This window comes from Cutibacterium sp. KBN10P07758, from assembly GCF_050286205.1.
Classification (GTDB): Bacteria; Actinomycetota; Actinomycetes; order Propionibacteriales; family Propionibacteriaceae; genus Cutibacterium; species Cutibacterium acnes.
In genome coordinates this window covers 1,722,456-1,953,141 of record NZ_JBNNQV010000001.1, presented here as the reverse complement: position 1 = coordinate 1,953,141, position 230,686 = coordinate 1,722,456, and the positions used below count along the sequence as shown (strand labels likewise).

At 60.2% G+C, this 230,686-nt stretch carries 193 protein-coding genes, 6 tRNA genes, 3 rRNA genes, 9 pseudogenes and 1 riboswitch (2 of these 212 only partly in view); of the genes and pseudogenes, 122 read left to right on the top strand and 89 right to left on the bottom strand.

Annotated elements, in window-relative coordinates; genetic code table 11:
• On the bottom strand, positions 1 to 570 hold the start of the coding sequence (gene thiO / locus ACOYO3_RS09605; protein ID WP_002518807.1) for a glycine oxidase ThiO. The gene continues 711 nt to the left of window position 1, outside the view; 570 of the gene's 1,281 nt are visible here — the first part of the coding sequence; its start codon is at positions 568 to 570; the stop codon falls past the left edge of the window.
• A riboswitch (TPP riboswitch) is annotated at positions 530 to 641 on the bottom strand. It overlaps the preceding gene by 41 nt.
• Before the next feature lie 277 nt (positions 642 to 918).
• Positions 919 to 1,233, bottom strand: coding sequence for a CorA family divalent cation transporter (locus ACOYO3_RS09600; protein WP_427305866.1), 315 nt, complete (start codon positions 1,231 to 1,233; stop codon positions 919 to 921).
• Between the two features lie 70 nt (positions 1,234 to 1,303).
• Between ACOYO3_RS09600 and ACOYO3_RS09595 the strand changes: the two genes are divergently transcribed.
• Entirely contained in the window at positions 1,304 to 1,486 is a 183-nt protein-coding gene (locus tag ACOYO3_RS09595; protein ID WP_002522259.1) for a hypothetical protein, read from the top strand.
• A 6-nt stretch (positions 1,487 to 1,492) separates the two neighbouring features.
• On the opposite strand, the gene ACOYO3_RS09590 is transcribed toward ACOYO3_RS09595, so the two are convergent.
• A complete protein-coding gene (locus ACOYO3_RS09590) occupies positions 1,493 to 2,938 on the bottom strand; it encodes a uracil-xanthine permease family protein (RefSeq protein WP_002516688.1) in 1,446 nt (481 codons plus the stop codon).
• An 82-nt stretch (positions 2,939 to 3,020) separates the two neighbouring features.
• A complete protein-coding gene (locus ACOYO3_RS09585; protein ID WP_002518809.1) occupies positions 3,021 to 4,550 on the bottom strand; it encodes a dolichyl-phosphate-mannose--protein mannosyltransferase in 1,530 nt (509 codons plus the stop codon).
• 114 nt (positions 4,551 to 4,664) lie between these two features.
• Between ACOYO3_RS09585 and rsmI the strand changes: the two genes are divergently transcribed.
• From rsmI to ACOYO3_RS09560, 5 genes are read left to right on the top strand one after another with little or no spacing between them, the layout of a single operon-like run.
• A complete protein-coding gene (gene rsmI / locus ACOYO3_RS09580; RefSeq protein WP_002516667.1) occupies positions 4,665 to 5,525 on the top strand; it encodes a 16S rRNA (cytidine(1402)-2'-O)-methyltransferase in 861 nt (286 codons plus the stop codon).
• Positions 5,522 to 6,430: a TatD family hydrolase gene (locus ACOYO3_RS09575; protein WP_002516665.1), complete on the top strand. Its 909-nt coding sequence runs from the start codon at positions 5,522 to 5,524 to the stop codon at positions 6,428 to 6,430. Before rsmI ends, ACOYO3_RS09575 begins: the two co-directional genes overlap by 4 nt.
• Complete coding sequence (gene rsmA, locus ACOYO3_RS09570) at positions 6,427 to 7,323, top strand: 16S rRNA (adenine(1518)-N(6)/adenine(1519)-N(6))-dimethyltransferase RsmA (protein WP_002516707.1); 897 nt, start codon at positions 6,427 to 6,429, stop codon at positions 7,321 to 7,323. The genes ACOYO3_RS09575 and rsmA overlap by 4 nt, the downstream gene beginning before the upstream one ends.
• A gap of 23 nt (positions 7,324 to 7,346) precedes the next feature.
• Positions 7,347 to 8,318 carry a 4-(cytidine 5'-diphospho)-2-C-methyl-D-erythritol kinase gene (locus tag ACOYO3_RS09565; protein WP_002516739.1) on the top strand — a complete coding sequence of 324 codons (972 nt, stop codon included), beginning with the start codon at positions 7,347 to 7,349 and terminating at the stop codon, positions 8,316 to 8,318.
• Positions 8,315 to 8,854 carry a MarR family winged helix-turn-helix transcriptional regulator gene (locus ACOYO3_RS09560; RefSeq protein ID WP_002516637.1) on the top strand — a complete coding sequence of 180 codons (540 nt, stop codon included), beginning with the start codon at positions 8,315 to 8,317 and terminating at the stop codon, positions 8,852 to 8,854. Before ACOYO3_RS09565 ends, ACOYO3_RS09560 begins: the two co-directional genes overlap by 4 nt.
• Here the strand turns inward: ACOYO3_RS09560 and ACOYO3_RS09555 are convergent.
• Positions 8,836 to 9,468: a TetR/AcrR family transcriptional regulator gene (locus ACOYO3_RS09555; RefSeq protein ID WP_002517279.1), complete on the bottom strand. Its 633-nt coding sequence runs from the start codon at positions 9,466 to 9,468 to the stop codon at positions 8,836 to 8,838. The two genes, ACOYO3_RS09560 and ACOYO3_RS09555, sit on opposite strands and share 19 nt — an antisense overlap.
• A 133-nt stretch (positions 9,469 to 9,601) precedes the next feature.
• Between ACOYO3_RS09555 and ACOYO3_RS09550 the strand changes: the two genes are divergently transcribed.
• The 8 genes from ACOYO3_RS09550 (at position 9,602) to pth (ending at position 16,074) form a co-directional block, all read left to right on the top strand.
• Positions 9,602 to 9,680, top strand: a tRNA-Gln gene (locus ACOYO3_RS09550).
• 88 nt (positions 9,681 to 9,768) lie between these two features.
• Positions 9,769 to 11,067, top strand: a complete 1,299-nt coding sequence (gene glmU, locus ACOYO3_RS09545) for a bifunctional UDP-N-acetylglucosamine diphosphorylase/glucosamine-1-phosphate N-acetyltransferase GlmU (protein WP_002516661.1) — start codon at positions 9,769 to 9,771, stop codon at positions 11,065 to 11,067.
• Positions 11,064 to 12,032 (top strand): ribose-phosphate diphosphokinase, encoded by a 969-nt coding sequence (locus ACOYO3_RS09540; RefSeq protein ID WP_002513271.1) that lies wholly within the window; start codon positions 11,064 to 11,066, stop codon positions 12,030 to 12,032. Before glmU ends, ACOYO3_RS09540 begins: the two co-directional genes overlap by 4 nt.
• A 148-nt stretch (positions 12,033 to 12,180) precedes the next feature.
• Entirely contained in the window at positions 12,181 to 13,458 is a 1,278-nt protein-coding gene (locus ACOYO3_RS09535; RefSeq protein WP_002517376.1) for a hypothetical protein, read from the top strand.
• 35 nt (positions 13,459 to 13,493) lie between these two features.
• Positions 13,494 to 14,063 carry a hypothetical protein gene (locus ACOYO3_RS09530; RefSeq protein WP_002516701.1) on the top strand — a complete coding sequence of 190 codons (570 nt, stop codon included), beginning with the start codon at positions 13,494 to 13,496 and terminating at the stop codon, positions 14,061 to 14,063.
• 1 nt (position 14,064) lies between these two features.
• Complete coding sequence (locus ACOYO3_RS09525) at positions 14,065 to 14,679, top strand: hypothetical protein (RefSeq protein ID WP_002518812.1); 615 nt, start codon at positions 14,065 to 14,067, stop codon at positions 14,677 to 14,679.
• Positions 14,680 to 14,857: 178 nt separating this feature from the next.
• A complete protein-coding gene (locus tag ACOYO3_RS09520) occupies positions 14,858 to 15,475 on the top strand; it encodes a 50S ribosomal protein L25/general stress protein Ctc (protein WP_002516656.1) in 618 nt (205 codons plus the stop codon).
• Complete coding sequence (pth, locus tag ACOYO3_RS09515) at positions 15,472 to 16,074, top strand: aminoacyl-tRNA hydrolase (RefSeq protein ID WP_002516655.1); 603 nt, start codon at positions 15,472 to 15,474, stop codon at positions 16,072 to 16,074. Before ACOYO3_RS09520 ends, pth begins: the two co-directional genes overlap by 4 nt.
• Before the next feature lie 39 nt (positions 16,075 to 16,113).
• On the opposite strand, the pseudogene ACOYO3_RS09510 reads toward pth, so the two are convergent.
• The 4 genes and pseudogenes from ACOYO3_RS09510 to ACOYO3_RS09495 all read right to left on the bottom strand — a co-directional run bounded on the left by ACOYO3_RS09510 (position 16,114) and on the right by ACOYO3_RS09495 (position 19,680).
• Positions 16,114 to 16,605, bottom strand: a pseudogene (locus ACOYO3_RS09510) (NAD(P)-dependent oxidoreductase).
• Positions 16,606 to 16,629: 24 nt separating this feature from the next.
• Positions 16,630 to 16,761 carry a hypothetical protein gene (locus ACOYO3_RS09505; RefSeq protein ID WP_002518815.1) on the bottom strand — a complete coding sequence of 44 codons (132 nt, stop codon included), beginning with the start codon at positions 16,759 to 16,761 and terminating at the stop codon, positions 16,630 to 16,632.
• A 349-nt stretch (positions 16,762 to 17,110) separates the two neighbouring features.
• Entirely contained in the window at positions 17,111 to 18,166 is a 1,056-nt protein-coding gene (locus ACOYO3_RS09500) for a zinc-dependent alcohol dehydrogenase family protein (RefSeq protein WP_002520084.1), read from the bottom strand.
• A 374-nt stretch (positions 18,167 to 18,540) separates the two neighbouring features.
• A complete protein-coding gene (locus tag ACOYO3_RS09495; protein ID WP_002517428.1) occupies positions 18,541 to 19,680 on the bottom strand; it encodes a PrsW family intramembrane metalloprotease in 1,140 nt (379 codons plus the stop codon).
• Positions 19,681 to 19,743: 63 nt separating this feature from the next.
• Here ACOYO3_RS09495 and mfd point away from each other — a divergent pair, with 63 nt between their 5' ends.
• The 10 genes from mfd to ACOYO3_RS09445 all read left to right on the top strand — a co-directional run bounded on the left by mfd (position 19,744) and on the right by ACOYO3_RS09445 (position 29,892).
• The gene (gene mfd / locus ACOYO3_RS09490; RefSeq protein WP_002518816.1) at positions 19,744 to 23,370 is read left to right on the top strand and encodes a transcription-repair coupling factor; all 3,627 of its coding nucleotides are present in this window, start codon (positions 19,744 to 19,746) and stop codon (positions 23,368 to 23,370) included.
• Positions 23,371 to 23,431: 61 nt separating this feature from the next.
• Entirely contained in the window at positions 23,432 to 23,947 is a 516-nt protein-coding gene (locus ACOYO3_RS09485; protein ID WP_002516660.1) for a hypothetical protein, read from the top strand.
• Between the two features lie 8 nt (positions 23,948 to 23,955).
• Positions 23,956 to 24,594: a MazG family protein gene (locus ACOYO3_RS09480; protein WP_002516694.1), complete on the top strand. Its 639-nt coding sequence runs from the start codon at positions 23,956 to 23,958 to the stop codon at positions 24,592 to 24,594.
• A 115-nt stretch (positions 24,595 to 24,709) separates the two neighbouring features.
• Entirely contained in the window at positions 24,710 to 25,240 is a 531-nt protein-coding gene (locus ACOYO3_RS09475) for a hypothetical protein (protein ID WP_002516683.1), read from the top strand.
• Positions 25,241 to 25,327: 87 nt separating this feature from the next.
• Positions 25,328 to 26,608: a phosphopyruvate hydratase gene (eno, locus tag ACOYO3_RS09470; protein WP_002516702.1), complete on the top strand. Its 1,281-nt coding sequence runs from the start codon at positions 25,328 to 25,330 to the stop codon at positions 26,606 to 26,608.
• 299 nt (positions 26,609 to 26,907) lie between these two features.
• On the top strand, positions 26,908 to 27,348 hold the full coding sequence (locus ACOYO3_RS09465) for an FtsB family cell division protein (RefSeq protein ID WP_002518817.1): 441 nt from the start codon (positions 26,908 to 26,910) through the stop codon (positions 27,346 to 27,348).
• A gap of 7 nt (positions 27,349 to 27,355) precedes the next feature.
• Positions 27,356 to 27,898: a DUF501 domain-containing protein gene (locus ACOYO3_RS09460; RefSeq protein WP_002516630.1), complete on the top strand. Its 543-nt coding sequence runs from the start codon at positions 27,356 to 27,358 to the stop codon at positions 27,896 to 27,898.
• Positions 27,895 to 28,827: a Ppx/GppA phosphatase family protein gene (locus ACOYO3_RS09455; protein ID WP_002524751.1), complete on the top strand. Its 933-nt coding sequence runs from the start codon at positions 27,895 to 27,897 to the stop codon at positions 28,825 to 28,827. Before ACOYO3_RS09460 ends, ACOYO3_RS09455 begins: the two co-directional genes overlap by 4 nt.
• Positions 28,828 to 28,837: 10 nt before the next feature.
• Positions 28,838 to 28,911, top strand: a tRNA-Leu gene (locus tag ACOYO3_RS09450).
• A gap of 147 nt (positions 28,912 to 29,058) precedes the next feature.
• Complete coding sequence (locus ACOYO3_RS09445) at positions 29,059 to 29,892, top strand: Bax inhibitor-1/YccA family protein (RefSeq protein ID WP_002517278.1); 834 nt, start codon at positions 29,059 to 29,061, stop codon at positions 29,890 to 29,892.
• Between the two features lie 71 nt (positions 29,893 to 29,963).
• Here the strand turns inward: ACOYO3_RS09445 and ACOYO3_RS09440 are convergent, their stop codons facing one another.
• Positions 29,964 to 30,593 (bottom strand): NUDIX hydrolase, encoded by a 630-nt coding sequence (locus ACOYO3_RS09440; RefSeq protein ID WP_002518819.1) that lies wholly within the window; start codon positions 30,591 to 30,593, stop codon positions 29,964 to 29,966.
• Between the two features lie 142 nt (positions 30,594 to 30,735).
• Complete coding sequence (locus ACOYO3_RS09435; RefSeq protein ID WP_002516731.1) at positions 30,736 to 31,575, bottom strand: hypothetical protein; 840 nt, start codon at positions 31,573 to 31,575, stop codon at positions 30,736 to 30,738.
• Positions 31,576 to 31,923: 348 nt separating this feature from the next.
• On the opposite strand from ACOYO3_RS09435, the pseudogene ACOYO3_RS09430 reads away from it, so the two are divergent.
• The 4 genes and pseudogenes from ACOYO3_RS09430 to rrf all read left to right on the top strand — a co-directional run bounded on the left by ACOYO3_RS09430 (position 31,924) and on the right by rrf (position 37,438).
• A pseudogene (locus ACOYO3_RS09430) lies at positions 31,924 to 32,113 on the top strand (hypothetical protein).
• A gap of 281 nt (positions 32,114 to 32,394) precedes the next feature.
• Positions 32,395 to 33,919: ribosomal RNA gene (locus ACOYO3_RS09425) — 16S ribosomal RNA — on the top strand.
• Between the two features lie 215 nt (positions 33,920 to 34,134).
• Positions 34,135 to 37,217 (top strand): 23S ribosomal RNA (locus ACOYO3_RS09420).
• A 104-nt stretch (positions 37,218 to 37,321) separates the two neighbouring features.
• Positions 37,322 to 37,438: ribosomal RNA gene (gene rrf / locus ACOYO3_RS09415) — 5S ribosomal RNA — on the top strand.
• The 16S, 23S and 5S rRNA genes sit together here, the layout of an rRNA operon.
• A gap of 361 nt (positions 37,439 to 37,799) precedes the next feature.
• On the opposite strand, the pseudogene ACOYO3_RS09410 reads toward rrf, so the two are convergent.
• From ACOYO3_RS09410 to ACOYO3_RS09370, 9 genes and pseudogenes are all read right to left on the bottom strand, one after another.
• Positions 37,800 to 37,916 (bottom strand): annotated as a pseudogene (locus ACOYO3_RS09410) (GNAT family N-acetyltransferase); the annotation flags it as partial.
• A 118-nt stretch (positions 37,917 to 38,034) separates the two neighbouring features.
• Complete coding sequence (locus ACOYO3_RS09405; RefSeq protein ID WP_002525562.1) at positions 38,035 to 39,594, bottom strand: hypothetical protein; 1,560 nt, start codon at positions 39,592 to 39,594, stop codon at positions 38,035 to 38,037.
• Positions 39,536 to 39,862, bottom strand: a complete 327-nt coding sequence (locus tag ACOYO3_RS09400) for a hypothetical protein (protein WP_002519247.1) — start codon at positions 39,860 to 39,862, stop codon at positions 39,536 to 39,538. The genes ACOYO3_RS09405 and ACOYO3_RS09400 overlap by 59 nt, the downstream gene beginning before the upstream one ends.
• A 14-nt stretch (positions 39,863 to 39,876) precedes the next feature.
• A complete protein-coding gene (locus tag ACOYO3_RS09395) occupies positions 39,877 to 40,911 on the bottom strand; it encodes a glycoside hydrolase family 3 N-terminal domain-containing protein (protein ID WP_002525563.1) in 1,035 nt (344 codons plus the stop codon).
• A gap of 256 nt (positions 40,912 to 41,167) precedes the next feature.
• Entirely contained in the window at positions 41,168 to 42,601 is a 1,434-nt protein-coding gene (locus tag ACOYO3_RS09390; protein ID WP_427305865.1) for a serine/threonine-protein kinase, read from the bottom strand.
• Positions 42,602 to 42,661: 60 nt separating this feature from the next.
• Positions 42,662 to 44,089, bottom strand: a complete 1,428-nt coding sequence (locus ACOYO3_RS09385) for an amino acid permease (RefSeq protein ID WP_002518363.1) — start codon at positions 44,087 to 44,089, stop codon at positions 42,662 to 42,664.
• A 260-nt stretch (positions 44,090 to 44,349) separates the two neighbouring features.
• Positions 44,350 to 44,425 (bottom strand) — tRNA-His (locus tag ACOYO3_RS09380).
• 81 nt (positions 44,426 to 44,506) lie between these two features.
• Positions 44,507 to 45,115 carry an oligoribonuclease gene (orn, locus tag ACOYO3_RS09375; protein ID WP_002523167.1) on the bottom strand — a complete coding sequence of 203 codons (609 nt, stop codon included), beginning with the start codon at positions 45,113 to 45,115 and terminating at the stop codon, positions 44,507 to 44,509.
• A 63-nt stretch (positions 45,116 to 45,178) separates the two neighbouring features.
• Complete coding sequence (locus ACOYO3_RS09370) at positions 45,179 to 46,351, bottom strand: MFS transporter (protein WP_002519250.1); 1,173 nt, start codon at positions 46,349 to 46,351, stop codon at positions 45,179 to 45,181.
• A 140-nt stretch (positions 46,352 to 46,491) separates the two neighbouring features.
• Here ACOYO3_RS09370 and ACOYO3_RS09365 point away from each other — a divergent pair.
• The 6 genes from ACOYO3_RS09365 to ettA all read left to right on the top strand — a co-directional run bounded on the left by ACOYO3_RS09365 (position 46,492) and on the right by ettA (position 53,837).
• Positions 46,492 to 46,567: transfer RNA gene (locus ACOYO3_RS09365), tRNA-Arg, on the top strand.
• 77 nt (positions 46,568 to 46,644) lie between these two features.
• On the top strand, positions 46,645 to 47,955 hold the full coding sequence (locus ACOYO3_RS09360) for a PrsW family intramembrane metalloprotease (RefSeq protein ID WP_002524832.1): 1,311 nt from the start codon (positions 46,645 to 46,647) through the stop codon (positions 47,953 to 47,955).
• Positions 47,956 to 47,977: 22 nt separating this feature from the next.
• Positions 47,978 to 49,843, top strand: coding sequence for an ABC transporter (locus ACOYO3_RS09355; protein WP_002524831.1), 1,866 nt, complete (start codon positions 47,978 to 47,980; stop codon positions 49,841 to 49,843).
• Complete coding sequence (locus ACOYO3_RS09350; protein ID WP_002520274.1) at positions 49,840 to 51,450, top strand: YfjP family GTPase; 1,611 nt, start codon at positions 49,840 to 49,842, stop codon at positions 51,448 to 51,450. Before ACOYO3_RS09355 ends, ACOYO3_RS09350 begins: the two co-directional genes overlap by 4 nt.
• 118 nt (positions 51,451 to 51,568) lie before the next feature.
• The gene (locus ACOYO3_RS09345) at positions 51,569 to 52,030 is read left to right on the top strand and encodes a single-stranded DNA-binding protein (RefSeq protein WP_002517034.1); all 462 of its coding nucleotides are present in this window, start codon (positions 51,569 to 51,571) and stop codon (positions 52,028 to 52,030) included.
• Positions 52,031 to 52,151: 121 nt separating this feature from the next.
• Positions 52,152 to 53,837 (top strand): energy-dependent translational throttle protein EttA, encoded by a 1,686-nt coding sequence (gene ettA / locus ACOYO3_RS09340; RefSeq protein ID WP_002524830.1) that lies wholly within the window; start codon positions 52,152 to 52,154, stop codon positions 53,835 to 53,837.
• Between the two features lie 109 nt (positions 53,838 to 53,946).
• On the opposite strand, the gene ACOYO3_RS09335 is transcribed toward ettA, so the two are convergent.
• The 4 genes from ACOYO3_RS09335 to ACOYO3_RS09320 form a co-directional block, all read right to left on the bottom strand.
• Positions 53,947 to 54,102, bottom strand: a complete 156-nt coding sequence (locus ACOYO3_RS09335) for a hypothetical protein (protein WP_002519252.1) — start codon at positions 54,100 to 54,102, stop codon at positions 53,947 to 53,949.
• Positions 54,103 to 54,334: 232 nt separating this feature from the next.
• Positions 54,335 to 54,676, bottom strand: coding sequence for a PadR family transcriptional regulator (locus ACOYO3_RS09330; RefSeq protein WP_002518412.1), 342 nt, complete (start codon positions 54,674 to 54,676; stop codon positions 54,335 to 54,337).
• An 81-nt stretch (positions 54,677 to 54,757) separates the two neighbouring features.
• Complete coding sequence (locus ACOYO3_RS09325) at positions 54,758 to 57,631, bottom strand: FAD-binding and (Fe-S)-binding domain-containing protein (protein WP_427305864.1); 2,874 nt, start codon at positions 57,629 to 57,631, stop codon at positions 54,758 to 54,760.
• Positions 57,632 to 57,635: 4 nt separating this feature from the next.
• Positions 57,636 to 58,175, bottom strand: coding sequence for a MarR family winged helix-turn-helix transcriptional regulator (locus ACOYO3_RS09320; RefSeq protein WP_002516996.1), 540 nt, complete (start codon positions 58,173 to 58,175; stop codon positions 57,636 to 57,638).
• Between the two features lie 142 nt (positions 58,176 to 58,317).
• On the opposite strand from ACOYO3_RS09320, the gene ACOYO3_RS09315 reads away from it, so the two are divergent.
• Both ACOYO3_RS09315 and ACOYO3_RS09310 read left to right on the top strand, forming a co-directional pair.
• The gene (locus ACOYO3_RS09315; RefSeq protein ID WP_002530339.1) at positions 58,318 to 60,225 is read left to right on the top strand and encodes an AMP-dependent synthetase/ligase; all 1,908 of its coding nucleotides are present in this window, start codon (positions 58,318 to 58,320) and stop codon (positions 60,223 to 60,225) included.
• A complete protein-coding gene (locus ACOYO3_RS09310; RefSeq protein WP_002517011.1) occupies positions 60,222 to 61,067 on the top strand; it encodes an acyl-CoA thioesterase in 846 nt (281 codons plus the stop codon). Before ACOYO3_RS09315 ends, ACOYO3_RS09310 begins: the two co-directional genes overlap by 4 nt.
• 7 nt (positions 61,068 to 61,074) lie before the next feature.
• On the opposite strand, the gene ACOYO3_RS09305 is transcribed toward ACOYO3_RS09310, so the two are convergent.
• The 3 genes from ACOYO3_RS09305 to gndA all read right to left on the bottom strand — a co-directional run bounded on the left by ACOYO3_RS09305 (position 61,075) and on the right by gndA (position 64,271).
• Positions 61,075 to 61,782 carry an alpha-amylase family glycosyl hydrolase gene (locus ACOYO3_RS09305; RefSeq protein WP_427305863.1) on the bottom strand — a complete coding sequence of 236 codons (708 nt, stop codon included), beginning with the start codon at positions 61,780 to 61,782 and terminating at the stop codon, positions 61,075 to 61,077.
• Between the two features lie 14 nt (positions 61,783 to 61,796).
• Positions 61,797 to 62,747 (bottom strand): alpha-amylase family glycosyl hydrolase, encoded by a 951-nt coding sequence (locus ACOYO3_RS09300; RefSeq protein WP_427305862.1) that lies wholly within the window; start codon positions 62,745 to 62,747, stop codon positions 61,797 to 61,799.
• 75 nt (positions 62,748 to 62,822) lie between these two features.
• Entirely contained in the window at positions 62,823 to 64,271 is a 1,449-nt protein-coding gene (gene gndA, locus ACOYO3_RS09295) for an NADP-dependent phosphogluconate dehydrogenase (protein WP_002524824.1), read from the bottom strand.
• Positions 64,272 to 64,462: 191 nt separating this feature from the next.
• On the opposite strand from gndA, the gene ACOYO3_RS09290 reads away from it, so the two are divergent.
• A complete protein-coding gene (locus tag ACOYO3_RS09290) occupies positions 64,463 to 64,690 on the top strand; it encodes a hypothetical protein (RefSeq protein WP_002516893.1) in 228 nt (75 codons plus the stop codon).
• Between the two features lie 75 nt (positions 64,691 to 64,765).
• Here ACOYO3_RS09290 and pepN read toward each other — a convergent pair whose 3' ends face one another.
• A complete protein-coding gene (gene pepN, locus ACOYO3_RS09285) occupies positions 64,766 to 67,378 on the bottom strand; it encodes an aminopeptidase N (protein ID WP_002524823.1) in 2,613 nt (870 codons plus the stop codon).
• Between the two features lie 335 nt (positions 67,379 to 67,713).
• Here pepN and ACOYO3_RS09280 point away from each other — a divergent pair, with 335 nt between their 5' ends.
• Complete coding sequence (locus tag ACOYO3_RS09280) at positions 67,714 to 67,860, top strand: hypothetical protein (protein WP_002516947.1); 147 nt, start codon at positions 67,714 to 67,716, stop codon at positions 67,858 to 67,860.
• Positions 67,861 to 67,895: 35 nt separating this feature from the next.
• Positions 67,896 to 70,118, top strand: a complete 2,223-nt coding sequence (ligA, locus tag ACOYO3_RS09275; protein WP_427305861.1) for an NAD-dependent DNA ligase LigA — start codon at positions 67,896 to 67,898, stop codon at positions 70,116 to 70,118.
• An 83-nt stretch (positions 70,119 to 70,201) separates the two neighbouring features.
• On the opposite strand, the gene ACOYO3_RS09270 is transcribed toward ligA, so the two are convergent.
• Positions 70,202 to 71,491 carry a GNAT family N-acetyltransferase gene (locus ACOYO3_RS09270; protein WP_002519259.1) on the bottom strand — a complete coding sequence of 430 codons (1,290 nt, stop codon included), beginning with the start codon at positions 71,489 to 71,491 and terminating at the stop codon, positions 70,202 to 70,204.
• A gap of 66 nt (positions 71,492 to 71,557) precedes the next feature.
• Here ACOYO3_RS09270 and ACOYO3_RS09265 point away from each other — a divergent pair, with 66 nt between their 5' ends.
• Positions 71,558 to 72,031, top strand: coding sequence for a ribose-5-phosphate isomerase (locus tag ACOYO3_RS09265; protein ID WP_002516937.1), 474 nt, complete (start codon positions 71,558 to 71,560; stop codon positions 72,029 to 72,031).
• Here the strand turns inward: ACOYO3_RS09265 and ACOYO3_RS09260 are convergent.
• Positions 72,020 to 72,259, bottom strand: coding sequence for a hypothetical protein (locus tag ACOYO3_RS09260; RefSeq protein WP_002516955.1), 240 nt, complete (start codon positions 72,257 to 72,259; stop codon positions 72,020 to 72,022). The genes ACOYO3_RS09265 and ACOYO3_RS09260 overlap by 12 nt on opposite strands.
• Before the next feature lie 79 nt (positions 72,260 to 72,338).
• Between ACOYO3_RS09260 and ACOYO3_RS09255 the strand changes: the two genes are divergently transcribed.
• From ACOYO3_RS09255 to ACOYO3_RS09225, 7 genes are all read left to right on the top strand, one after another.
• Positions 72,339 to 73,157: an Fpg/Nei family DNA glycosylase gene (locus ACOYO3_RS09255; protein WP_002518466.1), complete on the top strand. Its 819-nt coding sequence runs from the start codon at positions 72,339 to 72,341 to the stop codon at positions 73,155 to 73,157.
• 96 nt (positions 73,158 to 73,253) lie between these two features.
• Positions 73,254 to 74,528: a hypothetical protein gene (locus ACOYO3_RS09250; RefSeq protein ID WP_427305930.1), complete on the top strand. Its 1,275-nt coding sequence runs from the start codon at positions 73,254 to 73,256 to the stop codon at positions 74,526 to 74,528.
• Positions 74,529 to 74,795: 267 nt separating this feature from the next.
• Complete coding sequence (lysX, locus tag ACOYO3_RS09245) at positions 74,796 to 78,041, top strand: bifunctional lysylphosphatidylglycerol synthetase/lysine--tRNA ligase LysX (protein WP_427305929.1); 3,246 nt, start codon at positions 74,796 to 74,798, stop codon at positions 78,039 to 78,041.
• A gap of 42 nt (positions 78,042 to 78,083) precedes the next feature.
• Positions 78,084 to 79,025 (top strand): alpha/beta fold hydrolase, encoded by a 942-nt coding sequence (locus ACOYO3_RS09240; RefSeq protein ID WP_002524819.1) that lies wholly within the window; start codon positions 78,084 to 78,086, stop codon positions 79,023 to 79,025.
• Between the two features lie 91 nt (positions 79,026 to 79,116).
• Positions 79,117 to 79,192: transfer RNA gene (locus tag ACOYO3_RS09235), tRNA-Pro, on the top strand.
• A 206-nt stretch (positions 79,193 to 79,398) separates the two neighbouring features.
• A complete protein-coding gene (locus ACOYO3_RS09230; RefSeq protein WP_002524818.1) occupies positions 79,399 to 79,794 on the top strand; it encodes a hypothetical protein in 396 nt (131 codons plus the stop codon).
• The gene (locus ACOYO3_RS09225; protein ID WP_002524817.1) at positions 79,791 to 81,254 is read left to right on the top strand and encodes an HIRAN domain-containing protein; all 1,464 of its coding nucleotides are present in this window, start codon (positions 79,791 to 79,793) and stop codon (positions 81,252 to 81,254) included. The genes ACOYO3_RS09230 and ACOYO3_RS09225 overlap by 4 nt, the downstream gene beginning before the upstream one ends.
• Before the next feature lie 153 nt (positions 81,255 to 81,407).
• Here the strand turns inward: ACOYO3_RS09225 and ACOYO3_RS09220 are convergent, their stop codons facing one another.
• The 10 genes and pseudogenes from ACOYO3_RS09220 to ACOYO3_RS09175 all read right to left on the bottom strand — a co-directional run.
• Positions 81,408 to 83,663, bottom strand: coding sequence for a 3'-5' exonuclease (locus ACOYO3_RS09220; RefSeq protein WP_002525572.1), 2,256 nt, complete (start codon positions 83,661 to 83,663; stop codon positions 81,408 to 81,410).
• Positions 83,656 to 85,560, bottom strand: a complete 1,905-nt coding sequence (locus tag ACOYO3_RS09215) for a DUF1998 domain-containing protein (RefSeq protein ID WP_002524815.1) — start codon at positions 85,558 to 85,560, stop codon at positions 83,656 to 83,658. Before ACOYO3_RS09215 ends, ACOYO3_RS09220 begins: the two co-directional genes overlap by 8 nt.
• Complete coding sequence (locus ACOYO3_RS09210; protein ID WP_427305860.1) at positions 85,541 to 88,978, bottom strand: helicase-related protein; 3,438 nt, start codon at positions 88,976 to 88,978, stop codon at positions 85,541 to 85,543. Before ACOYO3_RS09210 ends, ACOYO3_RS09215 begins: the two co-directional genes overlap by 20 nt.
• Positions 88,911 to 90,011 (bottom strand): DEAD/DEAH box helicase, encoded by a 1,101-nt coding sequence (locus ACOYO3_RS09205; protein WP_427305859.1) that lies wholly within the window; start codon positions 90,009 to 90,011, stop codon positions 88,911 to 88,913. Before ACOYO3_RS09205 ends, ACOYO3_RS09210 begins: the two co-directional genes overlap by 68 nt.
• Entirely contained in the window at positions 90,008 to 93,436 is a 3,429-nt protein-coding gene (locus ACOYO3_RS09200; protein WP_002524813.1) for a hypothetical protein, read from the bottom strand. Before ACOYO3_RS09200 ends, ACOYO3_RS09205 begins: the two co-directional genes overlap by 4 nt.
• 59 nt (positions 93,437 to 93,495) lie before the next feature.
• On the bottom strand, positions 93,496 to 94,632 hold the full coding sequence (locus ACOYO3_RS09195) for a hypothetical protein (protein WP_002524812.1): 1,137 nt from the start codon (positions 94,630 to 94,632) through the stop codon (positions 93,496 to 93,498).
• Positions 94,619 to 96,586 carry a helicase-related protein gene (locus tag ACOYO3_RS09190; RefSeq protein ID WP_427305858.1) on the bottom strand — a complete coding sequence of 656 codons (1,968 nt, stop codon included), beginning with the start codon at positions 96,584 to 96,586 and terminating at the stop codon, positions 94,619 to 94,621. The genes ACOYO3_RS09195 and ACOYO3_RS09190 overlap by 14 nt, the downstream gene beginning before the upstream one ends.
• Positions 96,583 to 97,494, bottom strand: coding sequence for a DEAD/DEAH box helicase (locus ACOYO3_RS09185; RefSeq protein WP_002524811.1), 912 nt, complete (start codon positions 97,492 to 97,494; stop codon positions 96,583 to 96,585). The genes ACOYO3_RS09190 and ACOYO3_RS09185 overlap by 4 nt, the downstream gene beginning before the upstream one ends.
• 63 nt (positions 97,495 to 97,557) lie before the next feature.
• Complete coding sequence (locus tag ACOYO3_RS09180) at positions 97,558 to 97,893, bottom strand: DUF2871 family protein (RefSeq protein ID WP_002548006.1); 336 nt, start codon at positions 97,891 to 97,893, stop codon at positions 97,558 to 97,560.
• A 49-nt stretch (positions 97,894 to 97,942) separates the two neighbouring features.
• Positions 97,943 to 98,104: pseudogene (locus ACOYO3_RS09175) on the bottom strand (DUF2871 family protein); the annotation flags it as partial.
• A gap of 159 nt (positions 98,105 to 98,263) precedes the next feature.
• On the opposite strand from ACOYO3_RS09175, the gene ACOYO3_RS09170 reads away from it, so the two are divergent.
• From ACOYO3_RS09170 to ACOYO3_RS09140, 7 genes are all read left to right on the top strand, one after another.
• Positions 98,264 to 98,337 (top strand) — tRNA-Gly (locus ACOYO3_RS09170).
• Between the two features lie 255 nt (positions 98,338 to 98,592).
• On the top strand, positions 98,593 to 100,185 hold the full coding sequence (gene tig / locus ACOYO3_RS09165; RefSeq protein ID WP_002518431.1) for a trigger factor: 1,593 nt from the start codon (positions 98,593 to 98,595) through the stop codon (positions 100,183 to 100,185).
• A 191-nt stretch (positions 100,186 to 100,376) separates the two neighbouring features.
• Entirely contained in the window at positions 100,377 to 101,591 is a 1,215-nt protein-coding gene (locus tag ACOYO3_RS09160) for an AI-2E family transporter (RefSeq protein WP_002519268.1), read from the top strand.
• Positions 101,592 to 101,699: 108 nt separating this feature from the next.
• Positions 101,700 to 102,305, top strand: coding sequence for a ClpP family protease (locus ACOYO3_RS09155; RefSeq protein WP_002516946.1), 606 nt, complete (start codon positions 101,700 to 101,702; stop codon positions 102,303 to 102,305).
• Positions 102,268 to 103,002 carry an ATP-dependent Clp protease proteolytic subunit gene (locus ACOYO3_RS09150; protein WP_002519269.1) on the top strand — a complete coding sequence of 245 codons (735 nt, stop codon included), beginning with the start codon at positions 102,268 to 102,270 and terminating at the stop codon, positions 103,000 to 103,002. Before ACOYO3_RS09155 ends, ACOYO3_RS09150 begins: the two co-directional genes overlap by 38 nt.
• A gap of 188 nt (positions 103,003 to 103,190) precedes the next feature.
• Positions 103,191 to 104,480: an ATP-dependent Clp protease ATP-binding subunit ClpX gene (gene clpX, locus ACOYO3_RS09145; protein ID WP_002516887.1), complete on the top strand. Its 1,290-nt coding sequence runs from the start codon at positions 103,191 to 103,193 to the stop codon at positions 104,478 to 104,480.
• A 135-nt stretch (positions 104,481 to 104,615) separates the two neighbouring features.
• Positions 104,616 to 107,876, top strand: a complete 3,261-nt coding sequence (locus tag ACOYO3_RS09140; protein ID WP_002524807.1) for a S41 family peptidase — start codon at positions 104,616 to 104,618, stop codon at positions 107,874 to 107,876.
• A 117-nt stretch (positions 107,877 to 107,993) separates the two neighbouring features.
• On the opposite strand, the pseudogene ACOYO3_RS09135 reads toward ACOYO3_RS09140, so the two are convergent.
• The 7 genes and pseudogenes from ACOYO3_RS09135 to zwf all read right to left on the bottom strand — a co-directional run bounded on the left by ACOYO3_RS09135 (position 107,994) and on the right by zwf (position 119,729).
• Positions 107,994 to 111,903, bottom strand: a pseudogene (locus tag ACOYO3_RS09135) (endo-alpha-N-acetylgalactosaminidase family protein).
• A 283-nt stretch (positions 111,904 to 112,186) separates the two neighbouring features.
• Positions 112,187 to 114,799, bottom strand: coding sequence for a valine--tRNA ligase (valS, locus tag ACOYO3_RS09130; RefSeq protein ID WP_002518356.1), 2,613 nt, complete (start codon positions 114,797 to 114,799; stop codon positions 112,187 to 112,189).
• 140 nt (positions 114,800 to 114,939) lie between these two features.
• Positions 114,940 to 115,737 (bottom strand): DsbA family protein, encoded by a 798-nt coding sequence (locus ACOYO3_RS09125; RefSeq protein ID WP_002524805.1) that lies wholly within the window; start codon positions 115,735 to 115,737, stop codon positions 114,940 to 114,942.
• Positions 115,738 to 115,821: 84 nt separating this feature from the next.
• Entirely contained in the window at positions 115,822 to 116,325 is a 504-nt protein-coding gene (locus tag ACOYO3_RS09120; RefSeq protein WP_002524804.1) for a DoxX family protein, read from the bottom strand.
• Between the two features lie 156 nt (positions 116,326 to 116,481).
• Positions 116,482 to 117,216, bottom strand: coding sequence for a 6-phosphogluconolactonase (pgl, locus tag ACOYO3_RS09115; protein WP_002518421.1), 735 nt, complete (start codon positions 117,214 to 117,216; stop codon positions 116,482 to 116,484).
• Positions 117,213 to 118,145: a glucose-6-phosphate dehydrogenase assembly protein OpcA gene (locus ACOYO3_RS09110; protein ID WP_002516967.1), complete on the bottom strand. Its 933-nt coding sequence runs from the start codon at positions 118,143 to 118,145 to the stop codon at positions 117,213 to 117,215. Before ACOYO3_RS09110 ends, pgl begins: the two co-directional genes overlap by 4 nt.
• Before the next feature lie 9 nt (positions 118,146 to 118,154).
• Positions 118,155 to 119,729: a glucose-6-phosphate dehydrogenase gene (gene zwf, locus ACOYO3_RS09105; RefSeq protein WP_014167017.1), complete on the bottom strand. Its 1,575-nt coding sequence runs from the start codon at positions 119,727 to 119,729 to the stop codon at positions 118,155 to 118,157.
• A gap of 25 nt (positions 119,730 to 119,754) precedes the next feature.
• Here zwf and ACOYO3_RS09100 point away from each other — a divergent pair, with 25 nt between their 5' ends.
• The 3 genes from ACOYO3_RS09100 to ACOYO3_RS09090 all read left to right on the top strand — a co-directional run bounded on the left by ACOYO3_RS09100 (position 119,755) and on the right by ACOYO3_RS09090 (position 122,589).
• The gene (locus ACOYO3_RS09100; protein WP_002526442.1) at positions 119,755 to 119,886 is read left to right on the top strand and encodes a hypothetical protein; all 132 of its coding nucleotides are present in this window, start codon (positions 119,755 to 119,757) and stop codon (positions 119,884 to 119,886) included.
• Between the two features lie 67 nt (positions 119,887 to 119,953).
• Positions 119,954 to 120,967 carry a heme o synthase gene (locus ACOYO3_RS09095; protein ID WP_002524802.1) on the top strand — a complete coding sequence of 338 codons (1,014 nt, stop codon included), beginning with the start codon at positions 119,954 to 119,956 and terminating at the stop codon, positions 120,965 to 120,967.
• A gap of 113 nt (positions 120,968 to 121,080) precedes the next feature.
• Positions 121,081 to 122,589, top strand: coding sequence for a sialidase family protein (locus ACOYO3_RS09090; RefSeq protein WP_002525574.1), 1,509 nt, complete (start codon positions 121,081 to 121,083; stop codon positions 122,587 to 122,589).
• 101 nt (positions 122,590 to 122,690) lie between these two features.
• Here the strand turns inward: ACOYO3_RS09090 and ACOYO3_RS09085 are convergent, their stop codons facing one another.
• From ACOYO3_RS09085 to ACOYO3_RS09050, 8 genes are all read right to left on the bottom strand, one after another.
• On the bottom strand, positions 122,691 to 123,572 hold the full coding sequence (locus tag ACOYO3_RS09085) for a COX15/CtaA family protein (RefSeq protein WP_002519276.1): 882 nt from the start codon (positions 123,570 to 123,572) through the stop codon (positions 122,691 to 122,693).
• Positions 123,569 to 124,360 carry an ABC transporter permease gene (locus ACOYO3_RS09080; RefSeq protein WP_002524800.1) on the bottom strand — a complete coding sequence of 264 codons (792 nt, stop codon included), beginning with the start codon at positions 124,358 to 124,360 and terminating at the stop codon, positions 123,569 to 123,571. Before ACOYO3_RS09080 ends, ACOYO3_RS09085 begins: the two co-directional genes overlap by 4 nt.
• Positions 124,335 to 125,069 carry an ABC transporter ATP-binding protein gene (locus ACOYO3_RS09075; RefSeq protein WP_002524799.1) on the bottom strand — a complete coding sequence of 245 codons (735 nt, stop codon included), beginning with the start codon at positions 125,067 to 125,069 and terminating at the stop codon, positions 124,335 to 124,337. Before ACOYO3_RS09075 ends, ACOYO3_RS09080 begins: the two co-directional genes overlap by 26 nt.
• Before the next feature lie 43 nt (positions 125,070 to 125,112).
• The gene (locus tag ACOYO3_RS09070; protein WP_427305857.1) at positions 125,113 to 127,596 is read right to left on the bottom strand and encodes a sodium-translocating pyrophosphatase; all 2,484 of its coding nucleotides are present in this window, start codon (positions 127,594 to 127,596) and stop codon (positions 125,113 to 125,115) included.
• A gap of 163 nt (positions 127,597 to 127,759) precedes the next feature.
• Positions 127,760 to 128,821 carry a LacI family DNA-binding transcriptional regulator gene (locus ACOYO3_RS09065; RefSeq protein WP_002524797.1) on the bottom strand — a complete coding sequence of 354 codons (1,062 nt, stop codon included), beginning with the start codon at positions 128,819 to 128,821 and terminating at the stop codon, positions 127,760 to 127,762.
• Between the two features lie 25 nt (positions 128,822 to 128,846).
• Positions 128,847 to 129,752, bottom strand: coding sequence for a sugar ABC transporter permease (locus ACOYO3_RS09060; RefSeq protein ID WP_002518395.1), 906 nt, complete (start codon positions 129,750 to 129,752; stop codon positions 128,847 to 128,849).
• Positions 129,752 to 131,356, bottom strand: a complete 1,605-nt coding sequence (locus ACOYO3_RS09055; RefSeq protein WP_002524796.1) for an ABC transporter permease subunit — start codon at positions 131,354 to 131,356, stop codon at positions 129,752 to 129,754. The genes ACOYO3_RS09060 and ACOYO3_RS09055 overlap by 1 nt, the downstream gene beginning before the upstream one ends.
• 100 nt (positions 131,357 to 131,456) lie before the next feature.
• Entirely contained in the window at positions 131,457 to 132,563 is a 1,107-nt protein-coding gene (locus ACOYO3_RS09050) for a sugar ABC transporter substrate-binding protein (RefSeq protein WP_002519280.1), read from the bottom strand.
• Here ACOYO3_RS09050 and ACOYO3_RS09045 point away from each other — a divergent pair.
• The 9 genes from ACOYO3_RS09045 to ACOYO3_RS09005 all read left to right on the top strand — a co-directional run bounded on the left by ACOYO3_RS09045 (position 132,547) and on the right by ACOYO3_RS09005 (position 139,698).
• On the top strand, positions 132,547 to 132,858 hold the full coding sequence (locus ACOYO3_RS09045; protein ID WP_002520253.1) for a hypothetical protein: 312 nt from the start codon (positions 132,547 to 132,549) through the stop codon (positions 132,856 to 132,858). The two genes, ACOYO3_RS09050 and ACOYO3_RS09045, sit on opposite strands and share 17 nt — an antisense overlap.
• Before the next feature lie 178 nt (positions 132,859 to 133,036).
• On the top strand, positions 133,037 to 133,801 hold the full coding sequence (locus ACOYO3_RS09040; RefSeq protein ID WP_002516977.1) for a helix-turn-helix transcriptional regulator: 765 nt from the start codon (positions 133,037 to 133,039) through the stop codon (positions 133,799 to 133,801).
• Complete coding sequence (gene sufB, locus ACOYO3_RS09035; protein WP_002518390.1) at positions 133,798 to 135,246, top strand: Fe-S cluster assembly protein SufB; 1,449 nt, start codon at positions 133,798 to 133,800, stop codon at positions 135,244 to 135,246. Before ACOYO3_RS09040 ends, sufB begins: the two co-directional genes overlap by 4 nt.
• A 160-nt stretch (positions 135,247 to 135,406) precedes the next feature.
• The gene (gene sufD / locus ACOYO3_RS09030; protein WP_002519282.1) at positions 135,407 to 136,507 is read left to right on the top strand and encodes a Fe-S cluster assembly protein SufD; all 1,101 of its coding nucleotides are present in this window, start codon (positions 135,407 to 135,409) and stop codon (positions 136,505 to 136,507) included.
• Positions 136,507 to 136,830, top strand: a complete 324-nt coding sequence (locus ACOYO3_RS09025) for a non-heme iron oxygenase ferredoxin subunit (RefSeq protein ID WP_002516953.1) — start codon at positions 136,507 to 136,509, stop codon at positions 136,828 to 136,830. The genes sufD and ACOYO3_RS09025 overlap by 1 nt, the downstream gene beginning before the upstream one ends.
• A 6-nt stretch (positions 136,831 to 136,836) precedes the next feature.
• The gene (gene sufC / locus ACOYO3_RS09020; RefSeq protein WP_002524794.1) at positions 136,837 to 137,610 is read left to right on the top strand and encodes a Fe-S cluster assembly ATPase SufC; all 774 of its coding nucleotides are present in this window, start codon (positions 136,837 to 136,839) and stop codon (positions 137,608 to 137,610) included.
• The gene (locus ACOYO3_RS09015; protein WP_002524793.1) at positions 137,607 to 138,848 is read left to right on the top strand and encodes an aminotransferase class V-fold PLP-dependent enzyme; all 1,242 of its coding nucleotides are present in this window, start codon (positions 137,607 to 137,609) and stop codon (positions 138,846 to 138,848) included. The genes sufC and ACOYO3_RS09015 overlap by 4 nt, the downstream gene beginning before the upstream one ends.
• Positions 138,845 to 139,345, top strand: coding sequence for a Fe-S cluster assembly sulfur transfer protein SufU (gene sufU / locus ACOYO3_RS09010; RefSeq protein ID WP_002516914.1), 501 nt, complete (start codon positions 138,845 to 138,847; stop codon positions 139,343 to 139,345). Before ACOYO3_RS09015 ends, sufU begins: the two co-directional genes overlap by 4 nt.
• Positions 139,342 to 139,698, top strand: a complete 357-nt coding sequence (locus ACOYO3_RS09005; protein ID WP_002516993.1) for a metal-sulfur cluster assembly factor — start codon at positions 139,342 to 139,344, stop codon at positions 139,696 to 139,698. The genes sufU and ACOYO3_RS09005 overlap by 4 nt, the downstream gene beginning before the upstream one ends.
• 73 nt (positions 139,699 to 139,771) lie before the next feature.
• Here ACOYO3_RS09005 and ACOYO3_RS09000 read toward each other — a convergent pair whose 3' ends face one another.
• Entirely contained in the window at positions 139,772 to 141,784 is a 2,013-nt protein-coding gene (locus tag ACOYO3_RS09000; RefSeq protein ID WP_002524792.1) for an FAD-dependent oxidoreductase, read from the bottom strand.
• Between the two features lie 439 nt (positions 141,785 to 142,223).
• Positions 142,224 to 142,583: a hypothetical protein gene (locus ACOYO3_RS08995; RefSeq protein ID WP_002519283.1), complete on the bottom strand. Its 360-nt coding sequence runs from the start codon at positions 142,581 to 142,583 to the stop codon at positions 142,224 to 142,226.
• Positions 142,584 to 142,601: 18 nt separating this feature from the next.
• On the opposite strand from ACOYO3_RS08995, the gene ACOYO3_RS08990 reads away from it, so the two are divergent.
• From ACOYO3_RS08990 to ACOYO3_RS08980, 3 genes are all read left to right on the top strand, one after another.
• On the top strand, positions 142,602 to 143,102 hold the full coding sequence (locus ACOYO3_RS08990; RefSeq protein WP_002516979.1) for a GNAT family N-acetyltransferase: 501 nt from the start codon (positions 142,602 to 142,604) through the stop codon (positions 143,100 to 143,102).
• A 58-nt stretch (positions 143,103 to 143,160) separates the two neighbouring features.
• Complete coding sequence (locus ACOYO3_RS08985) at positions 143,161 to 144,759, top strand: ABC-F family ATP-binding cassette domain-containing protein (RefSeq protein ID WP_002516881.1); 1,599 nt, start codon at positions 143,161 to 143,163, stop codon at positions 144,757 to 144,759.
• A gap of 69 nt (positions 144,760 to 144,828) precedes the next feature.
• Positions 144,829 to 145,383 carry a helix-turn-helix domain-containing protein gene (locus ACOYO3_RS08980; protein ID WP_002519285.1) on the top strand — a complete coding sequence of 185 codons (555 nt, stop codon included), beginning with the start codon at positions 144,829 to 144,831 and terminating at the stop codon, positions 145,381 to 145,383.
• A 28-nt stretch (positions 145,384 to 145,411) separates the two neighbouring features.
• On the opposite strand, the gene ACOYO3_RS08975 is transcribed toward ACOYO3_RS08980, so the two are convergent.
• From ACOYO3_RS08975 to ACOYO3_RS08965, 3 genes are all read right to left on the bottom strand, one after another.
• On the bottom strand, positions 145,412 to 146,233 hold the full coding sequence (locus ACOYO3_RS08975; RefSeq protein WP_002516926.1) for a putative RNA methyltransferase: 822 nt from the start codon (positions 146,231 to 146,233) through the stop codon (positions 145,412 to 145,414).
• Positions 146,230 to 147,060, bottom strand: coding sequence for an SURF1 family cytochrome oxidase biogenesis protein (locus tag ACOYO3_RS08970; RefSeq protein ID WP_002517000.1), 831 nt, complete (start codon positions 147,058 to 147,060; stop codon positions 146,230 to 146,232). Before ACOYO3_RS08970 ends, ACOYO3_RS08975 begins: the two co-directional genes overlap by 4 nt.
• Positions 147,061 to 147,138: 78 nt before the next feature.
• Positions 147,139 to 147,426, bottom strand: coding sequence for a DUF3099 domain-containing protein (locus tag ACOYO3_RS08965; RefSeq protein WP_427305928.1), 288 nt, complete (start codon positions 147,424 to 147,426; stop codon positions 147,139 to 147,141).
• Positions 147,427 to 147,561: 135 nt separating this feature from the next.
• On the opposite strand from ACOYO3_RS08965, the gene fabG reads away from it, so the two are divergent.
• On the top strand, positions 147,562 to 148,281 hold the full coding sequence (fabG, locus tag ACOYO3_RS08960) for a 3-oxoacyl-ACP reductase FabG (protein ID WP_002517002.1): 720 nt from the start codon (positions 147,562 to 147,564) through the stop codon (positions 148,279 to 148,281).
• Positions 148,282 to 148,321: 40 nt separating this feature from the next.
• Complete coding sequence (fabI, locus tag ACOYO3_RS08955) at positions 148,322 to 149,095, top strand: enoyl-ACP reductase FabI (RefSeq protein WP_002516999.1); 774 nt, start codon at positions 148,322 to 148,324, stop codon at positions 149,093 to 149,095.
• A gap of 5 nt (positions 149,096 to 149,100) precedes the next feature.
• Here fabI and ACOYO3_RS08950 read toward each other — a convergent pair whose 3' ends face one another.
• Positions 149,101 to 149,835: a hypothetical protein gene (locus ACOYO3_RS08950; RefSeq protein ID WP_427305855.1), complete on the bottom strand. Its 735-nt coding sequence runs from the start codon at positions 149,833 to 149,835 to the stop codon at positions 149,101 to 149,103.
• A gap of 114 nt (positions 149,836 to 149,949) precedes the next feature.
• On the opposite strand from ACOYO3_RS08950, the gene ACOYO3_RS08945 reads away from it, so the two are divergent.
• The 3 genes from ACOYO3_RS08945 to ACOYO3_RS08935 all read left to right on the top strand — a co-directional run bounded on the left by ACOYO3_RS08945 (position 149,950) and on the right by ACOYO3_RS08935 (position 152,476).
• Positions 149,950 to 150,735, top strand: coding sequence for an ABC transporter ATP-binding protein (locus ACOYO3_RS08945; RefSeq protein ID WP_002516984.1), 786 nt, complete (start codon positions 149,950 to 149,952; stop codon positions 150,733 to 150,735).
• Between the two features lie 26 nt (positions 150,736 to 150,761).
• A complete protein-coding gene (locus tag ACOYO3_RS08940; RefSeq protein ID WP_002516971.1) occupies positions 150,762 to 151,229 on the top strand; it encodes an NfeD family protein in 468 nt (155 codons plus the stop codon).
• A gap of 80 nt (positions 151,230 to 151,309) precedes the next feature.
• The gene (locus ACOYO3_RS08935; RefSeq protein WP_002524788.1) at positions 151,310 to 152,476 is read left to right on the top strand and encodes an SPFH domain-containing protein; all 1,167 of its coding nucleotides are present in this window, start codon (positions 151,310 to 151,312) and stop codon (positions 152,474 to 152,476) included.
• Between the two features lie 197 nt (positions 152,477 to 152,673).
• On the opposite strand, the pseudogene ACOYO3_RS08930 reads toward ACOYO3_RS08935, so the two are convergent.
• Positions 152,674 to 153,659: pseudogene (locus ACOYO3_RS08930) on the bottom strand (bile acid:sodium symporter family protein).
• Between the two features lie 32 nt (positions 153,660 to 153,691).
• Between ACOYO3_RS08930 and ACOYO3_RS08925 the strand changes: the two are divergent.
• Positions 153,692 to 154,501: a TrmH family RNA methyltransferase gene (locus ACOYO3_RS08925; RefSeq protein ID WP_002518377.1), complete on the top strand. Its 810-nt coding sequence runs from the start codon at positions 153,692 to 153,694 to the stop codon at positions 154,499 to 154,501.
• 6 nt (positions 154,502 to 154,507) lie between these two features.
• Here the strand turns inward: ACOYO3_RS08925 and def are convergent, their stop codons facing one another.
• Both def and ACOYO3_RS08915 read right to left on the bottom strand, forming a co-directional pair.
• Entirely contained in the window at positions 154,508 to 155,110 is a 603-nt protein-coding gene (gene def, locus ACOYO3_RS08920) for a peptide deformylase (RefSeq protein ID WP_002516961.1), read from the bottom strand.
• Between the two features lie 66 nt (positions 155,111 to 155,176).
• Positions 155,177 to 156,259: a lactonase family protein gene (locus tag ACOYO3_RS08915; protein WP_002516938.1), complete on the bottom strand. Its 1,083-nt coding sequence runs from the start codon at positions 156,257 to 156,259 to the stop codon at positions 155,177 to 155,179.
• Between the two features lie 147 nt (positions 156,260 to 156,406).
• Between ACOYO3_RS08915 and ACOYO3_RS08910 the strand changes: the two genes are divergently transcribed.
• Positions 156,407 to 157,165, top strand: a complete 759-nt coding sequence (locus ACOYO3_RS08910; RefSeq protein ID WP_002519289.1) for a M23 family metallopeptidase — start codon at positions 156,407 to 156,409, stop codon at positions 157,163 to 157,165.
• On the opposite strand, the gene ACOYO3_RS08905 is transcribed toward ACOYO3_RS08910, so the two are convergent.
• On the bottom strand, positions 157,085 to 158,032 hold the full coding sequence (locus ACOYO3_RS08905) for a tyrosine recombinase XerC (RefSeq protein ID WP_002524785.1): 948 nt from the start codon (positions 158,030 to 158,032) through the stop codon (positions 157,085 to 157,087). The genes ACOYO3_RS08910 and ACOYO3_RS08905 overlap by 81 nt on opposite strands.
• Positions 158,033 to 158,319: 287 nt before the next feature.
• Between ACOYO3_RS08905 and rpsB the strand changes: the two genes are divergently transcribed.
• The 9 genes and pseudogenes from rpsB (at position 158,320) to gdhA (ending at position 166,098) form a co-directional block, all read left to right on the top strand.
• Positions 158,320 to 159,171 carry a 30S ribosomal protein S2 gene (gene rpsB, locus ACOYO3_RS08900; protein WP_002524784.1) on the top strand — a complete coding sequence of 284 codons (852 nt, stop codon included), beginning with the start codon at positions 158,320 to 158,322 and terminating at the stop codon, positions 159,169 to 159,171.
• A 34-nt stretch (positions 159,172 to 159,205) separates the two neighbouring features.
• Positions 159,206 to 160,018 (top strand): translation elongation factor Ts, encoded by an 813-nt coding sequence (gene tsf, locus ACOYO3_RS08895; protein ID WP_002517028.1) that lies wholly within the window; start codon positions 159,206 to 159,208, stop codon positions 160,016 to 160,018.
• Between the two features lie 181 nt (positions 160,019 to 160,199).
• Positions 160,200 to 160,916, top strand: a complete 717-nt coding sequence (gene pyrH / locus ACOYO3_RS08890) for a UMP kinase (protein WP_427305854.1) — start codon at positions 160,200 to 160,202, stop codon at positions 160,914 to 160,916.
• A gap of 32 nt (positions 160,917 to 160,948) precedes the next feature.
• Positions 160,949 to 161,503, top strand: coding sequence for a ribosome recycling factor (gene frr / locus ACOYO3_RS08885; RefSeq protein ID WP_002516897.1), 555 nt, complete (start codon positions 160,949 to 160,951; stop codon positions 161,501 to 161,503).
• Between the two features lie 11 nt (positions 161,504 to 161,514).
• Positions 161,515 to 162,378: a phosphatidate cytidylyltransferase gene (locus tag ACOYO3_RS08880; RefSeq protein WP_002516978.1), complete on the top strand. Its 864-nt coding sequence runs from the start codon at positions 161,515 to 161,517 to the stop codon at positions 162,376 to 162,378.
• A 95-nt stretch (positions 162,379 to 162,473) separates the two neighbouring features.
• On the top strand, positions 162,474 to 162,635 hold the full coding sequence (locus ACOYO3_RS08875) for a hypothetical protein (protein ID WP_011183871.1): 162 nt from the start codon (positions 162,474 to 162,476) through the stop codon (positions 162,633 to 162,635).
• Positions 162,629 to 163,279: a disulfide bond formation protein B gene (locus ACOYO3_RS08870; protein WP_002517001.1), complete on the top strand. Its 651-nt coding sequence runs from the start codon at positions 162,629 to 162,631 to the stop codon at positions 163,277 to 163,279. Before ACOYO3_RS08875 ends, ACOYO3_RS08870 begins: the two co-directional genes overlap by 7 nt.
• Before the next feature lie 72 nt (positions 163,280 to 163,351).
• Complete coding sequence (gene rlmN, locus ACOYO3_RS08865; RefSeq protein WP_002519293.1) at positions 163,352 to 164,569, top strand: 23S rRNA (adenine(2503)-C(2))-methyltransferase RlmN; 1,218 nt, start codon at positions 163,352 to 163,354, stop codon at positions 164,567 to 164,569.
• A 192-nt stretch (positions 164,570 to 164,761) separates the two neighbouring features.
• A pseudogene (gene gdhA, locus ACOYO3_RS08860) lies at positions 164,762 to 166,098 on the top strand (NADP-specific glutamate dehydrogenase).
• On the opposite strand, the gene ACOYO3_RS08855 reads toward gdhA, so the two are convergent.
• Positions 166,076 to 167,167, bottom strand: a complete 1,092-nt coding sequence (locus tag ACOYO3_RS08855; protein WP_002520241.1) for an LOG family protein — start codon at positions 167,165 to 167,167, stop codon at positions 166,076 to 166,078. The pseudogene gdhA and the gene ACOYO3_RS08855 overlap by 23 nt on opposite strands.
• On the bottom strand, positions 167,164 to 168,537 hold the full coding sequence (locus ACOYO3_RS08850) for a serine hydrolase domain-containing protein (RefSeq protein WP_002517003.1): 1,374 nt from the start codon (positions 168,535 to 168,537) through the stop codon (positions 167,164 to 167,166). The genes ACOYO3_RS08855 and ACOYO3_RS08850 overlap by 4 nt, the downstream gene beginning before the upstream one ends.
• An 87-nt stretch (positions 168,538 to 168,624) precedes the next feature.
• Here ACOYO3_RS08850 and dxr point away from each other — a divergent pair, with 87 nt between their 5' ends.
• The 6 genes from dxr (at position 168,625) to ACOYO3_RS08820 (ending at position 174,937) form a co-directional block, all read left to right on the top strand.
• Positions 168,625 to 169,848 carry a 1-deoxy-D-xylulose-5-phosphate reductoisomerase gene (dxr, locus tag ACOYO3_RS08845; protein WP_002518367.1) on the top strand — a complete coding sequence of 408 codons (1,224 nt, stop codon included), beginning with the start codon at positions 168,625 to 168,627 and terminating at the stop codon, positions 169,846 to 169,848.
• Complete coding sequence (locus ACOYO3_RS08840; protein ID WP_002518438.1) at positions 169,845 to 171,125, top strand: M50 family metallopeptidase; 1,281 nt, start codon at positions 169,845 to 169,847, stop codon at positions 171,123 to 171,125. The genes dxr and ACOYO3_RS08840 overlap by 4 nt, the downstream gene beginning before the upstream one ends.
• Positions 171,126 to 171,427: 302 nt before the next feature.
• Positions 171,428 to 171,928 carry a nuclease gene (locus ACOYO3_RS08835; protein ID WP_002518447.1) on the top strand — a complete coding sequence of 167 codons (501 nt, stop codon included), beginning with the start codon at positions 171,428 to 171,430 and terminating at the stop codon, positions 171,926 to 171,928.
• Between the two features lie 113 nt (positions 171,929 to 172,041).
• Positions 172,042 to 172,761: a TenA family protein gene (locus ACOYO3_RS08830; RefSeq protein ID WP_002516981.1), complete on the top strand. Its 720-nt coding sequence runs from the start codon at positions 172,042 to 172,044 to the stop codon at positions 172,759 to 172,761.
• A gap of 147 nt (positions 172,762 to 172,908) precedes the next feature.
• Positions 172,909 to 174,090 (top strand): flavodoxin-dependent (E)-4-hydroxy-3-methylbut-2-enyl-diphosphate synthase, encoded by a 1,182-nt coding sequence (ispG, locus tag ACOYO3_RS08825; RefSeq protein ID WP_002519294.1) that lies wholly within the window; start codon positions 172,909 to 172,911, stop codon positions 174,088 to 174,090.
• Between the two features lies 1 nt (position 174,091).
• A complete protein-coding gene (locus tag ACOYO3_RS08820; protein WP_002516919.1) occupies positions 174,092 to 174,937 on the top strand; it encodes a GNAT family N-acetyltransferase in 846 nt (281 codons plus the stop codon).
• Here the strand turns inward: ACOYO3_RS08820 and ACOYO3_RS08815 are convergent.
• The 5 genes and pseudogenes from ACOYO3_RS08815 to ACOYO3_RS08795 form a co-directional block, all read right to left on the bottom strand.
• Positions 174,931 to 175,868, bottom strand: a pseudogene (locus tag ACOYO3_RS08815) (anchored repeat-type ABC transporter permease subunit). The gene ACOYO3_RS08820 and the pseudogene ACOYO3_RS08815 sit on opposite strands and share 7 nt — an antisense overlap.
• A 78-nt stretch (positions 175,869 to 175,946) precedes the next feature.
• Entirely contained in the window at positions 175,947 to 176,639 is a 693-nt protein-coding gene (locus ACOYO3_RS08810; protein ID WP_002524779.1) for an anchored repeat-type ABC transporter ATP-binding subunit, read from the bottom strand.
• Complete coding sequence (locus ACOYO3_RS08805) at positions 176,636 to 177,670, bottom strand: choice-of-anchor M domain-containing protein (protein ID WP_002520238.1); 1,035 nt, start codon at positions 177,668 to 177,670, stop codon at positions 176,636 to 176,638. Before ACOYO3_RS08805 ends, ACOYO3_RS08810 begins: the two co-directional genes overlap by 4 nt.
• Entirely contained in the window at positions 177,667 to 179,190 is a 1,524-nt protein-coding gene (locus ACOYO3_RS08800) for an anchored repeat ABC transporter, substrate-binding protein (RefSeq protein ID WP_002516883.1), read from the bottom strand. Before ACOYO3_RS08800 ends, ACOYO3_RS08805 begins: the two co-directional genes overlap by 4 nt.
• Positions 179,187 to 181,829 carry a TIGR03773 family transporter-associated surface protein gene (locus tag ACOYO3_RS08795; protein WP_002518465.1) on the bottom strand — a complete coding sequence of 881 codons (2,643 nt, stop codon included), beginning with the start codon at positions 181,827 to 181,829 and terminating at the stop codon, positions 179,187 to 179,189. The genes ACOYO3_RS08800 and ACOYO3_RS08795 overlap by 4 nt, the downstream gene beginning before the upstream one ends.
• A gap of 181 nt (positions 181,830 to 182,010) precedes the next feature.
• Between ACOYO3_RS08795 and ACOYO3_RS08790 the strand changes: the two genes are divergently transcribed.
• From ACOYO3_RS08790 to ACOYO3_RS08780, 3 genes are all read left to right on the top strand, one after another.
• Positions 182,011 to 183,756 carry a proline--tRNA ligase gene (locus ACOYO3_RS08790; RefSeq protein WP_427305851.1) on the top strand — a complete coding sequence of 582 codons (1,746 nt, stop codon included), beginning with the start codon at positions 182,011 to 182,013 and terminating at the stop codon, positions 183,754 to 183,756.
• A 157-nt stretch (positions 183,757 to 183,913) separates the two neighbouring features.
• Positions 183,914 to 185,668, top strand: a complete 1,755-nt coding sequence (locus tag ACOYO3_RS08785; protein WP_002520235.1) for a TIGR03767 family metallophosphoesterase — start codon at positions 183,914 to 183,916, stop codon at positions 185,666 to 185,668.
• Between the two features lie 85 nt (positions 185,669 to 185,753).
• Complete coding sequence (locus ACOYO3_RS08780; protein ID WP_014167003.1) at positions 185,754 to 186,521, top strand: sulfite exporter TauE/SafE family protein; 768 nt, start codon at positions 185,754 to 185,756, stop codon at positions 186,519 to 186,521.
• 30 nt (positions 186,522 to 186,551) lie between these two features.
• On the opposite strand, the gene ACOYO3_RS08775 is transcribed toward ACOYO3_RS08780, so the two are convergent.
• Positions 186,552 to 187,514: a hypothetical protein gene (locus ACOYO3_RS08775; RefSeq protein ID WP_002516936.1), complete on the bottom strand. Its 963-nt coding sequence runs from the start codon at positions 187,512 to 187,514 to the stop codon at positions 186,552 to 186,554.
• Between the two features lie 128 nt (positions 187,515 to 187,642).
• Here ACOYO3_RS08775 and rimP point away from each other — a divergent pair, with 128 nt between their 5' ends.
• From rimP to rbfA, 9 genes are all read left to right on the top strand, one after another.
• Positions 187,643 to 188,179 (top strand): ribosome maturation factor RimP, encoded by a 537-nt coding sequence (gene rimP / locus ACOYO3_RS08770; RefSeq protein WP_002517033.1) that lies wholly within the window; start codon positions 187,643 to 187,645, stop codon positions 188,177 to 188,179.
• 1 nt (position 188,180) lies between these two features.
• Complete coding sequence (gene nusA, locus ACOYO3_RS08765; protein ID WP_002516957.1) at positions 188,181 to 189,152, top strand: transcription termination factor NusA; 972 nt, start codon at positions 188,181 to 188,183, stop codon at positions 189,150 to 189,152.
• 79 nt (positions 189,153 to 189,231) lie between these two features.
• On the top strand, positions 189,232 to 189,480 hold the full coding sequence (locus ACOYO3_RS08760; RefSeq protein ID WP_002517020.1) for a YlxR family protein: 249 nt from the start codon (positions 189,232 to 189,234) through the stop codon (positions 189,478 to 189,480).
• Between the two features lie 220 nt (positions 189,481 to 189,700).
• Positions 189,701 to 192,595 carry a translation initiation factor IF-2 gene (gene infB, locus ACOYO3_RS08755; RefSeq protein ID WP_002516995.1) on the top strand — a complete coding sequence of 965 codons (2,895 nt, stop codon included), beginning with the start codon at positions 189,701 to 189,703 and terminating at the stop codon, positions 192,593 to 192,595.
• 168 nt (positions 192,596 to 192,763) lie between these two features.
• On the top strand, positions 192,764 to 193,285 hold the full coding sequence (locus ACOYO3_RS08750) for a hypothetical protein (RefSeq protein ID WP_008600353.1): 522 nt from the start codon (positions 192,764 to 192,766) through the stop codon (positions 193,283 to 193,285).
• Positions 193,261 to 194,064: an ABC transporter ATP-binding protein gene (locus tag ACOYO3_RS08745; protein WP_002516968.1), complete on the top strand. Its 804-nt coding sequence runs from the start codon at positions 193,261 to 193,263 to the stop codon at positions 194,062 to 194,064. The genes ACOYO3_RS08750 and ACOYO3_RS08745 overlap by 25 nt, the downstream gene beginning before the upstream one ends.
• A complete protein-coding gene (locus tag ACOYO3_RS08740; RefSeq protein ID WP_002520232.1) occupies positions 194,061 to 195,233 on the top strand; it encodes a hypothetical protein in 1,173 nt (390 codons plus the stop codon). The genes ACOYO3_RS08745 and ACOYO3_RS08740 overlap by 4 nt, the downstream gene beginning before the upstream one ends.
• Positions 195,230 to 195,841: a hypothetical protein gene (locus tag ACOYO3_RS08735; protein ID WP_002516886.1), complete on the top strand. Its 612-nt coding sequence runs from the start codon at positions 195,230 to 195,232 to the stop codon at positions 195,839 to 195,841. The genes ACOYO3_RS08740 and ACOYO3_RS08735 overlap by 4 nt, the downstream gene beginning before the upstream one ends.
• Before the next feature lie 80 nt (positions 195,842 to 195,921).
• A complete protein-coding gene (gene rbfA / locus ACOYO3_RS08730) occupies positions 195,922 to 196,353 on the top strand; it encodes a 30S ribosome-binding factor RbfA (protein WP_002516965.1) in 432 nt (143 codons plus the stop codon).
• A 63-nt stretch (positions 196,354 to 196,416) separates the two neighbouring features.
• Here the strand turns inward: rbfA and ACOYO3_RS08725 are convergent, their stop codons facing one another.
• From ACOYO3_RS08725 to ACOYO3_RS08695, 7 genes are all read right to left on the bottom strand, one after another.
• Positions 196,417 to 197,790 (bottom strand): sn-glycerol-1-phosphate dehydrogenase, encoded by a 1,374-nt coding sequence (locus ACOYO3_RS08725; protein WP_002520231.1) that lies wholly within the window; start codon positions 197,788 to 197,790, stop codon positions 196,417 to 196,419.
• 2 nt (positions 197,791 to 197,792) lie between these two features.
• On the bottom strand, positions 197,793 to 198,092 hold the full coding sequence (locus ACOYO3_RS08720; protein WP_002516918.1) for an HPr family phosphocarrier protein: 300 nt from the start codon (positions 198,090 to 198,092) through the stop codon (positions 197,793 to 197,795).
• Positions 198,089 to 198,457: a PTS glucitol/sorbitol transporter subunit IIA gene (locus ACOYO3_RS08715; protein WP_002514296.1), complete on the bottom strand. Its 369-nt coding sequence runs from the start codon at positions 198,455 to 198,457 to the stop codon at positions 198,089 to 198,091. The genes ACOYO3_RS08720 and ACOYO3_RS08715 overlap by 4 nt, the downstream gene beginning before the upstream one ends.
• 27 nt (positions 198,458 to 198,484) lie before the next feature.
• Positions 198,485 to 199,534: a PTS glucitol/sorbitol transporter subunit IIB gene (gene srlE, locus ACOYO3_RS08710; protein ID WP_002520230.1), complete on the bottom strand. Its 1,050-nt coding sequence runs from the start codon at positions 199,532 to 199,534 to the stop codon at positions 198,485 to 198,487.
• A gap of 1 nt (position 199,535) precedes the next feature.
• A complete protein-coding gene (srlA, locus tag ACOYO3_RS08705; protein ID WP_002518381.1) occupies positions 199,536 to 200,114 on the bottom strand; it encodes a PTS glucitol/sorbitol transporter subunit IIC in 579 nt (192 codons plus the stop codon).
• An 83-nt stretch (positions 200,115 to 200,197) separates the two neighbouring features.
• Positions 200,198 to 200,704: a transcriptional regulator GutM gene (locus tag ACOYO3_RS08700; protein WP_002519303.1), complete on the bottom strand. Its 507-nt coding sequence runs from the start codon at positions 200,702 to 200,704 to the stop codon at positions 200,198 to 200,200.
• Positions 200,701 to 202,623: a BglG family transcription antiterminator gene (locus ACOYO3_RS08695; protein ID WP_002518383.1), complete on the bottom strand. Its 1,923-nt coding sequence runs from the start codon at positions 202,621 to 202,623 to the stop codon at positions 200,701 to 200,703. The genes ACOYO3_RS08700 and ACOYO3_RS08695 overlap by 4 nt, the downstream gene beginning before the upstream one ends.
• A gap of 815 nt (positions 202,624 to 203,438) precedes the next feature.
• Between ACOYO3_RS08695 and ACOYO3_RS08690 the strand changes: the two genes are divergently transcribed.
• The 16 genes from ACOYO3_RS08690 (at position 203,439) to ACOYO3_RS08615 (ending at position 220,970) form a co-directional block, all read left to right on the top strand.
• Positions 203,439 to 203,687, top strand: coding sequence for a hypothetical protein (locus ACOYO3_RS08690; protein ID WP_002518434.1), 249 nt, complete (start codon positions 203,439 to 203,441; stop codon positions 203,685 to 203,687).
• 19 nt (positions 203,688 to 203,706) lie between these two features.
• Positions 203,707 to 204,054 (top strand): cupin domain-containing protein, encoded by a 348-nt coding sequence (locus ACOYO3_RS08685; protein ID WP_002519306.1) that lies wholly within the window; start codon positions 203,707 to 203,709, stop codon positions 204,052 to 204,054.
• Between the two features lie 52 nt (positions 204,055 to 204,106).
• Complete coding sequence (gene truB / locus ACOYO3_RS08680; protein ID WP_002518429.1) at positions 204,107 to 204,994, top strand: tRNA pseudouridine(55) synthase TruB; 888 nt, start codon at positions 204,107 to 204,109, stop codon at positions 204,992 to 204,994.
• A 319-nt stretch (positions 204,995 to 205,313) separates the two neighbouring features.
• Positions 205,314 to 206,633 carry a quaternary amine ABC transporter ATP-binding protein gene (locus tag ACOYO3_RS08675; RefSeq protein ID WP_002524773.1) on the top strand — a complete coding sequence of 440 codons (1,320 nt, stop codon included), beginning with the start codon at positions 205,314 to 205,316 and terminating at the stop codon, positions 206,631 to 206,633.
• Between the two features lie 5 nt (positions 206,634 to 206,638).
• Positions 206,639 to 207,505, top strand: coding sequence for an ABC transporter permease (locus ACOYO3_RS08670; RefSeq protein ID WP_002516879.1), 867 nt, complete (start codon positions 206,639 to 206,641; stop codon positions 207,503 to 207,505).
• A 42-nt stretch (positions 207,506 to 207,547) separates the two neighbouring features.
• Complete coding sequence (locus ACOYO3_RS08665) at positions 207,548 to 208,555, top strand: glycine betaine ABC transporter substrate-binding protein (RefSeq protein ID WP_002518361.1); 1,008 nt, start codon at positions 207,548 to 207,550, stop codon at positions 208,553 to 208,555.
• A gap of 37 nt (positions 208,556 to 208,592) precedes the next feature.
• Positions 208,593 to 209,603, top strand: a complete 1,011-nt coding sequence (locus ACOYO3_RS08660; protein WP_002519309.1) for a bifunctional riboflavin kinase/FAD synthetase — start codon at positions 208,593 to 208,595, stop codon at positions 209,601 to 209,603.
• 239 nt (positions 209,604 to 209,842) lie between these two features.
• Positions 209,843 to 210,106, top strand: coding sequence for a 30S ribosomal protein S15 (gene rpsO, locus ACOYO3_RS08655; protein WP_002514283.1), 264 nt, complete (start codon positions 209,843 to 209,845; stop codon positions 210,104 to 210,106).
• 320 nt (positions 210,107 to 210,426) lie between these two features.
• Positions 210,427 to 212,628, top strand: a complete 2,202-nt coding sequence (locus ACOYO3_RS08650; RefSeq protein ID WP_002516891.1) for a polyribonucleotide nucleotidyltransferase — start codon at positions 210,427 to 210,429, stop codon at positions 212,626 to 212,628.
• Between the two features lie 166 nt (positions 212,629 to 212,794).
• Entirely contained in the window at positions 212,795 to 213,535 is a 741-nt protein-coding gene (gene dapB / locus ACOYO3_RS08645; protein WP_002516882.1) for a 4-hydroxy-tetrahydrodipicolinate reductase, read from the top strand.
• Between the two features lie 16 nt (positions 213,536 to 213,551).
• Positions 213,552 to 214,367 (top strand): LmeA family phospholipid-binding protein, encoded by an 816-nt coding sequence (locus ACOYO3_RS08640; RefSeq protein ID WP_002524771.1) that lies wholly within the window; start codon positions 213,552 to 213,554, stop codon positions 214,365 to 214,367.
• Positions 214,368 to 214,420: 53 nt separating this feature from the next.
• Positions 214,421 to 216,214 (top strand): pyruvate dehydrogenase, encoded by a 1,794-nt coding sequence (locus ACOYO3_RS08635; RefSeq protein ID WP_002519311.1) that lies wholly within the window; start codon positions 214,421 to 214,423, stop codon positions 216,212 to 216,214.
• 99 nt (positions 216,215 to 216,313) lie between these two features.
• Positions 216,314 to 216,466, top strand: a complete 153-nt coding sequence (locus ACOYO3_RS08630) for a hypothetical protein (RefSeq protein ID WP_002520224.1) — start codon at positions 216,314 to 216,316, stop codon at positions 216,464 to 216,466.
• Between the two features lie 204 nt (positions 216,467 to 216,670).
• Positions 216,671 to 218,344 (top strand): ribonuclease J, encoded by a 1,674-nt coding sequence (locus ACOYO3_RS08625; protein ID WP_427305926.1) that lies wholly within the window; start codon positions 216,671 to 216,673, stop codon positions 218,342 to 218,344.
• Between the two features lie 141 nt (positions 218,345 to 218,485).
• Positions 218,486 to 218,671 (top strand): 50S ribosomal protein L28, encoded by a 186-nt coding sequence (gene rpmB / locus ACOYO3_RS08620; RefSeq protein WP_002514277.1) that lies wholly within the window; start codon positions 218,486 to 218,488, stop codon positions 218,669 to 218,671.
• A 49-nt stretch (positions 218,672 to 218,720) separates the two neighbouring features.
• A complete protein-coding gene (locus ACOYO3_RS08615; RefSeq protein WP_002524770.1) occupies positions 218,721 to 220,970 on the top strand; it encodes an ATP-dependent DNA helicase RecG in 2,250 nt (749 codons plus the stop codon).
• 104 nt (positions 220,971 to 221,074) lie between these two features.
• Here ACOYO3_RS08615 and ACOYO3_RS08610 read toward each other — a convergent pair whose 3' ends face one another.
• Positions 221,075 to 221,497 carry a pyridoxamine 5'-phosphate oxidase family protein gene (locus ACOYO3_RS08610; protein ID WP_002514275.1) on the bottom strand — a complete coding sequence of 141 codons (423 nt, stop codon included), beginning with the start codon at positions 221,495 to 221,497 and terminating at the stop codon, positions 221,075 to 221,077.
• Between the two features lie 136 nt (positions 221,498 to 221,633).
• Between ACOYO3_RS08610 and ACOYO3_RS08605 the strand changes: the two genes are divergently transcribed.
• Complete coding sequence (locus ACOYO3_RS08605; RefSeq protein WP_002518452.1) at positions 221,634 to 222,242, top strand: RsmD family RNA methyltransferase; 609 nt, start codon at positions 221,634 to 221,636, stop codon at positions 222,240 to 222,242.
• Positions 222,239 to 222,712, top strand: coding sequence for a pantetheine-phosphate adenylyltransferase (gene coaD, locus ACOYO3_RS08600; protein WP_002524767.1), 474 nt, complete (start codon positions 222,239 to 222,241; stop codon positions 222,710 to 222,712). Before ACOYO3_RS08605 ends, coaD begins: the two co-directional genes overlap by 4 nt.
• A 42-nt stretch (positions 222,713 to 222,754) precedes the next feature.
• Here the strand turns inward: coaD and ACOYO3_RS08595 are convergent, their stop codons facing one another.
• The 8 genes and pseudogenes from ACOYO3_RS08595 to ACOYO3_RS08560 form a co-directional block, all read right to left on the bottom strand.
• Positions 222,755 to 222,988, bottom strand: coding sequence for a hypothetical protein (locus tag ACOYO3_RS08595; protein ID WP_002518369.1), 234 nt, complete (start codon positions 222,986 to 222,988; stop codon positions 222,755 to 222,757).
• A 67-nt stretch (positions 222,989 to 223,055) separates the two neighbouring features.
• Complete coding sequence (locus ACOYO3_RS08590) at positions 223,056 to 223,892, bottom strand: glycosyl hydrolase family 18 protein (protein ID WP_002518462.1); 837 nt, start codon at positions 223,890 to 223,892, stop codon at positions 223,056 to 223,058.
• Positions 223,893 to 223,967: 75 nt separating this feature from the next.
• Positions 223,968 to 225,641: an ABC transporter substrate-binding protein gene (locus tag ACOYO3_RS08585; RefSeq protein WP_002524766.1), complete on the bottom strand. Its 1,674-nt coding sequence runs from the start codon at positions 225,639 to 225,641 to the stop codon at positions 223,968 to 223,970.
• A gap of 133 nt (positions 225,642 to 225,774) precedes the next feature.
• A complete protein-coding gene (locus tag ACOYO3_RS08580; protein WP_002518454.1) occupies positions 225,775 to 226,806 on the bottom strand; it encodes an ABC transporter ATP-binding protein in 1,032 nt (343 codons plus the stop codon).
• Positions 226,803 to 227,895 (bottom strand): annotated as a pseudogene (locus ACOYO3_RS08575) (ABC transporter ATP-binding protein). The gene ACOYO3_RS08580 and the pseudogene ACOYO3_RS08575 overlap by 4 nt, the downstream one beginning before the upstream one ends.
• Positions 227,892 to 228,824 carry an ABC transporter permease gene (locus ACOYO3_RS08570; protein WP_002523281.1) on the bottom strand — a complete coding sequence of 311 codons (933 nt, stop codon included), beginning with the start codon at positions 228,822 to 228,824 and terminating at the stop codon, positions 227,892 to 227,894. The pseudogene ACOYO3_RS08575 and the gene ACOYO3_RS08570 overlap by 4 nt, the downstream one beginning before the upstream one ends.
• Positions 228,825 to 228,826: 2 nt before the next feature.
• Complete coding sequence (locus ACOYO3_RS08565) at positions 228,827 to 229,099, bottom strand: ABC transporter permease subunit (RefSeq protein WP_096335125.1); 273 nt, start codon at positions 229,097 to 229,099, stop codon at positions 228,827 to 228,829.
• Positions 229,074 to 229,952 carry an ABC transporter permease gene (locus ACOYO3_RS08560; RefSeq protein ID WP_002524764.1) on the bottom strand — a complete coding sequence of 293 codons (879 nt, stop codon included), beginning with the start codon at positions 229,950 to 229,952 and terminating at the stop codon, positions 229,074 to 229,076. Before ACOYO3_RS08560 ends, ACOYO3_RS08565 begins: the two co-directional genes overlap by 26 nt.
• Before the next feature lie 114 nt (positions 229,953 to 230,066).
• Between ACOYO3_RS08560 and ACOYO3_RS08555 the strand changes: the two genes are divergently transcribed.
• Positions 230,067 to 230,686: the 5' end (the start) of a beta-N-acetylhexosaminidase gene (locus ACOYO3_RS08555; protein WP_002524763.1), read on the top strand. 991 nt of this gene lie beyond the right edge of the window; only the first 620 of its 1,611 coding nucleotides appear in the window; it begins with the start codon at positions 230,067 to 230,069; its stop codon lies off the right edge, out of view.

Here is a 230,686-nt window from a genome sequence, read left to right as displayed (position 1 = left end):
GACGCATCCTGGGCCCAGCGCGGGTTCCGCCGCCCGTGCCTGGGACACACTGATTCGGTTGACTGTCATGCCCATCCGGTGCTGCAGTTCGAGCAGTTCATTGAGGGTCTGGCGGTCGGCGGAATCTCCAGCGCAGACGAAGGTGGAGCTTTCCAGATACCCGATGTCGTGGCCAACGTCGTGGGCTATGGCGGCAGCGAAGTCGCGATAGATCCGGCCCGATTCCACCATGAGGGGGTAGAGGGTCGGCTGATCCCAGATGACCTCGGAGACCGGGGCGAGCATCCCGGCAGCAGCGAAACTGGCCCCGGAAACTGGGGCGTCATCCAAGACGGTGACCTCTATCCCGCGACGACGCAGTCGCCAGGCCGTCGTCAGACCGATAATTCCGGCTCCGGCGATGACGACAGAGGAGGGACGACCACGCTCCGACGGTGGAATAGTCGAAGTCTCGGCGGCGTGATTGTGGCTCTTCGTATCGACGTGACCCACGACAGTGGATCCAGCGAACTCTCGTCGTGTGGCAGCAGTGCCCACAGCATGTCCTCCCTCCGGCGGCATGACCCGCATCAGGTGAAAGCGGTCGGCGAATATGCCCTCTCAGCCGCATCCTGTTCTGTGCGGCTCCCGCGGAAACCTTTCCCATCATAGGTCGTTGTCGTAGAGGCTGGGCTGGTGACTCCGACATCCAGCCCTGCGGCCTGTGTTTTGCCGAACCCGGTGAAGAAAACGCGACATTTCCTGATGGCTGGGTGGTCTTAGCGTATTCCGTGTCAGGGTATGCCATTCTTCCGAGAACAGGACGATACCGTGAACCGGTACCGGAGCGTGTTATAACCAATTGTTTTTGCGGAATATGACGTAGAGAATCCCGCTGCTGGCCACCATAGAAAGTATGCAGTAGAGGTAGCCGAACCTTCAGTGTAGCTCTGGCATGTTGTCGAAGTTCATGCTATAAATCGACCCTATGAGGGTGGGGACGACGCAATTGCGCTGCTTAATGACTTCGGCCTCAACAAAGGCGACGTCCTCGATCGAATCGATGTAGAACGGCGGATGTAGCACCAGGAACAGGGCCTCGCCATGGCGCTCCAGCTCGGGTCGTTGATGGCCTTCGGCGAGGTCTTCAGCCAGCAGCGGGTCGAGGTTCATCGGATCAACTAACCGCTTGATCTGGGTGCGGTTGGGGCTCTGTTCGACGATGATTCCTAGACGTTCCGGATGGCCGTCCAATCATGTTAAAGTGGTTTCGATGTCAGGTCGATGTTCCGGATTAGCTGGGACCCCCTGCTCGAACCACTTAATGTCGATAAGGCCTGGTCTGGTGTCGGCGATCGGTCCGGTCGCTACTGGTGAAGTTCCGCCATGGGTTCTCGCGCTCGTTGACGCGGTGTTTTTGGGCTGGAATGTTCCTGACATTGATCGCCTCCTCCGAACACTTGCGCGGCAAGCCTACTGCGTATGGCATCGGTCGCCCCCGTCGTGATCGCGATTACTGGGGGGTGTCGTCATCGACATACATTCCTGGGGCGTCAAGAATGATGTTGGTGCCACCCGCCGCGTCAGATAGTTCATGTGGGGCTAGCCACCTAGCTAGATGATAGACACCGACGGTGACGATGGTGCCTAGAGCGATGCCACCCAAAGTGAAGGACTTGCTGAATTTCAGTGACACATCGCCGACACCGATGATGATCCCAGCGGCCACCGGGACGAGGTTCACCGGGTTGCCGAAATCGACTTCATTCTCCTTCCAAATCTTCGCCCCGAGCAGACCGATCATCCCGTAGAGGACCACGGTGATGCCACCCAGGACTCCGCCGGGGGTCGCCGAGATAACGGCGCCAAACTTAGGGGAGAAACCGAACAGGATCGCCACGACTGCGGCTACCACATAGGCAGCCGTCGAGTACACCCTCGTGGCGGCCATGACGCCGATGTTCTCCGAGTAGGTGGTCGTCGGGCCGGCACCCAGGAAGGTCGCCAGCATTGAGGTCGCACCATCGGCAGCCACCGCCCGTCCGACCTGGTGGTCAAGGTTCTTACCGGTCATTTCAGCGACCGCTTTGACGTGGCCGGTGTTCTCAGCGATGAGGGCGATAACCACCGGCAAAGCTAGCAAGATGAAGGCCAAGTGGAAGGCCGGCAGGTGAAATCCGACGACATTGGTTGATGCGTAGTGGGATCCGTTGTGAACCTGGGGCAGGTATTGCCAGTTGTTTAGGTTCGTCGCCGGAGGTAGGCCGATCCACGCGGAGTTGTGTACCGCCGACCAGTCCACTCGCGGGGCGGTGCTGCCATCGGAGTGGTGCAGCGGGCCAAATACGAGATCTTCGGTCCACGACAGCAGATAGCCGATAACCAGAGCCAGGAAGATAGCGATCCGGGACACGAAGCCACGCGGTCCTACCGACAACGCAATGACGAGCAACATGACGATGAGCGCCGTCCACTGATCGGTAGGCCAGTACGTTTTGGCGACGACCGGGGCGAGGTTGAACCCGATGAGCATAACGACCGCGCCGGTCACCGTCGGTGGCAAAACCTTATGGACTACCCGAGATCCGGCGGCCTGGATGATGATGCCGCAAATAAGTAGGGTCAGGCCGACACACAGTAGGGCGCCTGAGACGTCATTGGGTTTACCGCCCGAGGCGTAGATCGCGGTCGCTACTCCAGGAAACGCGGCCGACGAGCCGAGATAAGACGGCACTTCATGCTGAGTGACGAAGATAAACACCAGGGTTGCCACACCCGACATCATGACCGCTAACTGCGGGTTGAGACCCATGAGAACGGGGAAGACGAAAGTCGCCCCAAACATGGCTACCACGTGCTGGGCTCCTAGCCCAATGGTGCGGCCCCACCCGAGTCTCTCGTCGGGAGCCACCACCTCACCCGGTTCTAGTACACCGCGATTGTGCAGTTTCCAAATCATGCGTGTCCTTCCGGGGTTGGCTCCCTTCCGGAGTCTCAGCGTATCGGTCGGGCGGGCACGTCCGCCCAGGCCCCGACGGAGCTTAGATCCAGGAGTGGAACCACATTCTTGCCAGCCATGCCTTTCGGGTCATGAGACCGTCGGTGAGGATCGGATAGATGAAAGCAAAGTCGGCGGCGACCAGAGCCATAACCGTCCCGACGACGATCGCACCGATGCGTCGTCGGCTGCTGGCTTTAGCGGGTCCGAGGATCTGACCGAGCCAGATAGCCAGGATCGTCACGGTGAACGGGATGATGCAGATCGCGTAGAAGAAGAACAAGGGGCGGTCGTCGTAACGGAACCACGGGATCCACGTCGACATCATGGCGACAATGGGCAAGGTGAATCGCCAGTCACGGGCGAAGATCCACCAGATCACCGCAGCCACCAGGGCGATGGCCGCGAACCACCACAGTACCGGGGTCCCGGTGGCAGAGATGACGCGCAAGCAAGTATCGCCGACGGCCTTGCAACCTTGCTGGCCGGGCTTGATGCCGTTGACGGCGTCGACGCCCAGTGGACGCTGGATCACCAGCCATCCCGACGGATTCGAGGCATAGACGTGAGTTTGCGTCATCATGTACGAACCGGTGTGAAAGTCGTAAATCTGTCGGTGGTACTCCCACAGCGCGGCCAATGGTTTCCCAACTACCTTCGACAGGCCTGGGCTGGGGGCGGGGCCAGCCCACGACTTACCGAAAACCATGTGCGGGTAGGTGACCAACCACTTCGCCCAGGTGGCGAGGTATGTCAACAGCGCAACGACGACGAGGTACACAAAAGCCGGCACCCCGTCGCGAAGGAAGGACCACCACGCTTTCGTCCCGGCGCCGGCTAGACGACGCGCCGACCAGTCCCAGATGACAGAGACGATACCCATGGTTGCTAGCACGAACATGGAGTTCCACTTCGTGCCACAAGCCAGCCCGAACATGATGCCTGCGACCAGACGCCAGGGTCGCCACCCCAGAGCGGGGCCGAAATCCCCATTGAGATGTGGGTTACCTATGGTGCGCAAATGATCAGCTAGTCGGTGACGGAACCAGTCTCGGTCGGCCGCTACCGCGGATACACCTGCCACCAAGAAGAAGGCCTGGAAAATGTCGAGCAGTCCAATCCGACTCATGACGAAGGCCAAGCCGTCGAGCGTGAGCAAGATACCGGCAATGGCGCCCACCATGGTTGAACGGGAGAGACGTCGAGCCAGCCGGATCGTCATGAGGACGAGGAGTGATCCAAAGACCACCGAGCTGAACCGCCATCCAAAGGAGTTAAATCCGAACAACTGCTCCCCGGTCGCGATGAGCCATTTGCCGACTGGTGGATGGACGACGAACTCGGCGTCTGGAGTCCAGGTATTCGTGATCCCACGGACGATATCGGCATTGGCCTTGGCGGCGTCGGGCCAAGTGGCCTCGTACCCTTGATGGAGCATCGTCCAGGCGTCCTTGGGGTAGTAGGTCTCATCGAAGACGAGACTGTTGGGGAATCCGACGTTCCATACGCGCAGCACGAATGCCACGGTGGTGATAAGGGCCGTGATGATCCAGCTCGTGTACTCGTCGGTCATCCGACCGTCGTCGAGGCGTTCGATGGTCGACAAGGATCTTCTCGTTGCTGGCACAGTGCCATAGTAAAGGGTTGGTCCGACGTCATCGTCGGTTCGGCGTGGGACGATAGCTCGGTGAGTAAGACACAGCCGGGACGAGTTATCCTGGCGGGCACCCCGATTGGCGACCGTCGTAGCGCCTCGCCCGCCCTTATCGAGACCTTGCGGGATGCCCGCGTCATTGCCGCTGAGGATACCCGTCGGCTGCGTGACCTGCTGCGCCGCCTCGGCGTCGAGAGCTCCGCCCGCGTTGTGTCTTACTTTGAAGGCAACGAGTCTGCCCGCACACCCGAACTCATCAACTGCCTCCGTGATGGCGACGACGTCGTGGTGGTTACTGATGCCGGGATGCCTTCGGTTTCAGACCCGGGGTACCGACTTGTCACCGCGGCCATTGAGCACGGCATTGTCGTCACCTCAGTGCCTGGGCCCACCGCCGTCACGACGGCCCTAGCCATCTCCGGGCTACCCACTGACCGGTTCTGCTTCGAGGGATTTCTGCCGCGCAAACCGGGAGAGAGGCGTCGTCGTCTGGCCGAACTGGCTCAGGAGCCACGCACCACCGTCCTGTATGAGGCCCCCCACCGACTCGCTGATCTTCTTGATGACGCCGCTGATGCCCTCGGCACCGACCGACGGGCCGCGGTGTGCCGGGAGCTGACGAAGACCTACGAGGAGGTTCGCCGCGGCGGTTTGGGCGAGTTGGCCGAGTGGGCCCGCGAGCACGCCCGTGGGGAGATCACGATTGTCATCGAGGGGGCCCCGGGCACCGTCGTCGGCATTGACGAGGCCGCTGAGATGGTTGCAGAGCTCACCGCCGACGGCATCAAGCGCTCTAAAGCTGTCGCCCAGGTGGCCCGCGCCACCGGAGTCGACCGCCACGATCTCTACGACGCCGCGCAGAACGCCTTGACCACTGACAAGGAGGAATCGTGAACGAAGCCATTCGTGAGGTGCTGGGCGAGGCCGGAGCACCACCCCTGCCCGAGCCGCTGGCGGGCTCCATTGTGGACTCTCACACTCACTTGGACACCGTGCAGGACGTTGTCGGCATCGAACCCGCTATTAGTTTGGCGGCCGCCCGTGAGGTCGGGGTGACCCGCATCGCTCAAATTGGGTGTGACGTCGCGGGGTCCGAGTTCGCCGAGGAGTTGGCGCGGACGCACAAGAACGTCATCGCTGCGGTCGCCATCCATCCCAACGACGCTGCCCGTCTCGGCAGGGAAAAGATTGGTGATGCCTTGAAACGGATTGACGAGCTCGCCAGCGTCGGCAACCACGTCCGTGCTATCGGTGAGACCGGTATTGACCATTTCGGCACTACCGATGCCGACGGACAGGCTTTGCAGCGCGAGGTCTTTGCCGCCCATATCGCTATGGCCCACGCCCATGATCTCACCTTGGCAATCCACATGCGCGACGCCCGTAATGGCGGTGAGGGTGACGAGCCGCCCTCTGGTCGTCAGGCTCACGATGACGTTGTTGACGTCCTTAACTCAGAAGGTTGGCCCGATCGGATTATCATGCACTGCTACTCCGGTGATGCTGACCTGGCCCGGATCTGCTTGGACCATGGGGCCTACCTGTCGTTTTCAGGGACCATCACCTTCAACTCAGCCGGTCCGCAACGCGACGCACTGGCGATCGCGCCAGACAATCGCATCCTCGTAGAGACTGACGCGCCCTTCCTAACTCCCGCCCCGCGCCGGGGCAAGCGCAACGGGCCATACTTGTTGCCTCACACTGCACGCTTCATCGCGAAACAGCGGGGGTGGGATGAACTCCGTGTCTGTCAACAACTAACCGAGAACGCCTTTGCCGCGTATGGAGGTGCCTGGTGAGTGAAACCGGCCTGCTCAACCCGGCGTCGATCCGGCGCATTGCTGACCAGATCGGTCTGCGACCGACAAAGACTCGCGGGCAAAATTTCGTCCACGACGCTAACACGGTGCGCCGGATAGTTTCCCTGGCGCAGGTGGGCGCCGCAGACCGAGTTATCGAAGTCGGCCCCGGGCTGGGTTCGCTCACCTTGGGGCTGTTGGAGACCGGCGCGGAGGTCGTTGCCATCGAGATTGACGAGGTGTTGGCCAACCAGCTTCCCGGTACCGTCGCTGAACGAATGCCGGGTGCTGCCGAGAGGTTGGAAGTCGTCCTGTCCGACGCCCTTGACGTCAAGGTCATCCCCGGTGCGGAACCCACCGCCTTGGTGGCGAACTTGCCGTATAATGTTGCGGTTCCGGTGCTGTTGCACATGCTGGCAATATGTCCGCAGTGGAGCACCGGCGTCGTCATGGTGCAGTCGGAGGTGGCCGACCGACTGGTAGCCGCTCCCGGCTCTAAGATCTATGGGGTTCCAAGCGCCAAACTGGCATGGTATGCCGAGGCGATTCGGGTCGGTAACGTTCCCCCGACGGTCTTCTGGCCAGTGCCCAATGTGGATTCCGGGTTGGTCCGGATTACGAGACGGCGTCCTCCCCACGTCGACGGGCGGGACCCGCGCGTCACCCGTTCCCAAGTCTTCCGCGTTGTCGACGCCGCTTTCGCCTCTCGCCGCAAAATGCTGCGCTCGGCCCTGGCCGGGTTATGCGGTGGTTCAATGGCGGCTTCCGAGCTCATTACCGCTGCTGGAATTGACCCGACGGCGCGTGGCGAAGCCCTCGATATTGGCGATCTGGCCCGCGTTGTAGAGGCCCTAGCCCAAGCTGGTGCTCTCAGCGATTCGGGTCAGGTGTGAACTTCTGCCGGTACGGTTAGCACATGGTGATGATGGACGATCCGTTTGACTTGCTCCGGCCGATGACCGTGACGGTGCGGGTCAGCGCCAAGGTCAATCTGGCGCTCGGGGTTGGTGGCCTTGCGCCCGACGGCTTTCACCCGTTGGCGACTGTCTTCGAAGCTATCTGCATTTACGATGAGGTGGCGGTGACTCGTCGCGACGATTCGCGCATCACCCTCACCGTCTCAGGAGAGGACGCCGATCAGGTCCCTACCGACGAGACGAATTTGGCCTGGCGAGCTGTAGAACTCGTTCGCGAGGAATTCGCTTCAGAATGGGGGAAACGTGGCCATGGCGCCGACATTCACATCGATAAATCGATCCCGGTCGCTGGTGGGATGGCTGGAGGATCAGCTGACGCAGCGGGCGCCCTCATGGCAGCGGCCGCGCTGTGTCGGCTCCCTTACTCCCCCGAGGAATTACAACCGTTGGCTGCTCAGCTTGGCTCCGACGTGCCCTTCTGTCTCACCGGTGGAGTGGCGTTAGGGCGAGGTCGAGGAGACCGTCTTGCGCCAGTGATCTGCCGAGGACGTCATCGCTGGGTGTTCGCGACATCGAATCAGGGACTGTCCACCCCGGCTGTCTACCGACGTTTCGACGAGTTGGGCGGCACCCCTGGGGGAGAAACGGTGCCCAATGACCTCATCTCGGCCTTGACCCGCGGCGATCTTGATGCTGTCGCTGCCAGTTTGAGCAATGACTTACAGGCCGCTGCCATCGACCTTCGGCCCGAACTCGAAGAGGTGTTGACGGTTGGGCGAGAGGTGGGTGCGTTGACCGCTTTGGTTTCTGGATCGGGGCCGACCTGCGCCTTCCTCGTCCGGGACACCGCTGGCGCCAAAAAGGTGAGCGCTGCTGTGTCCAATCTGCCTCAGGTTCATCGCACCCGAACTGCCCGCGGTCCAGCTGCGGGAGCGCAGCTCCTGCCTGGCCCGGTGGGGAGCTTTGCATGACGAGGCCGCTACATCAGAACGCTGTGCACCAGAATTCGCCACGGAAGGACGCGGTCGACGGCATCATTGCGGCGTGGGCTAGGGAGCGTCCTGACTTGCCCGTCGAGGTAATGGAGGTGTGGTCGCGCGTCACGAGGCTCGCCCGCCGCTTGGATCGTGACCGCGCCAAAGCGTTCTCCCAATGGGACCTTGAGGGCTGGGAATTCGACGTGCTAGCAGCGCTACGACGCTCTGGTGAGCCCTATCAACTCAGCCCGGGTCAGCTCCTTAACGAGCTCGAGGTGGCATCGGGGACGATGACTAACCGCATTACAAGGCTGTCAAATCGCGGTCTGGTGCGTCGTCTTCCCCATCCCAAGGACGGGCGCGGGGTCATCGTCGAACTTACCGATGAGGGGCGCGATCGGGTCGATGGAGCCCTGGCAGCCCTGTTGGAGTCCGAGGGACGTTTGTTCGACTCGATGGATGCCCAGGTCGTCGAACAGGTGGGTCAAGGTTTACGTGCCGTGCTGGCCCGTCAAGAGGAACTGGACTGAAGGCTTTCTCTTTCGGCGTGACGGCTGAGATGTGGGCTGCCCGACAGATGAGCAAGCCCGTTGAAAGTCAGATCAACCAGATGGGCGGCAACGACCTCTTTGGCCGGTTCACGGGTGTCGAGCCAGGCCTGCCCGGTCATGCCAACCATGCCGGTGAGGGCCTGGGCGTACAGGTAGGAGTACGAGACATCGAACCCGTGACGGTCAAAGTTGGCGGCGAGAATCCCCTCAGCCCACGACGCGACGTCGGAGAGAATTGACGCGTACGAACCGGTGGCTGAACCGACCGAGGAGTCTCGCGAGATGATCCGAAAACCGTCTGGACGGTCGTCGATGTAGTCCAGCAGGGCCAGTACCGCTGACTCCAGGGTGCGTTTCGGGCCTTGCTTTGGGCGGGTCATGGCGGCGTTGAGGGAATCTTGTAGGTGGCGTACCTCGCGGTCTACGACGACGGCGTACAGCCCATCCTTGGACCCGAAATGCTCGTAGATGACGGGTTTGGAGACTCCCGCGGTAGCGGCGATCTCCTCGACGGAGGTCCCTGCCATGCCATTGTCTGCGAAGAGGCGACGGGCCACGCTGATGAGCTGTTCACGGCGCTGGCCGCTGGTCATCCGCGCCCGGCGCTGCGGGGGTGACGGCTGGGATGAGAAATCCGACATCATGATATTGAGCTTACTGAGCGTCGCTGCGTGGCCGAATTGCGATGCATGCTCTAAGGTTATGGGGACTCGGTTCGCCGAGCGTTCCCCGGTTGGTCTGTCGGCAGGGCCCGCCTGACTTTGAATCAGGATGAGCGACGCAGGTTCGACTCCTGCCCGGGGAGCTCGTTGATCCCGCTCCCGCAGTGCGGTGTAACCGAGTGGCGGCTAGAGTAAACCTTGCATGCCACATCCGAACCTGGGGGGAGCACCGTGACGCCGAGCCCGTCCACTGACCGAGCCGAGATCGACGGAGTGGCTGCCGTCATCGTGTTAGCCGCCGGCGGCGGCACTCGCATGAAGTCGACGAAGTCTAAGCTGCTGCACGAGGTTGCTGGTCGGCCAATGTTGTCGTGGGCGATCGGAGCGGCTCGCGGACTTAACCCGGAACATCTCGTCGTGGTCGTGGGTCACCGTCGCGAGCAGGTAGAGGCCCATCTCGCTGAGGACGCCCCCGACGTCACCACCGCGGTCCAGGCAGAGCAAAAAGGCACTGGGCACGCCGTCGCATGCGGGCTCGAGGGATTGGACGAGCTTCACGGTGAGGTCGTCGTCACCTACGGCGACGTCCCTATGCTTACCGGTGAGACCCTTCAGCGGATGGTTGAGGTGCACCGCGAGCGCCGCAATCTTGTTACCGTTCTTACGGCCGAGGTAGAGGACCCCACGGGTTACGGACGAATCCTGCGAGGGGGAGAGGCTGTTGTAGGAATCGTCGAGCATAAAGACGCCGATGAGGCCCAGCGAGCCGTTCGCGAGATCAATTCCGGTATTTATGTTTTCGATGCCGAAGCTTTGCGCGAGGGCGTCTCCAAGCTTTCTAACGACAACGTTCAGGGTGAGTATTACCTCACCGACGTCGTCACCATGGCTGCTGACGGCACTGTCGAGGTTCCTGGCCGCGGTCGCGTGGGCGCCTTCCGTATCGACGACGTGTGGCAAACCGAGGGGGTTAACGACCGGGTCCAGCTGGCCCGCATGAACGCCGAGGTTAATCGCCGTATCGTCACTGGATGGATGCGTGCTGGGGTTACCATCATTGATCCCACTTCGACATGGATCCAGCCGGATGTTGACCTCGCTAATGACGTCACTTTATATCCCGGGGTATTCCTCAACGGGGCTACCACCATTGGAGCTGGGGCCACGGTTGGCCCGGACGTTACTGTCACCGACTCCGAGATTCGTGAGGAAGCCACCGTCACCCGTTCCGAGGTCACCCTCGCGGTCGTCGGTGAGGGGGTGCGGGTTGGCCCGTTCTCCAACATCCGTCCTGGTTCCGTACTCGACCGTGACGCCAAAGTCGGAGCCTTTGTTGAAACCAAGAACACCCACATCGGAACCGAAGCGGCCATCCCCCACATGGCCTACGTTGGCGATTCCGAGGTGACTGCAGGATCCTCCATTGTTGCCGGATCCGTCCTTTCCCGGGAGTGCGCCGCTCCCGCCACCGTCTCGGACATCACGTCCGACAGCCAAGACGACACCCTGAACCCGGAGGCTGACCAGTGAGTGGAACCACCCGTCCGAACAACAAGCACCTCATGATTTGCTCAGGACGGGCCTATCCCGAACTTGCTGAGCAGATCGCTGCCGAACTCGGCGTCGAGCTTGTCCCGTCGCGTCAAGTTACGTACGCGAACTCGGAGATCTACGTGCAGTTCCAGGAGTCTGTGCGCGGCTGCGACGCTTTCGTTATCCAATCCCACAGTGCGCCGGTAAACGAGGCCATGATGGAGCAGCTCATCATGATCGACGCGCTCAAGAGGGCTTCGGCTAAGCGCATCACCGTGGTTTCTCCGTTCTATCCCTACGCTCGTCAGGACAAGAAGCATCTGGGTCGCGAGCCCATTTCCGCCCGCCTTATGGCCGATCTTTATCAGGCTGCTGGAGCCGACCGCATCATGTCAGTCGATCTGCACGCCGCCCAGATCCAAGGATTCTTCGACGGCCCTGTCGACCACTTGTGGGCCCTTCCGGTGCTCGCCGACTACGTCACCTCCAAATATGACAATTCTGACATGGTTGTCGTCTCCCCGGACGCCGGCCGGGTGCGCCTGGCTGACATGTGGACCGACAAGATTGGCTGCCAGCTGGCGATCATTCATAAGCGTCGTGATCCGAACAAGGCCAACGAGACAACCACCCATGAGGTTGTCGGTGAGGTTGAGGGTAAGACTTGTTTGCTTGTCGACGACATGGTCGACACTGCGGGCACGATGTGCCAGGCTGCCCTAGCTCTTAAAAAGCATGGCGCCAAGCGGGTTATTGCCGCTGCCACTCACCCGATCCTGTCGGACCCGGCCGCTGAACGGATCAATAACTCGCCCATCGAAGAACTCATCGTCACCAACACTCTCAAGATTCGCGACGATATTGACATTCCTGCCATGACGCTTCTGTCCATCGCCCCGCTTATTGCTAAGGCGATCCAGGAGGTTTTCGAGGACGGGTCTGTGACGAGTCTGTTCCGCTGACGTTGTTTGGGGGTACAGCGTTGTGCCCCTTCGTGCCGGTCCGAATGGCCCTCTCGGTTGATACCGTCTATCTGTCAAGGTCAGATCTTGGCCGGGAGCGTGCCCTTGCTGTCGGGTGCACCTCCGACCTGCCTCGATTGGAGGGAATATGTGGCCCATCAGGACGGTGCGGGCCTATTGCGCGGGGACCGTGGCGACGGCCGTCGCCCTAGCTGCTTTTGTTACGAGCGGGGCCCACGCCGCAGGGGCTAGGGAAACGAGCAAGCCGCAGGCATATCCAGTTCCTGGTCTTTTCCATCCGTGCGGTGGTTCCGTGACTCCTGACTGGCACTACGGCGAGACAAGCCGCCACTACCAGTCCGACGGAACTCTGCAGTTCACGAACCAAACCGACCATGCTGTCGACTACACCGCCAGTGTAAAGACATCGACAAACCACAAGATCGATTCCAACTCGGCATCCAAGCTTCCCCCGAACTGGAACACCACCCTCAAGACGGAATTAGGGATCGTTGCCTCCAACGGGTGGCAGGATAAGGAGACTTTCGGTCCCGTCAAACTTGGCCCTGGAGAGTCTTTCCGGGTTGAGTACGGTGTCACCGTCAAGAACTTCGTGGGCATGTTCTTGGGGTGCCGGGACGGATATTTAGAGCCCAGCGGTGGCGCTAACGTCATCCAGGGCACCGCGCCAGCCGAGCGTTACGCCTACGCTCTCGTCATCCACAAGGATGGTTCCATCTCGGATCGAGCCCTGGCCATCCCCTCGCGAGGGTCAGGCAAGAACAGCCGGATCGTTGATGACCACGACATTGTCATGGCCGGACCTAATCTGGAGAAACTTGCCGATCCCAGCAAGGATGTCCCGGTCGAACCGACTAGCCCATTGCAGCGCGATCCCTCCTGGCCTAAGCAGGGGGAGCGATGCCCGGCGAGGGGTTGGTACCCGTTGGACATCTCCGGTATTGATCCGCTCATCCGTCAACCCGGGTATTCTCAGGACTTCCTCAATTGGTCCAAGGGCCAGTACCACTTCACTCCTGTCACTGACACCGTCGTGGGAGCTCAATTCGCTGGATACGTGAACTGGAATCCCGCCGCCGACGGGCCACCACGCGGATGGCTGGAGTCCGTTGGGGCGATTTACCGCGCCTACCTACCCGTCAGGACCGAGCTTAAGGGCGTTGATCTCGCACCTGGGGAGAAGGTTCACGTCGAATATGGCACCCTGCTACGCCGAGTGAACTACCGCGAGGTCGGTTGCAAAAACGGTGTCGCATCTATCGTGTCGCATTACGGACTGGCTTCCGCGCCTGCCGGGTTCTGGGCTGAGGCCACTATTACCGGCACTGATGGGACCAAACGCACCGTCGACGTAACGCCTGACGCGTGGAAGCATCTTCCCGTACCCACCCAGACGACCCGCTGATACCCATTCCCATTCGCGTCTTGGAAGGAACCACAATGATTCGCTCACTCGTTGCTACTCTCGCTGTCGGGGCAATCGTCACCGCTGGTGCCCAGATGCCCGCCCAGGCCCTGCCGGTACAGCACCAAAACCCCGCGAACCCAACCACCATCGGCGCTCCCTGCTCGAATCCGGGTGACACCGGACAGACCGTTCATGTGGTGCGCAGCTACTTCGATGGCTCTGCTGGGACGTGGACGATCTCCAACTACAACGACACTCCGCTGCCGGTCACGCGATCCATCACAGAAACTAAGACGAAGAACTGGTCGGTTTCGGCAGGCATTGACTTCCCACTGCTCGATGTGATCCACATCTCTATTTCCAGCAGCTATAGCACTTCTTCTACCTATGAGGTTGGAGAAACCGTCGGACCCTACAACGTTGCCCCGGGCAAGACCGCAGTCTTGCAGGCCGGTTGGATTGTCTCCGACTTCGAGGGGCAGCATACGGTCTGCGGTCCCGACAAGAAGTGGCAGGGCCGTGGTGATCACTTCACCGCCACCCTCCCGCGGGAGCATCACGTGAGGATCAGCACCCGCGACAATGTGCAGTACGACGTCTGAGATGCCAAGGGGGATCAGTGTGTTGCGTCGCGCAGTAGTGGGTGCGGTAACTGCGGCAGTAACGTCGACCACCGTGCTCTCAGTAGTTCCGGCTGGTGCTGTTCAGGAATCGCCGAACAACGGGATCAATTTCGAACTGCCCCAGCGGTGGAACGACAACTACAAGCCCGGCACTCGTTGTACGCCGCAGGGGACGCGGGGCGTGTACGTCACGGCCTCTCGTCGGTGGTTCAAGCAGACTGACGGGGCCAGCGTCGAGAACACTACCGATACCGCCATGCCCGTGACCCATACCGTCACGGTCAAACGCAGTGAGACTACCGAAGTCAAGGGTGAGATTAAGGCTGATGGCACGTTGACCACATACCTCAATCAGTCCTATGGCTTCGACTACATCAACACGGTGTCGTGGGAGTTGTCGCAGAAGGTGGGACCTTACGACCTTGCTCCGCACACCCAGGGTCGTCTGGTCTGGGGATTCATCATGCTGGATGTTGACGCCCAGAATGTTAGCTGCGGAGCTGATCTCACCTGGCACGCGGTCGGGAAGCCGTTCTCTGGAACTAACCCTGAGTCCCGGTACGCCGAGTTGAGATCTGAGGGTTCGATCGGCTGAGTAGCCTGAATGTGTTCGGCGGGGGCCACGACCTGAGCTTGCCAGGTTGTGGCCCCCGCATCGCACGAGTAGACTGCCTTGAGCTTGGCGAGGGACCGCAAGGTCCGTGATCGACTGGCCGCCTACTTGGGCTTCCGCTCGTCGAGCCGTTCTACGTCAACGAGAAGGAGACGCCGCCATGGCAGACATCATTCACCTCAAGGCAGAGCAGCGTACCGAGTTCGGTAAGGGCGCCGCGCGTCGTATCCGGCGTGATGACAAGGTTCCCGCCGTGATGTACGGCCACGATCACGATCCGATCCACGTGACCCTTGACGGCCACGCCACGTTGCTGGCTCTGCGTACCGAGAATCCGCTGCTCTCGATTGAGATCGAGGGCCAGAAACCTATGCTCGCTCTGCCGAAGGACGTTCAGCGCGACGTCCTTAAGGGATTTGTCCGCCACGTCGACCTGCTGACTGTGCGTCGTGGCGAGAAGGTTGACGTGAATGTCGCCCTGCGCATCACCGGTGAGTCTGCCCCCGGCACCATCGCTATGACCGAGTTCAATGAGATCGAGGTCCAGGCTGACCTCCTCAATATCCCCGAGGTTATTGAGATCGACGTCACCGGTCTTGAGGCCGGCACGACTATTTACCTTGGCGACCTCAAGCTCCCCGAGGGCACTAGCCTGCTAGGCGATGCAGAGGATGTTGCTGCCACTGTCGCCTTCCCGGAGACTGAGCCCGTTGAAGATGAAGAGTCCGCGGGGGAGGACGCTCAGGGCGAGTCCGAGGAGAAGGCTGCGAAAGAGTGAGCCCATCGTGGCTCGTGATTGGGCTCGGCAATCCGGGCCCACGTTATGACGGCACCCGACACAATGTCGGGGCAGACGTCATAGCCGAGTTATGCCGTCGGGCTGGCGAGAAGCTCTCGCCGGCCCGCGGCCAACGGGCGGAACTCGTTCGCACCCGCTTGAGTTCGGCCGGTCTGGGCGTACCGGCTGTGGATGCCCAGACCGTTATCCTGATGCGCAGCCGCACGTATATGAACGAGTCGGGGATCGCCGTCAGCAAGGTCGCGAGCTTTGCCGGAATCACCCCTGATCATCTCATCGTCGTTCATGACGAAATTGATCTTGATCCGGGTCGGCTACGCCTCAAAAAGGGAGGCGGAGATAATGGCCATAATGGACTGAAATCCATTCGAGCCCACTTACGCACCGGTGATTTCATTCGGGTGAGATTAGGCGTTGGGCGTCCCCCAGGTCATCAAGATCCGGCTGACTGGGTGCTGGCCCGGGTGCCTGCCAGGCAGCGCGCTGAGATGGGTGTTCAGGTGGCCTTGGCCGCCGACGCCGTCGAGTCGATCATTATCCAAGGGCTGGCTGCGGCCCAGAACCGTTTCAATTCCTGACTGTTTTCCCGGCTGCGTGCAACGGGTGGTAGGCAAGGATCAGTCAGGATGTACTTCCATTAGGGGCTCACCGGTCTGTGAAAAATCACGCAGGTATTCCATCGCACAATGCACCATTTCCGCTGTGACGTTGTCTGAGTAGAAGGCGATGTGCGGGGTAACGACGACGTTCGGGAAGGAACGTAGCAACGTAAGGTCGTGGTTATTCAGAACGTCAAGACGGTGATCTTGGTGAAAATACCTGTGGTCGTTCTCGATGACGTCAATAGTTTCCGGATTCATGGCATCTATCAGTGCTCGGGTGTTTATGAGTTCACCACGGACGCAGTTGACGAGAAAAACGCCCTAGCGCATCATGGCGAATTGCTCTGCGTCGATCGTGTGGTGGTTCATCGGCATAGCGGGCACATGCAGGGTGATGGCGTCGCTGTTGTGGAGCAGTGTCTCCAAGTCGACGAACTCGACGATGTCGTTTTGTTGTGGGTTCGGCAGGAGGTCGCAGGCTAGGACATTGCAGCCAAGGGGTTGCAATAGACGTGCGACCGTCGAGCCAATTCAGCCTGCACCAATGATGCCAACGGTCATTTCTGAGAGCTGTCGGCCATCGGATCCTTCTAATGAATAATCCTGTATCTCGCCACGGTCGAGGATAAGTTTCATGCGCCTTACTACCATCAGAAGCATCATGAGGGCGTCCCCGCGGCACTCGTCCAGGTTATAAAGTGTCAGTGATTCTTCGTGAAGACCGATGCTGACGGAAAGGTCGCGTTGGAAGGCCTCAAAAATGTGTCACTTCATCGGATCGAACATCGAATGCTTCAATCCGGGTCATGAGGCTTTCCTTTCGTTGAAAAGTTGCGAGATGTGGTCAACCCAAAGTCCAGGGAATGTGGTTGCATGTCGTAATACTCTAGGACTGGGTGATATGGCGCATTAGCATTAGCCGTGCAACAGTCATACGCCGTCCCATTCCACGCTGTGTAGCGACACAAACGTGGTTGGGCGCGCAGTTTGCACCCAACCACGAAGGTCTGCCTCAGCGTGTGAAGTCGGTAATGACGGTGGTTCCCACCGTGTTGTAGGTGGACATGGCGGTGAGAGCGTCGTTCACCTCACTCAGTGCGATGGTTTTGGTGACGAGCTGGCCTGGTTTCATCTTGCCCGCAGCAACCTGATTGAGCAGGTAACGGAACTCGACGGCAGGCATTCCGAAGGACCCCCGGAAATCAATCTCCTTGGCAATGAGGTCGTTGATCGTCAACGCCACGTCGCCGACTGGCCCCTCTGCAGTCATGCCGATCTGAATATGGGTTCCTCGGGAACGCAATGAGTTGACCGCGTTGTGCAGAGTTTCGGAAATGCCCAGGGCGTCGACGCTCTTGTCCGCGCCTCCGTCGGTCAGCTCACGAACTGCCTCCACTGGGTCGGTTTCGCGCGAATTGATGGTCGCGATAGCCCCGACCTTGCGAGCCAAGGCAAGTTTGTCATCTGCGATGTCGACGGCAATGACGTTTGCCCCTGCGCTGGTAGCGACGAGGGTGGCCGACAGACCCACGCCGCCTGCACCATAGACGACAAGCCAGTCACCGGGGTGGATCTGTCCCACCTCGACGATGCCGTGGTAGGCGGTCATGAGGCGGCAGCCCATACCCGCAGCATCGGTGAAATCGACGGCGTCGGGGAGCTTCACGAGGTTGGCATCTGCGTCGGGGACGGTGACATATTGCGCGAATCCGCCGTCATAGCTGAAACCGGGCATGGACACGGTAGGGCAGACGTTTGAATGACCGCTCCGGCAGTACTCGCAGTGACCGCAACCCAATGTGAAGGGGACAATCACCCGGTCTCCCACGCGGTATCGGCTCACGTTGTTGCCGATGTCACTGACCAGCCCGACGAACTCGTGTCCGAAGATGTGAGGCAAGGAGCCGCCGGTAAATCCTGGCCACTCGCCCTGCCAGCCGTGCCAGTCGCTTCGACAGACGCCGCAGGCTTTCACCTCGACGACCACACCGTCCGAATCATGAGCTGGCTCAGGAATATCCCTGATGGCTAATGGTTCGTGGTACTGCTCAACTAGTGCTGCCTTCATTGCTAGTGCCGCTTTCTGTTGATCCCGTTATGGTCTACGTCACAACCGGTGCGCCGTAGAAATTCGATACACCCGGGCTGTCCGACGCCCTGCTGGCACTGCCCTGGGTGAATCTTCCTTATGAAGATAAAGCGGCACGGGTTCGTTTCTGCTGGGTCACGGACACCTTAGTTGTGTGAATTATTACGCATATCTAGGGCGGCTCTTTATGCGGCAGGGTAGCTGTGTGAGCGCCATATTCGCGGCGTCGAGTGATCCTGTACAGGATTGGGCCTAGGGGTTGACTGTCGAGATTATTCATTATCAGAAAACGGAATCGCGGCGCTACAAGGATTATCACTGTAAGGATCGTCGGAGCCCACTACCGTCGGGGCTTACCATGTTGCCGGTGGTTGTATCGGCGGGAATTGCGGCATCAACGGTAGTTGTCCTAGCTTGTCGGGTCGCGATCGCAGCCATTCAGAAAGCTGGTCGCGACGCTTGATGAGCTCAGGACCGCCTTCTCCAGCGGCAATACGGTGTTGTGCCAGCGCAGCCTCAGTCGCGGCAGTAATCGTGCGTTTCTGGTTCCGTTTCGCGACTCGACCATACTTACCCGAATCAGCGAGGATGGCGCGCCGCTTACGCGGATCTGCAATCATGTCAGCCTCAGCCGGAGTCACCAGGCCAGCTTCTACCATGAGGGGTAGCTGGGATCGCACTGCCTCGTATTCGTTGCGTCGATTGCGAGTCGTCATGATGATGGTTCCAATGAACACTGGTACGAAGAGCACAATGTAGACCAGGATCATCGCAGCTAACTGGCCGGTGTCGTCAAGGCCAAGGCTGCCCGCCAACAATGTGGGGCCGCCATTCCACAGACCATGAAGCAGGCATGCAGCGATGTAGCCAACAGCGGCTTTCCAGAGACCACCTTTAGTGCGCCACGCCCAGATACCGACTGCGGTCGCCGTGGTGTAAAGCGGGTGTCCGAAGACCCCAAAACCTGTGCGCACAAGTGCCATGACGACAAATTCCCCGGCACTCGACGAGAGAGCGAAATAACCCAGGTTCTCCACGAACGCGAAGCCTAGGGCGCAGATCCCGGCATAGAAGATGTGATCGGTTAGCGAGGTGAGCTCAAGCTTGCGGGCTCCAGTGGCAACGAGAATAAATACTGAGGCTTTGGCTAACTCCTCAGCAAGCGGTGCGACGATGGCCATCGTCACGAACTCACTGGCGGGAATCGCCATCTCGACAAGGAACGAGAAGATGACGCCTGCTGACCCTCCCCAGATCAGCGCCATCACTGTGAGACGGGTAGGTTCGGGCTCCCATCTGTCGAGCCAGCGGTAGCACAGCAGACACACGATAAGGGCCGCGGTCGATGGGATTGCACCGACGATGAAGGTAACGGGTGAGCCTGCGCTGATGAGCGCGACGATGAGGAGGATGGCGATCGCTCCCAATACGGTGATGACTATCGGCAGGGCTCCGCTGCGTCGAACCGGTTTGGGAGTGAGTGGGTACTGCATAGGTGTGGTGCTCACCTCGACATGCTATGGGGAGGGGAGTCCTCGAGAACAACTTCACGAGTGATGGTGAGTGTCGGTACCACCACGTACCCTATGTTGGTGACTTTTGGCGGACTGACCTCCCTTCTTTCCCGCGAACCGGTGCTCTCCCATGTTGTGGAGGACGCCCTTACCCGGCGCACTCCCACCCTTGACCTTCAGGTGGCAGCTTCGGCCCGCCCGGCGGTGGCAGCCGTACTGGGCCGGTCTCTCGACGGTTCCGGACGTCTGCCAGTATTACTCGTGACGAGCACGTTCCGAGAGGCCGAGGAATCAGTTGCTACCTTGAAGACGTGGCTCGGCGCCGACGCTGTCTGTTACTACCCATCGTGGGAGACCTTGCCTCATGAGCGTCTGAGCCCGCGTACGGACACCGTCGGTCGACGCATGGAGGTGCTGCGTCGGCTGTGTGGTACCGAGGGTGAGGTACCACAGGTGGTGGTCGCCCCGGTGCGCTCCTTGCTGCAGCCTCAGGTTGCCGGTCTGGGACGCGTCGCCCCGGTGCGCCTGGCAGTGGGAGAAGAGCATGACCTTACCGAGCTCGCGACTGAACTCGTCAACGCCGCCTATAGCCGGGTTGACATGGTGGAACGCCGTGGCGAATTCGCAGTACGTGGCGGCATCGTCGACGTCTTCCCACCGGTGCTAGAACACCCGGTCCGTATCGATTTTTTTGGTGACGAGATCGAGGAAATGACCTCCTTCGCGGTAGCCGACCAGCGATCCACCGACGAGACTCACCAAGAACTGATCTGCGCTCCTTGCCGTGAGCTCATCCTCACCGACGAGGTACGTTCCCGAGCCAAGGCTTTGCTGACCGACCATCCCGAATTAGCTGACATGTTGGAGCGGATCGGCAACGGTCAAGCTGTCGAGGGGATGGAGGCTCTTATGCCGGCCCTCGTTGATGAGATGGAACTACTCGTCGACGTCTTGCCTGAGCATGCCATGGTCGTCCTGTCAGATCCAGAGATGGTGCGCTCTCGTGCTGCGGATCTGGTTCGCACCTCCGAAGAGTTCCTCGGTGCTGGATGGGCAGCTGCCGCCGGCGGCGGACAAGCTCCTATTGACCTGGCTGCTTCGGGTTATCGCAGCTTGGCCCAGGTAAGATCGCACTGTCTAGAGCGCGGCATGGCCTGGTGGTCGATGTCCTCTTTTTCTCTGGATTCTTCGGCAACTGATGTCCTCGTCGACGACGACATCACCAGTGCTCCGCAAACGGTTAATCCCCAGCTCGTGGCCGTTGAGCCGTGGCATGGCGACGTCGAGGCAGCTGTTAAGGATCTGACGGCTCGCCTTGACGACGGCTGGACGGTCCTGTTGTGCGCCGAGGGTGAGGGCATGGCCAAACGCATGTCCGAGCTGTTGGGGGAGCACAACGTCGCGGCCAGACTGGTTGACGATGTCGACCCGGATGCCACCGAGCCATGCGTTCAGGTCATCCGACTTCACCAGCGTCATGGGTTCGCGGCCGAGTCTGTCAAACTGCTCGTTGCTTCCACCGGTGACCTCGCCGAGTCCCAGGATCCCGGTGGCACTGGCGAACGTCGCATGCCTCGACGACGTCGAAATCAGATCCAACCCCTGGAGCTCAAGCCGGGCGATCTCATCGTCCACGAGCAGCACGGTGTGGGGCGGTACGTGGAGATGGTGCAGCGCACTGTCGGCGGCGCTACCCGCGAGTACCTCGTTATCGAGTACGCGCCCTCCAAAAAAGGTCAGCCTGGTGATCGCCTCTTCGTGCCGGTGAACTCGCTGGATCAGGTGACCCGATATGTCGGTGGGGATGCCCCCAGCCTCGACCGTATGGGTGGGGGAGACTGGCGCAAGCGCAAGGCGCGTGCCCGCAAGGCGGTCCGTGAAATCGCCGCCGAGCTCATCAAGCTCTATGCTGCTCGCCAGGCCACTAAGGGGCATGCTTTCGGCCCTGACACTGCGTGGCAGCGGGAGTTGGAGGGCGCCTTCGCTTACGTCGAGACACCTGACCAGCTCACCACCATTGCCGACGTTAAGCGTGACATGGAGCAGGTCGTTCCGATGGACCGGCTGGTCTGTGGTGATGTCGGCTACGGTAAAACCGAGATCGCGGTACGTGCTGCGTTTAAGGCGGTTCAGGACGGCAAGCAGGTGGCGGTGCTGGTGCCCACTACTTTGCTGGTGCAGCAGCATTTCCAGACCTTCACTGAGCGTTACGCAGGTTTCCCCGTCAAGGTGGCGGCCCTGTCTCGTTTCCAGACTGACACCGAAGCCCGCGAAACCCTCGAGGGACTTCAACGCGGTACCGTCGACGTCGTCGTCGGTACCCATCGCTTGCTGGCCAAGGAGGTTGAGTTCAAGGATCTCGGCTTGGTCATCGTCGACGAGGAACAGCGTTTTGGCGTCGAGCACAAAGAAGCGCTTAAACGCATGAGGGTCAACGTCGATGTGCTTGCTATGAGCGCTACGCCGATCCCGCGCACCTTGGAGATGGCGGTGACAGGCATCCGCGAGATGAGTACGATCGCCACCCCACCAGAGGAGCGTCACCCGGTGCTCACTTTCGCCGGACCCTATGACGAGGGGCAGGTTGTTGCGGCGATCCGGCGTGAACTTGCTCGTGAAGGTCAGGTCTTTTACATCCACAACCGCGTGCAGTCCATTGAAAAGACAGCTGCCAAGCTGCGTGAACTTGTTCCAGAAGCGCGGATTGTCACTGCGCACGGCCAGATGAACGAGAAACAGCTGGAACAGATCATGGTGGACTTCTGGGAGCGTCGTGCCGACGTCCTGGTATGCACGACGATCGTTGAGTCGGGTATCGACATTTCTACCGCCAATACTCTGCTCATCGATCGAGCTGACCTTATGGGGCTGTCTCAACTGCACCAGTTGCGTGGTCGTGTGGGGCGGTCTCGGGAGCGTGGCTATGCCTACTTCTTGTACCCGGCGGACAAGCCACTCTCCCAAACGGCTCACGACCGCTTGGCGACGATGGCCGCTCACACCGACCTGGGTTCTGGCATGGCCATCGCCATGAAGGATCTGGAGATTCGCGGCGCCGGGAATCTGCTTGGTGGTGAGCAGTCCGGGCACATTGCTGACGTTGGCTTCGATCTTTACATTCGTCTGGTAGGTGACGCCGTCGCTGAGTTCCGTGGGGACAGCACCACTGCCGATGAACCGGAGATGCGTATTGAGCTGCCCGTTGACGCCAACCTTCCGGTTGAGTACGTCGAAACTGAACGCTTACGCCTTGAGATGTACAAGCGATTGGCTGAAGTGCGCAGTGACGAGGAGGTTGACGCCATCGGGGCCGAGTTGGTCGACCGTTATGGACCGATGCCCGAGCCCGTCCAAGCTCTGCTTGGGGTGGCGCGATTCCGCCTGCTATGTCGACAGGCGGGAATTCATGAGGTCGTTCCGGCTGGACGCAACATCAGGTTTTCGCCGGTGAATCTGCCGGAATCCCGGGTGATGCGCCTCAAGAGGTTGTATCCCGGATCGGTGGTCAAGCAAACAGCGGGTTTGGTGCTGGTGCCTAAACCCATGACTGCAACGATTGGGGGCCAGCCATTGGGCGGTGCCGACTTGTTGAAGTGGAGTGCCGACCTCGTGACGAACGTCCTGGCTGTTGACACCCCGATCGGCGCGGGCCGGCCCACTGAGCCATAGAATTGTGCCGTTGGCGGCATAAGATGACCAGCTGTACCCTTTTTTCGTGGCAGGAGATGTGATGACGATGCGACGACGACTCGGTGCCGCTGCGGTGGCTGTTGCTCTGGTGAGTGTGGCTTCCGGGTGTGCGAGTTCCCCGAGCAACGCGGCCACGGTGGGAAATACGACGGTGACCATGAAGTCCGTTGACGATGCCGTCGAGCATTGCTCGAAGTTCATCAACCCGTCCTCGGAACTCACCCCGCGCCAGATCATCGCCTCGACGGTTATTCGTGGAGCCGTTGCGCAAGAGGTCCTGGACAAACGCGGAGCGAAGCTCTCTGACGCCGAACGTGACCAGATTGTCGCTCGAAATGGTATGGCTGCCTTAGATTCCGATCAGGTCTGTCACACGATGGTTCGTAGCTTCGCGGGTGTGTTCCATCTTTTCGACCTCGAGGGTGACAGGAAGGCGAAGGCTGACCTGTCCGCCGTCGATGTGAAGGCCAACCCACGCCTAGGGTCCTGGGACGCTAACAACCTGGTCGTTCAGGGCAGCTCGTCGCTGTCCCAGCCCTTCACTAAGACTTCCTGATCCCGTTGATGGCGGCTGAGTACGCACGACCCAGGGCCGAATTCAGCGAGCTCGTCGAGGTGATGGCAAGGTTGCGCGACGAGTGTCCGTGGGATCGCAGTCAGACCCATCGATCCCTGGTGACCTATCTAGTCGAGGAGACTGGCGAGGTCATTGACGCGATTGAGGCCGGTACCGATGACGATCTCGTTGAGGAGCTGGGGGATCTGCTACTCCAAGTCGTCTTCCATTCCCGGATCGGTGAGCAGGGGGGACGTTTCGACATCAACGAGGTCGTCGGTGGAATCGTCGCCAAGCTTGTGGCCCGTCACCCCTATGTGTTCTCCGATGAGGAGGTTCCTGAGGACCTCGACGCCGCATGGGAGGCTCGTAAGGCAGCGGCCAAAGGACGTACGTCCAGCCTGGACGGGATCGCCTACTCCCTTTCCAGCGTGGCCCGCAGCGCTAAGGTCATCTCACGGGCACGCACTCGTGGGGTGGGCGTCAAGCTGGCCGACGAGCCGATCACCGCGGCGGAGACTGGTGACCAGCTTGTGACTCTCATTGCTCGCGCCCAGGCAAGCGGTGTTGACGCGGATCAGGCGCTACGAGACCGTTTGCGCGATCTCGAAGACGAGATCAGGAAGGCTGAGTGCCGAACTGACTGACCGATGCGGTTTAACACCGCTTATTACTGCGGCATCCCTTGTTGTTGAGGCGGTGGTCTGGCCGACTAGGCGACAAAGACCAGTACGGTAGTCGGAGGCACGGAGGAGGTGTGTGATGCGACGAGCCCTGGCAGCGCTGTTTGCCGCCGTCGTCGCCTTGGGGGCGCTGTCTGGCTGCAAGGGCAGCGCGAACGACCCGGCTGGCGTCACTGAGGTTTCGGATGCGCCTACAGCTTCCGTGCCGTCGGTGAGTCAATCCTCCGGACCTAAACCGACCCCGCAGGATGTGAATCCGAACACCAAGTTGACGGCAACCCCGCAGCGAGGTGGGCTGAAGGACTTTCTTCCCGGCGTCACTGGGATAATTAGTGATCGTGTCGTCACGGGCTCCACGTCCCAGACCGTCGTCGTCAAGGCTGGCACCGTCACCGACTACTACTTTCTGTGTGATACCACCGATGCGCTGATGAGCGTCACCGAAAATGACGAGTCGACGGCATCGACCCCGTGCCATGAGGGATTCGCCCATCTGAGCGTTGGTAAGCGGGCACAGAGCGGGCAGATCGAGCTACATATCGACGCACCTGAGAACGTCACGTACGAATTCGTCATCACTGAAAACCCAGCGGAGGATCAACGGCAGTGAGTGACGGTCAGCCCTGAGATACCTCTAGTTGGACGGCTCCGATACGCTTTGGGGTGGACGCAAAGATCCTCTTTGAAAGGTTGGTCCATGGCAACCATCGAATTCATCGAAGCCCGTGAGATCCTCGATTCCCGCGGCAACCCGACCGTTGAGGTCGAGATGATCCTCGACGACGGCACCCAGGCCCGCGCTGCGGTTCCTTCGGGCGCTTCGACCGGTCAGTTCGAGGCCGTTGAGCTGCGTGACGGCGATAAGAAGCGTTACTCCGGTAAGGGTGTTCTCAAGGCTGTTGAGAACGTCAACGAGAAGATCGCCGAGGAGGTGCTCGGCTGTGACGCGAGTGAGCAGCGCATTATCGACCAGATCATGATCGAGCTCGACGGATCCGACAACAAGGGCAAGTTGGGTGCTAACGCCATCCTTGGTGTCTCCCTGGCTGCTGCTCATGCTGCTGCTGACTGTGCGGAGCTCCCGCTGTACCAGTACCTCGGCGGACCGAACTCCCACGTGCTGCCCGTTCCAATGATGAACATCCTCAACGGTGGTGCCCACGCCGATTCCGACGTTGACATCCAGGAGTTCATGATTGCCCCGATCGGCGCGGAATCCTTTAAGCAGGCCTACGAGTGGGGCGCTGCCGTTTACCACTCCCTCAAGAAGGTTCTCAAGGACAAGGGCTTGGCTACCGGTCTGGGTGACGAGGGCGGTTTCGCCCCCAACCTTCCCAGCAACGCCGCCGCTTTGGACCTCATCCTTGACGCCATCAAGGCCGCCGGCTTCGAGCCGGGTAAGGACGTCGCCCTCGCCCTTGATGTCGCTGCTTCCGAATTCTTCGAGGACGGCAAGTACACGTTCGAGGGCCAGGCTAAGACCTCGGCTGAGATGATCGCGTACTACGAAGGCCTCATCGCCAAGTATCCGCTGGTCTCTATTGAGGATCCGTTGGACGAGGAGGATTGGGACGGTTGGGCCGAGTTCACGAAGAAGCTTGGTGAGAAGATCCAGATCGTTGGCGACGACTTGTTCGTCACTAACCCGAAGCGCCTTGCCAAGGGAATCGAGACCAAGGCTGCCAACGCCCTGCTCGTCAAGGTGAACCAGATTGGCTCCCTCTCGGAGACTATCGACGCCGTCGAGCTGGCCCATCGCAACGGCTACCGCTGCATGATGTCGCACCGTTCTGGTGAGACCGAGGACACCACTATCGCCGATCTCGCCGTCGCGCTATCGACTGGTCAGATTAAATCCGGTGCCCCGGCCCGCGGCGAGCGCATCGCCAAGTACAACCAGTTGCTGCGTATTGAGGAGGAACTGGGCGACTCGGCCGAGTACGCCGGTGCTTCCGCTTTCCCGCGCTTCCAGGCCTGACTGACGCTATGAGGTGCTGACCGCAGCACCTGACATGACACGACCGTCCCGGTACTGCCGGGGCGGTCGTGTCATGATGGACCACGATGGCCACTACACCAAGCAATCGACACCGTCCGTCCGGAAGGTCCCAGCGACCGGCCGGGGGACGGACACACGCGTCCTCGCCGAACCGCTCAGGTCCGAGGAACCGCGGAAATTACCAGCGCACTACGCGCACAGAGCCTCCTCGTAATCGAGCTACTCAGGAGGAGGGGGGTCAGCCTCGCCGGTTCGGGCTCACCCTCAGAGCAGTCGTTATGGGTGCGGCTGTTCTGCTGGTACTTGTCATGATTACGCCTAGTTTGGGTATCTACTTCTCTCAGCGTTCCCAGATCTCCCGGACCCAAGACGACGAGGCTCGGACACGCGCTTCTATCTCGACCCTTCAAGACGAGGTCAAGAGGTGGCACGATCCCGACTACGTCCGTGCTCAGGCGCGCTCCCAGCTCGGCTGGGTGATGCCGGGCGAAACTGGGTATCAGGTCATTGGAGAAAACGGTAAGGTCATTGGATCGACGACTTCTTTGGACGAAAAAGATCCGGCGAATGAAGCCAGCGCTGACGCTCGCTGGTGGCGAAAGGCTGCGGGATCAGTCCAGGACGCTGACCATCCCGCCCCGCCCCATCCCTCCCCGGGGGCGATGATCACGCCTACACCTTCAGCGAAGTTGTCTTCGCCCAGCCCTTCTCGTCGATGAGGTGACCATGCTAGAAGAATTTACTGAGAACGACCGTCAGGACGTCCGGGACCAGCTTGGCCGCGAACCACGAGGAGTCGCCGGTGTGGCCTGGCGCTGTGGTTGCGGTAAACCAGGTGTCATTGCTACCGAGCCTCGGCTGCCGAACGGCACCCCGTTTCCGACGACTTATTACCTTACCTGTCCGCGTGCTGCATCCCTCATTGGGACCCTGGAGTCTTCGGGGCTGATGGCTCGGATGACCGAACGACTCGGTGAGGATGAGGAGCTTGCCGACCAGTACCGGCGCGCCCATGAGTCCTATATTGCTGATCGCGTTCAGATCGGCGAGGACGCCGGTCTTGACCCGGTTCCTGAGATCGATGGGATTTCCGCTGGCGGTATGCCGACGCGCGTGAAATGTCTGCATGCTCTGGCAGGGCACGCCTTAGCTGTCGGGCCTGGGGTCAACCCGTTTGGGGATGAGGTCGTTGCAGAGCTGGGAGAGTTCTGGTGCGACCCATGCGCCCCTGAGCATCGCGAGCCCGAGTCGGACAGGAGGATTGTATGAGCGGCAGCCACACCGTTGCAGCTATCGACTGCGGGACGAATTCGATTCGCCTCCTCATCGCATCAGCCGATTCGGACGGGCGTTTGGTCGAGCAGGCACGAGAACTGGAAATGGTGAGGCTCGGTCAGGGGGTTGACGCCACCGGTTCCTTCCGTCCCGACGCCCTTGAGCGCACTTTCTCAGCCTGTCGCACCTTCGCCCAGGCTATCGCGGACCACCACTGCGACCGGGTGGGTTTTGTTGCCACCTCGGCTGCTCGTGACGTCTCCAACCGCGATGCCTTTTTCGCGGGAGTCCGTCAAGCTCTGGGGGTGGACGCGGAGGTCATAGACGGCATGGAAGAGGCGAGTTTGTCTTTTGCTGGAGCGATTTCTGGGATCCAGGTAATCGATGAGCCGGTTCTTGTTATTGATTGTGGAGGTGGCTCGACGGAGCTGGTGCTGGGCCGTGGGTCTAGCATCGACTCTCGGGTGAGCCTCAATATTGGCTCGGTACGGCTGCGTGAGCGTTTCCTCCATGACGACCCGCCCACCGTCGAGCAGATCGACGACGCTCGCAAGTACGTTCGTGAAGCCTTGGATTCCTGCCCGGTTGACGTTGCCGCCGCCCGTACCGTCATCGGCGTTGCGGGTACGGTCACGAGCTTGTCCGCAATTGGCCAGAATCTCACAGATTATGACCGCGCCAAGGTGCATCGTTCGGTACTGACGGTCGGCCAGATTTCCGACCTGGCGGGCAAGTTGCTCTCGTCTACTGTTGATGAAGTCGAGCAGATGGGACCGCTGAAGCGACGCCGTGCAGAAGTGTTGTGTGGAGGTGCCGTTATTATTGACGAGGTATGCCGTCGTGCGACGGCAGGTAAACTTGTCGTCTCGGAGACCGATATCCTTGACGGCATGGCGCTGGCAATGCTGGCGCAGGGGAGCTGAAGTGCTCCTGGCCCCCGTAGCCCAACCGGCAGAGGCAGACGGCTTAAACCCGTCCCAGTGCGGGTTCGAATCCCGTCGGGGGTACACAGCTTCACCAGGAGCAGCTACGCAGTGTGTACGACCTCAGTCGTCGCTAGTGTGAAAAGCTCGTTCCGCGGTACGGGGAAGGTTTCGTGTCGTCGCTGCGTTGTTTAGAGTAGACGTCACCACACGTCTTCACAGGAGGATCACATGGCTAACCCGGTCTTTAGCCGAGCCGAGGCCTTCCAGCCGCGCGGTAACCCGTACGGGCAGCCGGCGTACGCAGGTCAGGGGTATCGGGCGCAGTACGGCGTATCAGGGCAGCCTGGCGGCGAGTCGGGCTCTCTATTAGACGGCCCGCAAGGACAGAGTGCCGAGCGCGCGATGACTTTTGATGACGTCCTCGGCCGTACTGGCCTGGTTCTGCTCATCATTGCTGCCATTGGTGCTGTGAGCTTCGCGCTGATTGGGCCGAACGTGGTGGCAAGTGGCCCTGCCTTGGTGGTCGGATCGATTGCAGCATTCATTACTGCGATGGTCGTCAGCACTCGCCGTACGGTGCCGGTCGGTGGCGTCATCTTCTACTGCATCTGCGAAGGGCTGGTCCTTGGCTCTATGTCAGCCATGTTTGAGACCGCTTACCCCGGTATCGTGGTGCAGGCCGTCTTGGGTACTTTCGCCGCTGCCGGCGTGACCTTGGCGGCATACAAGTTCTTTAATATCCGGGTGACGCCGCGATTTCGTCAGATCGTCATCATTTCCACCTTCGGCTTTGCCCTTGCGATGCTCGTCAACCTCGTGTTGATGCTATTCAGGATCAACATTGGCGTTGCTAGTTTTGGCCCTATCGGCATCTTGTGCTCAGCGCTGGGTGTGGTGCTGGCCGCCATGAACCTTGTCGTAGATTTTGACTACGCCGAGCAGGGTGTGCGCAACCAAGCCCCAGCATCTGAGTCTTGGCGTGCGGCCTTCGGCATCGCTGTGACGATGGTGTGGCTCTACACAGAGATCTTGCGGATTCTCAGTTACTTCCGGGCTGATTGACATTGACGCCAGAGGGGGCTTGGTCATCGTGACCAAGCCCCCTTCGTCATGCCTGTGGTAACTGTGGCTGATCAGGTGCTGGGGACGTCGCGCAGATGGGTCTCAAGACACATGCGTGTCGCGGCTCCCCAGGACAGCCGACGCCAACGCCACAGCGGTATCCACTGGGCTGACTGGGTGGTGCCACCGACGTCGATGACGTAGGGGTCGGTGGGGTTTTCGCTGGTGGCTGAGTAGATGATCCGCAGGGCATGGAAGTCCTCTAGCACCCCGGTGGGGGAACGGCCGATCCAATGATCGGACTGCAGATCGATGATGCGGTTAAGGCGGACACGCTGTCCGGACTCTTCCATGACCTCACGGGTGACCGCTTGCGCGGGGGATTCACCGGGTTCTAAACCACCTCCAGGTAGCGCCCACAGGCCAGGGACTGCGGTGCGTGGCGAGCACTCGGTACCCAGTAATCCCCGCCGTGACCGTACAACGGCGTAGGCCGCAATGCGTTGGTACGGACGAACTGGTTCGTCGGCTTGTCTGTCCTCGGAGAGATCCGGCACGCTCTTTCGGGTGCGGGGAGGCTGAGAGCTAGACGTTCGAGGCGCGACGTGGGCGGTGACGACGATCTCGTCGTCGACCCGATCGGCAGATAAGTACTCTCTGACGACGAGCCCGTGACGCCACAATTCGACGTGTGGATTCATCCCATGGCGGACGCGGAAGGCATGGGTCTGCCCACTGCCTGGCGTTCCGACTGCGGTGATGAGCACACTTTCATTCAACCACCTTGATCCGAGGCTAGCGGTCTAGCTCCTTGATGGGCTGAATTATTCGAGGACCTGGAAGCTACTTGATCTTGTCGGTGACGTCGGTGCCGTCGGTATTAAAAGCCCTAGTCAGGCCGTTAATGTCAACGCGAAGGACGGGCGTGTCAAGCTTCGTGTCCTGAGAAATGGTCCATTCCATGTCGGATGGCTTCTGGTGGGCTTGCGCAGCCGCGAGATTCATGATGCGGACGATGACGTGTGGATTCAGGAGGCCAGGCGAGAAGGTTGCGGACGCGTCGCTCCTGCGTTGTACCGCCCATGCGGGCATATCGGCAGACCGGGTCCGCCTCATGACGATGCCAGGTGTCGTTGTCGGCGTATCGACGATGATGGCCTTACCGGGCTGGTAGCTGATCTGGTCGACTTGCTTAGCGCTCGCGACAGCATCACTTAATGCCTCAGTCATGCCAGAAGTCGATGCGAAGTCAATGTGGTTGATGGCAGATCCATTGGGTCGGAAGAAGACGGTCTGGGTTTCTGGCTTGGTCGAGACTGTCATGAGGACAGTACCTTGGTTGTACTCGACGATCTGCAAGTTCTGGTTCATATGGGATCCGGAGATATCGGCGGCCCTGCTTAATATCACGGGCAACTTCTCTACGGCGAAGTCGCCAGGATTGAAGGGGCGTGACGCTGTTTGAGTGCTCTGAGTTGCTGACGAGTCGATCTTGCCGTTCTGCCAGGTCCAGATTGTTGGGGAGTTACCGATCTGAACGGTGATGCTGAGCGCACCCTTAGTGATGTCTACCTTGGTGATAGGTCCATTGCCCGACGCTGCAACAAGTTCATTGATGATCGCGCGGGTATGGATGCCATCGAGCGGGGATACCGAGGCCGTGACCTTGGACGACGGGACCAAAGCAGTTCGGCTCGGCTCGTCTGAAGGCGTCGTGGGAGTTGTTGAAGTACATGACGCACACACGCATAGCGCGGCCGCACTGAGGATCACGCTTGCGGTTTGACGGAACCTTATTCGATACGTCATGGGGTGAGTCTATGAGGAGTTCAGCGACTGGATAGGTCTCGAGAGGGGCAACGACGGGGTAGGTAGGCCCGGGGTGAAGATGCGGCTGTTTTGTGGGTTTGTGTTGGTGGTGGGGGTGTGTGTAGTGTGTGTCGGGCCGTTGGGGGCTGCGTGTGTGGTTCTTGGTGGTGGCTGTGTTTGGATGTTTTCTTGTCGGGTTTGACGGCGGGGGAGTGTTCGGGTATGGTTTTCCGGGCTGCTGCTTTGGTGGTGGTGTGGTTGGCTGGTTCTGCTGGCTGGTTCTGCTGGCTGGTTCTGCTGGCTGGTTCTGCTGGCTGGTTCTGCTGGCTGGTTCTGCTGGCTGGTTCTGCTGGCTGGTTCTGCTGGCTGGTTCTGGGATCGTGGTTTTGTGGTTTCGGGGTTGGTGTGGTAGGGTTGGTCGGGTCGCCTTGTGATGGTTTCTGCATGGTTTGTGTGGGGATTGTTGTGGTGGGTGTGATGTTTGAGAACTCAACAGTGTGTCTTTGATAGTCAATAGTTTTGATGCATCTGTTTGTTGTGGATGTGTCGGATTTGTTTATGATTCCTTTGTGATTCTGGACATGTGACTGAATTTTTTTGGTCAGTGTTTGGGGTTAGTGTATTGGATTCTTCGTGGTGTCACTGTTGCCTGTGTGCGTGCTGTGTGCGCGTGTGTGGGTGGGTGATATTTTTTCATTGGAGAGTTTGATCCTGGCTCAGGACGAACGCTGGCGGCGTGCTTAACACATGCAAGTCGAACGGAAAGGCCCTGCTTTTGTGGGGTGCTCGAGTGGCGAACGGGTGAGTAACACGTGAGTAACCTGCCCTTGACTTTGGGATAACTTCAGGAAACTGGGGCTAATACCGGATAGGAGCTCCTGCTGCATGGTGGGGGTTGGAAAGTTTCGGCGGTTGGGGATGGACTCGCGGCTTATCAGCTTGTTGGTGGGGTAGTGGCTTACCAAGGCTTTGACGGGTAGCCGGCCTGAGAGGGTGACCGGCCACATTGGGACTGAGATACGGCCCAGACTCCTACGGGAGGCAGCAGTGGGGAATATTGCACAATGGGCGGAAGCCTGATGCAGCAACGCCGCGTGCGGGATGACGGCCTTCGGGTTGTAAACCGCTTTCGCCTGTGACGAAGCGTGAGTGACGGTAATGGGTAAAGAAGCACCGGCTAACTACGTGCCAGCAGCCGCGGTGATACGTAGGGTGCGAGCGTTGTCCGGATTTATTGGGCGTAAAGGGCTCGTAGGTGGTTGATCGCGTCGGAAGTGTAATCTTGGGGCTTAACCCTGAGCGTGCTTTCGATACGGGTTGACTTGAGGAAGGTAGGGGAGAATGGAATTCCTGGTGGAGCGGTGGAATGCGCAGATATCAGGAGGAACACCAGTGGCGAAGGCGGTTCTCTGGGCCTTTCCTGACGCTGAGGAGCGAAAGCGTGGGGAGCGAACAGGCTTAGATACCCTGGTAGTCCACGCTGTAAACGGTGGGTACTAGGTGTGGGGTCCATTCCACGGGTTCCGTGCCGTAGCTAACGCTTTAAGTACCCCGCCTGGGGAGTACGGCCGCAAGGCTAAAACTCAAAGGAATTGACGGGGCCCCGCACAAGCGGCGGAGCATGCGGATTAATTCGATGCAACGCGTAGAACCTTACCTGGGTTTGACATGGATCGGGAGCGCTCAGAGATGGGTGTGCCTCTTTTGGGGTCGGTTCACAGGTGGTGCATGGCTGTCGTCAGCTCGTGTCGTGAGATGTTGGGTTAAGTCCCGCAACGAGCGCAACCCTTGTTCACTGTTGCCAGCACGTTATGGTGGGGACTCAGTGGAGACCGCCGGGGTCAACTCGGAGGAAGGTGGGGATGACGTCAAGTCATCATGCCCCTTATGTCCAGGGCTTCACGCATGCTACAATGGCTGGTACAGAGAGTGGCGAGCCTGTGAGGGTGAGCGAATCTCGGAAAGCCGGTCTCAGTTCGGATTGGGGTCTGCAACTCGACCTCATGAAGTCGGAGTCGCTAGTAATCGCAGATCAGCAACGCTGCGGTGAATACGTTCCCGGGGCTTGTACACACCGCCCGTCAAGTCATGAAAGTTGGTAACACCCGAAGCCGGTGGCCTAACCGTTGTGGGGGAGCCGTCGAAGGTGGGACTGGTGATTAGGACTAAGTCGTAACAAGGTAGCCGTACCGGAAGGTGCGGCTGGATCACCTCCTTTCTAAGGAGTTTTTGTGAGTGGAATGTTGGCGTCCTGCCTGTGATGGGTGGGGTTGGGGGCATGCTGTTGGGTTGTGGGGTATCACATGTGTGGTGGCCTGTGCGGTGCTGTGTTGCGTGCGTGTGTGCGTGATGTGGTGTTCGTGTGGTGGTTGAGAACTGTATAGTGGATGCGAGTATCTTTATTGTTGTATGTGTTTGTGCGACGTGGTGTTGTGCAAAGTTGTGTAGTGCGATCGGTGGATGCCTTGGCACCAAGAGCCGATGAAGGACGTTGTGACCTGCGATAAGCCCTGGGGAGTTGGTGAGCGAGCTGTGATCCGGGGATGTCCGAATGGGGAAACCTGGAATGTCCGGAGTAGTGTCCGGTGGCCCTGCCCTGAATGTATAGGGGTGTGGGTGGTAACGCGGGGAAGTGAAACATCTTAGTACCCGTAGGAAGAGAAAACAAGTGTGATTCCGTGAGTAGTGGCGAGCGAAAGCGGAGGAGGCTAAACCGTGTGTGTGTTCAAGCCGGCAGGTGTTGCATGTGCGGGGTTGTGGGGGCCTTGTGGTTCTGCTGCCGCAGGATTGGCCAGTGAGAAATGTTGCGTGAAGGTGAAGCGTCTGGGAAGGCGTACCGGAGTGGGTGAGAGTCCTGTAACTGTAAGCGTGGCACTGGTGTGGGGTTGCCCCGAGTAGCGTGGAACTCGTGGAATTTCGCGTGAATCTGGCGGGACCACCCGTCAAGCCTAAATACTCCTTGGTGACCGATAGTGGATGAGTACCGTGAGGGAAGGGTGAAAAGTACCCCGGGAGGGGAGTGAAAGAGTTCCTGAAACCGGTCGCATGCAAGCCGTCAGAGCCTGTGTGGTGATGGCGTGCCTTTTGAAGAATGAGCCTGCGAGTTAGTGATGCGTGGCGAGGTTAACCCGTGGTGGGGGAGTCGTAGCGAAAGCGAGTCCGATAAGGGCGTGAGTCGCGTGTTCTAGACCCGAAGCGGTGTGATCTATCCATGGCCAGGATGAAGCGTCGGTAAGACGTCGTGGAGGTCCGAACCCACTTCAGTTGAAAATGGAGGGGATGAGTTGTGGATAGGGGTGAAAGGCCAATCAAACACCGTGATAGCTGGTTCTCCCCGAAATGCATTTAGGTGCAGCGTTGCGTGGTTCTTGTTGGAGGTAGAGCACTGGATGGTCTAGGGGGCTTATCGGCTTACCGAAATCAGCCAAACTCCGAATGCTGGCAAGTGTAGCGTGGCAGTGAGACGGCGGGGGATAAGCTTCGTCGTCGAGAGGGAAACAGCCCAGATCATCAGCTAAGGCCCCTAAGTGGTGACTCAGTGGGAAAGGATGTGGAGTTGCGTAGACAACCAGGAGGTTGGCTTGGAAGCAGCCATCCTTGAAAGAGTGCGTAATAGCTCACTGGTCAAGTGATTCCGCGCCGATAATGTAGCGGGGCTTAAGTTATCCGCCGAAGCTGTGGCAACCTGTGTGGTTGGGTAGGGGAGCGTCGTGTCAGTGGTGAAGCTGCCGGGTGACTGTGTGGTGGAGTTGATGCGAGTGAGAATGCAGGCATGAGTAGCGTGTGACGGGTGGGAATCCCGTCCGCCGATTATCCAAGGGTTCCAGGGTCAAGTTTGTCTGCCCTGGGTGAGTCGGGTCCTAAGGCGAGGCCGACAGGCGTAGTCGATGGGTAACCAGTTGATATTCTGGTACCGGCTTGTCACCGTCCGTGTCGAGGTGTGTGATGCTAAGCATGTGAGCTTGTCTTGGGAGTGTTTTTGATGCTTCTGGGGTGGGTGAGTGTGTGAACCGATCATGTAGTAGGCAAGCTGCGGAGGGACGCAGTGAGGTAGCTCATCCCCGGTGATGGTTGTCCGGGGCTAAGTGTGTGGACTGTCTGGTAGGTAAATCCGCTGGGCGTGAAGGTTGAGGCATGATGGGGAGCCCACGGTTGTGGGTGAGTGAGTGATCCTGTACTGTCGAGAAAAGCTTCGTGAGCGAGGTGGCGGGTCCGCCCGTACCCTAAACCGACACTGGTGGATAGGTAGAGTATACCGAGGCGATCGAGTGAATCGTGGTGAAGGAACTCGGCAAAATGCCCCCGTAACTTTGGGATAAGGGGGACCTGAGCTGTCGTGCACCCGTGCGGTGTGGTGGCGGTGAGGGGCGCAGAGTCCAGGGGGAAACGACTGTTTACCAAAAACACAGGTCCGTGCGAAGTCGTAAGACGATGTATACGGACTGACTCCTGCCCGGTGCTGGAAGGTTAAGGGGAACTGTGAGTGTATGCGTAGCGGTGAACTTAAGCCCCAGTAAACGGCGGTGGTAACTATAACCATCCTAAGGTAGCGAAATTCCTTGTCGGGTAAGTTCCGACCTGCACGAATGGAGTAACGATTTCCCTACTGTCTCCACCATGAACTCGGTGAAATTGCATTACGAGTAAAGATGCTCGTTACGCGCAGCAGGACGGAAAGACCCCGGGACCTTTACTATAGTTTGGTATTGGTGATTGGGACGGTTTGTGTAGGATAGGTGGGAGACGTTGATGCGGCCACGCTAGTGGTGGTGGAGTCGTTGGTGAAATACCACTCTGATTGTTCTGGTTATCTCACTGTGGACCGTGATCCGGTTCAAGGACAGTGCCTGATGGGTAGTTTGACTGGGGCGGTCGCCTCCTAAAGGGTAACGGAGGCGCCCAAAGGTTCCCTCAGCCTGGTTGGTAATCAGGTGGTGAGTGTAAGTGCACAAGGGGGCTTGACTGTGAGACTGACAGGTCGAGCAGGGACGAAAGTCGGGACTAGTGATCTGACGGTGGCTTGTGGATGCGCCGTCACTCAACGGATAAAAGGTACCCCGGGGATAACAGGCTGATCTTGCCCGAGCGCTCATAGCGACGGCATGGTTTGGCACCTCGATGTCGGCTCGTCGCATCCTGGGGCTGGAGTCGGTCCCAAGGGTTGGGCTGTTCGCCCATTAAAGCGGCACGCGAGCTGGGTTCAGAACGTCGTGAGACAGTTCGGTCCCTATCCGCTGCGCGCGGAGGAATCTTGAGAAGGGCTGTCTTTAGTACGAGAGGACCGAGACGGACTGACCTCTGGTGTGCCAGTTGTTCTGCCAAGAGCATGGCTGGTTGGCTACGTCGGGTTGTGATAACCGCTGAAAGCATCTAAGCGGGAAGCACGCTTCAAGATAAGGGTTCCCACAGGAGTGTTCCTGGTAAGGTCCCCGAGAGATGATCGGGTTGATAGGCCAGACGTGGACGCATCGTAAGGTGTGGAGCTGACTGGTACTAATAGACCGAGGACTTTCATTAACACCATACGCGTGTGTGCGCGTGACTCGTATCCACTATACGGCTCCCAGCCCCTTCACGGGCGGCGCCGTTCATACATTAATGATATGGTTTTATCAGGTTTTCCGGTGGCCATAGTGGAAGGGAAACACCCGGTCCCATTCCGAACCCGGTCGTTAAGCCTTCCAACGCTGATGGTACTGCACGAGGGATCGTGTGGGAGAGTAAGACGCTGCCGGAATACTTATACTGTTCCTTCCCCCCAAGGGGGAAGGAGTATGCGTGTGTGGGTGTATCACCCCTCCAGCCAGACTGGCTGGAGGGGTGATACACCCACACACGCATACCCACACGCCCAGGCCCCAGCCAGACTATAGGTCGCATTATTGCTAGACATAACCAGGCCCGGGTGTAGGGGAATACGAGTGTGGCCTGACACCACACCACCAGATTATGTAGCCATGCCACGTGGGAGGCATGGCTAGCGTGTCCTAACACTCACTGAAACCACCACACCAACACTAACTGCTCGGCGCGCTAGCACTACGACCAGAAACCATCACAATCAAAGTATGTGGACCAACCATGCACACCAGGGCCGGCTAGCCACAACAACCTAGAGTCTGGTCGACACGCAACATAACCACACGCCTACCACGATACGACACCACCACAAACCCCACCCGACGACACACCCGCACCAACCACCCAACACTGAGTTCGTGACCTTGTCCGTGACGCATGTATGTTGTGATGCCTGCAGAGTTCATAGGATCTCATAAGCAATGACGTGGCTTCCTCTCAACAGGAAGCCACGTCATTGCTTGAATCTGGTTATCAACACGTTGTTGGGCTGAAGTCAGAATTCCTAATCATGTAGGCGACAACCTTGCCACCGTTAAAGAGGTAATCGATTTCTTTGCCGTGATACGAATATGCGAGGGCCTTCTGAAAGCCCAGCTTGATTCCTGAGAACTCCGTGCTGACGTCGATCAGTTTGAGTTTAGAATAGTCAGACCGCAGTTGTGCCTCTGTAATTCCAATGCGTGCTCCATTTGAGGTGGCGTTGTTGCCCCCGGTAAAGAGGTATGCTTGTGCCTTACCGCCCTGGGTCCAGACACCACCGAGGAGATCGCCGTATCGGCTATATGCCGTTGGGTTTCGCGTGCAACCGTCACCGACGCCGTCCGGAATAACGTGGATTGTACTGGCAAGTTCGGAGGTGCTCTTGTCTAAGTTAAGAGGTCCAACACCTGCCATTTCGCCAAGACGGATGGGGCTCGCCTTAGCCAAGTCGTACACGATGGCGGCATCGCACTGTTTATTGTTCATGACCTGGCTGGCTGCAACAGCTGCCTTATCTCCCAGGGTCTTGAGCATTGCATCGCAGTCATTATCATCGACAATGACACCGCCCTGGGAGAGAGGCTCCCAATGACTTCCATTTTTCCTCATTACCAGGTGTCCGCCATTGGGACCGGCGGATTTACCGTTAATATTAAATGTAGACGCATAGGCAACAGCAGCGTTTTGTCCATCGGCAGCCAGGCTGACCCACTGCACTTGCGCGTCCGGGGCATTAAATAGCTGACGGACGAGGTCAGGAGACGGGGTAGTCGAGGCATCGTTGGGAACGCTCGGCATCGGTGTGGCGGAAGCAGGAGCGACACTTGTAGCGCCGGCAGTGGCCGTCGATGTCGAGGTGACCGTGACCTCAGGGGTAGGGGACTTTGAGGCCGAGGCGGCCGGCTTCGATGCTGTTGCAGGAACAGCTTTCGTCGCACCCGACTTGGACCTCAGATAAAAGAATATTCCGGCACCGATGGCAACGACGAGAATTGCTGCAACGGCAATAATCCAGTATTGACTTTTGCGTGTAGGTTGGGGAGCATCGCTGAATGGGATCCCGCCGACCGGTTCGCTGATGTGCTCATGGTCGGTGCCGGTTGTACCTGCGGGTGTTCCCTCAGCCATGTAGCTGAGATCTGGCTGTGCGTTAGGCTCATATGCCTGCGTGGCAGGGAAGAACGCTCCAGATGGGCCGTACCAGCCAGGCCCACGTTCACCATTGCTGTCGAAGTAATAGTTTGGGTCGTTTTGGAGATTATCGACGTCACCCTGGCCGATAGCAGCCGCGGGAGTGCTTTGGACGTCATCGATCTGTGCTCCGGGCTGGCCGTCCCAGCCCTGAAGGTTGGGGTCCCAGCCCTGGTGGCTATCCCATCCTTGCGGGTTCTGGCCGGTTTGCCACCCTTGTTGTGGATACTGGGTGGGGTCCCACCCCTGCTGGGGGTTTTGTCCGTCCCAGCCTTGCTGGGGATACTGGCCATTCCAGCCTTCATACTGGCCTGCTGGCTGGCTCCATCCGGGGGGCAGTACTCTCGCTTCCCCAACCATCGCCGCTCTGGGGGTATTGGTTCCAGTCTTGTGGGTACTGGGCGTTCTGATAATCGCTTTGCTGCGGATACTGCTGATTGTCGTAATCGTCAGGATTCGTCGAGAATTGCTGCGTAGCCTCGCGATCCTGCGAGAGTTCCTGGGCTGGCTCGTCATCTCGCGCCTGACCACTATTCGAATCGGGCTGCTCGGGGGTCAATTCGGCGTCATTGTAGCCAGAGTGTGAATCGTCTGGGTACTTCTCTTTGCTGGATCCATCGTCAGTCATGATTCGTTCTCCCCTCACTTCGTCAATGAATGCGCCAATTTGACATTGATGACATGGCTAGCAGCGTCAACAAGACGCTTCTTACCGGACGCGGACGTCGCGGTCGACGTCAACGCGCGAATCATGGGGCCTGCCAGAAGGGGGTCAGCTGTGATAGCTAGATCGCCGCCGGCAGAGACGAATTTGCTTGCCCGATGACCACCATCGACTGAGAATACTGAGACTGAACTCCCCAGGTCGTCGGACACGATGAGTCCCTGATAACCGAAGTCTCCGCGCAGCATATCTGTCATAATCTTTGATGAAAATAACCCGAGGGTGCCGGGATCGATCTTTGAGTAGTACGCGGATGCGATCATGACGGCTTCAGATCCAGCGTCAAAGGCCATCCGGAAAGACTCAAGATATCGGTCGTGGCGGGTGGTCTTGTCGTCAGTAATCCCGGCGGATTTGAAGTCAGTATCCTCCGTGATCCGTCCGATGCCAGGAAAATGCTTAGTGGTCGAAATGATCCCCGCTTTGCGGTGTCCCGCAACGACGGCTGCCGAGTATTGCCCGCAGAGGTGCGGATCGGTTCCGAAACCACGATGATGCTTGGCAATTGGCTTATTACGTACCCCAAGGCGAGGGTCGATGACGCCAGCCACGGGGGAGAAGACCATATGGACGCCGAGTTTGGCGAGTTGACGAGCACCGGTCGTTACGACTGCTTGCACCTTGGCCGGGGACATCCGGGCCAGAGCTTCCTGACTCGGCAGGTGATCGACTCCTGGCACCCGGATGTTCTGGATTTCGCCACCTTCGTGGTCAGTTGCGACAATAGGTTTGATGCCCTGCGGGCTGACGTGATTAACAGCGCTGAGCATGGCCTCAAGCTTGGACCTGCTCGTCCAGTGTCCTAGCAGGAAGATTCCGGCTAAGCACTGGGTGTCAATGAGGTTGGTGATGTATTCGGGGGAGTCTGATGGCACTACGCCGACAAGAATGCATTGGCCGGCGCGTTGCTCGGGAGACAATTTCTTGGCGATTTCGACAGCTCGCGGATTCATGCGGATTGGGGTCGGCCTGGAGGTAGCCGTTGAGGCGTGAGATGGAGCCGACGTCGGGCTTGCCGAGGATGACGTCGAGGTGCCAGAAGGAGTCGGTGATGCCGTAACCGTGGTGGACGGTGGCTCCTTGGGCTGGGAATCTTGAGAGACGCATCCAGTAAGCGGCATGCTCAAACCGGCTGCGATGATTGTTCGCCGTCTCATAGGCAGAAGTATTTCACAGTAGGCCAGCTATCATCACTATGCCAGTGACCTATCATCCGGGTATGACGAGATAGACCTCGAGATCCTGGCTGCCACAGTCGACGTATTGCCCGACGGTATTGCAGGAAAAGTGTCGTGATTTTCCTGTTCTTGGATCCTGCGCGTCAATGGCGAAGCTTGCCGGATGGTTTGCTGGCACAGACCGCACCACTTCCAATGCCAGAGGACAGGTGGTGCGAGGATTTGCGATCCAGGCCCCTTGTCCACACTCCACCGCCCCGCCAGGAAGCTGGATCTGTATGGGAGAACTCATCGTTGTCACCGTGGCATGAGCCGTCACAGTTCGCGTTGGCCTGACCTCTGGCGTAGAGGTAGAGATTGGTGCCTGGGTTGGTTGAGGAGCGGCATCCGAATGAGATCCGGGCATCCCCTTGACGTAGAAGAACACCCCGGCTCCAACCAGTACCAGCACAGCTAACAGAGCAATAACCCACCCACTGCCGCGCTGTTGTGTAGCGACAGATGTCGCCGACGGTGCCGGGGGAGTAGCTCCGCTTATCGCTGACGGTGCCGACCGTACCAGTCGTGGCCTGGGCATAGGTTGTGGAGTGGGTCGGACAGGCTGGGACCGTCGACTGACGAGTCGTACCGGTTGCTCACCGTTGCGCCACGAACGCAGCTCAGAGGCCAGCACTTCAGCACTGTCGGGACGCTGAGAAGGATCGGGAGCCAGGCACGTCAGTATGGTGTTCCACAGCCGTGGATCGACGCCGGGGATGGCTGGTGGAGGCTGATTGCGGAGAAGATTTCCGGTTGAATTAGCCTGAAACGGCATGTGGCCAGCGAGTATCTCGTATAAGGTCACACCAAATGAGTACAGATCGCTGGCGGCCGTCGGCGTCCAACCAGCTGCAACTTCAGGAGCCTGGTAATAAGGGGTACCAACGACTTCGCGCGGGCCATGAAAGGCGACCACTTCGGAGACGCCGAAATCGGTAATCCGCGCCCCGCTGACATTCTCAGGATCCTCAATGAGGATATTCGCTGGTTTGATGTCGAGATGCCGAATACCGACGCGGTGAATTGCGGCGAGAGCCTGGCAAACCTCGATTCCCAGGGAGACCGCCGTGCCCTGGTCCAGGCGATGATCCGGAAGGGATTTCAGGACTTGCGCGAGATCCGGGCCGTCAACCAATTCCATGACGATGGCAAACGTTGAGGACTCGACGACCATGTCAGTGACCCGGACGACGGCGTCATCGTCGACGGACATGAAGATGTCACGCTCATCGATGAAGCGTCGGGTTGCGCCCTTATCCGTCGTCAGGGTTGGGTTGAGAATCTTGATGGCACAGGGGGATCCGTCATTGAGGTCATGGCCGCGCCACACCGTGCCCATGGAACCGCGTCCAAGCACATCGTCGAGAACGTAGTGGCTACCGACGCGCTTCGTCGTCGATTTGCCCATGACGCCCTCGTCGGACATGATTTACCCCCGCAATGACCGGATTCGACCGTACTTACTGTAGCGGCTGGAGTTGGGGGTCTAGTCGGCTGGCAGGTCGGTCTCGAGGTCGTCATGGTGGGAGCGGCGCCGAACGATTGCCCACACGATCCCCAACACGACGAACCAGATAGGAGCAGCAAGCAAGGCTTGAAGTGTGTCGTCAGCTCCAGTGAGAAGGACAATGACAAAGACGAAGAAAGCGAGTACGACCCACGGCATGAAACTGGCGCCGGGCATCGGATAGATCGACTTGGCATGAGCTTGAGGGTTGCGTCGTACGTGGACGATATGGCTGATGAGGATCATGCTCCATACGAAGACGAACAGCACCGCCGACACCGTCGTAACGAGTGTGAATGCTCCCATGACCGAGTCTTTCGCGGCGAGGATGAGGGCCGATCCGATGAGGATGATGGTGCAGAACAGTCCCCAGCCGGGGACACCGTGGCGGGATAGCTTGCCGAACGCGCGGGGCGCCATGCCCTTGTGGGCTAGGCCGTAGAGCATGCGAGACGTTGAGTAGACGCCTGAGTTGGCGCTCGAGGCCGCTGAGGTGAGGACGACGAAGTTCATGATGCCAGCGGCTGCGGTAAATCCAATGAGCCCGAACATTTGCACGAAGGGGGAGGAATCGGTCTGGATGAGATTCCATGGGGTAACGCACATCATGGCGAGTAGAGCTGCCACATAGAACACGAGAACACGGACCGGCACAGCGTTGATGGCCTTAGGCATCGTCTTTGGGGGATTGGCGGTCTCAGCAGAGGTGGTGCCGACCAGCTCAATACCGACGTAGGCAAAGACTGCGATCTGGAAGCCGCCGAAGAATCCGCTCCAGCCACGTGGAGCGAAGCCACCGTAGGACCACAGATTCGACACCGACGCCTTATATCCGCTGGCTGAGGTAAATCCCATGACGATGAGCACAATTGCCACCGCAATGAGGGTGAGGATCGCGACGATCTTGATAAGGGCAAACCAGAACTCCAGCTCGCCGAAAAGTTTTACCGTTAAGAGGTTGAGGGCGAGGAGCAGGAGAAGCGTCGTCGCGGTGAGGATGAAGGCCCAAGCGCGGTCGTGAGTCCAGAAACTCCAATACGAGGTGATGGCGATGACGTCGGCCATGCCTGTGACGACCCAGCACAACCAATACGTCCATCCCAGAAAGAATCCTGCCCACGGGCCGAGGAGGTCAGCGGCAAAATCCTGAAAAGACTTCCATTGCAGGTTGTGCAGCAACAACTCGCCCATGGCACGCATGACGAAGAAGAGCATTGCGCCGATAACGAGGTAGGCCACCACGATGCTCGGACCGGCAGTGCTGATGGATTTGCCGGAGCCCATAAACAGGCCGGTACCTATGGCGCCGCTAATGGCAATAAGTTGGATGTGCCTATTGCTGAGGCTTCGCCGGAGGTGTTGCTCTTCAGCGGCGGAATGCTGATTCTTCACGGTCATGGGGAGCATTGTGTCCCGCCGAAGGGGTTGAGAATGGTCAACAATCTCATGTTCCACATCGTGGACGCCCTCTGGCCATTTTTGGACGATGTTGGGTAAAGCGTCGTGCTACGAGGAGACGATGATTGCGGCACGTGCCCTCACTGACGTCAAGGTCGTGGGTGGGGTCGGGCGAGCTGAGGAGTAAGCCAGAAATAAACGAGCCGGGACCTGGGTACTTGACCCGCTCGAGGGGGTTAAGGGGGAGTCGCCTCCCCCTTCTCAAAGAATGGGGTGGCTAACGGGACTTGAACCCGCGACCCCCTGGACCACAACCAGGTGCTCTACCGACTGAGCTATAGCCACCACGTGCCTCTCTCAGGCAACCCGTGAAGGGTATCTGTTTCTGAAACAGAAATGCAACTTTGACTTTCTCGCCCGCCGGCGTCAGTCTCTCCCAGCCCCGGTGAGGAAGCCCTGATACTTGGCCGCGATCTCATCACAACGCGTGGTTTCCGGCCCAGGGGAAGGAACCATAAGGACCTCGCGCCAGTACATGAGCTCCTCAATGGACTCCTGGATGTCAGCGAGCGCTCGGTGGTTGCCCTGCTTCTCCGGGGAGTGTCCGAATGCGCGCGGGTACCAGCGTCGTGCCAGTTCCTTGATGGAGGAGACGTCGACGTTGCGGTAGTGCACGTAGGACTCGAGTTTAGGCATGTCCTTGGCCAGGAAGGAGCGGTCGGTGCCTATGGTGTTGCCAGCTAACGGCGCCTTACCAGCCTGTGGGACGTAGGTACGGATGTAGTCGAGCACCTGATCCTGGGCCTGCGCCATCGTCAGTCCCTTGTCGAGCTCCGCAAGAAGGCCGGATGTGGTGTGCATGTTGCGCACGAAATCATTCATGTGATCGAGCCACTGGGGCTCGGGCTTGATGATGACGTCCACCCCCTCACCTTGAACGTTGAGCTGTCCATCGGTGACCAGTGCGGCCACCTCGATGAGCCCGTCGTGGGCCAGGTCGAGCCCGGTCATCTCGCAATCGATCCACACCAGCATGTCTTTCACGGCATCACAGCCTAGTCGGTAGTTAGGACAGCGGGTGGGCGAGGACGGCGTCAATTAGCGTTTGCCGTGCGGCACCCAGCGCCCCATCCAGTAGCTGCCGACCAGGCCGATGATCGACATCACGATGCTGGCGGCCGACAATGGCCAGGCTAGGGTGACAAGGGTGACCACGATTGGTCCCATTGCTGAGCCAGTATCGGAGAGGAGTCGCCACGCTGCCAAGAACTGTGGGCGTCCGATATTGGGAGAGGCATCGGATCCCAGCGTCATGACGATGCCGGAACTCGCGCCGTTGCCAATACCGATGGCGAGGGCGACGATGCCGATAGTCGTCGCTGTATGGGCTAGCGGCAAGGTGAGGAGTGCAAGGGCCTGGATGAAGATTGACGGCACTGCCACCCACCAGCGTCCGAATCTGTCCATGAGGGCTCCGCCGGGCAGGAAGAGTAGGACGTCAGCAGCCATCGACCAGGCATAGATAAGGTCCGTGGTGGCTGGGGAAAGACCGTTGGCGTGGCACCACAACGGGAGTAGGGAGCGTCGCGCGGACCGAACGACCATGAGAGCTGTCACTCCCAACCCCGTCGTCCACAGGACCTTGGAGTTCTGTTTGGCTATCGTCCACGTCGAGATCTTGGTGGGGGCATCGTCAACGGCAGTTTGTGGGACATCGACTGGGGGAAGGTCGGGCATGACAGTGGTCACGGCAGCGGCGAGAACACTGGCAACGGATGCAAATCCGTATGCCCATGACATGGAGGCTTCGCGGAGAATCCACGATCCCGCCATGGGGCCGACAAACCAACCCACCCGGAACACTCCGCCGAGGGTGGACAGCGCGCGAGCTCGGTATCGGTATGGGATCGCTACCGTCAGGTAATTCTGTCGGGCAATGCCGTACACGGCGCCGGCCATGCCGTTGACAAAGACCGCGACAGCTAGCAAACCAAGGTGGTGCACCAGCCCCATGGACACAAGCGCAACCGCGTCAATGAGCATGGCTATCACTAGAGACCATTTCTCACCGATCTTTGTTACGAGCCATCCGGCAGGCACATCTCCGATGATTTGGCCGATACCGACAAGCGCGGCAATTGCGGCAGCGAGGGCTGCCGATGCTCCGATATGTACTGCTGTGAGTGGGATGAGCGGAATCACTGCGCCGTAGCCCAGGGAGGACATCAGCGTCGGTAGGTAGGCCGAAACGATGATCGACGACCACTTCACCGGTGGGGTGGCGGGATCTGCGTGCGTCGAATCAGTCACGGGGACAGGCTAGGATGCCGAACAAATGCATGCAGGCATGTTCGCTACTGGTTGGGGCCGGCTGGGCCATCAAGGCCGAACCCCGATAGTATGTCGAATATGGCCCGGTAGCTCAGCGGATAGAGCAGCAGCCTTCTAATCTGTCGCGCGTGGGTTCGATTCCCACCCGGGCCGCCACCGTGTCTTCCCGTGTTTCGCCGGGCGAGGACTTGGCGCATCGGAAAGTGTCCCGGGCGGCCGGTAGTCTTTCAACTATGTCGTACGTTGCCCCCACGCCCATTGCGCGTCGTCCCTGGTGGCAGCGTGCGTTGCGTAATCCGTGGTTCTGGGTGTTGCTTGCGTTAGTGCTGATCTCAGCGGCCTGCATGGTCCACACCTACGTCATCGTGCATGCCGATACTGAGGTCGAGCAGCAAGGTCAGAAGGGTGTCATCCCGGGGATCACCAACCAGTCCTTGAAGCTGGCCTTCCACTACGCGTGGCCGACGGCTGCTGTGTGGTCAGCGATCTTTATTTTTCTTGATCGATTCAGAACCCGGCACCTGCACGTGTGGTTTCTCTGCTTTTGTTGGGGAGCGTGCGTCGCGACCTGGATTAGCATGCACGTGAACACGTGGATGGCCGGGATGCTCTCGGTGACAGGTGGGGTTGATCCAGCATCGGGCGCCGGTCCGGCAGTGTATTCGGCTCCCTTTGTTGAGGAATCATGCAAGGCGCTTGTGCTTTTCGCGCTGGCCATCGGCATGGGGCGACGGATGACCTCGGTAGTTCAGACGGTGAGCATGGCCGGGCTCTCGGCAATTGGTTTCGCCTTTGTCGAGAACATTATGTACTACGCCCGTGCAGATAACTACGCCCGTGTGACGGCTTCGGCTGGGGACCCGAAGCAGGCCGTGATGGAGCTGGTGCTGTTGCGGGGAGTGTATGCCTCGTTTGGGCATCCGCTGTTCACCAGCATGACGGGTATCGGTCTGGCCCTTGGGCTGAGGTCACGAAGTCGACTTGTGAGGATTTTCGCTCCGACGACGGGGTTCGTTATGGCTGTAGTGGGCCACATGCTTTTTAATGGGTTCTCCTCGGTTTTGCCGATGGCGATCCTTAAGAAATTGTGGTTTGTCGCCCTCGGTATCGTCGCTTCCGTTGTGGTTTTCTTGGTCGTCCGCACGGTGCGCGAGGGCAGGATGATCCGATATCGACTCGAGGATTATGTCAAGGGCGGATGGCTGCCAAACTCTGACGCGGATACTCTTTCGGCCCTGAGGCGTCGCCAATGGGCGGCGTTGGTGGCTCTCAGCCAGGGGCCGCGCCGGTGGTGGCACACGTTAGAGTTCCTGCGCGTTGGGACAGATCTCGCTTATCTTCGTGACGCCATTGTGCGTGGGTTGGACGATGATCCTGGTCCGCGTCAGATCGAGCTCATCAACCGCATGAATGTGCTGCGCCCGGCGGCTATCACCGTCGCCCGAGGCGCCAAATTGTCGAAACCGAGACTGCCCGCATTCCTCAAGCGACGTCGCAACCAGCCGGTCAACAACGAGTTGCAGTGGGCGCCGCCACAGGCCTGACGAGTGACCAGGAAGGATCACCATGAACACTGAGCAGATACTGCTGTCGTTGACCGATCTGCGGCACAACCTGCGTCAGGCCCAGTTCCCCTTGGATTTGCCGGAGGCTATTACTCAGGCCGGGCTGGCACGACGCATCGCTAACCAGCTTAACGACTATATTTTGCCGCGCTTAGAGACTATTGATGCGCCGCTTCTGGCGGTGGTAGGAGGGTCGACCGGGGCTGGTAAATCAACCCTGGTGAACTCTTTAGTGGGCCGTATGGTGACGCAACCGGGGGTTATCCGTCCCACCACAACATCGCCCGTTCTCGTTCACCACCCCGATGACGCTTTCTGGTTCGACGGAGACCGAGTGCTGCCTACCCTGGTGCGCTCGCAGGTGGCCAGTAACGACGCGTCGAGTTTGCAACTCGTAGCGGAGCCAGACATTCCGCGAGGTTTGGCCATCCTCGATGCCCCGGACATCGACTCTGTGGTGACCCGCAATCGTGATCTGGCGGCTCAGTTGCTCCAGGCCGCGGATTTGTGGGTCTTTGTCACCTCAGCAGCCCGCTACGCTGACGCTGTGCCGTGGGATTTCCTCAACGAGGCTCAAGAGAGGCACGCGTCGATCGCGGTGGTGTGTGACCGCGTTCCTGTGGAAGCCATGAGAGAGGTACCGGCGGACCTCGGCCGACTCATGACGGAGCGTGGCCTGGCTGATTCCCCGCTTTTTGCTGTCCCGGAGACCAAGACGAACGCTGAAGGTGCGCTCCCTGACCAGGCCGTCGCCCCTCTGCGGTTCTTCTTGTCGAGCTTGGCCCAGAATCAGCAGAAGCGACGCGAGGTTATCGCTTCCACGTTGTCTGGAGCGATCGGTTCAGTGTGTGAGAGGGCCTCTTACGTCGCTGCAGGCTTGGAAGCGCAGGCGGTTGCGGCATCGCGACTATACGAGGATGCCCAGTCGATCATGGCTGAGTCCTACAGGTCGATTGCTGCCCAATCCGCTGACGGCACTCTGTTGCGTGGCGAAGTATTGGCACGGTGGCACGAATTCGTTGGAACTGGCGAGTTCATGCGCGCTATGGAGGCGAAGGTTTCCTGGTTCCGAGACCGGGTGGTGCAGGCGTTCAAAGGAGCGCCGCCGGAGGTCGAGAAGGTCAGCGTCGCAGTGGAATCTGGCTTGGAGAGTCTCATTCTTGCGCAGGCCCAGGGCGGGTGTGAGCGGATTGAGTCCGTGTGGCACACCGATCCGGCAGGGCGTAGCGTCCTGGAGGGGGCTGATGAGGATCTGTCCCGCCCGTCGCAAGGGTTTGACGAGGCCGTCTCTCGGATGGTGAGAGACTGGCAGACCGACGTCATGGAACTCGTGGCTGGGGAGGGCATGAACAAACGCTCTAAGGCGCGATTCATGGCTTTCGGCGTCAATGGTGTTTCAGTTGCACTGATGCTCGTCGTCTTCGCTCACACCGGCGGATTATCGGGGGCCGAAGCTGGGATCGCCGGGGGATCAGCTATCGTCGCCCAGCGTCTGTTAGAGGCGCTCTTTGGTGACGACGCGGTACGGCGCCTGGCGAAAGCTGCTAAGAACCAGCTTGACGCACGGGTCGAGGGCTTGCTGGCCAATGAGGTGACGCGGTACCGGGCTGTTCTTGACTCCTCGGGAGTCGATACCGAGGTTCCGAGCCGAATTCGCGCCTCGATCGAGGAGATCCGACAGGCTCAAGATGCGCCAGAGCCTCTCAGCGACCAGGTGACGATTCGAACACGTCGTGAGGATCCCGAGGTTGAGGCATCCCAGGCTCGCGAAATAGGGCAGGTACAAGCGGACATGCCGGTCCTTGACGCTGAGATCGTTAAACCGGCGGCCGTTCTGGATCCTGAGCCTTGCCAGGAGGAACGATGAGGCGACGTCGCGTCGACCTTGCCGAACGCATTGATCTGCTGTCCCGAGCGGTGGACCTGTCTGAAGGACGCATCCCTGACGACGTCGTGGTTCAGGCTCGCGCCGTTGTGGAACGGGCCGACCAGCGCTGCCGAATTGGCGGAGATCACACCGTCATTGCTCTTGCTGGCGCGACGGGGTCAGGGAAGTCCTCGACGTTCAATGCCTTGGCAAGTGCAGAACTAACCGATCCTGGGGTACGGCGTCCGACGACGTCTAAAGCCACCGCTGCGGTATGGGGAACGGAATCGGCGGAGGCCCTGTTGGATTGGCTCAACGTTCCTCGTCGTCACCACATGGGTAGCGGGGATACTCTCGATGGCTTGGTGCTACTTGACCTGCCAGACCACGACTCGGTGTGCATTGAACACCGCCTTGAGGTCGACCGGCTCGTCGAGATGGTCGACATGATCGTGTGGGTAGTCGACCCGCAAAAATACGCCGATGCCGCCTTGCACACCCGCTACCTGACGCCGTTGGCTAGCCACTCTGAGATCATGACGGTGGTTCTCAACCAGGTTGACCACCTCGACAAAGAGCAGCGTAAAAACTGTCTGCGTGATCTTCGTCGCCTACTGGATTCTGAAGGGTTAGGAAAAGCCAAGATGATGGCGATTTCCGCAACTACCGGTGAGGGCGTAGATGACATGCGCGTGGCACTGGCTCGCGCTGTGCGCGCTAAGAAGGCCCAAGTGGCCCGACTGCACGCCGACCTCGATAATGTCTCGCAACGCCTGGCGGAGGCAACTGGAGACGCGGCAGGCCAGGTGAGTCAGGATTCGGTCGATCAGTTGATTGCGGCTTTGTGCACCGCCGGCGGTGTTGAACCCGTCGTCGAAGCGACTCGGGAGGCCTATCGCAGGAGGGGACATCGGGCTACCGGCTGGCCGGTGACAGCGTGGGTATCGAGGCTTCGCCCGGACCCGCTGCATCGGTTGCATCTGGACTTGGGCTCCACACGGAAGAAGGGGCGGGCACGTAGCACTGAACCCACTGATGTACAGCGCAGCGCTTTGACGGCGCGAGTCGGGGTAGCTGGAGCCAAGATTGATACAGCAGTGCGGTCGTTGGCATCGGAAGCATCCGAGGGACTTCCGCGCTCCTGGGCCGATGTGGTGCGTGCGGCATCGCTGTCTCATCGCACAGACCTTCCCGACGACATCGACCGGGCCGTCGCTTCCACCGATCTGGGAGTACACCACGGTACTGGCTGGTGGAAACTCGTAACTGTGGTGCAGTGGATCCTCATGATCATCGTGGTAGCCGGGCTGGCATGGCTCGCCGTCGATGCCCTGAGCGCCTACTTCCAGTTCCGACTTCCGCCAGTGAGATGGCATCACTTCCCAGTGCCGACCCTTATGGTTGTGGGCGGGGTTATTGCGGGGGTCGTGGTTTCCCTGTTGTGTCAGGCCGGTGTGCAGGCTGGTGCTCGAGCTGCCGCACGTTATGCCAGGTCTGAATTGCGAGCTAATCTCACCGACGTCGCATGGCAGTCGGTTGTTGGTCCAGTGAATGCCGAGTTGGATCACCACGATGAGGTCGTGAAGATCGTGGCGAAAGCGTCTTGACCGTCGTTATCCACAGTTGCTGAACGGTGTCGCCTGGAGGTTATCCACAGTTGGGATATTGTTTGGCGGATTTCGGGAGTTGCGCCGATAACCGTATGTGAGTGAAAGGAGCTCACAGATGGACGCAAACGTGTCATTTACCGGGAACCTCGGAACCGACGTCGAGATGAAAATCGGAGAGGGTTGGCGGGGAGCCAGATTCCGGGTTGCCCACACCCCTCGCGTCATGAGGCAGGGGGAGTGGGTCGATGGGACGACGACCTGGATGTCGGTGCACGTCTATGGCCGACTCGCTGACAATTGTCACGTTTCCCTGCGTAAGGGGGACCCGGTGATGGTAACCGGGCGACTTCGTACCCGCAGCTGGATCGACGATGAGGGCTCCCACGAGCAACTCATTGTCGTTGCACATAATGTTGGACCGGACCTATCCCGGTTGCCTGCCACGTGTCGTCGACCCGAGAAACGCGCCGAAGCTCCCCTGGGCGATGATCGGGTAGTGCGTTACCACGATTCTCCGGATGGGGTCGATGAGGATGCCGAGGTGGTTGACGACGATGTCGAGATGGTTGGCTCCTGAGGTCGATCAGGGCCGATGTGGGAATGAGTTGGTGACGGGAGTCGTTACAACGACTGGCATACTGTGCAGCGGTCGGTGAAGTGCCGGCCGCCCCGTTCCCGCAGATTCTGGAGGAGTGCCGATGACCGAGTTCATCTACACCATGCACAACGTCCGAAAGGCGGTAGGTGACAAAGTTATCCTTGATAATGTCACGCTGTCGTTCTTCCCGGGCGCCAAGATTGGTGTTGTCGGACCGAATGGCGCTGGTAAATCGACGATGCTCAAGCTCATGGCTGGTCTCGATAAGCCCAATAACGGCGATGCCAACTTGGCTAAAGGTGCCACCGTCGGAATCTTGCTTCAGGAGCCCCCGCTCACCGAGGACAAAACTGTTCGCGAGAACGTCGAAGAGGCCGTCGGCGACATTAAAGCCAAGCTGGCACGGTTCGAGGAAGTCTCCGCCGAGATGGCCAACCCCGACGCCGACTTTGACGCCCTGATGGCCGAGATGGGTGAGCTGCAGACCGAGCTCGATAACGCCAACGCGTGGGATATCGATACCCGTCTTGAGCAGGCCATGGACGCCTTGCAGTGCCCCCCAGGCGACACCCCTGTTGACGTCTTGTCAGGCGGTGAGCGGCGTCGTGTCGCGCTATGCAAGCTGTTGATCGAGCAGCCTGACCTGCTGCTTCTCGATGAGCCCACCAACCACCTGGATGCTGAGTCTGTCAACTGGTTGGAGGGACACCTCAAGTCCTATCCGGGAGCTGTGCTAGCCGTCACTCACGACCGCTATTTCCTTGATCACGTCGCCGAGTGGATCTGTGAGGTCGATCGCGGCCAGTTGCACCCCTACGAGGGCAACTACTCGACGTACCTGGACACCAAGCGCAAGCGTCTCCAGATCGAAGGCAAGAAAGACGCTAAACGCGCCAAGATCCTCGAGAAAGAGCTGGAATGGGTGCGCTCCTCGCCCAAGGCCCGTCAGGCCAAGAACAAGGCCCGCCTGGCCCGCTATGAGGAGATGGCTGCCGAGGCCGAGCGCAACCGCAAGATCGACACCGCCGAAATCAATATCCCGCCGGGCCCGCGTCTCGGCAACGTCGTGTTGGAGGCCGAGCATCTCTCCAAGGGATTCGGCGATCGCATCCTCATCAAGGACCTCTCGTTTACCCTGCCGCGAGCCGGCATCGTCGGTGTTATCGGCCCAAACGGCGTCGGTAAGACGACCCTGTTTAAAACCATCGTCGGGCTCGAGAAAGCTGATTCTGGATCCCTCAAAGTTGGCGAGACGGTCAGCTTCTCCTACGTCGACCAGAACCGCACCGGTATCGACCCAGAGAAAAACGTCTGGGAGGTCGTCTCCGACGGGCTGGACTACATCAAGGTCGCGAACTTTGAGGAGCCATCGCGCGCGTACGTCGCTAGTTTCGGGTTCAAGGGACCGGATCAACAGAAGCCGGCAGGGGTACTCTCCGGTGGTGAGCGCAACCGTCTGAATCTCGCCCTCACCCTCAAGCAGGGCGGCAACGTGTTGCTCCTCGACGAGCCAACCAACGACCTCGACGTTGAAACCCTCTCAAGCCTCGAGGACGCCCTACTGGAATTCCCCGGCTGCGCCGTGGTGGTCTCCCACGATCGTTGGTTCCTGGACCGCATTGCTACCCACATCCTGGCCTGGGAGGGGGAGGACGAGGATGGTATCCCGCGCTGGTTCTGGTTCGAGGGTAACTTCGCTGACTACGAGGCCAACAAGATTGAGCGACTTGGTCCGGAGGCTGCGCGTCCACACGCCTCGAAGCATCGTCGGCTCACCCGCGACTGAGCGAAGTGCATGAACCGGTCCCGGACTGTCATTCAGCCCGGGACCGAGACTAATTGTGTCCCGTTGCATCCCGAGCCATTCAGACGTGGTTCATGGGGCGCGGGTCCGGTCAGGCCAGTGTCGTGAGCACCACGGTGAAGGCTGGCAGGATCCAGACGGCTACGACGGCCCATGCCGGAGGCTGGCTGACGACCCGCGTTAGCACGAGTGGTGGGACGACAAGTGCGCCGAACCAGAGGGCAGTGACGAACATAACCCGCTGCATGGACTTGGTGTGAGTTACGGCGCGCAGCAGGGGTGCGCACGGGCAGGATCATCCATGGGATCAGGACGAGCGCTGCTGCGATAATTATCCCCGTCGTGATATCAACCCGATGGTGGTGGCGCAGTGCCATGATTCCTATCGGAATCAGGATCGCTCCGATGGTCTGTGCCGCAGGAGCTGTGACGACGCCCACCGTCGACGTGGGGTGCATGGGCGCGTTCGAATGCGTAGTTCATGATAGTGATCCTTCGTCGAGCAGTCGGGTGACGGTGGTGGAGTAGCGCTGCCAGCTTGCGGTGAGCGCCATTAGGCGTTGTCTTCCGGCAGTGTTGATGAGGTAAAACTTTCGGCCCGGCCCGGCCTCGCCGGGTCGCCACTCGACGTCAACTAGACCGGCACCTTCCAGACGTTTAAGCAGGGGGTACAGGGTGCCGCCCTTGACGTCGGCGAAGCCGGCATCGGTGAGCCGGGCCGCGATGCTGTAACCGTAGGTGGGGCCGTCGGCCAGGATGTGTAGCACGCAGAGGTCGAGAACGCCTCGCTGCCATTCGGACGGCCAGTGGTTATCATCCATGACTACATCATGGCTGTTGCTAGTATGTCTGTCTATCTAGTTGGGTATGGCAGATAGAACGCGAGGGCGGAGAATGAGTTGTTACTTCACGTGCGAGGCGAAGACCTCAGAGAGGGTCAGTGCACGTCGTCCGATCAGGTCTGAGACCTGGCGTCGGCACGAGAATCCGTCGGCCAGGATGATGGCTTGGGGTCCGGCCTCTTCAATAGCTGGTAACAGGTCGTTGTGAGCAACCTTCACCGAGAAGTCATAGTGGCCCTTCTCGACGCCGAAGTTCCCGGCGTAACCGCAGCATCCGCTAACCACCGTGACGGTGGCACCGGCGGCCTCGAGAAGTCGCTTGTCCGGGCCGAACCCGAGAATTGAGGCGTGGTGGCAGTGCGGTTGGGCGACGATAGTGTGGCCGGCCAGAGATGGCGGGGTCCAGTTCGCTGCCTCCAACATCTCGGCGACGGTGTGCATGTTCCGGGCGACCCGCCGAACACGTGGGTCGTCTGAGAGGAGGCGGAGTGCGTCATCACGCCAGACGGTAGTGCAGGACGGTTCTAACCCAACGGCGGGGACATTGGCATCGGATAGGGGAGTCAGTACGTCGAGACCAGCGCGCAGCCGACGCCGAGCGCCGTCGAGTTGACCGGTGGTGATCCACGTTAACCCGCAGCAGATGTCGTTGGTGAGCACCCTAGGGTGATAGCCGGCGTCAGCAAGCACTGTGACTACCGCTGAGAGATCCGACCCCTCGAGCATGTCGGAGAAGGAATCTACCCAGATCACGACGTCGCCCTTGTCATGGTCGCAGCGGGTCTGGAAACGTGAAGTCGAGGCAGATGAAGGCGATGTTTCCGGATCCGCCACAATCTCCTTAGCCGGGGCGGCCTGCGGACTGGCCAATCTGGCCGAGGGCTGGAATCGGGGGAGGGGACGACGCTGATCCACCCCGGCTGTCCATCTAGCAAGACGTGCGAAGACCGGTATCGAAAGCACTGCGTTAGCTAGCGACGGCGCTCCTGGGATCCGATTGAGCAAACGTTCCCACATGGGCAGCAGCCCCATCGTCAGGTGGGAGCGAGGGCGGAGACGGTGACGGTATTTTTCGTCAAGAACCGTGCTGCGGTAGCTGGCCATGTCGATTCCGGTGGGGCAATCTCGGGCGCACCCTTTGCACGCCATGCACAGGTCCAGTGCCCGTTCCACCTCGGGAGAGTCCCAGCCGTTAATAAGAGTGCCGTTGACCATTTCCTTGAGCACGCTGGCTCGGCCACGCGTGGAATCAACCTCGAGCCCGGACGCCTGGTACGAGGGACACATCACCCCGCCAGGGGCGGTAGGGGCGATGCACTTGCCCACCCCGGTACAGCGATGAACGTCGGCGGCGAATTCAGGGTGGGAAATGGTCATGGGGGAAAGAGCCGATTCGTGGGTCCTTATATTGGCCTCCACCGGCGCAGGATTCACCAAAATACCTGGGTTAAACAGGTTATCCGGGTCGAGAATGGCCTTGACCTTGGAGAACAACGTCAGGGCGTCGGGGGAATACATCAAGTCCAACAAGGCCGAGCGGGCCCGGCCGTCACCATGCTCCCCGGAGACCGAACCTCCATGCCGAGCGACCAACCGGGCGGCTTCGGTGACGAAGGAGCGGTAGCGCCGGGGGCCGTCTGGCTGATCTAAGGGGAAATCGATACGGCAGTGCAGACACCCTTCGCCGAAATGACCGTAGGGCAGGCCATGCAGGCCGTGGTCGTCCAACAAGGCTTCGAAATCGCGCAGGTATGCCCCGAGGTCGTTGGCTGGAACGGCCGAATCCTCCCATCCTGCCCAAGCTGGCTTGTTAAGGCTGACTCCGGCGAGCCCCGCACCATCCGCGCGGATTTTCCACAGAGCCGCAGCCTGGCCAGGATCGGAGACGACCCATCCGTCCAGGCATCCGCTGGCGGCAACCAGCTTTCGGGCTCGCGAAGCTACCTCGGTCTCGTCGTCCCCTCGCAGCTCGACGAACATCCAGCCGTCGCCGCGCGGCAAGTCCGGCACCGGGCGTCCGGCACGCGAAACCACGTCGACGATTCGGCGTCCGAACCCCTCGCAGGCGACCGGGGAGAAAGGCAATAGGGCAGTCACGGCATCGGCGGCCTCGGGCATAGACGGATATCCCAGCGCGACCGTCATTCCATAGGCAGCCTCGCGCACTAGTTGCACGGTAGCCCGCGTCACGATGCCCAATGTGGCCTCGGTGCCCGCGATGAAGGCGGGGAAGTTGCGGCCACGTTCCGGTAATAGCCATTCCATGGAGTATCCGGAAACTTGTCGGGAGAAAGTCGCGAACTCGGTCCGGATCGTCGCAAGGCTTGCGTCTGTCAGATCCACCAGGCGTTGGGTGAACGGCACAGCGAAGTCTCCACGACGCAGGGTCGTCACATGACCGTCGGCGGTGAGGAGGTCAACATCAACAAGGTTGTCCCCGGTGCGGCCATATCCCAGCGCGCGCGGCCCGCAGGCGTTATTGCCGATCATCCCGCCGATAGTGCAACGTGTTGAGGTGGACGGGTCCGGGCCGAACCGCAACCGGTGCCGGACTCCGGCGTGCTGCAACCAGTCCTGAACGACACCAGGCTCGACGACGGCGGTACGGGCCTGAGGATCGAGGGAGAGAATGCGGTTGAGGTGGGCCGAAGTATCGATAACCAGCCCTGCCCCAACTGCATTGCCAGCGCACGTCGTACCGGCCCCGCGGGCGGTGATGGGCAGGCCTACCTGGCTTGCGGCTGTGACGAGGGCAGACAGTTCGTCAGTGCTGCGGGGATGGGCGATCGCGGTAGGAACAACGCGGTAGATCGAGGCGTCAGAAGAGTAAAGGGCGCGCGCCAGCAGGGAATCGTCGAGGATCTCCAGGGCGGAGGCATCAAGACCTCTTAGAGTTGATCGGAAGTCCTGGAGAATGTCCGTGGTGGCTGTCATGGCCTCAGTCTGGCACGGAGAGAACCGCTCTCATGGCTCGTCCCATGGCAGCGAAATCCTCGGGATCGACCGGGTCAACGACAATGTGGCGAACCGTACGAACATAGTTCGGGGCGGCTTGACGCAGCAGATCCATTCCGGTGGGGCTTAACCGAGCTACCACCCCGCGACGATCCCGGACGTCGGGTTCTCGCGTGACGAGTCCGCGAGCTTCCAGTCGCTCAACGGCGTGGGTGAGCCGGGACCTCGACTGATGCACCTCAGTGGCAAGTACAGACATCCGCATCGCGTAGTCGTCAGCCTCCGAGAGACTGGCCAGGATCTCGTATTCGCACAGTTCCAGGTCGTGGCGACGCAACTCCTGCGAAAGACGAGAGGTGATACGCGCGGACCCGAGAAGCCACGCTCGCCAAACCCGCTGCTGTTCGATGCTCAACCAGGCAGTCGCAGCTGACTTCTCCATCTGGGACCCGACATCATCACATGTCTTAGTGGCGCCTTCGTTAGTGCTGCGCCCAGAGCCGCCCTGTGACATGATCATCATCGTACCCGTGGCGTGGAGAATGCTTTCCGGCCTACTTCTGTCAACAACCGCCCATTGTTGATATCGGGAGTTGTGGGGACTGGCCAATGAAACATGCAATAGCGTGGCAGAAGTTACTTTTGATCGAGGTGAGGGTGAGCTGATGAGCGGTACCAGTGACGACGAGTCTCATGCTGTGCAGAGGAAGCTCCTCGCAGCCTCGGCAAAAAACTTTGCGGCGATGCTTGATCGTCAGGCAGATGCTCATCCCAACCGCATTGCATTCTTGACACCCTCGGGTCCCGACGATGAGCCCAATACCTGGCTTCCGATGACCTTTGCTGAGTTCCGTCGCCAGGCCCACGAGGTTGCTGCAGGGCTGATGGAATTCGGTCTTCCTCGTGAGGGGCGCGTCGCTCTGCTCTCCGGAACTCGTACTGAGTGGATCATCGCCGATATGGCCATTTCCTGCGCAGGTGGTGCGACTACGACGATCTACCCGAATTCAGGGCCAGAAGAGGCCAGCTTTATCCTGGTCGACTCACACTCGTCCATCCTTTTCGTCGACTCGACGGCCCAAGTCGCCAAGATCCAAGGACGCCCCGAAGTCGACGCGGTGGTACGTCACATCATTAGCTTTGTCGACGACTCCGAGCAGACCGGGGTCAGCGATGACCGCCTCACCACTATGGCTGACGTCATTGCTCACGGACGGCGTCGTCTGGCTGCTGAGCCAGAACTTGTCCGCCGCATGATCGACTCGATTGAGCCTGACGACCTGTGCACCCTCATTTACACCTCGGGCACTACTGGCACTCCCAAGGGAGTTGAACTCACTCACCAGGCCTGGACCTATATGGGACAGGCGTGGAAGAGCCTCGACATGTTCCGAGGCGGGGATATTCATCTGTTGTGGTTGCCGCTTTCTCATGCTTTCGGCAAGTGCCTTATCGCGATTTGCGTGGAGATTGGCATCACCCAGGCTATTGAGCCGCGCATTCCGAGGTTGGCCCGTAGCCTTGGCGAGGTTAAACCCCGAGTCATGTGTGGTGTGCCCCGTATTTTTGAGAAAATCCGCGCTGGAGTCATGACAGCCTACCCGCAGGGACGCTTGGCGAGCCGAGTCTCGCGGTGGGCGTTTGCTACTGGCCGGGACGTCCAGCAGTACCGTCGTGCCGGTGATCGGCTGCCAGTCACCGTAGCCGCTAAACTCAAGATCGCTGATGCACTGGTGTTCTCTACCTTGCGCCGCAAGCTCGGTGGGATCGAGTTCATGATTTGCGGTGGTGCCAAGCTTTCTGAGCAGGTGCAGCAATGGTTTTTCTCGGCTGGAATTCCTATTGTCGAGGGGTACGGGGCCACCGAGATTGGAGCGGTTGCTTTCTTTAGTGGCCCTACCGCTATTCGCTCGGGAACTGTTGGACCGGTCGCGCCGGGATGTCTGGCGCGGATCGCAGAAGACGGCGAGGTCTTGGTTTCTGGGCCAATCGTCGCTCGCGGTTACCACAACCTGCCCGAGAAGACCGCCAAAGCGTTCACCGATGGCTGGTTCCACACCGGTGATATTGGTGAATTCGATGAAAAGAACTACCTGCGCATTACTGATCGCAAGCGGGATCTTTTCAAAACTTCTGGTGGTAAATACGTCGCCCCACAGAAGGTCGAGGCCACTCTGATGGCCAACTGCCCGTACCTGTCTAACGCTGTCGTGCTTGGCGAAGGACATAAATACGCCGTCGCTCTACTCACCCTCGATCGGGACGCGCTCATGACCTGGGGCAAAAGACATGGCAAAGCTGATGCCAGCTATGCCGAGCTCACCGCAGATCCACGCGTGCGTCGCAGTATTCAGTGGTACGTCGATCGGGCTAATTCGCGGCTTGAACGCTGGGAGACCGTCAAGAAATTTGCCATTCTTGACCATGACCTGACCGAGGATTCACACTCAGTGACGACCAGTCTCAAGGTGCGTCGTGGAGTGGTGGCTGAAAAATACGCTTACCTCCTTGACGAGATGTTCGCTGACGAAAACGATCAACCGGGCGCCGCAAAGGGAAGCGACGCTTCATGACTGGAGCTGTCGTCGTCGATATTCCACTGCGTTGGTCCGATATGGATGCGCAGGGACACGTCAATAATGTTCGTATTAGCGAGCTTGTACAGGAGTCACGAAACCAGGCGTTCTACACCAATGGCGCCCAGGAGATGCTTGACACGGGGATCGTCGTCGTCAGTCAGGATGTGGAGTTTTTGGCCCCCTTCGTAGTTGATGGTAGCCCGTTGCGCGTGGCCGTGGGGTGCTCCCAGCTCGGCGCGGCCCGGACCGTCCTTGATTATCGGGCCTGGCACCACGACGTTGAGGTCGCTCGTGCCCGGGGAACTATCTGCCCTTTCGACTTCGCGACTGGTCGACCCCGTCGCCTCACCGATGGTGAGCGTGGCGCGTTTGAGTCGATGAAAGTCGAGTCACAGCAGTGGAAGCCCATCAAGGTGGTGGATGTGTCCGAGGCTGGTGATTTCATCGAGGTGCCGATCCGCTGGTCCGATGTCGACCGTCAAGGCCACGTCAATAACGTGAGTCTGGCTGGATACCTGCAAGAGGCGAGAATCCTGGCGACGACGTCGTGGTCGCCGGGAATGAGACGAGCTGGGAACTATCTGTGGGTCGTCGTGCGTCAAGATATTCGGTATCGCCGTCAGGTTCTGCCGACCCAGCGGTCATGCCGAGTTCATACCGCCCTGACGCGGTTGGGGACGTCGTCAATGACGCTGGCCGGATCCATCGCGACTGAGGAAGGGTCGGCCCTCGACGCCGCCACTGTGCTGGTTTGTGTCGATCCGAAGACGGGCGCTTCGGTGCCCATCGACGACCAGACGAGGCAGGCCTTATCGGCCTACCTCGTCACGGTGTGATCGACGTTCAGACTCGCAACCAGACAGCCTGATCGCGTCCGACTGACACCGTCTTACCTTGGGTGTCCAACGGAATCGACGATGCGATAACCGCGTCAGCGTCCACGGTCACCTTTTCGGCGCCGAAGTTGACGATGCACTGGAAACCGGGCTCGCGGGAAAAGTCGAGGACCTCGTCGCTGGACTCGTTCCAAGTCATCGTTCCGGCGCCCAGTGCTGGGTTGGCATGGCGCTCGGCCAGTAGGGTGCGGTAGAGGATAAAGAAGGATGACGAATCGTTCTGCTCAGATTCGACGGTCCACTCGGCCCAATTACTCGGCATGGGGAGCCAGGTGTTCGCGTTTGTCGACCACCCATAGGGTGCGTTGGAACCGCTCCACGGCATGGGAACGCGACATCCGTCACGACCGCGATCTGTGTGTCCAGAACGTTTCCAGGTGGGGTCTTGGAGGGTTTCTTCGGGAAGATCTTCGACCTCTGGGAGGCCAAGTTCTTCGCCTTGGTAAATGTAGGCACCGCCCGGTAGAGCCAGCTCCAGCATGGCGGCGGCGCGAGCCCGACACCGTCCCAGAGCCACATCGGTAGGGGTGCCATGAAACTGGGCGTGCGGAGCCGACGGATCCGAGAAGTCCAGCCCGGAGATCTCCTTGCCGTAGCGGGAGACCGGGCGGACATTGTCGTGGTTACCAAGTACCCAGGTGGCACTAGCGCCCACCGACTCGTGAGCTGCTAGCGATTCGGTGATCGTGGTGCGAAGCGAGTTGGCCTTCTACGCCGAGATGAGGAACTCGAAGTTAAAGGACGTATGCAGCCGATCTGACTCGAGGTAGCGGACCAGGCGGTCGTGGGGGAGGTAAGCCTCGGCGACAAACATCCTGGGTCCCTCGGGAGTATGGCGTATTCGTCGGCGATAGCACGCCAGCGTCGCTGAATTGATGCAAGTTCAGGCTGATCCCACATCGGACTATCCCCGACGAGCTCGCCGAACTTTTCGTTCTCGGGGAGATCTGGAAGACCGGATTCCTTAACCAGCGAGTTGGCGACGTCGATGCGGAAACCGTCGATCCCGCGGTCGAACCAGAACCTCAGCACCCGGTCAAACTCTTCGAGGACGTCGGAGTTCTCCCAGTTCCAGTCGGGCTGGGAAACGTCAAAAAAGTGTAGGTACCACTGACCGGGAGTGCCGTCCGGCTCGGTGATGCGCTCCCATGCGCCGCTGCCGAAAACTGACGGCCAGTTGTTCGGGGGAAGTTCACCGTTCTCGCCCCGGCCATCACGAAAGATGTAGCGGTCGCGTTCTGGGGAGCCGGGAGCTGCGGCTAACGCCTTTTTGAACCATGGATGCTCTTGAGAGGAGTGGTTCGGGACGAGATCGATGATGACCCGCAGACCCAGCTCGTGCGCCTGTGCCACGAGGGCGTCCGCATCGGCGAGGGTGCCAAAGTCCGGGTTGATGTCGCAGTAGTCGCTGACGTCGTATCCGCCGTCAGCCATGGGGGAGGGGTACCACGGTGAGATCCACAGGGCGTCGACACCCAAGGTGACGAGGTGGTCGAGGTGGTCGATGATGCCACGCACGTCGCCAATGCCGTCTCCGTTCGAGTCGGCGAAGCTGCGTGGGTAGACCTGATAGACGACAGCGGACTTCCACCAGTCGTTGATCGTAGGGGAGGTGGTCATGGGGCTCCTTATGGGGTTGCGTGGGGTAGGAACAGACACGACGGCCAGGGCTGGCCACTCTCGTGGAGGGAAGACTCAGTTGGCGCGGACTTCGCGACCGTCGCCTGACCAGTTGAGGTGCCAAGAACCTTCGTCGTCAACGCGCCGGTACGTGTGGGCACCGAAAAGGTCGCGCAGACCCTGGGTGAGAGCGGCGTTAAGACGAGGGGCTCGGACTTGGTCGTAGTAGCCCAGGGCTGAAGAGAATCCCGGAACTGGAACACCGGCCTCGACAGCACAGGCGACGACCCGGCGCCACGCTTGCTGGCAGCGTGCGAGCTCGGCCTTCACGGACGGGGCCTCAAGGAGGGATACGAGGTCACCGGCGGCGTATTCATCCCTGATGCGTTGGAGCAGACGCGCGCGAATGATGCAGCCATCGCGCCAGATTGACGCGATTTGGCCCATATCGACCTCCCAGTTGTACTCGGCGGCCGCCGTACGAATCTCGTCGAGACCTTGTGCGTAGGCCACCACCTTCGCCGACCATAGGGCATCACGAACATCGGTAAGGAAGGTTTGCCGGTCCTCAACAGTGATGGTGTGCTCCGGCCCCGCAAGGACATGCTGACCGACCGTGCGCAGCGGCATGGCGCTGGAAACGGATCGGGCGAAGACCGCCTCGCTGATAGTGGAGACATCCACTCCAAGCTCGAGAGCAGTCTGGACGGTCCAGGTGCCCGTTCCCTTCATTCCCGCCTCGTCGCGGATGACGTCGAGGAGGTCTGTGTCGGGGTTACGAGGATCCTTGGCACGCAGTACCCGAGAAGTGATTTCGACGAGGTAGGAATTGAGGTCGCCATGGTTCCACGACTCGAAGGCATCGGCGGCCTCAGCATTGGTCAAACCGGCGGCACGCAAAAGGGAGTGCGCCTCGCCAATGAACTGCATATCGGCGTACTCGATGCCATTATGGACCATCTTGACGAAGTGTCCGGCGCCGTCAGTACCCATCCATGCGCAGCAGGGTTCACCGTCGACGTGGGCGGAGATTTTTTCTAAGACCGGTCCGATGATTTCGTAAGATTCCTTAGACCCGCCAGGCATAATTGATGGACCCTCAAGGGCCCCGACTTCCCCACCGGAGATGCCAGTACCAACATAGTGAATGCCGGTGGGACGTATTTCCTCCTCACGGCGGCGGGTATCACCAAAATAAGCATTACCACCGTCGACGAGGACATCACCAGGTTGGAGGAGAGGGGTGATCTCTTTAATGACGGCATCGGTGCCGCACCCCGCCTTAACCATCATGACGACGCGACGCGGGCGCTCGAGGCTGGCTACGAAATTGGCCAGGTCATGGAAGGGCAGGAACGTCCCTTCGTTGCCATGCCCGGCTATCACCTCGTCGGTACGTGATGCGGTGCGGTTATAGATGGCGACACGGAAGCCCTTACGGGCCATATTTCGGGCCAGATTAGAGCCCATGACGGCCATTCCGATGACGCCGACCTCGGCGGTCTGTGGCGCAGTGTCACTCATGCGTTTCCTCCTCGGTGTCTCGTCCCCATCTTTCCAGTGATTCACTCTTGATGCAGTTGAGGGCGGATCTGGTGAGGTTATGAGATGCCGCGCGCGTGTGAACACCGATGAGTGCAATCGGCAAACACATTGGAGCTTAGCCCTTTCACAATGGCTCCTCCCACATTTAAGCTCGATGAAGATTAAGTTCTATGAAGTCCGGTTACTCGCGTGCGCATAGACGCTACGCTGAGGCCATGATCGATGCGCTGGCCTTCGTGCCCATGAAAACCTTGCCTGGCTGGCCCGAAGCTCACTACAGCTCTGTTCACCTGCTCATGCTGTGCGTCGTGTGGCCGATCGCCACTGCCGTTCTCTTCATCTTCGTTGGGTGGGGAATCCATCGTGCGAAGGGACGCAATAGCAACGATCCTGACTGATTCTCAACCAGCTGCCTGATACGAAGACGATAGTGGCCTCGAACAAACGGTTCGAGGCCACTATCGTCGTTCACGTCACCCGCGGCTTGCCTCCTGGCAGCGCAGGATACGGCGGGCGTTATCAGCACGTTCGGCAAGGACGCGACGGACCGTGCTGCCGGGGTCATTGTCGGAAACCCAGCCCTCTAGTTTGTTGAGCCAGGCGGCGTCTATGACCTCGGTACTCGGGAATAGCCACATTAAGGCGTTCTGCACCTGGGCGTGACCGGCCTTGGCCCACTGACCCTCGTGGGAGTCGATGGCTTTGCATAGCTCGAGGTATGGATCGACGTACGGGGAGAGAACCTCGGTCTGATCAGGCTGAATGAACTGCATGACCAACTGACGGTAAGTCTCGTTGGGTACCGAATCGTCGGTGGTGGCGCGCTGCCAGGCGGCCTGTTTAGCCTGGGCGGTCGGCATTGCGGCGCGGGCCCCGGCAGCTTGCTCGGAACCAGAGATGGTGTTGTCTCGTTGCAGCTCGGCGGCGATCTCGTCTTCCCCAACTCTTCCCACTCTGGCAAGCGCGGTGACGAGGCGCCACCTCATGCCCTGATCGATACTGAGTCCCTCGGGGACTTCCTCACCGGACAGCCACCCCTTGAGCAGGTCTGCGGCGTCGGTGGTGGCTGCGGTAGCCAGACCGTTGGCATAGGCAACCTGGTGGTCAGAGCCGGGCATGGCATCTCGAAGGCCAGTCGCGAGGATGGCGACGAGACGGTCACGCACTTCCTGGCGATCTTCGGCGTTGCTGTACGAGATCGCGGCGGTTGTCGCCTGGCGGATGAGTGCGGTCACGGCTGTGAGGTCGGTTTCGCTGGGCAAGCCTTTGCCAACCAAGGTGACATAGTCCTGGGCGCGCATCTCGGCATCGCGGCACATGTCCCATGCCGAGCTCCAACACAGTGCACGGGCCAGCGGGTCAGATAGGGCGTCAATGCGGTCAATGAGGGTGGCCATCGAATGATCGTCGAGACGTACCTTGGCGTAGGTCAGGTCGCTATCGTTGAGTAGCACCAGATCGCCGCGGGAGTGCCCGACGAGGGCCGCGATCGGGGTACGCTCGTCGTGGATGTCCACGTCGAGAAGCTCGGTACGGGTCAGGTGGTCGTCGGTAAGGGTGTAGATGCCGACTCCCAGACGATGGGTACGCAGAGTCGGATACTTCTCGGTAGCGGTCTGGACGATGTCGAAGCGTGTGAAGTTGCCCTTCTCGTCGACGTCGTAGTCCGGGCGGACGGTGTTGACACCGGGGGTACGCAGCCACTGCTCGGTGAAGGAGGACAGGTCCCGCCCCGACGCCACCTGGAGTTGGTGGAGAAGGTCTTTGAGTTCGGTGTTTGAGAAGGCGTTTTGGGCGAAATACGTCCGCACGCCAGCGAGGAACTTATCTTCACCCACAAAGGCGACCAGTTGCTTGAGGGTTGATGCGCCCTTGGCGTAGGTGATCCCGTCGAAGTTCTGTTCGACGGTGTCAAGATCGATCATGTCGGCTGCAATGGGGTGGATGGTCGGCAGCTGGTCCTGGGTGTAACCCCAGGTCTTGCGCTGGTTGGCGAAAGAAACCCACGGGTCGATGCCGCCATGCTTCTCGACGATCTTTTCCTGGCAGTAGTGTGAGGCCCACTCGGCGAAGGACTCGTTGAGCCACAGATCATCCCACCATTTCATTGTTACGAGATCGCCAAACCACATGTGGGCAAGCTCGTGAAGGATGGTGTTATCACGGTTTTCGTATGCAGCCGACGTGACCCGGGAGCGAAAGAGCAGGTCGTCGCGATGGGTTATGCAAGCGGCGTTTTCCATGGCGCCCGCATTGAACTCCGGGACGAAAGACTGGGTGTACTTACCGAACGGATAAGGATATCCGAACTCGGCCTCGTAGACCTCGAACCCGCGCTGGGTGGTGGTCCGAATACGGTCGGCGTCGAGGTATTCCGTTATTGACTGACGGCACAGAATGTCGGCATCAATTTCTCCTGAAGCCGTATGGATTGTCCCGTGATCGACATGGTATTCACCGGCGACGAGAGCCGTGAGGTAGGTCGAAATCGGGAGGGTGGGTTCAAAAGACCACCGCGACATCCCCTCCCACGGGCCTTCGGTCGGTTCCGGAGCGGGGGAGTTAGAGACGATGGTCCAACCGGTAGGTGCGATGACTTGCAGCTCGAAGGTCATCTTTTGGTCGGGCTGCTCAAAGTCCGCGTACATGCGCCTGGCGTCAGCTATTTCGAACTGGGTGTATAGGTAGACCTTGCCGTCGGCAGGGTCGACAAAACGGTGCAGACCCTCCCCGGAATGGGAGTAGCGGCACAGCGCGGTGACGGTGATCTCGTGAGTTCCCGGCTCAGTCGTGAATGGGAAACGATTATGTGAGAATGCGGCGGGATCCAATGGAGTGCCGTCGAGGTCTGCGGCGTAGACGCCGTCAGCAATAAGGTCGAGATGGCTCTGCCCACCAGTCGATGAGAACTGAATTGTTGAGGAGGAAACGAAGGTTTCGGTCGGCTCGCCGAGCGGGTCGCCGTTGGGGTCGCGTCCAGAAAGATCAACGAGCACCTTGGAGCTATGTGCCGTGATGACCTGGGAGCGCTGCTGCGCCTCCTCGCGAGTGATGTTGACCGAGCTCATCATGCCTCCGTGGAACATGCGTTAGTTATGAGCGCACATAATGCACCCAACAATTCTTATAAGACTCTATCGGTTCCCTCTTTGGCTGTCTTGTCAATTGTGAACTGTGTTCCATGCTTATGCGCCATACGCGAACAATGCAGGGGTTCGTCTTTGCCAGGGTTAAGCGCGTGCGGCCCGGTTGGGGCCATGAGGACAACAGTTGATTTGGGTGCAACCTGACCCGGGCGACGTCACGTTGGATATTTGTGGTAAAAAGGTTGACGACGTATCGTCTTTCGCGACATGAGTTTGGCCGTTCTCAATGAAGGACGCGATCTCTCCGGCGACTACTGTGCTGAGACGGAAAAGACATGGCCCCGGTCGGGCAGGACGTCGGTACGCCGGTCACTATGTCTTTGGTGCCCATGGACGAGGAAGCCAAGGTTGACCTCGCCAAGTGCATCCCGGTGGCCAGGCAATTCTCTTTGCAACGGACCTGGACGAAAGCTCGTCGGTGAATGCACAACTATGTGAACTGCGCAAAGATGGGACTATGGTTGACGATTCCACCCAAGGTGGCGAGCTGGAGGCGAGCGAGGCTGGGGCCGAAGCGCGCCACCACTGGACTGAGTTGGCCCAGCGCATCCTTGACGCCCAGGACGCTTACTATGCCCGCGACGCTCCCACGATCTCTGATGCCGAATACGACCGGCTTATGGTTGAACTCAAGAAGGTGGAGGACGACCATCCGGAGTTGCGCACTCCCGACTCGCCCACTCAGCGGGTTGGAGCTCCACAACGGATAACAGATTTCGCCCCGGTCAAACACCTCGAACGGCTACTGAGCCTGGACAACGTCTTTACCCGCGACGAACTGTCAGAATGGATGAACAGGGTCGCTACTGCCGTCGGAAAGATCCCGAATTTCCTCTGCGAGCTGAAGATTGACGGGTTGGCGGTCGACCTCGTCTACCGAGACGGGCAGCTTGTATCCGGGGCGACACGCGGTGATGGCCGTATCGGTGAGGACGTCACCGCGAACGTGCGTACGATCGCGGCTATACCCCGGAAACTGACTGGCGACGACGTCCCTCGTCTGCTTGAAGTTCGGGGCGAGGTATTTTTCCCGGTCGCTGATTTCACCGACCTCAACGCTGCCCTCATCGAGGCAGGTAAGAACCCCTTTGCTAACCCGCGCAATGCGGCTGCCGGTTCGCTGCGGCAGAAGGACTCTCGGGTGACGGCGTCCCGGCCTCTGTCGATGATCGTCCACGGTATTGGGGTGCTGGAAGGTCACGATTTCCCTAGCCAGGGGCATGCCTACGACAAGCTTGCGCAGTGGGGGTTACCCGTCTCGCCGTACTTCAAGATCGTGGAGCATGTCGATGAGGTACATGAGTTCGTGACCCGCTGGGGCGAGTCCCGCGACGAGGTCTCCCACCAGATTGACGGCGTGGTGGTCAAGGTTGATGATGTCTCTTTGCAGCGCAAGCTGGGTGCCACCTCGCGAGCTCCCCGGTGGGCCATCGCATATAAATACCCGCCTGAAGAAGTCAACACCGAGCTCCTTGATATCCGCGTCAATGTTGGAAGGACCGGTCGTGTCACCCCGTACGGGGTCATGAGACCGGTAACAGTTGCCGGGTCCACCGTCGAGATGGCTACCCTCCACAACGCTTTCGAGGTCAAGCGCAAAGGAGTGCTCATTGGCGACACCGTGGTGCTGCGCAAGGCTGGTGACGTTATTCCGGAAATCCTTGGCCCGGTGGTGGAGCTGCGTAACGGCACTGAGCGGGAGTTTCTTATGCCCGACCACTGCCCGAGCTGTGGGGCAGAGCTGGCCTACGAAAAGAACGGTGACAAGGATCTTCGCTGCCCTAATGCTCAAGGTTGTCCCTCCCAGCTACACGAGCGGGTCTTCGGATTAGCGTCACGTGGCGCCCTCGACATCGAAGCTCTTGGTTGGGAGGCCGCCATCGCTCTGACTGATCCGGAAAACCAGCGCCCGGGTGATGACGAGGTCGCTGAGGAACTTCCGAAACGACAAACGGCAGTGCTGAGCTCCGAGGCTGGTCTGTTCGACCTGCAGCTCGACGATCTCGCCGAGGTCAAAGTATGGCGTCGTAGGAAAGTTAACGGCGGCCCAGGCCCCTGGCAGCTTGAACCCTATTTCTTCACGAAGGCGACAGCGAAAAAGCCGTCGACTCCGACTGCCACGACCAAGAAAATGTTCGACGAGTTAGCGAAGGCCAAGTCTCAGCCGTTGTGGAGAGTGCTGGTCGCCCTGTCTATCCGTCATGTCGGACCAACGGCGGCCCGGGCTCTGGCCACCCACTTCGGGTCAGTTGAGGCCATCCGGGAAGCGTCCGTCGAGGAACTTGCTGGAGTCGATGGGGTGGGTGAGATTATCGCCGAATCGGTCAAGCGATGGTTCGAAGTCGACTGGCATCAGGAGATTATTAGTCGATGGGCCGCAGCGGGAGTGCGGATGGCCGACGATCGTGACGAGGCCCCTGAGCAGACCCTCGAGGGGTTGACTGTGGTCGTCACGGGAAGTCTGGAGGGATTCAGCCGTGACGAGGCGAAGGAGGCCATCGTCTCGCGCGGAGGAAAAGCGGCTGGATCCGTCTCCCGAAAGACTGACTACGTCGTCGTGGGGGAGAATGCCGGATCCAAGGAAACCAAGGCGCGAGACCTGGGCCGTCCCATCCTTGACGAGGCCGGGTTCCGGTATTTGCTTGAAAACGGTCCGCAGGGGATCACAACCATCGGGTGAGGGTCGATTCTCTGGGGTCTGTCACTCCGATAAGGCAACGTGGACCGGGTAAAGATGCCTGGTCCACGTTGCGTAAGGGTGCCTCAGAACTCCGAAATGTTATGGGCGACGTCGACGGTGGAAAACATCCGGTCCACCGCTGCGATCTGCTCGTCAGTGCCAGTAATGCGGTGGGCAGCGGCCAGCGAGAATCCCCGGCCCATTCCGAAATACAGCGATCCAAGTGCAGCCACGTCAAGGGTCGCGGCGTCGGTGGAGTCGTCGACCTTCGTGACGGTCGCAGGCGCTCCCGGAGCCTCGACGTCGACCTGCCAGGTGCCCTCGGCATAACCCATCGGGTCAACGACGTGGAAGGTGACTGAGCCTTGATGGTCCCAACCGCGTACGGCCATCGCCTTCTTGACGTCAAGGATGCGCAGCCAGCCGAGATCGATATGGCGGGTGAACTTCACAACTCGGGGGTCTTCTACCGCCCATGGCAGTGGGGTGGCGGGATCGACCTTTGGTGCCTTGATCATCTCGATGAGGTCAACCGAGGCGAGGAACTCCCACAACGCGACTTCAGCGTCCGGGGTGGTGGCGACCATGTCGAGGATGGTGATCTGTGAGCCGAAATCCTTGTCGATCTGGTAGGAAACGACGCCGTCGGGTTCGCCATCGTCGTTGTGATGGACGATTGAACGGACGCGACGGTTTGGGCCGCCCTTCTGAGGGTCCCAGCGTCCGGAAGCGTAATCGACGTGCCACGGCTGGCGATTGTGGGACCCGCGACGGGCCCGGTGGAACTCGGAGAACACTTTGAGACGAAGATCATCAATGGCCAGTGGATCAGCCATCGAGACTGTTCCGCTTGGGGCGTGGTTGAGCTTAAACCGGCCGTCAACGACGATCTCGACGCTTTGATCGCGGGTTGAGATGCCGTATCCGAACCGTCCGTAGATGCTGCCCTCGGTGGCAGTCAGGGCGGCGAATGCTAGACCCTCCTCCTTGGAACGGGTCAGGGTATTCGTCATGAGGGTACGTAGCAGACCGCGTCTGCGGTGGCTGGCGCGCACAGTGACGTCGGTAATGAACGTGGCCGGCTCGAGATGACCATGGCCGGTGTTAATGGTGCTCGGGTATGTGTCCATTGTCGCGACCGGAAGGTTGGGAAACTCCGGGTCTGGGTCAGGTTGGCGGATTGTCCACAACTGTTCGCCCTCGACACAAGCGGCGTAGTGCTCGAGCTCGGCGTCGGAGGGTTGGGACAGGTGAAACCCCAGTGCTACCGCGCGTAGCACATTGTCGACCGCCTCGCTGCGGGAACCGTCGCTGGTGACCAGTTCCAGACGGTAGGGGTCGGGGACCTGAACAGATGAGGTGCTTTCAGCCATAGCCTTCACGCTATCGAAGATGATCTACGACACTGACTGGCCGGGTCTAGGTGCCATGATGGAGGCATGACCTTTAAGCCTTCACATGTTCATATCGGCACCGACCATGCGGCCTTTGAGCTTAAGGAGTACCTCGTTGGCAAGTTGACCGAAGCTGGATACCAGGTCGTCGATCATGGTGCGGCTAGCTATGACTCTCAGGATGACTATCCCGACTACTGCATCCCGTGTGCTCAGGCCGTGATGGCCGACCCGGGGTCGCTTGGCATCGTGCTGGGTGGTTCCGGCAACGGAGAGCAGATCGCTGCGAACAAGGTCAAGGGGATTCGCGCCGCACTGGCGTACACCGTCGAGATCGCGGAACTGGCACGTCTCCACAACAATGCGAACGTTGTCTCTTTGGGTGGCCGGATGCAGACTCAGGAGGAAGCCTGGCAGATCGTCGAAACTTTCCTGACGACCGATTTCTCCCACGAGGACCGCCACCAGCGTCGTATTGACAAGCTCATTCGCTGGGAGGACAAGGGCTCACTGGGGTGAGTTCTCCTGCCCTGAATTATTGACGTGACTGGCGGTGGCTCGACGTTGAAGATCCGCCAGTATCGTCTTCCACTCCTGACCCGGCTCGGGCATCTGGGACTCACCGGAGGGTTCGGGCTGCTCCACAAGTTCGCGCGTCCTCATAGCGCGATCTCCTTTAAGGATTGACCCATGACCACGCCGGTGGTCATGGTTTCGGTGCTGTTTGCCGTGGTCAGAGGCATTCATGAAGCTATCCTGCCTCAACTCGTTGCGCCTGTTCGACTTCCATGACGCTATGACTACTTATCCGAGAGGACAACCAACCGTGCCTGAAGGCCACGTCATCCATCGTCTTGCCAATGCCATCGACTTGGCCTTCGCCGGTTCACGGGTTGAGGTCACTTCTCCGCAGGGACGATTCGCCGAATCCGCAGCCATGCTGGATGGGACAGTGCTGGCCTCAGCTCAGGCATGGGGCAAACATCTCGTCGTGGACTTCGATAATCATCGTCCTGACCACCTGTTACACATCCACTTGGGATTGATTGGCAAGCTGGCAGTCGAGCCGACAGTTCCTGTGGTCGGTCAGGTGCGGTTACGCATCACCGACGGCGTTACTGCAGCTGATCTACGCGGTCCGCAAACGTGCGAGCTCATCAACGACGACGAGTGGGGGACGGTCGCAGCCACTATTGGCCCCGACCCCATCCGCGACGATGCAGATCCGGACGTTGCATGGGACAAGGTACGACGGTCGTCACGGCGAATCAGCGATGTGTTGTTAGACCAAAGGGTTGCGGCCGGAGTTGGCAATATTTACCGAGCTGAGGTGTTATTTCGCCACCGCGTTGATCCAGCCACCCCTGGCAAGCAGATTTCCCACTCAACGTGGTTGGCGATGTGGGATGATCTGGTCATGCTCATGCGCGCCGGAGTTGAGTCAGGGCGCATCGACACCGTGCAGCCAGAGCACACTCCAGAGGCGATGGGTCGGCCCCCTCGGGTAGATCATCATGGCGGTGAGGTGTACGTCTACCGGCGCGAGGACCAGCCCTGTTTGGTGTGTAATACGCCGGTGCGGATGGTCGCACAGGGAGGGCGTCACCTGTTTTGGTGCCCACGGTGTCAGCGTCGGCGTCACTGACGGTTGTTGGTTTTGGAGGTCAGAATGAACCGCGTCACCGTTAGTCCACCGTGGACACTGGTGTCATGCCAGGAGTCCGATCACGAGTCCTCGTGGATGTGGACACACCCATGCGGAGCGGTCCTTTCGGTCCAGTCGCGTGAAGGAGACGTGGCGGAACTCGTCGCCGGGATCACCATGCCTCCCGGTGTTGATGACACTGATGTGACGGTTCCCGGTCCGACGTGGACTCTCGATCAACCGATCCCAGCCATCGTTTGGGCTGCTGGGGCTAGCGGAATTGTCGTCACCAGAGGCGCCTGTGACGATGCAGCATTGACGGTCTGGCGTCAAGATATGGGAGATTGCCACCCTGTTGATGAGGGGGTCAGTCTGCTGGGTGCTGAGGTCGCACTGTCTCCAGGCAGCGCCCGAATGGCTTTGTGGCGTGGTCATCCGGCGGGCGCCGTCGTGGAAGCGCTGGAATGTCTTCCCTCGTGGTTGCCGTGTGAAACGATCGTTGACCCGCCGGAAGAAATGATGTGTCGTACCCCAGATGCTGGCATTCTTGTCGATGGAATCGACCAGACCAGTGAAACGATTGGCCCGCTACCGATGGGGGCTCATGACCTTGTCATCTATGAGTCCCGGGGAGCTACCCGGGTGATGATTGGGTGGTCTCCCCACGTTGCGTCGGCGGTTGGTGCTCGTGTCGATGAGATCGTATCGAGTTTTGATCCACGCACCGTTTCAGGTCCTCAGACGTGGTTGCTTATGAGTGCGGTCGGCATGAGGGTCGCACCATTTGATGCTCTCGAGATGGCTGCTGAGGGCCTGGAAAATGTTTTGTCACGGCCCTTTGGGAAAGGCGACGATCACGTCGCCAAGCTCCTCACCTGTTGCGCTGCGTTCCGGCTGGGTCACCGCGTGGGTAATCCCGAGCTTCGTGACGAGGGGCTGCGTCGGTTGTGGGAGCTTCCAATAGATGAGCCGGGTACTTTTATGTCCCGGTGTATAGCCTCAGCTGAGTTGGCTGAGCTAGTCCCGGGGGGCGTCTGGGTCAACGTTGCTGTACATGATGGGGAGGATCCGCTAGTACGCGCGGAACGAGCCATATGGACGGGGCGTTTTGGTGGCCGGGATGCTGACAAGGCGGTTTGGGAATTGGGAGCCTTTCTTCCTGCGGTGTCCGGAGGGCCGCTCTATGTCGACGGGCACCGGGTGCCCCGACGCCGTGCCGCCCTTGCCTACGCGATGACGACGGTCTGGCCAGAGGACTTGACGAGCGCATTTGGTCCGATGCGGGTGGGGGAGTTGCGACAGCGCACGGCACGGCGCTTGCTCATCAGCGAGCATCTCGACGATGAGGATCTGGCGCTGCTCACCTGGTGACAAACTGGTGCGTCGTTGGGGCGGCAGGATTACTGCATCGTGTTGGAAATGTCTCATTTTCGCCTCCAATTCACCATGTGCAGTAGGCGGGTGGGACTGTTCCGGCAGTGGGGTTCTGGTTGTGTCGTGTGCACGTGGCACAGTTAGGGCGTGACATCGTCCGACCCCGTACCTGAGACACGAGCGGCATCCGCTGCTCGGCCACGCACCGGTTCTCGATCGACCTCGAATCCAAGGTCCACTCCGGTTGTCGTCATCCCGCGGCTTATGAACATCGCCGCCCTACTCATCGTGTTACGCCTGGTGTTTAGCCGCACCACGTGGGTGGCTATCGCCAACAACGTGTTCTCGTTGTTCATTTTCCCGGTTGACGGTTTCGGTTGGGCCGGTGTCGTGGTCCTGTTGGTGCTGTCGGACGCGCTGTCGCGACGTAAAAGGTTCGCCTGGTGGGTGAGCCTCGTCGTGTTTGGGTTGATGTGGCTGGTGGCGGCCGCGTTCTTTATCATCGTGGTCACCGAGGTTTTCATAGGTTGGCCGACAGACACCCTTAACGACGTTGATCTGGCGGGGTATCTGTTCAACGTGTTTTCGGTTGGCTGGATCTTGGTGGCATTGTTGACTCATCGTCGCGACTTTGCTGCGCACACGGTTCGCGCCAATCTCGGACGAGCGGTCGTCGTACTCGTTGGCGGTCTGTTGGCTACCGGATTTATTGGGTGGCTATTGGTGTCCCTGACCGGTGGTGTTGGACGGCCACGGAACCGCCTGGTGCACATCATTACTCGCATCCTTCAAGGTAGTGGAGCAGGTATCGCCCAGGAGCCGACGTCGCCGCACTGGGTGCAAGGTGTGGTCTCATTCCTGCTGGCCGTCGTGCTGGTGGCTGCGCTCGTCGTCATTTTGCGTTCCCAACGCAATATCGCGATGATGAGCCTGTCTGACGAGCTGAGATTACGCCGCCTTCTTGACGAAAATCCGGCTGATTCGCTGGGATATTTTGCCCTGCGCCGTGACAAGGCTGTCGTCTTTTCTCGCAACGGTCATGCCGCCGTCTGTTATCGCACGGAGGCTGGGGTGGCGTTGGCGTCGGGTGACCCAGTTGGCCCGGTTGACCAGTGGCCCGGAGCCATTGACGCATTTCTTGAGGTCGCCCACACCTATGGATGGGTTCCTGCCGTCGTTGGCACCTCAGAGGAAGGTGCGACGACATGGAACCAGGCCGGTTTGAGGGCGATGCGCATCGGCGACGAAGCCATCATCTCCCCGGCTACGTTTAATCTCGATGATCCTGATCTCAAGCCGGTGCGCCATACGGTCACGAAACTGCGCGCGATGGGATACACGACTCGGGTTCGACACCATGAGGACATCAATCCGCAGGAGTTGCACAGCCTGATTGACCTGACTGATAAATGGCGTCAAAACGGCGACGAGCGCGGCTTCTCAATGGCGTTGTCTCGGTTGGGGGACCCTCTAGATGGTCGATGTGTCATGGTGGAGGCGATCTACCCCGACGACGGCCCTCGCGCTGGTCAGACGGCCGGTATTCTGTCCTTTACACCATGGGGTAATGACGGCTTGTCCCTCGACGTCATGAGGCGAGATCTCGACGGAGCAGATAACGGTGTGACTGAACTTATGGTCGCCGGACTCATGGCGGCCGGGCCAGAAATTGGCATTCGGCGGGTGTCCATGAATTTCGCGGTGTTCCGCGAGGCTATTGAGGAAGGCGCTCGAGTGGGTGCTTCCCCGGTGCGTCGGCTTAACCGCTGGTTGGTACTGGTGGCATCGAAGTGGTTTCAGATTGAGCAGTTGTACCGTTCCAACGTCAAGTACAAGCCGAGCTGGCAGACCCGCTACCTTAATTTCACTGACACCTCTGATCTGGCTCAGGTTGGTCTAGCAATGGGTATTGCTGAGGGTCAGCTCGATATTCCTAATTGGCTTTACCCGGTGGAACCGCCGCCCCAGCCGATATATTCAATTAGCGGGCATCCAGAGATTGCCGAATTCCTGGCTGAAGAACGCGCGCCAATTCTTCCGCAGCGTCGTCTTCCCGAACAGGTTCGTACTCGAATGGCGACCCGTGAGCGTCTTATTGAGTCGGGGGTGGAGGCCTATCCGCCTGACTGTAAGCCTGACCACCGGCTGGGTGACGTCGCCGTCGAGCTGACTGGCCAGGAGATGACCGTTTCCGGACGGGTGGATGCCTGCCGTGACCACGGCGGGGTCATCTTCGTTGACCTCTTCGACTGGACAGGTGCCTGCCAGCTAGTCATGGAACGTGACACCATGGGCGTCGACAGTCTGCGCGACTTCCGTCATGCGGTGTCTTTGGGAGATCACCTCGTTGCGACTGGAACAGTTGGGGCATCCCGTAACGGGACGCTAAGTCTGGAGATGACGTCGTGGCGGCTAGCAGCGAAGTCGTTGCGACCGCTGCCATCGAGAAGATCGGGATTCAATGACCCAGAGGCCAAGGTTCGTCAGCGTTATCTCGACCTCATCGTCAACCCCAGTGCGCGCGATCAGCTGCGTGCTCGCTCGAATGCCATCCGCGCGGTGCGAGAAACCCTGCTAAGTCACGACTACATCGAGGTTGAGACGCCGATTCTGCAGACGATCCACGGCGGGGCGAATGCGCGTCCATTCCACACCCACATCAACGCCTACGACCTGGACCTTTATCTGCGCATTGCCCCAGAGCTGTACCTCAAGAGGCTTATGGTCGGCGGGGCGGGACGAGTTTTCGAGATTGGTAGGAACTTCCGCAACGAGGGTGCCGACGCTACCCATAATCCCGAATTCACGATGCTCGAGGCCTACCAGGCCTATGGCGATTACGTCCAGATGCGTCACCTCACGAGGGAGATGATCCTGTCCGCAGCCCGCAACGCCACCGGTGGGACGGTCGTGCGCGGACGTGACCGCAAGGGTGTTGAGCATGAGATCGATTTGGCTAACGAATGGCATGTCATCACTGTCAACGAGGGAATCTCGCGCGGTTTGGGGGAGGAAGTTACTGCCGATACCCCCAAAGAGACGCTCATCGGGTACGCCAATAAGCTCGGGATTGCGACTTTGCCGAAGTGGAGTCGAGGCGATGTCGTCCTGGAGTTGCACGAGCACTTGAGTGAGCATGTCACCGTCGAACCGACCTTCTTCTGCGACTTCCCGACCGACGTCTCCCCGCTGACACGACAGCACCGCGATGACCCGCGACTGGCCGAGAAATGGGATCTCATCATCTTCGGCTCCGAGGTGGGTACTGCCTATACGGAACTCGTCGATCCGGTGATCCAACGGGAGCGGTTTACAGCCCAGTCCTTGCTCGCTGCGGGTGGCGATCCGGAGGCGATGGAGCTTGATGAGGACTTCCTGGAGGCTCTCGAGTACGCGATGCCGCCTTCTGGCGGTATGGGCATGGGGCTGGATCGTCTGGTCATGATGCTGACGAATGCGTCAATTCGCGAGACGATTAGCTTCCCGCTGGTGCGTCCGCGCACCTTGTGAGGGCGCGAGGGTTTGAATCCTGGAGTGAGATAGGGGAGTGTCATGGGTGGCGATGACGAGATCGGCTGTTCTGACATGCACGGCCACAAAATGCTTGATTCGTCTCACGACGCCGTGACGTCGGTTCGCGAGTTAGGCAGACGGCCGTTCCGTGTCGCATACGACGATGGGGAAGGGCCGGACTACCACGTCAAGGATCCCGTCGTACTGCTCATGGCAGGAGCTGCGGCGTCGAGCGACTTCTGGAAACCCGTCGTGGATCGCCTCCAGCACGTCGACGTCATCACCTACGACCGTCCAGGTATCGGTGGGACTATCTGGCCGGGGCGCTATCCCGAGCTGGATGAAGAAGTCGCGAGCCTGACCGACCTCGTTGGTCTGGTTCAGGGGCATTGGGACATTGGGCAGCCACGGAAGGTTATTCTTGTTGCCCATTCCATGGCGGCCTTCCATGCCGAGGCGTTTGCTCGGATGCATCCCGAGGTTGTGGCAGGGGTCGTCTTCGTTGATCCCTCTGTAGAGTGGCCAACTCATCCACCGCGTCGTCGCAGCGTGGCGTTGCCGCGTGCGGTTTATAAGGTTATGGACTCGGTGGCTGGCTCGTTAGGTCGTCACGCTTTCGCCGTCGGCGTCATGGCGCAAACGGCGAGGTCAGGTTCGGTGGTGTGGCATCAATTCCAGGAGCACCGGCTCCACCGGGTTTATGGCAGCCCCGACGCTATGGCGATGGCAGTAGCCGAATGGATTGGGTACGACCAGCAAGCGTGGGACCTCATGGCTGTACGTTCACAGCATGCCTGGCCTGACGTGCCGACGGTGTTGCTGTCGGCGGTGTACTCAGGCCAGGAGCAAGAGCTGAAACTTCATGAACGCCTGGCTCCGATGCTCAACGCAAGATTGGTCGTGGTGGAAAACTCCCACCACCTCATGATGCTGGATAGGCCGGAGGCTATCGCTGATGCCATCTGCTCACTGGTGAGGTGACGCGAATCCCCGTCCTTGTGATGGCTCATTGGCCGAGCGGCGGGGTTTCCACTAAGCTATCGGTGTTCTCGTTGCGGTGAGCGTAGCGGAACGGGGCGTAGCGTAGTGGCTAGCGCGCCTGCTTTGGGAGCAGGAGATCGCAGGTTCGAGTCCTGTCGCCCCGACCAGCTTGTCAGGTCTAACGTGGTGGCGTTTTTGCTAGTCAGGCGGGCTTTTGAATAGCTTCCAAGCATCGCTGCCGAGGAAAGCACGATGCAGAGCTTGTTGTAATCGCTGTGTGATTCCGGGTCTAAGGACTGCGAAGCGTCTGTAGAGCGCCTTATATGAGGGGCTTTCGTGTAGTTTGTAGTCAGTAGTGTTTACAAGGGACCTGTTGCCATTGTGGCCGAGGGCGAGAATCGGAGTCATGAGCGATCTGTCATATTTCTTGAGTGAGGCCAGTCCTCTACCCATGACAGTCCGGGCAGCGGTCAGAGTCAGGGTCGGTAGAGGTGAGTGGCCTTCACCGCCAGAGATGGTGTGCCTTCGGCAGGACGCTTTAGCAAGAACCGTCGTGTCACTGGTTTTGGGAAGGAGCAGTGACACCCCGCAAACTGGAGCTCAGAAGAATTCACGGCGGGTGGGTGTGGCTTCGATCCGTTCTGCTTCCGTTGGGGCTGAAGGTACGCGGGCTGTACGGATGATCACATGTCACAAGAGTGTTCATTGTGGGCAGCGAGGCGATGCAGGTACAGACAGCCAGGACACCGGTGGATGGGTTGAAGCATGAGCAAACGCGTGAACGCAATGAGGGATTTCATTGTTTCCCACCCGTGGTGGTGTGTGCTCATCGTCGCGGCTATGTTCTGGATCCCACGTGCGGGAATATGGATGACCGTAGGATCTTGGCTGGCGATTATCGCTGTCTGCGCTAAGCACAGGTCGCTACCTGCCGCGAAGGTTAGTGCAAGAGTAGTGTCTTCGGGGTCCTCAATGGAGCTTAACGTTGGGGATAGGGTCACCCGTTACGACGTTTTTGGAATGTGCTATTACGAGGTTCCGAAATCCGTTGTTGGGTCTACGGTGCTATGCGTTGAACGCGAGCCACAGAATAGCTACGATAAGAACGCACTCAAAGTTAGCGTGGATGGAAGCCATATCGGTTATGTGTCTGTATGGGCTGCTGCCGATATTGCCCCAGAGTGGGACTCTCTAGGCGTGACATCGATGGATGTTCACGGATGTGTTATCAGTGCTCTTGATGCATACGTTGAGATCCCGACTAATGACGCCCTCCGCGGGGCACTTACTCGACCACGTACGAGTAAGACCATGCCTTCGATACGCCCGTTAGCTCACCCGCGGCTCTTGTCGTCAGCGCCCTCTACCAAGCGTATGCAGATGCCAGTTAAACCGTGGGGGCCTTGCGTGCGTAACTACAAACTTGTCGCGACTAAGAAGTTCAAGGCTGGTATCACTCGGGTCTGTGTCTCTTGCGGCGAGGATGGTAAACGCGAAAAGGTGCGGCTTGATGACCTCGATGCGCAGGTGAGGCTTACCCCCAACCACAAACTAGCCGTCTTCATTGATGATGTGCAGGTCGGAATGGTTCCGGATGAGGCGAGAGAATCATACCGTCATGTGGTCGAGGAGCTTCACTCGTCGCATCAATGTTTGTTGGTTCCGGCCTCGATTTGGATGACCCGCCAGAACGGGTTTAAAGCCGGTGTGAGTGTTAAGTTTCCGCTGCCCGATGAGGTGAAGGTTCCTGTCGGAATGCCCAGTGGACCGGTAGCCATCCTGCCCCAGGGCCGTAAGGTGCAAGTCACGGGTGAGGAGAACCACACTGAGGCTTTGTTGGGTCTGCTTGCCGGCGAGCACTCTGTACCAGTGGTAGCTGAGCTGGAGTCGTTTATCAAGAAGCTCAAGACGACAGAGAGGACGGTCGTAGGCGTCAAGGTAGGCGGCGTGATGGTGGGCCTGTTGTCGACCCAAATGAGTCAGCACTTTCTTCCCGTCGTCGAAGCGTGCGAGGAAGCGGGAATTACGTTGGTGTGCTCCGGCAGAATCACCGGTAATCAGCTCAAGGTCGACATGGTGCTTGAGGCGGTTAAGGGCAGCGAATTACCGCCGGAATGGATCAATGACAACGTGTATAGGTACGCCAAGAGGCTTGCCGGTCAAGCAGGAGCCCCAGAATCTTCGCTTCACCAGGGTGAATCTAGCTACGATGATCGGGTCGCAGAGTGACGCCGATCAAGGGCTGGTGCGCCTCGCCGAGACGCGCGCCAGTGTGATCGGCTACGTCAGCCCATGACAATGGGAGGACGTTACTTTCTCACGTCACCGAGGTGGTGATTCCGAACAGCCGTTAGCCGACATTCAAGGCCTCGGGTGTCGCCCTCAAGATGTGCTGGCTGCCACGGACGATACAGAAGCGCTCAACAATGGGCTGGGCTGGTCGGTCCAACTTACGACAAGCTCATCGCGGGCCCGCGATGCCGCCACGTACAGCAGCGATCGCTCCCGGAGCAGGGCCTGATCCCCTTCGTCTTTATCGAAGTCGTAATCTTTGATGCCCATGGGGATAGACCGCGAGGAGACCCCGAAGAGGAACACTTTGCTGAACTCGATGCCCTTGGCGCGGTGCATGGTCATAACCACTGGCGCCCCGGGCGGTATCGAGCCATGACCGACGGCTCGGGTTTGTACTCCTCGCTCGTGGAGCGCATCCACTACTCGCTCGCGCTGCGACCTGTCCCTCACGAGCACCGCCGTGGTCTCGGACTGACGGTCCTTCGCCCATTGCCCGACAACCTTGGCCAAGTAGTCGAACTCTTCGGTGATCGTCGTGCACGGGTGGGCGATGACGTCGGGGCCGCGACGGGCCGACCGGTACCCCGACAGCTTGTCATCGTCATCGCCGTCGAGGTCGACGTAAAATCCGCCCTCTAGCACGTGGGTCGACCACCTGAGGATCTGCGCAGTGGTGCGGTAGTTGAGGGTGAGCCGCCGCGAACGGCCCCTCGTCATGATGCCGTACCGAGATAGGACCAACCGGTGACCGTAGATGCGCTGGTGTGAGTCCTCGGCGATGAAAATGTCGTTTGGTCCCTCGGGGACCAGCGACCGAATGAGCCTCCAGTGGGCCGGCGTGAGGTCTTGGCCCTCGTCCACGAGAACATGGTCGGCGAGGGGACTGTGGCGGGTGAGGTATTGCGCGGCGATGGCGGCTGCCTCGGGGAACGAGATCGTGCCGCTGATGCGAGAGTCGTCTCGGTACTTTTTGACAAGCGTCCACACGGCATCACGATCGCGGCGATTGAGCCGGAACCCTCGCCCTGGGCGGCGTGCTCGCAGATACTCCTCTCGCGTCGTGATGTTTTGCGGCAGGATGACTTGCTCGTACTCGGTTTCGAGTAGGCGGTGGTGAGCTAGCCGCTCGGGTACCTCTGGTCCGGCGTGGTCGAGGACATCGCGCCAAAGCCACTGGGAGGTGCGCCGGGACAAATCGGTGCGTGGGGCTCCCAGGACGCCTTCGGCGGCTTCGGCGACATCGGCTCCGGCCTCCCGGACAACAGCGTTGGCCAAGGCATCAATACCGATGACGTACACACCTGGCTGTCCCAGCGCGGACGCCCGTGGTAGGGCGGGGTCGAGCGACTCCAGACTCGCGGACAGCTCATGGGCGAGGTTCTTTGTGAACGTCGTGATAATGATCCGGGCTCCCGGATTCTCCCGTGCCAGAGACACCGCCCGGTGAAGGATGACGACGGTCTTTCCGGTTCCGGCTCCTCCGCCCAGACAGAACGGCCCGTTCCACCTACCGTTGACGAAGCGGCGCTGCGTCGGGTGCAGGAACACCCGCCAGGCGCCGAAGTTTCCATCCTCGATGACTCTTCGCAGCTCGTCGACCCCTTCGATTGTGGCGAACTCCATGGCTGCTGCGGGGCTGCGTAGGCTCTCGAGTAGCTCGACGTCGGGTTCGCGAGGGCTCGCAGCGTGGCCATGCTGCTTCTTGGATGGTTCGGGCAACTCCTCGGGGGATTCGAGCAGTTCTTGGCGCACCTGCTCTGGCGTCATCCCGGAGGCCAGGCCGACAAGTGCTGCCTCCTGCCACCCGCTGAGCGACGCTGCCATGTTGAGTACGGCGTCTTCACTGGTCAGGGCGAGCGCGGTATCGACGAGGTTGGCGTCAAGGCCGAGAGACAGCATGTCTGCTCGGTCGGCGGTGATGACTGGAGTGGCGGTCTCCTGCACGGGGGCGGCCGGTTTGCGCGCGGTAGGGGCGCTGGCGGTCGGGTTGGGGGTGTCGATGGACGGTTCGGCTCGCTTGATCTCGGGAATTCCGTTGAAAGGGTTGATGGCGAGTTCAACGCGTGGGGCGACGTCGTAAGCCTCGTCGTGGTTGTAAAAGCCTTCGAGGACGTAGCGGCGGTTGCCGTCCTCGCCGGTGAGCTTGAACAATACGGCGCGATATTGCTGGTCGACACGACCGGTCCGCACCCTGCTGTCGCGGCACTTCTTTACCGGTTCGATGTGCAAGCCGGGCGCCGTGTCATCAGTGGTGAGTTTCTCGAGGAAGGTAAACGCCTTGGGCTTGAGGGATCCGTCGAGCTTGAGCGCCTGCTTCGACATGATGATCGTCGACTCAGCCATGGTGTCCTTCCCCCTCGGTCGTGTTGGCTAACGCCATCGTGATGTCGTGTGCTGTCGGCGGCACCAGTGTCCATCCGTCCTCGGCCAGCAAGTCTTCGTGGTCGGGCTCTGGTGCAAAGATTACTGCTATGCGCGACTCAGGCCATGCCAAGTCAACCATGATGCCCTCCGAACCGATCTCCTCGCCGGCCGTTGGCTCAGATACCCCCTGTGCAGCGAGGTCCTCCAGCAGCCCGGGAAGCTCGGGTGTGGCCAGCGAGGAGCCAAGGTTTTCGATGACGGTGGGCCATGGGGTCTGGGTGATGTCGATCGTACCCACGCTGTGTGTTGGCTCAGCTGGGCTCTCCTCGAGGGGCTGCGTGCCGCGGATCACCGTCTGGTCCGGCGGGCGTCGAAGTATGAGAGCATTGCTCAGCGCTAGCCACTGGTGCCATGCATGCGAGAAGTCGGGACTGCTGACGGCGTCGTCGTCAAGGACAACGCAGACGTCGGTAGCTGGACGGGGGCTGCTCGCTCGTAGTCGGGTCCGAATGCTCAAGGGGCCGTTCTGACTCCACCAGACGGGTGCTGTCCTGTCCTTGGGTAAACCCCTCTGTTGCAGGTTATCTGCAGGAATGGATGGATCGACGTGGTCGTCTGGCTCGCCAGTTGAGAAGAAGAACGGAATAGCCGAGGCGAATCCTTCCAAAGCGTCCAGCGATTTCCCGCTCATCCAGTATTCCAAGAGCGCAAACGGGCCACCGGTGACAGCCCGCACGGCATCGGACGTGTAGTTGTACGTGCCGATTAGCATCGACGATGCTGAGGAGTTGAACCATCTGGGCGGGACCGGGATTTGTCTGGAGTCGAAGGCCTTGACGTCGGTCAGAGTGACTGCCAGTACCTCAATTCCGGCGCTTCGGAGCGCAGCGCGTTTCTTGGCGTCGTCGCGCACTCGGTTGTGCGCCGGGGTCGCGTGGAAGGTCTCCCCGTCGGTGAAGATCGCCAAATCTGGGCGGTCGCCACCGCGCAGGACGAAATCGGGCTTGCAACCGTGCATGGGGAGCTGAGGTTGGAGGGTGTACTTCGCCTTTCCGATGCTCACGTTGATGACGTTGCCGCCGGGGCCATAGCTCTGGGATATCCGAGCGTGAAGGTTGTGCGCGAGGGTTATGAAGGACTCCCGGAAACGCGACTCCAAATAGGACTCATCACTGGGATTGGTGCTGGGGGCCTTGGTGGTGACTTTCCAGGTCATCTGGGCTTCAGGCTCGTCATCGTCGACCAGACCCATGAGAACCTTGAGGCAGTCTTCGGCTTTGGCGCGTGACACGTGTTGCACTTCGTGGGCGGGGGCCAGCGGCAGCAGGCAGCGGTGGCAGGCGAGTCGTTCTTCGTCCTTGCAGGGGCAGTCGCGCACAATCTGGAAGGCGTGCCGTAGAGCGTCCCACACCTTCTGGGGGTCGTTGAACTCTGCTAGGTAGCCGGTCCCGCCCGGGACGAGGTCGTGCAGCAGCAGCGCATCGCGGGTTCCACCGCCAACAGGCTCTTTAATAGGCATGACGCCCAGATGGTTGGGGGTTCCGCCAAACTGTTCGCGCAGTCCGAGAAGGAGGGCTGCGCGTAGGCTCGGCAATGCGAACACGTCACCCGCGACCATCCAGCGCGGCAACGGCAGGACGACGGCCTGAGTGGTGAGCGATCTGGTGAGCGCGACTGTGCGCACGTGCTCGTCGAGTTTGTTACGGTAGCGGCACCATGGCCGGTGCTCGGAAGGGTCGTTGGTCCCGGTGGTGCGGTCGAGGTGTCCGCAGCCTTCGCAGATGCGGAAGAGGGGAGCGTGGTATCGGACGCCGGCCACATGTTGGCTTGGGGCGCTGGGAGTCTCTTTACCCAAATTAATCCAGCGCAGGTCCATTCGGTCGAGATATTGAGCGCCAAACTCGGTGTGCTGCACGTACCACTCGTTGCGGATATGTGAGGGGGTCGATGTCGGCTGCCGGTGCGACAGCGAAGCTCGCCTGGGTGCGTTCTTCATGGATGTCGTCGATGCGTGACTCGTCGCGCTTGATGGCTGCCGAGGCGCGTGTCAGTTCGACGACTTTGAGGTGCTGCCCGATGTCGCTAATACCTTGGCGATGGCATCGCGGGCACTGCGCCGGGGCGTTCCCTGCGAGCTCTAGATCGACGATGTATCCGCAGGTGGGGCAGACCGCCCAGGTGCGGATGGAGTCACCATCACGACCGAAATCGATTGCGTCAATAGTAATGGCGTGGCCCATGGCATAGAAGGTGGCTCCGGGAGCGAAATCTCGCAGGGCTGCGGCACTTCCACGCGAGAAGGAGGACGCCTTGCTCCGGTATTTCTCTTTGTCTGGGTCGTACCAACTCAGATTCACGTGGAGTTTCACGGAGTCGTCGACGAGGGTGTAGTTGGGGAAGAGTCCGTACTCTTCGAGGGTCGCGATCCAGTACGCCTGGTTTGCCTTGCCAAGGAGCTTTCCGATCCACTCGATCGTCGTCTCGGCCTCCTTGGCCGCTTGGATGTCGTCGTTTCCAGCGTTGGGGATGTTCGCTTTCTGAAGGAGTTCGGGCAGGCTCGCCTTAATGGTCTCGCGTCGATGCCTCAGTTCCTCTAGGGTGCGCGACCATCGGCCGGCAGCGGCGAACACCTGCTGGGCGAGCCCGCTGGTGCGAGGGCCATTGGCCGGGCAGGCCCAGGTACGAATGTTCTCGATGGAGTCGGTGCGCAGGGACGCAAAAGTGGACAAGAAGCGGTCCAGGTGCTCGTCGGCGTGGGCCTCGGCATAGTCGACGAGGCAGGCCAGGAAGCCACCGTTCCCCCCGTTCATGGCGGCACTTGAGGTAAGCGGATGGGCAGCGTCGGGATCGCGAGCCAGCTCGTCGCCCAAGTGCGCCAAGTATTGTCGCCGCAGTATCTCCACGGCGCTGAGGTAAGTGGCCGGAGGACGAACCTGGCCGTTGATCATCGACGCGGGGTCGCCCAGCCGGGGGAGGTGCTCGCCACGACCCCTGACCATGGTGACGTCGAGGGCGCTCCCCGTCGCTCGGCCAGCTCGGCCAACCCGCTGAACGTAGTTGGCGACGCTATGCGGCAGCGACGACAAAAACACCGTTGATAGGTCACCGATGTCGATACCCATCTCAAGGGTGGGCGTGGCGACGAGGACGTTTGGAGCCGAGGGGTCCTCTGAGCCGTCCTTGAATCCATTCTCGTACTTCAGCCGTCGCTTGTCCGTGAGCATCGAGGTATGCTCGCGGGCGACGATGCGGCGCGGGTCCCCAGCACTGTAGAAGGTGCGATAAAAGTTGTCCGGCGCCATCGGCGCGGGGGTCAAGTGCCCGCTGCAATTCCCGTTGAGACACGGCGCGTCTGTGAGCTGACGCACGGTGGCGGGGCTGCCCGGATGTACCGCCTGACACAGGTCGCAGCGCAGTAAGATGGTGGAGTCGCGCAATTCTTCGTCGCGGGTCGCCCGCACCATGATCCTCTCGTTGGGTATCGCGTAGACGGTCGCCTGCGCCTTGGTCGCTGTCCCTTCCAGGACGCTGCCGCGGTGCAGGCACTCCAGCAGCGACCTCACCAACCGGGCCCCATGACCAGCAGACACGCCAAGAACCCGTCCAGTCCACCGGGCGTACCAACTCTGGCCGTCGGTGACATTGTCGAGCTGCTGGTGCTGGACGTGCTGGCCACCGACGCGTGGGAAAGCTGGGGCGGAACGGGTGTACGGGAAGGCGGGCATCCCGGGTTCTTTGCGGCCTCCCCACAGGTGCCACCGCGCACCGTCGTCTTCCAGGTAGGTGTGCAGCCACGGATGGTTGATACCACCCTGGATGCGGATGCGCTCGAGAATCCCACGGACCCAGGACACCACCTGGTCGTCGGTGAGGCTTGCCAGGGTAGCGACTAAGTCGTCCTCGCTGTGTCCCAGGGCGCTGCGACCGATGGCAGCCATTTGGGCGGGGGTTCCGGCGTTCACCTCGACGCAGATCGAACCGGTCTGTTCCAGGGTACGCCCGTACCGGCTCTGCAGGCCAAGCTCGAGGATAGCGTCGAAGGCGACGCGGTTACGGACTTGGCTGAGAGTCTTCTTCGGAACCTTCCGGTAGCGGGCTGAGCGCCAGAAGTCCCTGAAATTCTTCTGTTCGGCGAGTTCGGTGGGCAACAGCCGGTAGCGCTTGAACTGATCGTCGCCAGCTTGGTCCAGCACGCCCTGGATCAGCTGGGGAATTGTGGCGTACTCTTCACCGATGGCACCGCGGAGAATGGTGCGCAGGGTCAGGGCGTGGGAGCGCGACGAGATGAATCCAGCGCGGTGGGCGGCGTCCTGGACCGAGTCGGTAAAGACGAGTGCCTTCTTCTCATCAAAGTCATCGCTGCCGAACAGGGTAGACAGGCATACCGACAACAGGGTTGCGATGGCCGCTCCTTGGAAGCGGATGGCGTCCTTGGCGCCGCAGCTCGGGCAGACGTCGTCTTTGGCGTCTTCGTCGGCGTCGTTGCCCACCTGGGTGAGGACGGGTAGTAGGACGCCGTTGCGGTACTTGGGGCTGTCGGCGTCGGGGATGTGGTGATCTAGACACCTGTTGACGGTGTCGAACCAGCGTAAGGAAGCTGTCGCCTCGCCGGTGTCGACCGCGCTGGCTCCCTCTCGAGGGGCCGAAAGCAAGGCTCGGAAGCGACCGTCGTGTGCCGCGTGGGTCCGTCGGATGCTGTCGTTGTTCTCGCTGAGGTTATTGCCGGTGCTGGCGAGCTGGACTCCCCATCCGCTGCGGCCGCAACGACGGCAGTAGACCGCTGGCAGGGCAACAACCTCAGGCTCGGTGCCATCGTCGGTCGTCTGACCTAGCACGGTGCCGTCGTCGCTCCAACGAAAGTGGGTGGCAGTCGACACGTCGCGGTCGATGCGGCTCAGCTCGCGAATCCACAGGTGGGTTTCGGTGCTCGGCATGTCACGGTCGGGCAATGCACGCAGGTGTCCGAGGGCTCCCAGTAGCTCCAGCAGGAAGGTGACGCGTGGGTCGTTTTCGTGTGAGGTTCCCGGGAGCAGCCGGTCAGCGAGGTCGCGGACATGGATGGCCTCGGTGGTGGCTTCCAAGAATTGCCGGATGAAGGGGTGGCCTTTGGCGAGTAGGACGAGGTCATCGCGGTCGGTCAAGCCCTCGGCTCCCTCGTACAGACTGGTGAGCAGGGTCGCGCACACCTCATCGGAGGGGCGGTGGGTGACGGCGTTGACGAGGTCGTTAACGATGAGGGCGTTGATGGTGCGTGGTTCGATTTCTCGATCCCAGTAGGCGCTTCTGTGCGTCACCGGCCCACTCGTCGATGGTTTTGCGGAACTCGGTGACGACGCAGCTGGTATCAAAGGGTTCACCGAAGACCGTAGTGGCGAAGGCGGCCATATCGCCGGAACGCTCCCCGGAGGAGCTCTGGTTCGCGGTTTTAGAGATGTCAGGAGTGGTGCCCAGGGTCGCTGAGGTGCCGACGGGGGTGATCTTGCCAAGTGGACGGTCCCACTCCTCGGTGGTGTGCGTGTCAGCCTTGCTACCGCGCTCTGGCCAGTACGACTTTAGGGCTAGGCCGAGCCGACGCAGCAACATGGCGACGTCGGTACCCTGGGCGCCGTCGTAGGTGTGGAACTCGTCCAGGACGAGGTATTGCAGTGACTCGGCCGACTGCTGCCAGATGTGCTGGTCCTCGTGACGCAGCAGGAGCTGGTCGAGCATTTTATAGTTGGTGAGCAGGATGTCGGGGGCGTCGTCGCGGATGACGGTGCGATCGGTGATGAGACCGTCCTTGCTGACGATGGTGCGGGTTGCTCCGTTCTCACCGGTGTAGATCGCGGCGGTGACCTCGGCCAGCTGCTTGTCAGTCGAGATGAGGTGGGCGAGACGCTGAGCCTGGTCGTTGGCCAAGGCATTCATAGGGTAGAGGATGAGCCCTTTAACGCCGGTGACTCCGTTGCGGCGGGCTCGGATAACGTGGTCGAGGACCGGCAGCAGGAAGGCTTCGGTTTTGCCTGAACCGGTGCCGGTGGTGACGAGAGTCGGTCGCGGGCGTCCTAGCGCGGAGTTGAGGCGGGTGAAGGCTCTGGCCTGGTGTCCGTACGGGGTGAAGTTTTCGGGCATCCACTCGAGTTCGTCGGCGGAGTACCTTGGGGCCGGTGCGAAGGGCATCCGGGTACGCAGGTAAGGCCCTTTAAAGATGCCCTCATCAGGGTCGCGCAAGAACTCATCGAGGGCGCGTTGGGCATCGGCGTCGGACAGGGCAAAGGTTGTCGTGAGGTAGTCCAGTAGGGCGTTCTGGAGCTTGGCCGCCTGCTTCGGGGGGACGAGTTCACTCATGAATCGGTTCCTCGGGTCTCCAGTCGACGCTCGAACTCAACGTAGGCGATGTGCATATCGAGTTCGCGGTCATAGGTGTGGAAGGGTAGGTCGTAGCGGTAGGTGGTGGCAGTGCGCTCGGCCTCGGTGATGGCCTCGCCTTTTTTCCGCCGCACCTTGAGCACCTGGTTCGGGACGAGGCGCCCGTGGGCGTCGTAGAAGTACTGGTCATGGTCGTAGCCGTACAGGACTGCGAACTGGGTGCGGTACACGGTGCACAACTGGTCGGCGGTGATGCCAAGCATGAGAGCCACGAGGGCGTCGATCTCGACGAGGGCCTGACGCCGGTCGACAGCCCTACGCAGCGGGGTCTGCGACGTCCATGTGGGGCCGACATCCCCCAAGGGAGTCGTGGCACGGTCGGGGATGGTCCATGAGTCCGACGTGAAGCTGGGGTCGAAGCACTCGGCCCACAAATCGGCGTAGGCGTCGGTAAGGCAGTTGAGGCGGAGGGTGCGCAGGAGAAGTGCTGGCAGCAGTGGATGGCGTTGGCAAGGTGCAGGAAGCCGGTCGAACACAGCTTGGTAGATGCCGCTCTTGGGGGCGGCACGAACAGAGAAGTCGAGGAGAAGACTTGATGCGAACCCTGCGCAAGCGGTGAGAATCCGATTGTCAGCACCTCCCACGCAGAACACTCCATTAGGGTGTGCTGTGCCAGGCGGAATGATGGCTGGGATGAGGGTGCGCTCACCAGTGTTGGCTGCCATCGCGCGCCACGCCAGACGGTAGTGGTCACGGGCCGGGTCGCCGTCCCAATGGGTGTAGTCGGCGTCATACCAGGCACGGTCTCCCGCCGGTTTGTACGAGGTGACAGGAATGGCGTCGGGAGGAAGCGTCTCCAGGTCGACCACAGACCAGTCCTGGTTGTGCTTCATGGTCGGGTTTGGCGACTTGTAGAAGGGCGTCGCCACGTGAAGGTGCGGGCCTTGGAGGATGACGTCGTTCCAGGAATCGGGGGTTCCCCACTGCTGGATGAAGTAGCCCTTGGTGCGGTCGTTCTTTTCGTGCCATCCGGGAGAGAACCGGAGGCTGAGGGACCCAAGCCGGGGTGCTTTGGACAATTGTTGGAGGGTCTCCGCCACGTCCCGGTTGACCGTGTAGAGCATCCGCGTCCGCCGCGGCGCCTCAAGGTTGGGATCGAGGATGTCTCGCCACGTCGCGAGGGTCTCGTCGGTGACCGTCTCGATGCGCTGTGCGTGCGGACGCTGATCCCAGTGCCCGTCGACCTTGAATCCGGGTGCCCCACCCGACCCGTCGTGGCGCAGCGAGCCCACGACCGTGTCGGGATGGTAGAGGGCGCTTGCCTGAAGGAAGTGCGGTTGCGCGGGCGAGCCGTAGACGTGGACCCCGTAGGTGACCAGATCATGCACCTCGTCGAAGAGCTTGAGTTCATTGACGAACTGCCAGTGCCGACGCAGCCGCGGGTAGGTCTCTTCGCGCAGGTGCCCGGCCTTCTCGTCGGTGAAGTGGGTCTCGGGGTGTACGAGCCCGATGGTGCCCCGTGAAGATGTGTGCGCCCATGTCTGGCACATGAAGCACCGGTAGAGGTCGGGTTGCAGGCCCTGGAGCATGGGATAGTTCGTGGCGTGCCCGACGAATGAGCCTGTCCCGGATACATCGGTGATACCTCGGCACACCGAGTCGGCGAGACCGGGCAGGGCGAGGGTGACCGTGCGGCGCTGTTCGCGAACGTCCTCGGGAGTCTTCCCTGCTAACTGCCACCACGGATCGCCCTCGGCGAGTAGGGCATCCATGTCGAGGATGGACCGCACCCACGGCGGATTCCCGACCTGCAGGTCGAAGCCGCCCCGGGCGAAGACCGGTGCAAAGTCGAGTTGCCAGTGGAAAAACCCCTGCTCCCGGGCGACCTGGCGGCACACTTGCAGCCACGGGTGCTTGTCGAGGGTCTGCGCGACGGTCGCGGCGCCGGCACTGGCGAGGGCTAGGTCCTCCTGGGCGGCCAGCGCCTCCCAGATCTGGGCGGAGCCGAGCATGGGGGCGTCGCGGCGTCGATCGGCCCGGCTAAGACGCCCGCCCAGCAGCATTGTGCAGGCGTCGATCCACTCGGCCCAGCTCGGCGGGGCCACCTGGGTGGTCAGTGGCCAGAACCATAGGGCGCACCAGGCGTCCATGACGAGCCGCAGCCGCTGGTAGGCGCCGTCGGGGTCGGCCAGGGACTGTTCCACCTGTTCCCGGGTGACGACCTGTCGATGCGAGGGAGCTTCGTTGCGACCCCACAGGGCGATGTCGCGGCTCGTCTGCTGCTCGGCCACGGTGAGCCGACGCAGTGCCATCGTCCACAGGTCCTCGACCTGGTGGCCGAGTTCCACGAGGGTGGTGACGTCGTGGCGGCTGGGGCGACGTCGGAACTGCTTGCGCCAGTCCTTGACGTCTTTGACGCGCTGCGGCACCAGCGTCTTGGCCTCCTTGGAGTCGGCGCTCGACCCCCAGCCGGCGGCGGGCACGAGGAAGTGCGGGATGCTGCCGTCGGCCTGCGTCGGGTCCACTGCGTCGTCGTCCAGTCGGGCGGCCAGGTCGGTGAGAGGAACATCAGTCGGCGGGGTGGTCAGCCAGGCCTTCGAGGTGAGCTGGTCACGGGTATACACGGCGTGGCGTGCCCCAATGAGGGAGTTTCCGCGGCGCAGGTGCAGGCCGAACCAGGGGGCGTCGAGGCCGCTGGCCATGGTGTCGAGCCACAGGGTGATTTCGGCGAACTCCACCGCGGTCGCGTTAAGGTCGACCCCATAAACGTTGTGTAGGGCGATGTACGCCTTGGTGCGCTGAAGCTGGGCAGGGTAGTCCTCCGGGTCGATGCGTCGGCCCAATTCGGCCTGTCGACGGGTGAGGTACTGCTCGGCGAGCTGGCGGGTAGCCTCGATGGCGAACGCCCCTGAGCCCAGGGCCGGCTCACACACCGACAGGTGGAGGATTTCCTCGGCGGTGGTGGTGTCGTCAAGTAGCTCCTCCAACGCCTGACCGACGGTGAACCTCGTCAGCACCTCGGGGGTGTAATAGGAGGCCGACTGCTGGCGGGCCCGGCCCGAGAGGCGGAAGACGAACTCGCCGCGCCGGTGGATGCGCGGGTGTCGTGCGCCATGGTCGTCGACGACGGTGACGAAGTCCTCCTGAGCAATGTCGTGGGCCCGGCTCAGTGGCACCACCCACGACCCTTTCTGCGGGTTACCGTCGTGGGCCACCTCGTAAAGATCCTCGGTGGCGAAGAACCCCGAATAGCTCATGAGACCCTCATAGACGGCGCCGAGCTGGTTGATGCCGAGCTCGGCGTAGCTGATATACCCGCGCTCCCGGCCCTTCCTGCCGTGCTGCTCTTTACTCAGTAGCAGCCGCTCCAGCACCTGCTGCAGCGCCTGGTTGCCCAAACCCACCTCGTCGATGAGGGCAGTCGCTTGGGGACGGAACAGATCGGCGCGCAGGCTGTGGAAGCTCAGGCCGGTCGTCGCGTCGCGACATCCTCCAGGTTGCCCCGGTCGACGAGCCGGAAGAGCGTGCCCAGGCTTTCGTACAGGTGGGTGCCGGCCATCGACCGCTGGGTCACGAGGGGAACCTGCACGAGTTCGCGCAACCTGTCGAGCGAGTAGCCGGAATCGTACTGTGGGGCTCCCACCGGCAGCACCCCGAGCTCGGGGGAGGCCTCGGCATACAACAGGAAGAGGATCCGGTAGAGGAACCGCAGCGACTGCATGGCCAGCGGCTGCGCCTGGTCCTGGCTTAACGGCTCCAGGCCGCGGTCGCGGCGCCGTGAGACGACCTCGTTGGCGATGATCTCGATGGACTCGCGGACCCCCTCGCGCAGGTCCTGGCTCACCCCAACGGTGTGCTTGATCGACTCGTCGAGGGCTTCGGACCACCACACGTGGCCGTCGGCGTCGGGAGCCAGGGAGGCCGCCTCCAAGCAGGTGAGAGCCCGGTCAACCTCGCCGCCCTTCTTCAGATCAGCCCGCTCGGCGACGGTCTGCACGTCGACGGCCAGGTACCGCCCTTCGGGCCACCGTCCCTTTTCGGCAACCACGAGCCAGCGGCCGGCCATGATGAGCGCAAAGCTTGGCCCCTCCTTGGGAGCGAACAGGGTGCTCACCAGCCGACTTGTCGAGTGCACCTCCTCGCTGTCCGGAGCATCTTCCGACGGCCGCCACGGTGTGGGGAGAGTTCGAGCGTCCTTAACCATGAGCTGGTCGGGCGTCTCCACCGGCCGGGCTGTGACAACGGCCAGCGCCGACTGCTCGATGCCCGCCGTCGAGAACCATCGCACTGGCCCATCGCGGCGGATGCGGAACTCACCGGTCGAGTACCCGAGCACGCGCAGCAACTCCTCGTGGGCCTGCTCGGCGGCCTCGGCTCTAGCTGCTTCGTCGAGATCCTCGGAGTACAACGCGGCCAGCATCGTCGCGAGTTTGCTGGCCCGCTCGGTAAATCTCGTCCGCGTCGTCGGGACGTCCTCGCCGTCCCACTGCTTGCGGCGGTCCAGCACGAGCTTCTGGAAGGATTCTTTACGCGCGTCGGTGGTGAAGAAGTGCTCGCTGATCCAATCTTCGACGACGATCAGGGCGTCACTGCTTGGCATGGGCACACTCCTCATGAGCGGTCGGGTAGTTTTCCGGCACGACGACGAGCAGGGGCCGCGCCAACTTCTGCTGCGGCTCCATATCGGCGATGAGCTGCTTCTCCTCCTCAACGGAGGTTCGCCGGATGCGCAGGGCATGGTTAGGGATGAGGGTCTGCGAGTCCTCCTGCCATGCGACGGTCTTGTGGTTCCATGCGGCGATCCGATCTTGTGTACCCTCCTTGGCAGCGTCGAACGTGGACTTGAGTTCCTCGTCCGCGGCATTCATGGCGAGCTCCACCAAGGGCTTAAGATCATCAGGCCGTGCGACGGGCCCTGGATTGGACATATCAGCGCCGACGCCGACGTCCGCGAGCATATCGGCCGACGACGTATGCATGGTGATCCAAGGGGAGGTTAGGTTTTCCGGATCGAGGAACCTAATACACATCCAGCTCGCTGCCACCACTAGTCCGCGACGATCTGTGAGCGTGCCAACGGCTAAGACGGCGGGCAAGTCGACCTTGCCTCGCACCACATAGACAGCATTGCGCGACAACTTCGACAGCGCGCGATCAGCGGCCCAGTCCAGCACTGGATGCAGGGGGCTCAGGTAATGGGCCTCGGGCCAGGAACTGTCGGAATCGTCGGTGAGGGCCCGGACAAGCTGCGCCTGAGCGACTGTCTCGTCAGTGGCCAACGAGAACCGCTCAAGCACGTGGCGGTCCTGCAGATAGCTCTGCGGTAGTACCTCCAAGCGTTGCCGCAAGTCCGCAGGCGGAATGAACTCGACGACGCCGTCACCGTGGTCCCGCCACGAGACGCCGCCACCGCGACCGGTATCCGTCGGGGCTGCCGACGGCGTGGTGTAGTAGGCCTCCAATGCTTCACGCAGGAAGTCGACGGGCCGGGGGTACAGCGGGCTCGGCTCGGTGAACTTGGCCGACGGAGGCTTGTCGTCGGTCGGCGCGTTGAGGGAGGCCAGCAGACAGGCCAGGGAGTCCTCGGGTGACAACTCGTCGACACTCCTGACAACGTCGTTGAAATCTCGACGGCCTGCCAGAACCAGCTTGATGTCCTCCTCCTCGGCACTGGCGCTGTAACGGCCCATGAGACTGCCGGCGTCGCCGAGTGCCTCGTGAGCCTCCTGCTCGCGCTTGAGCAGACGTGACAGCACCCGAAGGTCGCCGCGAAAGACCGGGTTCGACGGTTCCAACAGCAGGGTGGTGATTTGCGGGGAATGACGTTGCCCGTATCGGTCGATGCGGCCATTGCGCTGCTCGATCCGGATGAGACTCCAAGGGATGTCGAAGTGAATGAGTTCGTGGCATTGCTGGTGCAGGTTGACTCCCTCGCTGGCGACGTCACCGGTGACCAGTACGCGGATGGGAGAGTTCGACTGCTTGAAGGATTCGACGATCTGCTGTTGTTCGGTGTCGCTCAGGCCACCGTGTAGCACCGCGATCTGGTCCTCGGCGAGGCAGAGATCGCCCCTGAGGCGGTCACGCAGCCAGCAGAGAGTGGCGACCCGTTCGGCGAAGACAACCACTCGCTCCGAGCTGCGTCGATCAATGCCGATACTGCGTAGGTAACGCACTAATTCATCGTATTTGGCTGACGAGTCGAAAACGGCGTCGTTTAATTCGTTCAATCGATCCAGCGCTTCAATTTCGACCTGCTGATCCGGTGTCGTCGGGTGTGCGGTGATGCGTCGACGGCGCTCGCTAATAGTTTGACGCAGGGCAGCCGGGGAGGACAAAAAGGCCTTAGCGATGGTCCATGGGAAGAGGGCGGAGGCTGCGCCGCTGTACGGGGACGATCCGGTGGGATGCAGCCAGACCTGCTCCAATTCGTCGGCGACGGCGTCCTCGGCCGCAGTGGCCTTGACCAGGAGGTTCTGCGGTGGTTTGCGCTTAGCCCAGTCGGCCCCGGCGACGCTGGACACCTCGGGGTCGTTGCGGCGGCGTCGCTTCACCAGACGCTAAGGTCGCCCTTGTCGAGCTCACCATGGGGGTTGACACCGGTGGGCTCCAGCAGCCTGATGAGCTCGGCGAAGGATTTCCGGTTGCCATTGTGCGGGGTCGCGGAGGCCAGGATGAGGGCATCGGTATTGGGCGCCAGGGTCCGGGTCAGACGGTTGTTCTGAGTGGTGTCACCAGTGACGTTGTGGGACTCGTCAATGACGACGGCGTTCCATTCGTGACGGTGAAGGTCGTGGGTGAAGCGGTCCTGCTTGAGGGTGTCCATCGAAATGATGACGCGCTTGTACCAGCTGAAGGGGTTGCGGTTGGCGGGGATTTTCTGTTTGACGCGCTGCAGACCTACGGAGTCGAGACGGACGAATGGGATAGCGAAACGGCTCCACATCTCGTTCTGCATCTGTTCCAACACATGACGAGGACAGACGATGAGGATGCGTTCGCCACGGCCCCGGCGGATGAGTTCGGAGAGGATCATCCCGATCTCGATCGTCTTTCCTAGACCCACCGCGTCCGCTAGGAGGATGCGCGGTCGCAGGTTTTCCGGATCGAGGGCCTGCTGTACAGCCGAGTACTGGTACTGCAGGCGCTTGGCCAAGGCGTACTTGCTGGCGGCCAGGGTGGGTTCGCCGAGTGGGATCGGAGTCTTGCGAAGCGTTGCTTCCAACCAGAGTCGCGCGTCCCGATAGTGCGGGGACGCGTCGGCTACCGGGGTCGCGTCATGCGGATCCAGCGGGATGATGTTGTCTAGGTGTTCGTAGAACTTCGCCGTGGTGCCACGGACGAGGTCTGACAAGCCCTGCACCGTCAGGAGTTGTCCATCGTCGGTCTGCTCGACAGTGCTGACGAGCCACTCCTCATCACGTACCTGCACCACGGAACCTGGCGCGACGGTGATTGGCATAGTCAACTCCCTTGTGGTTGCTACCGCGTGTCTCGGCACTTACCACAACATAACTGTCGTCGGTCAGGTAGCGGGCGTAATCCGCCACCCGTTATACCCGTGGCTGCCGTCGTGATGGTGTCCGCTTATGTATGCTATATGACGAGTGGTTGCCGCTTGTTTAAGGGTCAAAGATTGGTCGTGAGCTGTTCCTAATTTGCCCGTTGGAAGTGATGTGAACAGGGCCACCATGAGGCCGACGAGACCGACGGACAGGCCGATGTGGCCTAGACCCGCAATACCGGAGATCACAGGGGAGGCGTCGGGATGTCCGTTGACCTGCATCATGCCGTGCACGACGAGCATTGCGATCGTCAGCAGGAGGCCAAGGTTGAATCCCCAGAAAAGCGAAGGCGCCACGGTGGTGAGAAAGAGCGAAAGCTCGCTCCACTAGGAGCACGATGAGGGTGAGCATGAAGCCCAGCGCCAGGCTATGGGTGTGCACCACCTTGAGCTGGGTCCAGGCGGTGACGTCGTGGGCCTTCGTGAACTCGCGGGAGAACACTCCGCCGAGCAGGCCGATGACTAGCCAGGTGGTTGCGCAGATTGCAAGCTTCTTCAACGATCTCATGGTGTCATGACACCACGGGGTCCAGATGTGAACATGGTCCGAAAGGTTGATATTTCACGGGCTGGAGGATGGGCTGGGACGGTCGTGGCACACCCTGTCACTGTGAATGTGACGCCGACGGTCAATCCATGTATGCTATCGAGGTCCCTTCGGGGATGCGCGGATGTAGCTCAATGGTAGAGCCCCAGTCTTCCAAACTGGCTACGCGGGTTCGATTCCCGTCATCCGCTCCATTTGTCAGCAGTCGCGTCATTGTTGACATTTTCGTCATTCCGTCTTTCCAGCGGTAAGTCAGCAGGACCATGGTGCGGCCCGCTGGAAGGGGTCTCCTGACACCAAAATCATTGGCCGAGACCGTGGAGTTGGGCGGGTGCTGTTGCCGGGTGGGAACCTTCCGGTGGCTCAGGAACTACTGCGTCGCTAGAATTAGATGGAATGTGTACTCCCCTCAACGGGGATGACAGAATCGGAACCACAGGAGAAACTTCGTGCCCAGCAGCCTTGAGAAGCTCAGCACTAACCGTGTGAAGCTCACGATCGAGATGCCCTTCGATGAACTGAAGCCCAGCCTTGACAAGGCCTACAAGGACATCGCCAACCAGGTGAACGTTCCCGGCTTCCGCAAGGGAAAGGTGCCCGCTCCGGTTATCGACCAGCGTTTCGGTCGCGGGGTCGTCCTTCAAGAGGCCATCAACGACGCCCTCCCGGCTGCTTATGGCAAGGCCATCGAGGAGAACACGGTCGTTCCCTTGGGCCAGCCCGAGATCGAGGTGACCAAGCTGGAGGATGGCGAGGTCGTCGAGTTCACCGCCGAGGTGGACGTTCGTCCTGACTTCGATCTTCCCGACGTCTCCGCCATCTCCGTTGAGGTGCCTGCCGTTGAGGTGCCGGACGAGGACGTCGACGAGCGCGTCGAGACCCTGCGCCAGCGTTTTGCCACTAATACGGAGGTCGAGCGCGCTGCTGCCAAGGACGACCTCGTCACTATTGACCTTGCTGGAACCCGTGACGGCGAGGCTCTCGAAGACGCCACCGCATCCGGTGTCACCTACAAGGTCGGTTCCGAGGGCATGCTGGAAGGCCTTGATGAGGCTGTTACCGGTCTCAAGGCGGGTGAGTCCGCAGAGTTCCACTCCACCCTCGTTGGCGGCCCGCTGCGCGGCCAGGATGCCGACATTAAAGTCACCGTTACTAAAGTCTGCGAGCAGGAGCTCCCGGCCGTTGACGACGACTTCGCCCAGTTGGTCAGTCAGTTCGACACTGTCGACGAGATGCGTGCCGACTTGCGCACCGCTTTGGAGAATATGGCTCGCCTCGACCAGGCTGCAGACGCCCGCGACAAGGTGCTGGAGGAGGTTATCTCCAAGATCGACATTGAGCTGCCGACCAGCCTCATCGACTCTGAGCTCGAAGCCCGCCGTCAGCAGGTCAACCAGCAGTTGGCCCAGGCTGGTATGACCGTCGAGGAGTATCTCGAAGACTCCGAAGAGGAGGTGGATAACGCCGACGACTTCTGGGCTGAGATCGAGAAGCGTTCCCTGGACGCCCTCAAAGCCCAAATTGTCCTCGACAAGATGGCCGATGACGACGAGATCGGTGTTGAGCAGAACGAGTTGACTGAGTTGCTGTTCCGCAAGGCTCAGCAGAACGGCACCTCCCCCGAGGAGGAGGCTCAGCACATGATGCAGCACAACCACCTGCCTGATTGGATGCAGGAGATCCGTCGTGGCAAGGCTCTGGCCTCCATGGTGGGTGCTGCTACCGTCACCGACTCGAAGGGTAATGCTCTCGAGCTTGACCGCATCCAGCCTGACGGCACCATTGCCGACAAGCAGGCCGAAGAGGACGCTCCTGCTGAAGATTCTGCTGAGAAGGCTGACGGCAAGGCCACAGAGGAGCCCAAGGCTGAGGAGAAGGCTCCCGCTAAGAAGGCGACCACCAAGAAGATTTCCGCTAAGAAGTCTGCTGGTGCCAAGGCGACCACCAAGAAGGTCGTAGACGCCAAGTCTGACGACAAGCCCGCTGCTAAGAAGCCTGCTCCTAAGAAGAAGACGGCTGCCAAGGACGATAAGTCCAAGTGATGATCAGGGGCCACGTGTCCCGTAGGATCGACATGATCCGTGATGACCGGCGTCGTGCGGGTTTCCGCACGACGCCGGTCCCACGTCAACCCTGAGGAAGCTCGATGAACAAACGCCCCGCGCGCCCCACACGATCTCGACGTCGGATCTCTGTTGCCCCTGCCACTCGTCAGTTGCGCAATGCGCGTCAGATGATGGCTGATGACATCGCGGTGGCCCGTGCGGTCGAGCGTGGCGAATTGGAGACTGAGGAACATCCCACCCACGGCGCAACGAACGCGGAGAAGGCGGCCGAATCTGGGCTGCAACCTCAGCCGAGTGACCACGAAAAAGCTGAGGTAGCCACCAGCAAACACGGCTTGCCTAAACTCACCATTGTTCTGCTGACGGTGGCTGCTGCGTGGTTAGGACTGAGCTTCCTGCATGAGCTGTCGAGCGTCGTCGCCCCGTTGTTTTTCGGTTTGAACCTCCTCATCACGGCCTATCCGATTCACACCTGGCTCGTGAAACACAAATGTCCGCGGTGGATCTCTGCCACGACAGCCGGCACCGCCGTCATCGTTGTGCTGGCGGCTGGCGTCGTAGGCATGGTGTGGTCGGTGGCAGCCATGATTAACCAGTTGCAGAGCTACATCCCGCAGATGGAGAAGATCTATACGCAACTGCTGCACTGGTCGACCCAACTTGGGTATTCCCAGGACGTCATTGCCGATAAGCTCAAAAAGATCGATCCGCAGCAAGTGATGTCGGTCGTGACATCGGTTGCCTCGGATACCACCAGCGTCGTGACGATGATTATCGTCATCCTCACTGGCATGATCTTTATGGTCATGGATACCCCGCAGATGCATGATCGGCTAAGGATGGCCGGAAGTCGTAAGCCGGATGTTGTCTTGGCTTTGGAGTCCTTCGCTTCCGGTATTCGTAAGTACTGGTTGGTGACGACGGTATTCGGCCTTATTGTCGCCCTCTTTGACTGGGCAGCGTTGCTCATCATCGGCGTTCCGCTTGCCGGGGTCTGGGCGTTGTTCAGCTTCCTGACGAACTACATTCCAAATATTGGCTTCATCATCGGTGTTATCCCGCCAGCCCTCTTGGCTCTCTTCAAAGACGGCTGGGTGGCGGCGGTGGCTGTTGTCGTCTCCTACTCGGTGCTGAACTTCGTCATCCAGTCGATTATCCAGCCAAAGTTTGCTGGCGATGCCGTGGGTCTGACGCCGACGATGTCCTTTGTTTCTTTGCTTTTGTGGGGTTGGGTTTTTGGGGCGTTGGGAACTCTGATCGCTTTGCCGTGCTCCTTGCTCGTCAAGGCCACTCTTATTGACCACGACCCAGGTGCTCGATGGGTTAATGCGCTGATCTCGTCTCGACCCACAGAAGGGCTTGAGGACAACCCCGATGAGTAGCATGCCGGTGGTGTTCGGACGCGCTGACCGCGAAAGGCTCTGGAACTGTCGTGCCCACAGGGTAGATTCAGGACCGTGAGTCACAATACTTCGATCGCTTCCCAGGGCATGCCCGCCATGGCCGGCCCCGAGACCGGCGGTGCCGGGATGACCGACAACGTCTACCAGTCGCTGCTGCGCAACCGCATTGTCTTCCTTGGTTCCGAGGTTAAAGACGAGAATGCGAATGCGTTATGCGCCCAGATGTTGCTACTCAACGCCGAGGATCCCGAGGCCGATATTTACCTCTACATCAACTCTCCAGGTGGCTCGGTCACCGGGGGAATGGCGATCTATGACACTATGCAGTGGATCTCTAATGATGTTGCGACCGTGACGATGGGCATGGCAGCGTCCATGGGCCAGTTCTTGCTGACCGCTGGCACACCCGGTAAGAGGTACGCCCTGCCGCACGCCAAGATCCTCATGCACCAGCCGCTCGGCGGAGTTGGTGGTACTGCTACTGAGATCGCCATTAACGCCAAGATGCTCAAGGACACCAAACGTGAGTTGTCTCAGCTCAACGCCGACCACTCTGGCCACACCCTTGAGCAGATCCTTGAGGACTCCGACCGGGACCACTGGTTTACCGCTCAGGAGGCTCTCGAATATGGGCTCATTGACCACGTCTACAGCAATGCGTCGCAGCTTCGCGGCGACGCCCCCAATCAGTGAGGTGACCATGGGATTCAACGCCTTTGACAAGAATCGGTTGGCCGCCTTGAACGCTGAGCAGGCCGAACAGGCTGCTCCCGGCGGGCTAGCCCCGGCAGGTCCGCGCAACGACTACTACATCCCGCAGTGGGAGGAGCGCACCTCTTACGGTGTGCGTCGCGTCGATCCGTACACCAAGTTGTTCGAGGATCGCATCATCTTCCTTGGCACTCCGGTGACTGACGACATCGCCAACGCCGTGATGGCCCAGCTGCTGTGTCTGCAGTCGATGGATGCCGATCGTCAGATCAGCATGTACATCAACTCGCCTGGTGGCTCGTTCACAGCTATGACGGCGATCTACGACACCATGAATTATGTGCGCCCCGACATCCAGACGATTTGTCTGGGTATGGCGGCATCGGCTGCGGCCGTGTTGCTGGCCGCCGGCGCGAAGGGGCAGCGTTTGTCTTTGCCGAACTCGACCGTCCTCATCCATCAGCCGGCTATGGGCCAGGCCACGTATGGTCAGGCCACCGATATTGAGATCTTGGACGACGAGATTCAGCGCATCCGCAAGCTCATGGAGAACATGCTCGCTACTGCGACTGGTCAGAGCGTCGAGCAGATTTCCAAGGACATCGATCGCGACAAGTATCTAACTGCCCAGGGGGCGAAGGAGTATGGCCTTATCGACGACATTTTGACCTCGCTGTGAGGTTCGACGCGGTCGTCTGGTGACCCTCGAGGGTTACTGCAGGGTTGGTCGTCGTCACTCGACACGGGTGACGACGACATCCGAAATGGATACTGTCCATAACTAAGGTGTACGGCGCACATCTCGGGAGGATGATCGTCCCGGAGAAGACGGATTGACACGAACCTGCCGACTAGGAGGGAAGCCGGATGGCGCGAATTGGTGAGAGCGGAGACCTGTTCAAATGTTCCTTTTGCGGTAAGAGCCAAAAGCAGGTCAAGAAGCTCATCGCTGGCCCCGGGGTCTACATCTGTGACGAATGTATTGAGCTGTGCAACGAGATCATCGAGGAGGAGTTTTCGTCCTCCGACGAGGCCGGTGGGGTCGAGGACCTTCCCCGTCCGCGCGAGTTGTGCGAATTCCTTGACGCTTGGGTGATCGGCCAGGAAGAGGCCAAGCGGACCCTCTCGGTGGCTGTCTACAACCATTACAAGCGCATCCAGTCCGAGGCCAACGTGCCGCGTGCCCGTCGCGCCGAGGACGACGGGGTGGAGCTCGGTAAGTCGAATATCCTCATGCTTGGGCCGACGGGCTGCGGCAAAACTTACCTAGCTCAGACGATGGCTCGTCAGCTTAACGTCCCCTTCGCAATGGCTGACGCCACCGCTCTTACCGAAGCTGGTTACGTCGGTGAAGACGTCGAGAATATCCTGCTCAAGCTGCTGCAGGCTGCTGACTTCGACGTCAAGCGGGCTGAGCGGGGAATCGTCTACATTGACGAGATCGACAAAGTGGCTCGTAAAGCGGAGAACCCGTCAATCACTCGTGACGTCTCCGGTGAGGGCGTCCAGCAGGCTCTGCTCAAGATTCTTGAGGGGACAGTGGCCTCAGTGCCTCCCCAAGGTGGACGCAAACATCCTCAACAGGACTTCATCCAGATCGATACCACCAACGTCCTGTTCATCGTGGGGGGCGCCTTCGCCGGTCTGGAAGACATCATCGCCAAGCGGATCGGTACTCGTCCGTTGGGATTCAACAATGATCCGGGTGCGAGCGAGGTCATTGAGGGGCCCGAAGCCCTCAGCCTGGTGCGCCCAGAGGATCTTCACCAGTTTGGGCTTATTCCAGAGTTCATCGGACGTCTGCCAATGGTTACGGCCGTGCACCCGCTCGACCGCAAAGCCCTGGTTCGTATTCTGACCGAGCCTCGCAATGCTCTGACCCGCCAATTTGAGAAACTTTTCGAGTTGGACGGGGTGGAATTGACCTTTACCGAGGGAGCTCTGGAGGCGATCGCCGACAAGGCTGTTGCACGAGGGACCGGTGCACGCGGACTGCGGGCCATTATTGAGGAGACCCTCATGGACGTCATGTTCGACGTCCCCTCCCGCGATGATGTCTCCCGAGTCGTGGTAACCCAGGAAGCCATCACCGGTGAAGGGAAGTGTCAGTACCTCTCCACGCCGGTCTTTCATGGTCGAGGCAGGCTATCTGCCTGAGGTCAGTGCTCGTCAAGGACTTCGGCGAGCAGTTTGTCAGCTCGCTTCTGCAAGATCGCCATGGACTTGCGGGCCTTCGCATATCTGCCTTCGCGCCTCCCCTTTGTTTCCGTAACAGACGGTACCCTGACACCCATGGCAACTGGATACTTGCGATACCCCGATGTCCACGGCGACCTCGTGGTGTTCACCGCTGACGACGATGTGTGGTTGGTTCCCGTCACCGGAGGACGGGCGAGTCGTCTCACCAACGATCACGTTATGGTCCGTAATCCTCGCTTCAGCCCCAATGGCACCAAGATTGCATGGACGTCCTACCTGGGTCAGCGGCCCGAAGTATTCGTCATCGACCTGGCTACCGGAGATCAGCGCCGGCTGACATGGCTAGGGGCGGCGCGCAGCTTCGTCGTCGGCTGGCAGGACGACGAGCATGTGGTGTTCTCATCCCCGCACCAGACCAACGACGTCGGCCTGGCATGGTTATACACCGTCTCCCTCGATGGCCATGTCGAGCGACTTGGATACGGACCGGGAATGGATCTGGCCGTCAGTTCCGACGGTGCCGTCGCGGTCGTCACTCCTAATTCCGGCGACTGCTCGCGGTGGAAGAGGTACCGCGGGGGAACAGCCGCTCAGATCTGGCTGCGGCCCGCTAGGGCTGAGAAATTCTTGCGTTTGCTGCGTGAGGGTAACGACAACCACGACGGCTACGCAGCTGCTGGGCGTTACAGCGTGGGTTGGAACGACGGTCGTCTCATCTTCAGTTCCGATATGAGTGACGATGACTGCCCGCAGGCCCAGGCCCAGATCTGGTCAGTTGACGGCCAGGGACACGATCTGCGTCAGCACACCCATCACGGCGAAGCGGAGGGCTATGTGCGTGACCCACGCACCGACGGTACGACGATCGTCTACCACACCCACGGTGCGCTGTGGAGGATGACTGGCCTTGACGCAGAACCGGAGCGTCTGGAGATTGATCTCGGTATCGGAGCCCCTCCACGCATGCCGCTGGATCCTACGGATCGTCTGGAAGCGATCGTTTCGGATCACGGTGGCGACGGATCTTTGCTTGAGTGGCGAGGAGCCGCCTACTTCCTTACCCACCGCTCCGGCCCCGCGCGAGCGCTCTCGGCAGCCGACGGCGTTCGCATCCGTGAGCCGCGCGTTCTTGGCCAGACTGGCCAAGGGGTGTGGGCCAGTGACGTCGACGGAGAGGATTGCCTCGAGGTCGCCAATCTTGATGGCACTGGTGAGATTCGACGTATCGCCCAGGGCCAGATTGGTCGTGTGTTGCATATCGCACCGGCTCCTGACGGCACGAAGGTTGCCCTCATTAGCCATGACGGCCGCATCCTGATCGTCACCATTGCCGACGGAGCGATCCGTGAGATTGGAAAGTCTTTAGAAGGTGAGGCGAATGGGCTGGCATGGTCCCCCGATTCCCGCTATGTAGTGTGGCGATCCCCGATGGCTACCGGCGAGGCGATGATCGGTCAGATACGATGCTGGGACGAGCAGGGGATGGGTGAGCCCTTTGAGCTCACCCGTGGCGCCTTTGATGACTCCTGCCCGGTCTTTACTGCCGATGGCAAATACCTCGCCATGCTTTCAGCGCGCACTTTTGACCCGAATTATGACGGTCAGACCTTCGACCTATCCTTCGGCCACACGCAGCGTCCTTGGCTGGTTCCGCTCAGTGCAACCGAGGCATCCCCATTCGGCCCGTCTTCCCAGGGATGGCGGATCAGTGAGGTGCAGGACGCTAAAGCCAAGGCCAACGCAGAGACTAGTAACGGCGAAGCCGACGAGACGGTTATCTGCCACGTTGCTGCTGACGGATTCGAGGAGAGGATGGTGCCGTTCCCAGTTCCGTCAGGTTCTTATCGCGATCTGGCAGTCGTCAAGGATGGTGTGGTGTGGATCGAGGTGGCTGATCGCGGCGGCGAGCTGGGCGCTACCCGTGCCGGTGTGACCGGGGAAGCACCCAGTGACGTCTTGTGGCACTACAACCTGTCCGCTCGTCACCTCGATAAGCTGTGTGAACGCGTCGACACTTTCTCTGTGTCGGGCGATGGCGAGCGTCTCGTGGTGCGCCATCGCGACGACACCATCGTCGTTCCTTCATCTCACAAGGTTGATGACGACGATCCGGCTTACATCCGCGTCGACCTGACGCGGCTGCGTCGTACTGTCAATCCGCGTGCTGAATGGCGTCAAATGTTTGATGAAAACGGGCGCCTGATGGCGAGCCACTATTGGCGTGAGGATATGAACGGGGTCGACTGGGACAGCGTCCTCAACCGCTACCGTCCCCTCGTTGATCTGTGTCACGTCGTTGACGACCTCCACGACATCCTCTGGGAGACGGTTGCCGAGCTCAACACCTCGCACTCCTACGTGTCGGCCTCCGGAGCTGCCGGGGATTCGGACATGCGCGCTGGCCTCCTGGGAGCCGACGTCAGCAGCGGGAATGACGGGGCTAAGGTCGTCCGGGTTATTCCCGGCGAGTCGTCGGATCCTCGCGCGTGGTCACCACTACGGGCAGCTGGAGTCGCGGTGACCGAGGGGGACGTCATTGTTGCGGTGGATGGTCGGAAGGTCGGCGCCGATGGCAACCTCGGTGAGCTCCTGGAAGGATCGGCGGGACGGGTCGTCGAGTTGACGGTACGTCGAGGCGAGAACGAGCGCCAGGTGGCCGTCGTGCCCATGGCTGATGAGGCTCCGCTGCGCTACCACGACTGGGTGGCCTCGCGTCGTCGCTATGTTGAGGAGCATTCGGGCGGACGACTCGGCTACTTACATGTACCGGATATGGTCTCCGACGGTTGGGCCGAGCTGCACCGCCAAATCGGTGAGGCCACTCGCCACGAGGGTGTTATCGCTGATGTGAGGTTCAATCATGGTGGTCATACCTCGCAGCTGGTTGTCGAGAGGTTGGCCCGCAGGGTCGTCGGGTGGGACTACAGCCGGTGGTATGCCACAGCAGATACCTATCCGCAGAACGCCGTGCGTGGGCCGATCGTCATGGTTACTAACCAGTGGGCCGGGTCCGATGGCGACATCGTCGCGGCTGCCACCCAGGCGATGGGGTACGCCAAGGTCATTGGCGAGAGGTCGTGGGGTGGGGTCGTTGGGATCGACGGCAGGTTCGATCTCGTTGATGGCACCTCAGTGACTCAACCGCGCTACGCCGGTTGGTACGGCAGCTACGGCTGGGGTGTGGAGAACCACGGCGTTGATCCTGACATCGTTGTGACGGTGTCTCCGGAGGATTGGGAAGCCGATTGCGACGTTCAGCTCGACGCGGCGATCGCCGAGTGCCTGCGCCAGCTCGACGACAAGCCAGCAGCCACCGCACCGGAACTGCCCGGTCCGGCATTTGATCGGTGCTGAGCTTGGTTCGTCACGACCACCCGGCCACGGCCGATAAGGATCAGCCCCTGCATCACGCAGGGGCTGATCCTTTCTAGAGGCGGGGATCACGGCATGGCGTGAACCCTCAACCGGTCATCATCGGCCTTGACGGGAGACACCCACAGCAGCTGTTGCCGATGCCGCCTCGGAACTGCTGAAGCCGAGCCCGGCGCCGTCTGCTCCGGTACGGGGCAAGGCATAACGGTTGGGGCGGTTACCGGTTCCAGGGGCTTGGGGGGAGCCGGATGTCGCCGGAGCGGAAGCCGAGGGTTGCGCCGGTTGGATCGGTTCGGGGGTCGGCTTGCAGGCATCCGGGAACACCGCTGCCTGCGTGGAGGTGACGGAGACCGGTCGTGGATCGAGCTTTTCGATGCGCAGGTTGTCGATGGACATATCCCCTTCACCCTGGTGGGTGAATCCGATCCAGGCAGGTTGGTCCTTCACAACGATGTCGGTGGAGAAATGAGTCGTCGAGGTGGCGACTCCCATGGCATGGGACTCGGTGATGACTTCCTTGACGGACTTTCCGCTGACCTTGTCGTGACCTGTGACGAACGAGTACCCGGGTTTGTCAGCCGGGTAGTCGAAGGAGATGCGGTACCGGGTTCCGCCCCCGGTCAGAGGGGCGGACGCGGTGGTCGTGCGCAGCACGATCCCGTTGCGTTCTTCGTGCATCTTCAAGGACCAGTCACCGCTGAGAACCGAGTCCATGGCCCGACCGTTCCAACCTTTCTGGGTGTAAGGCTCATGGCGACGGGATAACTGGGTCCGGGCATCTCCCTCCATGCCTGCGCTTCCCGTGACGAAGGGCCAGTAACCGGTGTCGACGTCCTCGAAGTTCTGGAAAAGAACGGTCGCAGGCGTGACGTGAGGGTCGCTGGGCACAGCAGCGTCAACGACTCGGAAGTCATCGGCGCTGACGATAACATTCCCGGCGAGCGCCTTCAAGGTAACGGTGACTGGTCTGCCGTCAGAGTGGAAAGCAACTCGCAGCCGCTGGTGGTAGGTGCCGAAATACTCGTCGGAAGCGGTGGCGTTGATGGCTGTCGTGGACGTGATGACGGATTCCGCGTGGCCCCCGCATCCCTTCTGATGGTCGATGGGAGTGACCCCGGTGCCGTCGACGGCAAGTCCCACTGGACGGGTCTTAGTCGGATCTATCTGGACCCACGCCCACAGGGAGTGGTCACCAGCAGGCAGATTGAGGACTTGGGAGATCTGCGACTGTGCCTTGCCGAACTCGAGGTGGAAGTTGCCACGGTCGTTGTGCTTGACCGAGACGTTTCCCCGGGCATTCCAACCAGCGGTGTCACCGGAGTAGAAGCCCGGATTGGCGAAGTGACTTCCCTCTCCCCAGTTCGGGGTTTTTGCAGCAGGCACCTTAGACGTCGGGTAGAGGACGTAGGCAGTCTTGGCCTTGGTTGCGGGAATCCTGATGGACCCGTTGGTGACGGGGATTTCGGCAACCTTGACACGGCCGGTGTCGGTGAGCATGAACAGAGATACCGATTTCTGTGCCGCCCAGGAATTCGTGAGTTTCCAAGTTGCTGAGCCATTGCCCGGATTCCAGTAGTACAGGCGATCGCTGCCACCGTTAGACCATGGGAGCAGGTAGGACCCGCCTTCCTTGAAGACCGTGGCACCGTCAAAGGTGATGGTTCTTGCGGTGGGAATCTCATGACCCGAGATGGACTTCTTCGACGAAGTTGCCACGGCTCCGTTAGCGAAAGCGATACGGCCGTCTTGCCAAGACATGATGTCCGAACGCTGTAAGAACTTGGTAGGCAGGTTGCGCTGCCACACATTCGCGATGAACGCGTTGTAGTCGTTGTGGCTCGTCCAACCCTCATACTCAACGACATTGGAGTTGCCGAGGATCGGATCAGGATTCCAAGTGTCGCGGCGGGAGTTGTCGATGAACCGAATGATCCGGGAACTGTATCCCTTGTTTCCGGTTCCGTAGTTCTCGTCATTGGCCCAGTGCGACCACTGGTTATAGCGCGGATAGGTTGACGACCATTCGGAACCGATCCTCCAGCCTTCGGCGTTCAGAGCGTTGGCGATCCGGTCGTTCTGCCAACCAGCAGGGTAGTTGGTGTCGAAGTACAACCAGTCGAGGTTGGACTTGGCTCCCAACTCCTTCCTCAGCTGGTTGAGTCGAGCGAAGAGCTGACCAGACCCAAGGTCCTTGGCGTAGTCCATCCGGTAGGACTGCTCCATCCAGTCCCACGCCTTCTGGTACGGCTTAACGAGGATGTTGTCGCCGAAGTGATTCGCCTCAGGGTAAGACTCCACCAGGTTGACGTGAATGCCGAAATCGGTGTTCCACTGCCTGCCCGACTCGGTGAGCTTCTCGAGATCCTTCATCCCGCCGGCACGGTGGGAGATGTTGCCGCCGTAGTCGGGGTGTGCGGAGTCGTGGCCCTCGGCCTGGTAGCCCTTGAGCAGGGCCTGCTGGCCGAGCCCGTCGGTCGCCAAAGAGATGCGCTTGACATCGTCCAAGGTACGAAGGAACGGATGAGTCGCCTGGGAGACGATGTTAAACGGAATATGGGTGATGACCTTGTTCGCCACGTCCCCCGAGCCGGTCGGCTTCATGGTGACGTCCCGGGTGGCGACGGCTGCGTCCTGCCAGTCGACCTTGCCGTCGGCATTGGCGTCAGCGACGATCTTCACCCGGACGTACGGGGTGTCGGGGTCTGGGCCGATGCCGTCCTTGACAGTGGCACCACCGGGCAGCTGGCATACGGCCTTGTTGCCGAGCGAGTCGGTGGGGCAGGGGGTGGCGGACCCCTTGCCACGATGGACCCAGGTTGCCGGTTCGATGGCTCCGACCTTAGTCCCCCCAACCTGGGAGATGGAGTGGACGAAACGGGCAACCGTGGCGGCGGAGCCGACCAGGCCGTCCTGGGTTGCGTTGTCCTCGAACCCGGCTGCCAGCGTGGAATCGTTCGCCATGGCGACCCAGGAGGTGTCCTGCGAGACGTCAGCGGTGGCGAGGGGCTGGAAGAAGGTCGCCGGTCTTGTTGCGATCGACGACAATGTTTGCGCTGCTCAGCTGGGCTTTCGGATCAGTCGAGGTGACCGAGGCGAGAGTGAGGCCGGGCACTGACACGATGTTGACACGGCGGTCAGGGGTGTCGACGATGTGTGAGATCGACCATGTCATGACACCATCGGAGACCTTGATGTTTGCAGTGAGCTCGACGCCGGGCAGGTCGCGGAAGGTGAGCTTCCAGGACGCGGAGGAGCCCGTCGTCGTGGGCGCAGATACAGTGGCGACGTGGTCGGTGCCGTTGATCCTGACCTTCGTCAATGGGGAGCCGATACGTCCTGCCATGTGTGCGTGGCCGACGGTGTAGTCGATCACTTGCGGGAAGTCACGACGGGCTCTCACCGTCACAGTGCCGTCGGACAGGCTGATGGCGTCTTTCGGAACCTCTGGGGTCGGGGGTTCCGATGGTGTGGGGTCCGGGGAGGGGTCTGATCCGTCGACGGTGAAGGCATTGAACTCCGCCATCGAGGAAACTTCCTCGTCCGATCCGTCGCCTCCCCAAGAGGAATTCACCTTCACCTTGACGCAGGTGGCCTTGGTAGCAGCGAAGGTGATCTTGCGTATCGACGTGTTGGAGACACCGTAAGAACCCGCTGCAACCGGCTTCGCCGAGGAGAATGCGGCGTTGTTACAGGTCTTGGTGTCAGCCGTGTACAGCTCGTAGTCGTGCATGCGACCCGAGCCGTTCGAGCTGGATCTGGGCGTGATTTCCACCTTGCCCAGGTCCACGGCCTCGTCACCCAGTTTGAATACGATCCAGTGAGGTAGTGGGTCCTTTCCGTTCTGCCACTTGGTGTGCCAGATCGTGTCGGGATTGCCGTCCAGGGTGTTGGAGATCGGATCGGTGGCGGTAGCCGAATCAGCGGCAACTGCGGTGATTGCCGCCTGGTTGATCTGGCGGTACCGGGTCTCGGCATGTGCAGGGGTCATCGGCGCGATCAGTGCCAGCATCGTGCCAGCTGACACGGCGAGCGCACCGATGGACCTGCCCCTTGGTGTTCGCGACATCGTTGTCCTTCCTCGGGACTCCTCCTGACTGGAGTCCGTTGTGTACAGGTTGAAGAGAGGCTATTGAGTGTTGCCGGGGCGCTGCAAGGGGATGCGCAGACCTTGTGAACGCTTGATGTAATCGTGTACAGGATGACTCACCACGAGAAAAGGGCCGACCGTCGCTGCGGTCGACCCCTTTTCCCTGGTTCCGGGATGTGGAACGGATCAGGAGGTTGTGATCCCCTTACTTCTTGCGTTTGGCTGGAGGCTCGCCCAACTCGGCCTCCAAGATCAACTCGTCTCCCTCGGCGAGGAACGTCAAGGACTCGGTTTTGGAGACCTTGGCCAAGTCGGATTCCACGGCCTTGAGGTTCGCGATGACTGAAGCTGGGGCGCTGATACGGGCCGAAAGGATCGGGGTGCGCATCGGAACCTTGTGAGTCGACTTCACCCCACGCAACTCGACCAAGGCAGCCGAGACGTCGCTCATGAGGTCGACGTCGCCGGTGACGGGAATCTCGTCGGTGGTCGGCCAGGAGGAGGTGTGCACTGAGCCGTCCTTCCACCAACTCCAGACCTCCTCGGTGACGAAGGGCAGGAACGGGGCAAATAGCCGGAGCATGACGTCAAGGGCTAGACGCAGTGCAGTCCGGGCGCTCAGCGCACCTGCGTTGTCGGCCCCCTCGGAGTCGTAGGCGCGTTCTTTGATGAGCTCGAGGTAATCGTCGCAGAAGGTCCAGAAGAATTGCTCACAGACCTCCAGGGCAGCGGTGTAGTTGAATTTGTCGAATGCTTCGGTCGCTTCAGCGATGAGCTGGCGCAGCCCGGCTAGCATCGACAGATCAGCCGGGTTGGTGATGTCGCAGACTTGACCGCCCTCGCCAAATCCGAGAACGAACTTTGAGGCGTTGAGGATCTTCATGGCCAGACGGCGTCCGACCTTCATCTGAGCCTTGTCGAAAGGGGAATCCATGCCCGGACGGGCCATAGCGGCACGCCAGCGCACCGCGTCGGCACCGAACTGATCAATGATTTCGGTCGGGACGACGGTATTGCCCTTCGACTTTGACATCTTTTTGCGGTCAGGGTCGGTGACGAACCCGGAGATCGCGGCGCGCTTCCACGGCAGCACACCGTTCTCTAGATGCGCCCGCACCACACGGGAGAACACCCAGGTGCGGATGATGTCGTGGGCTTCGGGGGCGAAGTCCATGGGGAAGGTCTTAGCGAACAGATCGGCGTCGCGCTCCCAACCGGTGACGATCTGGGGAGTCAGTGAGGACGTGGCCCAGGTGTCCATGACGTCGGGGTCACCAATGAATCCGCCGGCGACACCGCGCTGAGATTCTTGGTATCCGGATGGTGGCTGGGAAGCTGGATCCACTGGGAGGGCAGATTCGTCAGGCAATAGCGGGTGCTCATAGTCGGGCTCGCCGTCGGTGCCCAGCGGATACCACACTGGGAAGGGGACGCCGAAGAACCGCTGACGGCTAATGAGCCAGTCGCCATTGAGCCCCTCGACCCAGTTCTCATAACGGTGACGCATGTGCTCAGGGACCCACTCAAGTTCCCGGCCGCGCTCCAGCAAGGCGTTGCGCAGATCGTCATCACGCCCACCGTTGCGGATGTACCACTGCCGGGTGCCGATGATCTCCAGCGGCTTGTCGCCCTTCTCGTAGAAGTTGGCTTTGCGCTGGGTAGGCTTGGGCTCACCGTCCATCTCGCCGGACTCCACGAGGGCTTCAACGACGAGCTTACGGGCGGTGAAGGTGGTCTTGCCCGCGATTGTCTCGTATTTTTCGGCGGATCCGGCGTCGATGATCCACTGCGGGGTCTCGGAGAGGATCCGTCCGTCACGACCGATGATGGTGCGGGTGGGCAGTTGCAATTCCCGCCACCAAGCAACGTCGGTGAGGTCACCGAAGGTACAGCACATGGCGATGCCGGCGCCCTTGTCCATCTCAGCAGCCGAGTGAGCCAACACCGGCACCTCGACCCCGTACAGCGGAGTGGTGACGGTGGTGCCGAAGAGGTGCTGATAGCGCTCGTCGTCGGGGTGAGCGATGAGGGCGCAGCAGGCGGCCAGCAACTCGGGCCGGGTGGTTTCGATGAAGACGTCCTCACCGTTGGGACGGTGGAAGCCAAGGCGGTGGTAAGCACCGGGGTAGTCGCGAGCCTCGAGCTCAGCCTGGGCGACGGCGGTGGAGAAGGTGACGTCCCACAGAGTGGGGGCGTCAGACAAGTACGCCTCGCCACGGGCGTGGTTACGGAGGAAGGCCAGCTGGGCGATCCGCTGCGACTCTGGCGAGATCGTCGTGTAGAGCTGGTTCCAGTCCACAGACAAGCCGACAGCCCGCCACAGGTCCTGGAAAGTTTTTTCATCGACGGCGGTCAACTCGACGCACAGCTCGACGAAGTTGCGACGGCTAATTGGCACCTGACGCTTGGGGTCGGGTTTGCTCGGCGGGGTGAAGTCGGGGTCGTACGGCAGCGAGGGATCACAGCGCACGCCGTAGTAGTTCTGCACGCGACGCTCAGTCGGAAGACCGTTGTCGTCCCAACCCATCGGGTAAAAAACCTTCTTGCCACGCATCCGCTGATAGCGGGCAACAGTGTCGGTGTGGGTGTAGGAGAAGACGTGACCGGGATGCAGGTGGCCTGAGACAGTGGGAGGCGGGGTATCGATGGAAAACACCTGCTCGCGCGAGTCAACTGCAGTGGCGTCGAAGGCGTAGAGCTGCTCGTCTTCCCAAATTTTGCCCCACTTTACCTCCAGACCTTCGAGGGCCGGTTTATCGGGTACGACACCGCGCGTCGGAGGCGTGGCAGATGAGGTGGTAAAGGTTTGTGAGGTCATATTCCAAACTCTAGTGTTCGACTCGGACAGGTCGCTAGACGAGTGGTATTCGCCAGTCGCCCAGGGTAATAGTGACGAGGAGCCTCGGGCCTGCCTCGGCCCCTTGTCACGATGGATTGTGGAAAATCAATGCCCCTATGTCAGTGGGCCTTCTTAATGGCTTGGAGCAGTTCGTCGGCGGAAGGAACGGATTGCATGAAATCCGCCCAACCGTCCCACGACTTTCCGTTGATGAGGAAGGCGGGAGTACCGGTATTACCGGACTTTTGCAATTCCTGCAGCCCCTTGTCGTTGCCGTTCTTGACGAACTGTTCAGTCTGCTTGTTGTCGTAGATGCGCTGGAACTTGGTGAGATTACTTCCGGTAATGCCGGCTTCGGCGGCGAATTCTTTGCGCAGTTGCTCATCGGTGTAGCCCGCGCCCTCGTCCTTAGACTGGTGGCGGTAGACGACGTCGTGGTAGGCCTCGAACTTACCTACGACGTCGGCGGCAGCAGCGGCCATCGCGGCGCGAGTGGAGGAGTCGTTATGCAGATTGCTATCCAAGAAGGTGAGGGTGTGGTATTCCAGCTTGATCTTTCCCTCGGCCGATAGCTCATTGAGAGGCTTGCCGAGCGCATCTTCCGCACCCTTACATGCGGGGCACTGGTAGTCCTGGAACACCGTGACTGTAGGGGCTCCGGCCTTCACCTTGTCAGGATTGAGGGTGTAGACGCCGTCCTTGGTAGCCGAAGGCGGAGTGATCTGGCCAGTGGTCGGCACATCGTCGGACTTGTGGTTCAGCCCGAAGACGACTGCGACGACTACCATCGCGATGATGACAACGCCTGCGGTGACGCCGATGATCCGGCGGCGCTTCTTGGCCGATTCCTGAGCTTCCCGTTGGGCGCGCAGGGCGGCCCGTTTAGAGGTGGTCGCAGTTGCCTTTTTATCAGCCATTGGTTGAAATCCCCTCGTGCCATCGATGATGTGTCGCACATGATGGTAGCCGGTCGGGTAACCGAACCGGTTGATCACTCATGCTCAGCTAGTAATCCAGTGATCCACGGACAGTGCCGAGCGGGGTCGGATAACTAGCCATACTCCGCACAAGGTGAGGCCGAGATCACGCAGGATGTCCAGGACATAAGTGCGCTGGGTGAGGTCCCAATTTCGGTCGACAGGCCCGCCATTGCCGAAGCACCCGCAGCCCAACGAGATGTGGCGCGCCCACACCGAGGAGATCCCGACGATGAAGACGACCATAGCCAGGGTGCCGAGAAGACCAGACCAGCGTGTTGCGATACCAAAGATGAGCATGAGTCCGACGATGATCTCGAGGATCGGCATCGTCCAGCCGATGACGGGGGCGAGGTCCCACGGCACGATCTGGTAGGTACGCACCGACCAGATCGTGGAGTCTATATCGGTGGCCTTGATAATGCCCGCAACGAGAAGAGTGGCACCGAGGATGATCCGGGCCGCCAGGCCCGCCCAGTCGCGCACTGTGGAAGAGCGCAACGATGGTTGAGAGTCCATATCTAACATCTTAGTCGGGTTCACCACAGTAATTGATATGTCATCTACAATGTGGATGACCCGTCGCCGATGGCTGTGCCGATCAGTTGCCCGGTCGTCCGGTCTGTGAGCCGCTGGACCACGCAACGGGGCTACGGCCATGGTGACGCCGTAGTTACCGCGGCATCACAGCGAGCAGTTGTACCTTGGTAGACCGATCGAGGCGTCATGGTCGACCATCCAACTCGTCTCGATAGTGCCGTTGGCCCAGGTAGCCGGCAAGGACTCGTCTCCAGCAAAAACCTTCTCGACAGCCTCAGCTTTTTCGGGCCCACTGACAAGGAACCAGACTCGTTTCGACCTGTTGATGACGGGCATCGTAACTGAGAGACGATCCGGCGGAGGTTTGGGAGCATCCGTGACACCAACAGCCAGCGCGGCCGTTGTGGGATTGAAGGAGGGATGGCCTGGAAACAGGGAAGCAACATGGCCGTCGGTACCCATCCCCAGCAAACAAATATCGAAGACGACGCCACCGAGCTCCTGGGCGTAGGAATAGGCGGCCTCGTCGGGATCGGCTTTGCCGTCGGCGGCGGGCATAACGTGGGTCTTTGAAGGGTCCAGACGGATAGCTGACGACAATAGGGACAGAGCTTGTAGGGAATTGCGGTCGGGATGACCGGTGGGGACGAATCGGTCGTCACCCCACCAGACGTGTAACTGGTCCGGACGAATCTTGGCGCATTCGGGAACGTCTTCCATAGCGGCATAGACGATATTGGCGATCCTCCCGCCGGTGAGACACAGGTCGATACGTTCCTGCGCGGCCTGAATCCTGACGATCGTCTGTACTAGCCGGTGGGCAACCCCCTCGGCCAGCCCCTGGGTGGATTGGTACCGCATGAGGCGTCGGCTTGTCATGACTCATCCCTATCATTTGTCAATGAGATTCGGCCCGCCCCATCGTGAATTTCAGCCATGACAGCGGTGAACACCTTGTCGGGGCCGAGCCGACGAAGCTCCTCACCGATGAGCATCTGTACCTCACGACGGTCCAGGGCTACTCCGCGCGCTGGTTCTCCCGGGATCCGGTAGACGGCGTATCTGCCGCTGCGACGGCGTATCTCGATGTCACCACCTGAGGTCGACATGACGATCGCGGAGATGCCGGGCGCGTCGGTTGTCACCCGCTCGACCGGGACGCCGAGACGCAATCCTAGCCAGGCTGCCAGCAGCATCGCCGGCGCATTACCGGCGGCTGACTCTACTCGAGCGGACTCGACGGTCGCTGGATGTTGATCCAAAGCTGCTGCGGCTAGGGCTCTCCAGCTGGTGGTGCGAGCCCAACACAGGTCGGAGTCACCCTCGGTCAGGTGAGCCGCACGGCGTATGAGGGCTTTGCACGGATCTTTGTCAGCTGCCGAATCGGTGATGCGGCGGTCTGCAAGGGCTCCGATGGGGTCCGAGGCGAGGTCATCAGGGCCGGAGAAGGGCCACCACGCAATGACGGGGGAGTCCGAGAGTAGCAGCGGAAGGATAACTGAGGCAGGACGCTTCGCCATGGCTCCGGAAAACCGCAGCACGATGACATCCCCGGGGGTGCCTTCACCGGCATGCACCTCGGCGTCAAGCTTGTCCTTACGAGAACGCGTCGTCACGACCATGAGGAGGCGTGACGGGTGCTGACGGGCGGCATCCCTGGCCGCCTCGAAGGCGGCATCGAAGTGGGAAGAGTCGCAGATGCAAATGAGGGTGTGAACCAACCCAGATCCAGAACCAACGGTACGACGGGCCTCCACGATGGCCCCACCAATCTTCGAGGCGGTGGTGTCGTTGAGCGTGACGATCATGTCTCCTCCTCAAGGCCTGCGCCAGACGAACCCGTCGCGGGCGATCATCTCGTCAGCCTCCGACGGTCCCCAACTACCGGCCGGATATTTGCACGGGGGAGTGTTGGACTCGGCCCAGAAATCCAGTACCGGGTCAAGGATCTTCCAAGCCAATTCGACCTCCTCATGTTGGGGGAACAGTGGCGGGTCGCCCAAGAGAACATCAAGAATGAGTCTCTCGTAAGCTTCCGGGCTGGCCTCGGTGAAGGAAGATCCATACGCGAAGTCCATGGTGACATCGCGAAGTTCCATCTGGGTGCCGGGCACTTTGGCGCCGAATCTCAGAGTAACTCCCTCATCAGGCTGAATACGCAGTACGACGGCGTTGGTGCCGAGAGCTGCGGTATCTGAGAAGGGTAGATGCGGGGCGCGCTGCAGATTCAAGGCGACCTCAGTGACTCGTCGAGGCATTCGCTTGGCAGTGCGTAGATAGAACGGAACTCCAGCCCAGCGTCGATTGTCGATGGTCAGCCGCACAGCGGCATAGGTTTCGGTGCGGGAGCGAGGACCGACTCCGTCTTCCTCAAGGTAGCCGCGCACCCTTTCGCCTCCTTGACGACCAGCCACGTATTGGCCGCGGCAGGTTTGGGCGAACATGTCGTCAGGCGGTTGAATCGCAGCTAAAACCTTGGTTTTTTCCGCGCACAATTGCTTGGCGTCGAAACTCGTCGGCTCCTCCATGGCGGTCAGTGCCATAAGTTGCAGTAAGTGGTTCTGGATGACATCACGGGCGGCTCCGATGCCGTCGTAATAACCAGCCCGACCAGCGATGCCAATATCCTCTGCCATGGTGATCTGGACGTGCGAAACGTAATGGTTATTCCAAATCGGCTCGAAGATCTGGTTGGCGAACCGGAACGCCATGATGTTCTGGACGGTCTCTTTGCCCAAGTAGTGGTCAATGCGGAATACCGATTCTGGGCTGAAGGCGCTGCTGATGATCTCGTCGAGATCGCGGGCACTTTCCAGATCGTGTCCGAAGGGTTTCTCAATGACGACTCTGCTCCAGTGAGAGGAGTCGTGGCCGGTCATGCCATGACGTTTGAGCTGGCTTATGACCGTTTCAAAAGACCTCGGCGGGATCGACAGGTAGAAGGCGTGATTACCACCAGTGCCTCGTTTCTCATCAAGTTCGCGGATGGTGTTAGCTAATCTCTCGAAGGCGTCGTTATCGTCGAATTCGCCGCGGACAAACCGAATGCCTTCGAGTAGTTGCTCCCACACCTCCTCGCGGAAAGGGGTACGGGCACGCTCGGCCACGGCGTCGTGTACGACCTTGGCGAAGTCCTCGTCCTCCCAATCTCGACGGGCGAAACCCACCAGGCCAAAACCTGGTGGGAGTAGGCCACGGTTCGCCAGATCGTAGACAGCTGGCATGAGTTTCTTGCGTGAAAGGTCACCGGTAACCCCAAACATGACTAGAACGCACGGCCCGGCGACGCGTGGCAGTCTGCGGTCTGAGGGGTCCCGCAATGGGTTGACGCGGTCGCCACGCAGTCCGCTAATCGCTCTGGTGGTGCTTCCTGGTGCGTCTCGACCTGCCACCTCACCCGTCCTTCCTGGTGATGTTGTGCGGAACCGTTATTCCACCTGCTCAACGGTAGCTGGTCGAACCACTGGTGATTGTGTTCAGCGACGGGCTGACACCGAGAACTCCATTCGGAAGGTTGGTGATGAGGACATCGGCGGTCAGAAAGCCTAAAATCGTCAAGACGGCTATTCGTGGCACTTCTCACTTCACGGATGTGCCGTGCCCAGCAGCGGCCGCAATGCCTTTCTCGATTTCGAAGGACACCGTGAGCAACCAGACGACGCACGTGGCGACGGCGCCAGCCTCTCAGCGTCCCGATCCTGTCGAGACTAAGCTGGAGCAGGAGCAAGGTCGTCCCCGGCTGTCGAGTCGTGATGTAGTGCATGCCTATGTGGCTCTGACAAAGCCACGCATCATCGAGTTGCTCTTGATAACAACCCTACCGGTGATGTTTCTGGCCTCCCATGGTTTGCCGAAGCTCGGTTTGGCGATCGCGACGATGGTTGGTGGACTTTTCGCTGCTGCCAGTGCCAACGTGTTCAACTGTGTCATTGACGTCGATATTGACCAGAAAATGCGTCGGACTCGGCGCCGTCCTCTCCCGCGTCATCAAGTGCCGCGTCGCAGTGCCCTTATTTATGGAATCATACTGGAGATAATTGCCACTATCATCCTGGGATTCGGCACGAACTGGTTATCAGCTGGGCTGGCGTTGATTGCCAACCTGTTTTACGTTTTCGTGTATTCGATGCTGCTCAAGCGTCGTACCTGGCAAAACACTATTTGGGGCGGTATTGCCGGATGCTTCCCGCCCCTTATCGGTTGGACCGCTGTCACCGGAAGCGTGAGATGGGAGCCGTTGGTGCTCTTCTTCATCGTTTTCTGGTGGACCCCACCGCATACTTGGGCGCTGTCCTTCCGGTATCGCGAAGACTATGAAGCCGCTGGCGTGCCCATGCTCCCGGTGGTCAGGGATGCCCCCGAAGTGACCATCCAGATCCTCATCTACACCGTGATGACGGTGGCGACCTCCTTGGTGTTGTGGCCGGTGGCCCATATGGGGTGGATCTACGTCGTCGTCGCAGTGGCGTCAGGCGCGGTATTCATCGTCGAGGCGGCCCAGTTGCTGCGCCGTGCCAATGCTGGCCTGCGTGATGCCTTACTCAAACCGATGGGTCTATTCCATTGGTCGAATACTTATCTGTCATTGCTCTTTTTGGCTATCGCGGTTGATCCGCTCATTCATCTGTGATGACCGTAATGCGGGTGTTATTGGCGGGTTTCCCCGCAGCCCCGTAACGTACCTTTTGGCCTTACCGTAACGGCTAGTAAGGCACGTCAACACCACATGCAAAGGAGCATGGCATGACTCTGACCACGAAACTGAGCGCGTTGACCATTGCCGGAATCATGGTCGTCATCGGGGTTCCCATGGTGACGCAGTCGGCTATGGCATCAGGCAGGGCTCCGGCCCCAGTTGCGGCCACCACCCAGCCGAAACTCGTCACGGGTGATATCACCAGCACCGATCAGTCGGGCACTAATCTCTTCTTCGGTAAGAAGATCGTCCGCAACGCCAGGGGAGCCATTATGAAAGTCGACCGGACATGGCCCGCAGCAGTGCCGGCACCTCTGCCGGATGTTCGTGCTGATTCGAGCACACGGATGCTCCTTGGCCCCGTCGTGGATTTGGCTGTCAATGAGCATCCGGCAGGCGTTTTTTACCGAATCCCAGCCCTTGCGACCGCTTCGAACGGCGATTTGCTGGCCTCCTACGATCTGCGTCCAGGGAGCGCCGGCGATGCGCCTAACCCCAATTCCATCGTGCAGCGCCGCTCTCGCGACAATGGTAGGACGTGGGGTCCGCAAACCGTCATCCATGCCGGGACCCCGGGTCGCAGGAAGGTGGGATACTCCGATCCTTCCTATCTCGTCGATCCAGCCACGGGCCGCATCCTCAATTTTCACGTGAAGTCCTACGACAGAGGATTCGCCACATCGGAGGTGGGCACGGACCCGGATGATCGTCATGTTCTGCACGCCGAGGTCTCTACCTCGACCGACAATGGACACACCTGGACCCATCGGGACATCACGCGCGAGATCACCCCGGATCCCACCACTCGAACACGATTCGTGGCATCAGGGCAGGGCATAGCGTTGCTCCACGGCCCCCACGCTGGACGTCTCATTGCCCAGATGACGGTGCGTAACAGCGTCGGCCAACAGGCCCAGTCGATCTATTCCGATGATCACGGCATCACCTGGCATGCTGGCAACCCGGTGGGCCGAATGATGGACGAGAACAAGGTGGTGGAACTGTCCGACGGTACCCTCATGCTCAATTCCAGGGACGCAGCCCGTTCCGGTCGGCGCAAAGTGGCCTATTCCCAAGACGGTGGCTTGACCTGGGGGCCGGTGAAGCTGGTCGATGACCTCATCGACCCCACCAACAACGCCCAGATCATTCGGGCCTACCCCAATGCCCGGGCCGGGTCGGCGAAAGCCAGGATCCTGTTATTCACGAATGTCCGCAATGCCACGGAACGGGTAAACGGTACTCTCTCGGTCTCCTGCGATGACGGACGGACATGGGTCAGTCACCAGACCTACATGCCCGGGGAAGTCGGATACACCACGGCAGCGGTGCAGTCCGACGGGGCGTTGGGCGTTCTGTGGGAGCGCGACGGTATTCGGTACTCCACCATTCCGATGGGGTGGTTGAATTCCGTGTGCCCGTTGGCTCCTTCCGGGAGGCCGACTTCTGGAAAACCAACTTCCGGCACATCTCTCCCGCCCACTGCAACTCCCTCCGGTTCTCTTCACGGAGGTGCCTCGTCGCGTCCCACTAGTTTGCCGCACACAGGAGACTGAGCGCTGACCAGGGCCGGAGGGCGGCGGGTCCCTGACGGGTCATCTGCACCGGCTACGACCTACGTAGCCGGTTAGGGGGTTGTCAATCTTCCAGTTCACGCTTAGGACTGCCGGTTGAGTACCGGCGAGGGCATAGGACGCACACTGCACCACAGGGCCCCGACTGCCGCTGCTGCTAAGGACACGCCAACCATGTGCCAGATAACTAGCCACGGGTTGAGGTGGGCGAAGTACTGCGAATATCCGACGATCGCCTGATAGATCTCCACCGACACCAAAATAATGCTCCAGCGACGCATCATGGCTAGATGACGGGTTGTGGCGATGACCAGGCAGGCGATCGTCAGTGCCACCGTGATCCACACCGAGATGCCGTGCAGCCGCGCGACGGTTTCGATGTTGAACCCGGTGCGCGCTGAGCCCGAATCACCGGCATTGGGCCCTGACCCCGTCACTACCGTTCCTAGCCACATGACAACGCACATCATTGCCACCGTGGCTCGCACTAGGCCCATCGTGAGTCCGTCAACGGCCTCACTGGAATGGGGGCCGACCAGCCAGATCATCTTGACGTTGACAAGGATGATCGCCACCGACATCAGCAGGTGCAGGGCCACCACAAAGGGATTAAGGCCCACCCGCACTGAAACTCCACCGATGACAGCTTGTAGAGCGATTGACACCAGGTTGATCCAGCAAAGGGCCATGAGTTGAGCTGTGATCTTGATCCGGTAACAGCGCACGAGAGCCCCGATAGCGACCGCGACAAGTACAAAGGTGAGGAGCCGGTTGCCGAACTCGACGAAGGAATGAATTCCCATCGCCTCATGTGGGGTGAACGATCCGGCGGTGCAGTGGGGCCAGGTGTTGCAGCCCAGGCCCGATCCGGTCAGACGTACCACTGCACCCGTGACGACGATGCCCATATTGGTAACGAGAGCTGCGATACACCAGCCGTACAGACGACGATCCCGGGCAGTCATGAGATCCACGTGAACACCTTTCGGGCCAACAGTCCGAGCAGAATCGCCCAGCCTGCCAGGCTTGCTAGTGGCCACCACAGAGTGTATCCAACTCCCCAGGCACGCAGTGACTCTCCGAGGGCAGTAGTAGGCAGGGCAGCGATGACGGGGCGAATGGCCTTTGGGTAATCCACCAGCGGCCACACTACGGCTCCTGCAACCAGACCGACGATGTATACCAAGTTGGCCAGTCCGAGAGTGACTTCGGCTTTGAGAGAGCCGGCCATTGCCAGTGCGGCGAGCCCGAATGTCATCATGGCGAGCGCAACGCTCACCAGGGTTGGGAGCCAGGCCAGGCCGGAACCGTGGGGGTGCCAGCCCAGCGCTAAAGAGACGATGACAAGCAGTATCACCTGAGCGAGACTGATAACGGAATAAGCCATCGCCTTGCCAGCTAGCAGACCCGACCGACCTAACGGGGTTGCGGACAATCGTTCGAGCACCCCGTAACGACGTTCAAAACCGGTCATGATCGCTTGGGAAGTGAAACATGTCGACCAGATGGCGAGCGCCAGCACTGAGGGTGCTAAGACGTCCATCGTCAGTCCGACCCGGCCGCCCAGGAAGCGCCCGGCGACGATGATCCCGATGGGAATGACGAGAGCCAGTAGCAGCTGCTCACCGTTGCGCATCACCAGACGCACCTCGGTGAGAGCGTGGTTACGCACGCGTGCAGCAGCCGGTGCGGCCTGAGGTGCGGGGTGGAGATCGAGTGTCGTCATGTCAATTCCTCCCTGCTGCGCGGTCACTAGTGTGAGTGAGGAACACATCTTCCAAACTCGACTCAGCGGTGAGCTCTAGCACAGTTCCATGAGTTGCGACCCTGCCGCGATCGACGATCCAGACGTGATCAGCCAGCCGTTGAGCCTCATCCATGTTGTGGGTAGTGAGCACGACGGAGACCCCGTCATGACGCATTTGCTCAACGATGTCCCACGTATGATGGCGGGCGTGAGGATCCATCCCTGAGGTCGGTTCATCGAGGAATACCAGCTTGGGGCGGCCAACCAGGGCGGCGGCAAGGTTGACGGCCTGCTGTTGGCCGCCGGAGAGGCGTCGATAGGTGGTGCGCGCAAAAGGGGTAATCGCTAGCGCTTCGATGAGGAGGTCCGGGTCGATGGGATTGGCGTGCAGACCCGCCATGTAGTGCAATAGCTCGCCAGCTCGGATGCCGCTCCAGGCACCGGCGCTCTGAGGCATAAGTCCGGTGGCAGCGGCGGCCTCGGGGCTGCCTGGGGCATGGCCAAGTACGTCGATGCGTCCAGAGTCGGGAGAGATGAGAGATGTGCAGCAGCGCATCATCGTCGTCTTACCCGCACCATTGGGGCCTAGCACAGCGGTGATAGCGCCGGTGGTAGCGGTCAAACTCAGACCATCAAGGGCAATAACATGACCGAACGTGACCCTCACGTCCTCGAGAAGCAGGACTTCTGTTGGAGCGTGAGGGTCCAGAGTCAAAGGGGTTTCCGGCACGACGGCCAGTGTAGAACCCTTCTGCCAATTACGACCCGCTGCCAGCCTCCTTAGCGACGACGCCGAACTCGTCAGGATCCTTCGTCGAGTCAATTCTCATGCCGTAGAAGGAACGGTAGACGAAGACGCAAGCGACGAGGATGAACACCGCGGCAAGAATGTAGGTCAGCAGACCGGCACCAATTGACACTGCCAACTCCACGGCTAGCAGGCCGAAAAGAGTTGTGAACTTAATGACCGGGTTAAGGGCCACCGATGAGGTGTCCTTGAACGGGTCGCCAACGGTATCACCAACCACCGAAGCGTCATGCAGCTCAGTGCCTTTGACATCCAGGTCCACCTCAACAATCTTCTTTGCGTTGTCCCAAGCGCCACCGGCGTTGGCCATGAAGATGGCTTGGTAAAGGCCGAAGATGGCAATCGAGATCAGGTACCCGATGAAGAAGTACGGATCGACGAAAGCGAACCCGAGGGCTGCGAAGAACACACCCAGGAAGATGTTGAGTATGCCCTTCTGGGCATACTCGGTGCAGATCTGGACGACCTTCTTGGAGTCTTTACTGGAGGCCTTGGTGGCGTTCTGATCGAGCTGCATATTGTTCTTGATGAACTCGACGGCCCGGTAAGCGCCGGTCGTGACAGCCTGCATCGAGGCTCCGGAGAACCAGTAGATGACGGCGCCGCCGGTGATGAGGCCGAGCAGGAATGGGGCGTGGGTCAGGCCTAGTTTGTTGACCTCAGCAGCATTCGATAGGCCCTCGGTGAGCATCATGATGATCGAGAAGATCATCGTGGTCGCGCCAACGACAGCAGTACCGATGAGCACCGGCTTGGCCGTGGCCTTGAAGGTGTTACCAGCGCCATCCTGAGCTTCCAAGATGTGCTTGGCGATGTCCCACCTGGGGGCGAATCCGTAGTGCTTCTTGAGCTCGTCGGAGACGTTCGGGATATCTTCGATAGTCGACAGCTCGTAGACGCTCTGGGCGTTATCGGTCACCGGACCATAAGAGTCGACAGCGATCGTCACCGCACCCATGCCGAGGAAGCCAAAGGCGACGAGACCGAAAGCGAAGACTGCCCACTTGACTTCGCTCATAGCTCCCATGTCGCCCAGGCCCGAGCCGGCGCCCGAGACGAGGAAGGATGCGCCCATTAGGGCGACGATGATGATGCCCAACCAGAATCCGGAGAAGTTACCGGCAACCAGGCCAGATAAAATGTCCAAGGAAGCGCCTCCCTCTCGGGCGCTCGTAACGACCTCACGCACGTGACGAGAATTCGTTGAGGTGAAAGCCTTGACGAGCTCCGGAATGAGGGCACCGGCCAGGGTGCCACAGGAGATGATGATGGACAGCTTCCACCACATCGTTCCGTCTCCCATTGAACCGAGCATCCACCGGGTAGTCAGGACGGTCAGCAGGATTGACATCACCGAGGTAATCCACACCAGGGAACTCAGCGGCTTCTCGAAGTCCATCTCCGAGACCGTGCCGTAGCGGGCTTTCGCGACGGCGTTGTTGATGAGGTAGGACACGAAAGATGCGATGAGCATGACAACGCGGACGACGAAGATCCACACCAGTAATTGGACCTGTTCCGTCTGATCCGGAACGGCTCCCAGTACGAAGGTGATGAGGGCCACACCGGTGACGCCGTAGGTCTCAAATCCATCAGCGGACGGTCCGACTGAGTCGCCGGCATTGTCACCGGTGCAGTCAGCGATGACACCCGGGTTACGGGCGTCATCTTCCTTGATGTGGAAGGCGATCTTCATGAGGTCAGCGCCAACGTCAGCGATCTTGGTGAAGATACCGCCAGCGATACGTAAGCAGGCCGCGCCGAGGGACTCGCCGATGGCGAATCCGATGAAGCACGGGCCAGCGAGATCGCCGGGTAGTACCAGCATGATGAAGAGCATGAGGGTCAACTCGACGCTGATGAGGACCATGCCGATGCTCATGCCAGAACGCATGGGAATGTCGAAGGTCTCCCATGGGGAACCGCGCAGTGACGCATGGGCGGTACGGGAGTTCGCGAAAGTGTTGACGCGAATGCCATACCAGGCGACTCCGAAAGATCCCGCCATCCCGACAAGGCTAAACAGCAAGATGATGAGTACCTTGGCGCCCATGTGTTCGAGGAGCAGGAAGTACACGACGATAACCGCAGCGATGAAAGCCCACAGCAGCATGAGGAACTTGGCCTGCTGCTTAAGGTAGGTCTTACAGGTTTCGTAGATGAGTTCGGAAACCTCATGCATCGCCTCATGGACGGGTAACTTTTGCAGCTTGGCATACGTCACCAGACCGAACCCTAAACCGAACAGGCAGATCACCAGTCCGATCCACAGCAGGGCAGTCCCGGAGATGTTTCCGACGTGCTCATTGAGAGGAGGCAGCTTTAGATTGGCCTCACCGCCACCTCCTCCCTTGGTCTGCCCGCCGGAACCACATCCAGCTAGAGCGAGGGTGGTAAGAAGTATGGGCAGTGCGCAGCTACGTAGGCGCTTCATGGGGAAACCCCCTTGTCAACCTTGTTCACGATGCTGTCTCTCCTGAGAGCTCTCGTGTACCTGCATCCGTGCAGGCCTACTTCTAACCGTATGACGTGATGGTCCCCTTGTCAGCAGTCAGAGTCGTGATGTGCAGAATGTCACCGGGCGAAGCGGGTATCGCTCATAGGCACAGCGCGGCTGAGTGTTGGCGGCTCACCGAGGGATTCATGGTCGACGCTCGGGCCGATGCCGTCGTACCCCGGATGACGAGCTCGGGTCGCACCAGGCGCTCACCGAAGAAGGCGGTGTCGCCGCGAATTGACCCCATGAGGGATTGGACCGCCATCGTGGAAATAAGCTCGACGTCTTGACGAAGACTCGTTAGTGGAGGATCGGTGTACCTCATGAGGTCCGAGTCATCGCACCCAATCACTGATACATCATCGGGAACCGATAATCCTTGCGCCCTTGCGGCGCGAATCGCTCCCAAGGCCATCAGGTCGGAGCCGCAGATGATGGCGTTGACCCCTTGGCCGAGCAAATCAACAGCAGCACGAGCCCCGCCGTCAACAGAAAAGACCGTATTGCTGACGGTGACCCTGCCCCGTCCCTCGAGATGACGATCCATGGCAGCCCGCAAACCCTGTTCCTTACGTTGCACCGGAACGTATCGTCGCGGACCGACGGCTAGACCTAGGTGCTTGTGACCTAACCCAACCAAGTGCGCAACGGCCTGATCCATGGCAGATATGTCGTCGTCACTGATCTGGGGAACCGCAATGCTGGGGGAGTAACCGTTGACAAGAACCAACGGAAGTCCGACGTCAACCAGTTCGTGGTAGGTAGACATGTCTGCCGTGGTGTCGGCGTGAGACCCCGACATGACGATGATCCCGGCGACCTGACGCGACTGCAGAACCCGGATGTAGTCATCCTCACGCATGCCACCGGGGGCTTGGGTACACACCGCAGTGGCGTACCCCTCCCTAGAGAGCAAGGTCTCAATGGCTTGGGCGTGGCTCGCGAAGACCGGATTGGTGAGTTCAGGAACGATGAGCCCCACCAGGCCGGTAGTGACGGGTTTGAGATGGGTGGGGCGTTGATACCCCAGTACGTCGAGGGCGGTGAGGACACACTGCCGGGTGGGGCTAGATACTCCAGGCTTGTCGTTGAGGACTCGCGAGACGGTCGCCTGGCTTACGCCCGCTTGATAGGCAATATCAGCCAAAGTTGGTCCGCTCATATTTCCTCCCGGCAACGTGTCAGCATCATTTGACGGCTCCGCCGGTCAGACCGGAGACGATGTACTTTTGGAGCCACAGGAACAACACCATCGGGGGCAGGGCGGCGAGGACAGCGCCGGCCGCGAAGACACCCCAGTTAGAGCTGTTTTCGGTGGACACGTACTGGTACAAGCCGATGGCCAGGGTGGAGGTGTGCGGGTCAGCGCCGAGGATCACTGAGGCCACGACATACTCGGTAAAGGAGCCAATAAAGCTCAGTAGACCCACGACCGCCAGAATGGGGGCTGCTAACGGCAGGATGAGGGTAAAGAATATACGGGCGTGGCCGGCACCGTCCACTCGTGCTGCCTCGTCAAGGGATTGTGGCACGGTGTTGAAGAATCCGTACATGAGGTAGGTATTCGCTCCCAGAGCGCCGCCCAAATAGACCATGATGAGAGCCAATCTTGACCCAATGCCCAACACCGGGTAGACGTCACCGAGCCAGGTAAGCAGTAGGAAGATGGCGACAACCGTCAGCAGCTGCGGGAACATCTGCACCAGCATGAGGGCCAACAGCCCGCCACGGCGTCCTTTGAAGCGCATCCGAGAGAAGCTGTAGGCGGCCAGCGCTCCCAGGAAGACGGTTAGCACTGCGGTGACAGCGGCGATGATGAGGGTGTTGAGGTACCACTGCGCATAAGGACGCACCGGGTCACTCACGAGTTTGGAGTAATTCGAGAAGTCGGTCTGGGAGAACAGTTTGTTCGAACCAGTCAGGGTGCCACCCGGTGCGAGGGAGGCCGAGAGGACATAGACCAGGGGGAAGGCCGCGAAGACTACGGCGATGATGCCAAGGAGGTGACGCCACCACTGCGACTTGAACCGCTTAGAAAACGGGGTGTTGCGGTTGGCATCTTTGATTGCAGAAGACACCGTTGCGGTGCTCATCAGTTGACCTCCTCAAGGGATTTGGTCTGGCGGAACCCGAGCCAGGAGATCACGCCAACAATGATGAAGATGATGACAGAGAAAGCGCTCGCCAGGCCATAGTCGCGTTGAGCTCCAGAGAAGGCAACCTTGTACACCATCGAGATAAGGATGTCGGTAGCGCCGACGTCGAGGCTGGTGTCGGTGAACCGGGGGCCACCGAGAGTCAGCATGTAGATGAGGACAAAGTTATTAAAGTTGAAGGCGAAAGAACTGATGAGCAGCGGGGCTAGTGGCACCATGAGCAGCGGAAGCTTGATCTTGGTAAAGATTCGCCAAGTGCTTGCGCCGTCGAGCCGAGAAGCCTCCAGAATGTCGGATGGGATGGACTGCAGGGCACCCGTCGAGACGATGAACATGTAGGGGAAGCCCAGCCACAAGTTGACGATGAGAACGGCTGCCTTAGCAATCCAAGGATTAGTCAGCCATGGGATCGATACTCCGCCCAACAATACTTGGTTGATAAAGCCGAACTCTTGGTTGAACATGCCTGACCACACCAGGGCCGACAAGAAGCACGGGAAGGCGTAGGGCAGCAGCATGAGTATCCGGTAGGTCTTCTGCCCCTTCATAGATGCGTCATTGAATAACAGGGCCAGGGCGAGACCGAGGGCGAAGGTGGTGAGTACCGACAGCACCGCGAAGGCGAACGTCCACGCTGTTACTCGTAGGAATGGCCCACGTACGCCATGGTCGGTGAGAGCCTTCTTGAAGTTGAAGAACCCGACGGTAACTTTCCAGCCTGGCTCTAGCGATTTACCAGAAGCTGAAACGAAATTGCCACGCCCATTGTCCCTATAGACGGTGCCCTTTTTATCGGTCATCGTCCCGGCTTTCTTATCGTAGGTCATCGTCGAGATGAACTCGAAGGCTTGCGAGCCGGTGGTGGTGCGGATGAATCCAGCCGAAGAGTCCTTGGAGACGGGAACCCGCAACTGGGAGATCTCGTTACTGCGCTGGGACACCTCGGAGAAAGGGAGGACGCGGTAACCCGGAAGATTCTTGATCTTGCCTAAAGAGTTAAGCTCAGCTCCCTCGACCGGTTCTAGAGGTTGGTTGGGAGTGCCAGCGTGTACCTTTTTGGTGCCGGGGTCAATGACGATCAGGGCCAGCTTGCCGTCCTTTTCGGCGACGCTAGAGTTGTACGCCGGAGCGTTGGGGACGCGTTCCTGGTGGTTGCGTTGGATGGCGGCGACGGCGTCGTCACGGCTGCCGTTGTGGCCGTCACCATAATTCGTGAAACCCACATAGATCGTATAGGCCATTACGCCTACCGAGAAGATAACCATGAAGATGATGCCCGGTGCCAGATACTTGGCAGGCAACATCCGGTTGGGCGGCAAGTATATGACGGTAACGATGATGGCGACAGCAGCGATGACGATGGCCATCAGGGGTGAACTGTGAGCAATAGCGGTCATAACGCCGTAGACGGCGATGGCGTCGAGGATGCCGAGCAAGGCGATCTTGGTGATCCAGGCCCACAGCGACCCGGAGTACTTGCCGCTCGCTGCGGCGACACGTTTTTCTCGGGCCTTGCGATTGATGGTTAACGATGACGACATGATGTGGGGATTCTCCGATTCCACGGGTCATAGGAAACGCCGTCATTGGCGTTGCGAGGGTGGGGCATACTATGCGGTATGCCCCACCAGATAGCGGCGATCAGACTTTCTTGATCTTGTCGTCGATGGCCTTGACCATTGCGTCCCAGGTGGCCTTCGGGTTAGAGGCCTTGCCGCTGATAATTTCGGCCTGAGCAACGCCCCAGTCGGCCCACACTGAGCCCATGGCCGGGATGTTTGGCATCGGGACGGCCTTTTGACCGACGGCACCGAATGCGGCGACGTCTTTATCAGTTTTGGCTTTCTCAAAAGCCTGCTTGCTGGCCGGCGGACGGTGTCCAACTTTGAACAGTTCGGTTTGGACGTTGGGGTTTCCTATGTACTCGACGAGGAATTTTTGAGTGGCGACGGCGTCTTTAGTCTTGGCGCTCATCCAGAACCCCTGGACGCCGACGAACGGTGTGGCGGGCCGATCACCTGCTGAGGGGACCTCACTGATCTCATACTTGATGCCGGCCTTTGTGAAACTGTCGAGGCTCCAGGGGCCGGTGAGGATAAATGCTGCCTGGCCCTTAGCAAACAGATCCTTCGATATGTCTTGAGACACGTTTAGGTTGAAGTTCTTGGTCTTGCCTTGATCGGCTAGCCAGGAGGCAAATTTCTCGCCGTTGGTACCTCCCATGGCGACCTTGCTGGAATCGAATCCTTTGTCCTTGAGCTCAAAGACCGGAGCCCCGAAGGAGGCCTGGAATGGGTACAGGTGGTACGGATCTGACTGCTTGGGATCCAAACCGACGAGGAAGGGGTACTTGGCCCCGGACTTCTTGCCCATCTCGATCATGTCGTCGAAGGTCTTCGGGGCGTCCTTGACGAATGTGGTGTTGCGAACTAGGGCGATGTTCTCGGTGGCGTAGGGGACGCCGTAGATCTTGCCGTTGACGGTAAACGCCTGGATGGCGACGTCCTGATAGGCGGAGATTTCACCGAGCTCCAAGGGGGCGATAACGCCATTTTGGACCATGCGCCCGGTGGCGTCGTGGGCGGCGATGGCGGCGTCGGGGCCCTTGCCGGTGGGCGCCTGGGTGATGAAGTCGTCGGGAATCTTGGCGAAGTCTTTGACGGCTAGTTTGACGGTGACGCCGGTGTCGGATTTGAACTGCTCGGCAACTTTGCGCAAGACGGGTTCACGGTTGGAGTCGGTCCACACCAAGATTGAGCCGGCGGCTCCAGCTGCGGAGGAGTTCTTACCTGATGACGAGGACGCGGATGTGGAGGGGGAGTCGTTGCCACCACATGCGGACAGGACGCCGATGGCAGCAACACCGAGGCTTCCAAGGAGCATTGAGCGACGGGTGATGTCGGACATGGGGTCACACCTTTCGAGGCAGCTCGACGCTCATCGTCGAGCGAGGGTTCTTACATTAGGAGGACATTTCGTTGTCACTGCCTTGCAAGCTGACGCAATTCTTGCAAAATCTTTCATGGGTGTCCAGGGTGTTTGATGTGAGTTTTCTCTCAGCGTGTGTATGCATGTGAGATGCGGTTGGGGCTGTCGTTCCTGTTCTGTATGTCGGTGCGATGACGGCAGTAATTATTGGGTTTTCGAAGAGTAGGCTGCTCGCAGCTTCGTCTTAGGGCTGACTTACTTGCACCAGTCCTCTTTTAGGCAACAATGGAGTTGTGAAAAATTCGACCGACACCGAGGTGGCCGTCGCAGGTCGCGACATCGTCGGCGAGCACGAGCAGGAGACTGCGGACAGCCCCACGAGAGATCGTGTGATGTCGTCCATCCTGCACAATGGTCCGTCGACGGCCAGTGAACTGGCCGATCGTCTTGGTCTGACAGCGGCGGCGGTACGTCGCCATCTCAGTGCTCTTGTGAGTCGGGGTCTCGTCGATTCCCGTGAGAAGAAGGTCTTTGGAGCTCGCGGAAGGGGCCGACCTTCCCGCGTGTTCTTCCTGACCGATCACGGGCGTGCCGACTATTACACCGCCTACGACGACCTGGCGATATCGGCCCTTCGGCAACTTGCCGATGCAGCGGGCCCCTCTGCTCTTGACGCGGTGGCTAAGGCTCGAGTCGATGACATCGAGTCGCGTTACCGAGCGCTGCGTCAGGCGCGCCCCGACGAAGTCCCGGCTCAGCTGCTGGCTGAGGTACTGTCGGCCGACGGCTATGTGGCCACCATTCAACCAGCTGGTGCGGGGCAACAGATCTGTCAACATAATTGCCCCGTAGCGGAGGTGGCCAAGGTCTTCCCGCAGCTGTGCAATGTCGAGACTCAGCTGTTTTCGGAACTCCTTGGGTCTCACGTTCAGCGGTTGGCGACGATCGCGCACGGTGACGGGGTATGCACTACCCACGTTCCCGTCGATGTTGAGATTACTCGTCGGGCACTAGCCGAGCCGTCCAAGAGTCCATCCATCCGAAAGGACCATTCATGACCCAGGTTGACACTCCCGCAAGCCTCCCGGGCGCCGGTGCCAGTCAAGACGAACACCTGGCTGCCCTGAGTGGCTACAAATATGGTTGGCACGACTCTGACGCTTACGCCGCGGCTTCCCGGCGCGGACTGTCCGAGGATGTCGTGCGTGGCATATCGGCTATGAAACATGAGCCACAGTGGATGCTCGATATGCGGCTCAAGGCTCTCAAGCTTTTCCAGCGCAAGCCGATGCCGACCTGGGGTGTCGATATCAGCACGATTGACTTTGACCAGATCAAGTACTTCGTGCGTGCCCAGGAGCGTCAGGCAGCGTCCTGGGAGGACCTTCCCGCCGATATTAAGAACACCTACGACCGTCTGGGTATCCCGGAGGCTGAGAAGGATCGGCTGGTTGCCGGCGTTGCCGCCCAGTACGAGTCTGAAGTGGTTTACCACAAGATTAACGAGGAGCTCGGCAAGCAGGGTGTCGTCTTCCTCGACACTGACACTGCGCTCAAGGAGGAGCCTGAGCTCTTCCGCGAGCATTTTGCCAGCGCTGTCCCGCTCGGTGACAACAAGTTCTCCGCCCTCAACTCTGCGGTGTGGTCGGGTGGCTCCTTCATCTACGTGCCGAAGGGTGTCCACTGCACCATCCCGCTGCAGGCCTACTTCCGTATGAATACCGAGAATCTCGGACAGTTCGAGCGGACCCTGATTATCGTCGACGAGGGCGCGTACGTTCACTACGTCGAGGGCTGCACTGCCCCGATCTACAAGTCGGATTCCCTGCACGCCGCGGTCGTCGAGATCATCGTCAAAAAGAACGCTCGCTGCCGTTATACGACCATCCAGAACTGGTCGAACAACGTGTACAACCTCGTCACCCAGCGCGCTTACGTCGAAGAAGGCGGCACGATGGAGTGGATCGACGGCAATATCGGTTCCAAAGCCAATATGAAATACCCGGCTTGCTACCTCATGGGCCCCCATGCAAAGGGTGAGGCACTGTCGGTTGCTTTTGCTGCTGAAAGCCAGCACCAAGACACCGGCGCCAAAATGGTCCATAAGGCCCCCTACACCTCGTCGACAATCGTCTCCAAGTCGATCTCCCAGGGTGGGGGGCGCTCCGCGTACCGCGGCCTGGTCTCCGTCGGTAAGGATGCCCATCACTCGTCTTCAGCTGTGCGTTGTGACGCTCTGCTCGTTGACGACATCTCGCGCTCGGACACCTATCCCTACAACGACATCCGTACTGACGAGGTGTCGATGGCTCACGAGGCTACTGTCTCCAAGGTGAGCGAGGACCAGCTGTTCTACCTCATGCAGCGTGGTCTTACTGAGGAAGAGGCGATGGCCATGATCGTGCGCGGATTTATCGAGCCCATCGCCAAAGAGTTGCCGATGGAGTACGCCCTGGAGCTCAACCGACTCATCGAACTGCAGATGGAGGGTGCGGTCGGCTGATCCGACCCCGGCCCCAACGAACCCCACTTTTTCGAGAAAGAGAGACACCGCGTTGAGCGCACCAGTTGCCGCGCCCGGCAAGGGCCACAACGTCACTATCGAAAACGACGTCGAATCCCATCTGCACCCCACCCCATCATGGGAGATCGCTGACCACCCCATGCCCACCGGGCGTGAGGAGATTTGGCGGTTCACCCCGATTAAGACCTTCATACCGGTTCTGTCCGAGGTCGCCCTCGAGCCACGTCAGGAGGCCGGCATCATCGACGTCGACGTCAAGAGGGCTGACGGCATCACCGTCACCGACCTGGCCACGAGTGAGCTGAAGAAATTGGCCGAGACTCCGCAGGATCGTCTGTCGGCCTTGGCCGCAGCTGACCCGCACGCCGTCAATCGCCGCGTCGTCATCCCAGCCGAGACCTCCCTCAAGGCCCCGGTCGAAGTCACCGTCGCCGGTCACAACGATGAAATCGCCTGCCACCACAACGTAGTCGTCGAGATCGGTAACCATGCCGAAGTTACCGTCATCGTGCGTCACCGTGGCGTGGCTCACCTCGGTGAGAACTGGACATTCCGCATTGGCGACGGTGCACAGGCTACGGTGCTTTTCGTCCAGGAGTGGGATGATGCTGCTATCCACGGGGCTCAGGTTTCCTTTGAAATTGGTCGCGACGCCACCGTCCGCACCGCCCAGGCCAGTTTCGGCGGCAAAGCCGTACGCATCTGTCAGACGGCCTCCTACAACGGCCCCGGCGGCAATCTGACCCAGCTCGGCGCTTACTTCGCCGATGCCGGTCAGCACATCGAGCACCGTCTGTTTGTCGATCACAACGCCCCCAGCACCGAGTCTCACGTGGACTTCCGCGGCTGTTTACAGGGCAAGGATGCGCACTCAGTGTGGATCGGTGACGTGCTTATCCGCCCGGTGGCAGAGGACATTGACACCTACGAGTCAAACAAGAATCTCGTCCTCACCGAGGGCTGTCGTGCCGACGCGGTACCAAACTTGGAGATCCAGACCGGCAATATTCGCGGCGCCGGACACTCGGCCTCCACTGGCCGTTTCGACGCCGAGCAGCTGTTCTACCTGCAATCGCGGGGTGTCGAGGAGGCTGAGGCCCGCCGCCTTGTCGTGCATGGTTTCTTCACCGACATCGTCCGTAAGATCGGCGTGCCCGAGATCTCTGAGGAGCTTGTGGCCCGCATTGAGGCCGAACTTGTCGAGAGCCTCGGATCCTCCCCCTCGGTGGAGGAGGGCTGATGTCCGTCGTCACTACCCTTTCGGCCCTGAAAGAGAACTCCCCGCAGGAGTTCGAGGTCGACGGCATCGACGTCGTTCTGGTGCGCACCGACGGCGAGGTCTTTGCCGTTGGAGCTACTTGTACTCACGCCGAGGTGCCAATGGTCGATGGAGAGGTCGTCGATTGCGGCTTGGAGTGTTACATGCACGGCTCCTTCTTCGACCTGCGTACAGGGGAGCCACGTAGCCTCCCCGCCACCGAACCACTTTCCGTTTACCCCGTGACTATCGACGGCGACAACGTTCTCGTCGACGTCGCCAATCCCATCACCAAGGAGTCCTGAACCACCATGGCAACCCTGCAGATCAATGACCTTCACGTCGACGTTGAGACCGAGGCCGGTCCCAAGCAGATCCTCAAGGGAGTCGACCTGACTATCAATTCCGGAGAAGTCCACGCCATCATGGGGCCGAACGGTTCGGGCAAGTCGACCCTGGCATATACCCTGGCCGGGCATCCCAAGTACACGGTCACCGGTGGTTCCGTGACTCTCGACGGTGAGGACCTGCTGGCCATGACCGTTGACGAGCGTGCTCGTGCCGGCCTGTTTCTGTCGATGCAGTACCCGGTCGAGGTTCCTGGTGTCTCCGTCGCCAACTTCCTACGCACTGCCCGCACCGCTATTGAAGGCCGGGCCCCGAAGCTGCGCACCTGGGTCAAGGAGGTCAACGAGACCCTGACCCGTCAGGAGCTTGATCCGGACTTCGCTGAGCGTTCCGTCAATGAGGGATTCTCTGGTGGCGAGAAGAAACGCTCCGAGATGGCTCAGTTGGAATTGCTGCACCCGAGGTTCGCCATCCTTGACGAGACCGACTCCGGTCTGGACATCGACGCTCTCAAAGTCGTCGCCAACACGGTCAACCGCTACATGACTGATCCGGAGCATGGTCTGATGCTCATCACCCACTACACCCGCATCCTGCGTTACGTAAAACCCACACAGGTTCACGTCTACGTCGACGGTCGGGTTGCCGCTACTGGCGGTCCGGAGCTGGGCGAAGAGCTCGAGGCTGAAGGCTACGAGAAGTACCTGTCCGCTGCCAAGGCCAACGCCTCATTATGAGCTACGACGTCGAGAAGATCAGGAAAGACTTCCCCATCCTGTCCACCAGGGTGGGGGATTACCCGTTGACGTACCTCGACTCGGCTAACACTTCCCAAAAACCCCAGGTTGTTATTGACACTCTGAGCGACCACTACGCGCGTCACAACGCCAATGTTGCACGGGCCATGCACCAGCTCGGGTTGGAGTCTACCCAGGCTTATGAGGGTGGGCGGGAACGCCTTGCGCGGTTTATCGGGGCGGCGCGCCCCGAGGAAGTGGTGGCTCTGTCGAACGCGTCTGAAGCCCTTAATTTGTGCGCGTACACCCTGGGTGAGCGTCTCGGACCTGGTGACGAGATCGTCATTTCGGTGATGGAGCACCACTCCAACTTGGTTCCATGGCAGATCATCTGTCAGCGCACCGGTGCCACCCTGAGGTGGTTCGACATCACTGATGACGGCCGGCTCGACCTCGAGAAGGCTGAGGCGGAGGGGCTCATTAATGGGCGCACCAAGGTCGTCTCGTTGACGTTGGCCTCGAACGTGCTGGGGACGATCAACCCCATCGGGATGATCGCCGAGCAGGCCCACTCCGTCGGTGCCGTCATGGTCGTCGATGCATCTCAGGCTGTGCCTCAGATGCCTGTCGATATGACGACCTTGGGTGCTGATTTGGTGGCCTTCACCGGTCACAAGATGTGCGGTCCGACGGGTATCGGCATTCTCTGGGGACGCTATGACCTCCTCGCTGAGCTACCGCCCTTCCTCGGAGGCGGCGAGATGATCGAGGTCGTGCGCATGGAGGGATCGACCTACGCCGAGCCTCCGCATCGTTTTGAGGCAGGCACCCCGCCGATCGCACAGCTGGCTGCCCTCGGGGTGGCCGCCGACTACCTAGATGGCATCGGGATGCAGGCCATCGCCGAGCACGAACATGAGCTGGCTGCTCGGATGCTCGAAGAGCTCCAGACCGTCAAGGGAGTGCACATCCTCGGACCAAGCGACGCCACCGCTCGTATCGGAACGGTGTCCTTCACCATCGAGGGGGTGCATCCGCATGATGCGATGAGCATCATGGATGGTCATGGCGTTGCGGTGCGAGGCGGTCACCACTGCGCCAGGCCGTTGCATGAGAGATTGGGAATACAGTCCTCCCTCCGTGCGTCGTCATACTTGTACTCCACCACCGACGAGGTGGATCGCCTCGTCGAATCTGTCGAGTACGCTCGGAACTTTTTCGCCGGAGGTGCGGCATGAACGTCGAAGAGATGTACCAGCAGATCATCCTGGACCACTACCGGGAGAAGCATCACAGCGGTCTGCGTGAGGGCTATGACGCCGAGGTAACCCAGGTCAACCCGTCTTGTGGGGACGAGTTGTTGCTGCGGGTGCATGTAGATGGCGACGTCATTACTGACGTGTCTTATGATGCTGTGGGTTGTTCGATTTCGCAGGCATCGACGTCTGTTATGACGGATCTTGTTATTGGTAAGACTATTGGTGAGGCTCAGGACCTTTATCGGGGCTTTCAGGAAATGATGCGCTCGCGTGGCACCGTCGAGCTTGACGAGGATATCTACGAGGATGCCGTGGCTTTCGAGGGAGTTGCCAAGCTCATGGCCCGGGTGAAGTGCGCGATGCTCGGTTGGTCAGCTCTGGAAGACAGTCTGCTAAAGGTGACCGAGGGCTCCCCGGACAAGGTCGGTTCTGTTTCAGGAACTGACAGCAACGAGACGAAGGAGGAGAGCCGATGAGCGAGGAGAACGCACTTCCCGGCCAAGAGGTGACGCTGACGGCGATGCCGACTGTTGATGACGTCATCGAGGCAATGAAGGATGTCATTGACCCTGAACTCATGGTTAATGTTGTTGACCTCGGTCTCGTCTACGGGGTCAATATCGATGGCGAGGGCAATGTCACTATTGATATGACGCTGACGAGCCCTACGTGTCCGTTGACTGATCGTCTGGAATACGACACCCAGACCGTGTTGGAGGGGATTGTGAAGTCCGTGACGATCAACTGGGTATGGTTGCCGCCGTGGGGCCTGGAGCGCATCACCGACGATGGTCGGGCGCAGCTTCAGGCAATTGGCTTCAACGTGTGAACCGACGAATAGCCCGGGTGGTCAGGAAGACCCCCGGGCTCTGACTGCCACCAACAGACACAGTCTGGATTGGTCAGATTACGGCTGCGACCTCGTAGGCGTCCCAGATTGCGTACATGATGTTGGCCGGCTTGCGAGCGTCACCGATGACGTTGAACGGTAGCCCAGTCGCCTCGACGGCACCACGAAGATCCTGCTCGGGTAGGTATCCGATAGCGGTGACCACGGTGTCGGCTGGTATTTCTTGCTCGTGGCCGTTGACTTCGGTCATCAATCCCTTTGGCGTGGTGTGCAGAGCCTTGGCGTCTGCCATCACCGTGATGCCGCGGAATGGCACTAAGCGACGCAGCATATCCTCGTTGGCAACACACAGCGGGGCATTATGGGTGAGGATATTGGCCTCGGCTTCGATGATTGTCACCTCGGCGTCGACTTCTCTCATCGCGAGGGCCAGCTCACAGCCCGTCAATCCGCCACCGATGATGACAATTTTGCTACCCAAGGCGTTGCGGTTGAGTAGGGCGTCGGTGGCGTCAATGACCTTGGTATCATCACCCAGGTTGAGTCGACGCGGCGTCGATCCGGTCGCCAAAATGATGTGATCGGCCCCGAAAGAGGCGATAAGGTCAGCCGTCGCGGGAGTGTTGAGCCGAATCTCCACACCCAGCTCTTCCAAGGTGGTGCGGTACCACTCGAGTAGAGCTAGGTCGTCCTCCTTGAAGGAGGGTTGACCACCTGCGAGGACGACTCCGCCAATGTGGTTGCTGGCCTCGACGATGACGACCTCGTGTCCGCGCTCACTGAGAACTCGTGCGGCCTCCATGCCGGCCAGCTCAGCTCCGATGACGAGCACCCGCTTGGCATCGTGCGGTAGCACCGGGTGCAGGTGGGTGTCGGCCTCGCGTCCGGCTTCGGGGTTCACCGAGCAGTTGAGGACGGTGTACGTGCCGATACGACCAAGGCAGCCCTCCTGACAAGAGATGCAGGGACGCACCCGCTCGGCGTGGTCGGTCTGCAGTTTGACGACGATGTCCGGGTCCGCCAGTGTCGGACGGGCGAGGGACACCATGTCGACGATCCCGTCAGAAACAGCATTAGCGGCAAGATCGGGATCGTCCATCCTGCCTGCGACGATGAGCGGAATATCGGGTAAGGCTTCCTTGAGTTCGGAGGCATAAGGCAGGTACAACCCCTTGGCCTGGTACATCGGCGGATGATTCCAGAACCAGGCGTCATAGCATCCAACATCAATATCAAGCGCCTCGTAGCCGTAAGAGTGCAGCAGGCGGGCCGCTTCAATGCCCTCGGGCATGTCGCGGCCGACCTCCTCAAAGTCCTCGTCGGGGAGGGCGCCGACATTCCAATCCTTCATCATGGACTTTGGCGAGAACCTGATTTGTACTGGGAAGTCGTCTCCGACTGTTTCGTGGATGGCTTCGACGATCTCGCGCGGGAATCTCAGCCGGTTTTCGAGGGAACCGCCGTACTCGTCGGTGCGATGGTTGAACTTCTCGGTGGCGAATTGGTCCAGAAGGTAGCCCTCGTGGCATGCATGCACTTGGATCCCGTCAAACCCGGCCTCATAGGCCACTTTTGCAGCGATGCGGAACTGGGCGACGATCTGGTGGATCTCGTCGGTGGTGATCTCGCGACAAGTGATGTGTGGATTCCACTTATAGGGGATTTCTGACGGTGCTGCTGGACGTTCTCCCTGACGCAGTACGACCGGCATAATGACGCGGCCAGACCCGGCGCCGACTTGCAGGACAATGCGGGAATCATGGGCATGGACGCGCTCGGTCATTTCCCGCGATGTCCGCAGGAAAGACGCCGGAGACAGAGTCGGATTCGGTAAGGTGCCGCTTGGCAGATGCTCGATGGGGTTCGTCACCTGGCAGACACCGGTGATGATGAGACCAATACCGCCGGCAGCGCGCCGGACGTAGTAGTCAATTCCTCGTTGGTTCCAGCCGCCCTCGGCGGTGGACATGCCTAGCGGCCCCATGGGACCCATGGCATAGCGGTTCTTGACGTGGATGGAACCGATAGTCGTCGGTTCGAACAGAATTCGATGGATCTCGCTCACAACAACCTCCCCCGGCCGGCGTCGTCGATGGCGCACTGAAACAGATGCCGTGTGCGTTCTTAGTCTATTCGCTCGACGTGAACGCGGCTCCTGAAATCGTGGAGATATCGCGCGAGAAGGTCGTAGGTCAGGTCCCCATCAGCTGAGATTGTTCGTGGCGAAGGTTTCGCACGTGGGAGGATCGCCAGTAGTGGTCGATACTAGTGGTGTGGGCCGTCTATCGAGAATGGGATTTGATGTCTGCGCCGGTGTGAGGGGTTGTGAGTGAACTGTCTGGCGGTAGCCGAGTAGATCGCTGGGATTGTTTCCCAGCAGCACAACAACGATGCGAACGACGAGTCCTGTATCGCTTGATAGCGATACGTTGACCACGGCTGCTAGGAGCCGATAAAACGGAGATCAATACCTGTGTCGTTTGTGGAATCTGTGACGCCCCTTCTTAGACGGCGAGCCAGAAAAAGATACCGGCGACGATGAAAACAGCCGGGATGACGATGGCAAGCATGTGCCACCAGCGCTTCTCCAGCCAGATCTGCGTCAAGACCCCGATAATGAGTCCGAGAATGGCCAGAGAGACCACCGAACACCAGTACATAACGGGTTCACCACGCTGACAGACCCCGGCAGCTTGATCGCACAATGACCACCACGCAAGATACCCGAAAATGCCTAGTCCGAGGACAGCGACGATAACGCCACAAATGACGAGGATGAGGTATCTGCGCCATGAACGGGCGGCGTCCGCCAGATCGGTGTCGTCCTCTGGTGCTGCTCGGCGTGGCATACTCATGTCAGACATTCTGTCAAGATATGGGGCATGATGTCTTGTCCGACGCGGGGAAATGGTGCCGACGCTAGTGGTGCAGGCCTTCACCAGGGCGATGTAGACCTTCATTACGCTCACACCATCGACATGGATGTGACCACTCTCTACGCGTGTTTATGGTTGCGCAGCGTCGTGTTCAATGGGGAGCAACAGTGCACTGAGCCGGACCTAGACGGCCGCGAACTTGAACCCACGACGATCATAGTGTGGGCGTCGGTCGACGGTCGCCCGGTCGGTACGCTGCGCGTTCTTGATGACAAAGACCACCTCGTCATCGGACGAGTGGCTGTTGATGCTGCCTATCGGGGTTTGCACATTGGCCGCCGGATGATGGATCTCGCCCTCGAGATTGCAGCTGCCGACGGCAGGGAGGTTGCCCTGCACGCCCAGTCATACCTCGAGGACTGGTACCGCGATTGTGGATTCGTCGTTACCGGTCCGCATTGTGAGGAGGCTGGGATCGATCACGTCCCGATGGCTCTGCGTCGCTAAGGCTGCTTGAACCGGTGGCCATTTGTCCCTGGCCGCTGCAACGGGGGAAGATGGCCCGGTGCTGCAGGTCAAGGATGTGGAGGTGCGAGTCGGAGCTAGGCTCCTGCTCAACCCGGTGAGTTTCCAGGTAGCTACTGGGGACAAGGTCGGTCTAGTGGGTCGCAACGGCGCCGGCAAGACGACTCTAACGCGTGTCTTGGCCGGTGAAGCCCTTCCCGCAGCAGGATCAGTACGTCGTACCGGCGAACTCGGCTACTTGCCGCAAGATCCCCGCGATCCAGACATGGAAACGATCGCGAGGGCAAGGATTCTGTCAGCGCGCGGCCTCGACCACATGTTGGAGCGGATGCGCACCCTGGAACACCAGATGGCCAACGGTTCTGAGGAGGACCGAGCCGTCGCGATGGACAAATACGCCAAAACCGAGGACCGCCTCATCGCGGCTGGTGGGTATGGCGCCTCCGCGGAAGCTGCCAGAATTGCGTCGAACTTGGGGCTTGACGACCGCGTTCTTTCTCAGCCGTTGAAGAACCTCTCGGGGGGTCAGCGCCGTCGCGTCGAACTGGCGCGCATCCTCTTTTCCGGAGCGGACACCCTGCTCCTTGATGAGCCCACTAACCACCTAGACGCTGACTCCATCATCTGGTTGCGTAGCTTCCTGCAGTCCTACTCGGGTGGGGTCCTGATGATCTCCCACGACACTGAGCTAGTGGAGGCCACCGTCAACAAGGTCTTCCACCTCGACGCCAATCGGGCCACTCTCGACATCTATTCCATGGGTTGGAAGCTCTACCTTGAGCAGCGAGCCGCTGATGAGAAGCGCCGTCACAAGGAGAGAATCAACGCTGAACGTAAGGCTGCCGCCCTCCAGGCTCAGGCCGACAAACTCCACGCAAAGGCGACCAAGGCCGTCGCGGCACAGCAGATGGCTCGGCGCGCCGAGAAACTACTCGCGGGAGTTGAGGGAGAAAGGGCCGTCGATAAGGTAGCCGCCATCCGCTTCCCCGATCCGGCCCCATGCGGTAAAACCCCGCTCACAGCACGCAACCTCACCAAAACTTACGGCTCGTTGGAGGTGTTTGCCGGGGTAGACCTCAATATCGACCGTGGATCCCAGGTGGTCGTCCTCGGGCTTAATGGTGCTGGCAAAACGACTCTGCTGCGGATCCTGGCGGGTAAGGAGACCCCAGACACCGGAGAGGTGATCGCCGGGCACGGGCTCAAACTCGGGTACTTTGCCCAGGAGCACGATCTACTCGACATGGACCGCACCGTGCTGGAGAACATGGCCAGCTCTGCGACCGACCTCAATGAGACCGAGATGCGCAAAATACTCGGTTCCTTCCTGTTCACCGGTGACGATGTGCATAAGCCGGCCGGGGTGCTTTCGGGTGGCGAGAAGACACGTCTGGCTCTGGCGACTCTGGTCGTTTCTTCGGCCAACGTGCTGCTCCTTGATGAACCAACAAATAACCTCGATCCGGCTAGCCGAGCACAGGTTCTCGACGCTATCGGAAACTTCGGTGGCGCTATTGTCCTCGTCACCCACGACGAGGGAGCGGTCCATGCGCTGGACCCCGACCGTGTGCTCGTCCTGCCCGATGGCACCGAAGATATGTGGAGTGCTGACTACGCCGAACTCATCAGTCTGGCCTGATACCGCGTCGTGCGCAGCCTCGCCATGCCGTAGCATGAGAATGCGGGGGGTTGGTGTCGAGGAGGGTTGATGGTCGCACGTGCGCCTAGGCTGGTCGGTGAGGCCAGACAAGCGGTGGCCGAGGAATTGGCGGGTCGCTACCACGATGGCGCGTCCATCCGATCCCTGGCACGCGAATCCGGTCGGTCCTACGGGCTAGTGCAAAAATTGCTGCGAGAGGCCGGCGTTGAATTTCGGCGCCGCGGAGGCGCTGATCCGGCATCTCCGGAGACGAAGGCTGAACGCGAGACCGTTGAGAAATCGCAGGAGATCGACCAACAAGACTCGGTTGATTCGAACACCAATGGTGGTGGGACCTCGCCGAGCCCTGAAGACATTGACGCTTTGAAATTGGCTGTTGAGGCCGCCGTCGCCCGGGCCGAAAAAGCCGATCGCAAAGCACACAAGGCTGAGAAAGCCCTGCGCAAATTGCGTCGCGCCGGGGCAGGAAAGTCTCGTCGCAAGAAGGCCAAGGCGACCCTCAACAAGCGTCGGGCTAAGGCCGAAAAGGCTGATCGCAAGGTACGCAAGGCGCGTCGTCGGCTAGACAAGGCCGAGCACAGCATCGATAACCGCCAGTTTTGAGGGTGGTTCTTTCCGGCAGGAACCCCGCTCACCGGGGAGACAGAACCGTCACTTCCACAGCTGACGTGATGGACATGGCATCGACATGAACGTTGTGGATGTGGTGGGCGCTAGGCCCCATTGCCACAGCGTCAGAGGCCGTCTGTTTGTCCAGAGGAATGTCCGCTCGCACCTCTTCATGGCCGATAACGGTAAACCGTGATGCCAAAGCTGCCATGAGCTCGTCGTGCTTGTGGGGCTGGATGCCGATCATCCCGGTGCGTTCACGCAGCTGTTGCAAATGGTCCGGTAGCGGGGTGACGACGACGAAGATCCCGTCAGGTTTCATGATGCGCGCGAACTCGTCACGGTTGCGAGGCGCAAAGACGCACAGCCCAGCATCTATACAGCCAGTGCGGATAGGCAGCCCAGCCCAGGTATCGGCAACCACTGCCGCCATCCTAGGATGAGCTTTCGCCGCCCGCCGGATAGCTGCTTTCGAGACGTCAGATGCCAGACCGTGGGAATCGGGGTGGGCCTCGAGAACCTGGGCCAGATGGTGACCGGTTCCAGCTCCTACTTCCACAATGCGATCTCGGCCGATGAGAATCTCGGCCAGCCGAGCATCAAGGTCACCGAACAGCCCGGCGTCCAACACCCTTTGGCGGGCAGCGATCATCTCGACGGTGTCCGCATTAGCACCGGCCGGGGTGCTTGTCATGGTGACGTAGCCCTGCTTGGCGATATCGAGACAGTGGTGCTCGGGGCATCGCAGAGACCTCCCATCACGGGCCAACGGGTTTTCACAGCCGCGCCGCTGACAGGTGGGACAGATCAGCCACGGCAGGACTACGGAAAGTGTCGGCGTCACGTGTGGGCCCCTGGTGTCTTCGCGCCGCGGTTGTGTGACGCGTCATGGCGATTCGGTTCCGGGCCGCTGACAGCTCGCTGAGCGGCTGAACGAGCCGCTTTGGCCCGGCGTTTGCGTCGGTCCTTAATATCCCCTCGGATCAGGACGAACAGTCCAATGACCGCGATAGCCGTGAAACAGAACCACTGGATGGCATAGGACAGATGGGGGCCATCGTCGAGTTTCGGAAGCTCGTGGGGAACCAGATCACGTTGTGCTGGTGCCATCGACGTTGTTGAGATGTATCCGCTGACGTATGTGATCCCCTGCGCCTTACCGATGGCGTCGGAGTTAATGAGACGAACCTTGCCCTCCACGGGGTCGGTGGCGGTTGGTTTTCCGTGCTCATTACCTTTGACGAGGCCAGTTACTGTCACGACTCCGTTGGGGGCTGGAGGTAGGGTCTGCGCGTCGCCCTCATGTGAGGAGCGCTTGAGGAAACCACGATCAATGAGGACGTGGCGGCTGTCCTTCGTGACGATGGGGGTAACGATTTCTGACCCATTATCATCGTCGTTGCTCCGGTAGCGCACTTGGAGTTCGTGTGCGGTATCGAAAGTGCCAGTGATGGTGACGGGCCGCCACTGTTGCTGTGGCGTCACCTCGTGGTCGCCCATGAGAGTTGACCATTCGACCGGCGGTTTGCTGTGGTTGGTGCGGATGATGTTGTTGGCCTCGCGACGCCCTGACAACCGGTGCAGCTGCCACTGTCCCAGCCGGATCATGACCAGGCTCAGGACAATGACGAGCAGTGTCAGCGCCACCCATCTCACCCACAGCTTCTTCACGCTGCCGAGCCTAGTTGGTCGATTCCCAGTAATGCCCCACGACTGGGCTTTGCTATTTGCTGCGTCTGCGCGACCGGATCAGTTTTCGTCGACTTCGCCGTGAATGGTCATGGCCGAGCCGAGCTCGCCTTGAGATTCTGTGCTTTGCTGAGACGGCAGAGTGTCAGTGGTGCGTCGGTCGGCGGCATTGCCGAGCACCACGGCCATGGCAGGGATGACGGCTGCCCCCACCAGGAAGCTCCACCGCCATGGACTCGGGGTGATGACGAGTCCGATAAAGCATACTGTTCGCACGAGCATCGACCATAAGTAGCGTCGCTGACGCATCTCGAGGTCTTCACTGGCTGATCTCTTGGCAGACGTGATCGAATGCCGGGCGTTGCGGTGCCCTCGACGCCACCGAACCCGTGCTGCGTCACTCACCTGTCCAGCCTAGGTGCGTCGCGTTGATCAGGTCGAGCCTTCCCAACTCTTGGTCGTAGCGTGCGATAGGTTCATTCTATGAGTCTAGACACCCCGGGGCGCGTCGCCCTCGTCACCGGCGGATCGCGCGGTATCGGTGCTGCGATCGCCGCAGATCTGCACGCACAGGGATACCGAGTGGCCGCAACGAGTCGCTCGGCTACCGCGCCCGAAGGGGTGCTGCCGATCGCCTGCGACGTCACTGACGCCGACTCGGTTGACGTGGCGTTCAGCCAGGTCGAGCAGGAGCTTGGCCCAGTCGAGGTGCTGGTTGCTAATGCCGGAATTACCCGGGACGGACTGCTCGCCCGCATGAAGGAGGAGGACTTCACCGAGGTCATCGACACTAATCTCACCGGCGCTTACCGCGTTATCCGCCGCGCTGCCAGGGCGATGACCCGGGCCCGTTTTGGCCGCATCGTTTTGACTTCGTCAGTGGTAGGTCTGCTCGGTTCCCCCGGGCAAGTCAACTATGCGGCGTCGAAGGCTGGGATGCTGGGCATGGCCCGCTCTGTGACCCGTGAACTAGGGTCTCGCGGCGTTACCTGCAACCTTGTCGCTCCCGGTTTCATCTCCACGGACATGACCGAGGGACTGCCGGAGAAGCTTGTTTCCGGGTACCTCGAGCGCATCCCGGCCAAGCGGCTGGGATCGGTCGACGATGTCGTTGCGGTCGTCCGATTTCTCGTCTCCGATGCCGCCAGCTACGTCTCTGGGGCTGTGATCCCTGTCGACGGAGGACTCGGCATGGGCCACTGACACCATCACATCCATCCACATCGACCGGAAGGACATCACTATGGGACTTCTTGAAGGACGTACCGTCCTCGTCACAGGCGTGACGATGCACACCTCTATCGCTTTTAAGGCGGCCCAGATTGCCCAGGATGAGGGCGCCCGGGTTATTGTTTCGAACCTGCCGCGTGCCGTCGGCGTCACCCGTCGAGCTGTTCGCAAACTCGATCCGGTGCCGGAGGTACTCGAACTCGATGTCACCGACGCCGACCAGCTGGCTGCCCTGCCTCAGCAACTGCGCGACCTCGGAGTGGAAAAGCTTGATGGTGTCGTTCACGCCATCGCCTTCGCTAACCCCAAGACAGCCCTGGGGGGCAAGTTTCTCGAAACGGAATGGGATGACGTCTCGGTCGCTGTCCACACCTCCACGTATTCTTATGTCTCCTTGATGACCGCCCTTGTCGACATCCTCGCCGAGCATGCTTCGGTCGTCGGTCTGACCTTTGACGCCACCGTCTCCTGGCCCTTCTACGACTGGATGGGAGTGGCCAAGGCGGGACTGGAATCGGCCAATCGCTACCTGGCTCGATACCTGGGCCCCAAAGGTGTGCGCTGCAACCTAGTGTCCGCTGGTCCGCTGGACACCATGGCTAAAACAGCTATTCCGGGCGCTGATGCCTTTAATGATGTGTGGGGGGAGCGTGCCCCGCTTGGCTGGGACACCAAGGACACCACGCCCGCGGCCAAGGGAATTGTTGCCCTCTTGTCTGACTGGTTCCCAGCCACTACCGGCGAGATAATCCACGTCGATGGCGGTATGGGTTCGACCGGAGCTTGATCCACTTAGGTCAGTGGCCACGACGTGGCTGCGGTAACAGCTTGGGAGGCGGCGTTGCGCAGTTGGCGCAGCGCCGTTTCTCGTGTCTGTGCTCCGTAGGCGGTAATCATGGTTGATTCACGCCCGGCATCGCAGGCCATCATCACGGTCCATGCCGAGTCCAGGAGACGCTGATCGGCTGGACGATGACCGGTGAGGTACGGGGGCACGACGTCGGGACGACGTCCTCCCATCATGCTCAGCTCGTTGAGCTGAGCAGCCGTCGCGCAGATGGCCGATCTCAGCAACGGAGCGGCGTCGGCGGGGGTAGGGGGTGGTAGAGGAGCGACAGCCCGGACGACCGTCCACTGCATCGCCGAACCCACCGGATGAGGGATCCACGCGGTCCCGGCGGGCATGGTCGTAGAGCCTTGATGACAAACGACGACTGCACCGGCGTCGAGAGCGGCTCGGTTGACCTGAGCCGGACCGCGCAGACCAGCAAGCTGACCGGGGGCAGGCAGCAGCAGACCCCACAGCACGGGAGTGTCGTGGGGGACGTGGGAGATCCGGGCTAGGGCCATCCGGATGGGGACTGACGACAACGGATCATGTTCGGATAGGCCGAGCGTTTCGTCGGGATCGTGAACGTGGTGGGCCGCTGCCATTCTCAGTAGCTCCGCCTCAGCGTGGGGAGCGGTGGTGCGACCGGCACACAGGTCGTTGAGCAGGAAGGTGAGACGGCAGCAGATCTCGAGCATTCGCCCAAGACTAGACGCCTTTTTCTCGTGCCAGGGTAAGCGTTCTTGGCACTGCCTAGTCGTCTTCTGCACGACAGCCCGGGTATGTCGTCGCCACAAGGTAAGTTCTTACCCATGAGTGCAGCGGCGCAGTTGGCAGGCGTGGGAGTTCGACGCGGGGACCGTTGGATCCTCGACAATGTCAACCTCGACGTCTTGGACGATCAGCGTTGGGTGCTGGTCGGGCCTAACGGAGCGGGTAAGACGACCCTTCTGCAGGTCCTGGGAGCTCAACTTCATCCCACTGTGGGGCTGGTGGAGATTCTCGACGAGATACTCGGTGCGGTTGATGTATTCGAACTGCGACCGCGGATCGGAATGGCCTGTTCGGTCTTAGCTCACCGCATTCCGGAATCGGAAAAGGTCGGCAATATGGTGGTTTCGGCGGCCTGGGCTGTCGTGGGCCGTTGGCGCGAAGCCTACGATGAGCAGGATCTGGCCCGTGCCGACGCTCTGCTGGAGCGGATGGGACTCGGCGGAATGGGCGATCGTATGTGGGGCACCCTGAGCGAGGGGGAGCGCAAACGGGTCGAAATCGCCCGTGCTCTCATGACCGATCCGGAACTGTTGCTGTTGGACGAACCGGCTGCTGGTCTTGACCTAGCTGGTCGCGAGCAGCTTATTGAAGTGCTGTCGGCTATTTTTACTGATCCCGATGCTCCGGCATCGGTTCTTGTCACTCACCATCTAGAGGAGATTCCGGCTGGAATCACCCATGCGTTAGTGATGGCGGAGGGTCGCATCGTGGCTGCCGGTCCAGTGGAGACGACGTTGACCTCGGAAGTCCTCTCTGGTGCTTTCGGTATGCCTTTGATGGTCAGTCACATTGACGGGCGCTGGAACGCTCGTGCTGCCCGCTGACACCGCACCGACGACGGGAGTGTGCCGTGTTGGAATCTTTCGGGGAACATCGCTGGTTGCTGTGGGCGGTGGCGTCCGCTGTGCTGGCGTGCACGGAGATGCTAAGCGGAGAATTTACCCTGCTCATGCTCGCTGCCGGTGCGGGAGCAGGAGCAATCACCGCAGCGATCGTTCCAGGAATGTGGTTACTGCAGGTCATCGTCGCTGCTGTGGTGGCAGCTTTATTGCTTACCGTGCTGCGCCCAACGTTGTTGCGCCGGGTGCGTGAGGCTCCGGGATATCGGTCAGCTTTGGATAAACTAGTCGGTTCTGACGGCGTTGCTACGAGCGACATCACAGATGGCCACGGTCAGGTCAAGGTGGACGGTGAAGAGTGGTCGGCACGTGCCCTGGAACCCGGGTCGACTATCGCTGCCGGGGAGAAAATTGAGGTGTACGAGATCGATGGTGCGACGCTCGTGGTATATCCAGTTTTCAGGAGTCTGAGTTCCTGATCTAGGCGTGTGGCCTTGATCTGGCATGATGAGGGGGATGCCGGAGCCTGACCGGCACCTCAAGTATCGCAGGAGTATTCATGCCCCAGTTCATCCCCAGTCTGGTGATTATTGTCCTGCTCGTCGTCGTGTTGTCGTCGAGCATCAAAATCATTCACCAGCAGAAGATCGGTCTCGTTGAGCGGCTCGGAAAGTTCAATCGGCGTCTTAACCCTGGCCCCCATCTGCTTATTCCGATCATCGATCGAGTGCAGCATAACCTCGACATGCGTGAGCAGGTTGTCCCTTTCCCACCGCAGGGGGTCATCACCGAGGACAACCTCATGGTCAAGATTGACTCGGTGATCTATTTCCAGATCGTCGATCCGGAGCGCGCCGCCTACGAGGCGCAGTCTTACAAGACCGCTATCGAGCAACTGACGATGACGACCTTGCGTAACATCATCGGTGGTATGGACATGGAGGCGGCCCTCACCAGCCGAGAAGAGATCAACCAGAAGCTACGGTCAGTCCTTGACGAGGCCACTGGCAAATGGGGTATCAAAGTCAACCGGGTTGAGTTGCGGGCCATTGAGCCGCCGCCCACGATTCGTGATGCGATGGAGAAGGGTGCCCGGGCCGAGCGCGACAAGCGAGCCGCGATTCTGTTGGCAGAAGGTCAGCGTCAGTCCCAGGTCCTGTCGGCCGGCGGCGACCGCGAGTCGGCTATCCTGCGTGCCCAAGGCGACCGTGAGGCTGCCGTCTTGCGTGCCCAGGCCGATCGTCAGGCCCAGATGCTGCGCGCCGAGGGTGAGGCCCAGGCAATCACGACGGTGTTCAATGCCATCCATGCCGGTCAGCCCGACCAGGGTCTGCTGGCCTACCAGTACATGCAGATGCTGCCGACCCTTGCTCGTGGCGACTCCAACAAGGTGTGGGTGGTCCCCTCTGAGCTGAACGACGCCTTGAAGGGTATTGGCTCCTTAGCGGGCAAGGACGAACACGAGCCGGGTAAGGGCGGTTTTGCGGCGGCTGATCCGTCGCAGTTTGCCGCACCGGAGAAGATTGATGTTTTTGCCGAGATCGAGGCTCAGAAGGCGGAGGAAAAGGAGGCCTCTGAGGCGACCGTCCAGCAGGCGATCCAAGAGGCTGCCAAGTTGGAGAATCCCGGTCTGTCAGGCAAACGCAGTATGGGCGGTGGCCAGATCACCCCGGCTCCGGCGGAGCAGCAGACCATCTCGGAACAGGGGAGCGGCCAAGTCGAGTGACCGGCGGCTGCCGAGGCACCCATGCGGGACTCGGAACGGGACATCTCGTATCGTTGGCACCGTGCATGATTTCTTGCATGATGATCGTGCAAGAAATCATGCACGTTCGGGGTCTCGAGAGCCGTTGTTCAGCTGGTGGCCGATGAGGCCTCATGGCATAGACCTTCGGTTGCAGCGTCGAGATCACGAACGGTCAGTCACTGCTCGACCTCCCATTGCCGCGCATAGCGGCCAGCCAGCATTCCGCAGGCGATGAGTTGGGCTAGATGGAAGATCATGAGGGGTAGCACGATGAGGCCGACCGGCTGGCCAGCGAAGAGCACTGTTGCCATAGGCAGACCGGTCGCCAGCGATTTTTTGGTGCCGCAGAACTGGATGGCGATACGGTCGTTGCGGTTAAAGTTGAGCCATCCGGACCCTTCCAGGTCAACCACAGCATGAAGAACAACAGAGCCAGACAGATGAGGGTCAGGACGACCATCGAGGCCGGTGACACGAGGGACCACATGTGCTCTCGCATACCCTCTGAAAATGCCGAATAGACGACGAGGATGATCGATCCCTGGTCGACATATTTGAGTGATTTGCGATGTTCAGTGACGAAATCTGCGGTCCACCGACGTGACAGCTGGCCTAGCACGAAAGGCAACAGCAACTGGACGATCACATCAAGGAAGCTGGACGGTTGAATCGTGAGCCCGCCGCTAGTCGACATCAAGAGGAGGGCTAGGAGGGGCGTGAGGAAGGTCCCTAAGAGATTCGACGTAGTGGCTGCGACGATAGCTCCGGCGACGTTGCCGTGGGCAATTGAGGTGAAATTGATCGACGACTGTACCGTCGACGGTACGAGGCAAATCCACAACATCCCAACGTAAAGGGTGCTGGGCAGCGCCCAAGGCACCAGAGCGCGCATCGCCAACCCGATGAGCGGAAAGACGACGAAGGTAGAGGCCAGAATCGCTCCCTGCAATTTCCAGTTCTTGAGGCCGTCGAGGGTTTCGCGGGGCTCCAGTCGGGCACCGTAGAGGAAGAACAGGATGAAGATGAGGACGGTGACACCATGCTTGACGACGGGTACTGCAGACCCAGTGGCAGGAAGCATCGATCCAATGATCGCCGTCACCACAATGGCGAGGACGAACCCGTCAATAGGTAGCGTGCGGCGTGGGTTGGCGGAACTCATCTGTCCACGATAGTCACCGGTAGGTTGGAGCGGTGGCAACGTTCATCGATATCGACGATCCCGCCGACCCACGACTGGCTGACTACGTGAACCTGCGTGACGTCAACCTGCGCAAGTCTTTGGAGGCTGAGCATGGGCTGTTTATCGCAGAGGGCGCCAAGGTCATCCGGCGCGCTTGTGAAGCTGGCTACCCACCGCGGTCCTTCTTACTGGCTCCTCGCTGGATTGACGGTTTACGGGATCTCTTCGACGGCCTCGACGTCGAGGTATTCGTCGTCTCCGAGACCCTGGCCGAGCAGGTGACCGGGTTCCACGTCCACCGCGGCGCCCTGGCTTCTATGTGCCGTCAGACTCGTTGGAGCGCCGCTGATCTTATGGCGGCGCGACGTCTGGTGGTGTGCGAGGACATTGTCGATCACACCAACGTCGGAGCCATCATCCGGTGTGCGGCCGGAATCGGGTGGGATGGCGTCTTACTGGCCCCTCGCGCGGCTGACCCGCTCTATCGTCGGGCTATCAAGACCTCGATGGGGACGGTTTTTCAGTTGCCCTGGGCTCGTCTCGAGGACTGGGCGGGAGGTCTTGGTGAGTTGCGCGACCACGGTTTCACTGTGGCAGCGATGGCACTGAGCGGTGACTCAGTCACCCTCGATGAGTTCTCCGCCGATTTGAGACAGAACCCGCGCAAGGTTGCTCTGCTTATGGGTACCGAGGGGGCGGGCCTGTCGGCCCACTGGATCAGTCAGGCCGACGTCGTGGTGCGTATCCCGATGGCAGGCGGCGTGGACTCTCTCAACGTTGCGGCGGCAGCTGCGGTCGCCTGCTACGAGTTGCGGGGGTAACCCGGGTCAGCCCTTTGGAGTGAGGGGCCAGTCGTCGGGGTACAGGTGCGCCACGCTGTCGTGTTGCTCGTCGAGTTTGCGGCGGGCACGCTTGGAGAGTCGGTCCCCGAAGACGATGCCGTTGCAGTGGTCGGTTTCGTGTTGCAGACACCGGGCGAAGAACCCGGTTCCGGTGACGGTGATGTCGTTGCCCCACGGATCCTGACCAGTGCAGGTGGCCAGATCGGGGCGAGCCATGGACTGGAAACCGCCGGGCCATGACAAGCAGCCCTCATCGGCGGCTTCCAAGTGGCGATCGTGTCCTTCCGGCAGGGTGACAACTGGGTTGCAGAATGCTCCGTGGTGGACGATGTTGTTAGCGTCAGGGCAGGCGTAGACGAACAAGGACAAATCAACCCCGACTTGAGTTGCGGCCAGCCCGACACCGTCGGCGGCGTTCATCGTGGCGAACATGTCGCGGATGAGGGTCGTCAGGTCCTCATCGAACTCTGTGACTGGACGGGTCTGCGCGTGCAGGACGGATTCTCCCCATCGTGTCACCCGACGCAGAGACCCACCTTTGAACAGATCCTCCCAAAGGGGGTTGTCATTGGGGGTGTGCTTGCGCATGGCTGATCTCCTGGGGTTGATAAATGTTTGTAGCTGATTGTGTCACGAGTAGACGACGGCCCGTGATCATCCGGTAGTCGGGCCCACGATGACCCGCATGGCGCCGGGCTGGTCGATAGTTGTCTCGACCTGCCAGCCGCCGGTGTCCTCGTCGCGTAGATGGATTGCGATCTGACCTTCCTCCGGTAATGCGACCCACACGCGGGTGCCATTCTGAGTGGTAACGGTGATGTCGCGCGGGTTCGCTCCGGTGGTATCAAATTCGTCAATCAGATTGATCCGTCCAAACCGCCCTCCCAGTATCCCAATGCTGCCGACCGACCTATTGGCGACGAAATGCCGGCCGTCAGGGGTAGTGACGATTGCTGACGGGGAAGCTGGCGCACAAGCGGAGCGACGCTCTTGCGAGCCGGTATGTGACCAGCGCGACGACGCCGTTTCTTGGACGAAACGCCACTCGCGAGCCCACATGTCATGACCGGTAGGACGAGACCACGTGCTCACGGTGCCTGACAACGCTCCGCCGACAGTCAAGATCTGCTTGCGCCCATCTTCGGTGAGGGTGAGGTGACGCGGGCCACATCCCGCAGGGGTCTTGAGGGATCCGATGATCTCGGGGCCGGCCTCGCTCCAGCGCACGACGTTGATGCGGTCAGCTCCGAGATCCGTGACCGCAAGATGCGCGCGATCCAACCACGTCACCTGGTGAGCATGGGGACCCTCTTGACGATCTGCCACCGGTCTAGGGAAAACACAGCCCTGACCGAGATCGAGGACGTTTCGGACAGTTGGTCGGGTGGGATCTGATAGGTCGACGAATTCGACCTGGCCCGAGGCGTAATCCGCGACGGCCATGAGACGCCCAGTGGGATCGACGGCACCGTGGCAAGGCCATTGGCCTTTGAGCTGAACGGTCCCGACGACCTGGAACTCGCGTCCGGGGTGGACAACGACAAGGGTGCCATCACGCTCGCACAGCACGACGACAAGGTGGTATAGCGGGGTGACCCAGGACGCATCGCCTAAGGGGCAACTGCCCACAACGTTGGTGCGAGGCCCGTCAGGTCCTGTCGTCACCTGCCACGCGGTAATGCCTCCGATTGCGGCATCGCAAGTGCGGTAACAGGCAAGAACTGGGGTGACAGCCATGGATGGGAGCCTACTCGGGAGCGAGGGCTCACCAGGCTAAAGAAGGTCAGGCGATTGTCCACAGGGGGCGAGGTCCGATGTTGTCGGGTTATCCACAGTTGGAAAATAAGTTGGCGAAGATCGCGATCTGTCACGATAACTGAAGACATGAGGAGATCTGTCTGCATCAGCCTACTAATCATCACGGTGGGGATTTGCTTGCTGGCCTTACCAGCTCCCAGCCACAGCGTTGCTGCCGTTCCCGCGCGAAGTGTGGCGAATCGTCCGACTCCGCCGGTGCTAGGCCCCGTCATCAAAGGGTTTGCGCCACCTGCCGAAAAATGGCTGCCGGGTAGTAGGGGAGTGGAATTTGCGGCCTCCGTGGGAGAACCAGTGACGACCGTGACGGCTGGGGTGGTCGTTTTTGCTGGCCAGGTCGCGGGGGCTGGGGTGGTGAGCATCCTGCTTGCTGACGGTCGTCGGACAACCCACATGCCGGTTGTGCCTAGCGTTGCTGTCGGCCAGGTAGTGGTTCCTGGCCAGCAGATCGGAGTTGTCGGGATGGGGCCACCATGCACCCGCACTTGTTTGCACTGGGGGTTGAAGAAGGGAGATGTTTATCAAAACCCCATGACATTGTTGCAACTTCAGGTGCGGTTGCTGCCCTTGGACAGTCGGCCTCATTCAGCGTCGGGGCACGGATGGCCTGTGCGGCCCCTGAGCCTGCCAGGGGGCAGCAGGAGGAAAGCTGCCTCAAGCGGTGCCCTCATGCCTCCGTGGCGTGGAGCTGGGCGGGACGCCGCGTTAGGCATTGATACGACGGTGACCGAAGCCACCCGAGGTGGCTCAGGCGCGGGGATGAGCCTGGCGAAACGCAGTGCGCAATCTTTCGGTGGAAACGTGGGTGTAGATCTGCGTGGTGGCTAGGGATTCGTGGCCCAATATGTCCTGGACGGTGCGCAGATCTGCTCCGCCTTCCAAAAGATGGGTCGCCATCGCGTGACGTAACCCGTGAGGCCCAAGGTCGGGGGAGTCTGGTTCGGCACGCAAGTCGGTGTGAACGACTCGCCGAACGACGCGCTGATCGATGCGACGACCACGCGCTCCCAAAAAGAGGGCCTGCCCGGAGTGCGGCCCAACCCATTCCTCACGACGAGGTAACCACGTATCGATGGCACGCAGCGCAGGCGCCCCCATAGGCACGGTGCGTTCTTTGTCGCCCTTGCCCGTAACTTTCACAGTGCGGCGAGATCGATCGACGTCACCCAGATCAAGACCGCACAGCTCGCCGACACGCAGCCCTCCACCGTAAAGGACCTCAAGGATGGCGGCGTCGCGTGCGCCGTGGGGAGATTCATCGTGACGAGCCTGTGCTACGGCTTCGTCGAGGATGTGACGAGCCTGATCGACGCCCAGAGTGGCCGGCAGGCGTTTCGGTACTTTGGCCGAATTCAGAGCGGTCGTCGGATCGGCGGAAATGAGCCCTTCGTTAGCCGCCCAGCGGAAAAATACTCGCGCAGCCGACCAGCGGCGCTGCATGGTAGCGGCCGAGGCGCCAGCCACACGGGTATCAGCTAGCCATGCTCGCACTTGCGATGTGCCGATCCTGCCCAAGGTGTCGTCGCCGTGGGAGTGAGCGTGGCCCATGAGATCGATGAGGTCAGCTCGGTAACCGCGGATTGTGTTGGGCGAGCGTCGGAGAGCCGAGAGGTGGCCACAGAAGTCCTCGACGGGCACCGTCAGGGACATAGGCAGCTGTCCGGCGCCAACGCGCGTCGGGGATGGCTTCTTCATCACATCCACTGTGGCCTGTGATTGCCGCCATGGTAGGCAGACACGCGGAAGTGGCCGGGGTCAAGGGGAAGGTTAGCTTGATTGCCTCTTGGTGTCGTAAACTAATCGCGCAGTCCGGATCATTTCGGACTGACTTCGCATGCATCGACGTCACCGACGACCGGACGTCCACGGTCCTGCCACGGCAGGCGGACGAACGGTGATGCATCAGGAGGTGACGCAATCCCGCGTCACCGTTCAACCGTTGGCATATCTGTGTGATGTGCCCAGAGAGGGAAGGACACGGCATGGCCGTCGTCACCACTCGCCAGCTCCTCGAGAGCGGCGTCCACTTCGGACATCAGACGCGTCGCTGGAACCCGAAGATGAAGCGCTTCATCTTCACCGAGCGCAACGGCATCTACATCATTGACCTGCACCAGTCGCTGACCTACATTGATAAGGCGTACGCCTTCGTCAAGGAGACTGTCGCCAAGGGCGGCCAGATTCTTTTCGTCGGCACGAAGAAGCAGGCCCAGGAGTCCATCGTTGAGCAGGCCACTCGCGTTGGCATGCCCTATGTCAACCATCGTTGGCTTGGGGGAATGCTCACTAATTTCCAGACCATCTCGAAGCGCATTGCCCGGCTCAAGGAGCTCGAGGCCATGGACTTTGACAAGGTTTCCGGCTCCGGTCTCACCAAGAAGGAGCTGCTTATGCTCTCTCGTGAGAAGGACAAGCTGGAGAAGGACCTCGGCGGTATCCGCGATATGCCGAAGGTTCCGCAAGCGGTCTGGGTCGTTGATACGAAGAAGGAGCACCTCGCCATCGACGAGGCTCGCAAGCTCAAGATTCCGGTCGTCGCCATCCTCGACACCAACTGTGACCCCGACGAGGTGGATTACGCCATCCCGGGTAACGATGACGCCATTCGTTCGGTGTCCTTACTGACCCGCATCATCGCCGACGCCGCCGCTGAGGGCCTCATGGCTCGCTCAGCTGGTAAGTCTGGTGAGCAGCCTGCTGAGGCCGAGCCCATGCCCGACTGGGAGCGCGAGCTCCTCGAAGGGGACGGCGCTAAGACCGAGGCCAAGGCTGAAGAGCCGAAGGCCGAGGCCAAGAAGGCTGACGAGGCCCCCGAGGCCGAGAAGTCCAACTGAAGTTCGCCCACGTCTAGACAGGACTGAGATATCTATGGCTATCACTGCTGCTGAGGTCAAGAAACTGCGCGACGCTACTGGCGCCGGCATGATGGACGCCAAGAAGGCCCTCACTGAGGCCGATGGCGACTTCGATAAGGCCGTTGACATCTTGCGTGTTTCCGGCGCTGCTAAGGCTGCGAAGCGTTCCGACCGTGAGGCCAGCAACGGCCTGGTTGCTGCCGCTGGCTCTTCCCTGGTGCATATCGGCTCTGAGACCGACTTCGTCGCCAAGAATGAGGAGTTCATCGCCGCCGCTCACGAGATCGCCGAGGCTGCTGATAAGGCCGGGGCTGACTCTAAGGATGCTGCTAATGCCGCAGCTTTGGCTGATGGCACCACTGTTGGTGACAAGCTTGGTGAGCTCGCCGCCAAAATCGGTGAGAAGATTGAGCTCGCTAACGCCGCTCACTTCGATGGCAACGCGCACGTGTACCTCCACCGTCGTTCCCAGGACTTGCCCCCGCAGGTCGGCGTCATGGTTGAGTACGAGGGCGACAACATCGAGGCTGTCCACGGCGTTTGCCTGCAGATCGCGGCTATGAGCCCGCGCTGGCTGTCCCGTGACGAGGTCCCTGCCGACGTCGTCGAGCACGAGCGCACCGTTGCCGCTGATATTGCCCGCGAGGAGGGTAAGCCTGAAAAGATCATCGACCGCATCGTCGAGGGTCGCCTAGGCGGCTTCTTCAAGGAGAACTGCCTGCTCGATCAGCCTGCCATTTCCGATGACAAGAAAACCGTCGCCCAGACCCTTGAGGCCGCTGGTGTCACCCTCAAGCGTTTCGTTCGCTTTTCTGCCGGAGAGTGATCTCGTCCCCACGTGGGGATGATAACGAGATTGTGACGACGAACGGTCCCACCGTACGAGGTGGGGCCGTTCGTCGTTTCCCAGCGAATGACGGTCGCGGCTAGGGCGAACTGCGATGGTAGCCGTCATCGGGCTAAGCTGGGGTGACGCATCCCGCGTCAATGTCCGCTGACCAGGAGAGATGATGCCAGAGCGCTACAACCGAGTCCTTCTCAAGCTGTCCGGAGAGGTTTTCGGAGGAGGAGGAATCGGCGTCGACGCCGATGTCGTGTCCGCCAAGGCCCGCGAGATCGCTGAGATCGCTAATAGCGGCGTTCAGGTGGCCGTCGTCGTCGGTGGGGGGAACTTCTTCCGCGGGGCTGAACTTCAGCAGCACGGCATGCAACGTGATCGCGCCGACTATATGGGAATGCTCGGCACCGTCATGAATTGCCTTGCCTTGCAGGATTTCTGTGAGAAGGCTGGTGTCGATACCCGCGTTCAGACAGCCATCACGATGGGCCAGGTTGCTGAGCCTTACATCCCGCGCAAGGCCGAGCGCCATATGGAGAAGGGACGAGTCGTCATTTTTGGTGCCGGGTCCGGAATGCCGTATTTCTCGACCGACACCGTCGCTGCTCAGCGAGCCTTAGAGATCGGAGCCGATGCGCTCCTCATGGGTAAGCAGGGGGTTGACGGCGTCTACGACAGTGATCCCAAGACGAACCCGAACGCCCACAAGTTTGACGAACTGACCTACGATGAGTTTCTGTCGCGTGGTCTTAAGGTCGCCGACGCAACTGCCGTCGCCATGGCCAGGGATAATGACCTGACGATGGTCTTCTTCAACCTCGAGATGCCAGGCAATATTAGCCGCGTCATCAATGGTGAGGACATCGGCACCACCGTCCATCGCTGAACCATCGAGACATACCAAGGAAGGACAACACAGTGAGCGACATCATTAAGGACGCCGAGAAAAAGATGGGGTCAGCGGTCGACCATGCCCGCGAGGAGTTCGCGGCTATTCGCACCGGGCGTGCTAACCCCGCCATGTTTAACAAACTCATGGTCGAGTACTACGGTACCCCTACCCCGCTGCAGCAGCTCGCCAGTTTCCAGGTGCCGGAGGCTCGCACTGTCCTTATCGCGCCATTCGATAAGAGTTGTGTCAATGACGTCGAGAAGGCTATTCGGGATTCCGACCTAGGAGTCAACCCCTCCAACGATGGCAACGTGGTGCGTTGCGTCCTTCCAGCTCTGACTGAGGAGCGCCGCAAGGAGTACATCAAGATGGCCAAGACTAAGGCTGAGGAGGGGCGTATCGCGGTCCGCAACGTCCGTCGCGCCAGCAACGATGTTGTCAAAAAGCAGGAGAAGGACAAGGAGATCTCTGAGGACGAGATGACTCGTCTGGAGAAGGAGCTTGACCAGGTCACCCGCAAGTACGTTGAGCAGATTGACGAATTGCTGAAATCCAAGGAGAGCGAACTCCTCGAGATCTGATCAGATTCGAGGTGGGCGAGCCTGAGAAGAAGACCACGGCCGCACGGACTCCACGTGCCGGCCGTGATCTTCCTGCTGCCATCACTACGGGCGTAGTGCTGTGCGGTGCCGTCATCGGCACCGTTGGATGGTGGCATTGGGGTTTCGTGTTGTTGATGACCTTGGCCCTTATGGCCGGGGCCATTGAGCTTCATCGAGCGATGGTTCGTTTGGGAATGGACTCCGCGGTAGTTCCGATATGCGTCGGCACCGCAGTTATGGTCATTGGGGCATATGCGGCCTCGACCCTGAAGCTTCACATCCTGCCCAATACCTTCCTGGTGGTGACGTTAGGTGCGACGACAGTTGCCGCAATGGCGTGGCGACTGCCACGCGGGTCGCATGGCTTCGTCAAGGACGCTGCTGCCAGCCTTTTCACTATCGCCTACTTGCCATTGCTTGGCTGCTTCGTTCCCCTCATGATGGGCGATGACGGTGGTAGCCGCCGCATCGCTACCTGGATCCTCAGCGTCGTGGCTTCTGACACCGGCGGTTATGCCGTAGGGGTGCTATGTGGCAAACACAAGTTGGCCCCGCGTATTAGCCCGAAAAAGAGCTGGGAGGGTTTTGCCGGGTCCGTCATAACCGCAGCTTTCGTTGGATGGGCCTGTTTGGGAGGATTGCTGTCGGCGCCATGGTGGGCTGGGATTGTTCTTGGCGTTGTTCTAGCCTTGACCGGCACTGCGGGAGACCTTGTCGAGTCGATGATTAAGCGTGACGCTGGTATCAAGGACATGTCGAACTTCTTGCCCGGTCATGGCGGGGTCATGGACCGGCTCGACTCAGTGCTGTTTTCGGCGCCCTTCGCCTGGCTCGTCATGTCCCTTGTGCTGTGACTGTAGTCGCGGGGCCACTCCACTATGAGCTTGGCCAAGCTCCGATGATATACTATCTCCTAAGTAATAGCTATTAGGTATAGATGGGGGCGAAGATGGACATTATTATCATGGTCCTCATCGCCGCGTTGGTGTTGACGATGATACTGCGCGGCGTCAGGAAGTCGATATTCATTGTATCCGTCATGGTTATCGCAGCGCTTTGCGTGATTCTGTTGTCGCTACATGCGACGAGTGATCTGGGGCTGTCATGGTGAGGAACTACGACATCGAAGTCGAAAGTCTGTCAGATGCGGAACGAACCCCGTCTAGAGCAGGACGGGTGTTTCCTATCGTGGGCTTCTGGGGAGCGAACCTCTTCGTGCTGGCCTACATTGGGGTTCTAGCGGGTGGATTCATCGTGCAATTCGGGTTGCATGAATTCCCATGTCCACTGTGCATGCTTCAGAGGTACTCGATGATGCTTGCCTCTTTGGGGCCTCTTTACATCATTGTTCGTACCCGGCGCGGGTCCGTGACGATGGCGGATTTTTGCCTGGGCTATGGCGTATCGATCCTCTCGGCGGTCCTTGGCGCAGCGGAATCGGCACGTCACATCCTGTTGCATATTCAACCTGGGGACCCCGGATATGGTTCTAAGGCTTTCGGGTTGAGCACCTACACCTGGGCCTTCATCACCTTTACCATCGTCATAGCATTCTGTGGCGTCATGATGACCTTTGCTCCGTGGCTTACCCCCCGTGGTGTTAAGGCCCACGCCATATCCACTGTCATCATGTGGCTATTTGCCCTCATCGTCGTGGCGAATCTCGTCATGATCGTGTTTCTTGAGGGATTGCATTTCCTCCTGCCCGGTGATCCAGCCTGTTACGAGCTAGTGCAGAACTGTTCGCCGAGGTGACGTCGCGACCCGTACTTAGCAGGCACCGACTCGTGTGGTCGGGTGGTGGGAGTTGGGGATAATGGGGGCGTGATGTCATCGACTGGAAGTTCCGTCAGCACGTCAGGTCTTGTTCTGCCCTCCACGCCGCTCGCCGAGCCGGGCAAGGAAGTGCCACTCGTGGTGAATACCCCGAATCGTGCCAAGCCTCCTCGTCACTGGATCGATCTGAGCATCGAAGAAAGGGTGCAGGCCGTCAAGGATTTCGGTGTGCCAGCTTTCCGTGCTCGGCAGATTTCCGCTCACGTCTTTGAGCGGTGGGAGGTCGACCCGACTCAGTGGACTGACTTGCCTAAGGCGGCCCGTCAGGAGATCGCCGACGCCTGGTTTCCGGTCCTGTTGACCAAGGTCTCTCAGCAGTCGTGCGATCGCGGCACAACCGTCAAGACCCTGTGGCGGCTGCATGGTGGAGCTCTGGTTGAGTCGGTACTCATGTACTATCCAGCCACCCGTCACTCTGCGGCTCGCGCCACCTTGTGCCTGTCTTCGCAGGCCGGTTGCGGTATGGCCTGTCCGTTTTGTGCCACCGGTCAGGGTGGTATTCAGCGCAATATGTCCACCGCCGAAATCGTCAGCCAGGTTTTGGCGGCGAATCGTCTCATAGCGGCAGGCGAGGTTCCTGGGGCGTCCGGACGCGTCCACAACATTGTCTTTATGGGTATGGGTGAGCCGATGGCCAATTACCGTTCGGTGCTTACTGCCATCCGGACCCTGACCGCCGACGGTCCCGACGGGGTCGGGATGAGCGCCCGGGCCCTCACCCTCTCGACAGTCGGCCTGGTACCACGTATCAAGGCCTTGACGCAGGAGGGGATCCCGGTAACCCTCGCCGTCTCATTACACGCCCCTGACGACGAGCTGCGTGATGAGCTCATCCCGGTTAACCGTCGTTGGAAAGTCGACGAGTTGCTCGACGCCGCCTGGCACTACGCCGAAAAGACGAAGCGTCGCGTCTCCATCGAGTACGCCCTCATGAAGGACATCAACGACCAGGCCGACCGTGCCGCGGTGCTGGCCCGTCAGATCCGTCGTCGGGGCGATTGGACCTGGGCTCACGTCAACCTCATCCCTCTCAATCCGACGCCCGGTTCCCGCTGGACGGCTTCGCGCCCCGAGGACCAGGATGCCTTCGTCGAGACACTTGAGCGCTGGAAGATCCCGGTGACAGTGCGCGATACCCGAGGCTCTGAGATCGACGGTGCTTGTGGCCAGTTGGCAGCTGTGGGACGGTCGGAAGGACTAGGCAGCTAACGGTTTGCGGCGGCCCCGGTGACAGTGCGCGATACCCGAGGCTCTGAGATCGACGGTGCTTGTGGCCAGTTGGCAGCTGTGGGACGGTCGGAAGGACTAGGCAGCTAACGGTTTGCGGCGGCCCCGGTGACAGTCCCGGTGTGCCCCGAGCGTCACAATCGTCCACACAGAAATACAGAAGGGATTCACCGTATGGATAGGCAACTCGAAAACGCGTACGAATCGGTGTTGCGTCGCAACCCAGGGGAGGCCGAGTTCCACCAGGCTGTGCGGGAGATCTTTGAATCTCTCGGCCCGGTGCTCGACACGAATCCGCAGTACGTGGAGGCAGCCGTGTTGTCGCGCATCTGCGAACCGGAACGCCAGATCATTTTCCGGGTGCCGTGGGTTGACGACGAGGGCAAGATCCGTATCAACCGTGGCTTCCGCGTTGAATATTCGTCGGTGCTGGGGCCGTATAAGGGTGGATTGCGATTCCACCCCTCGGTGTACTTAGGAACGATTAAGTTCCTTGGTTTTGAGCAGATCTTCAAAAATGCTCTGACTGGCATGCCGATCGGTGGCGCGAAGGGTGGGTCGGACTTTGATCCCCATGACGCGTCGAGGCTGAGGTCATGCGATTCTGCCAGTCCTTCATGACCGAGCTCTACCGTCACCTTGGTGAACACACCGACGTGCCAGCTGGTGATATCGGCGTTGGCAGTCGTGAGATCGGATTCCTCTTCGGCCAATACAAGCGCATTACTAACCGTCATGAGTCCGGTGTGCTCACCGGTAAAGGACTCACCTGGGGTGGATCCTTGGTGCGCACTGAAGCTACCGGATATGGCACAGTCTTCTTCGTCCAACGAATGCTGGCGACCAACGGCAAGTCTTTAGACGGCCTGCGAGTTACCGTCTCCGGGTCGGGCAACGTCGCGATCTACGCCATCGAGAAGGCTCAGGATCTCGGAGCCACCGTGGTTGCGTGCTCAGATTCCAGCGGTTATGTCGTTGACGAGAAAGGTATCGACGTCGCCCTGCTTAAGCAGATCAAGGAGGTGGAACGGGCCCGCATCTGCGAGTATGCCGCTCGACGCGACTCGGCTACTTTCCACTCCGACGGATCGATCTGGGATGTGCCGGTCGACGTCGCCTTGCCCTGTGCCACTCAGAACGAGCTCAATGGTCAGGCTGCCGCCACCCTCATCCGCAACGGTGTGGTCGCTGTCGCTGAAGGTGCCAACATGCCCTGCACTCCTGAGGCGGTGCATTCCTTCCAGGACGCCGGCGTCATTTTCGCCCCGGGTAAGGCATCTAATGCGGGTGGCGTCGCTACTTCGGCCCTCGAGATGCAACAGAATGCCGCGCGCGACTCCTGGGATTTCGACGCGACCGAAGCTAGACTGCAGCAGATTATGGCCGACATCCACGATCGTTGCATCGAGACCGCCGACGAGTATGGCCACCCGGGGGATTACGTTATGGGTGCCAACATCGCCGGGTTCACCAAGGTGGCTGACGCCGTTATCGCGATGGGTGTCGTCTGAGTGCCGCTACTGCCTCGTCGACGGTGTCGACGAGGCGAATGCGGTGAGGGTGGTCCCGTGACATGCTGTGCAGCAGCGGCCAGGCCGGTAGGGTCTGGCTCCAGTAGCGGTTGCCAAGCATGATGAGCGGGGTCATCTCGTCTTCGCTGGTGGCGTAGTAGTTACCAGTGAGAGCTTGGAAGATTTCCTGGACGGTGCCCGCTTGGCCAGGTAGGTAAATGATCCCGCCTCGGCAACGGTTGAGGAGGATATCTTCGCGCAGCGCATTCGAGAAGTACTTGATGATGCTGGTCGCAAAGACATTGGGTGGTTCGTGACCGTAGAACCACGTCGGGATGCCGATAGTGCGGTGGGCGGCGCCTTGCGGCCAGGAAGAAACGACGTCAAGGCCCGCCTGCACCCATGTGGTGACGTCGGCAGTCCCGGCGACCTTCCTCAACCGGTCCAGGGACTCGTCGAGCAGGTCGGGTGGGCAGGCAGCTCCCAGGTTGGTCGCCTCCATCGCTCCCGGGCCGCCCCAGGTTGTGACGAGATGGCCGGTACCAGCCAGGGCGGCACCGAGGTCGGCTGCCAGCCGATAGTCGTCGGAATCGCGGGTGACAGAGTGGCCACCCATGACACCCACTGTCATGGACGGATCGGTTCCTGCCAGCAGGTCATCCAGAGCGTCGGTCATCGCGTCGTCATGCAGAGCAGTGGCGAGGGTGTCGCGCAGTCGTGGCGGAGTGGCCAGGCCGCGGCGCCATCTGTCGATGGCAGCGTCCAGGGTGACGTGGTACCCCTCGCCGATGTCGTTGTACAGTTCCTCCGCTGTGTAGGCGCCCGGGTGGTAGGGATCGAATGGGACCCCCGGGATAGCCGGGAAGATGAGGGCGCCCCGGGCGCGCAACCAGGCTGCGAGCCGGGCGGAGGTCGAGCAGCCAAGGAAGATCGTCGTGGAGACGTCGCAGTGACGAAGGAGGTTGCTGCACCCGGTGAGGTCGACTCCCTGGACCACCTGACCGGCGAGATTGGGAGCAGCTGCGCGCAATTGGTCGACCGTCTCGATCTCGATATGGGTGGTGCTCATCGTCGTAGCTCCGGGTGCACCAGGCCCAGCAAACCACCAGGGTTGAGTGGTTCATTGTCCCACTCGGTCGTCGTTGCCTCCGGGGTCATTCGCAAGGTGAGGGTGTGAGGGGTTGAGATGACGCACAGTCTTGCCACGAAGGTTTCGCCCTGCCACCCGCCGCTGGTCGCGATATCGATGGCATCGTCACCGACCCGGCAGTGGGAGGTCTGCCATTCCTCGTAGCCCACGGCGATGTCGAGGGTTTCGTCGGTGGGATGGCTGAAGGTGCCCGGACAGCGCCACGACATCGCCCAGGTTCTGCTCTCCTTGTGCGGGGAGACGACGATGTATGAGCCATCAGGGGCGATTCCCTGCACCGACCTTGCCGAGTCGAATTCTCCAGTCACGGTGGGCACAGTGCGCACGATTTCCTCAGGCTGTGGCTGGAATCCATCCGCTAAGGCAGGCAGGAGGTGGTCCCAGACAGCTTGGAGAATGGCTTGCTTGTCACCAGGGCCTTCACTGGCCTCGTTGGTCATAGTGATGACGGCGTCAACCTCGGGGACGATGAGGACATACTGGCCGAAGGCTCCGTCCAGACGGTACCCATGGCTTGACATCCATGTCTGCCAGCCATACCCCATTCCCCATTCCGGATCGGTCTCGCTGTCGCAATTGACTTGACGGACACGGTGCTGCCTGATCCACTCCTCGGGTAGTAGACGGGCGCCCTCATGCACCCCATCGTCGAGGAGAAGCTGGCCGAACAGAGAGAGGTCTTCAGCGTCAATATGCAGTCCTGAGAACCCCATCGGGATGCCGTCGGCGTCACGGACCCAGGTGTGTGGTCCCGCCCCGATCGGGTCGAGAACCTCCTTGGTGATGATGGTGTCGACATCCTCGCCGGTGTGTTGAGCAACGAGCCGAGAAAGCATCCAGGTGGCCAGATTGTTGTAGGCGAAGTCGATACCGGGACGGCCTTCCGGCTCGGTCGCCAGCAGGATCCGGGCGGTGTTGAGATCGGGCAGACGGCGGGACATCAATGTTGGTTCGAGGAGCTGCTCCGGGGAGTGACCGGTCGACATGGACAGGGCATTGCGAACGGTCATGGATTTCGCTACTGGCCCGGTGTTGGCGGTGCAGGCCTGCGGCCACAGATCGGCCAAAGTGTCGTCGTATCCGAAAGCTCCCCGATTCACGGCGATGCCGACGGCAGCTGAGGTGAATGTTTTCGAGCAGGAGTAGACCAAACTCGGGACGTCGGGGCTCCATGGAGCCCACCGTCGTCGACCAACGACCTGACCGTGCTGGCGGACGACGAGCCGGTGGGGGTGAGCCCCGGCCTGCTCGAGCGCGTCTGCAGTGACGTCGAGAACGCTGTCAGTCATGGTTTCCACTCTAGGGCCGTTGATGAGTGCTGTGGGCACCGAAGAACAGGACTGTGGATTGTGGGAACGCCGTGACACACTGGCAGGGTGAAGAAGGTCATCATTCTCGGCTCCACCGGATCGATCGGAACCCAAACTCTAGAGGTCATTTCGTCACGTCGTGACCAGTTTGAGGTCGCTGGCATATCGGCAGGTGGCTCGGATGTTGGCTCACTAGCTCAGCAGATAATCGACTTCTCTATCCCCGTCGTAGCTGTCGCTCGTGAGGATGCCGCTGAGGAGCTTCAGCGGGCTTTGGCCGTGCAGGCTGGATCACGGGGCCGTATCGTGCCCAATCCTCGGATCCTTACTGGCCCGGATGCGTCGACAGAGCTGGCAGCTATGCCCGCTGATGTTGTCTGTAATGCCATTACCGGCGCGGCTGGTTTGCGACCGACCCTCGCCACCTTGGCCGCAGGGACCACTTTGGCCTTAGCGAACAAGGAGTCGTTGGTCATTGGTGGCAGGCTCGTTACTCAGGCGGCCGCCTCAGGACAGATTGTCCCCGTGGATTCTGAGCACTCCGCCTTCGCCCAGTGCCTACGAGGGGGCGGGCGCAACGAGGTGCGTCGCCTTGTTCTGACCGCATCCGGCGGACCTTTCCGCGGTCGCGACCGTGCCTCCCTGGCCGATGTCAGCGCTGCCGAGGCCATGAAGCATCCCACCTGGAATATGGGCCGGGTCATCACCATTAACTCGTCGACTCTGGTGAATAAGGGTTTGGAGCTGCTCGAGGCGGCCCTACTTTATGATGTTGATCTCGACGACATCACCGTCGTCGTCCATCCTCAATCCATCGTCCACTCGATGGTGGAGTTCTGGGATGGCGCCACTATTGCTCAGGCTTCGCCTCCCGACATGAGATTGCCGATTGCCTTGGGACTGTCTTGGCCGGATCGCCTTCCTGACGCAGCTGCCGGCTGCGACTGGTCGACGGCTACTCAGTGGACCTTCGAACCCCTTGACAACGACACTTTCGGGGCCGTCGAACTAGCCCGACGCGCTGGTCATGCTGCGGGTACTGCGCCGGCCGTGTTCAATGCCGCTAACGAGTCCTGTGTCGACGCCTTCTGTGCCGGAAGTATCGGTTTCCTCGACATTACCGACACCATTGCCGCGGTCCTTGACGAGCACCTATCCGGTGACGAGAACGACACCCTTGGTGCTCGACATGTCGGTGACGAGGCCCTCACCCTCGATGCCGTGTTGGCCGCCGACGCCTGGGGTCGTCGTCGCGCCGCCGAGGTGTGTGCCCGGGGGATTCGCCGGTGATAGTTGTAGTCGAAGTGCTGGCTGGAATCGTCTTCTTCGGCCTCATCATCCTCTCGGTGCTACTTCATGAGTGCGGTCACTTCATCCCGGCGAAGATCTTCGGGGTCAAGGTCACCGAGTTCTTTGCCGGGTTCGGACCGAAGATCTGGTCGTTCACGCGCGGTGAGACGGAGTACGGGTTCAAATGGATCCCGCTGGGTGGCTATGTGCGCCTCATCGGGATGTACCCCGCCAAGGTCCACCATCGTCACAGCAATCGGCTTACCAGATTTGCTGATGAGGCGCGTGTTGCTGAGGTCGAGGGCATCACAGACGCCGATCAAGGTCGGCTTTTCAGTGACAAGCCGGTGTGGCAGCGCCTCATCATCATGAGCGGTGGTATTCTTACCAATCTGCTGCTGGCCTTCCTGCTGTTCTGGGCGGTTTTCGGCATTCACGGACGAGCCGACCAGACGACGACAGTCGCTGCAGTCATCCCCTGCGCCCATTCCGCCCAGACCAGCGGCCCATGCTCCAAGGAAGACCGTCGTGCACCGGCTGCCGAGGCCGGTGTGCGAGCGGGGGATCGCATCGTCTCTTTTAACGGTCGACAGGTGGATTCCTGGTCGCAACTTCAGGAGTTCATCCGTGGTAATGGTGGCGGCGAAGTGCGTCTCGGAGTGGAACGCGATGGCGCTTTCGTCAGCCTTACGCCCACGCACACCCTCCTCACCAAGGTGCCTGACCTCAGCACTCCCGGTCGTACAGTCGAGGCGGGTTACTTGGGCGTGAGCCCGACGATGGTCATTGTTCATTCTGGGCCGGGCGATACCGTCTCCCAGATGTGGACGATGTCGAAACAGTCGTTGAGCGCATTGGCCAGACTTCCAGTTCTGACGTGGAACGTCGCCTCCGATCTGGTGACCGGTCAGGCTCGCGACGCCAACAGCCCAATGAGCATCGTTGGAGCCTCTCGGGTGGCCGGGGATGTTGCCGGCGATTCCCAGCTGACCTTGGGCGACAAGATCGCCACCGGTGCAAGCTTGCTGGGTGGCCTCAATCTCTTTTTGTTTTGGTTCAACGTCGTGCCATTGCCGCCCATGGACGGTGGACATATCGCTGGAGCCATCTATGAGGCAGGTAAGCGGGGGCTATTTAAACTTGCCAGAAAGCCTGATCCTGGCCCGGCGGACACCGCGATGATGCTGCCGGTGGCATGGACAATCGGGGCGCTTATGCTCATGATGGGACTCGTCCTCGTTGTCGCAGATGTCGTATCGCCGGTAAAAATTTTCTAATTATGGCTTCGTATCGGTGAATGAGCTGTAAATTATCGCTCGCAGTGCGGGAATGTTTGGTGAATTGTCAATGATGAGCATTCCTGTCCTCGTGCCGACCGTGGCAAGGTAACGCGCGTATGTTTCCTGCCTCACGAGGGGATTGCCATGACCACAATGTCTAGACGCGTCCTGATAGGTCTGGCTGCGGTGTCATGTAGTACGGCCATGATCGTCGCGGGGCAGCCTGCACATGCCGCGTCGCCCAGGCTAAGGCACTGACGGGTTGGGTCAACAAGACCTTCGCTGATGACCCGGTTTTTATGCTTGGTGATTTCAATGCTTATGCCATGGAGGATCCGATCCGCGCTAGGAAGGCCGCCGGGTTTAGCGAGGTCGTCGAGGAATATGATCCAGATGCCGCGAGCTGCGAGTTCTCCGGTCGCGTCGGGTCTCTGGACCACATTTTCGCCAATGCTAAGGCGCATGAGCTGGTTTCTGGCGCCGGTATCTGGGATACCAACGGGTCTGAGTCGGTGGCCATGCAGTACTCGCGTCGCGACGACATCGTGGCCGATTTACACCACCAGCCAGTTCGGTGCATCGGGACACTCGCCAGCCCTGGTGGGCTTCTCTATGCAGACTCCGGCCCCCAGCCCAGTATCGACGGCGTCCTCGACTCCGGCGGTGACCTTGGTAGTCGGTTCGGTCGGCCCGAGCACGGCTGTCGTGGCCCCGACTTCCGGACAAGGGTCCGCATTTCAGCCACGCCTGCCACGTACCGGAGTCTGATACGCCTTCTGCTCGCTTCGCTACCCGGCTGAGAGGTTTGCCTGGCGCATCGGGCTATGGGGGCGGCGAGATCGACCGACAGGGTTGAGTTTCACCCGCCCCCGTAGATGGTTGGCATGTACCGCGTCAGTGCCATGATGGAGATATGAACGCTTTCACGCCATCTTTGCCTGCCCCGCTTACCACTGCAGGCATTGCTGTGGCCCCGAGCGGACGTGTTGCCGCGCTATCTGCCGGACGCTCTGAGGCCTGGACCGCAGCGATCAACCACCGATTCGTCAATGAACTGTTCTCGGGTGAACTTGATGATGCGCAGCTATCTTACTACATCATTCAGGATAACCAGTTTTTCGTTCCTTTCTTGGAATTGTTGGGCGAGGCCCTCGTCCGTGCGGACACTGTGGAGGCGAAGCTGGTTTTCGGACGTCAGTTGGGCATGATATGCAGTGAGGAATCAGGCTGGTTTGAGGCTACCTTCGATGAACTTGGAGTCTCCCAGGCTGATCGTGCCCATCCGCACCTGTCGGAACCCACCCGCTCCTTTGAGAACCTCATGCATAAGGCTGTTAATACCCACCACTATCCCACGGTGTTGGTGCTGTTGGTGGTGGCTGAAGGTCTCTACCTTGACTGGGCCTCTCGCACCGATGCCCCGGAGCCCGGAGCTAATCTTCCTAATAAATTCTTGGGATGGGTGGATCTGCACCGAGGCGATGAGTTCCGTACCTGGGTGCAATTCCTGGTTGATGAACTCGAACGCGCTTCGGGACAGGTAGATCTTGAGGAACTTACTCGGTTTTGGAACGTGGCAGTGGACTTGGAATTGGCCTTCTTCAACGATGTGCCGTTCCCGCTCGAGGGCTGAAGAAACTCGTCAAAGGAAAATGTTCAAGGGTGCCCGGCGTGGTATGGAGAGCCTTCGGTACCCAGCCCAGCGCCGTACTGATGGGTCCGACGACGAGGACTGAGTGCTCGCTGTCAGCGTCACTACAGCGGCGACGGTGGTGACACAATGGAGACGACAACCCGCGATTTCAGGAGTGACACGTCAATGACCGTGAACCTGGGTATGCCTACCCCTCCCGTTCCGACCCTGGCGCCACGTCGTAAGACGCACCAGATCAAGGTGGGAGATGTGCTCGTCGGTGGTGACGCACCCATTTCAGTGCAGTCCATGACAACCACCAAGACTCACGACGTTGGTGCCACCCTGCAGCAGATCGCCGCCTTGACCGCTGCAGGTTGTGACATCGTACGCGTCGCATGCCCAACCGATAAGGACGCCGAGGTGCTACCGATCATCGCCAAACGGTCCCAGATCCCGGTGATTGCCGATATCCACTTCCAGCCGAAGTACGTCTTCCAAGCGATCGAGGCTGGCTGTGGCGCGGTGCGCGTCAACCCCGGAAATATCCGCAAGTTCGACGACCAGATCGAATCGATTTGTCAGGCTGCCACCGAGCACGGTACGAGCATCCGAATCGGCGTGAATGCTGGGTCTCTCGACAAACGTCTGCTTGACAAATACGGAGCCCCGACCGCCGAGGCCATGGTGGAGTCGGCGCTGTGGGAGGCTAGCCTCTTTGAGCAATACGGATTCCGGGATTTCAAAATATCGGTGAAACACCACGACCCGGTTGTCATGATCCGTGCCTATGAACAGCTCGCCGCCAAATGCGATTATCCCCTTCATCTGGGCGTTACTGAGGCTGGTCCGGCCTTCCAAGGCACCATCAAGTCGGCGGTGGCCTTCGGGCACCTCCTTGCCGAGGGTATCGGCGACACCATACGCGTCTCCTTGTCGGCTGATCCGGTCGAGGAAGTCAAGGTGGGTATCAAGATCCTGGAGTCGCTCAACCTACGTCCTCGAGGTCTAGAGATCGTCTCCTGCCCCTCTTGCGGACGTTGCCAGGTCGATGTTCTAACGCTGGCCAATGACGTTACTGATGCCCTTGAAGGGATTGATGCTCCGCTGCGCGTCGCTGTCATGGGTTGCGTCGTCAATGGGCTCGGAGAAGGCCGCGAAGCTGACCTGGGTGTTGCCGCCGGCAATGGCAAGGGCAAGATCTTCAAGCATGGCGAGGTCATCCGTACCGTTCCGGAAGGCGAGATCGTTCAGTTCCTCGTTCAGGAGGCCAACCGGATGGCCGACGAGATGGACACCACCGGGGCCGTTGAGGTCACGGTCTCCTGAGGTGAGGACCCGCGTCAGGCAGCTCGACGACGCCGACCTGAGCCAGACCATCGAGTTCCTCTCGCGTGCCCCGGTCGCCAACGTCTTCCTGCTGTCGAGGATCCGTCAGGGCGGGCTGGACAGTGCCCGGCTAGGATGCCCGGTCCACGGCGTCTTCCGAGGCGGTGAACTCGTCGGGCTCGTCCACATCGGGGCCAATCTCGTGCCGGTGATCGACGATGGCCGGGACAGCGCCGTCGTTGACGCCTTGGCGTCGAAGATCGGACGTTGGCGGCGGTCCTCGTCGATCATGGGCGCGGACGTGGCGGTCCTTCCGTTGTACGAACGGCTGGCCCAGATCGGTCCGGACACCTGGGGAAGGCCGCGTGAGGTGCGCTCCTGCCAACCTCTGCTGGCCATGTCGGATCGGCCCCGAGTGGTCCCGGATGCTCGGGTGGTTCGGATCAATGAGCGACACTTCGAACCGTACTTCCGGGCCGCCGTTGCCATGTACACCGAGGAGGTCGGCGTCAGCCCGTTAGACCCCGGGGATGGGTACCGACGTCACATGCTCGAGCTCGTGCGGCAGGGGCGTGGTCTTGGCATCGTTGACGACGGTGACGTGCGCTGGAAGTCCGACGTCGCCGTCACGTGGGGGAATGTTTGCCAGATCCAGGGGGTGTGGATGGACCCGGCATGGCGTGGTCGTGGCCTGGCCGCCCCGGCGATGGCTGCCGTCGTCGAGCTGGCCCGGCGCGACCACGACACCGTCTCGCTGTACGTCAACGACTTCAACACCCGTGCCTTACGCACCTACCGGAGGGTCGGGTTCGAGCGGATCGGGACAATGGCGACACTTCTCTACTGAGGGTCTGTGACGTGCAAGCCGACCTCGAGATGGGCGCGATGAGTATCGTCTGCAACCCTGGCATGCCGATGATGTGGGGCTGTGCAATCCAGACGGAGCGCGAGTAGCCCGCGCGGGGCGACTAGCCAGCATGCCAAGAACACTGCGGTGGCCACGAGGACGATCGTCCCACCGGCCGGAAGGTCGATCGACCACGACAGGTACAAGCCCACCAGGGCGCTGAATCCGCCGATGACCGGTGCCAGGACCATCATCTGCCCCAGCCGGTCGGTGAGCAGCCGGGCGGTGGCGGCCGGCGTCACCAGCAGGGCCAGCACGAGGACGTTGCCGATGACCTGCACGAGATGACGACGGTCATCGTCACCAGCACGTAGAGCAACAGATCCAGGGCGAACACGGGCAAGTCCGAGGCCCGCGCCGTCTCACGGTCGAGTCCGACGGTGACAAGCTCCTTATGGACGGCCCATTCCAGGGCTAGCACAAGCGCCCCGGCGACGCACACCATGACGATGTCGTCGTCGGTAATACCGGTAATTGACCCGAAGAGGAACTGTTGCAGCGACCCGGAATACCCCGGCGCCCGCGAGATGATGACGATGCCCAGCGCGAAGGCCCCGACGAAGAGGATGCCGATCACCGAGTCCTCCTTGAGACGCCGGTTCTGCGAGACGACCGCCACGAGGATCGCGGTAGTCAGCCCGGCGATGGAGCCGCCCAGCAGCAGCGACCCCTGCATGAGGAAGGCCACGGCCAGCCCGGGAAACACCGAGTGGGCAACGGCGTCACCGATGAACGCCATCCCGCGCAGAACGACGTGCGAACCGATGACCCCGGCGACTACCGAGCACACCAGGGCGACGAGCAGCGCCTTAGGCAGAAAACTCAGCAGGGGATTGGTGAGGTCGGACAAGAAGTCGAGAGGGGAGAGCATGATCACCTTCGTTCAGGCGGCATCTGCGCCGACGATTCTCAGCAGAGGCGACGAGCCAGAGATCCCGAAGGTCTGCATTCACATGGCCGGGTCGCGCAGCTGCTGGGGGGTCGAGTCGGCGATGACAGTCCGATTGACCAGGCACACTCGGTCGGCCGTGGCCATCGCCTGGGCCAGGTCGTGGGTCGTCATGACGAGGGTCGTCCCGGCCCCTGACAGCTCGATGAACAGCTCGGTGAGCTGCTCCTGGGTGGGCATATCGACACCGGTGAAAGGCTCGTCAAGCAGTAGCACTGACGGGCGCGTGGCCAGGGCGCGAGCAATGAGCACGCGCTGACGCTGGCCTCCCGATAATTCCCCGACGGTACGGTTGGCCAGTTCAGCCATTCCGGCAGTTCGCAAAGCGTCACGTACTGCGATGTGGTCGTCCTTGCAAGGCCGACGAAGCCACCCGATGTGGCGGGTACGTCCACTCATGACGACGCCGGCGACGCTGATCGGAAAATCCCACGCAAACTCGTGGCGCTGCGGAACATAACCAATATGGCGCCATCCCTTTCCAGGAGACGCGCCGGCGACTTTCACAGTGCCCTTAGCCGGCTTCACCAGGCCGAGCATGGTGCGCAGGATAGTTGTCTTGCCAGCACCGTTTGGGCCGAGCAGAGCCAGTAGGTCCCCCTTGCTGGCCGATATGTTCACGTCATGGAGCACCTGGAGCCCGCCCACATTGACGGCTACGTCTGTGATCTTGATGGATCCGAGGTCATTCATCTGGACTCGTTTCCGACATCTTTATGAGCTTCGCTTGCGCCAGTGTGTTCCTCGTTCCACACTTCGTCGCGTAATGTCTTCGATCTGGAGCGTCCCACCAAAGCGGCGATGATGATGCCAATGATGAGGGCTCCGGCCATGATCCCAGGCCCCCATAGGGTGCCAGCTCCGGAATCGTCAAAGGAGTTCTCAGTTGTGGCCGGAGCCGAGACGTTAGTAGCAGCGGCTGTTGACGAAGAAGATGCAGCGACCGATGGCGAAGGTCCTACGGCGCGGGCTTCGTTAGCGGGCCCTTTGTCACCGACAGCGAACCTCAACTTCGTCGAGTAAGAATGTTTAACCCCTGTGTCGTCGGTACCGCGAGCGTCGACGGAAATGGTCTGCGCTCCAGGATCAGAGAACACCCAGTTGGCATGAACGTGCGTATTGGCCTCCATATGAACCAGCTGCTCGCCAGGCTTGGTGGAGTTATACAGCGGCATGGGTGAGTCGAAACCGGTTTCAATGAACATGTGAGCTTGTCCCGGGCCTTCATGTCCTGTGAAGACGAGATCGGCTCCACGCGGGAAATTTTTGACGATCTCGGGGGCTTGGGTGTTCCAGCCCAGCCAGACGACTTTTTGGTCTTGGGTCTGAGGAATGACGTAGGCCTTTTCCCCGCGCATGTCCCCCAGGAAGGAATAGGTGTCATCGTTGGGCACGTCGATACGCGAAGCGTCCGCGACGCGCAGCACAGTGTCGTCAGTGTTGCGCCAGACTGGCGGGTTCGCGGAGTCGTCACGGGCCATGAGGGAGAACTTTCCGTCAACAATGCGAGGACCGATGTCGACGTGGCCGCGCTTGATCTCAGCCGGACCTTTCGCCACCTTCTCGTTATCTGAAATGGTCTGTTTGAGAGCGGGATCGGGCGGAATGGTGGGCGAGGCTTGGGCCGGCTGGGACAGGGTGGCGCCGGTGGCGAGCGCGATGAACATGGCAGACAAGGCTGCCAGCGGACGGTTGATCATGGATGCCTCCACAGTGGGCCTCATCCCAAGCACTTGGCTAGGGAGTCGGCATCGAATCTCATGAGGTCGATGTAGTTGGTGACGTGGTCATCGAAGGTGTCGCCATAGATGGGGCACACCGTGACGCTGTTTTCAGCAGCGATCGCAGCTAGCACCGAGGAACCGCGCAGCACGTTGGGTTCCAGAAACACCGCCGGCACTTTGAGGTCAGCGATAGTCTGATTGAGCTTGCGTCGCTGAGCCATGGACGGTTCCACACCGGGGTTGGCAGTGACGAATCCAGCGATGTGCATACCGTGAGCCTGGGCAAGGTAACCGTAAGCGTCGTGGCTTGTAATAAGCTGACGCCGTCCCCTCGGGATGCTCGCAATCTTGCGATCGACATAGTGCGATGTCTCTTCCAGTCTGGTTAGGTACCTTTTCGCGTTCTCGCGATAGGTCTGCGCCTCGTGAGGATCAGCCTTGATGAGAGAGTCACGGATGACCTGCACATAGGCTTTGGTGTTCTTAATGCTCATCCACAGGTGAGGGTCAATCTCACCGTGAACATGGGCGCCGAGAACAGCCTGAGGCAGCTGGTGGATCGGGGATCCGGGATGTCCCAGAAAGCGGAAAGCCGGCGATGGGGGTATCTCGGTGAGGGCTTTTGGGGGCACCCACACGACTGTTTTGTCGGGGTCCAGACGCTTCTGGGTACGTACGCCGCCACCTGTCGGGTCGGACAGGATTGTCATTGTGCCCTCGTCGATGTCGGCAGACAGGTCTGCATGTCCCTGATCGACAACAGTTCGATCGGCAAGTTCAGGGATCGTTCGCGGATCGGCCCCGACAGCGATCGTCAAGGTTTGGGCGCCGAACGAAGCGTTGCCCTGGGGAGTCGATAGGGTGGCCGCGAACACCGCTTTATACACCCCAGGTTTGCTAAAGGCCCACGACATGTGGGTGTGGGCGTCGGTGGGAAGCTCGACGTCGTCACGCTCGTCGACGCCGTCAGCCGTCGAGTAGTAGATCTGAGGTCGACCAAAGGTCCCAGTGATATAGGCGGTGAGGTCCCCAGGCCCCTCCACGGACGTCAGCTGGAGGTGGACCGAGGAAGAGCGGTCGGATCCCCGCCTGGCGCCCTTGCCAATGACGCGCAACCCCAGCCACACGGTGTCTAGGTTGGCATTTTCAACCAGCGGGATCACTTGTGCGCCGTACTTTTGGGCTTCCTCAGCCAGGGAGACATTGATAGATCCCGTAGGTAGGGAAGAGTCGATGGTCTTGATGACCGAATGAGGTTCGAGCATGAGGTAGTTCGATAGCGCGACTCTCGAATACACGACGGTCCGAACGTCACGCAGCGACGGCTCATAGGTGTGGGGGTCTGCTCCTGAAGGCACCATGGAGGTGACGGTGGCACGATCACCGGCAACCTGACGCGTCAAGTCGGCGAGGATAGGCGTGGTCGTTACTATGGAAAGCTTGTCACGGGACGTGGGAGCGTGGCCGAACCCAGCCAGCAGGCTCAGCGCGGCCACGAGGCATAACAGGCGTTTCTTCACCCGCGTCGTCTCCTCGCCAGAAGGAGAGCGCCAGCTACGCCGAGAACCACGAAGGTCCCGGACACCAGACCCTGGTTCGTATGAGAAACGATGCCGGTGTCACCGAACTCGCCGTTTTCACCGGAACCAGGCAGGCCGGCCGCCTTGAGATCACACGGCTTGCCATCGGGGGTACGTCCCACGATGGTGTAACCCGGGTCGGCGTTCTGGTCGGTCTTGGGCGAGGCAGACAACTTGCCCAAGGAAGCCGCAACCGGCGACGCATTAATACCTACCGCGAAGTGGAGGGTGCCAGTGGCGCTGAGCTTCTTTCCACTCTTGGTCGTGGCCGATTGAGTGACAGTTACGGTGTAGTGGCCCGGGGCGGTGAACACCCAATTCGGATGGGCATGGGTGTTCGCCGGGACGGTGTAACCGGTTGGTCCACCGACGTTGTCGAAAGCTCGCTGGCCCACGCCGCCACCGAAGGTGCCGGACATAAACACCGCCATCTTGCCAGGGCCGCTGACCTTGTCCAGGTGCATGTGGACCGGGCCGGTGGTCCCGTTAATGATGGACTCGTGCATCGTATTGACGCCTAGCCACGGCACGCCAGGTACCTGGGTGGCGCCGATGAGCCACACCTTGGTGCCGCCCTTGGCGATGAACTCCATGCCGGCAGGCGCGGTGGTATTGGCTTTGTCCCCAACTGCCATCACGATGCTCGAGGGATCGACCCACGTCGCCGGGGCAGAGCGATCATCTTTGAGGGCCGAGATGAGCTTGCCAGGCTGTAGTTGGACGCCCCAGTCGAAGTGGCCCTCGGTAGCGATGGCTGCCGACTGGCCAGCAGACCGAGCGACGGTCTTCTTCACGGCGGCCGCTTTGTTCGGGATCTTTACCGGGTGGCAGATCTCCTTCTTGATAGAGGAGCCGCTGCGTGTCACTCTCGTCGACCCATTCGAGCTGGCACTGTCATTTTCTAAGGTGTTATGGATCACGCCAAGGTCATCGAATGGCTTGTCGGAGCTACCCCTGTTGCTGTCTTTCTCGGGGGCCGGGGTGCCAGTGTTACTGCGAGCCGGGGAGCCGGCGACGCGGTCGGTTGAGCAGCTATTGGCGGCGATGGCCATGGAACCAACAGCCCAGGTGTAGGTGTGGGCTCCAGTGCTGACGGTCGTGCCGTTGCGAACGGCGGTGGCGTCAACCGTCATCTGGTAGAGACCGGGCTGGGTGAACACCCAGTTGGCATGTACGTGGGACGGCTGCTCGACGGTGATTGTGCCAGGCATGGTGTGTGAACCACCGTCGAGCAGAGTCTGAACGTTGCCGAAGGAGCTCTGCGAGAACAGGTGTACCTTGCCGGGTCCTTTGACGTTACGGACGTTGATCTTGACGTCGCTAAAACCATTGCGTTTGACGTCAAAGGTCTCCCATCCCGGCCATAGCAGATTCTGGTTCTGCGTCATGGGCAGCAGATAACCCTTGGGAGCACCGGGGTATCCCCTTGGGATGGTCGTCAAGGCAGAGTCCTTCACGGCCAGCAGCACGCTCTCCGGAGCATGGAGTACTCCTTCGCCGGTCACGTCCTCCTTGACCTTGAGATCAAGGCCGTTCTTGGCGGCCGATCCAACGCGGAAAACGTCGGAGTGACCATGGTCAAGGACCAACCTCTGGGTGCAGGGCGTCTTATTGGCTTTTGGCTTCAGAACTGGCTTACGGGTTTGTTCCCGGGGCTGGGATCGCTTCTGGGGTCGGGCGGGGGTTGGTTTCGGTGCGACCGAGGTCTTGGGCGGGGTGATGCTTGGAGTTGGGGACGGAGTGGGCGTCGGCGGCGGAGTTAGTTTTCCCCACGGTTCAGGGAGGGGAGTCGTGTCGCCGACCACCCAGGTGTAGGTGTGCGGCGTGGTCTGGAACTTCTTGCCGGACCTGTGCGCTGTGGCCTGAACGGTCATGGTGTACACGCCTGTCTTGCCAAACACCCAGTTAGCGTGCACGTGGGACGGCTGAGCGACAGTGATAGTGCCAGGTAGCTCGGTCGCGTTGCCGTCAAGCAGGGGCTGGACGGCACCGAAGGAACCTTGGGAGAACAGGTGTACTTTGCCGGGGCCCTTGACGTTGCTGACCGTGATCTTGACCGAATCGAAACCGTTACGCTTGACGTCGAAGGTCTCCCACCCTGGCCACAGCAGATCTTGGTTCTGCGTCAGCGGCAGGACATATCCCTGAGGGGCGCCAGGAAGGGTGGCCGGGATATCGGTGAGAGCGGAATCTTTGATTTTGAGAAGGACGTTCTCAGGGGCGTGGAGTGCCCCGTCACCGGTGACATCCTCTTTGAGCTTGAGGTCGATACCGCCGTCGGGGGCCGATCCCACCCGGAAGATATCGGCGTGTCCGTGGTCGAGCACGGTGCTGTCGTCGGCATCCGGTGAAGGAGAAATGTCGGTGGAATAGCGATCGTTGAGGTCATTGCTATCCCCGAGTACTTGAGTGGTGGGCCTGTCGGTTGCCTGATCCCCCTCGGTGAGGGCGGCGTCGACATGGCCGTTGTGCAGGAGCTCCTGGTCCGGCGCTGCCGCGTTCGCCGATGACGGGTTGATCATCAGGAACGTCAGTAGGGCGGCAAGGAGCGATGCGAACCGTTTCACGGTGGCCTCCATTGTCTTCCTGTGATGTTCGGCTAACTTATAATGAGAACGGTTATCGATTCTACTTGGGGTCGGCGATCCCGTACGAGACGGTGGTGCCTGCCGCTAGGATTCGACATGGCCGTGGCCGGTCACGCCGAAGGGCGGCGGAGGGTCGAGCGCGGTCGGAAAGGTACACGTCGTGTTGACGCGCATGTCACAGCTGTTCGTCCGAACCCTGCGAGAAGACCCGGCCGATGCCGAGGTCCCTAGCCACCGCTGGCTCGTCCGGGCTGGATATATCCGCCGGGTCGCTCCCGGCGTCTACTCGTGGCTCCCGCTCGGGCTCCGAGTGATGCGCAGGATCGAGGCCATCTGCCGCGAAGAGATGGCTAGCATCGGGGCTCAGGAGGTGAGTTTCCCCGCGCTACTCGCTTCTGACCCTTACAAGGAGACCGGACGCTGGGTCGAGTACGGCGATAACCTCTTCCGTCTCAAAGACCGTAAGGGGGTGGACATGCTGCTAGGACCGACCCATGAGGAGATGTTCACCCTCATGGTCAAGGACTTGTACTCCTCGTACAAGGACCTGCCACTGTGCCTCTATCAGATTCAGAACAAGTATCGCGACGAGGCTCGTCCGCGTGCCGGCATCCTGCGCGGTCGTGAGTTCGTCATGATGGATGCCTATTCCTTTGATGTCGCTCAGGAAGGGCTCGACGAGGCCTACCAGGCTCAACGCGACGCCTACATTCGCATTTTCAACCGACTTGGATTCGACTACGCCATTGTCAAGGCCATGTCCGGCCCAATGGGTGGATCTCGATCCGAGGAGTTCCTAGCCGTTGCAGCCAACGGTGAGGACACTTTCGTTCGTTCTTCCGGCGGTTACGCTGCCAATGTGGAGGCCGTCCGGATGGCCGTTCCTGATCCGCTGCCCATCGACGGGTTGCCGGAGGCTGAGGTTGTTGATACCCCTGACTCCCGGACCATCGAGTCGCTTGTCCGGATCGCCAATGAGGTGCGTCCGCGAGCGGACCGTCCGTGGACTGGGGCCGATACCCTGAAAAACGTTGTATTCATGGTGGCCCATCCTGACGGCACCCGCGAGCCATTAGCCATCGGGCTTCCTGGAGATCGTGACGTTGATGAGAAGCGACTGGAAGCGGTTCTGGAGCCCGCGGTGGTTGAACCCTTCACAGAAGAGGACTTTGCTGCCAATCCGCAGTTGGTAAAGGGCTACATCGGGCCGGGAGCCCTCGGCGAGGATAACTCCTCAAAGGTGCGGTACCTCGTTGATCCCCGCGTCGTGACCGGGACGTCATGGATTACCGGAGCTGACCAGAAGGATCGACATGTCTTCAATCTTGTAGCCGGTCGCGATTTCACCCCCGATGGCGTTATTGACGTCGCCGAGATTCGCGAAGGTGATCCGGCTCCTGACGGCAGTGGTGAACTCCACCTAGCCCGCGGCATCGAAATCGGCCACATCTTCCAGCTTGGTAAGAAATACGCTGATGCCCTTGGGCTCAAGGTGCTCGATCACAACGGCAAGCTGGTGACGGTCACCATGGGTTCTTATGGTCTGGGCGTCTCCCGCGCCGTGGCCGCTATCGCTGAGGGTACCTGTGACGAGAAGGGGTTGTGTTGGCCACGTGAGGTTGCCCCCTACGATGTCCAGGTGCTCGCCACCGGCAAGGGAACGGAGATCCTTGACGAGGCCACGCGCATTGCCAGTGAACTGGCCGAGGCTGGTCTCGAAGTCCTCCTAGACGACCGCAAGGCGTCCCCTGGAGTGAAGTTTGCTGATAGCGAGATTCTCGGCATGCCAACCTCTGTGGTCGTCGGCCGGGGGCTCAAGGATGGCCTAGTCGAAGTTCGCGACCGTAGTACGGGTGAGAACCGTCAGGTTAGCGTAGCCGAGGCTGTGTGCGCCGTCCTCAAGGAGGTGCGCGGGTGAAAGCTGAAGTGGCGTTGATCGTTTAACTGACCGACATCTGCACGTTGCTGTATGATCGCCAACTGTTCTCGAAAACTGGCGCGGAAGTGACCCAATAAACCCTGACAATGGTGCTCGTAAGTCAGGCTGAACGGCCCCTCGACCTTGCGAAAGGTGAATGATGCCCGAGAACGAAGACGAGTTGACCAGAAGTGTCGACAAAGCGGCCAGAAATACGCTGGGACGGCGGACGTTTCTTGGTGGTGTGACCCTGGTCGCCGCTGCGGCGGTGACCGGCACCACCCCAGCGTTGGCCCATGCGTCGAAGCGTCTCCATTCCACGTCCGGCACCACCCTTGAACAGGTGGGTCTGCTAGATCCGGGCAGCGGCTACCGCAGGATCAAGGCACAGCGCGGTTACCCGCTCGTCGTCCGTGAGGAACTCGCTAGGGGCAAGAGCGGACGCGACGACCGCCGCGATGGCTTGGCGTCCTTCGTCCAGGTGACCGACCTGCACGTGACTGACGTGCAGTCACCGATGAGGGTCGAGTTCCTGCATCCGCTGGCTGGCCCGGCCTTCCGCCCGCAGGAGGCGTTGGGGCCACTCGCTACGGCCTCTTTGGTGCGCCGAGTCAATTCGCTTCAGGGCGGTCCGGCTACTGGCCGGGCCTTTGACGCTCTCGTCAGCACTGGTGACAACACCGATAATCACGAACACGTGGAACTCGACTGGTATCTCACGTTGTTGGCCGGTGGCACGATCGTTCCCAATACCGGTGCCCGCGATCGCTGGGAAAGTGTGCAAACTTTCGGGAATCCGCTGTTCTACAATCCCGAATCGCATAGCAGTGACATATACAAGCGTGCCGGTTTTCCCCAGGTAGACGGCTATTTCCGTCGCGTTATGGCCCCCGTGACCTCTTCTGGCGTGAAGATTCCGTGGTATGCGGTATTCGGGAACCACGACGATTCGATCCAGGGCACCCTGCCTTCTGACTGGGGACTGCTGAAGACGATGTACACCAGTGATCGCAAAATCACCGGTTTCGCCAGTGACAACGACACCAAGGCCTACCTCCAGGCGGCTCAGGGAAACGGACCAGTCGCCCTGTCCAACGATACTGTGTCGCTGACTCGACAGATTACCGCGGACGAACGTCGCGTGCCCTTCACCCCCTTCGAATTCATCAAGGCTCATTTGCGTGACGGCGTCAATGGTTCGGGCCCGCACGGTCATGGTTTCAGCGAGGATGACCTCAATGCCGTGCGCGGTTACTACACCTTCTCGATTGCCAACGGCGTGACCGGAATCAGCCTGGACTCGACGAACCGGGCCGGGTACACCGATGGTTCTATCGACGACCGTCAGTGGAAGTGGCTTAAATCCGTGCTGCGCGCTGGCAGTAGCGTGTACTACGACGATCTCGGCGTGCGTCATCATCACGATGTGAGCGACACAATGTTCGTCCTCTTCAGTCACCACGACTCGATGACGATGAACAACCCCGTCCTCCCCGGCGACGGTACGGGCATCCGTCATCTCGGCCCGGAATTGGTCTCCCTGCTATCGCATTACCCGAACGTGCTTGCCTGGGTCAATGGACACGTGCATGCGAACAACATCACCGCACACCACCATGCTCTCGATGCCCGTCGCAGCTGGTGGGAGATCAACACGGCTTCCCACGTCGACTTTCCCCAGATGGCCCGCATCATCGAGCTCGCCGACAATCACGACGGCACCGTGAGCATCTTTACCACGCTCATCGAGTCGAATGCTCCGTACCAGGCCGATTACGACACCACCGACCCAGATGGTCTGGCCAGTTTGTACCGAGAGTTTGGTGCGAACGACATCCATACGAGAATGGGTAGGCTCGGTACATCGGTCGATCACAACACGGAGTTGCTACTGGCGCATCCTTGGGCCTGAGGCATTTCCGGACCGAGAACACATATTGGGTCCCGCCCCGTCGGGGTGGGACCCTTACTGCTGGTGTCACAGGGAAGGTTGACACGTGACGTCTTGGGTCTTTGCTGGACTTGTCCTTGCCGCCTTTATGGCGGGTTGGGTCAACGCCGTGGTGGGCGGAGGTGGACTCATCATGTTGCCATCCTTGCTGGTCGGTCTACCGACCGAGACACCGGTGGCGACGATCGTCGGCACGAACAAGGTAGCTCAGGTCGTAGGGAACCTCACGGCTGGAGTGGGGTATCTGCGTAAACAGCGTCCAGATTGGCGAATGTTCCTGTGGACGGCCGTTCTGGCTGGTCTAGGTGCCGTGCTGGGTGCGCGCATCGTCACTTACATGTCGCGGGCTGTCTACACGCCCATCCTTCTGGTGGTGCTGGTCATCATCGGCATCTATACCTGGAGGAGGCCGTCACTGGGGGCGGGCCACAATGGCGAGGGTGGCAAACACCCCATCCTGGTTCCGATCATCGGGTTGTTCCTCGGGTGCTACGACGGCGCTATCGGGCCGGGGGTCGGAACCTTCTGGGTACTTACGTACGTCGCTGTTGGCGGGTATTCTTTCCTTAAAGCTTCCGGAATGGCGAAGATTTGCAACGCGGTAACAAATCTCGTCACTATCACCACGTTGGCGATCCACGGCCACGTCTGGTGGCATATCGCTTGGCCGCTGGTTATCTCAAATGTTCTCGGGGGATTAATCGGTGCCCGAGCAGCTATGAAACATGGCAACGGCTTCGTACGGACGATGTTTCTTATCGTTACCAGTGTTCTGGCGGTGCGAATGCTCGTTCAGCTGATCTGGAGAGTCTAACCAGAGAGGATTCGTGGTCCTAGGTGTGGCTTAGACCCAACCTGGCCAGGTCGTCACGCCAGTACCCAAATGGGCGAGAACTTGGGTTTGACTCACCATTGAAGCGACTGCATGGGGACGTGCAGCCGACCCGCTGGCAGCTGTAACGCGGCCCCAACCAGAAAGCACGTTCGCCTCCAATCCAGACCACAACGACCGGGTTGCTGCATCGTTGACGGGGGCAGGCGACATCGGGTACCCGGGCACGTCGGGGGTTGGGGTTGTTGATGCATCCCGAATGCTTTGACGCACCTCTGCGCGCTGGGCAAGAACTTGTTCTCGTCGGTCCCATCCCCAGGTGCGCAGCGGGTCGTTCTCCCCAAGGCGTCCAATACCCCACTCCAAGCCTGCGACGAGGGCGTTGAGGTGGGTCAGTAGCGCCTGCTGAGCATTGGTGAGAGGTTCCTGCCCGATTGTCACCGGAACGACCTTCGGGGTCGGCTGGGGAGCTGGAGCAGAAGGATTGAAGGCCGAACAGAACACCGACAGGCTGGCCCACAACAGAGTTTCAGAGGAATCCTGAGCCGTCTGACAGATCTCCAGATACTGGGTAGCTGCAGCCTTTTCGTGGTGTTGTAACAGAGCAAGCGGCGATCCCTGGCCAGCGGTGCGTGGGGTGGGGGAAATAGCCGCCGATGGTGTGGCGGTACTGCCGGAGAATGGGTTGGACTGGCTCAGCACTTCGAGGTGGCGGCGGTGAGCTGCGGCAACCTGGTTGAGCACCGTCAGTTGGCCGTCAGTGACGCTGCGAGCGGCTTTGGTAGCGAGGTCCGCTAGCAGTGCTTCCGTCGATACCGCGTCGCTTCGGTGTGGTGCAGATGCCGTAGTTGTTGCACGAACCGGCGTCGTCTTCTTCTCAGTCGCCTTCTTCTCAGGAGAATTGTGGCCACAGCCCGTCAATCCGATAGTGACGAAGGCAGCTCCGCTGGCAAGAATGGTTCTCCTGGCGATCATGGCTTCAGCTTATCGATCCTGAGCTGCATTATCGCTATAGCCGTCGGTGAGGCGGCCGAGTCCGGCTGGTTGTGGGAGTGGCTAAACTCAGTGCGGACAATTTACAACGACAACAGGATGAGACACAGATGAATGCAGAGAGGCTCACACGCCTACTGGAACCGGTCGTGTCCCAGGTCGGGCTCGAACTTGATCGCGTCGACGTTGTGCCTGCCGGACGTCGTCGCCTCGTGCGCGTGACGATCGACGGTGACGGCCCCGACGGTCACGGACCTAGCCTTGACGAGATCTCTGAGGCCACCGCCGAGATCTCGCATTGCCTTGACGATTCCGGCGCTATGGGGGAGTCCCCGTATACCCTCGAGGTCTCCTCGCGCGGTGTCTCTACCCCCCTCACCCAGCCGCGCCATTATCGACGCAACATCGGGCACCTGGTGCGGTTCACCCTCAATCCGGCCGAGGAGCAGAAGTCTGGAGAGACCTTTGACGGTCGTATCGCTGAGGCTGGCGAGGAGGTCGTGACCCTCGAGGTCGAGGCCGAGAATTCCAAACCGCATAAGCCCGTGTACACCACTCGTGAGGTCCAGCTTGCTGACGTGGCGAAGGCCGTCGTCCAGGTGGAGCTCAATCGTCGCGACGCGCAGGCGTCAAAGGAGGAGAACTGAGATGGACATCGACCTGTCAACTCTGCGCATGATCGAGCGGGACAAGGACATCCCGCTTGACTATCTGCTGACGACCCTAGAGGACGCCCTCCTCAACGCATATGACAAGACTGAGGCTCCGGTTAACGGTGCCAAGGTTCAGCTGGACCGCAAGACTGGGAATGTCGCTGTCATGCTCCCGGAGAAGGACGAGGAGGGGCAGGTCGTCGGCTGGTATGACGGCACTCCCGAGGACTTCGGACGCGTAGCTGCATCAACTGCCCGGCAGGTCATTTTCCAACGGCTGCGCGAGGCCGAGGACGAGCAGAAATACGGTCATTTTTCCGCCGTTGAGGGTGACGTCATCACCGGAGTCGTCCAGCAGTCTTACCGCGATACCCGGACCGTTCGCGTCGACCTGGGCTCATTGGAGGGCATTATGCCTCCGGCGGAACAGGTTCCCGGGGAGAAATATTCCCATGGGCGTCGTATCCGTGTGTACGTCGTGGCCGTGCGCAAGGAAGCCCGTGGCCCGCAGGTCATTGTCTCGCGCACTCACCCGAACTTGGTGCGCAAGCTTTTTGCTATGGAGGTACCCGAGATCGAGCAGGGGGTCGTCGAGATCAAGGCGCTGGCTCGTGAGGCCGGTCACCGCTCGAAGATTGCTGTCGTCTCGCATAATCCTGACGTTTCTGCCAAGGGAGCTTGCATTGGTCCGATGGGTCAGCGGGTACGTGCTGTGATGCACGAGTTGGATGAGGAAAAGATCGACATTATTGATTGGTCAGAGGATCCGGCCGAATTTGTGGGCGCTGCCCTGTCTCCGTCCAAGGTGTCCTCGGTGACGGTCATTGACCCGAAAGCTAAGACCGCTCGGGCGATTGTTCCGGATTATCAGCTGTCGCTAGCAATTGGCCGCGAGGGGCAGAACGCCCGACTGGCTGCTCGCCTGACGGGGTGGCGGATCGATATTCGTCCAGATAACAAGGTCTGAGACTGCCTGCTAGAGACACGACGACGCCCGGCCGTAGGGTCGGGCGTCATGCGTCTGTGGGTTGGTTTAAGGTGGGGCAGTGACCACACGACCTCAGCGCACCTGCGTCGGCTGCCGACACGTCGATGATCCGGCGAACATGGCTCGGTATGTACTAGTCGACGGAGTTGTGGTCGCCGATCCAACGGGACACGCTCAGGGCAGGGGCGCCCACGTCCATGTGGATGACGAATGCTGGAAACGCGCGGTATCCGGTGGATTCGCGAGGTCATTCCGTGCCCGCGTGGTGGTGCGTTCGGCTTGCCAAGAGCGGTTGTCAGCGCGGTGAGTTGGGTTCATAAGGCCATTTTCGGTAAAGTTGGTTACGCATGTCGCCGGGAGGTCCGGCGGTCTCACCGAATCGTGTCCCCCCGGTGGGTCGGTTCGTCCGACTCAAGGGGACTGAATAGGAAGTGGGCAGATGCTCATGAACACTCGATGAGTTCGCACCAATGAGGATTCACAACAACTAGGCCCAGGTCCATCGCGGCCGGGCCCGAAGGAGAGTAGTGGCCAAGGTCCGCGTCTATGAGCTCGCGAAGGAGCTCGGACTGTCAAGCAAGCAGCTTTTGGGGAAGCTCAACGATATGGGCGAGTTTGTCCGCTCGGCTTCCTCAACTATTGAGGCACCAGTTGTGCGACGACTACGTGATCAGATCGGTTCTGCTGAACCGGCCGATGACGCCAAAGCCGCGAAGCCGGCGGCGCGTAAGTCGCAGACGTCTTCTAAGAAGACTTCCAAGGAGACCACGACGGCCAAGCCGGCTCCCGGTCCCAAACCGGGGCCCGGGCCGAAGCCCACGCCTGGTCCTCGCCCCGGTTCTAGCAGTGGCCCCAAGCCTGGTCGCAGCTCTGCAGCACGTACCAGTGCGACTCCACGTCCGGGTCTCATCAAATCCTCCGGCGCTTCATCCCAGCAGGAGCCCCCCGCAGCGAAGCCGGAGTCCAAGCCGACTCCGAAGCCGGGTCAGAATGTTCCCAAGCCCCACGCTCCGGCCCCGAAGCCGAAGCCTGGCGCGCCATCGAAGTCTCCGAAGCCGGGTGCCCGTCCGGGGCCGCGGCCGGGTGGATCCGCTGGATTGCCTTCGGCTGCTCGTCCCGGTCCGCGTCCGGGCGCCGGTCGTCGTACCGGAGCTCCGCGTCCCGGAAATAACCCGTTCGCCTCCAGTCAGGGCATGGGGCAAAGTCGTCATCGTTCTGAGGGCGGACAACGTTCCGGTGGATCCCGGTCCGGTCAGGGTGAGCGTATGCCCCGTCCGGGTGGCAGCCAGGGATCGCGCGGCGGTTCCGGTATGCCGCGCCCGAACCCGGCCATGATGCCGAAACACCAGTCCTCGCAGATCGGTCAGGCTACTACCGGACGTGGTGGACGTGGTGGTGGCCGTGGTCGCGGTGGATCCCGCGGTAGCGGTTTTGGCGGCGGCTTCGGCGGTGGGCCTCGTGGTCCTATCGGAGGTGGTCGTGGTGGCCGCGGTGGTCGTGGTACCCAGGGTGCCTTCGGACGCGGTGGCGGCGGCCGTCGGGGTCGTAAGTCCCGTAAGCAGCGCAGGCAAGAGTTTGATGAGATGCAAGCACCGCTGGTCGGCGGTGTGCGCGTCCGTAAGGGCAATGGCGAGACCGTCCGACTGCGCCGTGGTGCTTCGCTAACCGATTTGGCCGAGAAGATTAATGCCGAGCCGGCACAGCTGGTGCAGGTGTTGTTCAATCTGGGCGAGATGGTCACGGCTACCCAGTCGGTATCTGACGACACCCTGGAGATCCTGGGCGGCGAGCTCAACTACCAGATCCAGGTCGTGTCCCCAGAGGACGAGGACCGCGAGCTGCTGGAGTCCTTCGATCTCGAGTTTGGTGAGGACGAGGGCGACGACTCTGACCTCGTTGCACGTCCCCCCGTTGTTACCGTCATGGGTCACGTTGACCACGGCAAGACGAAGCTGTTGGACGCCCTGCGCCATACCGACGTGGTGAAAGGCGAGGCCGGTGGTATCACTCAGGCCATTGGCGCTTATCAGGTTCAGACCGAGGTCGACGACGCCGAGAGGGCTATCACCTTCATCGATACTCCTGGCCACGAGGCGTTCACAGCTATGCGTGCTCGCGGTGCCCAGTCCACCGATATCGCGGTGCTCGTCGTGGCTGCTGATGACGGCGTGATGCCTCAGACCGTTGAGGCTTTGAACCACGCGAAGGCTGCTGATGTACCGATTGTGGTAGCCGTCAATAAGATCGATAAGCCTGAGGCTGATCCGGATAAAGTCCGTGGACAGCTCACCGAGTACGGCTTAGTGCCGGAGGAGTACGGCGGCGACACGATGTTCGTCAATGTCTCTGCTCGTACCCATGAGGGTCTCGATGATCTTCTCGAGGCGATCGTGCTGACTGCCGACGCAGCCCTTGATCTGCGTGCCAATCCCGATATGGCCGCTCAGGGCGTTGCCATTGAGGCTCACCTCGATAAGGGGCGTGGTCCGGTGGCCACCGCCCTGATCCAGCGTGGCACCCTGCATATTGGCGATTCCATCGTTGCCGGGTCCTCCTATGGACGTGTGCGCGCCATGATCAATGATCAAGGTGAGAGCGTCGACGAGGCTGCTCCGGCTACCCCGGTGCAGGTTCTTGGGTTGACCTCCGTACCCGGCGCTGGCGACAACTTCCTGGTTGTCGACGACGACCGCAAGGCGCGCCAGATTGCTGAAAAGCGTGAGGCCCGCATGCGTGCTGCCCAGCAGGCCAGGTCGTCGCGTCGCAAGACCCTTGACCAGCTGTTTGAGCAGTTGGAGAAGGGCGAGACCGAGGAGTTGCTGCTCATTCTCAAGGGTGACGGTGCTGGTTCGGTTGAGGCGCTCGAGGATGCCCTGGCCAAGATCGATGTGGGCGACGAGGTTGACCTGCGCGTTATTGACCGCGGCGTCGGTGCCATTACCGAGACCAATGTCTCGCTGGCTGCCGCTTCCAACGCCGTCATCGTGGGCTTCAACGTTCGCCCGACCGCCCATGCCCAGCGTATGGCTGACGAGGAGAACGTTGACATTCGGTACTACTCGGTCATCTACGACGCCATCGATGAGATCGAGGCCGCCCTGCGAGGCATGCTCAAGCCGATCTACGAGGAGAAGGCAATGGGCACCGCGGAGATCCGCCAGATCTTCCGCTCCTCGAAGGTTGGAACGATCGCGGGCTGCATGATCACCGACGGCACCATCCGTCGTCATGCCAAGGCCCGCCTGGTGCGCGACGGCGTGGTGGTCCAGGAAACCGAGATCAACACGCTGCAGCGCGAGAAGGACGCCGTTACCGAGGTGCGCGAGGGTTACGAGTGTGGCCTGACCTTGACCAACTACTCCGATATTCACGTTGGTGACGAGGTTCAGTGCTACGAGATGGTTGAGAAGCCTCGCGACTGAGCTTGGTCACTGTCCTGAACGGGGCGTCCACGTGGAAGCGTGGTCGCCCCGTTCGTGTTTTGCCGCCGATTTGGCCCATTGCGACCCGAAGGATATTATCATTCACAATTCGGTAGCAATAGGGCGGTGTTGCCCCGTTGCGCGATGTACTGGAAAGATGGCTGACGAATGTATAAGAAGAGTCGCATTGTAGTTATGTTTGCATTTGCCGAGTCTGTCTTTGGCTTGTGTTCTGCTGCGCCGGGACTTGCTGATACTATCAGAGCGACTCCTGTGACATCGTGGAAGAGTCTTTCTGTCACAGGAGGATCGGCGAAAGCATCAGGAAAAACCCAAGGACATAAGAAAGCCTACATGTCATCAGATGGTGTCTGGCATTCTCAGGCTAATTACATTTTCACTGTCGCGGGTCACAAGAAAACTGACAGGGGCGGTTACGGCAAGATCGACGCTTCCGTTTTTTATTATACCTGTCAGCCCATGCCGGGTGGAAACTGTATACCGAAAGTCTTAAGAACCGGGGCATCAGGCAGCACTGGGCGTTTGGTTGGTGGAAAGGCGTACAGATGGGATGCTGACGCCAAGATCCGCGTTGGTCGTAATCAAAGAGGCGGTTGGCAACGTTCTTCTAAGATTTGTATCGACCTAGTGGCTCGACGTGATAAGTGCAGCGATGGGTTGAATTGGTGAGTTCTGACACGATTGAACTTGACGAGGTGGTCGTTCGATACCGGTCGGGTTGGCAACTGGGGCCGGTATCGGCCACCTTTCCGGTGGGGGTGAGTGCCCTTGTCGGCCCCAATGGTGCGGGCAAGACGACGATGCTTGCTGTGCTCACCGGAATCAAACGACCGAGGGCCGGGACGCTACGTCGTGACGGGCAACCCGTGAGGAGACGACGGGAGGGCTCTGGGTACCGGGCCCACATCGGGTACGTTCCGCAGGAATGCACCTGGTCACCGTCGTGGCCGGTCGAAGACTTTCTCGCCTTCTGTGCGCGCATGTATCGAGTACCGTCCACGCAGGTCAGGCACAGGTGCCAAGGCGTCATGTCCGATCTGAACGTCGGTCAATTCGCCCACCAGCCCATCGGTACTCTGTCGGGCGGTCAAAAGCGTCGGGTCTTCCTCGCGGCGGCACTGGTTCACGACCCCGAGGTGCTCATTCTTGATGAGCCGACCGTGGGCCTGGATCCGGGGGAGCGGATCTCGTTTCGCCGCCACGTCGTCGAGCAGGCGGCCTCACGGGTCGTCGTGCTGTCCACCCATCTCATGGATGACGTCGCCTTGTCCGCAGACCAGGTGCATCTGGTCGATGGGGGACACATTACCTGGAGCGGCACGCTGCCCGAATTGATGGCTGCAGCAGGAGAATCTGATTCACAGGACCACGTGTCAGTGGCTGAGCAAGGTTACCTGCACCTGATGCAAGGTCGCGCAGAATCCGAGCTCCTTGAGGGGGACCGATGAAAGCCTGTCTTCGGCAGGCCGTCTGGTCTGGGCTGGGGCTTGCCGTGTTGTGGGTCGCCACGAGCGTTGGCCTGATGCACATGTATCCCCGCGTGTGGAAGTCCTTCGCCTTGACGACGGGGAGTGTCTCGGTGGACACGGTCATCCTGTCTCCAGTGTGCTGCGGAGTCGGGGTGGCGTACGGCGCCCGTCTTCGCCGCGCCGGGGTCACGCGTACATCCCGAGCCTGGCCGCGCAGCGCCACCGCCGCCATCGTCACCACCTGGCTGATGGGTGTCGGAGCCGTTCTGCTTCTGGCTGTGGGGGTAACGACCGCAATCCTCGCATTGGTGGCTTCCGGTGACGCCGATCCGCGACTCGTGATGGGTTCGGTCCTCACCGCCATGGCCGCCACGGCATTCCTGGCCCTGGGGGCCGTCCTTGGAGTGGCGGCTGGTTCCTATCTGCTCGCCGCTGTCGCTGCCATCGCGGTCTACTTGGTGGCGGGGGCCGTTCCTGAGGCCTATGACCTGCTCATCGGATGGTCTGGTCCTGCGGCCATCGACGGCGCCCCTTCGCATCTCACCTGGCACGCCATCGCGTTGTGGGCTGGACTCGATTGTGCCGCCATCGTCGTCTCCTTGGTGCTCGTGGCCGTGATCACGACACCCGGTGGTGGGCCTTGGTGGCGGTGGCTCACGGCGACGATTCTGGTGGCAGCGGTCATCGTTGACGCCGCAGCGACGATTCGGTTGGAGGAGGTGTGGGAATCCACGGATGATTGGCGGTGTCGTGAGGTCGGCAAGCACGGATCCATGGCATGCGTCTCCGGTGACCTGTCCTGGCGGCTGGAGGAGTACGCGACGGCGATGGGCCGCGTCGATGACCTGTTGATGGCCAGCGGGGTCCAGAGACGCATTGTCTACGCCCCCGAGGGAGGGCCAGGGAAGGCCGGTTACCTGCCGGTGCGGACGCACGTGTCGACCTCCTCCACAGCGAGAGAATGGGCCGGGGATCTCAACGCACCCCTGCTGGGTGACAACCTGTTGGGAGTCGAGGATTCCACGTCCTCACAGTGTGACGGGACGGTCGAAATCCTTGACGACGCACTGGTGTCGGTCATGGACGGTCAACCCCTCGCCCCGGACTCGCTGCGATCCATGGTGGCACAGGTGAGGGCTTGTCCATGACGGGTCGGCTCTCCTGCTTCGGATGGTTCCTGCGCAGTCGCGGTCTGGTGGCCGTAGTGGCCTATCTGACGGTGGGAATGGTCTGTGCCCATCACCTTGGCGGCGACCTCGTCACCGTCCCGTTTGCCGGCAGCAGGTCGGTTGATGTGGGGCTGGGGCCTTCGAGCCTGAGTGGCATCCTCGCCTCCGTACTGTTCTCCTCCCCGGACCCACAACGGGAGCAGGCCTTCCCCGACCGTCCCATTCGCACCATGAGGGTGGTGTGGGCCGTCATCGTTCTGGTGTGGCCAGTGGCATGGGCCGTCCTGTTCAACGGTGACCAACCCATTTCTCAGTGGTGGGTGCTGTGGTTTGCGCGCAACCATGTCCTGCTGGTGGGACTGGCGATGGTCGCCAGCGTCGTACTGTCGGTGGCCTGGGCGTGGCTGCCGGGAACCATCTTCGTCCTGTCGTGCTGGATCCTGGGTACCAAGGATTCCGCGGCGACTCCCTACTGGTGGGCGCTGTTGAACCAGAGCCCTCTCGCCCCCCTGAGCCTGGCCGTTTCGGCCGCGTTGGTCGTCGTCGGGATGGTGCTGCAGTGGAGTACCCCCGGACCCCCGCGTTGACACTGGCTGCCGCGTGCGTCGGTGGGGACGGTGTGCAAAAATGGTTGATCCGCTCAGGACACCGATGGCGAGGAGAGATCATGAACACACCGAATCCGCGTGTCGCCAAGTTAGCCGATCAGATCCGAGTCGTGGTGGCCGAGACCCTTGAGCGTCGTGTTAAGGATCCCCGCCTGGGCTTCGTGACGATCACCGATGTGCGTCTGACCGGGGACTCCCGTGACGCCACTTTGTTCTGGACCGCGATGGGTACCGACAAGGAGATCGCCGGAACGGAAGCGGCACTTGAGTCGGCGAAGGGGATGCTGCGTTCCACCGTCGGCAAGAGACTCAAGCTGCGCTACGCCCCGACCCTGACCTTCGTGCGTGATGCCACTCCTGAGACCGCCAAGTCGATCGAGGACGCCTTGGCACGAGCTGCCGCTTCTGATGCCGAGATCGCTCGACGCTCCCAAGGTGCTATGCCTGCCGGTGAGGCTGATCCCTACCGTCATAGCGACGAGGAGGAGTGATAACTCCTGACGACATGGCGTGGCCCCGGACATGAGTCCGAGGTCAGCGTTGTGCCGGAGCAATTAGGTCCACAGTCCGTCCGGGGCGAACACCTCCTCGACGAGTTCCTCGTACCACCCCGCCTCACGTGCCAGGTCCAGGACGGTGTAGCGGGAGCGGTAGTACATAGCCTTGGGGAAGGTTGCCCGCACGTCGGCGGCGGTCAGTCCAATGTCCTCGGGACGGGACGGGGCCCCGGCCCGACGGAGCTGGTCGGCGAACACGCGGGCCCTCACTAGCTGTTTCTCAAGGGCTGCTCGGGTCTCGTGCCATCGGTCAACGACCCGATTGAGACGGGCTCGCAGCCCGTCGGCGTCAACGTATTTGACCTTTGTCTCCTTGACGGCGTGGTCGGCCAGTGCACCCTCAAAGGTTGAGCGGATGTCGGACTCCACCGTCCGCCAGTCGGGCCATGCTGCGACTGCCGCGTCGATGTCGAGCCTGGAGAGGTCTCGGTCGAGGAACTTCTCGTAGAAGGCGAGCATGGCGAGGGTCCCGATGGCGACCTTGTGCCCGTGGGACAGTGGTGGGTTGCGGTCGGCACCCACGTGGGCCAGCTCCCAGATGTGGCTGAAGTAGTGTTCGGCCCCGGATGCTGGACGAGTGCCGTCATAAACCTGCATTGCCAGGCCTGACAGGATGAGACCTTCCACGAGTCCGGAGAATGCTTCCGGATCGCCGCGACGCAGGTCGTCGGGACGTGATAGGGCATCCCGGACGCCGCTCTGGACGAGGGCCCACACATGCTGGTCGAGTGGCTCTATCCCGGCGGCGTCAGCGATGATCCAGTCTGCACCACCGGGAATCTTGGCAGCCAAATCGCCATATCCGGATGCTGTCATGACCTGCGGTGCGGCGGCGGTGATGTCCAAGTCGAAAATGACAACTTGCGGTGCTACGCACTGCATCGTCACTTTGACCCCGTTGTCGCTGATGGGCGCCCCGGCCCCCGTATAGCCGTCCATGGAGGCTGCAGTTCCGACGACGGCGTAACGCCGTCCCACGTCCTTGGCGGCCAGTTTCGTCAGGTCGTTGATAGTTCCTGACCCGACCGCGATCGGGACGACTGCCGAACCGGTCTCGGCGTCCAGGGTGCGTAGCCGGTCGGCGATGGTGTGGGCGTTGTCTAAGGAGGCGTACAGGCAAGGCTCGGCAGGGAAGACCAGCGGGTCGCAGGCGACCACTCCGGCCGAGCGTAAGCCGGCGTCGACGGCCTTCCCTGCCACTGCCCAGGTGCGTTCGTCGGCAACGACAAGGGCGGGCAGGTTGTGGCCCCTGGCGCGGCACATGTGCTCAGCCAGGACGTTTCCGGCACGATCGAGGACTCCCCGTCCCATTTCGACGACGTCGGTGTCCCCGGCGCCCGCGACGGCTGCCGCGATGATCTCGTCACTCATGGTCAATCGTTCCCTTCGTCTGATGCAGTATGTGGTGCGGGGTCGTTTGTGGAGGACGTGAGGAATGTCGCGACTTCGTGCAGTGCTTCGACCTCGTCAGGGCCATCGGCCAGGATCTCGACGACGGCGTCCTCGCGGACGTCCAATCTCAGCAGGTCCGCTAGCCGGGTAAGACTGGCCGTCCCGCGTGAGGATCGCAGGAAAACACTGGCCGAGTGGCCGGAGGCCAGTAGTACGGCGTGTGCGGCCACCCTGGCATGGATCCCGGCAGGGTGGCCTATTGTCACCTCGGTGCGGATCATGCTGACTCGATGAGGATTGTGCTGCCGGCCTGCGGTCTGGGCAGCTCACCGCCACAGCGTACGTGGAGGGCCCCCTCGAGCCGTGGCTCGTCGGCGCCGTCGAAGACGAGGGTGACGTGTCCTAAGGAGTCGAGGTTGCGCTGTGCGAGGGCACCAATTGCTGTGATGGGGAAGCGGTGCTCGCCGATGGCGAGGACGTCGCCGACACCGATGGTGCCGCTCGAGGTCGCCTCAGGTAGGGCGTAACAGAAGTCGCGAAGTTCGTCAGGTGCCTTACCCCCGAATGTGACAAGCATTTTCTCGCTGAGAAAGGACTCGGCCTGCGAGCCGACGGCGCAGATCTGATTGCGATAGATGACAGACATTGATGTTCTCCGGATCAGGTTTGAGTGTCAGGATGCGTACAGGCCGATGCTGCACAGCCAGGCGATGGCGACTCGTGGGACGCCGTTAAGGAATCGCGAGTACAAGACGCTGGGGACGCCAACCTCGACTGTTTCCGGGGCAGCCTCAGCTAGTCCTAGGCCGACCGGGATGAAGTCGCAGGCGTTCTGGGTGTTAATGGCGAACAGCGCTGGAAGGGCCAAGCTGGGATGGATGTTGTGCTTGCCGATCTCCACGCCGATGAGAGTTCCGATGATCTGACCGATGACGGCTCCTGGGCCGAGCAGGGGCGACAGGAAGGGCAGCGAGCAGATGAGGCCAAGGACGATGAGCCCGATGCCGTTGCCGGCTAGCGGGATGAGAAGTTTGGTGAACCAGGTACCGAATCCGGAGGCGTTGATGATGCCGATAAGCATGGCTACGAACCCCATGAAGGGGATGATGGTGGTCAGCATGGCCTGCACCGCGTCTCGAGCGGCTTGGTAGAACACCGAGATGACCTTGCCGGCGCCCAGGCCGATCTTGTCCATGACGGTCTTGTTCTTCTTCTCGGCGACGACTTCGGAAATCTTCTTGTCAGTGCTCCATTCCCCCTGGACGGTGCCTGCTGTTCCGGCTTTTGACCGTGGCGCGGCAGCGGCGGCTATAGCGGGGGAGGTGACAGTGGCGGAGGATGTAGGTGAGTCGGCCAACCGGACCTGGTCGACGTCGACGGCGGAGACGTAGATCGACTCGTTGATGTATTGGGCCAGCGGACCGCTCTTACCGGTTGGCATGACGTTGATAGTCGGGATTCCCTTGCGAGGGTAGATTCCGCACCTTAGGGTCCCCCCGCAGTCGATGATGACGGCCATCATCTCCTCGTCGGGGATGGAGGTGTTAAACCCATTGACCGGTTCGGCACCAGACAGCTCGGCGATGCGATCAACGACCGGGGGCCGGACGCCTCCGCCGACGATGTAGACGAGCTTGTGTTTAGCCTCGGTAGGGGTGATGGTGAGGGGGCCGCCGTAGCCGCCGGAGCCATGGGAAACGGTGACGGAGCGGTACTCGGTCATCTCAGGCCTCCACAAGGGTGTCGACGTGGACGATCTTCCCGTCCATGGTGTCGGGGAGGATGACCTTCTGCTGCCTGCTCACGTATCTGGTAGTTAAGTCGGTCACCCAGCCACCGACGAAGTTGAGGACGAGGCCAACGAGCAGGTAGCGGATCGCCAGCGGTCCGGTCGGTAGTCCAGCCTTCGTGATGCCCTGGGCGATGCCGAGCCAGATAAATAGTTCGGCAGGATTGATGTGTGGGAAGATCCCGTTGCTGGTGTGGCAGAACTGGGCCGCCGAAGCGAAGTAGCTCGGCTTGTAGCGCTCCGGGAGGAATCGGCCCAGGGAGTGCACCATCGGGTTGCACAGCATGAATGAGCCGATGAAGGGGAGCAGAAGATAGCGGCTGACGGGATTGTTTCCGGCTTTTTGGGCGAGGCGGTTGATTCGGTCCTCACCAATGAGGCGGATGAGCGAGTTCATGGCGATGAGGAGCATAAGCACCAGGGGCACGATGCTTCCCATCCAGCTCACGAATGTCTTCGCACCTTCTTGGAACAGGCCGACGAACCATTCAGCGGCCTTCACCAGGTAGTGCATGGTCAACTCCTTCGTGTGTGGTGGCGTTCGGGATGGCCCCGGCTGCGGAAGCACCGGGGGAGAATTGTGTTGAGCGGAGCCGTTCAGTCGACGGCGGTGAGCCCACGTCTGCGGACGACGTGCCGGGTGTCAGCCGCAGGTCGTTCACGGGTGTGTCCTACCTTGGCGTCGACTCGGTTGATGACCTTCATAAGCGGGGTCGGGGGCTCGACCGGGATCTCGCCGGCCCGGGCTGTGAGGAAGTTGTCACGGGCGTTGGCGATGGCGCGTCGCGTTCCTCGATCAGTTCGCACATATGCAGGGTCGATCTCTTCGAGAGGCAACCCGTCGAAGACCGGGAAGTCCCTGAACCTGGCCAGAACGGTGATGCCGTTCATACGACGGCCCGCGACGACACGGTCCCTATCGTCGAGCAGGAACATAACGATGGCGCCCCGACTCAGCGCGTTCTTCTGTTTGCCGATGGCGACTTTCCCGCGTTTGCGCAGCAGTGTGTAGGTCGTGGAGAAATTCCTCATCTGGCGCATGGCTAGGGTGGCATTGCACACATAGATGATTGCGACGGTGGCAAGAACGGGCCAGAACATCATCTCTCCTCGGGGCAGACGGGATTGCAGGGGCGGGAGGCCATGAGCCAGAAGACGTCTTCATAACTGGTGAGCTGGCTTAGCCGGTTGAGCAGGTCTGGGTCGTTGGTCAGGCGGATGATCTCGTCGTAGACGGTGACGAGGATGGTGTCGTCGTAGTCGGCTTTGTCGGGAACACCCATAAGGAAAACGACTCGGGCACCGGGCTGCTCTGGGCGGCGCGGAATGGTCGCCATCGCCAGCACGATGCGTTCGGCCCCTGGGATGGTGGCGTGGGGAAATCCGACGAGACCGTCGAGTAGCATGGTCGCTTCGTTCTCTCGAGCCCGCAGTGTGGCCAGGAAGGACTCGTCGACCAGACCCTGGTCGATTAAGTAGGCTACGAGGGCCTCGGTCGCCGACCAGTAATCGGTTCCCGCTGGCATGGCCATGAAACGGTCGGGGGAGAGCATCGACATCAGTAATGACGAATTGGCCCCGGTGAGCTGAAGGTCGACGTGACCACGCAGGTTTAGCCTTGACATCCGGCTGATGAGTTCGGCGGGATCGAAGACCTGGCCGAGTTGAATGACTGGAACGTCGCCGACGGCAAGGGTCGTGATGTCGACATCGGGGGTGGCGACGACGAGATCCGTTCTGGCCAGCGTCGACTCGTCTGCCTCGTCGCCGGTCAGCATGAGGTACTTGGTGCCGTGGGGGAGCACTTTGTCGAGCTGGATCCGCATGAGGTGGGCTGAGACCCGTCCGGTCGCTGTGACGATCGCCAGCCTGAGGTAGGGGCAGGCACGGTGGGAGTCGAGGAATACTTGGTGATAGCCCGTCAGTAGTCCGGTTTCGGAGTCACTGATCCGCATACCGGTGCGTTCCTCGATGACGTCGCGGCTGATCTCGGCCATCCGATGGGCCACCGGGTACTGATAGCGAATGCTGCGCACCGACTCCTCGTCGATCGTGACGCGAAAACGTATCCGGTTGAGCATGAACGTGAGGTGGTGGGCGAACTCGTCAGCAAGCTCGTCGGCGTCCAGATGGATCTGCATGATCTCGGCGATACGTTCAAAGATGGCGTCGACGAGGCCGGGAACCTCCTCGTCAGCGGGGAAGAGCTGACGACCCTGCGCACTGTCGGGGGTGCGCATTCCGGCGACTGACATGGCGAGGAAGAGCTCCTCCTCGATTGGGAAGGTGGTCGAAACGAGATCTTCAGCTTCGGTGAGAAGTTTGGAAGCAATGCGGTGAGCGGGGGTGTTGCGAAGACGTTGGTACTCCTCGGACATCGCGTCTAGTGGGTGGCCGGTGAGGGTCCGATCGAGTAGAACGGTGAGCCAGCGACGCACATAATGACGTGATGGCTTGGACAGGTGAGCCTGCCCGGTGATCCGGGAAACGACGGCGACGATATCGTCGTCGATAGGGTACTCGTCGACGAGTTCGGCGGGGTAGAGGGTTAGTTCGGCCAGACGCAGATCGAGTTCCTCGGCGGCGAGGCTGAAACCCTGGTTGGAACGCCCCTCGATGCGTACTCCGAGGGGTTTCAGGGCTTCACGCAATCGGGCGATGTCGGCCAGGACGGTTGTTCGGGAGGTGCAGACGATGTCGGCCAGGTCGTCCGAGGTCACCGGGTGTTTGGCAGACAGCAGGACTCCGAACTCCTGTGCGCGGCGATGACGTGGGTCGTTGAGGGAGTCCGTGGCGCGGACCAGACGACTGCGGATTTGGCTGTATTCCTGTGGGTCGAGAATGTAGAGGCGGTAACGGCCGCCGGTGGGACGTACGGACGCCGCAGGGGCCAGCATCCGGTTGAGCGTGTTGATGGCGTTGGTGATGGTACGGGGGCTGACCTGCAGACGTTCTGCCAGCGCTTCGGCGGAGGCTGTCAGCGATGTCTCCAGTTGCCTGAGGATCCACATTTCTCGGTCCATGAGATCACCTCCTTGTGCTCGACCTCGTTGGTTGGCATGAAGTTAACACCGCACCTGCGCCCTGGTCTTGCGGCATTGTGCGTGCTTCTTTCCGATTTTTGGAAAGGCGGTGGTGCGATGAGCCGCTCTATACGGTTGCGGTACACACTCGCGTACCGTTCGTCAGGTAGAGGAGGACCTACCACCCTAATACCGGTCTTGATCCTTCCAGTACGACGTTGCAGCATGCCTGTGGTCATCGATTTCTTTGAGGTTGGTTGGTCGAGTCGACGCACCATAGAAGCCGTGCGGCTGTCGATAGTTATCAGGCCCAGGATTGTGCATTACGACGCCCGATTCAGACTATTCTTCTTGGGTATTCTGATTACGCTACATCTCTGATTATTGCTTTTATTAGCAGACTTTTCTTCGTTGGGTTTGGTTCAATAGCTATGTGCAATCGGTTGCACAGGGTGAGGGCTTACATACGGTGCTGGTCCCATACAACCGGATGGCAAGGCTCGTACATGATCCCTGTGTAATCTCGTGCATGGACGCTGTGCATTGAGGTGCGATCGTGCCCAGAAGGTCAGGACTCAGATTGCGAGACGGATAGGTGATTGATGCGAGAGCAGATCTTGTAAGTATTTCCGCTGGGTGTTTGTTCGGTTGCACCCCTCTGAGGTAACGATCAAATTAGCATCGAATCGACCAACAACCACTTGGGGTACCGTTGCGACATCTACGCCGCTATGACGCCTCTACCGGATTGGCCTCGCTCCACCGACTGCTCGCTGCGCTAGGTGGATTGATGCTGTTACCGGAGTAGTCCTTCCGTGTTCGACGCCCGTTGCGCAGTTGGTGAGTCGAATCGAAACGCATTGTTGACGTCAGTGAGAAGCCCCCTCGTCGATTATCGTTCTACATGGTGGTGGATAACGTGCCTCGGCTTCGCTGGTTTCGACGACGGTGCCGATCACGAAGGTAAGGCGATCCTGATATGGTGCGTGAGTGTCTTGACGATGCGGGGCTTCTTCGCCCGCAACCATCGTGCCGGGACCGTGCTCGCTGCGGGTGGATCATAATGATCACTCCGCCACAGCAATGACCATGAAGGGATACCCCATGACGGAAACGAACAACCTCGGGTTCATCGAAAACCTCGCCGCCCAGATTGATTACTCTGACGGGTCAACTGTTTCCAAAACTGTCATGCGAGCCGAGGGGGTGAACATCGTCCTGTTCTCCTTTGCTGCCGGAGAGGAGCTGTCGGAGCACACTGCCGCGATGCCCGTCATCGTCGAGGCTCTTGAAGGTCAGCTCGAAATCACTGCCGAGGGGCGCACCGTGACTCTGAACCCTGGGGGCATAGTGCACTTCACAACACGCCTGCCCCACGCGGTCAGGGCAGTTGAGGCCTCGAAAATGGCCCTGTACATGATCACCGCGTGACTTTGGGCAGACCAGCTTGTTGAAGCCCTCCTGAGTCGGGATACTGGCTCCGATGAATACTCTCCAGTCTGGCGTCCTCGTTGTTGACAAACCTGCCGGCGTCACGTCTCACCAGGTGGTTGGGCGGGTGCGGCGCCTCATGGGTACTCGCAAGGTCGGCCACGCTGGAACTCTTGACCCGATGGCCAGCGGCGTCCTCGTCGTTGGGGTCAATCGCGCGACTCGCCTGTTGGGTCACTTGTCTCTGCATGATAAGGACTACACCGCCACCGTGAGGCTAGGGGTGGGCACTGTCACCGATGACGCCGAGGGGGACGTCACTGTGACCACCGACGCTTCCGCAATCGACGACAGGGCCATTCACGCCGCTATGGTGCGTCAGACAGGAGAGATCCAACAGGTTCCCGCTGCCGTCAGCGCGATCAAGGTTAACGGCCGTCGGGCCTACGCCAAGGTGCGTGCTGGTGAGGACGTCGTCCTACGGCCGCGCGCTGTCACCGTTTCTCGGTTTGAGGCTATTGCTATTCGACGTCACGGTCAGGTAATTGACGTCGACGTCGAGGCTACGTGCTCCTCGGGAACCTACGTGCGGGCGCTGGCTCGTGACGTCGGTGCGGATCTTGGAGTCGGGGGACATCTCACCGCCCTGCGTCGTACTCGCGTCGGCCCGTTCGATCTCACCGCTGCCTGTGTAGATATTTTCGCGCAGGACGCCGTCACACCCACCCCGATGACAATGGCTGAGGCCGCTGCACTCAGTTTCCCCGTTGTTCACGTCACTGCGGACCAAGCAGCTGCTATCCGGGTGGGTCGACGTCTAAGTTTCACGGTGCCGGCGGAAGTGACCGCAATAATTGCGGAAACTGGTGAATTGTTGGCCCTATATCGTCCGGATGACGAGAAAGATGGCCAGAGTCGCGCAATATGTGTGCTGGTGTGACGACGCCGTCACACCACTTTGGATAGAGCGCGCCATGATACGCTCAACTGCATAGTCATGGTCGAAGTAATCTTTGGCGCGCCGGGCGATATTACTCACACATAGACGCGTATTTCTAGCATTGTTGTAAACATTTCATAACAATTCGTATTGTTATGAATAAGAATATTCGAATTTGCATACATAGATATAGCGTGATACCATCAAATGGTTGATTTGCGCCGATGTCGGCCCGCCATTTCGGTGATCGATGTCGCCGTGACGTGAGGCCGTGGCGTTTTGTGTCGCCTGGGTTATTTCCAAATCGTCCATACGAAAGGTGCCGTACGACGTGGATTTAGTTCGAGCATCCCACCTGTACAAGGTTTTCGGTAAAAATGAGCGACAAGTAATCGAAAGACTCAAGGCAGGGGAGTCTCGAGAAGAACTCGCCTCTCTCGGCACCGCGGCTGTCATCGACGTGAGCTTTGAGGTCGCTAAGGGGGAGACCTTCGTCGTCATGGGACTGTCGGGATCCGGAAAGTCCACCCTCATTAGGATGATTAATGGGCTGTGGTCCCCATCTGAGGGTACCGTTGAGGTTGCCGGCAAGGTCGTTTCTGACATGAATGACGCTCAGTTACGGGCGCTGCGTCGCGACCACGTCTCGATGGTTTTTCAGCACTTCGCACTACTTCCTCATCTTACTGTGCGTGAAAATGCGGCCTACGGGCTGAAGTTGCAAGGCAAGCTCAAGCAGAAGGAACGCCTTGAGAAGGCCAACGAGTGGCTGAACACTGTCGGTCTTAATGGGTGGGGAGACAAGTATCCTCATCAGCTTTCCGGTGGCATGCAGCAGCGAGTTGGTCTGGCTCGTGCACTCGCAGCCGAGACCGACATCCTGCTCATGGATGAGGCTTTTTCGGCCCTTGATCCGCTTATTCGTCGCGAAATGCAGGATCAGCTTCTCGAGCTGCAGGGCGCTCTCAGTAAGACCATCATCTTCATTACCCACGACCTCAATGAGGCCATGTACCTGGGCGATCACATCGCCGTGATGCGCAATGGTCGTGTCGCCCAGATCGGTACTTCCGATGAGATCCTTACTCAACCCGCTGACGACTACGTTGCGGACTTTGTTCAGGACGTCGACCGCAGCCGAGTGCTCACCGCGTCAGCCGTCATGCGTCCCACTGAGGCTGTTGTCTCTCGGTCGGCAGAACCTCGACGAGTTCAGCGGATCCTGGACCAGCGCGAGTGGGCTGGCGTCTTCGTTGTCGATGAGCATCGTCGTTTGCTTGGCACGGTCGGCGATCAAGAGGTCATCGAGGCTGCTCGCCGCGGAGATCGCAGTATTGCTGACGCGGTGGAAACTAGCGGCATCCTCACGGCGCGGACCGACACTCCGTTGTCCGAGCTCTTCGCTCCGACCAGCAACGCCAGGGTGCCGTTGGCCGTTGTCGACGAGGACTTCCACCTCATGGGTGTCATCTCTCGGGTGACCCTGCTCGACGCGATGTCACGAGCTCGCGACGAGGCAGGAGAGGGATCTGTCATGTCCTTGGAGAACACCGGAAAGCTTCCCATTATCAGGGATACCGGTAACCCGGTCGGTCTTCCGCCGGCTGACCAAATTGCGACGATCGAGAAGGAGGCCTGATCGCCATGGGCTTCAATTTCGCTAACCCTCGAATTCCGCTCGGTAGCTGGATCGAGACCTTCTTTGACTGGTTCCAGAACGCCTTTGACTGGCTCATCACGTTCACAAACGTTGTCATCGGTGGCATGTACCACGGTCTCAATCTGGTGCTGTCCAAACCGTTATACCTAGTCATGATGGTGGTCTTTGCCGCTATCGGTTGGGCCTGCGCCAACTGGAGAGTGGGCTTGTTTGCCCTCATCGGTTTCTATCTGGTGAGATCCATGGACCAGTGGAACAACACCATGCAAACCCTCGCTTTAGTGGTGGTTGCGGTCATCCTGGCCCTTATCCTGGCAATCCCATTGGGTATCTGGGCGGCCAAGTCGAAGCGATTCTCGGCCATCATCAAACCGATCCTCGACTTTATGCAAACGATGCCTTCTTTGGCATACCTGGTTCCGGTCATCGTGCTCTTCGGTATTGGACAGGTGCCCGGTGCCATCGCGACCATCATCTTCGCGCTGCCGCCGGGAGTGCGGTTCACCGAGCTGGGCATCCGTGGAGTCGACACTGAGACCGTTGAGGCCGGCGCCGCATTCGGTGCTAGCCCCCGTCACATCCTGTGGCGTATTCAGATGCCGCTAGCTATGCCGACGGTGATGGCCGGTGTTAACCAGGTCATCATGCTGGCCCTGTCCATGGTTGTGCTCTCGGGCATGGTCGGTGCTGGTGGCCTCGGCGGTGACGTCGTCGCAGCCCTGTCTCAAGTTGATATTGGTCTAGGCATGGAGGCTGGCTTGGCGGTGGTTATCGTCGCTGTATACCTAGACCGCATCACCAACGGACTAGCCAATCGCACTCCGCTCGCCCGGGCGCAGCGGGCGAGCTGAGTCAATGCACATGAACACGAGGAAGTACCGATGAGCAGAAGCATGGTTCAACGCAAGGTCATCGCCGTGGCATCCGCCCTGACGGTCGGGGCCCTGGCTCTATCTGGGTGTGGTGCCACTAACAGTGGAAACGGGGAATCCGGTGGCTCCGACGTCGGTTCTGACAACGTCAACACGAAGTGGGCCGATTGCACCCCTGGTCATGGGTCGAAGGACACCACTTCCATGAAGGCCGACGGCAAGAAGGACATCACCATTGGTGCCTTCAACGGTTGGGATGAGTCCTTCGCGACTGCCGGGATTATGAAGAACGTCCTGGAGAAGGACGGATACAAGGTGACGATCAAGGGCTTCGACGCTGGCCCAGGCTATGCCGGACTTGTCGCCGGGGATATCGACCTCCTTACTGACGGCTGGCTGCCGGTGACTCATGCCGATTACGTAAAGCGGTATGGCGACAAGATGGAGAACCTTGGCTGTTGGTACGACAACGCCAAATTGACTATTGCGGTCAATAAGGATTCCAAGGCCCGTACTATCGGGGACCTCAAAACCATGGGCGATGAGTACGACAATACTTTGTATGGGATTGAGGCTGGTGCTGGTTTGACCAAGGCGACCAAGGACTCGGCCATCCCGAAATATGGGTTGAAGAATCTCAACTTCAAGATTTCATCAACCCCGGCCATGCTGGCCCAACTTAAGAAATCCACCAGCGCTGGTCAGGACATCGCAGTGACCCTGTGGCGCCCGCACTGGGCCTACGGTGCCTTCCCGGTCCGCGACTTGAAGGATCCCAAGAAGGCTATGGGCAATGCTGAGGTGATCTACAGTTTCGGCCGTCCGGGCTTTGAGCAGGACTTTCCGAAGGTGGCCCAGTTGGTGCGCAATATGGCCTTTGACGACAACAAACTTTCCGATCTCGAGGACACTATGTTCTCTGCGGACAAGTACGGTGGCAAGAACCAGGAAAAGGCCGTCGAAGAATGGATCTCACGTAACAACGACTGGGTTGACAAGCTCAAGACTGGCCAACTCGCCGAGAAGTAAGTCAGACATCGATACGGGCCGCCCGTGTGGCAGCCCGTTGCCGACCACGGTATTCAGTCTCCTGGCTGTCGCTGCCCTTTACGGATTGGGTGAGGGAAGCACGCTCGGTCGGATTCGGGTTCAACCGGATTCGCACCATAGACTGCTCAACGTGTCTGTTCCCGAGGAATCGTCGACTGTAGTCATCGGAAACTTCGATGGTGTGCATCGAGGCCACCAGGCCCTGGTTCAAGAGGCTAAGAGGCTGGATCCGGACGGCTACGTCGTCGTTGTCACTTTCTGGCCCCATCCGCTGACCGTTGTGGCTCCTGATCAGGCCCCGGCCTTGCTGTGCTCGCTGGAGCGACGGATCGAGTGGCTCAAGGATGCCGGCGCCAGCGAAGTGCGCGTAGTCAATTTTACTACCGAGATTGCCAGTTGGGCTCCTGCGGCGTTTGTTGAGCGGGTGCTCGGACCCTTACAGCCCAGGCATGTGCTGGTGGGTCAGAATTTCCGCTTTGGACGTCACGCGGTAGGTACGCCGGATGCTTTGGCCGAACACGGCTGCTTCCAGGTGCACGCCATGGACCTCGTGGCTATCTCGGGGGTGACGGTATCGTCAACCCGGGTACGCGAGGTCGTCGCTGCAGGCAAGGTCACCGAGGCAGCAGAACTGCTGGGCAGGCCCTTCGAGGTTGGTGGGGTTGTCGTCATGGGTGACCAGCGTGGACGTGAACTCGGATTCCCGACGGCCAACCTCGTGGTGCCCCAGGACCGCGCTGTTCCCGCCGACGGTGTGTACGCCGGATGGTTGGAGCCCACCAGCGGTCCGGACGCTGGCCGTCGACTTCCATCGGCAATTTCGGTGGGCACCAATCCGACTTTCGATGGGGTCGAGCGTCGCGTCGAGACCTACGTCATTGATCGTGATGACCTGGAGCTGTACGGGGTGGACATCACGGTGACCTTCGCTGAGAGGCTGCGCGGCCAGATCAAGTTCGATGGGATTGAGCCATTGATCTCTCAGATGGCCGACGATGTCGAGACAGCCAAGCGAGTTTTGTCCTGAGGGGTGCGGCCTGGGCGGGTCCGGTTCTCTTGGGGCGTCAGTTGAGCCCGCTGAGCGTGGAATTTCTTTGGGGGCTTCTCCTCGGTCGGCAATATCTCATCTCGCATCAGGATTCGCGCCTAATGGGCAGAGTTGATATTCTCTCCCAGTTGCCGTCAGAACGGCCGCGGCCTTGGAAGAGTCTCCTGCAGTAAGAGCGTCGGGGACGCCGCGCAACGGACAGAAAGGGACCTACTGAGATGGATGCTGCCGAGAAAAAGAAGATCATTGAAGAGTACGCGACCCATCCTGGAGACACGGGTTCCCCCGATGTTCAGGTTGCCATCCTCACCAAGCGCATTGCCGAGCTCACTGAGCATCTTAAGGTTCATAAGGGCGATCACCATTCTCGTCGTGGCCTGATGCTTATGGTTGGTCAGCGTCGTCGGTTGCTCAATTACATCGCGAAGAATGATATTGAGCACTACCGTGAGTTGATCGCTCGTCTGGGTCTGCGCCGCTGAGCGCTCTAGATCATATGTGACGGGGTGTCCCTACGGGCGCCCCGTTCGCTATGTTCGCACGATGCGCGGGTCTCGTCTGAACCCGCGATGGTCACCGCGTGCATCGCGGCAATTCGTGGGATTGGTCGCTGATGCCGTAGACTCATAACCACACTAAGAATCACTGTAACCGTCGACTGCCTCCCCATGACACATGGGTCCTCGGTAGTGGCCACCGGGGCGCGATCCCGGCGGCTTCGATCGAAGACCGGTGTGGTCTCTAAAGGGGCGCCTTGTGGAGCGCCTGCGGGCGGTGGTCGGCCCTGCGAAAGGATATCCCTGTGGAGGGACCTGGACTCGAGTTCACCGAGGCCATTATCGATAACGGCAAGCTTGGTAAGCATGTCGTCCGTTTTGAGGCGGGACTGCTGGCTCAGCAGGCGGATGGATCCGCCGCCGTCTACCTTGATGGTGACACTATGCTGCTGTCGGCCACTACGGCCGCTAAAACTCCTCGCGATTCCATCGACTTTTTCCCGCTGACGGTCGACGTCGAGGAGCGCATGTATGCCGCCGGGCGTATCCCCGGCTCCTTTTTCCGCCGTGAGGGACGCCCGTCCGAGGGTGCCATCCTCGCCTGCCGCCTCATTGACCGCCCGCTGCGTCCGTCCTTCGTTAAGGGACTGCGCAACGAGGTCCAGGTCGTCGTCACTGTCATGGCTCTCAACCCGGCCGTTTACTACGACGTCGTCGCCATCAATGCCGCCTCGATGTCCACCCAGCTTGCTGGTCTGCCCTTCTCCGGGCCGATTGGTGGCGTCCGGATGGCTCTCATCGACGACCAGTGGGTGTGCTTCCCTTCCGTCGATCAGCGTAAGGAGTCGACCTTCGATATGGTCGTCGCTGGTCGTGTGCTAGCCGACGGCGACGTTGCCATCATGATGGTTGAGGCAGAGTCGACCCCGGCTACTTGGGGCCTCGTGCGCGGCGGGCGCACCGCTCCGACGGAGGAAGTCGTCGCTACCGGTCTGGAGGCCGCCAAGCCTTTCATCAAGGTGCTGTGTGACGCTCAGGTCGCTCTGGCTGCCAAGCTGCCTAAGGAGACCTACGACTTCCCGGTTTTCAAGGACTACGAGGATGACGTCTACGCTGCCGTCGAGGAGAAGGCTGCTGACGAGCTCTCCCGCATCGAGCAGATTGCTGCGAAGTTGGAGCGTCAGGAGGCTGAGTCCGAGCTCAAGGCCCGCATCAAGGCCGAGCTCGCTGAGACGTTCCCGGAACGCGAGGCTGAGATTTCCGGAGCGTTCAAGGCCGTCATGAAAAAGATCGTCCGCAAGCGCGTCCTTGACGAGGGCGTGCGAATCGACGGTCGTGGACCGCGTGATATCCGCTCCCTGTCGGCTGAGGTCGGCATTATTCCGCGGGTCCACGGTTCAGCCCTGTTCCAGCGCGGCGAGACCCAGATTCTGGGCGTGTCGACTCTCAACATGCTCGATATGGAGCAAAAGCTTGACACCCTCTCCCCGGAAAACACCCGGCGGTACATGCACAACTACAACATGCCGCCGTACTCCACCGGTGAAACCGGCCGTGTTGGTTCCCCGAAGCGTCGCGAGATTGGTCACGGTAACCTCGCCGAGCGGGCCCTCATTCCGGTGTTGCCGACCCGCGAGGAGTTCCCCTACGCCATCCGCGAGGTTTCCGAGGCTATTGGCTCTAATGGTTCGACCTCGATGGGGTCGGTTTGCGCCTCCACCCTCGCCTTGCTCAATGCCGGTGTGCCGCTGCGCGCCTCGGTCGCTGGAATCGCCATGGGCCTCATGAGCGAGACTGACGAGGACGGCAAGACCAAGTACCTGGCTCTCACCGACATCCTCGGTGCTGAGGACGCCCTCGGCGACATGGACTTTAAGGTGGCCGGTACTAGCGAGTTCGTCACTGCACTGCAGCTGGACACCAAGCTCGACGGGATCCCTGCCGACGTGCTCGCCGGTGCTCTCAAGCAGGCTAAGGAGGCTCGCACCGCGATCCTTGAGGTGATGAACGAGGCCATCGATTCTCCCGATGAAATGGCCCCGACTGCTCCGCGCATCATTACCGTTCACATCCCAGTGGACAAGATCGGTGAGGTCATCGGCCCCAAGGGCAAGATGATTAACCAGATTCAGGACGACACTGGCGCCAATATCTCTATTGAGGACGATGGCACGATTTTCATCGGGGCTGATAACGGAGATTCGGCCGAGTCTGCCCGTTCGATGATTAACGCGATCGCTAACCCACAGATGCCCGAGGTCGGTGAGCGTTACCTCGGCACCGTCGTCAAGACGACGAGCTTTGGCGCTTTCGTCTCTTTGCTGCCCGGCAAGGATGGTCTGTTGCACATCTCCAAGATGCGTGACCTTAACGACGGTAAACGCGTCGAGGCCGTCGAAGACGTGCTGTCGGTCGGTCAGAAGATCCAGGTGGAGATCGCCGAGGTCGATGACCGTGGCAAGCTCTCCTTGGTGCTGGCTTCCGACGAAGACGACGCTGATGAGTGAGTCGTAACTCTCACTGAGGGAGTTGACGTTTGCGGGCTGCCCCGGCATTGTGCTGGGGCAGCCCGTTCGTTGCGCATGGATTGAACATGGCCCAGGAACGTCAGCTTTGCTAGGTAGTCTGGTTCGGGCGCCAGGAGAGGTGCCGTCGTCAGGAAGGAAGGTCCAGATGATTAAGGTCGCTGTGTTCGGAGCCAAGGGACGTATGGGAACTGCGGTGTGCCAGGCCGTCGAGGAAGCTGAGGACACCGAGCTTGTTGCGGCTGTTGATAGCGGTGGCGACCGTTCCGACGCTTCGGGAGCCGACGTCATCGTCGACTTCACCACTCCGGACGCCGTTATGGATAACCTGTCATGGGCGATTTCCCATGACATTAACACTGTCGTCGGCACGACTGGGTTTGACGATGAGCGGTATCAGGTTCTGCGCGACCAGCTCGCCGACCATCCGAATATCGGCTGCTTGGTGGCCCCGAACTTTTCTATCGGCGCTGTCCTCATGATGCACTTCGCCGAGCAGGCCGCAAGGTTCTACGAGTCTGCGGAGATCGTCGAGCTGCATCACCCCAATAAGGTTGACGCGCCTTCCGGTACTGCCCGCACAACCGCGACCAAGATTGCCGCAGCGCGTCAAGAGGCCGGTTTGGGAGAGGTCCCGGACGCAACGAAGAGTCAGCTCAACGGAGCCCGTGGAGCTGTCGTTGAGGGGGTTCACGTCCATAGCGTGCGTCTACGCGGTCTCGTCGCCCACCAGGAGGTGCTATTCGGAGCTGAGGGAGAGACTCTCACGATCCGACACGATTCCATGGACCGAGTCTCCTTCATGTCGGGTGTCCTGACGGGGGTTCGCGGAGTCCTGGATCGTCCTGGTCTGACTGTTGGTATTGAAGGGTTGCTGGGACTTGAATGAGCGTCCTACGTTCTCGATGACGCCAAGCGAGCCGACTCAGGTACTTCCGCCGAGGCCACGGACCGGTTCTGACACGGTGGTGACGGTCGACCGTGACCGCCGCCGCCATCGCTTTATTAAGTGGCTGATTGCCATTGTCGTCGTTGCGTTGCTTGCGATCGCAGCAATGATTGTCGATCAGACATTTCGGGCGAGAGCTGAAAAGGACATTGCAACGACTATTGCGACGTCCGTGGGAGCCGATGCCTCGACGATTGGGGTGACGATTCACAACCGTCCTTTCCTCAAAGCGCTAGTCACTGACGAGTTGCAAGGGCTTGATGCGACCATTCCGAAGGCGACTGTGGCCAGAGACGACACCACGGTGACCTTCCATGACGTTGACGTTCATGCCAATGGAATTCGGCACGTCCGGGAGAAATCCCAGACAGTGGCCGAGACGATGTCAGCCTCTGGCCGTGTTGACTGGTCTGAGCTGTCGCGGTTGGCGGGTGCAAAAATCACCTATAACGACGACGCCGGGGAAACCGGCAGGGTGACGATCGTGCGGGAGATGTCGGTATTGGGAGCTCGGGTAGACGTCAGTATTACCGCCGTACCCGGGGTCGAGGCCACGTCTCGGCGGGTGACCTTGAGTAGTCCGTCGGCGAGCCTCGATGACATCCCAATCCCTGACGTGTTGCTCAAACCGATCCTAAAAGGGATTACCTCACGGTTTACTCTTCCTAATCTGGGAAATCTGCATTATGAATCCCTTAAAGCGACGCCACAAGGTCTCGACTTCTCTCTGGTTGGCACCGAAGTGAAACTGTCTGACCTCACGGGACGGTGATCCGCTTCGCGCGAAGAGTGAGGTGAGACTAGGACGATAAGTCGTATGCTGGTATGCGGCCGGTCGGCCGCTTGTCCCATGTCGTCAGTACTGCGGAGGTCCCTTTCATGAATGTTGCCGAACAGCTCGTCCAACAGCTCCTCGATGCGGGGGTGCGGCGGATCTACGGCATCGTCGGTGACTCCCTCAACCCGGTCGTCGATGCGGTTCGTAAGACGGGCGGCTCCGTCAAAGGCGGCATTGATTGGGTGCACGTCCGTCACGAGGAGGCCGCGGCCTTCGCAGCCGCTGCAGAGGCGACCTTGACAGGTGAGCTCGCGGTATGTGCGGGCTCCTGCGGGCCGGGCAACCTGCACCTCATCAATGGTCTGTTCGATGCCTACCGTTCCCAAGTCCCGGTGTTGGCTATCGCATCTCACGTTCCTAGCGTCCAGATCGGCATGAGCTACTTCCAGGAGACTCACCCGGACCGTCTGTTTGTGGAGTGCTCCGACTACTGTGAGCTGGTTTCTACCCCGGAGCAGGCTCCGCGCGTCATGAATTCGGCCATCCGCCATGCCGTTGCTGGTAGCACCGTCTCCGTTATCACCCTTCCCGGCGATATTTCCGACAAGAAGGCTGCAGCGCCTTCCCCGGTTTTCATCCCGAGTCGTCGGCCGACTATCGAGCCGAACCCGGAGGACGTCCGTCAACTGGTCAAGCTGCTTAACGACGTCAGGAAAGTCGCCATCTTTGCCGGCGCGGGTGTCGAGGGCGCTCACGATGAGGTCCTTGCTCTGGCCGACAAGCTCAAGGCCCCTATCGGCCACTCCCTGCGTGGTAAGGACTTCATCCAATACGACAACCCCTTTGACGTCGGTATGACCGGCTTGCTGGGCTACGGTGCTGCTGCCGAGGGCATGAATGACGCCGATGTTCTCATCCTGCTAGGAACCGATTTCCCCTACAACCAGTTCCTCCCTGATACCCTCACTGTCCAGGTTGAGAACCGTCCAGAGAAGCTAGGACGTCGTACTGACGTGTCCTTCCCGATCCATGCCGATGTTAAAGCCCTTTGCGACGCCGTCACCCCGCTGCTGAAACAGCATGATGACAAATTCCTTAAGGCCGCAGTTAAGCGCCACGCCAAGATTATGAAGGCCCCGGTCGGCTCGTACACTCGCAATGTCGAGCACATGAAGCCGATCCACCCCGAGTACGTCGCGCACGTCCTCAATGAAGTAGCTGACCGTGATGCCATCTTCACTGCCGATACTGGTATGTGCAATGTGTGGACGGCTCGTTATATCGATCCCCTTGGCACCCGCCGTCTTATCGGATCCTTCCTGCATGGATCGATGGCCAATGCCCTGCCGCACGCCATTGGCGCCCAGGCTTCCCACCCCGGGCGTCAGGTTATTTCGGTGTCCGGTGACGGCGGCCTCTCGATGCTCCTTGGAGAGCTCGTGACAGCGCGTATGCTCAACTTGCCGATCAAGGTGGTTGCCTTCAATAACTCCACTCTCGGCATGGTCAAACTGGAGATGCTCGTGAATGGGTTACCTGACTTCGGTACCGACGTCCACGACGTCGACTATGCAGGTCTCGCCAAAGCGATTGGGTTTCACGCCGAGCGGGTTGATGACCCACGCAACATTCGCCGTGCCCTAACGGATGCTATGGATTTTGACGGTCCAGCCCTAGTCGAGGTGATCACTGACCCCAACGCCTTGTCCCTGCCGCCTGAGATCAAGGGCGAGCAGATGATCGGGTTTGCCACCGCCATGAGCAAGATTGTGCTCAATCGTGGTGCTGGTGAGGCGGTGTCGATGGCCACGTCCAATATGAGGAACATTCCCCGCTTCTGACCGTCGCGACTCGGTGGGGCCGTCACCGCAAGGTGGCGGCTCCTCGTCGATTCATGGGACGTGATCCGGGAGACGTATCGGCCCAGCTGAATCACATGTGTGGCTCCGAGCGCCTTTGCCGTCGTGGGAGGATTCATTACCTTCGTCGTCGAGGAGGGACTCGATATTGTCGGCGATAGTTCCCGGGATGACGGATTGCTGGGTAGTCAGGACAAGGCGTCCTGCCCGGTTGGTCTGGGAGGACATCCATAAGCCCCGCCAGAAGATGTCGCCGTTGGCGCGACTTTAGCAATGCCAATACTGCCTAGCGGCGATACTTTTGTTGTTGGCATGCCCAATCCACCCCAATAAAGACCTTACTGTCACCAGGCCGATCTGTGGCGAGCTCGAGCATGGCGGGTACTAGTACTGTCGTCGTCTACCGATAACCTGGACGATGTGGCTGAGACTGGACTGATGACACCCCCGGACCTGCAACCGGACGTTTTGCGCATCATCCCCCTCGGAGGCTTGGGGGATGTTGGGCGCAACATGTCGTGCTATGAAATCAACGGGGAGATGCTCGTCATTGACTGCGGGGTGCTCTTCCCAGAGGACGACCATCCCGGGGTTGATCTACTGCTTCCCGGGCTGGACTACCTCGACGAGGAGAAGCTGGCCAAGGTGAAGGCTCTGGTGCTCACACATGGCCACGAGGATCATATTGGTGCGGTGCCGTACCTGCTTAAACGTCGCCCCGATATCCCGATCTACGGCTCTAAGCTGACCCTGGCGCTGGTCGAGGCGAAACTGCGTGAACACCGCATTAAGGGCTACAAACTCAATGTTGTTCACGAGGGCGATGTCGCTGAGGTTGGCGAGCAGTTTGACCTGGAATTTATCGCCGTTAACCACTCCATTCCTGACGCTCTGGCAGTGTGTGTGCGCACCGATGCCGGAACTCTCATTAACACCGGCGACTTCAAGATGGACCAGCTTCCGCTAGACGGACGCATCACCGATCTGCGTGCCTTCGCGCGACTCGGTGAGGAGGGGGTCGATCTGTTCATGGTTGACTCCACGAATGCCGAGGTTCCGGGGTTCGTGAAGTCCGAGACTGAGATCGAGCCTGCTATCGAGAGGGCCTTCGAGAAGGCGAAAAAGAAGCTTATTGTGGCTTGCTTCGCCTCCCATGTGCATCGCGTCCAGCAAGTGCTCAATATGGCCGTGCGTCATCACCGCAAGGTTTGCTACGTCGGTCGTTCAATGGTCCGCAATATGGCTGTTGCTCAGGACCTGGGCTACCTCGACGTGCCGGAGAACACCGTCATCGAGCTGCGCGACCTCGACCACTACCGAGATAACGAGGTCGTCATCATCTCCACTGGGTCCCAAGGTGAGCCACTTTCGGCCCTAGCAAGGATCGCCAACCGAGAGCACCGAGACATCGAGGTGGGGGAGGGAGATACCGTTTTGCTGGCATCCTCTCTCATCCCGGGTAATGAGAATGCCGTCTATCGAGTGATTAATGGCCTGACGAAGCTTGGCGCCGCCGTGGTACATAAGGGCAACGCTTTGGTCCACGTTTCCGGCCATGCCGCAGCCGGAGAGCTGCTGTACGCGTATAACATCGTGCGGCCACGCGCTGTGATGCCGATTCATGGTGAGGTGCGTCATCTTGTCGCTAATGCCGATCTGGCCAAAGCAACCGGTGTCGATGAGAACAACGTGGTGCTTGTCGAGGACGGCGGGGTTATTGACCTTGTTGACGGAGTACCGCGAGTTGTTGGCAAGGTCGATGCCTCGTACATCCTTGTTGACGGATCTGGGGTGGGGGAGCTTACCGAGGACACGCTCACTGATCGCCGTATCCTCGGTGAGGAGGGATTCTTGTCAGTCGTCACCGTGGTCGACACCCGCTCGGCGTCAGTGGTGTCTCGCCCGGCGATCCAGGCGCGTGGTTTTGCCGAGGGCGACTCGGTCTTCGCGGAGATCACCGACCAGATCGTCACTGAGCTAGAGAAGGCGATGGCCGGTGGTATGGACGATACCCACCGGTTGCAACAGGTGGTTCGTCGGACCATTGGTCGGTGGGTATCGCGGTCTCTGCGGCGTCGACCTATGATCGTGCCTGTCGTCGTCAAAATCTGAGGCGTGGTCGCCGGCTCCCCGAATCCGATTTGGGTTCTGGCTGCTTCAACGTATAGTCTTGTCCAGTTCCTGAAGGAACCCCCGAACCCAACGATTGCGTCGGGTGCATCTTGCACCCGGCCCTGAACAGGAGATCTCCCAGTGGCTGCTGTGTGTGACATCTGCGCTAAGCGCCCCGGTTTCGGACACAACGTCCCCTGGTCGAAGAAGAAGACCAATCGCCGGTGGAGCCCGAACATTCAGCGCGTCCGTGTCGTCGAGAACGGCACGCATAAGCGCATGAACGTGTGCACTTCGTGCCTCAAGGCTGGTCGAGTCAGCCGCTGAGCGCCGCGTTTGACGATGGAACCCGCCGTAAGGCGGGTTCTTTGTCGTTATGGGTCGATACGGTGACGATGTGAATGCAGTGACCAGGTGGCGTACCCGCACCCAGAAGGAGCTTCATCGTCCCTTAGCGGAGGCGGTGGGAGCCAAGACGGCCAAGGCCTTCTCTGCGCTGCATGTTGGCACGGTGGGAGAGGCCCTCGGTCATCTTCCGCGTCGCTACCTTACCGGCACCGAAACCACCGACTTGTCCCACTTAGTCATTGACACTGAAGTCGCCTTGGTGGCCGATGTTGTCGGCGTCGAGGTTCACACCAACAAGACTGTCACTGGCAGGGAGAGACGCCCGCGTCAACGTCTGGAAGTCATGCTTTCTGACGGTAAAGCGCGCCTGCCCGTTACGTTCTTCGGCAAACCCCACATCGTTTCCTACTGGCAACGCATTTTTTCGGCCCATACTCACGGCATCTTTGTCGGCAAGGTGGGGGAGTTCCGCGGGAACCCGCAGCTCGTCCACCCCGACTTCGTCATGATTGACCGCAACGGGAAGGTCGTGGCAGGTCGCGAGGAGGGCAAGGTGATGGCTGCCCAGGTACAACGTCATGGTTTGCTGGGCCTTTACCCGCAGACGTCGAAATTGCGTACCTGGGAAATCGCCTCAGTGGAGTCGATGCTGCTCGAATCCACGCCCGAACTCGAGGACACCCTGCCTGAATGGTTACGTCAAGAAGCTGACCTACCGAGTTTATGGGAGGCTTACCACGCCATCCATTACCCGCATTCGGTGGCTGAGGCTGATCGCGGCGCCGAACGACTTATCTGGGAAGAGGCGATAGCCACCCAGGTGACGATGGCGGTGCGACGCCGCAGTGCAGAGCGTCATGATGCCCCGGTGTGTTCGCGTCGCGACGGCGGATTGCTGGTAGCCTTTGAGGATCGCCTGCCCTTTACCCCGACTGTCGGCCAGGACGAGGTGAGTCGGGTGATTGACGCCGACCTCTCGGCAGATCGTCCCATGCACCGATTATTGCAAGGAGAAGTTGGCTCGGGGAAAACCTTCGTTGCGCTGCGAGCGATGTTGCAGGTTGTTGACGCTGGGCACCAGGCTGTCCTGCTGGCGCCGACCGAAGTCCTTGCTCAGCAGCATTACCGAACCATTATCAATATGTTGGGCGACTTGGCGTCCGGCGAGGGATTGGATGCCCCGGAGATCTCCACGGGTGTGGCGCTACTGACCGGCTCGATGAAGGCTGCGGGCACCCGGGCGGCACTGGCTGATATTGCCTCAGGAGCCGCTGGAATTATCGTCGGCACCCATTCCCTGCTGTCGGGCCGAGTGATTTACAACGACATTGGATTAGTCGTCGTCGATGAGCAGCATCGCTTCGGCGTTGAGCAACGCAGTGTTCTCACTACTGGGGAGGGCGCACGCCCCCACGAACTCGTTCTCACCGCGACCCCGATTCCGCGAACGGTGGCGATGACGGTCTTCGGTGACCTCGAGGTCTCGAGCTTGAGAGAATTACCGACTGGACGTGCCGACGTTCAGACCACGGTCGTCGACCTGCCCGCCCACGGATCCTGGCTCACCCGCGCCTGGCGGCGGATCCGGGAGGAATGTGATGCCGGACATCAGGTGTTTGTGGTCTGCCCTCGCATCAATTCCGACGACGCTGACGACGTCGAAGGTGGGCGCCCTCCCGCAGCTGCCGTCGAAGAGCTCGCTCCTCAACTGGCGACGGGACCTCTCGCCGGATTAAGAGTTGAGGCCCTGCACTCCCGGCTAGATTCGTCCGAGAAAGACCTCGTTATGGACAGGTTTATCAAGGGTGAGTCGCAGGTGCTTATCTCCACAACGGTGATTGAGGTCGGCGTCGACGTCCCCAATGCCACCATGATGGTCATCATGGACGCCGACCGGTTTGGCGTCTCGCAGCTGCACCAGTTGCGCGGTCGGATCGGACGAGGCAACTTGCCGGGGCTCTGCCTGCTGGTGACGACGGCGCCGCCCGGATCGGTGGCGCGCGAGCGTTTGGACGCCGTGGCCGCGTCCCGTGATGGATTTGAACTAGCCGAACTTGACCTAGCTCAGCGTCATGAAGGCAATGTGCTGGGATCCTCTCAAGCCGGTTATTCGTCTCCGCTACGCCTGTTGCGGGTGCTCGACCACGCTGAGATTGTGACAGCATCGAAAGACCTGGCCGAACGGTGGGTGGCCGAAGCTCCCGGTGATCCGAGACTCCTTGACGTCGTGACCGCCACCGAGATGCTCGCTGAGGGTAACCTCATGGAACAGGGTTGAGCCGGCCCCCGTTAAAGAAGACTGAGCCGACTCTCCGCGCCGTCGGCTATGAAGCTTCATGAAGGCCCGAACCGCGAGAGCGATCCGGGCCTACTGAACTAGTCTCAGTTACCTTTCGGCTCCGGCCCGAAGGCAAAGGTGCGTCCGGTGATCTGATCAGCCTCGACACGAACGTAATTGCGCTTAACAGTGGGAACCCAGGGGAGTAGCGGCATCTTGTCGCACAGGGCAAGCTCGGCGTCGTCAGTGATGATTTCGGCCTTGCCACGCAAAACGACCGACCAGCCGGCCTCCTCGGTCCAGCCGTCCGCCTCGAAGGCGACGCGGTTGTTCGTGACTATGTCCTCCAGTTTGCTACCAGCAGCAGTGCGGAAGACGATGCTCTGTCCGTCAACGACGTAGTTGACGGGGAATACCTCGGGCTGGTCATTGACACTGGTGGCCAGGCGACCGACCTCAGCGGTATCCAGGTAGCCCCAGCAGCTATCCTCCGGGACCTCGGTGATCGGGTTCTCCTCATTGATCATGGGCCTATTCTTCCGGAATGCGGCGCACTTCGGGAGTCGACTGGCACAAAGTTACCGAGGTTCTTCACCTCGGAATACCACATGACCCCTGCACGTGGCTGGAGAAATGGGAACCTGGTACCGCTAGCCTGGAGCAGTGAGCAGGATTATTGCGGGACGTGCCGGCGGGCAACGTCTGACTACCCCGCCGGGACGACTGACCCGTCCGACGACCGACCGGGTACGCGAGGCTGTGTTCTCCGCTTTGGCGGCATGGAACGGGACCGCTAATGAGGTTCCCGAGGTCCAATTGGCCGGTCAGGCATTCTGCGATCTGTTCGCTGGTTCAGGTGCCGTGGCCTTAGAGGCTGCCAGTAGGGGGGCCACAACGGTGGTTGCCGTCGACCGCGATCGCTGCGCCTGCAATGTCATGAAAGATAATTCTCGGACAACCCGGTTGAGGATCGAGGTGTCGTCCCAGACGGTGACGGCTTTCCTCGCCCAGAACCACCGCGTCTTTGACGTCGTTTGGTTCGATCCGCCCTACGACCTCGCCGCCGACGACATGGATAGCCTCATCTTGACAGCGTGCGACGGGGCCCTCGCCCACAACGGTCTGCTCGTAGTCGAGAGATCACGGAGAAGTCGGGATCCCCGTTTTCCGGATGGATACGAGTCGTGGAATTCTCGCTACGGTGAGACAGTTGTCTATTACGCCCAACGTACCGGTGAGCCGGAGGTAGATACGGGCAGGGAGCAGCAGTGAAAGCAGTCTTCTCAGGGTCATTCGACCCCATCACCCTCGGTCACGTTGACATCGTGGCCCGAGCGGCCGAACTCGTCGACGAGGTCGTCGTCGGAGTGGCCATGAACTCCGCGAAGAACGGCATCTTCTCCATGGATGAGCGGGTGGCCTTCGTTAAGGATGCTGTCGCTGATATTCCCGGTGTCGAGGTGGCGCTCGTTGACGGACTGCTGGTCGACTTCTGTACCGAAATGGGAGCTGACGCGATCATCCGCGGGTTGCGATTTGGTGGCGACTTCGACTACGAACTCCAGATGGCTCACCTCAATAAGGCTATGAGCGGTATTGAAACGATTTTGCTCCCGGCCGGCCGTGAATTCGGCACGATCAGCTCCTCGATGATTCGCTCTGCTGCTTGTAATGGCGGCAATGTATCCGAATTTGTGCCGGAAATGGTTAATGCCGCGTTGCATGAAAGATTCCCGCATTAGTAGATGCTGGAGAATCCTGCTCACGCTATTCCGCTTTGGGGGTTATGGCAGAATTATCACCGTCCCAATTGCTCCACCCTCGACGGATTTTCGGAAAGCGTTGGTGACATCGGCTGCCGATCCCTTGGGAATAGGATCGCGGGAGAGGATTCCGCTCGTCAAGGTGAAGGATACCCGCTCGGAAATATGATTAATGCTTGTGCGCACGAGGTTTATTTGGGACAGTGCCTTGTTCGGCCGGGCATCGTTGAAATCGGCTAAGGTCAACTCCTCCAAGGGGGTGAAAGGCGTCGGGATGAATGGTCATGGACACGTCGTGTGAAATAGGGGGTGGTGGTAGGTGTCAGCGGTGAGACATCGCGTGATGCATGACATGAACCCATTGGTCAGGATGGTCCGGCGCTCCTGGTAACGCCAAGGGGTATTCCCAGACGTCGACACCGCCGAAATTTGGGTAACGTTGGCACAGCGTGGAAATGGTGTCTGACACAGTGGCTATGTCGACGAAACCCTGTGCGGCGTCTGGACTGCCGGCCATCCCAGTGACGATCTTATTCACCGGGATGATGCTGTGCTCGACAATGGAGACGTAGTCGTCAGGGCTCGCAAGGGAGCCGAAACCTGAGTAGAACTGCGCGTTGTAGAAGTCGATGTCGTCCCCACGCAGCTGGTGGAGTTCTTGATAGTCAAAGCCAGACAGGTTGGCACCACCATGAAGGGCCGAGGCAACAGGAGCAAGAACGATCTCGAAGTCCTCGTCGAAGTCTAAGCGAAACCTTTCGATGAGGGTGCACACACCGGGCAAGGACATCTCTTGCTCGACGTCGATGTCGATGCCGTCGAAATGGCGTTGCGTCAGGAAATCCCGTAGCCCTGGGTAGTAGATCGACAATGATTCGCCGTCGAGTTTGCACATCGTGCCCGGGGCCCAGCCGCCGACCATGGCGAGGACGCGGACACCGCGCGATCTCACCGCATCGAGCTGGTCCCACAACTGGGTGTGGTAGTCGTCGTCAACCGGATGATCATTGAGAATGACGGTGCCGTCGTCGGCAATGTGCAAGGCCGCGACGATGAGGTGGGTGAGTGGGGCGCTCGCTCCCAGGGGGGACAGATCGACGAAGGTGTCGCCGTGCCCATGGGTCTGGTGGTAGGCCACGATCCGGTGATCGGTTGGCATCAGAACCTCTGGTTGTGGGGAGAGTGGGACGATGCCCGGGGCTCCGTAAGGCCCCAGGCATCATTCATGATTACATCAGTCGAAATCGTTGACCGTGTGAATCATATTGTTGTAGCCACTGGCGCGCGGAAAGTAGTCGACGTCCTCCGCCTTCTTGAGGCCGCTCCACTTCTTGGTGGTGTACATGCCGCCAGTACCCGAGTTCTGCACCGGAATGTACGGGGCATCGTCGTAGACGGCCTGTTGCAGGATCTGGCAACGACGAGTGATCTCCTTGATGTCGTCCTGCGGCACTTTCGGGAGGTTCGCGATGGCTTCGTCGGCTTCCTTGGAGCACTTCCAGCGACCGTAGTTGCCGTCGGCCTTCTTGTCGCCAAGTTTGTAGTTCTTCGTCTGCATGTACATCGTGTAGGCGTTGAACGCGCCACCGGCGGCGTTGGTCGTCCACAGCGACATGTCATACTCGCCCATGGCCTGGGCCGGGTCGAAGACCTCCTTGGGCAGCGGGGTGAACTTGACGTTGATGCCCAGGTTGTCCTTCCACTGGGAGACGACGATCGGCATAGTGGCCATCTCGACCGGGTTGTCATTACGAATGGTCAGCTGGAGCGGGTATTCCTTGCCGTCCTTGCAGAGGTTGCCATTCTGAACGGTCCAGCCGGCATCCTTGAGGAACTTCTTGGCAGCCTCGACATCCGGAGCCATCGGCTTCTTGAACTCCGGCTTCAGCATGTTGGCGTAGATGACAGGATCCAGGCCGGTCACGCTGGGCACGGTGTATCCGACGCCGCCAGCCTTGGCGACGACGCCCATGTCCACGCTAGCTCGCAGGGCCTTGCGAACGGCCACGTCGGAGGTCGGCAGGGAGTGGGTCGATAGGATGATTCCTCGGGTCGAACCGTCGGCGTAGTAGTTGTAGCCGTTGTGGTCCTTGTCCATCGGGAGGAAGCTGGTGATGACGCCAGGGTCGCCGCCCTCGGCCCAGTCGACCTTGCCCTGGGTGATCTGGGACTGAATGTTGCCAGCGGTTCCTGCCGGCACCAGCTTGATGGTCTTGACGCCCTTGGGCTTCTTGCCCCAGTAATCGTCACGAATGTCGATTTCAATGAGCTGGCCGGCGAAAGACTTCAGCTTTCCAGGACCGGTTCCAACCGGATTCTTGTCCACATAATTCTGGTGGTCAACCTTGCTGTAAATGTGCTCCGGGTAAATCGGGAAGTACAGCGAGAGCGGAATATCCTCGGTATACTGAGGCTCATTATAGGTAACTACAACGGTGTGCTTATCGGGGGTTTCAATCGGCTTAGCGAGCCACTTGAAATCCTTCTCGGTGGATTGTCCGGGTGGGCCGAAGATGAAGCCATAGGTGAAGGCAACGTCCTTCGAGGTGAACGGCTTTCCGTCATTCCAGGTGACGTCGTCGCGCAGCTTGTACGTTGCGACCTTGCCGCCGCTGGTGTATTTGACCTCCTTAGCGAGATTCGGCACCAGCTTCATGCCGTCCTTGGAGGAGATGCGGAACAAGGTCTCCCAGAACATGGCGTTGCCAGGAGCGGAATCACCACCGCCGAACACGTTGAAGTTGTGGGGGAAGACGTTTGAGGTCGAGACTGCGGCGCCGATGGTCAATACGCCGTCTTTGGCGATGGTGCCCTTCTTGCTTCTGCTGCCCTTGGCGTCAGTGTCACCACTGCCGCATGCGCTCAGCAGCGGAATGGTGAGGGCAATCGACCCTGCGGTGAAGAGCAAGGATCGCCGCGAAATTGGAAAACTAAGTGGTTTCGGGTCCATGTTAAAATACCCTCCTTTGGGTATTAATGTGTCTTTTTGGAGACAAAATCAATGACTGCCTTCTATGGAGAGAACATACCAGAACGTATTGTCATACTCGATGGAATTCCCTCCGTTCTTCCGCCTCCCAGCATGTGACTTCCCGAGTGCCGTCCTCGCTGTGGAACTTAGGCAACTCCTCCTCGGTGCAACGGGGTTGTGCCAACGGACATAATGGTGCGAAACGACATCCTTTAACCCTCACGGAGTTATTCATGGGGGCGCCTTCGGGAATATCGATCGCGGTGCTGTTGGCCGATCCCTTGTACCGAGCCGGATCGGGCGCGGCGGACAAGAGGAGGCGGGTATAGGGGTGAATGGTGTCGCTGATGATCTGCTTAGTCGGGCCAGCTTCGACGATGCGACCGCCGTACATGACGTTGATGCGGTCACAGATGTAGCGCGCGGATGCGATGTCATGGGTGATGTAGAGGACCGACACTCCTTCGGTCTCACGCAGATCCGACAGCAGGTTGAGAACGTCCAGACGGATGGAGGCGTCGAGCATCGATGTTGGTTCGTCGGCCAGCAAAACCTGCGGGCTGACCGCCAGAGCTCGGGCGATGGCGATGCGCTGACGCTGACCACCCGAAAGGTCAGTGGGGTAGCGGTTGAGGTAGCGCGACGGCGGTGTCATGTTGACCTTTGTTAAGACGTCGTCAATCCGCTGAGCAATTTCCTTGCGACGCATCTTCGGGTAGTGGATCTTGAAGACCCGGCCCAGGATTGTCGAGATCTTCTTCAGCCCGTTGAGGGATGCGAAAGGGTCCTGGTAGATGAGCTGGACATCTCGATAGTAGGCACGTTCGGCACGCTTGCCGTGCACGTGCACCAACTCGCCGTTACGGTAGAGCTCGCCGCTCGTGGGCTTGTAGATCAGGGCGAAAAGACGGGCGATCGACGTTTTGCCGGAACCCGACTCACCGACGAGGGCAGTGATCTCGCCGCGGTGAATGGTCAGGTTGACGCGGTCGAGGGCGTGGATCGTCACCTTGGATCCTGACGAATCCGTGCCGTCGAAATCCAGACTGACGTTGCGTGCCTCAAGGACCGCGGTGCGGTCGTCGACGTGGGCGCCGGTCATGCGATCGCCTCCTCATGATTCGTGGCCTGCTTCTGCTGGTCCGCCAGTTCTTGATCGGAAAGCTCTCCGTTTGACAGGTAGCAGGCAGACGCTCCCTCGTCGATGGTGCGAAGCTCGGGGATTCGTTGATGACAGATCGGCATGGCAAATTCGCACCGCGGAGCGAAGGCACAACCGGTTGACAGGTCGAGAAGGTCAGGGGGAGAACCCTTGATGCCTTCGAGTCGACACAGTGGCTCGCTCAGCGGCGGGAAGGCCAGACGCAGACCGCGGGTGTACGGGTGACGGGCACTGGAGTGGAATCGTGCCGGGGTGCCAACCTCGACGATCCGTCCGGCGTACATGATCGCTATCTTGTCCGAGATCTCCATGAGGAGGGACAGGTCGTGGGTGACGAAGACGATCGAGAATCCGAGTCTCTTCTGGGCCGCTAGCACCTCCTGAAGGATCTGTCGCTGCATGACGACGTCGACGGCCGTGGTGGGCTCGTCCATGAGAACCAGATCCGGCTCGCACACCAAGGACAGCGCGATGAGGGCACGCATGCTGCATGCCACCTGAGAGCTGGAAGGGGAAAGACGAGAGTCGGTCTGCGGAGATCCCGACCGCCTCCAAGAGCTCGGCGGACTTGGTCAACGCATCCTTCTCTGCCAACGAGGGATCATGGGCGCGCTGGACGTCGATGAACTGCTCGGACAGTTTGAGGATGGGGTTGAGGCAGGCCATTGCCGACTGCATGACGACGGCGATCTTGGTCCATCGATACGGCTTGAGGTCCGCCTCGGACAGGGTCGCCAGGTCGGTGACGCTGCCGTTGCGATCATGGAAGAGGATCTGGCCAGCGCTCGTGGCGGCAGGCATCCGCTGCAGGCGTCCGAGTGCGTTGAGCAGGGTCGACTTTCCACACGCCGACTCACCGGCGACGCCAAGGATTTCGCCGCGTCGAAGGAGGAAGTTGACGTTGTCACAGGCGCGGATGTTTCCGGACTCGGTGACGTAATCGACGCACAGACCCTTGACCTCCAGCAGGACTTCGTTGTCGGTGGTCATGCCGTGCCTGGCTTGAGTGGAAGAACTCTGGGCGGTCATGCAGCGGTCTCCTCGGCATGGGTAGGGTGTTTGGCTGCGGCCAGCTTCTTGGCCTTCTCGAACTTGCGCATGAGCTTCATACGCTTGGTCGACAGCGTCGGGTTGGTAACCTCGTCGAGACCGAAGTTGATCATGGTGGTTGCGAAACCGATAAGGGCGAGTGCGAGACCCGGAGGAATGAACCACCACCACAGACCGCGGAACAGCGCGTTCTGCGTCATGGCCCAGTTGATCATGAGGCCCCAGGACGGCATGGACGGGTCACCGATACCGAGGAAGGCTAGGGACGCCTGCATGTTGACGCCGGCGGCGATGAGTCGCAGGAACATCGGGGAGATGAGGCCGAGCAGGTGCGGCATGACCTCTGAGAGCACGATGTGGGACTGCGATTCACCGATGGTCCGCAGGGCCGTGGTGAAATCGCGTCCTCGCAGGGACATTGCCTGGGCGCGGATCTGACGGGCACCGCCGGACCATTCGAAGCAGCCAATGACGAGGGACACCAGCAGCCAGCCCGCGTTCTGCATGACACCGGCGATCATGAACAGGATGGCGAAGGTCGGGATGTTGGCGAAGACCAGGATGAATCCATTGAGGAAGCGGTCAATCCAGCCGCCGGAGAATCCGGCCCAGGTCCCGATGACGACGGTCAGGACCGTTCCGATGACGGCGGAGGCTAGACCGACGACCACCGAGTTTCGGGTGCCGTACAGCATCCATGCCAGGACGTCTTGTCCGGCGCTGGTGGTGCCCAGCCAGTGTTTGCCTCCGGGGGCTGTACCGCCCAGAGTCATGTAGTCGACCTGGTAAGGGCTGGTATGCAGCACATGGGTGCAGAAGGGCTGCCCGAGGATGGCGACCAGGATGAAGAAGAGCATGATCGCGAGACCGACCTGCACCTTCCCGACTCCGAGGAACCTTTTGACCATTATCAGGCCTCCTCTCGAGTCCGTGGATCGAGGATGACGTAGACCGAGTCCGCGATGAAGTTGAACAGCAGGCTCATGAAGATGATCATCAGCATGATTCCCTGCATGACCGGGTAGTCACGATGGCCCTGAGCGCCCGAGAGGAGGGAGCCGATACCGGGATAGATGAACACCGCCTCGGCCAGAATGACGGCCGTCAAGGAGCCACCGATGCTCTGAGCGAGTCCGGTGAAGTTGGGAAGGATGGCGTTACGCGCGGCGTAGCGATTGCGAATGCGCGAGGACGACAGACCCTTGGCGCGGGCGAGCTGGACATAATCCGTCGTTGACGGTGGTGATCATCATGTTGCGCATGCTGAACAGCCAGCCTGCGAACCCGACGATGACAAGGGTGAAGAACGGAAGTACCGAGTGCATGAGCACCGATGCGATGAAGTGGCCGTTGGTCAGGCTCATCGTCAACTCGTTGTCGTAGGCGCCCTGGTTGGGGAACCAGCCGTTCTTGTAGGCGAAATACCATACGATGAGCAGGCCGAGCCAGAAGGCTGGGATCGAGCTGAAGAACATCGATAAGGGGGTGACGATCGAGTCGAGCTTGCGTCCGGGCTTCCACCCCAGTCGGACACCCAACCAGGTTCCAACGATCCAACCGAGGATCGTCGAGGCGATGGCCAGGTACAAGGTCCATGGTAGAGCCTGGTTGATGAGGGTCGTGACGTTGACGGGGTAGTACTCGATGGACTTTCCGAGGTCTCCGTGGACCAACTGAACGAGGTAGTCCCAGAACTGGAGGAGAACCGAGCGATCGGGATCACCGTAGCGCGCCTTGATGAGGCGCATCTGGTAGCCCGATGGCGGGGCGCCGGTCTTGGCCACGATGTCCTTGATGAGCTGGGTGGCGGGATCGCCCGGCATGAAGCGCGGCAGGATAAAATTCAGCAACACTGACACGACGGCGACTATCAGGTACGTGCCCAGCCGCTTGAGAAGGAACGCTCCGCCGCCACGACGATGTGGACGCCGCGAGCGCCCCGAGGTCTGGGGTTGCGCATGCGACGGGTCCACAGCGGGGTCAGCCGTGGTCGGGAGCTCCTGAGCGGTAGGCTCAGGGTGACCTGGACTGGTCATATAGTATAATTACCCCTTCGTGAATCAGGTCATGGCCGGTCGACTTCGTCGTCAACTGAAACGGTTTACCTGCCGTTAGGAAGATACACCGGATTGCGAACGGGTACAACACGATTGACGTATCAATTTCTCGACAATGACGTGGAGGTTGTCCGCATGACGACGATGTCTGCGGGAACTAGTTGGTTTCCTGTGAATGCTGCACGATACGACGACAGTTTCCGTGGCTTCATGCTCGATGTCAGCCGTGATCGTGTGCCGACGCGTTCCACTCTTGATTTCCTGACGCGCGTCATGGCGCGGTGTGGTCTCAATCACCTTGAGCTCTATGGTGAAGCGGGATTTGCCTACCGCGGTGAGGAGGAGGTGTGGGCCGACCGCAGCCCCGTGACGGCGGAGGACATGAGGTGGCTCGATGGTCTGTGTCGCGGACGAGGCATCGAGCTCGGGGCCAACCAGAACTGTCTGGGTCACATGGAACCGTGGTTGGAAACCGAGTCCCATCACCATCGGTGTGAGAATCCCGACGGCGTCGACCTCCCCTGGGGCGTTCATGCCAGGGCAAGCACCTTGGCTCCAGTGCCGGAGAATCTTGACTTCGTTCAGAGGTTGTTGGGCGAACTGACGGAGACTGTCTCGTCGAAGTTTCTCAACGTAGGTCTGGACGAGCCGTGGGAGCTGGGCACCGGTGTCAGTGCTGATCGGTGCCGAGATGAGGGCAAGGGGGTTGTGTA

Coding starts and splice junctions, on each gene's coding strand:
- ACOYO3_RS08590 (WP_002518462.1), bottom strand. CDS start 223,892: ATGCCAACCGATCACCGGATCGTGGCCTACCACCAGACCCATGGGCAC.
- ACOYO3_RS09525 (WP_002518812.1), top strand. CDS start 14,065: ATGCCAAGGGGGATCAGTGTGTTGCGTCGCGCAGTAGTGGGTGCGGTA.
- ACOYO3_RS09455 (WP_002524751.1), top strand. CDS start 27,895: ATGAGCGGCAGCCACACCGTTGCAGCTATCGACTGCGGGACGAATTCG.
- ACOYO3_RS08785 (WP_002520235.1), top strand. CDS start 183,914: ATGATGCCCGAGAACGAAGACGAGTTGACCAGAAGTGTCGACAAAGCG.
- ACOYO3_RS09595 (WP_002522259.1), top strand. CDS start 1,304: ATGTCGATAAGGCCTGGTCTGGTGTCGGCGATCGGTCCGGTCGCTACT.
- ACOYO3_RS09350 (WP_002520274.1), top strand. CDS start 49,840: ATGAGGCGACGTCGCGTCGACCTTGCCGAACGCATTGATCTGCTGTCC.
- ispG (WP_002519294.1), top strand. CDS start 172,909: ATGGAGACGACAACCCGCGATTTCAGGAGTGACACGTCAATGACCGTG.
- ACOYO3_RS09535 (WP_002517376.1), top strand. CDS start 12,181: ATGTGGCCCATCAGGACGGTGCGGGCCTATTGCGCGGGGACCGTGGCG.
- ACOYO3_RS09270 (WP_002519259.1), bottom strand. CDS start 71,491: ATGGCTGAAAGCACCTCATCTGTTCAGGTCCCCGACCCCTACCGTCTG.
- ACOYO3_RS08790 (WP_427305851.1), top strand. CDS start 182,011: ATGTCACAGCTGTTCGTCCGAACCCTGCGAGAAGACCCGGCCGATGCC.
- ACOYO3_RS09025 (WP_002516953.1), top strand. CDS start 136,507: ATGTCCGTCGTCACTACCCTTTCGGCCCTGAAAGAGAACTCCCCGCAG.
- ACOYO3_RS09395 (WP_002525563.1), bottom strand. CDS start 40,911: ATGAATCCGCGAGCTGTCGAAATCGCCAAGAAATTGTCTCCCGAGCAA.
- ACOYO3_RS08640 (WP_002524771.1), top strand. CDS start 213,552: ATGACGCCAAGCGAGCCGACTCAGGTACTTCCGCCGAGGCCACGGACC.
- clpX (WP_002516887.1), top strand. CDS start 103,191: ATGGCGCGAATTGGTGAGAGCGGAGACCTGTTCAAATGTTCCTTTTGC.
- ACOYO3_RS09325 (WP_427305864.1), bottom strand. CDS start 57,631: ATGACAGCCACCACGGACATTCTCCAGGACTTCCGATCAACTCTAAGA.
- ACOYO3_RS09355 (WP_002524831.1), top strand. CDS start 47,978: ATGAACACTGAGCAGATACTGCTGTCGTTGACCGATCTGCGGCACAAC.
- ACOYO3_RS08775 (WP_002516936.1), bottom strand. CDS start 187,514: ATGATCGCCAGGAGAACCATTCTTGCCAGCGGAGCTGCCTTCGTCACT.
- sufB (WP_002518390.1), top strand. CDS start 133,798: ATGACCCAGGTTGACACTCCCGCAAGCCTCCCGGGCGCCGGTGCCAGT.
- ACOYO3_RS08905 (WP_002524785.1), bottom strand. CDS start 158,032: ATGAAGAAGCCATCCCCGACGCGCGTTGGCGCCGGACAGCTGCCTATG.
- ACOYO3_RS09585 (WP_002518809.1), bottom strand. CDS start 4,550: ATGACCGACGAGTACACGAGCTGGATCATCACGGCCCTTATCACCACC.
- ACOYO3_RS09140 (WP_002524807.1), top strand. CDS start 104,616: ATGGCAACTGGATACTTGCGATACCCCGATGTCCACGGCGACCTCGTG.
- ACOYO3_RS08945 (WP_002516984.1), top strand. CDS start 149,950: ATGAGTGCAGCGGCGCAGTTGGCAGGCGTGGGAGTTCGACGCGGGGAC.
- rimP (WP_002517033.1), top strand. CDS start 187,643: ATGAATGCAGAGAGGCTCACACGCCTACTGGAACCGGTCGTGTCCCAG.
- ACOYO3_RS09565 (WP_002516739.1), top strand. CDS start 7,347: ATGGTGATGATGGACGATCCGTTTGACTTGCTCCGGCCGATGACCGTG.
- ACOYO3_RS09250 (WP_427305930.1), top strand. CDS start 73,254: ATGTGGACACACCCATGCGGAGCGGTCCTTTCGGTCCAGTCGCGTGAA.
- tsf (WP_002517028.1), top strand. CDS start 159,206: ATGGCTATCACTGCTGCTGAGGTCAAGAAACTGCGCGACGCTACTGGC.
- ACOYO3_RS09290 (WP_002516893.1), top strand. CDS start 64,463: ATGAAGTCCGGTTACTCGCGTGCGCATAGACGCTACGCTGAGGCCATG.
- ACOYO3_RS08750 (WP_008600353.1), top strand. CDS start 192,764: ATGTATAAGAAGAGTCGCATTGTAGTTATGTTTGCATTTGCCGAGTCT.
- rbfA (WP_002516965.1), top strand. CDS start 195,922: ATGAACACACCGAATCCGCGTGTCGCCAAGTTAGCCGATCAGATCCGA.
- ACOYO3_RS08635 (WP_002519311.1), top strand. CDS start 214,421: ATGCGGCCGGTCGGCCGCTTGTCCCATGTCGTCAGTACTGCGGAGGTC.
- truB (WP_002518429.1), top strand. CDS start 204,107: ATGAATACTCTCCAGTCTGGCGTCCTCGTTGTTGACAAACCTGCCGGC.
- ACOYO3_RS09385 (WP_002518363.1), bottom strand. CDS start 44,089: ATGCTCCCCATGACCGTGAAGAATCAGCATTCCGCCGCTGAAGAGCAA.
- ACOYO3_RS09005 (WP_002516993.1), top strand. CDS start 139,342: ATGAGCGAGGAGAACGCACTTCCCGGCCAAGAGGTGACGCTGACGGCG.
- ACOYO3_RS08875 (WP_011183871.1), top strand. CDS start 162,474: ATGGACATTATTATCATGGTCCTCATCGCCGCGTTGGTGTTGACGATG.
- mfd (WP_002518816.1), top strand. CDS start 19,744: ATGGTGAGTGTCGGTACCACCACGTACCCTATGTTGGTGACTTTTGGC.
- ACOYO3_RS08615 (WP_002524770.1), top strand. CDS start 218,721: ATGGGTCGATACGGTGACGATGTGAATGCAGTGACCAGGTGGCGTACC.
- ACOYO3_RS09160 (WP_002519268.1), top strand. CDS start 100,377: ATGATGGCTGATGACATCGCGGTGGCCCGTGCGGTCGAGCGTGGCGAA.
- rlmN (WP_002519293.1), top strand. CDS start 163,352: ATGTCATCGACTGGAAGTTCCGTCAGCACGTCAGGTCTTGTTCTGCCC.
- ACOYO3_RS08810 (WP_002524779.1), bottom strand. CDS start 176,639: ATGAATGACCTCGGATCCATCAAGATCACAGACGTAGCCGTCAATGTG.
- def (WP_002516961.1), bottom strand. CDS start 155,110: ATGCGCAAGCACACCCCCAATGACAACCCCCTTTGGGAGGATCTGTTC.
- valS (WP_002518356.1), bottom strand. CDS start 114,799: ATGACCTCACAAACCTTTACCACCTCATCTGCCACGCCTCCGACGCGC.
- ACOYO3_RS08665 (WP_002518361.1), top strand. CDS start 207,548: ATGGTTCAACGCAAGGTCATCGCCGTGGCATCCGCCCTGACGGTCGGG.
- ACOYO3_RS09390 (WP_427305865.1), bottom strand. CDS start 42,601: ATGTCCGACGAGGGCGTCATGGGCAAATCGACGACGAAGCGCGTCGGT.
- ACOYO3_RS09205 (WP_427305859.1), bottom strand. CDS start 90,011: ATGAGTGAACTCGTCCCCCCGAAGCAGGCGGCCAAGCTCCAGAACGCC.
- pgl (WP_002518421.1), bottom strand. CDS start 117,216: ATGACAAGCCGACGCCTCATGCGGTACCAATCCACCCAGGGGCTGGCC.
- ACOYO3_RS09225 (WP_002524817.1), top strand. CDS start 79,791: ATGAGCAAACGCGTGAACGCAATGAGGGATTTCATTGTTTCCCACCCG.
- ACOYO3_RS09090 (WP_002525574.1), top strand. CDS start 121,081: ATGACTCTGACCACGAAACTGAGCGCGTTGACCATTGCCGGAATCATG.
- ACOYO3_RS09055 (WP_002524796.1), bottom strand. CDS start 131,356: ATGTCGTCATCGTTAACCATCAATCGCAAGGCCCGAGAAAAACGTGTC.
- ACOYO3_RS09315 (WP_002530339.1), top strand. CDS start 58,318: ATGAGCGGTACCAGTGACGACGAGTCTCATGCTGTGCAGAGGAAGCTC.
- ACOYO3_RS08855 (WP_002520241.1), bottom strand. CDS start 167,167: ATGAGCACCACCCATATCGAGATCGAGACGGTCGACCAATTGCGCGCA.
- ACOYO3_RS08995 (WP_002519283.1), bottom strand. CDS start 142,583: ATGTCTGACATGAGTATGCCACGCCGAGCAGCACCAGAGGACGACACC.
- dapB (WP_002516882.1), top strand. CDS start 212,795: ATGATTAAGGTCGCTGTGTTCGGAGCCAAGGGACGTATGGGAACTGCG.
- ACOYO3_RS09460 (WP_002516630.1), top strand. CDS start 27,356: ATGCTAGAAGAATTTACTGAGAACGACCGTCAGGACGTCCGGGACCAG.
- ACOYO3_RS09260 (WP_002516955.1), bottom strand. CDS start 72,259: ATGAATGCCTCTGACCACGGCAAACAGCACCGAAACCATGACCACCGG.
- ACOYO3_RS08805 (WP_002520238.1), bottom strand. CDS start 177,670: ATGAGGCCCACTGTGGAGGCATCCATGATCAACCGTCCGCTGGCAGCC.
- ACOYO3_RS09015 (WP_002524793.1), top strand. CDS start 137,607: ATGAGCTACGACGTCGAGAAGATCAGGAAAGACTTCCCCATCCTGTCC.
- ACOYO3_RS09120 (WP_002524804.1), bottom strand. CDS start 116,325: ATGTTAGATATGGACTCTCAACCATCGTTGCGCTCTTCCACAGTGCGC.
- ACOYO3_RS08795 (WP_002518465.1), bottom strand. CDS start 181,829: ATGGAGGCCACCGTGAAACGGTTCGCATCGCTCCTTGCCGCCCTACTG.
- ACOYO3_RS08740 (WP_002520232.1), top strand. CDS start 194,061: ATGAAAGCCTGTCTTCGGCAGGCCGTCTGGTCTGGGCTGGGGCTTGCC.
- ACOYO3_RS08720 (WP_002516918.1), bottom strand. CDS start 198,092: ATGATCCGCACCGAGGTGACAATAGGCCACCCTGCCGGGATCCATGCC.
- ACOYO3_RS08950 (WP_427305855.1), bottom strand. CDS start 149,835: ATGCTCGAGATCTGCTGCCGTCTCACCTTCCTGCTCAACGACCTGTGT.
- ACOYO3_RS08725 (WP_002520231.1), bottom strand. CDS start 197,790: ATGAGTGACGAGATCATCGCGGCAGCCGTCGCGGGCGCCGGGGACACC.
- pyrH (WP_427305854.1), top strand. CDS start 160,200: ATGATGCCAGAGCGCTACAACCGAGTCCTTCTCAAGCTGTCCGGAGAG.
- ACOYO3_RS09215 (WP_002524815.1), bottom strand. CDS start 85,560: ATGGACCTGCGCTGGATTAATTTGGGTAAAGAGACTCCCAGCGCCCCA.
- ACOYO3_RS08695 (WP_002518383.1), bottom strand. CDS start 202,623: ATGGACCGAGAAATGTGGATCCTCAGGCAACTGGAGACATCGCTGACA.
- ACOYO3_RS09495 (WP_002517428.1), bottom strand. CDS start 19,680: ATGCAGTACCCACTCACTCCCAAACCGGTTCGACGCAGCGGAGCCCTG.
- ACOYO3_RS08980 (WP_002519285.1), top strand. CDS start 144,829: ATGGTCGCACGTGCGCCTAGGCTGGTCGGTGAGGCCAGACAAGCGGTG.
- rpsB (WP_002524784.1), top strand. CDS start 158,320: ATGGCCGTCGTCACCACTCGCCAGCTCCTCGAGAGCGGCGTCCACTTC.
- sufC (WP_002524794.1), top strand. CDS start 136,837: ATGGCAACCCTGCAGATCAATGACCTTCACGTCGACGTTGAGACCGAG.
- pepN (WP_002524823.1), bottom strand. CDS start 67,378: ATGTTCCACGGAGGCATGATGAGCTCGGTCAACATCACTCGCGAGGAG.
- ACOYO3_RS09150 (WP_002519269.1), top strand. CDS start 102,268: ATGCGTCGCAGCTTCGCGGCGACGCCCCCAATCAGTGAGGTGACCATG.
- lysX (WP_427305929.1), top strand. CDS start 74,796: ATGAACATCGCCGCCCTACTCATCGTGTTACGCCTGGTGTTTAGCCGC.
- gndA (WP_002524824.1), bottom strand. CDS start 64,271: ATGAGTGACACTGCGCCACAGACCGCCGAGGTCGGCGTCATCGGAATG.
- ACOYO3_RS09445 (WP_002517278.1), top strand. CDS start 29,059: ATGGCTAACCCGGTCTTTAGCCGAGCCGAGGCCTTCCAGCCGCGCGGT.
- ACOYO3_RS09520 (WP_002516656.1), top strand. CDS start 14,858: ATGGCAGACATCATTCACCTCAAGGCAGAGCAGCGTACCGAGTTCGGT.
- ACOYO3_RS09505 (WP_002518815.1), bottom strand. CDS start 16,761: ATGATGCTTCTGATGGTAGTAAGGCGCATGAAACTTATCCTCGACCGT.
- ligA (WP_427305861.1), top strand. CDS start 67,896: ATGGTTGACGATTCCACCCAAGGTGGCGAGCTGGAGGCGAGCGAGGCT.
- ACOYO3_RS09320 (WP_002516996.1), bottom strand. CDS start 58,175: ATGATGATCATGTCACAGGGCGGCTCTGGGCGCAGCACTAACGAAGGC.
- nusA (WP_002516957.1), top strand. CDS start 188,181: ATGGACATCGACCTGTCAACTCTGCGCATGATCGAGCGGGACAAGGAC.
- ACOYO3_RS09485 (WP_002516660.1), top strand. CDS start 23,432: ATGACGATGCGACGACGACTCGGTGCCGCTGCGGTGGCTGTTGCTCTG.
- fabG (WP_002517002.1), top strand. CDS start 147,562: ATGAGTCTAGACACCCCGGGGCGCGTCGCCCTCGTCACCGGCGGATCG.
- ACOYO3_RS08685 (WP_002519306.1), top strand. CDS start 203,707: ATGACCATGAAGGGATACCCCATGACGGAAACGAACAACCTCGGGTTC.
- ACOYO3_RS09280 (WP_002516947.1), top strand. CDS start 67,714: ATGGCCCCGGTCGGGCAGGACGTCGGTACGCCGGTCACTATGTCTTTG.
- ACOYO3_RS09500 (WP_002520084.1), bottom strand. CDS start 18,166: ATGAAGGCAGCACTAGTTGAGCAGTACCACGAACCATTAGCCATCAGG.
- ettA (WP_002524830.1), top strand. CDS start 52,152: ATGACCGAGTTCATCTACACCATGCACAACGTCCGAAAGGCGGTAGGT.
- ACOYO3_RS08870 (WP_002517001.1), top strand. CDS start 162,629: ATGGTGAGGAACTACGACATCGAAGTCGAAAGTCTGTCAGATGCGGAA.
- ACOYO3_RS08715 (WP_002514296.1), bottom strand. CDS start 198,457: ATGTCTGTCATCTATCGCAATCAGATCTGCGCCGTCGGCTCGCAGGCC.
- ACOYO3_RS09185 (WP_002524811.1), bottom strand. CDS start 97,494: ATGCCAATCACCGTCGCGCCAGGTTCCGTGGTGCAGGTACGTGATGAG.
- ACOYO3_RS09300 (WP_427305862.1), bottom strand. CDS start 62,747: ATGACCACCTCCCCTACGATCAACGACTGGTGGAAGTCCGCTGTCGTC.
- ACOYO3_RS09480 (WP_002516694.1), top strand. CDS start 23,956: ATGGCGGCTGAGTACGCACGACCCAGGGCCGAATTCAGCGAGCTCGTC.
- rpsO (WP_002514283.1), top strand. CDS start 209,843: ATGGATGCTGCCGAGAAAAAGAAGATCATTGAAGAGTACGCGACCCAT.
- ACOYO3_RS09265 (WP_002516937.1), top strand. CDS start 71,558: ATGACCTTTAAGCCTTCACATGTTCATATCGGCACCGACCATGCGGCC.
- ACOYO3_RS09110 (WP_002516967.1), bottom strand. CDS start 118,145: ATGATCGTCACGCTCAACGACACCACCGCCTCGAAGATTGGTGGGGCC.
- ACOYO3_RS08700 (WP_002519303.1), bottom strand. CDS start 200,704: ATGATGTTCTGGCCCGTTCTTGCCACCGTCGCAATCATCTATGTGTGC.
- sufD (WP_002519282.1), top strand. CDS start 135,407: ATGCCCACCGGGCGTGAGGAGATTTGGCGGTTCACCCCGATTAAGACC.
- ACOYO3_RS09345 (WP_002517034.1), top strand. CDS start 51,569: ATGGACGCAAACGTGTCATTTACCGGGAACCTCGGAACCGACGTCGAG.
- ACOYO3_RS08910 (WP_002519289.1), top strand. CDS start 156,407: ATGAGGAGATCTGTCTGCATCAGCCTACTAATCATCACGGTGGGGATT.
- ACOYO3_RS09240 (WP_002524819.1), top strand. CDS start 78,084: ATGGGTGGCGATGACGAGATCGGCTGTTCTGACATGCACGGCCACAAA.
- ACOYO3_RS08570 (WP_002523281.1), bottom strand. CDS start 228,824: ATGGTCAAAAGGTTCCTCGGAGTCGGGAAGGTGCAGGTCGGTCTCGCG.
- ACOYO3_RS08915 (WP_002516938.1), bottom strand. CDS start 156,259: ATGGCTGTCACCCCAGTTCTTGCCTGTTACCGCACTTGCGATGCCGCA.
- ACOYO3_RS09085 (WP_002519276.1), bottom strand. CDS start 123,572: ATGACTGCCCGGGATCGTCGTCTGTACGGCTGGTGTATCGCAGCTCTC.
- ACOYO3_RS09530 (WP_002516701.1), top strand. CDS start 13,494: ATGATTCGCTCACTCGTTGCTACTCTCGCTGTCGGGGCAATCGTCACC.
- ACOYO3_RS09440 (WP_002518819.1), bottom strand. CDS start 30,593: ATGAATCCACACGTCGAATTGTGGCGTCACGGGCTCGTCGTCAGAGAG.
- ACOYO3_RS09555 (WP_002517279.1), bottom strand. CDS start 9,468: ATGACCAGCGGCCAGCGCCGTGAACAGCTCATCAGCGTGGCCCGTCGC.
- ACOYO3_RS09220 (WP_002525572.1), bottom strand. CDS start 83,663: ATGGCTGAGTCGACGATCATCATGTCGAAGCAGGCGCTCAAGCTCGAC.
- ACOYO3_RS08830 (WP_002516981.1), top strand. CDS start 172,042: ATGAACGCTTTCACGCCATCTTTGCCTGCCCCGCTTACCACTGCAGGC.
- ACOYO3_RS09065 (WP_002524797.1), bottom strand. CDS start 128,821: ATGAGCGGACCAACTTTGGCTGATATTGCCTATCAAGCGGGCGTAAGC.
- ACOYO3_RS09335 (WP_002519252.1), bottom strand. CDS start 54,102: ATGCAGCGGGTTATGTTCGTCACTGCCCTCTGGTTCGGCGCACTTGTC.
- ACOYO3_RS08610 (WP_002514275.1), bottom strand. CDS start 221,497: ATGATCAATGAGGAGAACCCGATCACCGAGGTCCCGGAGGATAGCTGC.
- ACOYO3_RS09400 (WP_002519247.1), bottom strand. CDS start 39,862: ATGACTGACGATGGATCCAGCAAAGAGAAGTACCCAGACGATTCACAC.
- ACOYO3_RS08990 (WP_002516979.1), top strand. CDS start 142,602: ATGATGTCTTGTCCGACGCGGGGAAATGGTGCCGACGCTAGTGGTGCA.
- ACOYO3_RS08850 (WP_002517003.1), bottom strand. CDS start 168,537: ATGACTGACAGCGTTCTCGACGTCACTGCAGACGCGCTCGAGCAGGCC.
- ACOYO3_RS09310 (WP_002517011.1), top strand. CDS start 60,222: ATGACTGGAGCTGTCGTCGTCGATATTCCACTGCGTTGGTCCGATATG.
- fabI (WP_002516999.1), top strand. CDS start 148,322: ATGGGACTTCTTGAAGGACGTACCGTCCTCGTCACAGGCGTGACGATG.
- srlE (WP_002520230.1), bottom strand. CDS start 199,534: ATGACCGAGTACCGCTCCGTCACCGTTTCCCATGGCTCCGGCGGCTAC.
- ACOYO3_RS08735 (WP_002516886.1), top strand. CDS start 195,230: ATGACGGGTCGGCTCTCCTGCTTCGGATGGTTCCTGCGCAGTCGCGGT.
- ACOYO3_RS09060 (WP_002518395.1), bottom strand. CDS start 129,752: ATGAGCACCGCAACGGTGTCTTCTGCAATCAAAGATGCCAACCGCAAC.
- ACOYO3_RS09195 (WP_002524812.1), bottom strand. CDS start 94,632: ATGCCAAGCAGTGACGCCCTGATCGTCGTCGAAGATTGGATCAGCGAG.
- ACOYO3_RS08935 (WP_002524788.1), top strand. CDS start 151,310: ATGCCCCAGTTCATCCCCAGTCTGGTGATTATTGTCCTGCTCGTCGTC.
- sufU (WP_002516914.1), top strand. CDS start 138,845: ATGAACGTCGAAGAGATGTACCAGCAGATCATCCTGGACCACTACCGG.
- ACOYO3_RS08580 (WP_002518454.1), bottom strand. CDS start 226,806: ATGACCGGCGCCCACGTCGACGACCGCACCGCGGTCCTTGAGGCACGC.
- ACOYO3_RS09475 (WP_002516683.1), top strand. CDS start 24,710: ATGCGACGAGCCCTGGCAGCGCTGTTTGCCGCCGTCGTCGCCTTGGGG.
- ACOYO3_RS09590 (WP_002516688.1), bottom strand. CDS start 2,938: ATGATTTGGAAACTGCACAATCGCGGTGTACTAGAACCGGGTGAGGTG.
- ACOYO3_RS09465 (WP_002518817.1), top strand. CDS start 26,908: ATGGGTGCGGCTGTTCTGCTGGTACTTGTCATGATTACGCCTAGTTTG.
- ACOYO3_RS09125 (WP_002524805.1), bottom strand. CDS start 115,737: ATGGCTGATAAAAAGGCAACTGCGACCACCTCTAAACGGGCCGCCCTG.
- ACOYO3_RS08835 (WP_002518447.1), top strand. CDS start 171,428: ATGCTTGGTGATTTCAATGCTTATGCCATGGAGGATCCGATCCGCGCT.
- ACOYO3_RS09070 (WP_427305857.1), bottom strand. CDS start 127,596: ATGAAGCGCCTACGTAGCTGCGCACTGCCCATACTTCTTACCACCCTC.
- ACOYO3_RS09405 (WP_002525562.1), bottom strand. CDS start 39,594: ATGGTTGGGGAAGCGAGAGTACTGCCCCCCGGATGGAGCCAGCCAGCA.
- eno (WP_002516702.1), top strand. CDS start 25,328: ATGGCAACCATCGAATTCATCGAAGCCCGTGAGATCCTCGATTCCCGC.
- ACOYO3_RS09560 (WP_002516637.1), top strand. CDS start 8,315: ATGACGAGGCCGCTACATCAGAACGCTGTGCACCAGAATTCGCCACGG.
- ACOYO3_RS09095 (WP_002524802.1), top strand. CDS start 119,954: ATGCCTTTCTCGATTTCGAAGGACACCGTGAGCAACCAGACGACGCAC.
- ACOYO3_RS08560 (WP_002524764.1), bottom strand. CDS start 229,952: ATGACCAGTCCAGGTCACCCTGAGCCTACCGCTCAGGAGCTCCCGACC.
- ACOYO3_RS08625 (WP_427305926.1), top strand. CDS start 216,671: ATGACACCCCCGGACCTGCAACCGGACGTTTTGCGCATCATCCCCCTC.
- srlA (WP_002518381.1), bottom strand. CDS start 200,114: ATGCACTACCTGGTGAAGGCCGCTGAATGGTTCGTCGGCCTGTTCCAA.
- ACOYO3_RS08670 (WP_002516879.1), top strand. CDS start 206,639: ATGGGCTTCAATTTCGCTAACCCTCGAATTCCGCTCGGTAGCTGGATC.
- ACOYO3_RS09155 (WP_002516946.1), top strand. CDS start 101,700: ATGCCCGCCATGGCCGGCCCCGAGACCGGCGGTGCCGGGATGACCGAC.
- orn (WP_002523167.1), bottom strand. CDS start 45,115: ATGCTGGTGTGGATCGATTGCGAGATGACCGGGCTCGACCTGGCCCAC.
- ACOYO3_RS09330 (WP_002518412.1), bottom strand. CDS start 54,676: ATGGATGATAACCACTGGCCGTCCGAATGGCAGCGAGGCGTTCTCGAC.
- ACOYO3_RS09360 (WP_002524832.1), top strand. CDS start 46,645: ATGTCGTACGTTGCCCCCACGCCCATTGCGCGTCGTCCCTGGTGGCAG.